Origin of the sequence: Acinetobacter colistiniresistens, from assembly GCF_000413935.1 — a bacterium.
Lineage (GTDB): Bacteria > Pseudomonadota > Gammaproteobacteria > Pseudomonadales > Moraxellaceae > Acinetobacter > Acinetobacter colistiniresistens.
Genome location: NZ_KE340380.1, coordinates 690,487 through 921,172 on the forward strand (window position 1 = coordinate 690,487; position 230,686 = coordinate 921,172).

The following is a 230,686-nucleotide window of genomic DNA, read 5'->3' on the forward strand; positions in this document are numbered from 1 at the left end:
AAGTCAATGGCAGCATCTACGTGTGGATATGGATAAACATAATGTAAACGCACCCAGATACCGAGCTGACCAAGGGCTTCACACATGTCATAGAACTTGGTTTTGACTGGCTGGCCATTCCAGAAGTCCAACTTATACTTGGTATCCACACCATAAGCAGAAGTATCTTGAGAAATCACCAAGACTTCTTTTACACCAGCGCGTTTAAGTGCAGCCGCCTCATCCAATACTTTACCTACAGGACGAGAGACTAAGTCTCCACGCATGCTTGGGATAATGCAGAATGTACAGCGGTGGTTACAGCCTTCTGATATTTTCAAATAGGCATAATGCTTTGGTGTTAAACGAACACCTTGCTCTGGTACTAAATCAATAAATGGGTTGTGTTTTGGTGGTGCAGGTACATATTCGTGTACTGCTTCCATCACATCTTGATAGGCTGCCGCCCCTGTTACTTTAAGTACATTGGGGTGCATTTGGCGAATTTTGTCTTCGTCTTTACCTAAGCAACCTGTAACGATCACTCGTCCATTTTCGCTCATGGCTTCGCCAATGGCATCTAAAGACTCTTGCACTGCAGATTCAATAAAACCACAGGTGTTAACAACAACCAAATCTGCACCGTCATAATCTGATGCAACTTGATAACCTTCAGTCTTTAACTGAGTTAAAATTCGTTCAGAATCTACCAATGCCTTAGGACAACCTAAAGATACAAAACCGACTTTGGGGGTCTTCATGAATCTGCGCTCCACTTGAATCGGCGTATTGTATGACTTTTCTTTGTCTACGCATAGCAGCAAAGCCATCTCTTTGTGTAATGCACCAAAATACAACCAAAAATTTAAATAAAAACCAACAACGCACCAATTTGGAACATAATAAAATATTGAAATATGCAGATGTATGTGAAAAATACCGTATAAATCGATGTTTCCAGAATTAAGTGCTTGAAATTTAGTTAATACAAAGTTGGCTTGTATTTTGCATAAAGTACATTTTAGAAGTTAATGGCTCTTCATTAAAATTTATATTTATTGCGCCATTTTAAAACAGGACGATTCACAAATGGATCAACAGAACCCTATCGACTATCGACTCTTAGTAGATAATCTGACAACTGCCATATTATTGGTCGATAGTAAGCTTAATATTTTTTATTTAAATTCTGCTTGTGAAGCATTATTTGATATCAGCTTGCTGCGCGCTTCGGGTCAGCCTGTATTAAATTTACTACATGCGCATGATGATGCGTTCAATACACATGAAGCCTTATTAAACACATTAGAAAGTGGGCAACATTATACCCGTCGTGAAGCGGTGATTAATGTAAATTTCAAACCCATTCATGTTGACTACACCGCCTCTCAACTCAATGCAGGTAAAAGCTATCACCCTTTGTTGCTGATTGAACTCAATCCGATCGATCGGATGTTAAAAATTTCAAAAGAAGAAAATTTGGTTCAACAGCATCAAGTTGCACGACAACTGGTTCGCGGTGTGGCACATGAAATCAAAAATCCGTTAGCGGGTATTCGTGGCGCAACTCAATTACTGGCACGTAGTTTGGGTGATGATAGCTATCGTGAGTTTACCGACATCATCATTAGTGAAGTTGATCGACTCACCAATTTAGCGGATACCATGCTTGGTTCCCGTCAACTTCCTAGTTACGAGCTTGTCAATGTGCATGAACCTTTGGAGCGTGTTCGCTCACTGATTGCCAACCAGACCAAGAAAAAAATCAAGATTACCCGTGATTATGACCTGTCGTTACCCGATGTGATGGCAGATCGTGATCAGCTGATTCAAGTCATGCTTAACATCAGCGTCAATGCAGTACAAGCCATGACAGAAAATAAAGACTTTTTTATCGAGTCAGAACCAGAACTGGCTTTAAGAACACGTATTCAGCGTCTCGTCACCATTAATGGCGTGTTAAATCGCTCAGCCGTTCGTATTGATATCGAAGACAATGGCCCCGGTGTCCCTGAAAGCATTCTTGAATCTGTTTTTTATCCCCTAGTTACAGGGCGAGCTAAAGGCACAGGACTTGGCCTCAGTATTGCTCAAAATATTATGCATCAACATAACGGAATGATTGAGTGTCAATCAGTTCCAGGAAAAACCGTATTTAGCCTATATCTACCTTGGGAGTTAAACCATGTCACGAAATAAAATTTGGGTAATAGATGACGATCGTGCCATGCGTTGGGTACTAGAAAAAACGTTCAAAGAAGAAGGTTTTGATGTCACCAACTTTGAAGAAGCACAAACTGCACTGGAACGTCTGCATGATGATGCGCCAGACGTAATTCTCACCGATATCCGTATGCCAGGTATTGATGGACTAACCTTCTTATCCAAGGTTAAAAATACACATCCAGATTTACCTGTGATCATCATGACAGCACATTCAGATTTAGAATCTGCTGTGTCGAGCTACCAAACAGGTGCATTTGAATACTTGCCGAAACCTTTTGATATCGATGAAGCACTGGCATTGGTCAATCGTGCGATTTTGCATATTAATAAATTGCAACAACAAGAAGCCACCAAAGCAGCCTTGCCACTACAATCAACGGAAATTATCGGCGAATCACCAGCAATGCAGGAAGTTTTCCGTGCAATTGGGCGTTTATCGCAATCACATATTACGGTGCTTATTAACGGTGAATCTGGTACAGGTAAAGAGTTAGTTGCTCATGCCCTACATAAACACTCACCTCGTCGTGCCAAACCATTTATTGCACTGAATATGGCCGCCATTCCCAAAGACTTGATTGAAACCGAGTTGTTTGGGCATGAAAAAGGTGCATTTACAGGTGCAAATACCCAACATCAAGGCCGTTTCGAGCAAGCCAATGGCGGTACTTTGTTCCTTGATGAAATTGGCGATATGCCTTTTGAAACACAAACACGTTTACTCCGTGTCTTGGCAGATGGTGAATTCTACCGTGTCGGAGGTCATATCCCTGTCAAAGTCGATGTTCGTATCGTGGCTGCAACTCATCAAGATTTGGAAAAATTGGTGAATGAAGGACGTTTCCGTGAAGACTTATACCATCGTCTGAACGTCATCCGTATTCACATTCCGAAACTGTCACATCGCAGCGAAGATATTCCAATGCTGGCTCAGCATTTCCTAGCTCGCGCAGGAAAAGAACTGGGGGTAAGTCCCAAAATCTTGCGTACTGAAACTACGGATTATATGCAACAGCTGCCTTGGCCTGGTAACGTTCGTCAGCTGGAAAATACCTGCCGCTGGTTGACGGTTATGATTACTGGCCGTGAAGTTTATCCAGAAGATTTACCTGCCGAGCTCAAACAGGCGTCAGTACAAAAAACCAGTGATGCCCAAGCAATATCAGGCACCAGTCCAGCTTTAGTTGAGCGTATTGCAGTACATCATTGGGATGAACTCTTAGGTCAATGGGCAATTCAAAAGCTTAAAAATGGTGAAATGAAGCTTCTGGATATCGCAACCCCTATGTTTGAGCGCACCCTGATCAATGCGGCGTTACAGCAAACACGTGGCCGAAAACGTCATGCCGCAGAACTCTTAGGCTGGGGACGCAATACCCTAACCCGCAAACTCAAAGAACTCGGCATGGATTCTGCCGATGACGAAGAAGATGATGAAGTGCGTTCCGCTTAATCCAATAAAGAACAGTAAAAAGCGAGTCTAAATGACTCGCTTTTTTATATAAATCGAGATCTTTTGAAACACTCTCAAATCTCATAGCCATACAAGAGATATGGTTTTTGCTATACTAAGGATAACCCAACTAACCTCAAGTAGATAATGACTGATATTTGCTATCCAAGCTGCGCCAAACCTCAAACTCGTCGTGGAGAAGAACGTCGCCTTGCCTTATTACTATGTGCAAGCGATTTATTTCTAGAGAAAGGTTATGAAGCGGTCTCTTTGGATGATATCGTCAATCATGCCGGCGGGTCTAAAACCTCAATTTACAAATACTTCGGTAATAAAGAAGGTCTTTTTACCGCGATTTGCGACTATCGGAGAGAAGTATTTTTTAAAGGCGTCTTTTTCCCTTATACGCCAGAAACAAGCACCTTAAGAGATTACTTAATGCATACCCTGCAGCGTTTTTACCAACACATTATCCAACCAGAAAATATTGCCTTTATGCGAATGTTTACAGAACAGACGCAAAAGGACCCTCAGCTTGCCCATTATTTCTACAATCAATGTGCTCTCAATATTCAAAACACGATTTCCTCTGCACTTGAGCATGCTCATGTAAATAATGAAATTTACTGTGCACAGCCACAGTTTTCTGCAACGATGTATTTTGGCATTTTAAGAGATGTCGAGTGGCGCAACTTAATGGGTTTAGACGTCCCCGCCAATGATGCAGAAATTATTGATTATATTAACTATTCAGTAGATCTTTTTTTAAAAGCCCATCAAAAGGCCTAATTCTTTTGCATTTTTTCAAGCGTATAGTATAGTAGTCAATTCTTTTTAATTCACCACTCGTCAAACAACAATTAATTATTGTTTTAACTCAATAATTATTGTGGGAGTAGCTATGGCGCTTCGGCATTTCCTAACTTTACGTGACCTATCTTCATTAGAGCTGCAACGCATTTTAGATCGTGCGCAAGAACTTAAACGCATGCAACATAGCAACACGCTTTTTCAACCGTTTGCGGGTAAAGTTTTGGGAATGATTTTCGAAAAATCAAGCACACGTACGCGCATTTCCTTTGAAGCAGGTATTTGTCAATTTGGCGGTAGTGCAATTTTCCTCTCGCCACGCGACACACAATTAGGCCGTGGCGAACCCATTGAAGATTCTGCACGTGTGATTTCAAGTATGCTTGATATCGTCATGATCCGTACTTTTGCTCATGATATTGTAGAACGCTTTGCATCTTACTCAACAGTGCCTGTGATCAATGGCCTGACTGACGATCACCACCCTTGTCAATTGCTTGCTGACTTACAAACCTTCCAAGAACATCGTGGCAGCATTGAAGGCAAAACCGTAGCCTGGATTGGCGACGGTAACAACATGTGCAACTCATATATTGAAGCTGCGCACCTCATGGGCTTTAAGCTTAAGATTGCAACACCTGAAGGTTACGAACCAAAGCCTGAATTCTTAGCTGAATTTGCAGACTGTGTGGAAGTGTTTAATAAAGCCGAAGATGCTGCTGTTAATGCCGATCTGATTGTGACTGATGTCTGGGCCAGCATGGGACAGGAAGAAGAGCAAAAATTACGAGAAAAGGCATTTTTAGCATTTCAAGTCAATGAAAAACTTATGGACTTGGCTCATCCTGATTGTCTGTTTATGCATTGCTTACCTGCTCATCGTGGCGAAGAAATTTCGGAACATATGCTAGATCACAAAAATGCTGTGGTTTGGGATGAGGCTGAAAACCGTTTGCATGCGCAAAAGGCCTTGATGGAATTCTTACTTAACGAGAATCTTAAAAAAGATTAAGTTTAAAAAAACAGCATCATTGGATGCTGTTTTTATTTGTGTGTTCTAAATTGAACACTGAAATAAAAACACTTATAGTAAGACTAGCCCTTTAGAATAAGTTTCTCATGATGTGAGAACTTCACTCAATATGCAGCGGACGTTATGACTTCACTTGAACAAGCCTTATCTCAAATACCAAACTTCTCTTTGGTGCATGAGCATCTGTTTAGCTCTGCTCAACCGACTGCCGAGCAATTACAACAAATTAAAGAATATGGTTGCAGCACAGTGATTAACCTTGCAACCAGCCAATCTGATAATCATCTGGCTAAGCAAGACCAGATCTGTCTAGATTTGGGATTAAACTATATTCACATTCCAATTGGTTGGGATGTGCCTTGTTCTGAGCAATGTTTATTTGTTTTAGATCTTATTGATCATCTGGTACAAAACGAAATCATTTGGCTGCACTGCAATGACAATATGCGTGTCAGTAGCTTGATGTACCTCTATCGCCAATTCTATATGAATATCGACCTGCCAACAGCACAAAAGCTGTTACATCAAGTTTGGGAACCCAACGAAACATGGACAGGTTTAATTCATAGCATTACTTTACAACTGCAAGGTCGTAAAGCAACGCAAGAACTAGAACAATCATTGATTAACAGCAATCATTTTGCTTGATGTGAAATCAAAACCGTTGCAGTCGCCAAGATTCCTTCTTGGCGACCCGTGAAACCAAGCTTCTCCGTCGTTGTGGCTTTAATACTGATTTGAGTTACATCAACATCCAATACATTTGCAATGCTCTGGCGCATTTCTAAGTTATGCTTAGCCAACTTAGGACGCTCACAAGCAACGGTGATATCAGCATTATTGAGTTGATAACCACGATCTAGAATCAATTGATAGACATGTTTAAGCAATAAGCGACTGTCAGCACCTTTATATTCTGGATCTGTATCTGGAAAGTGCTGTCCGATATCACCCAATGCCAAAGCACCCAATAATGCATCACTTAGTGCATGCAACACCACATCACCATCTGAATGTGCCTTTAAACCATGCGTATGTGGAATTTGAATACCGGCTAAAGTAACAAAATCACCTTCTTCAAATGCATGTACGTCAATCCCTTGTCCAATACGAATTTGAGCAACCATATGATTTTCCTTTTACAATATACTGAACAAATCTTGTATTCAGGCTTTCTATTTCGCTATAGTACGTTGAGCAAATTAGACTGAAAGTATAAGTGATTATGCTGTTTAACACTGTAAGAAATCAATTAAAGAAATCTGGTTACATCATCACATTGAGTTGTTTTTGCTCAACATTTGCCTATGCAGAAGCAATTGACTGCACAAGCAATGATTTAAACGCCAATAAAATCTGCTCTAAGCAATATAAAGAGCAGCGTTTGAAGCTGAATACCAAGTTTCTGACCGCCTATTTAGTAACGGATGCCCCACTACAGTTATTACACGACACGCAAAGCTTGTGGCTCAATCAGGTACAACAGTGCAAAAGCAAAAATTGTTATCAACAGCAGTTTGATGCGCGTTTAGACGATTTGAATTTTTATACCTCAATGAATCAAACACTCACACAGCATTATTTAAAATATGAACACGGCAAACTAGCAGCTCAACCCGTTCACCTACAAATTCACCAGCTCGATAAAGACAAACTTAAAATCGAAGGAACGGCCTATCGCAGCCCCAATAACCGCCTAGAAACCCAAACGCAGTCATTGCTCGCCTATAGTACGCCTGAGCAAAGAAACCAAATCATCGATAATGAAAAAAAATGCCAATATCAATTTGATTTTCAAAAAGCATTGTTGATTATCAAATCCGAGCAAAAAGATTGCAGTCGCTTTACAGGTATCTACCGCTTATACGACTAATCCAGACAGGACAAAGCCGATGTTTTCGCATCGGCTTTTTGATTTAGTTTGGATATTTTTGTGCAATTTCCTGACTTATCAATACAGCTGTTGCAGCAGAAAGTGTCCAACCTAAATGTCCATGCCCCGTATTATAAAACACTCTTGGTTGCTTACCTTGTCTCACCACAGGCAACATATTCGGCATCATGGGACGTAAACCCGCCCATGGAACCACATGTTCCGTTGAAATATCAAAGTTCTGGTTTACCCAATTAATTAACGGTTGAATACGATCTGCACGAATGTCTCTGTTGTAACCGTTAAACTCAGCTGTTCCCGCAATACGCAAACGGTCTGCACCTAAACGTGAGGTCACGATTTTTGCACTCTCGTCGAGCAAACTCACCCAAGGTGCGTTATTTACGCTGCGCTCATCTTTGAGCTGTACGGTAATCGAATACCCTTTGACTGGATAAACATTGACACTGTCCCCTAGCATATCGGCCAGTTGGTAACTTCCCACCCCACCACAGACTAAAACCAGATCAGCAATAATTTCAGTGATTCCATCCGCAGTTGGATTTACATTTTCAGAGCTGTTTTTACAGTGAACTATAGCCTTATCTTGAGTGAATTTAATATCAACAACATCAAGGCCAAAACAATATTTCACACCATATTGCTGTGTTCTTTCTGCCAACCCGACAGAGTATTTATGGATATCACCAGTCGCATCGCCTGCAGTGTAATATCCCCCATAATAGTCGCCTGTTAATGTCGGTTCGATGGCTTTCATTTCTTCAGGGGTAATCGCATTCCGTTCCAACTTACCTTCAACCAGCACATCATTGACTTGCTTGGCAATTTGATAATCTTCTTTGGTGTGATACATATGCAAAATGCCACGTTTTTCCAAGTCAAAAGAAATATTTTCCTTTTCAGCAACCTCAAATAAACGCTGTCTTGCCAATAGGGCCAAACGCACTGTTTCAATGGTATTGGCTTTATAATTTTTAATATGCGTCAAAAACTCAATCAGCCAGCGATACTTATGCACACTAAAAGATGGGTTGAGCAATAATGGTGCATCTTTGTTACTCATCCATTTGATACCTTTGAGCACCGTTGCTTTTTGGTTCCAGACTTCGGCATTGCAGGCAGATAATTGCCCACCATTGGCAAAAGAGGTTTCCATAGCTGGAAACAGATGGCGATCAATCACCGTCACCTCATAACCCAATTTAATTAATTCATAAGCAGACGTTACACCCGTAATCCCCGCACCAATTACAACAACATGTGGCATAGCAAACTCCTAGAAATGCATAACATTTCTTAATGCATAGCCCCATCTGTCATGGTACCTGAGAGTTTCGGCAGATGATTACCAATTAACCATTAAGCCTTCCCCTTCGGTGAGTGTTTATCGTAGAAGAAAAAGTTGTCGTATATTTCTACAAGTTGAGCACTGCTCTCCAGATTGTATTTCTATTATTACAGTCCTTCTGCCTGAGAGTTTCCGGGGTCGTTGCTCCTTCGGCGAGTTCATTGAAGAACTTCTCTCCCGCAATAATATTTATATCCCTATAAGCAATATATATGCCGCTTAAAAATACAGACACTAAATTCTTGTAATTGTTTGTAGACGAAGATTTGTTCTATTGAGCTAAGGTTAAGATCATAAAAAAAGCAGGCTGACAGCCTGCTTTAAATAATTAAAACTTGCATTGCAAAATTTGATCTGAGAATTGTCCCTTCCAAAGCTCACGCAATGTCGGTAAATAGAATTTCTCCCCAATCATCACCAATTCCGCATCAATCAGTGCATGAATTTCGTGCATCAACACATAATCTAAAGCAATCAGCGATAATTGTGGTTGTGTCTGAGCGATTTGCTTACGTTTTATTTGAGCCTTTTTAACTAACTCATTGGCAAAGTTTTTATCTTTATAGGTAGTAATCGCGCTTAAACGTAGCTCGATGATGCCCCAACCTTCCAATAGTTTTTTAAAAACTTCGAAGTCTTTTGACGTCGCTTCCCAAGTTACATTTTCCAAATTATTGTCTTCTGGCAATACAGGCAAGAGTAAGTCGGCCGTACTTGGAAAAATTTTCTTTAAATTCAACAGAAACTTAACAGGATTTTCATTTGGAAGATCAGAAAATTGGATGTTGGTTTTGGTATCTGTTAAATAAATATTCAGCATAATGAAGCAACAATCAGGTAAATCAAAAGCATATTGTACGCAGTTCAATTTATAAAAACTACTCATAAAAAAATCCCTCTATTTGAAGAAGGATTTTTCACTTAGTTATTGAGCTTACTTACTATTTGGAGAAACCATATTTTCAGGTTTTACCACCTCATCAAATTGCGCTTCGGTAACCAGTCCGAGTTCAACTGCAACCTGTTTTAAGGTTTTATTCTCTTTATAAGCAGTTTTCGCAACTTTAGCCGAATTCTCATAGCCAATAACAGGATTAAGTGCAGTAACTAACATCAAAGAATTATGCAAGAAGTAATCAATTTTTTCACGGTTTGGTTCAATTCCAACCGCACAATGATCATTAAAGCTATTACATGCATCACCCAATAACTGAATTGATTGCAATAAATTGTATGCAATCACAGGCATAAACACATTGAGCTCAAAGTTACCAGAAGCCCCTGCAACGTTGATAGTCGTGTCATTCCCTAAGACTTGTGCAACAACCATGGTCATTGCTTCGCTTTGCGTGGGATTGACTTTGCCTGGCATAATACTCGAACCGGGCTCATTCTCTGGAATACGGATTTCACCAAAACCACAGCGTGGCCCACTTGCCAACCAACGAATATCATTCGCGATTTTATTTAAACTTGCTGCTAGTGTTTTTAATGCACCCGATGCAAAGACAGCGGCATCACGACCTGCCAAAGCTTCAAATTTATTCGGTGCCGTGACAAATGGTAAGCCTGTAAGTTCAGCCAACTGCTCAGCTGCTTTCACTGCATAGTCAGGATGTGCATTCAATCCAGTTCCCACAGCCGTACCACCTAACGGTAGCTCATACAAACCTGCAAGCGCTTGCTGTAAACGTTTTAAACCATGTTCTAGTTGCGACACATAACCACTAAATTCTTGCCCTAAGGTCAAAGGGGTTGCGTCTTGCAAATGAGTCCGCCCAATTTTCACGATATCATCAAATTCTTTTGATTTACGTTCCAGAGTAGCCTTAAGCTTTTCAACAGCAGGAATCAATAATTCATTGATCTGGATACTGGCTGCAACATGAATTGCAGTTGGGAAAGAGTCATTGGTCGATTGCGCACGATTGACGTGGTCGTTTGGATGTACCGGTTTTTGTGCGCCCAACGCCTGCCCTAATTTCTGATTGGCAATATTGGCAATCACTTCATTACAGTTCATATTACTTTGTGTACCTGAACCTGTTTGCCAAACCACCAAGGGAAATTGTGAATCCCATTGTCCAGCAATCACTTCTTCAGCAGCACCTACAATATACTGGCTCAAATCTTCAGGCAGTTGTTTTAACTCAGCATTGGTAATTGCAGCAGCTTTCTTGACCAACCCCATTGCACGAATCATCGCACGTGGTAAGCGCTCCTGACCAATCTTAAAGTTCTGTAGACTCCGTTGCGTTTGCGCACCCCATAAGGCGTCATTGGGTACTTCAATTTCGCCCATTGTGTCGTGTTCAATTCGCATTTGCATAAACAACCTCTGCTCTATTTGGTTAAAGTTCTCACGGGCTGAAGCAAGGTGATGCTTTGGCTAGTTGCCGTTATCCTAATCAAAGCAGATATAATTGTAAATAAGAATCATTATCTTAATTGCCTTTTAAGGTATTTAAATAAAACCGCCATTCATCTTCAATCATCAGCGTCAAAGACCGTTTTGGAGACCAATCCAATACCTTCTCTGCTTTTCCTAACACTGCCCCGAGTTGTGCTATTTCTTGGTGCTGGAAAATGGCAGGTTGAGTATTCACTTTTGTTTGCGTCACCTTTTCAATTTCATTCAGCAAAGTTTGAATCGATGTCAGTTGCGAATGTGCAATATTGAATGACTCTAAGCAGTTATGTTGTGACTTCAACCAATTCAATGTCTTTAAAATTGCCTCGCAAGCATCTAAAACATGTAAGAAACTTCGCTCAACGGTACCATCAGCCGTTGCTGCCTGATTTTGCAATTCAATATATTCGCGCTGCAGCGCTGCAACCTGTAAGGCCAGAGGCACAATATTTTTGGGTAATTGCGTAACAAATTCACCTAAAACACCATGCTCAAACGCTCCCACGATATTCGATAAACGCAGGTTCACAATACGCCACTCAGAATCGACTTTATAGGTATCGGCAATAATATCTTCAACCATTTGCTGTGATCGAACATAGGGGTTCGGATAGCTATAATTAAACTCGGTTTCTTCAGATAGTTTTGCATCTGATTGGCCATATACAGCCAAACTCGAGAGATTAATCAACTGTCTAACACCCATTCGCTGCATGGCTCTTAATAAGCTCATGATGCTACTGACGTTGTCATTGTAGTATTCCAGCGGTTTTAACGCAGATTCCTCTAAAGATTTAAAACTGGCTGTATGAATCACTGTATCAATTGAATATTGTTCAAATACTTTATTTAAAGCTGGTGTATTGCGAACATCCAGTTTCGCAAATGGAATATACATGCCTGAAATATATTCGAGCCTCTCCAAGGTCTGTAAGGTTGAATTGGCTAAATTATCCACAACAACAATTTCTTGGCCGTGAGCCAACAGACTCAAAGCAATATGCGAACCAATAAAGCCTAAACCACCTGTCAGCAAAATCATTGTATACTTACCTTCCTTTAAATCTATCCATCATTATTTTTGCCTACTACGACCATAGTGAATATTCAATGAGTACACTACTGCTAATTACTTCTGCGCCTACGTCAATTTTGGCTTGGCATGCTTTTGGTTTAGCTCAAGCCTTACAAAATAAGCATGAAGAACTTCAAGTCTTCTTCTACCAAGATGGTGTTCAGGTTGCGAATGACTTACAGTGGTTTCCTGATGATCAACGCAACCTTAAACAAGAATGGCAAAAGCTCGGCATTCGACTCCCTGTCTGTGTCAGTGCTGCCCTTGCTCGGGGAATCACTGATGCGGACAATGCAAAGCGTCATTCACTCCAACATTACAACTTAGCCAAAGGCTTTGAACTGGTTGGTCTCGGTGAGCTTGCTGACGCAGTACAAAGCTGTTCTCGTTTAATTCAATTTTAATTTAAGTTCTTTACTAGAGTGTTGCTTTGAAAAGGTAAATTGTGTGAAATCTGTACTCGTCATCCTAACGCAACCTAACTTAACAAGTTTGCAAATCAATGAAAGCTTGTCCGCTACTATGGTTTTAGCAACCTTTGGTATTTCTGTCAAAGTATTATTAAAGTGTGCGGCAATTAACTTATTAGACAATAAGTTAGAATTTGATCAACTTAAACATGAGTTTAAAATTGCAGCCAATATGGTTGAAAGTTTTGAGTTCTATGATTTGACTCCAATTTTAATTGAATCTGAAAATCAAGAACTTAGCATCGTTAAAAATACAGATCAGGAGATCGAATTGATTGATCTCAATCCGGAGTTTATCCAGTCATTTGATCATATACTATACTGGTAAGGTGTTTCATTATGGAAAAAACAACGCTCTTTTTAGTCCAATCTGCGACTGATCAGCTCTGGTCTGACTTAGTAAAAATGGCACAATCTGATGACTATATCGTGATTATGGGTGATGCAGCCATTCAGGTGTCTGCATTAATTACAGCAACTTATCATCACATTTATTGTTTAAGTAATGAGCACAACCTTCTTAATGACGAAGTTAAGGACAAAGTTCAGGCAATCGATTATGCCCAATTTGCAGAGCTCAGCTTAAAATTCAAACGTTGTGTTTCTTTGAAATAATATTTCTTTCATTCATTTTTATTTTTTAGGCTATTTTATGCAGTTAGAATTAGACCAAGACGGTCATTTAGTTGATTACAGCATTTGGGATCAAAACATTGCTCAGGAGTTGGCAAAGTCTTTAGATTTACAATTAACAGATTGGCATTTTGAGATTCTTTATGCTGTAAGACAGTTCTATCAACAATTTGGTCATTCACCTGCAACACGTCCACTCATTAAGTTTTTAATGAAAACCGTTAATTCTGAAATTGATAATGCCTTGTTGCAGCAGAAGTTTAATACAGGCTTAGTCGCTCGTCATTTAAGCCGCTTAGCGGGTGTGCCTAAACCTGCAAATTGTCTATAAGTTATGTATGGGCATGAACATTATGCAAATTTTTTGGCGAAAGCAACGCAAGCGATCACTGCAACCGTCACGGCGAACATCGCTGCACTGACTTGTTCATGCAATAAGACAGCTGCAATCGCCAAACCAAAGATAGGTTGCAGCAGCTGTAACTGACCAACTGTGGCAATCCCCCCTTGCGCCAAGCCCTTATACCAGAAGAAAAAACCGATCAGCATACTGAATAAAGACACATAAGCTAAACCTAGTTTTGCCGATGTTGAAACTCCAGCAAAGTTTGCAGGCATATACAAATAAGAGAGGAGTAGCATGATCGGTAAGGTAATAATCAACGCCCAGCAAATGACTTGCCACCCCCCTAAATGTTTCGATAACTTACCGCCCTCGGCATAACCAAAACCACAAAGTACGATCGCCAAGAGCATGAACGTGTCACCATAATTAAATGCCCAGCTTCCTGTTTGAATCAGCATATAACCAAAAACCAGCACCCCGCCTAAAATAGCGAATAGCCAAAAAGCTAAATTTGGTCTTTCTCCACCTCTTAACACGCCAAAAATGGCAGTTGCCAATGGTAATAAACCCACAAAAACAATGGTATGTGCAGCACTAACATATTGAAGTGCTAAAGCCGTAAACAGCGGAAAGCCAACCACCACTCCAAGTGCAACATAAAATAGTGACAGCCAATCTTTGCGCTCTGGTAACTGCTGACGCGATAATAAGATCAAAGCCAAACCAAGTAGTCCAGCAATCGCCGCACGGGCAGCCGTTAAAAAGGTGGGGCTAAAATCCATGACTGCAACGCGTGTTGCAGGTAATGATCCTGCAAAAATAATTACACCAATCAGACCATTGAGCCAGCCGCTATTTAAAGTTTTCATTTATTTTCTCCAAATCCACATGGAGAATTTAAACTGTGATATGGTTTAAATACCATACACAGTACAGTACAATTTCAAATAACTGTATTTGTTATTTTACCCATACAGTTAAAGATATCACTCATGAAAAGTACTAAAATTGATTTCGTAATCCAGCATATTCAGGAACAAATTAAAACCCGCTCCTTACTACCTGGCTCACGTTTACCCTCAGTCCGTGCTTTAGCTGCGGTGCTTCATCTATCTGTCTCAACCATTGTTGAAGCCTATGAGCGTCTTGCCTCTCAAGGCATTATTGAAGCAAAGACAGGTTCAGGTTTTTTTGTTGCAGGACCACTTGCACCTTTATCCATCTCTGAAATTCATCCAAAAATCGATCGGAGTATCGATCCACTCTGGATTTCAAGACAAGCCCTCGAAGCGAAACAAGGTATTTTAAAACCGGGTTGCGGTTGGTTACCTGATGACTGGATGCCACATGAAAATATCCGTAAAGCCATTCGTAAAGTATCCAAAGCTCCTTCAAGCACTTTGACGAATTATTCAACGCCATTAGGCCTAGCACCTTTACGTGAGTTACTCTCACGCAGAATATTAAGCAAAGGTATTGAAGCACAGCCCAATCAAATTTTATTGACCGACTCAGGCACACAGGCAATCGATTTAATTTGTCGTTATTTTCTCAAACCGAATGATGTCGTCTTGGTGGATGACCCTTGTTATTTTAACTTCCATGCATTGCTTAAAGTTCACCAAATCCAAATCATTGGTGTGCCTTACACGCCTACAGGGCCTGATCTAGAAGCTTTTGCTCAAGCCATCAAAACCCATAATCCACGCCTCTACATTACCAACTCAGGCATTCATAATCCAACGGGAGCAGTATTAACCGCATCAACAGCGTATCAAGTCTTAAAACTGGTTGAACAGTCTAATCTGGTGGTGATTGAAGATGATATTTTTGCAGATCTAGAACGACATAGCGCCCCTCGTCTGGCCGCATTAGACGGCTTATCCCGTGTCATTCATATTGGTAGTTTTTCTAAAACATTATCAGGTTCTGTCCGTACGGGCTATATTGCAAGCCAATCAGAATGGATCGAGGACTTGGCTGATATCAAAATCGCAACCTGTTTTGGTGGTAATAACCTATCTTCAGAAATTCTGTATGCCGCATTGACCGATGGTAATTACCGTAAATACCTAGAAGAACTAAAAATACGCTTGGCCAAAGCAATGGACGCAACAGTGAAACAACTTGAGAAACTCGGAATCAACGCATGGGTTAAACCATCCGCTGGCATTTTCTTGTGGTGTAAATTACCTGAACATTTTGATACCGCATGTATTGCGCAGAATTGCTTAGAGCATGGTGTGATTCTGGCTCCGGGCAATGCGTTTAGCCAAAGTCAGAATTTTAAGAATTTTATCCGTTTTAATGTAGCACAATCACTTGAGCCTAAAGTCTTTGAAGTTCTATCCCATGCCATTCAGCATGAAATAGAACGACAAAGGCGATAAAAAATCATGCTGTTTTTTGCTTTTGTTCGATAAAGGCAAAATAGCCCGGACCTGCCGCGACTCGTACATCTTTAGCGTGAATCGGTTGATCACATTCAGAACAGACCACTTTTGGATTAACTTTTCGCCCGCAACTTTTATGCGTAAATTCAACGGGTTTACCTAGCCCCATATCCATCCACTTATCGGCCCATTGCACCATTGAAAGAATAATTGGATAAAGGTCTAGGCCCTTGTCTGTGAGTTGATATTCAAAACGCTCTTGACGATCGACATAAGGTACTTTGGTTAAAATCCCATGCTCAACCAAGCGCTTTAAACGCTCAGACAGTACATGCCGTGTCAGTCCTAGACTCCGCTGAAAATCATCAAAGCGGCGTATACCCATAAATGCATTACGTAAGATGAGCATTGTCCAACGATCACCCAACACTGAGAGCGTCCTCGCCACTGAACACGGCTGGTCGCCAATTTCGTCCCATTTCATTATTATCACCTAATCATTTTTTTAAAGTTTTATTTAAAAGACATCTATGTCTTGAACCGTCATGTTTAGAAACTAAACAATATAAAATATACACTAAACCACCTTATCCATCAGATGCAATATTGGCACTTGGCTAAAAGTACCAATATTCAGTCATTTTACATAAATTCATCAAAACAATTTAGTTGTGAATGAATAGCCCAGCAAGGATTTGTCCTGCTTCCAGTTTGGTATTGGCTGGGATACGGACCAGACTATTGGCCTGCATTAAATTGCTCAACATATGTGATTGTTGTTTCGCCAAACTTTGGAACTTGAGTTGCCCTTGATCAAAATAAGCCTGCATTCTTAAAAAACGTTCACGCGCATCCGATTTTAAATCATGGGTCAACACACCACTCAACCATTGCAAGGGCTGGCGTTGGTTTTGCAAAGCATCTAATAAGGCTTTGCCATAGACTTGCATACACACATACACCGCTGCTGGATTACCTGGTAAACCCAATAAATAACAATTATGATCTTGCTGTGTGTATTCGGCAAAGAACAGTGGCTTACCTGGTTTTTGCTTCACCTTCCAGAAGACTTGCTCAAAACCTGTTTCAAAAGCGCATGGACGAACAAAATCATAATCGCCAACGGAAACACCACCTGTGGTAATGATCAGATCATATTGCTGTTTTAGCCGCTCAAAACATTGCGTGACTTGCTCAGCCTCATCAGCAATATGCAAAATTTCCGCATCGATACCATAGTCTTGCAACCAAGCTTTTAATAATGGCCCATTGGCATCAAACACTTTCCCTGTCTGCAAATCTTCAGGCGTTTCTGCAACTTCATCCCCAGTAATGATCACAACCACTTTCGGTGCTTGAAAAACATCTATAATTTGTACCCCTGCCATACTGAGTGCTGCAAGTGCACCAATATTGATGCGCTGCCCAACATCTGCCAGTTGCTGACCTCGTTGCACTTCTTCACCGACAAAACGGATATCCGCTTGCGCTGAAATATGTTCAGTCAATCGAATGGTTTGATTGGCTTCAACAGCGACGATTTCTTGCCGCGCAACATGCGTTGTTCCCTCAGGTGTTTTCCCACCTGTGAAAATACGAATTGCTTGCCCATCTTGGAGCTGATGATCAGATTCACTGCCTGCCTTAATTTCACCAATCACCTCATATATCGTGTCCTGAAGATTCTCAACAGAATTATTCAGAGCATAGCCATCCACTGCGCTTTGCGAAAAACTCGGTAGATTGACATTGGAGTTGATCGATTTGGCTAAATAACGATTCAGTCCATCGGCTAAAGGCAATGTCTCAATTTTTAAAGATTTAGGTTGGGTTTGCACCAATGCTAATGCTTCATCAATACTAATCAGACCTTTTTCGGCACCACATCCTGACATTATTCATAACCTCCCGGATGGGGGAGATCACGACAGACATCAAAAATATGCACCAAAGCTGGTAAAATTGCCGCCATGGATTCGCTTGCGCCGCCACGGCTTCCCGGTAAGGTCACCACCAATGAACGGTCAATAAACCCGGCAACACCGCGAGACATCGCCGCATAAGGTGTTCGTTTTTGCCCAAATGAGCGTGCCGCCTCCATTAGGCCATCAAGTTTGCGCTCCAGTAGTGGCTCTAGGGTATCCACGGTAATATCGCGCTTGCCAATGCCTGTTCCACCCACCGTCATAATACAGGCATAAGATTTGGTCAGTTCCAGGACTAAATCTTTGAGCTGATCAGCTTCATCTGGCAAGATTTGATAATGAATTGGATCAAAGCGCGCTTCAGTCAAAGTTTCTACAACCGATTTACCTGCGGTGTCTGGTTTACGCCCTGCTGCAACCGTATCTGACAGTACAATTACTGCCGCTGAAACAGGTTGACGTAAAGTGCGTTTAAAGTGTGATTTACCGCCTTTTTTCTTGAGCAATTTGCATTGATCCAGACACAGTTCTTCGGGCTCACAATGCGGCTTAAGCATATCATACAGCGTTAAACCCGCTAGGCTCGCAGCGGTTAAAGCTTCCATTTCCACGCCTGTAGGGCCAATAGTCTCAACCGTCGTCAGAATCACCACATGATCATCATGTAGGTCATAATCAACATCGGCGCGGTAGATCGGTAATGGATGACAGAGTGGAATCAGTTCGTCTGTACGTTTGGCTGCTAAAATCCCAGCAATACGAGCTGTTTTTAAAGCATCGCCTTTTTCAGTATTGCCATCTCGGAGTAACTGAATGCAATGCGCAGGGGCATGTAAAATCGCTTGTGCTTCTGCAACACGATAACTCTCGGGTTTCATCCCAACATTTTTCATTTTAACGTCCTAAACCCTTATTCGTGTATCTGCTCATGGCTGCAATTTTCATGCTGATGATGTTTTACTTGATGATTTGATTCAGCTGTATCTTTACGAATACAGCAACCTTCGACATATTGACTGGTTCCATCCATAAAAAATTCTTCTTTCCAGATCGGTACTTCATGTTTGACCCGCTCAACCGCCTCTTCACAGGCTTGAAAAGCTTCACGGCGATGTGCTGCGTAGGCTATGGCAATAATCGCCGTTTCACTGACATCCAAATAGCCAATCCGATGCATCACCCGAACATAAGAGACCTGATATTTTTCTTGGATTTGCTGTTCAATCTCACGAATCATTTTCTCAGCAACAGGTGTATAAGAGGTATATTTTAAGGCTTTAACCGCTTTACCTTCATGGTGATTGCGAACCGTACCAATAAAAATATCAACCCCGCCACATTCAGGAAAGGACTGAATCGGATCAAAATAATCAAGGCTTAAAGCCTGATCTTGAACTCTAGCAAATTCACGCATGTTTAACCTCCCGCTACGGGTGACAACAACACCAAGGTACAGGAATTTTCTAAAGCGGTTTGGCGTGTAATGATATCTTCGCCTATCGCACAGGCACATTTTTCCATGGCATGATTCGCCTCTGGATAAAGCGTCACAATATGTGCCAATACATCTTTGACCATTCGGTCTGCTGCAAACTCAAATGCCAGCGGCTTGGGTAATAACCTTTCGATTGCCCCAAACGCTTCTATTTTAATCTCAATGGTTTGCATATGTTCTCCAGACCACTTTTATTTAACCACCCAGCATATGCATGCTGATTTTACGTGCTTGTTGATGCTGTAGTGCATGATAGCCTTTGGCCTTATGCCAAATATAAGGCTTAATTTTCTGATCAAGCTGTTGTAATGCGTGCTGTTTAATATCCAGATTGGACTGCTTAGCGGCTTCTAAATCAGCTTTGATATTAAGCCCTTGTTGCGCAAATAAACAGTTGTAGAGTTCACCCTGAGCCGTTAAGCGGATGCGATCACAATCGCCACAAAAAGAATGCGTGATGGTTGAAATGATGCCCAGCTGATATTGACCATCCAGTTGGTAGATCCGCGCAGGTTCATGCTGTTGTTGCAAGACTTGAATAGCATAATAAGGTTTGAGTTGCGCTAGAATTTCCGCCTCGCTCACCACTGCTTGATCGGTCCAGTGCTGATCGCCATCCAGTGGCATAAACTCAATAAAGCGCAATGGAATATTGTGCTGTTTTGCCCAGCGTACCATCGGCAAAATCTGGTCATGGTTTTGACCCTGCATCAAAACACAATTGATTTTGAATGGAAGCCCTACTTGTTTTGCTGCTTCAATACCATTTAGTACAGGCACAATATCTTTTTTAGTCAGTTGTTTAAATTGAATCGGGTCAAGACTATCCAGACTAATATTCAGATCATCCAAGCCAGCTTGCTTCAATTGTTCCGCATACTTCGCTAAATAATGGCCATTGGTGGTGATTGAAATGCGTTTGAGTCCCAAAGCCCTGAAGGCCTGTAAATCCCGAATAAAATGCACCACACCTTGACGCATAAGGGGTTCCCCCCCTGTGATACGAATATTTTCAATCCCTTGTTGAACCATATATTTGCAAAATATCAATAAGGCTTCAAAACTAAGTAAATCGTGCTTTTTCATCCATTGCGGATGCTCAGGCATACAATAAACGCATTTGAAATTACAGCGATCCGTCACGGAAATCCGTAACTTACGCTTAATACGACCATACTGATCTTGCAAGATCGGTAAGCTCGTTTCAGGTCTCTCATGCTTCATCATACGCACTCATTTTGTGAATCTTTTACTGGGTTTAGCACAGCTTCTGTGCATCCTTGTTGTACTCATCACAGTGAATTATTTTTTATAGCAATAATTATTCCAATCCCATAGCAACTTTATAATGATGTTGCTTATTTAATTGAATCAGTCAGTTTCAATCTACAAAGAAAAATAGCGCGTGTCAGCATATTTTTGTTCAGTTTATATTGCACCCATTGCAAACATGATTTAAGCAACATGTAAGAATTTGGTGCATTTCAACAGAAATATCAATAGGCTAATGGTCTAAGTTGTGAGCCGCTCCAAACGTACAGGCACATATTTATGATAGGGTGTCTTGGACAATGGATCACAATGTTGAGAAGAAGTAAGGCGATTCAATTGTGGCCCAATCGGTTCTCCACCCCGATAGCGTAATCCATATCCATGCGGCAACGACACCACGCCTTTCCGCATGCCCTCATCGAGTTCGACCGTGACCTGAATCTTGCCATGCTCAGAAATACAGTGCAGCATCTGTCCTGTTTCGACCGCAAAAGTCTGCGCATCTTCTGGATTGATCCTTAAACGTCCTTCTGCATCGACTTTACGCCAAGCAGGATCACGATAAATTTGATTGGCGTTATAACTACGGCGTTCACCCGCGAGCAAAATAAAGGGATATGCATCAGTTAAAGTCAAAGACTGTTGTTTTAACTGAGCTAACTCGATAAACATTTCAGGAATTGCCAAACGAATTTTCTTATCTTTATAGGCGATCAATTCCCAAACATCAGCATAGTCATGTTGTGATAACACCACGCCTGAACGTTGCTGCAAAATGTTCTGGAATAACTTAACACCTAGGTTTAAACGATTGCCAACATAGCCTGCTTGCTTTACCGCTTGGTAATGTTGAGCTGCATATTGCATACATAAGGGTAATAGCAAGGCAGTTGATGCAGCATCATTCGGCAAAGTTTTGCCTAAGGTTCGATATACAATTGACGCAGCATAGGGAATTAACTTTTTATTTTTCGCAAAACTGATACCTAGCGCACCGAAATAGGCAAGATATGCGGTATTGGCTGAATCTTTTTCTGCAATTTTACTCAATATCGGAAATTGTTTAGGAATGACCTGCATGGCTTCGAGCAGACGGGTATAGATTTCCGCTTCAGGCAGGCTATTGCCTTGTGCCTTAAATAAGGGATGGCGTAAATGAAAGCCATTCTTCGGAAATTCCAGATTAAATCCTGTAAATTCCCACTTTTCAAATTGACTATGTGCAGGTAACACATAATGCGCCATCCGTGCTGTTTCAGTCATGGCCACATCGACCACCACCAAAAGCTCTAAGGACTGAAAAGCCTGTTCATAAGCGGCAGTATCGGGATAGGTCAATAAAGGATTACAGCTGTCCACAAACACCGCACGAACTCGCTTTTCCCCTGCTTTTAGAATCTCATCAGGTAAAATATTCGGAGGAAAGAAGCCTGAAATCGGGAACATTTTGTGGTGTACGGTACGGCGATATTTAGGATTACGCTCATCGGTATTACTTAAGATTGGAATAAACATGGTATGTAGATTATTGCCGCCCTGCTGACCAAAATTCCCTGTGAGCAAATATAAAAGTTTTTCCAGATAACCATTTAAAGTGGTATTTAAGGTATGTTGAATACCGAGATCAATTCGGACACAAGCACGTTGCGCTTTGGCAAAATCACGCGCAATCTGATAAACCAGCTCCACGGAGACATCGGCTTTTTGGATGTATTCTTCAATTGGAACCGCTAGAAAAGCTTGTTTAACCTGATCAAAGCCATGCGTATGCTGCTGAATAAATTGCTGATCATACAGTTCTTCTTGCAATATAATAGCAATCATAGCGGACATCAGATAAGCATCTGTTCCTGGTTTTAATTGCACATGGATATCAGCTTGTTTAGCGGTTTCAGTTACGCGTGGATCAAACACCACCATGGTCCGATTCGGATCTTTTTTAATATGTTTTAAAGTGTCTCGTGCATTTGGAATCCCATGAGCCTGAAAAGGATTAGTGCCAATAAACAGCACATAATCTGCATGCTCTACATCTTCGGTGGTATGACACGCTTGGCTGCCAAACAAACGACCATTGACCCAGAAATCGCCCGTTTTTTCCTGCGCCAAAGAATTATAGGAATAAAAACTTTTCATGGCATAGAGCAACTGACGACCATAAGCAGCACCTAAATGATTACCCTGACCGCCACCACCTACAGATGCAAAGGCAGTTCCGCCATAGCTATTTCGAATCTGTACAAGCTGCTCGGCAATTTCCTGAATGGCGTGTTCCCAGCCGATCTCTTTAAACGAACCATCTGCCTGACGTTTTAACGGTGAAGTTAAACGATCAGCATGTTGTTGGTAATGCTGCAAACGTGCGGCCTTCTGGCAGATATAGCCTTGCGAGAAAGGATGCTGATCATCACCTTTAATCTTCTTAAACTGGTTATCTTCAATTTCTACACTGAGTCCACAATTGCGTGAACACAAAATACAAGCGGTTACATCCTGTCTTGCTGCTGTTAGCGTCGTCATTGGTCTCACCTTATTATTTTATGAATATTGGCCCATTAAGCAGATTTGCCCTGCTGAACCAACAACACGGAGATACTTTTGTTCCTGCTCGGTAATGGTTTCAACGCGGTTATGCTCTGAAGGAAGTTTGACAGGTTTTAGGAATCGGACATCGATTTGCTGAACCGGTTCTGGAAGAAATTCAAAACTACGTGCAAATACCCCAAAGCCATGCAGCACTTTTTGACCAAAACTTGACAGCTTGGCTAAGGGTGTAACCCAGTGAATCGGATTAAAGTCACCTGTGAGTAAGGCAAACTTCAGGCCATCATCTGAACGAGTCGACCATTCACCTAGTGTGTGCCAAAGCTTAATGTCGCTGGTTTCAGGGCGTTTGGTTTTTTCAAAATGAGGTAGAATAAAAGCCATATGTAGTACCGCTTCCACCAGTTCAGGTTCAGCAATCGTACCAGTGGTAATTTGAACTGAAATACGTGCTAAACCATTACGTTCATCTACCTGCACGATCTTGGCTTGAATCATGAGTTTTTCTGTTCTTGGAATCTTGCCGTGAATTTTCAGGCTAACGCCCTGATTAATCACGTTACTCAATGGATAATGAGTTTGGAGCAATAATCGCGTTGCAAAGGACAATCCCCATTGTGACACCATATGTGGCGGAATTGAGTCTAAATATTTATTCGAAGCTGCTCCACTCCATTGAATATAATGTTCAATCAAATCTTGACTCGGTGCATCAATCACTTCATTAATCGATGCTAATGACTGCCAGTCAACTGGAGCAATCTTTGTTTTTTTAAGACTGCGTAAGCCTATTTTTCCAAGTCCTGCCAAAGTTGCCTGATGTTCAAATAAAAATTGCAATGGAATCTGTTGGTAACGAATCGCAAACATATGAAACTCCTGTTCCTTTTATTTTTCTCAGTTCTCAAACCATAGTTGGGTTAATTCTAGTCCTGATTAGACAAGTCTGACATGGTCAAAAATCAATTAAGTTCCAAAATAGAACTCATTTAATTAAAGGTCAAGTACATTGGTCAGAAATTAACAACAAATAATCAGGTAATGCTAAGGCCTATTTTCCAACCTTAAATTTTTACATGGAGCAACATCTCATAAGCCACTATTCTTTCATTTTCAGTGACCACATCAACTACTTTAAAATTATGTTTTTTATAGAAATTAAGCGCTGTCGAAGTAGACTCTAAAGATATCGTCTGAATACGATTAGTTTTGCAATACTCAATCAGATACTTTAAAAGCTTTTCACCAATGCCCTGATTTTGAAAACTGGGTAATATGTAATTTAGAAACAAATTCCCATGTTTAGACATACATATAAATCCAACCACTTTTCCTGAAAAGTAATATAAAAAACAAATATTATTTTTAATCCACTCACTTACATTCGCTTCAGTTTTATTTTCTAACCAATGATGAATAATCGTGGCATCATCCCTATGATCAAGCGTACAAGAGAGAATACTTTGTTTTATAACATTAACAACTTCAAGCGAATGTTCATTTGTAGCAGATATAATCACTACTCACCTCTTATCTATAATAAGATTTATGACTTTGACGGAGTTCGCGATCAATACAACATCAAAAGTAAATTTTCTAGGCTGTACGAACCAACATCAATTTAAACTTTTTGAGTACCTGTATGCAATCAGATCAAATTCAAAACCTTGTTACCCGTTACCCGATTGTTAAAGACCTGATCGAACTCAAAGAAAGTATCTGGTTTAACCCTGAGTTTACGACACTTGAACAGGGCTTGCCCTATGTGGGTCTTAATCAATCTGATATTGATGATGCCCGTGACCGCTTAGCACGTTTTGCACCTTACTTGATGGCGGTTTTTCCAGAAACGCTTGCAACGAAAGGTATTATCGAATCTGAGCTGATCGATATCCCAAATATGCAACAGCATCTTGAGGCTCACTTTAATCAAAAAATAGCTGGAAAGTTATGGCTTAAAAAAGACAGTCATCTGCCCATCTCTGGATCGATTAAGGCACGTGGTGGTATCTATGAAGTGCTTTATCGGGCGGAGCAACTTGCTATACAAGCTGAACTACTCAGCGTCCAAGATAATTACACCAAGCTAAACAGCCCTGAATTTAGAGATTTTTTTGGTCAATATAGTATTGCCGTCGGTTCAACAGGCAATCTCGGACTCTCCATTGGCATTATGAGCGCAAAATTAGGCTTTGATGTGACGGTACATATGTCAGCAGATGCCCGCCAATGGAAAAAAGACAAATTACGTTCACATGGTGTAACGGTAATTGAATACGAGCAAGATTATGGTGTTGCAGTAGAGGCTGGCCGAAAAGCAGCATTAAAGAATCCAAATTGTTTTTTTATTGATGATGAAAATTCCAAAACATTATTCTTAGGCTATGCCGTTGCGGGTGAACGTTTAAAAAAACAATTGGATCAACAGCATATTATTGTCGATCAAGATCATCCTTTATTTGTTTATTTACCCTGTGGTGTCGGTGGTGGGCCGGGTGGTGTTGCATTTGGTCTAAAAATGGCCTTTGGTGACCATGTGCATTGTATCTTTGCCGAACCCACCCATTCGCCTTGCATGTTACTTGGTGTAGCCACTGGTTTACATGATGAAATTTCCGTTCAGGATATTGGCATTGATAATATTACGGCGGCAGATGGTCTTGCAGTAGGACGTGCTTCAGGCTTTGTCGGCCGTGCCATGCAACGCTTATTAGATGGTTTTTATACATTGGATGACCAAACCATGTACTGCTTGCTTGGAATGCTCAACCAAGCTGAAAATCTACAACTTGAACCTTCTGCACTTGCAGGTATGTTAGGGCCAATTCTAGTCAGCAAACATCAAGCTTATATAGATTTACATCAATTGACTGAAGTACAGTTACAGCACGCCAATCATATTGTATGGGCAACGGGTGGCGGGATGGTTCCTGCAGAAGAAATGCAAAACTATCTGGCGAAAGCATGAACCTAACTACGCTCAATATGAGCAATGAACAGAGAAGTTGCACTTCTCTGTTTTCGTTTGAGTCACCCAGATTTTCTTTTGAGGTTGGCTAGACCATCAATTTTAATTGTTGAACGAAATGATGCATATTGCTCGCCCACGTATTCAAATCACGATTGGCGATCAGATAGGTATTGATCTGAGCTGTAGCTGAGTCAATGGGATGAATCATTACACTTTGAGCAAAATGGGATTGCTGTATATAGCTCATCGGCAGAATTGCAAGGCCAACATCTAAACTGACACAGCTAATAATGCCATCTAGACTCCCCATTTCAATCACATTGGCTGCGGGTAAATGATGTGCAGATAAGAACTGATCAATGGCTTTGCGGTAGCTACAGCCCTGCTTAAAGGCAATGAACTTCTTTTGAATCAAATATTCATTTGCAAGTTGTGCTGGCGCATGCTTGGAAGAAATCAGCACCAATTGCTCGGTCCAGACATGTAAATTAAACATCCCGTCAATGGGTGCATGATTGGCCACAAATGCACAGTCCAATTTAGAGGTGGTCACTAAATTAATTAAGTCCCGGCTTGGTGCAGTGCTGAGCGAAAACGGAAAGTTGGGCGCATGTTGCTGTAAATTCCGAAATAAAGAGGGTAATCGAACTGCTGCCGTGGTCTCCATACTCCCAATTTCCAAAGGGAGATTGACTGCAAGATGATGACTGGAAAAACTATCAAGCAGCTCTTTTTGTAGATGCAGCATTTTTTCAGCATAACCATACAGCTGCTGCCCAGCTCTGGTGGGTTGGATGGGGCTCTGCCGATGAAGCAACTCAACATTCAATTCTGTTTCCAGTTTTTTGATATGACTGGTGACATTGGATTGTACGGTATAGAGTGTTTTTGCCGCCTCGGAAAAACTTCCTAACTTCACCACCATCATAAAAATTTCTAAAGACTTAATCTGCATCGCCATCACTATTAGAGATAGTTTGTATCAATTCAAATCATTTTACATGATTCATGACACTTGTTTTAATATTCCTTGATTTCTCAAAACTCAAAGATGATTTAAACAATGAGTGGCTCTAAACTTCTATTTTTGATCTGTATTTTAAGTTTCTTTAGCTATGGACTTTATTTACTAGACTACAAATTTCTTACCAAAGTACCACCTCTAGAACACATGCATCATAGTGACTAAGGGTTGGAGTAAGCACGCCATGACAGACCTAGGAAAAAACAACAACAGCTCACTACAATCAGCAATCTGTGCAGCGCTGATTATGGCAATTGGCATGGGGTTCGGGCGCTTTGCTTTTACTGCGGTCTACCCACATATGATTGATGAAGGCATCTTCAATCTACAGCATGCCAGTTTGGCTGCCTCAGCGAACTATGCGGGCTATTTATTTGGGGCTTTATTCGCGATCAGGCTTAAATCACAACAGAGCTATCTCGGTAGTATTGTCGCCACTGTCGGTACAGTAGTTTGTCTGATCCTGCTTGCCTACATTAACACGATTAACCTGATCATCTTGATTCGTGGTCTGGCGGGCATTTTTAGCGCCTTCGCCATGGTGTCAGCCTCATTATGGCTGCTTGAACAGCAGAGACAAACACATCAAGCCCCTATTTTATATGCTGGGGTTGGTCTCGGTATTGCCCTCTCTGCCGAGCTTTTGTTTTTTGGCACGCATCTGGGTTGGCACAGCAAAATACTGTGGTTATTGCTCGGTATATCCAGTTTGGTTCTTGGCTGCATCTCCATGTTTGGCTTATCACGGGCTCAACCCAATGCTATTTCAGCTCAGAATACCTTCAATACCAATAGAAAAATCCCCCATGCTTACGCTCTGATTATCATTTATGCCTTGGCGGGTTTTGGCTACATCATTACCGCAACCTATTTACCATTGTTAGTCAAAAATGTACTTCCCAATATTGATGCAGCACAAATCTGGGCAATCTTTGGCTTGGGTGCAATTCCTTCCTGTTTTTTCTGGCATCGTATCCATCAAAATTTTGGTACACAAATCGCCTTATCCTCAAACTTAGGTTTACAGGCATTCGGTGTGGTATTGCCAATTATTCTGCCAACAACTTTGGGTTATTTGCTCAGTGCATTTTTGGTCGGGGCAACCTTTATGGGTACTGTCACAATTGCCATGCCCATCGCACAGCGAATCGCCCGTCAAACACAAAATAATTTAATTGCCCTGATGACAGTTGTCTATGGCATAGGTCAAATCATTGGCCCAATGGTGTCAAACGCTTTATTTTCTATTCATCATACCTTCAACAGTTCACTGCTGACCGCCTGTATCGCTTTGTTGCTCGCAACTGCAATCAGCCTAGAAAGCGACTTAATTTAAGTTTTAAAAACAAGCTATCGATTCAAGCTAAGCGTTCTGTTCCAGAAGTACGTCTTGAATAATCATACCGTCTTGCAAAGCAATCATCCGATCAGCCGTTGCAATCGTCTCAGGACGATGAGCAATGAAGATCCGGGTAATATTCATTGCCTTAATATTTCGGTTAACTTCTCGTTCTTTTTGCAGATCCAGATTGCTTGTTGCCTCATCCATAAATAAGATTTTTGGTTTTTTATAGAGTGCCCGGGCCAAGAGTATTCTTTGTTTTTGCCCTCCCGATAACATCGAACCCAATTCACCCACCAAAGTATGGTAAGCCATAGGCATCTTTAAAATATCCTCATGAACGGATGCTAACTGAGTACAGGATTCTATCCATGCCTGATCGGGGTCAGGGTCAAAAAAACAGATATTTTCGGCAATCGAGCCTGCAAATAGAATGTCATCTTGTAGTACTGTACCAATCTGATCCCGCAAATGATTTAACCCTAATGATTCAAGCGATTTACCCATGACTTGAATCGTTCCCGAACTGGCTGAATGTACGCCTAACAAAAGGTGCATTAATGTAGTTTTACCACAGCCTGTGGGCCCAACAATAACCACGGATTGGTTTTTCGGAATACTAAAACTAATATCATTCAAAATAATAGGATCAGTCTCAGAATATTGAAAACTGAGGTTTTTTATATGAATAACAGGCTGAGTAGCATCTACATCACGCTCTTGATCGATGCGTTCTCCGTGTAGTTTTTCAGGCTTGGTAAGTACGATATCGGCCAAGCGTTCTGCATCAATTTGCAGCATCTTTAACTGAATATATTTATCAATTAATCCTGCAATGCGACCATCAAACTGATTCTTATAAGCCATAAAAGCCATTAAGGCCCCTACAGTGAACTGCCCTTCTAAAATCAAGGTTGCACCTAACCAAATGATCAGAATATTCTCTGTCCCGAATAAAATACCATTGGCCAAGCGGAACATTAGTCCCAGCTTTTGGGTGACCAGATCGGCATTGACCTGATTGACCAATAGGCCTAGCCAAGTTGAACGTCGAATATCTTGTCGCTGAAATAACTTAATGGTTTTTGCGCCACGGATCGTTTCCATAAAATGGCTACTTTGTTTTGCCGCATGAATAATTTGCGCTTCGGTTGACCTCCGTAAGGGCGCATACCAAATCCATCGAATAAGGCCGTATAGACACATGGTAATCAGTGCAATAACAGCTAATTTAGGGCTATAGATAAACATCAGAATGATGGTAAAAGTAGTCATCAGCCCATCAAGAATTGCCTCTAAGAATGTCGTGGTCAAAGTTTGCTGAATGCGATCAATCGAACCAAATCGAGAAACAATATCCCCGAGAGAGCGGCGCTCATAATAAGCCACAGGAACATGCATCAAATGGCTGAATACGTTCCCTCGCCATTGTATGTTGAGGTGCGTACTCATAAATAACACAAACCACGACCGTAGCAGGCTGATCACTTGCTGTAAGAGCATCAGCAACCCAAAACCTAATGCCAAGATGGTGAGTAAATCCGCATCGGCGGATACAATGACATGGTCAATCACCCATTGCATAAAAAACGGGCTGGTCAGTGCAAAAACTTCTAGAACGAGTGCCAAGACCAAGATCTGGCCTAAGGACTTCCAAATACCTTTCACATGCCCCAATAGGTTGTGAATCTTAATGGCTTGTTTATCTTTCTTTTCTTCAAAATTTAAATTGGGCCATACTTCCAAAGCGACCCCAGTAAAATGCTGTGACGTTTCTGCAAAACTTAACTGCCTACGTCCAAATGCTGGATCCACAATAATGATTTTGTTTTTATTCACCCGTTCCAGCACCACAAAGTGATTAAAATCCCAGTGCAAAATACATGGTGTTCTCAGTTGATCTAGATCACTCAATTCCAGCTTTAATGGGCGACTCACAAAATTTAATTGATGACTAATATTTAAGAGATGAGTTAAGGTGCTGCCCTTTGCTGACACGGGAAAGCGTTGGCGTAATGTCGCCAAATCAGACTCATAACCATGATAGTTTGCCAACATGGCTAAGCATGCTAGCCCACATTCTGTAGCTTCAGTCTGTAAAATAACTGAAAGTTTAGAACGGAAAGAGAAGGAAAGTTTATCTAAATCGTACATTTAACTCTGCTTTTATTATATTTTTCCAGAAATGGTATACAAAGGTTCTAACACCCATTCATATAACTTACGTTTTTCTTGCAAGATATCTGCATCAAATATCAAACCGACTTTTAAAGGCCGTTGCTCGCCATAAACAGAAATATTTTTCTGTTTCAATTTAACTTTAACCAAATACACAGGCTGGTTATTCAGGGACGGACTAATTTGATTATTTCCAATACTCATCAAATCTTGCGAAGCCATGGCTGTATCTGAAATCTCGTAAATATATCCTTCTCCCTGTCCAAATTTCTGGTATGGATAGGCTTGATAGCGTAATTTAATCGGTTGATTTAACTTAATAAAACCTACTGCCTGACTCGGCACATAGAGATAAGCATTTAATTCGGATTTTTTGGGGATGATGTGTAGCAATGGTTTGGTGACATCAACATGCTGTCCAAGCTCCGCATTAATCGAGGTAATCACGCCATCTAGATTCGAGCGAATAATTACACGATCACTGGCCTGATTTTCGATAAACTCCTGATTAGCCGTCGCGACTTGACGATTGAGTTGATTGAATTGATTTTCATTTTTTGCCTTTAATGCGGCTAATTCTAATTTACGATTTTGTAAGTCCGAAAGTTTGGCCAGCCTTTCCCTCTCATAATTTTGCAATTGCACATTTTGATTAAAATAAAAATCTTGCCTACTCTGATAATCCACCTCTGCAACAATTTCTCGTCTTAATAAGTCGCGATAACGTGCAACATTTTCTTTAGCAAGGCTAACCCGATGCTGTTGTTGCTCAATTAAACGCCCCAATTGGGTAATATCCTGCTCCAAGCTTCGGATCTCATTTTGCTTTTGTGTGGTATCCGAAACATACAATGCTTTGGTCTGTATCCGTTCTTGCTCTAACGTCTGTTGCTTGGTTTCAATCTGGGATTGTAATAAAGCGTTATAACTATCCTGCTTGTTAAATCGACTTGTTGAAATGGTATAAAGCACATCGCCACGCTTCACTACCTGATTCTCTTTCACAAGTTTTTCAACCACAATACCTCGGTCTGGACTATAGACTTGTATAAGCCCTGAACTTGGCATGAGTTGCCCTGTTACAGAAATCCGTTTGGTGTAGCTACCCAAAAATAGAAAAAGTAAAATCGTCATCCCAACTACAGCAGCAAATACTGTAACCCAAGCAAATGATATCGGGCGGAGCAAAACGATATGCCCCACCCATTTAGATTGTTGCGCCTCTAGCGCCTCTTTTCTGAACATACCAGCCCAACCACCACATACAAGATCAAAAGTAATGCCTCTATCCAACGATTTTTTAATAACAATCAGAAATCGTTACAGTAAGCGATCAATCAGAGGTGAACTAAATAAACGGTTTGGATCTAGCCGATGGAGGACCTTACCCACTTCAGCAATAGTTAAACTGAGTGGTTGATCAAGTGCATGTACATAAGGAATTTCTTGGTTTAAATACCAGTCATTTGCCCAAGCCTTCTCGTGGGTATACCCCCAACCTTTAGACCATTCAGGCCGAATCAAACTATCACCACGATAGCGTTGATGCATCCACTGTTCTGTCTCTGCATAAAACTCTGCCGCATAGGGCGTGTCTGGAAGCGTTAAAATGTCAAACCAGACTGCGCAATCCCACTCTGGATGATTCGGACACGGCTTGATTGCAGAAAGTGCTGCTGTTTTTGCATTAGGAACAATTGAGTCACTGGCATGGTCCAATCCTGTGACACGAATTTCAACCGGTCCATTCATTGGATATCTGTTCAGTGTGCGATATGCATTCACACGTTGCTGATAGTTTTCACAGAAATCATGAATGACTTTTTGAACATTTTGACGTGATGTCAGTACAGCATAACCATTTGCGGTAACACGTAATGTCGTTGGTTTGACATAGAGTAAAAGATTCTTGGAAGCCCCCCACAAATCCTTGCTTTGACTACTCAGCAACCCACCCGTCAAGACCGTTGATGTTCCAGAGAGCAAAGATCCTTGTAATCCCAAGTACGAAATTTTCGCCTGTAACTGTCCAAAACTCGGCGTTAAATAGCCTTGTCCAGCAATAATAATGTCATGGATCAGGTCTGTAATTGGTTTGGGAATATTGTCAGAAAACCAATAGTTGAATGGATGTCTCACAATTTTTGAGCTCAGCGGTTTTGTCTCGGCAACAGACCATACTTTAAGCCATGGATAATCAGTAAACGGAAACCAGATTGCCTCAGCTCTACCGGCTTTATCTAAAAATGACGAAAATGTCCGCCCATTTTGAGGATGCTGTGCAAAAAGCTCTTTATAGTGAATATTCATGATACTTTCGCAGCGTAAATACTGGTTCTTCGCACTTTGCAATTGTACCGACAAAATAAAAGCCCGCCCCAAATGTACCAATAGCGCACTAATATCTTCATGATCACGGAAAAAAACTTTGGGAATATAGGTTCTGGTCTGAGCATCGAAAACCACTGCCGTAACTGAAGTGACTAGATTACTAATCGAACCATAGGTCTGGCCTAATTGACGTTTTTCATTTAATGCAGGAATCCCAGTACCATGACCATCAATTGCCAATACACCGCCAATGGTTAAATCGCCAGGTGCAGGCGTAGCAATAAAACCTAAATCACGATCTTCCATCGCTTGCAGAAGATCTTGCATTAATGCGCCAGCTTCAGCCGTCACAATTCTTCCTGAGGTTGAAATCTTGATGCGGTTGATATGCGATACCATATCAATCAATAGAATACGTGTATTATCACTTGCTGGGTCCAGCATAATAGGAGACCAATTGTGAGACATCCCTTTGGCCCTAACTTTATAATTGTTGTTATAAGCCCAGTTAATTGCCAATAGAACTTCAACAATGGTTTTAGGTGAACAGGTCCACACCTTTTCAACAAATAATTCACCAGACCAATTCTCATATCGTTGTCTATAAAGTTCCACATGAGGAAAATTAGGTGGTCGTTCAGACGGTTGAAAAAAAGAGGCATTCACTCTGGTGGTCGGAAACCAGCTTGCAACCACGCCAGCGCTTGCAAGACCTATCATTTTTTTTAAAAAATCACGCTTACCATGATCAATATTCGTTGTTGGTTCAGTCATTTTATTCACTTTCTTTTTTTTAATTTATAGCGTTATGAAAAAACAAAAAGAAAGGAATAACGTATCATCCCTTTCTTGTACAGCGTATTAAGTTAAAATCGTTGGAATAGGGGTATATAACCCTTCACCTTTTTCTTTTTCATAATGGTTTTGAGTTTCTGCAACATCCCCGCCCAGTGCTCGACCTAGGGCAATACCAGCTTTAGAAGCAGCATAACCCGTCGTATCTGCCGCTTGATGGACTAAGCCCAGACCAACCGCACTAAAAACGACACCAACTGAGGAGATAAGTGGATTGTTTAGAAATTGATTGCCTAAATTTACAGCCGTGATAATTGAATCACCGATAAAAGTACCAGCACCTGAAACTTGGTTAATTTCTTCAAGACTTAATTCTTTTAAACTCATAATATTCACCTTTTTTTTGATTGATATTTCATGAAAAGAATCTAGTTTTCTAGATTCAATTTCATCATACAGTCAAAAAACACGAAATATATTACAGTTTAAGAATAAAAAGTGATATAAATCACACTATTTATGAGTTGTTTAGAATAAGTAAAACTAATTATTTGATTTATATTAATTAAAATAAAAATTAACAAATGATTTTATAACCACATCACACTTTCATCTTATTTAAGCTTAAAATCACAGCCTGTTTAGTGGCAATTGGACCATTGCCTGTATTGCTGCAACTCATCTGGCGAATTGATACTGTGCAAAAAAAGACTTTGCTTTTGAAATGCAACAGACTGTGCCTTGAGTTGCTTGAAACTCTCTCGCAAACTCAATCTGTTGTCCGCAAGCGCTTGCGTAAATACAGGCAAGCTATCTCGTTTGATCAAGCAAAATGGATATAAAGCATCCCCATTGATCATGACATAAGCAACCTGAGCTTCCCCTTGTTTATGTAAAGCACGATGTAACTTGAGTAACACCTGATTGGGAATATAAGTCACATCACAGGGAATAAATAATGCATAGTCCGCTTGCAAATGTGACCAAGCACTTTTCATCCCCATCAGTGGACCGAGGAAACCCTGCTGATCATCGGCATAGCATTGAATATCAGGTTCAATTTGTTGGTAAATCGTGCGATCTCGATGACTATTGACCCAAATATTTTGTACATCTGCTCTTAACTTCGCACAGATCTTTGAAAGCTGAATCTGATCATCAAATTGTTGCAGTAACTTATTTACGCCATTCATACGGCGTGCTTGCCCTCCCGCCAAAATCACCAGATCTGTAGCAGGATATTCTGTATTCATGCTTCTGCCTCCAATTGACAGGTTTTAATCAGACCACGAATTTCAGGTAAACAAGAACCGCAATTGCCGCCTGCTTTTAAACAGGCTGTAACTTGTTTTTCATGGCTAATCTTTTGTGTTTTAATGGCTTCGATAATCTTATTTTTACCCACTTTAAAACAACTACAGACCAAGGGTCCATCATTATTTACAGCAGACATCGGCATCCCTGCCAGCAAGGCTTTACGATGCATGGCACTTAATCGTTCGCGTTTAAATAGACTCGCCACCCAATCCCGATCGGGTAATAGATCAGCAGGTGCGATATATAAACTGGCAATCAGAATCCCGTCTTTTAAAATTACACTATGACTGAGCTGCGATGAAATATCTTCCAGACTTAACCATTCATAGGTTTCATCGACAAAAGGCAAAAAGCTTTTCAGATTGTTTTGAGTTTGATCAAGACTCTGACGATCGGCAAGTTCATAACGAATGGCTTTTGTCGTTTTAATCTTGGCCCACCACGCACAATTTTGCAATGAAGCTTTAATCTGATGTTCAAAGCCTTCACGCACATACAGCACGCCTTGCCATGTGGTATGGAATGGCTGAATAGCCACAGGGGTATGTTTGAATTCAGGCTCACCTGAGATCGCATCCACCACAGGATTGACCACTTTGCCAATGCGTGCATCAGAGGCCACCTGCTCAGTCCAATGAATCGGTGCAAAGATTTGACCACGGCGTACACCTTGTGCCAAGGTCACGCGCAGCACACAACGCCCCCATTGTGAGCGAACCTCCACCAAAGCTTTATCACGAATACCAAATTTTAACGCATCATTTGGATGAATCTCACAAAATGGCTCAGCCCGATGTGTGGTGAGATTTGCTGATAAACCCGTGCGGGTCATGCTATGCCACTGATCACGAATCCGTCCCGTATTTAGCACCAATGGATAATCTTCAGAGATGGTATGCACTGGATCAATGGCAACAGTTGGAATCAGTTTTGCTCTCTTATTTTTATGGCTAAAACTGCCTCGATCAAATAGCTGCTCCACCGCAACACTTTGACCTTTCTCCCAGACTGGCCATTGGCTTGGGCGCAGATGGTTATATTCATCCAGACTTAAATTCATTAAGCCTTTTAAATTGAAATAACGGAAATTTTCAACTTGATCACGTTGGTCAACACTGGCATTTTGATAAGCCGATAAAGCCGCATGTTCATTAAAAATGTCACAGGCATGATTAAAATCAAAACCAGTAAAACCGAGTTTTTTTGCAACCTCAGCCACCGCCCACCAATCGGCTTTGGCTTGCTTTGGCGGAGTTAAAAAGGCACGTTGCCTTGAGATACGGCGTTCAGAATTGGTGACTGTGCCATCTTTTTCCCCCCAACCCAATGCGGGAAGCAAGACATCTGCATAAGCCGTAGTATCGGTATCCGCACAAATATCAGAGACCACGACGAACTCACATTTTTCTAAGGCACGTTTGACTTGATCTGCATCAGGCAAACTGACTACAGGGTTGGTTGCCATGATCCAGATCGCTTTGATTTTGCCACTTTCCACTGCTTGGAAGAGGTCAACTGCTTTTAAGCCAGCTTGCTTGGCAATCACAGGGCTTTGCCAAAAACTTTGGACCAAATTCTGATGAGAAGGATTGTCCAAATCCAGATGTGCTGCCAGCATATTGGCCAATCCACCGACCTCACGTCCCCCCATGGCATTGGGCTGGCCTGTCATTGAAAATGGCGCTGCCCCTAATTTTCCAATTTTTCCAGTCAACAAGTGACAGTTGATAATGCTATTGGCCTTATTCACCCCTTGAGAGGATTGATTAACCCCCATCGAAAACAAGGTGATCACTTTTTCTGTTTGAGCAAATTTCTCAAAAAAAAGTTGTAATTTTTCTGCGGAAATTCCTGTACGTTTCACTAATGCGGCAAAGTCTTTTTCACCTTTACTCACCGCTAACAGTTCCGCTAAACCTTCGGTCTGGGTCTCAACAAAATGATGATCGGTATAATCATGATGGTAAAGATATTGAAACAGGCCATTAAATAAAGCCACATCCTGACCCGGCAAGATCGGTAAATGTAAATCTGCTTGTTCACAGGTACTGGTAAAACGAGGGTCGACCACCACCACAAATAAATCTGGATTTTGAGTTTTCGCCTGCATGATGCGTTGATACAGCACGGGATGACACCATGCGGTGTTGGAACCAACCAGAACCACCATGTCAGTATGTTCAAAATCTTCATAACTGGCAGGCACAATATCCTCACCAAAGGCACGTTTATGTGCTGCAACCGCAGACGACATACATAGTCGTGAATTAGTATCAATATTGGCGGTGCCCAAATAGCCTTTTACAAACTTATTCACCACATAATAATCTTCGGTCAGCAACTGTCCTGAGACATAAAATGCAACGCTGTCAGCTCCATATTGATCTATACACGCTTGAAACTGGTCTGCAATTTTCTCGATGGCTTGATCCCATGTCGTCACTTGACGATGGTTTTTACGGCCAAATATAGGGTGCAAGACACGAGTTTCCAAGCCTAATGTATCTGCCAAGTTGCTGCCTTTAATACACAGTCGTCCAAAGTTGGAAGGATGATCCAGATCACCCGCAACTTGTACCGTCATGCCATGCGCTTTATGTTGCACACTAACATCCACACCACAGCCAACCCCACAATAGGGACATGTCGTTTTTGTAATGATTGTTTCTGCCTGATCGGAGCGACTGTGTTCTAAAATTTGAATACTGTTCATGACTGCCCCTTTGAATCCCACCCAGCCTCCCTTTATCAAGGGAGGAGTACCGCGAATTCATATCTTAAATAATTGAAGAAAAGTCTCTCTTTGATTCTGAGAAGGAAACCACGAACTCTCGTCATTGCTTAAATTCGTGTCATTCCCCCGCTTTTACAAAGAGGGGGTTAGGGGGAGATTCTTCACCCTGCCTTTTTCATTGCAAAGTCCTTACCAAATAGCAGCTTGTTTCTAAAGGTAGAAATTGGCGTTTGATCAGCAATCAACTCGGCATACCACATCCCATCTTCTGTATCACCAAATAGAACCGCACCAATCACTTTATCTTTCTGGATAATGATACGTTTGTAAATTTGACGTTTATCATCATTCAGGATGATGTCTTCATAATCTTCTTTCGGTTCGCTATTTTCTAAATCAATTCGCCCTGCAGAGAACACATCAACACCACTGACTTTTAACTGGGTTGGTACGGTTGGTGATTTAAAGGTTAAGCTGCCATGTTCAGCCAAATGCGTTGCACAGATAAATGCTTGTCCCCATAACGGCTCAACCAGACCAAAAGTTTGATTACGATGTTCGATGCATTCACCTACCGCATAGATACTTGGGTCAAAAGTTTGCATGGTGTCATTCACCAAGATGCCACGATTACAACGTAGTCCTGCACGTTGAGCCAAAGCAATATTCGGACGAATCCCAACCGCAAAAATCACCAAATCCGCATCCAATAGTGTTCCATCTTTAAGTCGGACTTGACTGACATGCCCCTCTTCACCAATCAACGCTTCGGTATTGGCTTCCGTGATGATATTGATCCCCTTTTGCTCAATGCTCTGACGCAACATACGGCTGGCACGTCCATCCAACTGACGCTCCATAATACGATCCATCAAGTGTAGAACTGTCACATTCATGCCACGTTGTTTTAGTCCATACGCCGCTTCCAGACCCAGCAAACCACCACCAATCACCACCGCATTTTTTTTGCTTTCGCAGTATTTGATCATGGTGTTGACATCATAAATATCACGGAAGCTGATCACGCCTTTTAAATCTACACCTTGCACGGGTGGAATAAACGGTGATGAACCAGTCGCAATAATCAAACGATCATAATCAACACTTTCACCTTTCTCGGTATGCACCACTTTTCGGGTACGATCAATCTTGATCGCGGGATCATTGGCAATAAATTGAATCCCTTTATCGCGGTACCATGCATGTGGATGCAGCATGATGTCATCAATAGTTTTTTCGCCTGAAAGTACTGGTGATAACATGATACGGTTGTAGTTACCCCAAGGTTCCTCACCAATCACCGTGACTTCATAGCGATCTGGTGCCATATCCAGTAGGTCCTCCAGACAACGCATACCTGCCAGACCATTACCAATCAGCACCAATTTCAGCTTTTCTTGCGCAGCGCCATTGTTGGTAATATAAGTTTTTTGCGGAACAGACCCGACCCAAACCCGACCATTTTCAATTTTGGTTGGGAAAACCAAGAGCTTTTGATCTTTATCTTCCAGGCAGCGCCCCGTCGCCAAACTAAAATGTTGTTTGTAAATCGGCGATGCAATCACACGTTCACCTTGTAAATCACCGATGATGCCGCGACACATCACATTGGCTTGGCTGAATGGATCTTTATTACTTAAAGCATAAATGCGTTTTTCATGCCCGACACGGAACAGAGCAACCGATTGACCTCCAATCAGCGCCCCCACACCTGTATTTGGTGTGATGTCATCCAGCCCACACACCTCAACCCATTGATCGTCTGGCAGCATATCCATATTCTTTAAACTGGTCATTTAAGTTCTCCTTATGCTTCAACCATGGGGATGCGATCGACTGAACGTTCAGCCTCATTCAAAGGGCGAATCTGATCACGTATTTGGGTAAACTGAATATGTGGATCAGCCTGCTCCTCGGCACTGGCATTGATATAGGTTTGAAAACGTTTACGGATTTCAGGATTTTCCACCGCAGTGCGCCATTCATCTTGATAAGTACCGACCACATGGCTCATACGGCTTTCGAGTTCTTCGGCTAGTCCTAAGGAATCATCCACAATCACGGCTTTGAGATAGTCCAGACCACCTTCCATATTGTCACGCCAGACACTGGTACGCTGTAAACGATCTGCGGTTTGGATATAGAACATAAAGAAACGGTCGATATAACGGATCAAGGTTTGCGTATCAAGGTCTGATGCCAATAGTTCCGCATGGCGCGGTTTCATGCCGCCATTGCCACAGACATACAGATTCCAACCTTTCTCAGTTGCAATCACCCCGACATCTTTACCTTGCGCTTCGGCACATTCACGCGTACAACCTGACACCGCCATTTTCAATTTATGTGGTGAACGTAAGCCTTTATAACGATTCTCTAATTCAATCGCTAGGCCAACAGAGTCATCTACGCCATAACGACACCATGTACTACCGACACATGATTTCACGGTACGCAAGGATTTACCGTACGCATGACCAGATTCAAAACCAGCTGCGTTGAGCTCTTCCCAAATAAACGGCAGTTGATGGATTTGTGCACCAAATAAGTCAACCCGTTGTCCGCCCGTGATTTTAGTATATAGATTATATTTCTTGGCGATTTGACCCACGGCGATTAAGCCATCAGGTGTGACTTCCCCGCCTGCCATACGTGGCACAACCGAGTAAGAACCATCTTTTTGAATATTGCCCAAGTAGTAATCATTACTGTCTTGTAGACCCGCATGGCTTGGTTCAAGTACAAAATCATTCCAGCACGATGCCAAAATATTAGCCGCCATGGGCTTACAGATATCACAGCCTAAACCATGACCATGTTGATGAATCAAATCATCAAAAGTCTTGATTTCATTGACACGAACCAAGTGATAAATCTCTTGGCGTGAGTATGGAAAATGTTCGCAGACATGGTTATTGACTGTTACGCCTTGGCGTTGTAGCTCGGACTTTAACACTTGCGTCACTAAAGGTGCACAGCCACCACAGGCTGTTGCCGCTTTGGTACATTTTTTCAATGCACCGAGTGAGGTTGAACCCTCACAAATCGCTTGGCAAATATCGGCTTTAGATACATTGTTACATGAACAAATAGTGGCGCTATCCGGCAATAAATCGACACCACTGCCACCTGCTTTGGCACCTGAATCGGCAAAGCCGGGCATGATCAAGCTTTCAGGGCTTTCTGGTAATGCCAGCCCATTCAACATCATTTGAAGCAGATCATTATATTCTTTGGCATCTCCCACTAAGACCGCACCGAGCAGTTTGGTTTTATCTGCATCAACCACGATCTTTTTATAAACCAAGCTATCTTCATCAGCATAAAAATAGCTGAGCGAATTTGGCGTCATGCCATGCGCATCACCCACGGATGCTACATCAACGCCCATCAACTTCAACTTGGTGCTCATATCAGCACCCGCGAAACAATGGGTTTCTTCGGCTAGGATATGTTTTGCGGCAATACGTGCCATGTCATAGCCCGGTGCGACCAGACCGTAGATTTTATTCTCCCAGAGCGCACATTCACCAATCGCATAAATATGTGGATCTGAGGTTTGGCAGTAATCATTGATTTTAATCCCGCCACGTTCTCCAAGCACCAAACCACTCACACGCGCTAATTCATCACGTGGGCGAATCCCCGCCGAAAATAAAATAATGTCTGTTTCCAGCTGGCTACCATCGGCAAACTTCATGACATGGGTTGCACTGTCACCCGCTTCAATACATTGTGTGGCTTTTTGGGTATGGACTTTGACCCCAAGATTTTCAATTTTACGGCGCAATACTTTACCGCCAAGATCATCAATTTGTACTGCCATCAAGCGTGGTGCAAACTCGACCACATGCGTTTGCAGATTTAAATCACGTAAGGCTTTGGCTGCTTCCAAACCCAATAAGCCGCCACCAATCACCACCCCCGTTTTAGCATTTAAGCTGGCAGCACGAATGGCATCTAAATCTTCAATGGTACGATAGACAAAACAGTTTTCACGATCATTGCCCGAAATTGGCGGGACAAAGGCATAAGAACCTGTTGCTAAGACCAATTTGTCATAATGAATCACATCACCGAAATTGGTGGTCACCGTTTGCTCAGCCGCATTAATTTCCACCACTTTGGTGTTCAGTCTGAGGTCGATACCATGTGCATCCGCGAAATCAAAACGTGCTAGAGATAAGTCTTTGGCAGATTTACCTGAGAAATATTCAGTCAAATGAACACGGTCATAGGCAATACGTGGTTCTTCAGCGAGAATGGTAATTTCCAGTTCATCGTCCGCTTTCTCTAAGATGGCTTCGATGAATTTATGTCCGACCATACCGTGACCAATCATCACTAATTTCATTGTTCTTCTCCCAAGATTTGATGAATGATTAAGCTGCGCTACTTTGTTCTGTGCCACGTTCTAAAACAGCCTGTTCAAACAAGCGTTGTTCTTTTTCTTTATGCTCAACTGAGAATCGGATCAACATTACAGAAGCTGCGGTAAAGACCACCAAACCGCCTAAGACCATTAAACAGGTTTGGATGTCCACCATGCCTTTCAGCAAGAATCCTGCCGCGACTGCACCGACATTACCGCCTGCACCAATAATCCCAGCAACACCACCAAGTGCATCACGATCAATAAATGGGACTAGCGCATAAGTCGCACCGCATGCCATATGGGTAAATAATGCAAAGATAGTCATACTGAGGATTGCCAATGCCACACCATTCATTTGAGAAAATAGCATCAGGAATAAACCTTCACCCAAAATCAGCAGGAATAAAACTTTCGTACGGCCATCAAGACCTTTTTTAAGTGCAACCCGATCTGAGACGATGCCGCCAAGTGCACGAGCAAATAACGCCAGCAAACCAAAAACCCCTGCTGCCATTCCCGCTTCTTTTAAACCGAAGTTGAAGTGCTCAACGTAATACATCGCAATAATGTTATGCATGAAAATCTCAATGCCAAAACATGCAGCATATGAGCCAAATAAGATCCAGACACGATAGTTACGTGCAGCATGCATTAAGATTGCAAGCCCGCCTTTTTTATCATTTCGGACTACAACACCTTGGGCACGGAGTTCTTTAAAATTTCCTTGCGGGCTGTCTTGAGTAAGTTTCCAATAAAGAATACCCACAATCACCATCATCATACCCGGTACCAGCAGTGCAATTCTCCACCCCATGGCTTGTTCAACGCCGAACATCACCAAGGCAGATAACAGCAAAGGCATCAAGGCTTGTGTTGCACCTCCACCCGCGTTGCCCCAACCTGCCGATGCAGCATTTGCAGTGCCAACGACATTCGGAGCAAACATAATGCTGGTATGGTATTGAGTGATGACAAAGCTCGCACCAATTGCACCAATCAGCAGACGAAAGAACAAAAAGGATTCATAACTATTTGCAGCAGCAACACCAAATACAGGAATACTGCCAATCAGTAATAGCGTGGTATAAGTTTTTCGCGGACCATACTTATCACACAGCGGTCCAACGATTAAGCGAACAACAATGGTGATTGCAACAGCGGCAATATTGATATTGGCGATTTGATCTTTGGTTAAATGGAACTCGCCTGCAATTACAGGCATTAAAGGTGCGCAGGCAAACCAAGCAAAGAAACAGACAAAGAATGCCAACCAACTCATATGGAATGCACGCATTGCGGGTACAGAGAAATTAAATAACTTAATTGAAGTCGCTTTTTTAGCGGATAAATCTAAAGACATAGCCATCTCCCATACTGAACGTATCTTGTTTTGTTGACACATCAGGTTGTGTAAACAAATCGATCAGATCGGACATCGTTGGCCGTCTATAACTTTATAAGTCATCTTTGACTCAGTAGAGAATTAGCAATTGCTGTGCCAAGTGGCTGCAACCCTAGAATAAAAAAACATATTCACTTGTTTTTAATTATTTTTTTATCTTATCAACCTTAGATGACTGAACTTTTATACCGCTATACACACTGAATGACCTGTTTTGAAGCATTGTTTGCCCTGCTTCAAAACAATTCCTTTTTTGCACCAATACTGCACACAACTACTTTTTTAGTATCCTCCCTGATTTTTCATTTCCTCCATCAATCAGCAACGATACAATAGCAGCGATCAACTATCGACTCAGACTGTATTTGAGTTATAAAAACTATTTTACTGGCACTCTTTTTGCTTCAAAAACAAGACTGACTCACATTGAACAAGATGTGCATAGACCAACTGTTTGACCTTATATACTTATGCCGAAACTCAAGATCGCACTTATTGATGACGACCAGGCTCGGGCTGAATACTTAAAAGCATGTTTGATCGAACATGGCTTTGATGTTGTTGCTTGCTTTACCCTAGATCACTTCAATATTTTTAAACTCGAACACCTTCAAGCCGATGTCATTCTGCTTGATATGGATCACCCGCATCGCGATGTGATTGAAAGTTGTGTCAGCAGCTTTGATCTACCCACTGTTCTGTTTACCAAAAATACAGATAAGGAAACCATAAAACAGACCATTGATGCAGGTATTACGGCATATATCGTGGATGGTATTGAACCCAGCCGGTTGCATACCATTTTGGAAATTTCAATTGAACAATATAAAAAACATAAAAAGTTAGAATGTGATCTAAAAGATGCGCAAACCAAACTTGCTGATCGTAAAGATATCGAAAAAGCCAAAGTGCTATTAATGCAGTTACATGGGCTACCCGAAGATACTGCATTCCAGTTACTCAGAAAAAATGCCATGAGCCATCGTATGACCATTGGAGAAATGGCTCGCCGATTACTTGATGCACAACAACTTTTGAACAACCAGCTAAAGGATGAATAGATGACCCATTTAGTCGCGTTAGAGAAAGTAGAAAAAACAACATTACAGCTGGGCTATATCCCATTATTGGATTGCATTGCTTTGCTTTGGGCGAAACACCGCGGTTTTTTTGATGAGCTTGGTTTAAATGTCAACTTAGTCAAAGAAGCATCTTGGGCGAGCTTACGCGATCGTTTAGCCTTTGGCTTACTCGATGCCGCACATTGCCTGTCTGCCATGCTGCCAGCAGCAGCGGTCGGAACGGATCAAATTGGCATTCCACTCCAGACCCCTTTAGTGTTAAGCGAAAATCGCGCTTTCATTAGCTTGAGCCAGAAATTGTGTTATGCACTCAATATCCAGAAACAAGACTCGGCAGAAAGCTCGGCAAAAAAAATAACCGACTATATTCATCACAATCAAAATATTTCTTTCGCTCATGTCTTTCAACATTCCATTCATCATTATTGTCTTAGAGAATGGCTGACGTTGGCCGACCCAAAACTTGCTCAATCTATTCAATTAAGAACCCTACCACCACCTTATATGGTTGAAGCCATGAGCAATCATTTCATTGATGGATTTTGTGTGGGCGAACCGTGGAATACTCAAGCAGAGCTCGAAGGACTCAGCCACATGATCTGCTCTAGCCAACAGATTATCCCGAATGTCGCAGATAAAGTTTTGGCGGTCACACAAGAATGGGCCAAACAAAACCCCAAAACACTGATTGCTTTAACCCGTGCTATTGCGAAAGCCCAGCAAGAGCTACAGCAACTTGAAGACTTTACTGCTGTATGGCAATTGCTGATCGAGTTTAATGTGATCCAATTTCAGTGCTCATCAGATATCCACGTAGAGAAATATTTCACCATCCAAAATATTATTCGTCATTTTGTACAAGGCAATGCTGAACCAAAAGCAAAAGATTTTGAGTGGCTATTCCAACAGATGTATAAATGGAGCAGTGCTGACCACACCATTCAGGCTTATACCGAACAAGCACGGGCCTGCCTGCTGCTTGAAATCCATCAAGCGGCTGCCAGTCAGTTATAAAAGAATAAGACAAAAAAAAGCTGCTTTAATATCCCAAAGCAGCATTGAAAGACCCATAAGAGCTTACGCCAATCAAATGTAAGCTCTTAAGTAGAGTTAATATTATTTAAAAAGTAGATATCTTTATCGGACATTTTCATGTCATTAACTGCCATCTCCAATGTGAAAATTCATCATTTCTGCCAACTGTTGCACTGAGCGGAATGATCAATCCACAATCATCTCTCCCCATTCCAAGCAGGCAGTTCTCATAAGGAAACCAACTGAAGTCACAGCATAAAAAAATAAACATGCATGTCCTCATGTTTCTGATTTTCATCTCTTAAAGATAAAAAACAAAAACAAATAAAAACAAATACTTAAAATAAAAAAGAGACATCTTTAAACCAGTTCATCTATGCTCCTTCTTATCGTTTTATCGAGATCCAGATCCAGTAAATCCACAAAAAACAAAACAATTTGACTCCCGAGTTACACAAATCTCATGAACGAAATGGGGTAATTCAGTTTAAAATGTCTAAAACTTAAATTACGCTAAATTTTGTCATATTTTAACATTGCCAATTCCTTGCAAAGTTTTCATTATATGCACCATGCTTGGTATGCAAATTTCTTCATCAATTAAAACAAATTATAAAAAACTTGCAGAATTTTGTGCCATAATAAGCAAACTTTGCAGACATCTTGCAAAAAATATTTGCAGTTTTAGAATTGGAGCAGGCTGAATGAGCTCAACCATTTTGGTGATTCACGGACCGAATTTAAATTTGCTGGGAAAGCGCGAACCAGAAGTCTACGGTTATCTCAGTTTAGATGATATTAACCAGCAACTCACTGCTCAGGCTAAACATGCATCACTTACACTAGATACTTTTCAAAGCAACTGGGAAGGTGCGATTGTCGATCGCATTCATCAGGCACAAATTGAGGGTGTGAAATTTATCATTATCAACCCTGCTGCCTTGACACATACATCAGTTGCTTTACGCGATGCCCTACTCGGCGTTGCCATCCCATTTATTGAGGTTCATTTGTCAAATGTTCACGCCCGTGAATCATTCCGTCATCACTCATATCTGTCAGATAAAGCCATTGGCGTAATTTGTGGCTTAGGTGCGAAGGGTTATTCCTTCGCACTCGATTACGCTATCGAAAAAATTCAATCTTCTAACTAATTTTAAACACATTAGGAATGCTCACTCATGGATATCCGTAAAATCAAGAAACTCATCGACCTGATGATTGAATCTGACTTACAAGCGATTGAAGTTAAGGAAGGTGACCAATCCATCTCATTAACTCGCCCGACTCCTGTTTATGCAGCTGCAGCTGTTGCAGCGGCACCAGCCGCTTCTGCTCCAGCAGCACCAGCCGCAAAAAACCCTCGTGGTGCAGTTGAAACATCTCCGATGGTTGGTGTGTTCTATGCTGCGCCTAGCCCAGGTGAAGCGCCATTTGTTAATGTAGGTCAAACCGTTTCTGCGGGTGAAACGCTCGGTATTATTGAAGCAATGAAAATCATGAACCCAATTGAAGCAACCAAGAGCGGTGTCATTGAAGAGATTTTAGTGAAAAATGGTGAAGTGATTCAATTCGGTCAACCACTTTTCCGCTACCGTGCTTAATAAGTTTGGGGATTCCTATGTTGCAAAAAGTATTAATTGCAAACCGTGGTGAAATCGCTTTACGAATTACTCGGGCTTGTAAAACTCTTGGCATTAAAACTGTCGGTATCTATTCGGATGCAGATAAAGATTTAATGCACTTACGCTTTGTTGACGAAGCAGTATGTATTGGACCAGGCGCAAGTAGTGAAAGCTATTTAAATATTCCTGCAATTATTACTGCTGCGGAAATTACGGGTGCGGATGCAATTCATCCTGGTTATGGCTTCCTTTCTGAAAATGCAGAATTTGCAGAAATCGTAGAAAGTTCAGGATTTATTTTTATTGGCCCACGTCCAGAACATATCCGCCTGATGGGGAATAAAGTTTCTGCGATTATTGCGATGAAAAAATCGGGTGTACCGACTGTACCTGGTTGTGATCACGCCGTGACCATTAATAATGCACTTGCAGAAGCCAAAGAGATCGGCTTTCCATTGATCGTAAAAGCTGCGTCTGGCGGTGGCGGTCGTGGTATGCGTATCGTAGAACGTGTCGACACGTTACTTGAATCTGTTCAAGCCGCACAGCGTGATGCTGAAATGTGGTTTGGCGATGATACGGTGTATATGGAACGTTTCTTACAGAAACCTCGCCATGTCGAAGTACAAGTGTTAGGTGATGGCAACGGCCATGCCATTCACTTATATGATCGTGACTGTTCTTTACAACGTCGCCATCAAAAAGTGTTAGAGGAAGCGCCTGCACCAAACCTCCCAGAACAAGCACGTGCCGATATTCTTGAAGCCTGCGTCAATGCATGTAAGTTAATGCAATATCGTGGTGCTGGAACATTCGAGTTTTTATTTGAAGAAGGTGAATTCTTCTTTATCGAAATGAATACCCGTGTTCAGGTTGAGCACCCAGTGACCGAAATGGTAACAGGTGTCGATATTATCGAACAGCAACTTCGTATTGCGGCTGGTTTAGGCCTAGAACTTGAACAAGAGCAAATCGAAGTAAAAGGCCATGCGATTGAATGCCGTATCAATGCAGAAGATCCAACCACCTTCTTGCCTTCACCAGGTAAAATTGAAAGTTTCTATGCACCTGGTGGCGCTGGAATTCGTTTAGACTCTCATATTTATCAAGGCTATAGCATCCCTCCTTACTATGACTCAATGATTGCAAAATTGATTTCTCATGGTAAAGATCGCGAGACTTCTCTGGCTCGCATGCGCCAAGCTTTAGATGAAATGATTTTGACCGGAATCAAAACCAATATTCCATTGCATAAAGATTTAATCTTGCAAGATAAAAACTTCTGCGAACAGGCAATGGATATTCACTATCTTGAAAAGCATTTGCTAAAACAGCTTGAGCCTAAAGCTGAGAAAGCCTAAATAAAAAAGCCTCTTGAATAAGAGGCTTTTTTATTTCTAAATCTCTTTAAGGTAGAACACGGCGTAACGTTGCAAAACACTTATCACCTTTTTCACTGGCACAAAAATCGATGGTCGAATCATTTGCCCATTTCACGAAATATTGGGACACCTCACCTGTCTGATCTTCCTTCTGACCTGAACAATCCGTTTCATTATTGTCATATTTAATCTGTAGAATCAGCGCTGGTAATCGTTCTTTATGATCTTCTGATGGCTGATAATCGTATAAGCCATAAGACCATTCCTGACCACTTTTGATCACGACATCACTGGCACCACGGAAATTATAGTACTCGACACATTTTTTATTATTGGGAATTTCCATTCCCCACAATCCCATGATTTCAGGGCGAGTCGTGACACGAATCGCATTCGCTTTAGCTACCTGTTGCGGTGTTACTGTTGCTTTGTTATTTACGACCGTCTCTGCCATAGTCCATGTTGAGCAAGCCCATAATAATCCAATAATATAAATATTTTTCATAGATTTAATTAAGTCGTCATCTAAAACGGTGCATAAGCTTAAATTAGCATATTTTTTAATAAAAGCATGCATTCATAACCATATAAACACAATATTTTTGCCATGTAATTTAGTTCGTCGTTTTGCTATTTTTTCAGGTATTCTATTTTACAACTTATATTTATTTTTACTTTATAAAGATTTAGCTTTAGGGATAAAAGCCATGAAATTTTCCGAATACATACAATATGATGGTCTTGGATTAGCACAACTGGTCAAAAACAAACAAATCCATCCCTCAGAATTACTCGAAACTGCATTGCAACGCAGCAATCTGGTCAATCCCAAGCTGAATGCCATCATTATCCCCATGTATGAGCAAGCCAAACAACGTGCTCAGCAGAATTTAACAGGCCCCTTTGCAGGTGTTCCATTTTTAGTCAAAGACCTCTTTCAAGAATATAAAGATATCCCGACCTCCTATGGCTGTCAGGCACTCAAAAACATCAATTACACCCCTGACTTCAATGCAGAAATTGTGAATCGTTGGGAAAAAACGGGCATTGTCACTTTTGGGCGTACCAATACCCCTGAATTTGGTATTAAAGGAATTACCGAACCTGATGCTTGGGGTACATGTCATAATCCCTGGAATCTAAAACACAATAGCGGTGGTTCCTCGGGGGGAGCGGCTTCAGCTGTTGCAGGTGGTTTAGTACCGATTGCAGGTGCTGGAGATGGTGGCGGGTCAATTCGTATCCCAGCCTCTTATTGTGGTTTATTCGGACTCAAACCAAGTCGTGGACGTACACCTTGGGGGCCACAATTTAGCGAAGCCATGCACGGTGCTGCCATGCAACATGTACTCAGCAAAAGCGTTCGAGACAGTGCAGCCATGCTGGATGCAGTGCAAGGACCTGAACAAACCTCACTATTTCGAATTGAAGCGCCTGAACAAAAGTATCTTGATGTGATTCAACAAATACCGAAGAAGCTCCGCATTGCATTTAATACTCAGTCACCGATAGGCACCAAAGTTTCTAAAGATGCCATCCAAGCTGTGCAACAAACAGCGAAGCTGTTGGAATCATTAGGTCATATTGTGGTGGAAGACTGTCCACAGATTGATGGCATGGAACTGGCCAAAGACTTCGTGACTACTTGGTTTAGCCAATTCTCTTATATGCAGGCGCAAATCAAACAAATGGCAGGCGCTAGCGATCGTGATTTCGAACTGGATTCAATTGCTTTGGCTGCTTTTGGTGCTAAAACTACAGCCACGGAATATATTCATACCTTGAATAATTGGGGGCTGTATAGCACTCAAATGAATATTTTCTTTGAAAAATATGACTTATACCTCACCCCAAGCACAGCATCTGTCGCGCCAAAAAATGGTGAAGTCGCCACACCGGTCTGGCAGAGACCTATCCTAAAAGGCTTGCTCAAAGTTGGTAAAGCGCATTATTTGGCTCAAGGTAAACTGGTTGAGAAAATGGTACAAGACAATTTAAGTTGGGTGCCTTTTACCCAGCTCGCCAATGTAACAGGCCTACCGGCCATGTCAGTGCCGTTGTACTGGAATAAACATGGTATGCCACTGGGTAGTCAGTTTATTGCACCCTTTGGACGAGAAGACCGCTTGTTGCAACTCGCCGCTCAACTGGAACAAGCCCAACCGTGGATACCACAATATAAGCATATCCAAATCTAGTCTAAGTTTTGGCTGCGGTTTCCACTTGATTCGGCAGCCATACCACCAACAGCAAACCAAACAAGACCACAATACTAGCGCAGAAGAACATTGTTGCACCTGAAAAGGTTTGCCAATAATGCCCCGCCAGCAAACTCCCAGACGCCACACCTAAGCCCCACATGGTACTATACAAAGCTTGCCCTCGGCCTTGCTGCTCGGGTGTAAAGTTTTGGAAAATCACTTTCATGGCAATCAGATGGAACAGACCGAAGCTAAAGGCATGCAAGCATTGAGCAAGCAATTGCCCAATATAATGGCTTCCCAAGATACCAACCAAGAACCAACGTAAACTGGTCAAAATCAGGCAAATTACCACCAATGTCCGCCACGAAAAGCGGGTAAAGAACAGCTTTTGTGCAACTGCGAACATGACAATTTCAGCAATCACCCCCATCGCCCATAAGCTGCCGATTTGTGTGGTACTAAAGCCGATTTCTTTTAGATAGTTACTATAAAAGCTATAAAACGGCGCCAATGAAAATAGCAAAATAAATTCGATACTAAAAAAGGCCGCGACAATGGGTCGTTTTAAAATCGGCAGCAGTGGTTCAAGTGTTTTTTGCGAGCTTGGTGCGTGTTCAGGTTCTTTAATACTAAATGACCAGAGAAAAGCCAAAAATGAAACAGAGAGCAGTAAAATTGGCAGCATTGAAATTGGAATAACTTCCAACAAAGCCCCTATGACAAATACACCGACAATAAAACCAACTGAACCCCATTTACGTACTATGCCATACAGTTCAGCACGTTTTTCGCCTAACCAGAATAAGGTCACCCCTTCAAATTGCGCCAAAATTGCATTTTGGAAGAAGCTAAAAATCAACATCAGCAAAGCCACTGATTGGAAGCTATTCGGAATCACAAATATGGCAAACCAGATACAGGCTTCCATCCATGTCGCAATTCGCACCAAAAGCATTCGCTTTCCTGATTTATCGGCAATCCAACCCCAAATCAGCGGTGCAAAAAAACGGGTAATAATGGCAATGGAAGATAAAATGCCGATCTCTTGATAATTGAAACCTTGATCTTGAAGATACAGATTCCAATACGGCATGAATGTACCGACTATGGCATAGTAGAAGAAGTAGAAACCTGCGAGTCTGGTATTGATGGTCAGTGGTTGCATTGATCTGCTTTGAGGATACATTTGAAAGAATATCTAAAAGATAAACTTAATCATATTATTTTTTAGATAATATATGGCACAATCGAGAGAAAGCTTTATGTTCACTTATTCTATTCTACCGCAAGATATCATCAATAAAATAACTTTATGTATATAGAGAACTTTAAGTTCTAATTAAATATAAATTTCTCAAAAATCATTTCAGGTTTTTCATCACCACGGTACATAAATACATATCTTTGAGTGGTCATGTTGTTTTTTAGATCATAATATTCAAGATCAAAAAATTTATCATGCATTTCATGTGTTTTTGCAATTTGGACAGCAAGTAAAAGTCGATTATTAATACCCGTTCTGATCAAATTGATAATCTCAAAACTGCTACTTTCGCCTTGGTTGTAAATAAGCCGTATAGAGCGCGCATAACCCTCAATACAGTCCAACTTAAAATTTAAAGTTAAGCTAAATTGATCTGACTCAGATACCTCACTATATCTCAGGAGCTGTAAATCAAAAAAAGGTTGTATTTTGAGTCGCTCATTCACTAATGCGCTTTCATATTGAACTCTCATTTCCTTTAACTGTTCTTCTTGTAATTTTGTAGTATTCCGCATTTCTTCTGCTTGATTTACTAAGGCTTCTGTACTTTGCATTAACTCTTTAGCTTGTAACTTTAAAGCCTCTTGACTTTGATAGTATCCAATAACTACCCAAAGGAACGCCAATGGAGAGGCCATGCCCGCAATAAAATCACCTATTGAGTTTAAGTCAGCCGGAAATTTATATTTATTAATAAGTAATCCAACAAAGATCAACCAACCTAATGTTAACAACCACCCACATTTCAATAAGAGATTATTCATAATTATTTGCTTAAGTTTAAAGAAGAAGTTTAAATAAATAATATTAAAGCAATTTTCAGGCTATTACATATAAAAAAATAAGGCTGAAAATTATTTCAGCCTTATTTCAGAAGATTCATTAGCTTACAGTTAATTTATGCATCCGTATTCAACGCCACACTCGGTTGAGTATTTCTCAATTTACGCTGCTTTACATAATACGCCAGCATCAAACAGAGAATCCAAGCTGGGATCATCATCACTGCAATACGCATATCCGCAGTCAATGACATCACCACCAAAATACCCAGCATAAAGATCATGCAAAGATAGTTACTAAATGGATAAGCGATACTTGGGAACTTAGTAGTAACACCCTGTGCCTGCATGGCTTTGCGGAACTTTAAATGGGTCCATGAGATCACTACCCAGTTAATCACAATTGCTGCAACTACCAGCATCATCAACAGACCAAACGCTTTCTCTGGAAATGCATAGTTCAACAAGACACAAAGTACGGTGACGAATGCCGAAACATAAACAGCATTGGTTGGAATACCACGGCTGTTAATTTTTTTCAGGAACTTTGGTGCATTGCCTTGCTGTGCCAAACCTAAAAGCATACGGCTGCTACAATAACTGGTTCCGTTATAAACCGAGACTGCCGCAGTCAAAATGACAAAGTTCAACATGGTCGCAACACCTTGGCTATCCAACGAGGCAAAGACCATCACGAATGGGCTACCGCCTTGCGCCATTTGATTCCAAGGGAACAACGCAAATAAGATGAAAAGTGTTGCAATATAGAAAATCAAAATACGATAGATAATTTGATTGACTGCTTTTGGCAAGGTTTTATCTGGATCACGTGCTTCAGCCGCAGTAATCCCGAATAATTCAATTCCGCCAAAGGCAAAAATGATTACAGCCATTGCCATGACCAGACCTTCCACACCAAATGGGAAGAATCCACCCAATGCCCACAGGTTACTGATGCTCGCCTGTGGCCCTGCTGTGCCTGTTGCAAGCAAATAAGAACCAAAAGCGATCATGGCCAAGATTGCCAAGATTTTGATGATGGAAAACCAAAATTCCATTTCACCAAAAAACTTCACATGCAGAAGATTAATCCCGTTAATCAGGATAAAAAACACCAATGCCGAAACCCAAGTCGGGATTTCAGGCCACCAATATTGAATATACAGCCCGATAGCACTTAACTCTGCCATACAGACTAGAACATTCAGCACCCAGTAGTTCCAGCCAGACATAAAGCCTGCAAAAGAACCCCAGTATTTGTAAGCAAAATGGCTAAACGAACCACTGACTGGCTCTTGTACCACCATCTCACCTAACTGTCGCATCATCAGGAATGCAATCAAGCCTGCAATTGCATAACCCAAGATGACCGATGGACCTGCCAGTTTAATCGATTGGGAAATCCCGAGAAACAAACCTGTACCAATTGCACCACCTAGCGCGATAAGCTGGATGTGCCGATTGCTTAAACCGTGTTTCAGGTTTCCTTGTTCCTGTTTTGACATATGATTATTCTCATCCTTGTCGCGTAATTTTTCTGTCTAAAATTACGTATATCATAAGTTAATCACAAATGCCTATATCTAACCCGAAAAATAATTAATTCATTTTTCGAATAACCGCGCATATAAACAGAAAACTCCATAAATAACAAATATTATGAATAATGTAATTAAATTATGTATTGCGTAATTAAATATTTTCAGTATGATAGAAATCATAAAGTACATATTTCTTGCTTGAACGATAGGATTCAAATGGGTCAAAAGACCAATATTTATTTTATTTTCATATTGTTATAGAAAGCAGGATAAAAATTTAATAGGTCTTCATAAAACGAGAGACAAGGAAAGTAAATCATGGCACAACAATTAACCTCTTTTCTTGAGATTGATCCGCAATCAGATTTCACAATACATAATTTGCCATACGGTATTTTTAGCGAGAGCCCACAAGGTGAAAAACGTGTTGGCGTTGCAATTGGTGACTGGGTACTTGACCTTGCCGCATTAGAGCAAAAAGGCTTATTACAGCTCACGACAGCAAACTGTTTTAATCAGCCAACACTGAATAAATTTATTGAAACAGGCAAACAAAATTGGCATACGGTTCGCAGCGCCTTACAAAGCTTGTTGTCTGCGGAAAACCCAAGCTTACGTGATGATGCCGATTTACGTCAGCAGATATTGTTTAAACAAGAAAATGTGGTTTTACATTTACCGATTCAGGTGCCTGGTTATACCGACTTCTATTCATCTAAAGAACATGCCACCAATGTCGGCACCATGTTTAGAGATCCTAAAAATGCGCTATTGCCGAACTGGAGCGAACTTCCTGTAGGCTATAACGGTCGTGCCAGTTCTGTGATTGTCAGTGGCAAAGACATTGTACGCCCTTCTGGCCAAATCAAATTACCCAATGAAGAACGTCCTGTGTTCTCTGCGACACGTAAACTCGACTTTGAACTCGAGACCGCTTTTGTAGTGGGTAAAGCAACTGAACTGGGTGAGCCAATTGCCATTGAAAATGCATGGGAACATATCTTTGGCATGGTGTTGCTGAACGACTGGTCAGCACGTGATATTCAACAATGGGAATATGTCCCTTTAGGCCCTTTCAATGCCAAAACTTTTGCCAGTGCCATTTCACCGTGGGTGGTGACGATGGAAGCGCTTGAACCATTTAAAGTTAAAGGCCCAGAGCAGCAGCCAAAACCATTGGGTTATCTACAAGAAAAAACCGCAAACAGCTATGACATTCACCTGAGTGTTGAAGTTCAAACACCGCAATCTGCACAGTCTGATGTGATTTGCCAAACCAACTTCAAATATATGTATTGGTCAATGGCACAGCAACTAACCCATCACACCATTGCAGGCTGTAATGTTCAGGTTGGCGACTTGATGGGTTCAGGCACGATTTCAGGCCCAACCGAAGACTCGTACGGCAGCTTACTGGAACTGACGTGGAACACCACTAAACCACTGAGCCTCTCAAACGGCGAAAAGCGTGGCTTCTTGGAAGATGGCGATCGTGTCGTCATGAAAGGCTATTGTGAAAAAGATGGCATTCGCGTGGGCTTTGGTGAAGTTGCCAATCGCATTTTGCCAGCACGTCACTTTAGTTTTAATGAACAAAAGGACGAACGCTATGAAACTGTATAGTTACTTTCGTAGCTCTGCGGCCTATCGAGTGCGTATCGCACTCAACCTGAAAGAACTGCCGTATGAAACAGAAGCAGTTCATTTGGTCAAAAACGAGCAGCAACAAGCGAGCTATCGGGCACTAAACCCGAGCCAGCTTGTACCGACACTACTTGACCAAGATCAGGCCTTATTACAGTCGCTCAGCATATTGGAATATCTGGAGGAACGCTATCCAGCCAAAGCACTGTTGCCTAAAGACCTTATAGAACGTGCCAAAGTTCGGGCCTTCGCACAGACAATTGCCTGTGACATTCACCCGCTCAATAACTTGAGAGTGTTGAAGTACCTGCAAAAAGAGCTTGTAGTCAGTGATGCGCAAAAGAACAGCTGGTATCAACACTGGATTTTAGAAGGCTTTCACAGCTTAGAAATGCAATTACAGCATTCCAATGGGCAATTCTGTTTTGGCACCCAAGCCACCTTTGCAGACTGTTGTCTAATTCCTCAGGTCTATAACGCCAAGCGCTTCAAAATTGATTTAAGTGCTTTCCCAAAGATTGAGTCAATTTACCAACATTGCTTAACCCTTCCCACATTCTTGAATGCCACACCAGAACAACAACCAGATTGGGAATAAGCTAAAAAGGAGTTTTAACATGAGCTTTGCAATTAAAAAAATTCACCACGTGGCTTATCGCTGTAAAGATGCCAAAGAAACCGTGCAATGGTACAAACAAATGCTGCACATGGATTTTATCTTGGCGTTTGCAGAAGATCATGTCCCATCGACCAAAGCCTTTGACCCGTATATGCATTTATTTTTGGATGCAGGTCAAGGCAATGTATTGGCCTTCTTTGAGCTACCAACCCAACCAGAAATGGGCCGTGATGAAAATACACCACAATGGGTGCAGCACATTGCTTTTGAAGTCGAAGACCTAGATGCATTAATGACTGCAAAATCACATCTTGAAGAAAATGGGGTTAAAGTTTTAGGTGTAACCAATCATGGTATTTTCCATTCGATTTATTTCTTCGATCCAAATGGTCATCGCCTTGAACTGACCTATAACGATGTACATGCCGATGCCAAGATTGCTCGGATTACCGAAGAAATGAAACTGGAAATGCTGGAGGAATGGAGCCGTACCAAACGTGCCCCACACCACACCCACTTCTTACATGAAGATGAACTCGGTGCATAAACCAGATTCATTCTGTCAGGCATTAGAGTTTTAAAATTCTAATGCCTTTTTTATGGTCTAAATTTAGAGCATCGACCTGTTTTTACTGTATCTTGCACCGCTCAAAATAAAGTGCAATATGTCTAAAAACAATTGTATGCTTATACAATTCACCGATTTGATTCATTTAAAAAGATGATTTCTATTTTGCCCAATGCTCAGGCATTATGTGCTGATTGTAAATTGTCCAAAATTGACAGCAAACAAACATTGCAAAAGAGAAGCAGCTTAAGGGTTATTGAATGATTGAAGAAAAGTTATCTGGTGGGGTTCAATCACTTGAGGTTGGCTTAGCCGTGCTTAATGCCCTTTTAGAACACAACAAACCGATTATTTTAAAAGATCTATCCAGCAAACTGGATATGCACCCTGCCAAGGTACACCGCTATCTGGTCAGTCTGATTCGCATGAATTACGCCAAGCAGCTTACCGATGGTCAGTATGCCTTGGGTGATCAGGCGTGGCGTTTGGGTCTGAACTGTATCCAACATACCGATGTGTTACAGCTGGTTCAGCACCTGATTTACGAATTACAGAATAAAATTGGTTGCGGTATTCAAATCAGCAAATGGTCGCCTAAAGGGCCTTTAGTGGTGCAATCGATTGAATCTAACCACCCGATTTCGATTGTAACCAAAGTCGGCTCAATCATGCCGTTGGTGAATTCAGCAGCAGGTCGTGTGTTTGCCTCTTATATGCCTGAAGCCGTAATCAAGCCGCTGATGCAAGCGGAATGGGAAAAAGCGGCTCATAACCATTATCCGATTAAACCGACTGATTGGGATGAGTTTCTGCTACTCAAAGAAAATGTATTGCAGCATGGCATGTCGATTGCTCAAGGTGATCTTCTGGTCGGGATCAATGCCGTTGGTCTACCAATCTTTAATGCGCATCATTCCATGGAATTTTGTATTGTGGCACTGGACAGTGAAATGTTTTTCTCGGTTCATGAAGGTAGTGAAAACTTAGAGCTGTTTAAACGTGAAGTTGCAGCAATCAATCAATATATTCAAACCCGTTAATTTTTCATCCATATAAAAAGCCAAGAATTGAATTCTTGGCTTTTTTATTTCATTTGAATGTAATTACTTTGCTTCTAACACACCACGGCGGATCTGGTCACGTTCGATGGATTCAAACAGTGCCTTGAAGTTCCCTTCGCCAAAACCATCATCATCTTTACGTTGAATAAATTCAAAGAACACAGGCCCAAGCATGTTTTGCGAGAAAATCTGTAACAGCAGTTTTTTCTGGCCATCTTTGGTATTACCATCCAGTAAGATACCGCGTTTTTGCAGTTCTTCAGTTGGCTCACCATGATTCGGTAAACGCTCTTTCAACATTTCATAATAGGTTTCAGGCGGCGCTGTCATAAACTGCATGCCGATCCCTTTTAACTTGTCCCATGTTGAAAGCAAGTCATCGGTAATAAACGCGATATGCTGTATACCTTCACCATTGAAATCTGCCAAGAACTCTGCAATTTGACCATTGCCCTTGTCTGAATCTTCATTCAATGGAATACGAATCATGCCGTCTGGTGCAGTCAAGGCTTTAGAGGTTAAACCGGTATATTCGCCTTTGATGTCAAAGTAACGAATTTCTTGGAAATTAAAGATTTTTTCGTAGAAGTTCGCCCAATATTCCATACGTCCTTTATAGACGTTATGGGTTAAATGGTCGATTTCGTTCAGGCCTGCACCTTTTGGATTTCTGTCCGCATCATCAAAGAAAACGAAGTCATTTTCATAGATATCACGGTCAACCAAGAAAATTGGCATTCCACCAATTCCTTTGATCGCAGGAATATTCAATTCCATTGGCCCAGCTTGTGAATACATTGGTTCTGCACCAAGTTCCACTGCTTTGCTAAATGCTTTGGCTGCATCGCGAGTTCTGAAACCCATTGCACATGCTGAAGGGCCATGTTCTTTAAAGAAGAATGAAGCATAAGATTCAGGCTGGTAGTTCAAGATAATGTTGATATTACCCTGACGCCATAAATAAACTTTTTTAGATTTATGCTTTGCGACTTTGGAAAAACCGATGGTCTCAAAGATTTGATCTAATCCGTTTTCCGTCGAAACAAATTCAATAAAAGCAAAACCACATAGTTCTAATGGGTTATCTAAAATGTCCATCTAGTTTCCCTTATTTAGATAAATTCATCCGTTTCATGCTCTGCATAGGTTTTATTCTTCAATTGCTTAAAAAGCTGTCTAAAAGCATCAACCTATACATGCGTTATCAGAAAAGGCGACAGGTGTTTTTATAAGTATGTAAAAGCATCCATGTTTAAGCCCTTTCCATCCATGAGTCAGCCAAATGAAGAAATCATCGTTCTTGATCTTGGCTCTCAGCTATAAATTCATGCTACAAGAAAGTTTTAATTTATGCAATACATAATTAAATTATGTTATGTGTAATTTCATTGTTTTTTTACTTGAACATAAAGGCCACTATTAAAGAAGAAATCGGTGTATTGCTAAATCAGACCATGGTCTTGAGTACTTCGGAAATAACAGGGCTCAGGCCAAAAGAACTGTCTTAAATCTTTAACAAAGTTCGATTAGTTTAAGTAACTAATGTCTTTAAATGAAAGAGATGATTGAGCAATGACCCATACGCTGATCTTCGAACAGTTGACTCAACTGATTGAAAACTATAGTCACGAGCACAGTGGCAGGCCACAAAAGATCTTGATTGGTTATAAAGCCTATTATGACTTGATGGGAAATTCGAGTTTTGCCACAGAGGTTACAGAATCGGCATTAAACCCAAATAAAAGAAAGTATAAGAAGATTAAAATTAAAGTCACCAAAGATGATTATCAGCTTGAGCTAGAATAGTGTTCTGACTTGCCGTTAAATCTTTAGCTTCTTTTCCATACAAAATTCTCAGCAAGTAATGGCGCTGCGGCCTCAGCACCACTCGCAGTAGGTGCGGACAAGCCTGCCGACACCATATCTAATAACACACCCGCTTTTTGCCATTGGCTAGCATCTTTCCTAAAAATTTTTACTCTATCTTTTCAGACCAGAGGCAAAATCTATACATAAAAAAAGCCGCACTTGAAGTACGGCTAGAATCATTACTGTGGTATTTATATAGCATTACCGTATATTTTGGTTGAACTTACTTCTTTTTCTATAACAATTCCAACAACTTACTTATAGATCTTTTAACCAATCTGGTTCTTCAACTTCAGGTACATGACTATATTCTCTATTATCAACTACAGGAAGCCATCCACTTCCTGATTCGAACATAGACAGGTTTTCAATAATATATAAATCATTCTCAAGCTTAGATAAAGTAATTAATCCATATTTATAATGAAGATACTCTCCACCAGCACCTGCAGATACTCTTAAATCAATTTCTTTATAATCCCAACCTGTTACAAGACCTGTAACCTGAGGATAAGCGACTAAAAAGTCGATTTCAAATTTTTCAGCAATCTTACATAAACACGGTATTTGTGATGTTTTAAGCATATTTTCTGTATGAAGATCGTCTTCGAATTTAGCATGAACTTGTAACATTACTTAAAACTCCTTGGGATTATAGCCTCACCAGTAAACGCTTTTTTAAAGCGTCTCAAGTGGACTAAAATAACTTTTACCATGTGGATCTCTAACTTACAAAAATTTATCTCCCTAATTTTTATAACTGAATTACAAGCTCTAGCTAACTTACCAACTAAAGTAGTAATACACAAACCATATAAAAAAGCATGCCAATATGACATGCTTTTAAATTAAGAAAAACAAACTACAAAATTTTATGATTTTTCATCATAAATAAACTTCGTATGAGCCCTGCCATTTTCATCCAGTGTAAGAATAAGCTTAGTCCATACTCCTCCTGTATGTTCCTGTACTAATCTATGAAGCTCTTCCAGCAGATACTGCTGCCCGATTCCATGTGCAACATAAGGCGCAAGTGTATTTGCTACAACCTGCATATCGGTTTGTCCACCCAATGCACCTGTCACTGCCATATCAAATATCAGTAACTGTTAGATCAGGTTTGAGCTAGTACAATTTAAATAAGTTTACTCTTGCTCACTTAAGCTCAAACTTTGCTATTATTTGTCTATAATGAATTGATTTTCTTTCTTCTTACATGTTTATTCATCTGGATCAACATCCCATAAACTAGAATTTGGATTCGCATATTCACCATTTTCTATGACAGAACACCATCCAACACCATTCACGAACATGCTCAATGCAACAATAGCGAACTTCTTTTCAGCAATCTGATTTAGTGTGATTAAACTTCTCTTATAATACAAATATTCCCCTCCTGTTCCAGCAGGCACTCTATGATTTAGATCATGCCATGACCACTCTAGAACCTGTCCAGACACATTAGGTACAGTTTCAAAAAAATCAATCATAAAAGTATCACTTATTCTAACTAAACAAGGAATATTTTCACAATCTAACATCATTTCTGAATAGATATTATTAGGTAAATCTAAATTTAAATTTAACATTTATTTATAATTCCTTGGAACAATTGCTTCGCCAGTAAATGCTTTTTTAAAAGTATCGACTGGGCTAAAATAGCTTTTACCATGTGGATCACGTATGGCAACTACCTTCTGACCATTTTTCTCTGTAATACCATCTACTACAACAAAATGTGAAAACTCTTTTGGGTTCTTAGGGTCAGCAATACGAACTATCACAGGTTTACCATTACTAGTATAACGGCTAAGATCATTTAATGTACGTGCAGAAAAGTTGTAGACATCTATATTGTTGTCTTTCATTATTTTTGCAACTTCCTGTGGATATAATCCATCAATCTTATATCCATATTTTTGCATCAGTTGATCAACATTTACTGGCTTACCCAAAGTATCTAATACCATAGCACATGAATTATGCCCACATGTCGGAGACTGGCCTTGATTTAAAACTAGTCTATCTGTATTTCTTGGTATTGCATCCTTAGCAAGTGGATTCTTTGATGATGGTGAAAATACATTCCCACCTAGCATTTGTTCGGTAATCTCTTTACCGTACTGTTTTTCAATTGCTTTTAATACATCATCACTAACACGAGTTACACCTGAAACTGTCTTAGTAAATCCTAAACCTAACATTGAGGCTTTTGCCATTTGCCTTTCATTTGGCGTTATTTGCTCACCCGTTAACGGATCGTATTCAGCCCCTAAAACTGCTGCAAGTTGGCGAACTGTCATGTCATTAATTACAGTGCCAACCTTATTACCTAAAGTCTTTTCTGGAATTAATGCTCATCAAGGATCTTATCCGCTTTTCTTAACGCCGATATTCCTCGCTCAATACAGCCTCTATCACTTGGACTGCATTTTTGAAGTTGTTTATTAACGACCTTCAGTGTCGCTTTAGTTTGATAATTATTCTCCACGGCATTCTGTGCAGACTGACCACCTTGAACTGTACTTGATACATCACCTGTGGTTGCACCGACAGCACTACCTGCTAAACCGACAATTGAACTAATTGTAGATTTCTCACTTGCGGTTAAATCTTTAGCTTTCTTACCATACAAATACTCGGCAAGTAACGGCGCTGCGGCCTCAGCACCACCTGCTGCAATACCAGCACTCAAGGCATTATTACCACCTGTTGCGGCAACTGCTGCACCTAAAATCGTATGTGCCAAGATATGCGCTGCACTACCTTCAGCATCTTTACCCTTAAAGTATTGTCCAATTTCATAGCTTGCCGCTGGACTCAATGTCGAGGCTGCAATACCTGCACCACTCGCAGTAGGTGCAGACAAACCTGCTAAAAAAATAGTAAAATCTTATTAGCACTTATCTCCTATTGGTGGAGCAAACTTATCTACAGGATAATTTTTTAACTGATTAATGACCAATGGAAGATCATGCTTTATTGCATCATATTCTTCCTGCGGTAAATGATAAGCAGCTTGGTAACGTTCTAAATCGAACCACTCAAGTATTTTTAAAGCTAATGACTGGAAGTCTGAGGGAACATAGTCCATCCCTAAGACATATTTTGTGTAGGAAAGCCAAGCTAGGGGAAGCACAGCGTTTCTAGTGGTAAATACACTACTTATGAAATAGTGTAAAAATTCTTTCCTAGCATATTCCAGTGTTTCTGCTGACTTTCGCCAATCTTTCGGAATACAAACATATACAAGCCAATCATCATACATTTGTAAATAAATTGGTTCATCAAAACTAGTGAACTCCCAATATCTGTCTTCTCTGTTAAACAAATAGATCTCATCAGACAATAGTTTTTCAAATTGAATACTCATTATTTAATTCCCTTGTTAAAAGTTGGGGCTGTAGGGAATTGATGCGGGTTAATTGGTTTACCCATTGGAGTAGAAACTAGCTTTCCACCTTGATAGATTGAATAACTACCATTGTCATGATAAACACGTACTTTTACATTTGGATACTTCTGACCAAGTTGTTCCTGAATAACATTAGCACAACTCTTACAAGGTGCTCGTTCTGTAAATAAGTCAATGGAATCTTTAATATTTGGTTTGTCTTTATAAGTTTGGGCAATTTTTAAGTATGAACCGTACCGGGTTTGTCGGAGACTTTTTTATTTAAGTTAAGCCACCTGACCTAACGGGTTAATCTTATCATAGTACATTGCTTCAAACTCAAAAGGCGATACATAACCCAGTGCACTGTGTACACGCTTTTTATTGAACCAATCTACCCAGTTTAGTGTCGCAAGTTGTACATCTGCTAAACCTTGCCAATCTGCTTTTAAATATTCAATCACCTCTGTTTTGTATAAGCCATTCACCGTTTCAGCCAGAGCATTATCGTATGAATCACCCGTTGTACCGACTGATGCTCGTAAATTTGCTGCTTCTAAACGATTGGTATAGCGAATGGAAAGATATTGCACACCTCTGTCGGAATGATGAATCACATTCTTTGGCATGCCTCGATCATGCAATGCTTGCTCTAATGCATCAAGCACCATATCTGTATTCATCCGTGTAGATACTTTCCATCCAACAATTGCTCGTGAGAACACATCAATAACAAATGCGGTATATACCCAGCCTGAATGAGTTTGAATATACGTAAAGTCACCCACCCATAGTTGGTTTGGATGATCAGCATTAAAATTACGTTTCACTAAATCATCTGCCCGTTTTTGGTCATCTCGGTTACGGGTGGTTTGTTTATTCTTACCACGCCAAACACCTTGTATACCTAGCTTTTGCATCAATCGAGCAACTGTACAACGTGCAATAACATAACCCTCACGTTTCAATTTTTGCCAAACTTTACGTACACCATATCGACCTGAACTTTCTTTCCAAATTCGTTTAATTTGTTCAGCATGATACTCATCATGTAGATCTCGTTTCGCTCGATGTTCTGGATTGTCAGTGAGATCTAAAGTTCGGTAATAGGTTGAAGGTGCAATCGGTAAAATTCTACAAATCGCTTCAACACCATATCGATCTTTATTGTTATGGATAAAATCCACCATTATTTGTGTGGGCGGTCGAGCTCCGCCTGGGCGAAAAAAGCGGCTGCTTTACGTAGAATTTCATTGGCACGTTTTAATTCTTTAATTTCACGTTCCATTTGCTTCATTTTTTCTTGGTCAGATATCTGTTGTACTTTGGCAGGATTTAGTTGATCCAGATGCTTTAAATACCAAACACGCAATGTTTCAGGAGTACAACCGATTTTAGGAGCAATAGCTGTGATTGCTGCCCAAGTAGAAGGATAATCTTTTTCAGATTCAATTAGTAATTGAACCGCTCTTTCTCTAATTTCGGGGGTATAGTTTGGTTTTGTCATCGGGATAGTCTCTCAGAATATTGACTCTCCGACAAACCCGGTACGGTTCAGTATTTATCTTAAGTCGAGAAAGATGAAACTCGACTTAAGATAAAATCCACCTTTCAACTAAATTAATATTTTGCTTTTAATAAGTTTTAGTTTAGAAAACAAATTAATCGCATCTTCATCACGATCTAAAATATTATCCAATAAGTTATTTTCAGCCAAAGCCCAATGCAGCAACATAAAACTACTATTTCCATCACTACCAGTATAAACCATGTCAAAATTAAATTTAGGTTCAATAATTTCAACATCCTTCTGACGAAATGCAGCTATACTATCTTCACCAACTGTTATACCATAAAAATAAATATCCTTATTATAATGGTATAGGCCATAAACATTTACTTCTTCACCATACTCTTTATCAATTACACGCATAAAATAGCTCACTTCAATTTACTTTTTTGTTCAGACAAAGGTTTACTAACAATTTTCATGTCATAAACCTTTTCTGTCACACTATTTTATCTGCCAATTTTTATATATTTCTCAAGCATTAAAAACAGCATCTAAAAAAAGAAGAAAACAGCTGTTTTATTTTCTATGGCTGTTAAAATAATTTTTTTTATACTACACCACAGCTCCTCCAAACCGCTATATTTATAGGAATACTCTATTGTCAAATCTAAAGCCTTAGGCAAGTCCTCATAGGAAATACTTTCATCTTCATAGTTATCGATTAATAACCCTAGATGCTTATTTAGACAATTAAAATAATCAATTTTTTCTAAAGCCTCATAATCACTTTGGGAAATATTTAACTCTATCAGATCCCCTTCAATATTTTCATCAAAATCTAATCTTAATTTAGCTTGTTCGGATATAGGGGCACAAATGGTTTTCATGAGCTTATTCCTAATAAGTTAATTTATAAAAAATAAAATGAGCTGCCCCGCACATATCAGTCCTTATTTTAATAAAGCTCAACCAATATATTAAAACAAGCATCTAAGTATACTTTTTAACTGCAAGTTACTTTGCAAACGATAAAATCGCTTAACCATACAACTTCCAAAAGTTCATTCCATTAACAATCCAATATTGATATTCATCAGGAATTAGTGACCAAAATTGACTCGATGATTTACCTTTCCAATTATTTGGTAGCTGCTTTTCAAAATCACGTTGCCAATCTGTATGAAAAAACAAATTTCTATCTAAGTTTATATAAAATTTTGGTAACCTACTTTCTAATACAAACCACTTGTCATTATTTATATCATCAATTCCAGACATTAAATAACTTTCCACATATGTATACAACTGTTCAAAACAGTCCTGACTAATATTATATTTAAAAAATCTTTGCATCCATTCCAATGATTTAATATTATTCACTGGTAAACTTGATAAATATAAGTTTAAGGTCTCATTTGTCAGAACAGCAGCACCACCTCTAAAATTTTTTAAAGCGTATAAGTAGCTTTCATTATTAAGTATTCCTTTTTCCAGATACAAATCATAGAAAGGCTTAATATCTATTACAAAGTTTTCTTTATCATCAACAATAAAATAATGATTGCCTTTTGAAACAATGACAGATATTTCTGCATACCCTTCAAAAATAGCATTCATTAAATTTTCATATTCACTATTATTTTCTATACTCAATTTCAAACTCTTTTTTCGTTAAAACTCTTGCCTTTGAAGACTTTTCTTCCAATAATCTATCCCATACTTTAGGTAGCTCAAGGTTAATACTTGGTTGTCCTTTGGACTCATCAACAATCTTTGGGGCATTAGGATCGCGAGCAATTCCAGGGATTGGTTTTTGAGGAATAGCTTCTGAAAGAATCTTTTGATGTAGCGCTTTATCAATTTCAAAAACAACAACTTTGCCATCTGGGCGTTTTTCTGAAAGATAGTATAAAGCATGCGAAGGCCCATTTGTACTAACACATAATTGTCCTGAGCATCCTGAATTAATAGAAATTGTTTGATCCGAGTTAACACTTATTCTATTAAGACTACTTTTTGTTCCAGTTCCGCCTCCCTCAACTCTAAAATATGTTTCTGTTTCAATTTTTTTTGCAATCTCTTTGCCATATTTCTTTTCAATCGCTACTAAAACATCATCACTGACACGTGTTACACCTGATACCGTTTTAGTAAATCCTAAACCTAACATCGAGGCTTTTGCCATTTGCCTCTCATTTGGCGTTATTTGCTCACCTGTTAACGGATCGTATTCAGCCCCTAAAACTGCTGCAAGTTGGCGAACTGTCATGTCATTAATTACAGTGCCAACCTTATTACCTAAAGTCTTTTCTGGAATTAATGCTCATCAAGGATCTTATCCGCTTTTCTTAACGCCGATATTCCTCGCTCAATACAGCCTCTATCACTTGGACTGCATTTTTGAAGTTGTTTATTAACGACCTTCAGTGTCGCTTTAGTTTGATAATTATTCTCCACCGCATTCTGAGCAGATTGTCCGCCTTGAACCGTACTTGATACATCACCTGTGGTTGCACCGACTGCACTACCTGCTAAACCAACAATTGAACTAATTGTAGATTTCTCACTTGCGGTTAGATCTTTAGCTTTCTTACCATACAAATACTCCGCAAGTAACGGCGCTGCGGCCTCAGCACCACCTGCTGCAATACCCGCACTCAAGGCATATTACCACCTGTCGCGGCAACTGCTGCACCTAAAATCGTATGAGCCAAGATATGCGCTGCACTACCTTCAGCATCTTTATCTTGAAAGTACTGGCCAATCTCGTAACTGATTTTTGGACTGAGTGTCGATGCTATAATTGCTCACAAATCATATTTTACAAATATTTTTTCAATCTCGTCTTTTCTAGAAGGCTGTTCTTTCAAGACGTTCTCTAGACCTTGTCGAATATGATACTTAACCGTCTCCTCATCATAATCTCCTTCATTCGGCTCTAAACCCATCATTTCATGTACCCAAGCACAATAAATCGTTGTTCCATCTTCTTGTAACTCAGGAGCTAAACTCCAACCAGGATCACCTCCAACAGGTTCCATTGGATCTTTGCCTATAATGCCTCTCAAATAATATTCTAGGTCTTGCCCTCCTGTTATTCCAAAACCCAAGCACCAAAGCAAAGGCATTAACTCTACTGAAGAGCCCTCTTCATTAATATAACCTATCATTATTTGATTGCTCCAGAAGTAGGATTTATAGGGAAAGCTGATGGAACATAATTAGTCCCTTTATATGAACTAATCGGCACTCTAAAAGTAATCCCATTCACTATTACATGCTGTATTTTATTTCCATTTACCCCATAATTTAAAATCGCTTTTGATGCTGCTTCATTTGCCATTATTGCCATCTGTTTATCACTATACACTTTCGGATCATAAACTGTTTTTGTCTCAATCCTTCCATTTGGTAATTGATATTTAATATCAGTAATGCCTTTTGACACTTGAGTTGGGTTACCAATTACTTTCCCCCCATTACTATTAAGGACATCATAGAAATTATCAGAATTATGTCCACCTGAAATTACTTTCTGGTTTTTACGGCCTGCAACTTCACCATTAATTAAATGTTTTCCTAAAGGTGTATCAACTTGGCTTGTACCAGCTGGAGTATGCCCATCTCTAGGTCGAATAGGAACCTGACCAGCGAAATTCGCCTCTGGCTCATTAGTAACGGGTTCTTTTTTCTTCGTCGCATCAACTTCTGCTACTTTCTCAGTTGTTTTGACCTCACTCTTAACGCCTTGTGATAACTTCCCACCAACTTTACCCAGTAAAACTGCTTCTGCAATTGCAGCAGCTCCGCCTAGGGCATCTTGGCTTAATTGACTGAGCTCTTGCTTTCGATTTGGATTATACGAGTCAATCACTTTCTGACCTTCTTGAGAATTATAATCCCCAAAAAGTTGGTTTTTCCCATCTATTGCCGTACCAACACCGCCAACAACACTCGTTCCTGCAAGTGGTGCACCAATAGCACAACCAACGCCTGAAGTACATAAACCTGCTCCAGCAGCAGCTCCACCGACAGCCGTCACTCCTCCTGTCACGATTTTACCTGCACCTCCAACACGGCTTACACCTTCATCATGGCGTGTTCTAAAATCATTAGCCTTGTCCCATGAACCGTATTCGAATAACCCTGTTGATTTTAAGGCTGTCATTTCTTTGGTATAACTTTTCCCTTGCTCCTCAAATGCTTTTAATTTCACATAATTTGGGTCACTAGTCGGTACACCTGACGAACATTGTACTAAAGCACATGCCGCTGCGTTTAAACGGTCTTGTTCTGCTTTAGTTTTCCCCTCTTTAAGTTGTTTCAGTATCTTCGCTTCATCAACATGCAATTGTCGGTTATTTGAGTCAACATTAATCGCTGTACCAATACTACCAGTAGACAATCCTGTTGATGCACCTACACCTGTCAGTGTCAGCGTACTCACGCCATTTGCAACCAACTTAGCAGTATCCGAACTCATGCCTTTTTCGATTAAGGCATTAGTCACATTATCTTCAAACTGGTTAATCAATGGTGCTGCGGTTGCCACGCCACCTGTTGTCAATGCACCTTCTAAGCTACCTGTACCTAATGCACCTAATGCGGTATGCATTGCAATACGATACGCACCACCTTCATCCCATTTTTTCGCTTCTGCCTCATTTCCTTGAGCTCTCAGCTTCATTGCCTGACTACTTGCGTAATCTGCTACAGCTTTTGGCGCATTTTCTCCAAACTTCTTGGTCACATCCATCTGTAGATTGATTTCTTTCTGAACCTTGTCCTTATCAAACACATTGTTCAGAGCACCACTGTTCTCACGCGCTGTATCCGTCGTAACATCGGTTAAAATCTCAGATTTAATCTGCTCCGCAGTTTTTCCTGTCAGTTGCTGCTGACCTGACTCATTAGTGATGGTGATATTTTTCGTATTCACTCCACTCTTGGTCACACTACTGTCTTTATCACTGTCCAAACCAAAACCAATCGACTTGCTTACACCCACTTGGCTTGAAGCATGCCCGTCAATCTTATTCGGCTTCGACAGCACCGTATCCGGTTGCTTGTCGCCTTTGCTGTTGGTTGCTCCAGCATTGAAGCCAGCACCCACCGAAATACCTTTGGCATCATACTCACTGACATTTCGCAGCTCAGAATGCGTCAATGTTCCCGTGCTGAGGCTGTTTTTATTCTGCGTCTCTGCAAGTTGGGTCGAAGTAATAATTGCACCTTTCAGATCTGTATTGTCTTTGACCTTGATCTGATAACCTTCATCACCTGCAAAAATCCCAGATTGCTCGCTAACCGAAGCATGATTGGCATTGATATTGGATTTACTAAAGCTACCAGATGCATTACCGCCATTCGTGCCAACACTGACTTGTCCTGAAATATTTTGCTGCTTACTCTTATACGTTGCCTTGTCTTGCAAACTCTCAATATTCAGTTCTTTGGCATCGATCTGTACCGCTTTGCCCTGTACCTGACCACCGATAATATTGGTTGCATTACCACTGCTAATCGTGGTCTGACTATCTTTAGAACCGACATGGCTATTGACATAGCTAGTTGATTCGCCATTGCCTTTACCCTTACCCAGATTTCCTCCAGCAGTGACACCAAAGCCTGTTTGGTTACTAACAGTCACACCCGCATTCCAGCCCGCACTCTTGTTGCCAGATTCTTCCTTGCTGTTTTGTTCAGCCGCTTTGATATTCACATCTTGATCGGCCGCCAAATGTGTACCCTTCAAGCCCATCACATCAGAACCAATAATATTGATATTGGAATCTTTGCCTGCGCCTGTAGCCACAATATTGGTTTTGCCGCCCGCTGAAACCGTACTCTGACTCGCGGTAGTGCTTTCCGAACGGTTAAACTCGGTATTCTTTTGCTGACCGTAGGTCAGGCTCACACCCACTTCTACCTTACCTGCATTGTTGAGATCACTCGCAACATCAGCCAATTGTTTCAGTGACTGGCCAGCCTTATAGCTGTCAAATCCAGCATTGGCTGCGGCCATCGCATTGACCCGATCATTTTTGCTTTGCCCGACCTGCTTACCACTCTCCAGTGCTGTTTGAACGTTGGAGACCACAGGTACATTCACAGCAAGGGTTAAGCCTTTTTGTTCCATCTCATGTTTATACTGACTGGTACTTTTTTCCTTAGCCGCTTCAATCGTGACTTGCTGCGCCAAGATATTGACATCACCCTGTTGGGAAGAAACGGTACTGCCTGTTTGCTGATAGTTTTTACCGGCCACAATATTGGTGTTGCCGTTTAGACTACCGACCATTGAACCACTGTTGGTATGTTGGGTTTGCTCCTGCTCTGTTTTTTCTTTTTTAGAGCCGATACTCACTCCCAGACCGCCACTCGACATCAAACCAGATTTCTTGGTTTGGGTATTATTGATGTTGAGATAACTATTTTCAGCTCCCTTAATCTCAATATTTTCTTTGGCCTGAATCTGAGTCAGTTCATCCGACACCACCTCACTGCCTTGAATCTTGATATTTTTCGCGTCCAGAACAACTTTTTTGCCGTCAATGGTACTCGCGATTGCTTCATCACTCTGAATACGAAGCTGCCCTTGTTCAGTTGAACGGCTTAATACGCCCTTGCTTTCTATTTTATAGCCCTGTTCGACATCGGATCGATTACGGCCCTCAACAATATCCAGTTGTTGCTGTGCGGATAAAATACTTGATCCTTGTTCACTTGAAATCTGTGAACCTTTCACCTGAATGTTCTCAGCCTGTAAACGGGTATCGCCTTGACTCTTAATTACAGAGCCGATATCTCGCTGTTTTTTATCAAAGTTATAATTATCTGCATCGGCATAACCGTGGTTATTGAGCTCAGTCTGAATCGTACCGATATTCAAATTGCCCTGCGTTTTAATTAAGCTTGAACCATTTTCATTAATAATCTCAGCGCCTTTAATCGTTGCATCACCACCGACACGAACCGAGATCGAAGTTTTGAGGTTTTCTGAATCAATTGTTTTAATCTCTGAAGGTGCTTTGGTGTAGATCCCCGCCACACGATCAATACCGGTACGGGTAAATACGCTTTCCCCAATCTTGTTTTCACTGCTTTGGGTTGAACTGCTTAAGTTGAGATTATTCCCCACATTTAAGTCAACCTTGTCCTGAGCATGGATTTGCCCACCAATAATATTGAGATCTTTTTTAGTGGTTAATCCAACTTGGTTGGCTTGGATGCGACCATTTAGTACATCAATATTTTCAGCATTTAAAACAACTGCTTGACGCCCAGCTATAGTCCCTGAGTTAATCACATTGTCTTTAACATCCAACTGAATCGAATCCGCTGAAATCAGCGTACCATCGCCTCTCAGATCACCGACACGTGCTTTCACATACACCTGTGGAACAAGGGCTTTGGTGCTGCTTCCATCTGCTAAAATAATGGTCTTTTCTTCAAGCCAGACAATATCACTGGTGAGCTGAGCAATCTGTTCAGGAGTTAAAGCAATCCCTGGTTTTAATTTGTACTGCTTCGCAAATGATGTACCATTATTCATCAAGGCCTTATATTGATCTTCATCTGAACCATAGCCATCAAGGAAACGTCGGCCCGTTAATTTTGCAACCTGATCTTGCACCAAACGCTGTTCATAATAACCGTCACCCAGACGTTTTTGCTGTAATGCAGGGTCTAAACCGAGCGCTTTAATCATATGGTCTGACGAAAGCCATTGCTTATAATTGGTAAAGGCTGGGTCTGTTTCAACCAAATGTTGAGCTTGGCTATCTTTCGTTGTAATCAACAAGGCATTGCTAGGTAAACGAATATGATCTTGTGTAATGGTTCTTACCGTTACGTCATCCGATTGATGAATCGCGGATGCATCTTTTTTCACTCCATCTAATTGAGTACTTTTAACCTCATCAACATTTTGTTGCTGTCCACCCTCAAGCTCTGCTTTGCTGTCAACATTTAATGCATTCAGTCCATCAGGTTTCTTGATCGTCACGTCAAGGTCTGAAGTGACTTGACCTGCCTTGACATCAATCTGCTGGTTTTGGCTATGTTGATTGTCTCGTTGCGCTTGATGTCCAGTTTGTGCCTGATCAACGTGTTGCTGGATGGATTGCTGTTTAATATTCTCAGCTGGATTCATCGATGTATTCAGCGTATGTTCTTTCACTTCACTTAAACTAATATCTTGAGTTTGAATGATATCTGCTGGACGATACTGAACGTCTGGGCCCCAAGCATGCTTATGTTTAGCCTTTATTCCACTTTTCGATTTAACTGTATGCCAGCGACTCGTGCCACTTTCAACTCGTTCAATATTACGTAACTGGGTACTTTCATTCGTGATTGAGCCCACGCCATTTTTAATCGACTGACCAACGAGTACCTGACTATCTTTATTTAAGAAATTCGCATCTGGTGCAAAGCTTAAATTACCTCCAGCAATAATTTGTCCTGGACTGGTAGATTTCACCACATCCTCATGATGTGCTTTAACGTAATCGTATTTAGTCCAATCCTCTCCAATTTCAAGGGTTGCAGGCCCACCCTCAACAACAGGAACGAATAAAACTGCATTACTCAAACCACGCTTGGTTTTTCCTAGACGAATATCTTTTTCATTCCACATCTGTCCATCTTTGCCATATTCAATGACACGTTCTCGGCTTTTTTCAACGAGCTCAATCACCAAGTTTTCATTCACATTCTGGATGTTCTTTGCACCCAAATGCATATCACCTAGAGATTCAATGACCGCACTGCCATTGTAAATTTTATCTGCGCTACCTTGTGCTTTTAGGTTACTGTCTAGGCTGCCACCAATATTTAAATTACCAGCACTGAAAATCCAGGCATTGTCTCGCCCATTGTCCTTGACCTCTCCACCTGAACGGTTATTCAACGTTCCGATACCAAGATCCATATCTCCACGAGAAGCAATAACTGCGCCTGTACCTGCAAGATTACTCTGGTTATCTAGCGTATTGGCCTGAATCGCAACATGTGTACCATAAATCCGCGCACCATCATTCCAGACACGATTTGCCTGAATATGGGTCAGGTCACCACCATTAATCAAACCTTGGTTATGTACTGTATTTTGAGCAAGCAAATGCAGTTCATTTGCTGAAATAGTTGCATCTTTCTGGTTATCAATGTCTTGTGCATTCAGAATGATTTTCTGGCCAGCCGTCAACTCAGACCGATTGATAATATTCTTTTCCGTACTTAACTTCAGTAAGCCATTTGCACCGATTTTTCCATCTTGAGTATGGGTAAAATCTTGTTTTAAATCAATTTCAACATTGCCTTCACTGATGATTTTGCCTTGGTTAACCAACTCATTGGCTTGAATATCTAACTGATTTTTTGCCAGTAGCTCACCACCGGTATTATCGATATTTAGACCTTTCTCCGCAGTACCAATACGCAACTGATTTAAACTGCTTATAGTTCCGGCCTGATTTTTCAACTGGGCTTGAATATTCAGTTGCGCCTGATCATTGGCACGAATCATACCAGATTGGTTATCTAAGCGTTGTGCATGAAGCTCAAGATTTTTTGCGTTTAAGCCACCAGCAACCTTGCCATCTTTGGTTTGGCTGTTGATCACGTCATTGGCATGAATTGTCAGCTTTTCACCCGCCGTAATCTGGCTTCCAACCCCACTGTTATCAACCTGATCCACACTTAGATTGAGATTTTTTTGTGCTTGGATTGTTCCTGCATTATTCAGGATTGCTCCACCATTCTGCTGTTGCTGAATGTTTAGATCAGTCTGGCTAATGATTTGACCCGCTTGATTGCCAATATTCTGAGCAGTGATCTGTTGGGTATCCATTGAGGCAATATAGCCCTTCTGGTTTTCAAGTGTCGAAACATTCAGATCAATCGAACCCTGACTGAGAATCCCGCCTTGCTCACCAGAGTTATTGTTCAGCAAGGCTTGCTGATTGGTATTAATTTTAACAGACTGCTCGGCTTGAATCAGACCAGCTTGGTTATCCACAAGCCCTGTAGTTAAATCAACCGTTTTTGCCAGAATCTTACCTTGTTGATTCGTTAGCTGTTGCTGTTGGGTATTAATACTCAACTGATTTTTTGCAGCAATTTGTCCAGTACTGTTATCTAGTCCAAGCGAATTCAGAGTTAAGTTCTGCCCAGCATAAATATCACCTTGCTGGTTAATCAGCTGCCCTTGTGCATGGACATTCAGATCTGCATTTTCCGAACGAAGTGTGCCTTCCTGATTATTCAATGCGCCAGTTTGAATATCTAGATTCTGCTTGGCTGCCAAGACACCTTTATGATTATCAATGCTGCCTTTCACATTGAGCTGAGCTTGGCCTTCAGCAAAGATCTGTCCCTGCTGGTTTTTAAGCTGTACCGCATCAAGCCCTAAATCTTGCTTGCTGTACACCACGCCTTGCTGGTTGTTGAATTCAGCGGCATTGATCTTGGCATGGCTGCCCGCAAAGATTTCACCCGATTGGTTGTCTAAGCGATTCTGGATATGCAGATCCAGCTGATTTTGTTCAGAACGGATTTTTCCTGCATTATTATTCAATGCACCTGCATTTACTTGAAGCTGCTGATTCGCAACAACAGTTCCTGATTGGTTATTCAGTTGCTCGCTTATCGTAAGATTCTGCTGCGCTTTGGCGTATAGCACACCTTCGGTATTATCAATCTGCTGCGCATCAACCTGAAGCGATTGACCCGCTACCACCTTACCTTTTTGATTCTGAATATTCTTGGCTTTGATCTCAAGATTCTTGGCTGCAGAAATCTCACCCGAAAAATTATTTAGATCATTTTGGACATTGAGCGTTAACTGGTCTTGCTGGGAACGGATTTGTCCTGCTTCATTGTTGATCGTGCCTGCCTGTAAATCAGCTTGTTTCTCTGCGGCAATGGTTCCTTTTTGATTGTTTAACGATTCGGTGGCTGTCAGCTCCAGCTGTTCAGCTGCATAAACAACACCCTCAGTATTATCTAAGCTCTTGAGCTGTAATTTGCTCGATCCACCCGCTTGTATTTTGCCTTGTTTGGAACTGACATGCTGTGCAGTTAGGTTTAGATTTTTAGCGGCTGCAATTAAGCCAGTATCGTTTTCAACATCTTGGTTGATCGTTAAATTCAGATCGGCATTTTCTGAACGGATTTGCCCTGCATGATTCAAGAGTTGGTTGGAGGTCAGATTCAGCGCTTGCTCGGCTGCAATCACCCCAGCACTGTTATCCGTAGTCCCTGCGACATGAAGATCCAACTGTTTTTTGGCGTAAATGGTTCCAGATTGGTTATTCAATTGTGCAGCATTCAACACGGCGTCCGAACCTGCAATCAGTTTCCCAGCCCGATTATCTAACTGCGCTGTATTCAGTTGTAAAGCCTGCGCTGACTGTATGGTTCCAGCCTGATTGTTGAGCGAACCTGCCACATTCAGGTTCACACTCGCTTGTCCAGATTGAATCTGCCCTTTTTGGTTATTTAAATCTTGTGCCTTTAACGCTAATGCCTGTTGTGAAGCAATTAAACCCTGCTGATTATTTAGCCCTTGCTTGACCTCAATATTGAGCTTTTTATCGGCATAAATCGTCCCTGACTCATTATTCAGATCAGTTACACTTAGATCCAACTGGCCATTACTCAGTATTTTCCCAGTCTGATTATTCAGGCTTTGTGCCTTGATGCTGCTATTGCCAGCGGCACTGATCTCACCTTCACGGTTATTCAGTTCTTTATTGACTGTTAATTGAAGTGAGCCATCTTCGGCTGTTTGCAGCATTTGGCCTTTTTGATGGCTCAAACTATCGGCACGCAGTTCAATACTTTTAACTGAGGTGGTCGCACGGTCGAGATTGGCCGAACCCAGTTCAAGCTGCATATTGCCATTGCTTTGAATCTTGCCTTGCTGGCCTTGTAAATCTTGTGCAGTAATCTTGAGCTGCTGATCTCCCGCATGCAGGATTGCACCGTCTATCGAGCTCAAATTCTTGGTCTTGATTTCGGTATGGGCAGCATTACTGATAATTTTCCCTGCATTGTTATCAATACGGTCTGCAATATTCAGGGCAAAATCACCTGTACCCGTATGCTGGATCAAGCCTTTATTGTTATTGAGTTTTTGGGTATCGAGTTGGATATCCGTTGCGCTGTATTGTCCTTCCTCATTTTCAATACTTTGGCTGGCTTTTAGATTTAACTGTTGCTCGGCAATGAATTTAGCACGATTGGTCTTTAACGCTGTTGTCTCAACCTGAATCTTCTTGGCTTGCGCTCCACTATCACTCAGATCGGCGGTATTGCTAGCCTTGACTGAGGCATGTGCACCAGCCAATAATTTGCCTGCAATTTGTACATCTTGTGCCGTGATCTCAAGTGTGGCCGCATCGTTATTGAGCTTACCATCAGCACTCAGACCTGCTGCCCAAACACTATCGGCATTGCTCTGAATCTGCTCGGCTTGAACCTTAATCTGATTTTGTGTTGCCAGCTGCCCATGCTGCTGTAACTGACTGACATGCAACTGTGCCGAGTCCCCCGCGTATATTTGCCCTGTATTTTTCAATTGCTGGCTTTGAATGTTCAGATTTTTCGCAGCAATGATATTGCCCGCTGTATCTTTACTGATGCCATTCTCAATTTGCGTGGCTTTTAGCACTAAATCTTTGCTTTGGCTTTGAAGCATGCCGCTTTGGTTATTGATCTGCTGCGATTCAATACTTAACTGCTGCCCTGAAATTTGCCCCGCGCTGTTATCCAGTCGATCCGCCTTGATTGCAACATCTTGCTTGGTCGATGCAATTACACCTTTCTGGTTATTCAGTTGCTCCGTTTGCAACTCGACATTGCTTACAGCAAGCAATTTCCCTTCTTGGTTATTGATATTCTTGCTGTCAATCTTCAGTGCCTGTTGACTCTGAATACTGCCCGCTTGGTTATTTAACTGTTGTGAGCGAATATCCAAGGCCTGAACAGCGTTTAACTGGCCTTGCTGGTTATTGACCTTGCTGGCTTGAATATCAATCTGGTTGGCAGAGAGCTTACCGCCTTGGTTTTCAAATTCCTGCCCCGCAAATTTCAATTCAGGCAGTTGTAACTCCCCACCGGTATTGTTGATCTTGTCCCGAACCATCAGTGTCAGATCATTGTTATTGCTGATCTTACCGCTTTGGTTGTTGAGCTGATTTTCAACCTGAATCACGCCATCGGCAAAGGTTTTCGGCTGCACATCGGTCGGTGCAACCACCTCAACCTTGCTGGCATCCTGTGCACTGCTGTTTTGTCCCGGATTTTTAACAGTTGGCGGTGCTGTATTATTGTCTGAACCACTATTGCCATTTGAACTGTCTGCGACAGCCCGACCAATCCGACCTTGCTGGTTGTCTAGACTGTTGGCGCTGAGTTTGAGCTTTGACCCACCGACCTGTTCAATTTGGCCTTTCTCATTGCTGAGGTTTTTTGCAGTTAAATCAATACGGCCTGCATTGATGACCCCTTGATTGTTATTGATATTGCCTTTGGCATCGAGCTTGACTTCATCCATACTGGCAATCAGACCTGCATTACTGATGTCTGTTGCCTGCAACTGAATTTTATTGTTGGTACTACTAATATTGCCAGTATTGCTAATATTTTGTGCCTTAAGCTCGATTTGATCTTTGGCGGCGACAATATTGCCTTGGTTGATCAAATCCCCATTGGCATTGAGCTTTAGAATTGACTCCGTACTACTGATCGAACCCGCATTACGTACTCCGAGTCCTTGTTCAGTCCCCACCAAGAAAATCTTGCCTGCGTACATCCCCCCCAGTTTTCCAACATCTAGTGCAAAACCGGACGGCTTGCTAGATGCACCACTGCCATTTGGGTTTGGGGTGTATTGTGGTATGGTCTGGTCTTTGACCTGAATATCATTTTGCCCCAGTACCACATTGAGCTCTTTGGCATATAAGCCTGCATTGACCTTCAATGCCTGCGCATAGATGTCGGTAAACGGCGTCAAGCTGCCATTCAAGCCTTTACCCTCAATGGTCACCTGTCCCTCACGAACACGGAAGGATTCAAGATAGCCCTGATTCATCACCGCTTGGCCCGTGGTTAAGGTAAAGCGATCGGCATTGATCACGCCACAACCATCACACACCAAACCAGCAGGGTTGGCAATCACCACCTGTGCCGACTTGCCTGCAACTTCAAGGTAGCCTCTGAGCTGACTGGGGTTGCTGCTATTCACTTCATTGAGAATAACTTTAGCTTCACCCCGTGCAAGGTTACTATTGCCCTGTACCCAACCGCCAATCTGGGTTTGGGTATTATTCCGTGCATTGTTTAAGATCGCACCTTCTTGGCCGACGTCAAATTGCTTATAGGTATTCCGCGATACACCACCTGCACTCGGGGTCTGGATATTAACCTGTACCGTACCATTGGCAGAATTGAGAATTTGCGGTTGTTGATTATTGGGTGCCGAACGGTCTGCAATAATCTGGGTATTGGCAATACTGCTTAATGGCATAGTATAGACTACTGCGCCCAGTATACTGATCACGGCGAAATTCAGAGGATTCAGTTTCTTATAAGTATGGACAGCCGATGTCTCAATGGCATCTGTTACCGTGGAACCACTTTGTCCCGCTGTTTTGGTTCGGCTTTTTACAATTTCAGCAACCGCTATAAACATGCCACGTGCTTGGCTAAAAATAACGCGATATCGATTCTTATTCATACCTAAAATACCCAATCTTTATTTATTTAATTAATTCAAAAAAAAACAACCAAAAGTGCGGACTAGTACATCCAGTTCACACTAAAACCCGTAGTGAAATCATCGGTTTTAAAATATTCTGGCTTTTTCAATGGCGCACCGACAAATGCGTCATAGCTGACCGACTTAAATACCTGTCCACGTAAGCCCACAACCGCACCCAGCAAACTGGTGCCAACCAATGGATTTGGATAATGTGCAGTGGTTCCGCCCACCTCACCATAATCAATGCCGCTGTACCATTGCATCGGAAGTTTCGCAATCGAGCCACTCAGTTCATTGCGAACCAAGAAGCCATTATCGGCCATCAAGGTCTGCTCACCATCGTAACCACGCACGGTATAACGATTACCGATCGAGAAGCGGTCTTGGGGAGTCAATGCTTTTTTACTGTTTTGCATCCGCCATTCCGCAAGATACTGTAAGTTCTGTTGCCCGACTCGAAATGGCACTTGTAAACTGGCATTGGCCTGTAAAATACCAACATGCGTATAGGCTTCACCAAACTCTTCTTCTGGGGCACGCATGGCATTAAATGCACCTGTACCGCGTTTATAAGTCACATTCCCTGTCAGCGTGGCATTGGAGAGATATTCACTATGATCTAAACTGGCTTTCCAGCCCGCCGTTTTTCGACGCTGTACTTCGACTTCAACATCATTGATAAAGTTCTGTGATTCTCGATACCAGCCACCCACACTGGCAGAGGTCTTGCGTTTGGCGTCACGGTACAATACCCGCGATAGATCAAGACCAATCAGTTTGCTTTTACCGCTATAGTTATAGCTCTCACTAGCACCAGCGACCGTCTGGTTATAATTGGATTGACTATAGCTGGTACTGAGTAACCAATATTGATAAGGAATACTATAACTGAGGTAGAAACCATCGGTACCCCGTTTACCAGAATCACCGCCCCCCAAGTCATGGTTATAACTGCCATAGAACAGGTCATTGGCAGTCAACAGGTTATCAAGAGATAAAGTTGCAGTCCCTTGATATTTACCGGTTGAATCTGATCCTGCATCATCAACGCCCAAATGTAGACGATAAGGTTTGGATTGCTGCCAAGCCAACTCCAGATCACTATAGCCTGGCTCAGTTCGTTGCTCGGAAGGCTTAATCTTGAAATCGGCCTCGACGGTAGGCACACGCTTAAAATTTTCCAAACCTTGCTCAATATCACGAACATTCAGGATATCGCCTGATTTCACTGGTAAGGCATTGAATTTATGCGCGCGTTTTGAAGTGCCTTCGATGAACTGAACTTGGTCGACCTTACCCGCAATCACCTTAAGCTGGATTGTACCTGAAGCAATATTCTGCTGCGGCAATAGCATGCGTGTCGTGACATAACCGTGACTAATCAAGCTGTTTTGAATCAGATCTAGTGCCTGATTGAGTCCTTGTACCCCAATACAGCGTCCAATCAGATTATATTGGCCTTGGGTAACCGGACGCATTGCAAAAGTAAATTGACGCGCATCCTCACCAATTAACACAAATTTTTTAATTTCAAAACAGACATCTTCACTATTCGATTTCAAATATTGTAGTTGAGGTTGTGTCTGTAATTGTGTTTCCAATCCTGTTTGCACGGATGGCTCAGGTTGTAATTGCTTTTGTAAGGCCTCATCACGTTGTTGCTGACGCTGGATCGCATCTGCCTCTATCGCACTACGTGACGGCGGTTCAGCCGCATAAATAGATGTACCAAGTAAACTTAACATAATGAATATTTGGTTTTTTTTGATTTTTTTTAAGTTCATATCAAACAAATAGTAAGAAATTTCAGGTGAATTATTACCAATTGATTACGCTCTGTAAATAAAAAAATGGTTTTTTCTCTTTTTTTTCAATTTAAGTGATGGATTTAACAATAACTGCGTTTCATTATGAAAAGTCAGCAATCTATAAAACATTAAAAAATGTATTATTAATTTTTGCGATCATTTAAAAAATAGATTTCTGAACAAAATGACATGTTCGTTGATCCAGCTTATAAGAGAATAATTCTCAAGTCTAACAATTCGTTACTTGTGGTTATGCCTGCTTCTTGGCATCGTTTGTCAGTTGCTTCATTATAGGAATCTCCTGCCTATGGCTAGTCCAGCACAAGCTATAAGACATAAATTACTTAATACTTTTTTTTCCAGACATTCCGTTTGGTTTCTTTGTATTTTTACCGCTTTAAGTATTACTTGGTTTAAATTTACCTATACCCCTCATACAATTTACTATTTTATATCCGATACGCTTTTAAACGGTCTGTGGTTAGTAACGGGTTTACTCAGTATTGTTGGCTTACGTGACCTACTCCAAAAGAAGCATGCGATCTTAAGAAACTATCCAATTCTTGGACATTTCCGCTTTCTGTTTGAAGATGTTCGCCCTGAGATTCGTCAATATTTTATTGAATCAGATCAGGATGCCCTGCCTTTTTCACGGATGCAACGTAGTCTGGTCTATCAGCGCGCTAAGAATGAAAATGCAGATAAACCTTTTGGCTCAATCATTGATGTCTATGATCCGAATTATCGCTTTATTGTACATTCCATTGCGCCTTGTCCACCTGCAAATCCAGAATCATTCCGCGTCACGGTGGGTAATGCACAATGTAGCCAGCCCTATAGTTCATCGATTATGAATATTTCGGCGATGAGCTTTGGTAGTTTGAGTGCAAATGCCATTCGTGCACTGAATAAAGGTGCACATTTAGGCAACTTCTATCACGACACCGGTGAAGGCAGCCTAAGTCCCTACCATCTAGAGCATGGTGGAGATATTGTCTGGCAAATTGCCAGCGGTTATTTTGGCTGTCGTACCCCTGAAGGTTTATTTGACCCAGATAAGTTTGCACAGCAAGCCAAGAACCCCAATATTAAAATGATTGAGGTAAAACTCTCTCAAGGGGCAAAACCAGGACACGGCGGTATTTTACCAAAACATAAAATTACTGAAGAAATTGCACGTATTCGTGGTATTTCCAGAGATCATGACTGTGTTTCGCCATCCAAACATCCAAGTTTCAACACTCCAATTGAAATGATGCATTTCATTCAGAAGCTTAGAGAATTGTCAGGTGGCAAACCTGTCGGTTTTAAGCTGTGTATTGGACAACCGTGGCAATTCATGAGCATTGTCAAGGCCATGTTAGAAACCAAAATTGTGCCCGACTTCGTGGTGGTGGATGGTTCGGAGGGTGGTACGGGTGCGGCACCAATCGAGTTTAGTGACTATATAGGTACGCCACTCAGAGAAGGCTTACGTTTTGTCCACAACACTTTAGTGGGTGCTGGTCTACGCGACCAAGTGAAAATCGGTGCCAGTGGTAAAATGATCAGCGCCTTTGATATTGCCAGTACCTTTGCCCTAGGTGCAGACTGGGTCAATTCTGCGCGTGGTTTTATGTTTGCAGTCGGATGTATTCAGGCGCAAAGCTGCCATACCAACCAATGCCCTGTCGGCATTGCCACTCAGGATAAAGATCGCCAGAAAGCCATCGACGTGCCAAGTAAAGCTGAACGAGTGTTTAACTTCCATAAAAACACTCTGCATGCTCTATCAGAAATGATTGCTGCGGCAGGTCTGAATCACCCATCGGACATTAAAGCACACCATTTGGCACAACGCATGAATGACCGTGAAATCAAAAATTATGCACAGATCCATTTCTTCTTGAAAGAAAATGAATTGCTGCATAGTGATTTAAATGATGAAGACAATTTCTACTATCGTATGTGGAAAATGGCAGACGCAAATCAATTCTAAAAAGCCCCAAAAAAGCCACCCTATGGTGGCTTTTTTTACAGCTTAAAATCATAAATAGTAGACAAAAAACGATTAAATAAAATTAATAATAATGATGATTTGGTTTGGCATGCAAGAAAGCTGGGATCAATCCCGTGAGCGCTGCACGAATATCTGCACGTTCATTAATCAACTGATGTGACCCTTCTTCCAGCATCAATAAGGTCTGCAATCTAAACTTACGGCGGATATATTCAATGTTATAACGCCAATCCACAGTTTGGTCCAAAGCCCCCTGCGCTAACCAGACTGGAATACGACAGGCTGGTCGTTGCTCCATTTCCAGCATCCATTTTGACATCGCCAGAATCCAGTCCATCCCCATCATGCGAGGCTGTAGAGGATCTTTTAAGCGGACAAAACGTAAAAATTCAGGGTTATGATTATTACGGCGGAAATGTCGTGGTACTTGGCTTTTGATTCGACGGATAATACCGAGCCCAACAGAGTTATGCCACCATGCCGTTTTCGCAGGTCGAATCAATGGCGATAATAATAACACTCGATCAACAATCGGATCTTCGCGGCGTTCGGCATACTCAAGTAAATGGTGCATCCAAATGGCACCACCTGTACTTTGCCCAATCCCTAACCATGGCTTAGGTAATTGTTTCGCACCACGTACGCGATCATAAACAGCATGTAAAACTTGCTGATAATGATCAAAGTTCTGGATACTGGCCGGTGAACCATTACTGAGCCCATGACCGGGAAGATCATAGGTGAGCACACTAAAACCTTGATCAAGAATTTCTTTGATAATGGGTTGATAAATGCCACTATGTTCCAGATAACCATGAAGTAAACACACGGTCCCCTGTATTTTTTGTTGTTTCGGCTGAAATACCTGCACATGTAAGCGGAACAGAGGCATTTCCACATAGCCCTGCCAATGTTCACCATCCAGTAAATGTAAACCGTATAACTTACGGTACGCCTGTAATGGTTTTGAGATTTCAGTGACGCTGGATAAATCCAGAGGTTCAAGTACCTGTGGGGTCGTCTCACGATTCGGAACGGGTAAATCCAGTTGTTTTAGAATTGTCGGATTTAAAAATGGAATATCGGACATTAGGGTATCTCTCGACAATCACTTGAGCCAAATAACATATCACGAATTGTTGCGAGCATTTCATAGTTGGCACGGCGGCTATGGTCATAGTTTTGCTCACTCGGACGCCACTGGGTGAGCGTTGTAGGCATTGGTGCAATCACAGGCACCGTTTCAATCCCATTTAAGGCAAATAAACGTCGTGTACGCGGCATGTGATATTCATCCGTAATCAGAATCACTGTAGGTGCACCACCTTTCTTTTGCAGCAATAAAGAACTGAATCTCGAATTTTCACAAGTATTCATACTCCGATTTTCAAGCAGCTTTGCATCCACGCCACGTTCTTTTAACCAAGCCTGCATATAGGGCGCCTCAACTCCACTGAGTACAATCGGTAAAGCGTATTTTTTCTCTACTTGCAAGGTTTTTTCCAAGCGTAAACGGGTGTAGTTATTCACTACAATATCTTTACCATTCGCGCCAAGCGTAAGTCCACCGCCCAACACCACTATCGCATTCGGTTGCGACAGACTTTGCTGCTCAACCACGTTCTCTTTACTATTTTTCAGTTCAATTAAATCTTTATTGGTCTGATCTTTGTTCTCTTCATTGACCGGCAATGCAATTGGATAAGTCTCTAAGAATGCAATATATTTACCCATGAGTGCCTGATTATCGGGTGTATTCCACTGTAGAAAATCCAGTGGTGTGTTAATCACAACCGCCGAACTTTCCTGATCTTGTACAGGTTTCTGATCACTCATCAGTGGAATATTCGTCTGTTTTTTCTGATCCTGTGTCTCTTTGTCCTGTTCTTCTGCAATCAACTCTTGCAGTAACTTATAACGTGCCTGAATCAATCTTAAATCTTCTGATTTTTCAAATTGAAGCGCTTTTTCCATCAGCTTCAGATAGGCCTGTCGGGCAATCCATAAATTAGAACCCGGTTCCAAGGTTTCATGCTCGCTTAAAGCAGCAGGTCGCTGGCTTTGTGCTGCAACTTCATTGACATCAACAGGAACAAAACGATTCAGTCCTTTAACAACCAACTGTGAGTAAAAGGGCGAGTATAAAAAAAGCACAAAACAGCCCAATAGCACGAATAATATAGTAATTACCCGTACTAAACTGACCATCCAATGCATTTTCGCCATAAATTTTTTTACCCAAGATGAGTCTGGATTAACCCTTGTTCACTGTATAACACAGGTTCAGGTTCTAGTTGAATACTAAACTTTTGTTTTACATCACTTTGTACAGCTCGATAGGTCGCTTGCACATCGGCAAGTGTGGCCTCGGCATAATTCACCAAGACCAAGGCCTGTTTCTGAAACATCCCTACTGAACCCAGTTGCTTACCTTTCCAGCCAGCTTGATCGATTAACCAGCCTGCTGCCACTTTAACATTGCTATTCGCTTGCGGATAATGCGGAATGTTTGGAAATTGTTGAGTAATTTTGTCGAATTCTATTTGTGTCAAAATAGGATTTTTAAAAAAACTACCGACATTGGGAAACTCGTTTGGATTCGGTAATTTACTTTGGCGAATATAAATCACCTGATTTTGTAAATTTTCCGCTGTGAGTTCATTACCGACTGCTTGTTTGAGATCACCATAATTCAGTTTAAGTTCTGCTTCTTTCAGCAGTTTGAAGGTCACGCTGATGATGATGTAACGATTCGGGTGATCTTTAAAAATACTATGACGATATGCAAAATGACAATCTTGAGCTGCAATCGAAGTAAACTGTTTCAATTCACGATCATAGACTTGTACAGAGTCAATGAACTCTCCTGCTTCTACACCATAAGCCCCAATATTCTGTACAGGCGAAGCACCCACCAGACCCGGAATCAAGGCAAGATTTTGCAGACCAAACCAATGTTGTTGTGTGCTATACAAAACAAAGTCATGCCAGATTTGTCCAGCACCCACTTTGACGGTAATGCGATGTTCATCCTCAGCCTGAACCTCTATCCCCTGAATATTCAAATGTAAGACCAAAGCTTGAATCTGTTGCGGCAATAACACATTACTGCCACCAGAGAGCACCAAAACATTCAAATGTTGCTGTTCGGCAAAGGTCAGAGCCTCAACCACCTCCTCAGCATGATTGATTTGAACATAATGCGAAGCAATGGCATTCAAATTTAAGGTATTTAAGTTTTTAAGCTGAACCTGTGCTTGTACCTGCATATTAAATTAAATCCTATAACCCTGCTTTCATCTGCTTTTTAAAAATATCAACCCATGCTTGGCTGCTGGACTCACATTGATCAAGCACGCGATCAAAGCCATCCGCGCCCCCATAATAAGGATCTGGTACGGCTTGTTGACTAAAACGCGGATCATGTTCACTCATCAATGCCAGTTTGGCACGGATCTGATCAGCGCCAAATTGACGCACTGCCTGCGGCATGAGCGCTTGAATATCATCAAAATTTTCATGATCCATTGCAAGAATAAGATCAAACTCGACAAAATCGGCTAACACAATCTGTCTTGCGCGTAGCTGGGCCAAATCATAACCACGTTTTAGCGCATGTTTCTGACTGCGTGCGTCTGGTGCTTTATTTGGATGATAATTACTGGTTCCTGCAGAATCGACGACTACATTGAGGTGATACACATCACAATAATGTCTGAGAATTGCCTCTGCGGTTGGGGAACGGCAAATATTTCCTAAACAGACACATAACACCTTATACGGCGTTTTGGATGGCATAATCACCTCAAAGCTACAGTTTTTAACAGCGTCTTATGTTAATTTATTTAAGCAGTGAAACCTATAGTCACTTTATATAAAAATGTTGTATTTATTATGAAAAAATAAGGATGTATGTATGAACCCGTTTCAATTTCAAACTGTTCCCAACATCATCGCGGGACTAGGTTCGATACAAGAACTTAAACAAGTGCTTACTCAACAGAATTATCACAAAGCATTAATTGTGACCGATGCAGGCATGATTCAACATCAACTACATCTCCCGATTTTAGAAATTTTAAACCAGATCAAACTTAAACATATTGTTTATGCAGATATTCAAGCAGATCCACCTGAACATGTTGTGCTCGAAGCTGTTGATTTCGCGAAGCAAGAACAGGTCGATGTGATCATTGGCTTTGGCGGTGGCAGCTCCATGGATGTAGCCAAAATTATTGCTTTACTGGCTCATCCTGAACAGCAACAAAATCTTAGTGAAATTTATGGTGTCAATCAGGCCAAAGCACCTCGTTTAGCCCTGATACTGATTCCAACCACAGCAGGAACAGGTTCAGAAGTCACCCCTATTTCAATCGTGACCACTGGCGCTACGACAAAAATGGGCGTGGTCTCTCCAATCCTCTATGCGGACGTAGCCATTTTAGATGCCACCTTCACCCAAGGCTTACCAGCACATATCACTGCGGCAACGGGCATAGATGCTATGGTTCACGCGATTGAAGCCTATACATCCAATCTAAAAAAGAATTTTTATGCAGATATGCTGGCTAAAAATGCTTTAAAACTACTCAATCATAATTTAGCTAAAGTCCTTAAAGATGGTGCTGATCTTGAAGCAAGACAGAATATGCTGGTGGGTTCAATGTTGGCAGGTCAGGCTTTTGCCAATGCACCAGTTGGTGCCGTGCATGCACTTGCGTATCCATTAGGAGGACATTTTCACCTTTCGCATGGCCATACCAATGCCTTGGTGCTGGTTGAGGTTTTAAAATTTAACGCTCCAAAGGCCAAACAGCATTATGCCGAGCTCATGCAACTCTTAGATCCACGCAGTACAGGCTGTACCGATGGCTTATGTGACCTGTTCATTGATCATATGCAAAACCATCTGGATCACAGTGGTTTAACACTAAAATTAAAAGATTTGAACATTGCCGAGGCCAAACTACCACAACTGGCCAAAGATGCGATGTTACAAACCAGACTCTTGCAAAACAATCCAAGAGAAATGACGGAACAGGATGCTTTACACATTTATCAGGCGATTTATGCATGACCAAACCCGTATTAAAAACACGAGAACAATTTAAATTCTTTCTGCCTATTCAAACCCGTTGGGCAGACAACGACCTTTACGGCCATGTAAATAACGTCACTTACTATAGTTATTTTGATACTGCTGCAAATGCATTGCTGATCAAGCAAACCGGCTTCGATATTCATCGCAGTAAAAGCATTGGTCTGGTTGTTGACTCAGCCTGTAGTTTCTTTCAAGAACTGTCTTTTCCCGAAATGATTGAAGTCGGCGTTGCAATTGGAAAAATTGGTAATTCATCACTGCGGTATGAACTGGCAATTTTTAAACATGGCCAACAACAAGCAGCAGCACAAGGTCATTTTGTGCATGTGTTTGTAGATCGTGAAACTCGAAAAAGCATCCCCATTCCTGAGCGTATGCGGGAAGTTTTAACCCATTTTATGTAAAAGCATGGGGCAAAAAGAAAATGCATCATTCTTTTTGCCCGAACTATCATTTACATCATGGCAGGATCGCTAAATGAATCCTCACCGGTTTCAACTCGCCCTGCAAAACGGCGGTAGTAACTCACATCACTTTGACATGTCACTTCAAAGTCATACCAATATCCGACTTCTGCCAATGCCCAATGCTGTTTCGCTACTTGTCCCGCTTTTACGCTCACCTGCAAAGGCGCATCGGTGCGATAGGCACAGGGTTTTAGTGTAAAGAGTGCATCTTTGGTTCCATTATTCATCAACTCAGCATAAACATCCCCATTGGCGATGTCATAACACACCCGAATCTCGGGTTGAACACCACTATCGACAATACGTTGTATATCACCTTTAAAATGGCGATGGTAACCATTTGGTCCGAGTACCCATAAATCATAACGCCCTAAATTATCTTTCAAGGCATCCCAAACATCCTCTAAAGTTTTGTTCGGTTCGACAATATAGCGTTGAGGAATACGGCTTAGATTCAATTTGTCGTATACATGGAATACTGCCGCCTGTGTACCGGTATTCGCAAAAATTAACTGTACCTTGCCATCAGTCTGACATTTTGCACTGGTATGCAATTCATAAGGTAAGGCACGCGAAAAACGGATCCCGCTTTGCTGAATCGGTGTTTTAATCTCACTTGGCACAGGCACAGCCGGCAAAGCCTCCTGACGTGTTCTTAAATTATCTGCATCTAACCGTGTTTGTTGTCCGTTTAATGAGGGTACGCCATCCGCATTTGGATTTTTGAAATTAAAAGCACTGGTGAGATCACCACAGACAGCACGGCGGTATGGACTAATATTGGGTTCTTCCACCCCAAAACGCTGCTCCAAGAACATCAACACCGAAGTATGATCAAATACTTGTGAATTCACCCAGCCGCCACGGCTCCAAGGCGAAATCACATACAACGGAACACGTGGTCCGGGGCCGTATACACGACCATCTGGTAGCGGTTGCGAGCGGCTCCCCTCTGGTGCAGGATGATTAAAATATTCATCTTGCATATCAGCAGTACTGAGTGTCGACTTACCAGCATATTGACCGTTTGCAAGCCGTGATGGCGCAGATGGTGATGGTACATGATCAAAATAACCATCATTTTCATCAAAATTAATCAATAAGGCGGTTTTACTCCATACTTCTGGCACAGCCGTTAACGCATTCATAATTTCCTGAATAAACCATGCGCCTTGTACAGGACTTGATGGATCAGGATGTTCGCAATAAATGGATGGCGCATTAATCCAAGAAACTTGTGGTAATTTACCTTCTCGAATATCTCGTTTAAATGCATCCAGATATTCTTCAGGTTTATTCCCTGGCAAAGTATTGGCAATACCTTTATATAATGGATTTTTTGCATTATCCGTTGCGCGATCATAGGCTTTATAGGGTAATTTCTGTCCTGTATCGGCATAGGGCTTATTGGGTTCACCGCCACTTGAAACAGGATAGCCTGATGCTATATTTGCCTTTCTAAATGATCGGAATGCCCCTAGCATATTATCACCCCACTCATCGGGCATATTTTGATAACACATCCAGCTGATACTCGCTTCTTCCAAGCGCTCTGCATAGGTCTTCCAGCTATAACCACGATCTGCGGTAGCTGGATTGCCATCAATCCAGTCCCATTCATTATTAACAAATGACCTTTTGGTTGGTGTTGCGCCATTTGTCCCAGTCAAATGAAATGAACGGTTCGCATCGGTACCTGTATGCATTGAACAATGGTAAGCATCACAAAGGGTAAAGGCATTGGCGAGAGCAAACTGATATGGAAGTTCTTGCTCTTTAAAATATCCCATTGAAATATCAGTCTTATAGGTCGGCCAGTTGCCCATTCGGCCATTGTCCCATGCCAGTTGACTGTCATTCCATGTATGCGGTGTGCCACTTGCACGTTGTGCATTATTGGCACTACCGTCTAAATGAAAAGGGGTTAAAACCTGCCCATTGCGTCTCAACTGCTCCCACACACGGCGGCCATTTGCCAAAGGAATGGTAAAACGATCGGCAAAACCACGAACACCTTTTAATGTTCCAAAGTAATGGTCAAAGGAACGGTTTTCCTGCATTAAAATCACAACATGTTCAACATCTTGAATGCTACCAGTCAGATTGTTTGCAGGAATCGCGAGTGCTTTTTGGATGCTGGATGGGAAAGCTGTCAATGCCGCAGCACCGACACCCATATTGAGAGAATAGTTTAAAAATTTACGGCGTGTAATCATGATTAAAGTCTTCTTATTGTTCTTTTATGGAGCACAGCGCATAACAGGCTTTTTTCCTGTTTCTGATGTGGTTGAATGATCATTTGCCGAATCGTTGCAGCCACTCAGCAAAATGACACTCATTAACAAAAAATGCGAATATTTAAAGAAAACGACGCCTGCGCCCTGCCTGTTCATTGCGATGTCCAATCCATTCTGAAACCAAGATGACTAACATAGAAAAGTACAATGACAGGGACGTGACCCAAATCTTTCAATTTAATGAAAAGATCGGAGTCTTATTATTCTAATAATGACCTGCAGCGGTCACCAATCACCACATTTAAGGCTTTAATTGAACGTTTTGAAGTTCAGCATCAAAGCTATCCACCAAACTTTTAATGGTCGACTCTTGATGAAGTAATTCAACTGCACGGCTAAACGCGCGTTCTTTACGTTCATTTTGCATCACTAACGGCGTATTCGAATCAACGACAGCGTATTGCACACTAAACTGCGTTTGCGGCCATTGCGCTTTTAATGCATCCTCTAAACCATGCTGTAATTGCGACAACATACCTTCGTATTCCTGCGGAATCTTGAAGGTTGAAGCACCATTAATTTGTCCCTGCATGATGCCATGCTGCGCCAACTCTTGAACCGCAGGCGATAACTGACTGGTTCTAAACCAAAACTCCCATTTTGCTAAATCCCAATCACCTTCTAAAACTTGCTCAGCTAACTTTAGAATATCCTGCGGCATAAGATGGCTCTGCTCAGCCATGCCCTCCGCTGCGACTGCTGTCTTTTCAAGTACAGGCTGAATGATCGGCTCTTCAGTCGTTTGAACAGAATGCTCAGGCTCGACAACAAGACGAGCTTCAAGCTTCGGGCTTTCCACTACAACTTGTACTGCTACATCTGGTTCAACAGGGAAAATCAAAACATCATCATTTTCTGTAAGCATAGATTGAGTTAAATGCTGCTCTGCAGATGCTTCCAATCCAATCAATTGCCCCGCTTCTGCATCGAATACCATCAGACTGCTATCCTGATTTTCTGTCGCAGGTTCAGGTTCAGGTTCAGGTTCAGGTTCAGGTTCAGGTTCAGGTTCAGGTTCAGGTTCAGGTTCAGGTTCAGGTTCAACATGACCAACTTCTGCCTGAACTGCAAGCTGATTGTCTTGACTTAAATTCTGTACTGGTTGAGCGACAACAGCGGCTGCAATCTGGGTTACGGGTGTTGCGCTGACCGTTACCTCATGCATGCTCATTGGTCTAAATGCGAGTAAACGCAAGACTGTCATTTCAAAGCCTTGCTCTTGTGTCACCGCAAGCTGCAACTCAGCACGCCCTTTGCAGGCAATTTGATAATAAAGCTGCAAATCCTGAGCAGAAACCAGCTTGGAAAGCTGTATAATTTTCTGATTAATTTCCTCACTATATTTCAGTGCAAGATCAGGTAAATACTGCAATATAGCCAATTCATGCAAGGTCGAAACCAGTTGATCCAGAACCAAAGACACATCTAAGGCTTGCTGTCTAAACTGTAGCAATAACTGACTGACTCGAGCCTGCTGATTTTGATGAATCGCTAAAATCAGGTCATAAATAATGGTTCGGTCAATTAAGCCCAACATGTCTTTGACATCTTGATGATGGACAGCACCTTGACCATAGGCAATCGCTTGGTCAGTTAACGATAACGCATCGCGCAATGAACCTTGTGCAGATTCAGCAATTTGCCAAATCGCATCTTGATCGGCTTCGATCTGTTCTTTATTTAAAATTGCAGTCAGATGTTCTGTGATTTCATCGACAGCCAAAGGACGCAGGGTAAATTGTAAACAACGCGAGATCACGGTAATTGGAAGTTTTTGAGGATCTGTTGTTGCAAATAGGAATTTGACGTGTTCGGGCGGCTCTTCCAATGTTTTTAACAACGCATTAAAAGAATGCGTTGAAAGCATATGTACTTCATCGATCAAGTAAACTTTGAAGCGACCTTGCGTCGGTGCATAAGGCACATTGTCGAGTAACTCGCGGGTATCTTCAACTTTGGTTCGTGATGCCGCATCGATCTCAATCAAGTCGATAAAACGGCCTTCATTTACCGCTTTACAGGTTGCACAGACTTCACATGGCGTCGAAGTAACCCCAGTCTCACAGTTTAAACACTTGGCCAAAATACGGGCAATCGTGGTTTTTCCGACCCCACGCGTTCCTGTAAACAAGTAGGCATGATGCAAACGCCCACGTTCCAATGCGCTGGTTAAAGCACGAGAAACATGGTTTTGCCCCACTAACTCATTGAAATTACGTGGACGGTATTTTCTTGCCAGTACTTGATACATGTATGCTCCTTTTTGCATGTTAAGCATACTGTTTTTTTGAAAGACTGTGAACGAATCCGCTGCTAATTGATCAAGATTAAGTACATTCTACGACTTTTCATGCGGATTTCATCACATTCACACAGGACTTGCGTCAATATTCAACTCAAGGGACAATATGCGCCAATTTAAATGTTGTTGGTTTCATTTCCCATGTCTCAATCTTTAGCGGTACTCGGCGGCATTACCGCAGAACAATTTCTTACGGAATACTGGCAGAAAAAACCCTTGCTGGTCCGCAATGCAATGCCTGAAATTATCGGTTTATTAGAACCAGAAGATATTCAAGAATTGGCGCTTGAAGAAGATGTCACTGCCCGCTTAATTCGTCAAAAAAATAAAAATCCAAATGAATGGCATGTTAAATCATCGCCTTTGACCAAAGGCGATTTCCAAAAACTGCCTAATCTATGGACACTTTTAGTTCAGGCAGTGGATCACTACTCTTTCGATATCGCTGAACTTTGGAAGAAATTTCCCTTTATTCCTCAATGGCGTCGCGATGACATCATGGTGTCTTATGCACCTCAAGGCGGTTCTGTCGGTAAACACTTCGATTTTTATGATGTGTTTCTGGTACAAGGACATGGTCACCGTCGTTGGCAATTAGGTCAAATGTGTGATGCGTCGACTCAATTTTTACCCGATCAGCCCTTAAAACTGTTAGCTGAACTGGATATCCAGTTTGATGAAGTACTTGCCCCTGGTGACCTTCTATATGTACCCCCAGGCCTTGCACATTACGGCGTAGCAGAAGATGACTGCTTAACCTTCTCTTTTGGTTTCCGTATGCCGAATCTTTCAGAAATGATTGATCAGGTCAGTGATAAATTTGCGGAAAATACTTCTCTCAAAAATCCATTGGCGGATATTGCACGCCAGCAAACTGCGAATCTTGGGGAAATTAACAGTACTGAATTTTCATATTTAAAAACTCAGTTACTGGATTATCTCACTCAAGCGCCTGAGTTCGATGCGGCAATCATGGCGTATATGAGCGAAGCAAGCTACCCAAACAACATTCCAGAACCAGAAGAAGTTGATGTTAATGATGTTGCCGAGGTGATTGGCGCGGATTATCAAATCATTCTAGAGCCAGCTTCTCGATTACTTTATAGAAAACAAGGTGAATCTTTAGAGTTTTGGGCAAATGGCGATACCATTTGCATTTCTGAAACATTCGCCCCTTACCTTAAACAAATAGCAGATGGTGAAAGCTTGATGCTTGATGAACGCTTTCATGCAGCAGAGATTTTAGAAGATATAACTCTACTGCTAAATAGTGCTGTTGTGATGCTCTTGCCACCAAACTAAGGCTGTAAGCTATTTCAACGATGCCAAGGACGTTTTAATTCTCAGCCTTGGCATCGTTGCACGACAATACGAACAAAAAATAAACCCATACTTTTTTTAATGATTACATTTTAATGCTTGAATAAGAAAAAAAATTTAATAGACTAAAGCGAAGTCATTATAAAAAACATTCGATATAAATCGCTTTTATATAACAGCAAGGAGTCCGACTTGTGTTTAAAAAAATATTGTGTCTTTCCATTCTTAGCTCATCACTAATCCTACAAACCAGTCATGCCTGTACTCGTGCCGTTTATTTAGGCAATAACAACCACATCATTACTGCGCGTTCAATGGACTGGAAAGTTGATGTCGGCACCAATTTATGGATTTTTCCAAGTGGCGTGATGAGAGATAGTAATGCCGGACCAAAATCACTAAAATGGAAAGCAAAATATGGCAGTGTTATTGCAACAGGCTATGATATATCAACCACCGATGGCATGAATGAAGCGGGACTTGTTGCAAACGTATTATGGTTGGTCGAGTCACAATATCCTGACACCAAAAAATCTAATAAACCGCAACTCAGTATTTCTGCTTGGGCACAATATGTCCTCGATAACTATGCAACCGTTTCCGAAGCAGTAAATGCATTGGAAAAAGAACCGTTTGACCTGATTACCGATAGTGTTCCGGGTGAACAACGTTTAGCAACATTACATTTATCTATTTCAGATAAAACTGGTGATAGTGCAATTATTGAATATATAGGTGGTCAGCAGGTCATTCATCACAACAAAAAATACCAAGTCATGACCAACTCCCCAACCTTTGATCAACAACTTGCATTAAATACTTACTGGCAACAAATTGGTGGAACAGTGATGCTACCAGGCACCAATCGGGCTGCTGATCGATTTGCGCGCGCGTCATTTTATATCAATGCAATTCCAAAGAGTGATAACCCTAAAGATGCGTTAGCTTCAGTCTTTAGTGTGATCCGTAATGCATCTGTTCCCTATGGTTTAAATACGGCAGAAGAACCTAATATTTCCTCTACACGCTGGAGAACAGTTGCGGATCATAAGCAGCAACTTTATTTCTTTGAATCCGCTGTTTCGCCAAATGTCTTTTGGGTAGATTTAAAGAAAATTAACTTTAAAGACGGTTTAACGCGTAAACTTGACCTTGGCAAAGATCAACAGAATACTTTTGCTGGCGATGCAACCGATCATTTTAAAATATCAAAACCATTTGAATTTCTTGGTCCACAATTACATCGTTAACACTGAAATATTGAATACATTCTAGAGAGTTAAAAGATGAAAAAAACTTTAAGTTTACTGAGCCTTTGTATTGTTATGAATGGTTGTTCAACCTTACCTGACACTTCTACAACATCAACAGGTAATTTAGCCACAGCGGGTTCGTTAAACTGCAAAGCAAATGAACTCTGCCCGAATGTTTTTGTTGAATGGGACAAGCAACACAAAGAACAGTTAAGCGTAGAAACCGTACTTAACAGTAGCTATGATTATTATGACATTATGAACCGTACCGGGTTTGTCGGAGACTTTTTTATTTAAGTTAAGCCACCTGACCTAACGGGTTAATCTTATCATAGTACATTGCTTCAAACTCAAAAGGCGATACATAACCCAGTGCACTGTGTACACGCTTTTTATTGAACCAATCTACCCAGTTTAGTGTCGCAAGTTGTACATCTGCTAAACCTTGCCAATCTGCTTTTAAATATTCAATCACCTCTGTTTTGTATAAGCCATTCACCGTTTCAGCCAGAGCATTATCGTATGAATCACCCGTTGTACCGACTGATGCTCGTAAATTTGCTGCTTCTAAACGATTGGTATAGCGAATGGAAAGATATTGCACACCTCTGTCGGAATGATGAATCACATTCTTTGGCATGCCTCGATCATGCAATGCTTGCTCTAATGCATCAAGCACCATATCTGTATTCATCCGTGTAGATACTTTCCATCCAACAATTGCTCGTGAGAACACATCAATAACAAATGCGGTATATACCCAGCCTGAATGAGTTTGAATATACGTAAAGTCACCCACCCATAGTTGGTTTGGATGATCAGCATTAAAATTACGTTTCACTAAATCATCTGCCCGTTTTTGGTCATCTCGGTTACGGGTGGTTTGTTTATTCTTACCACGCCAAACACCTTGTATACCTAGCTTTTGCATCAATCGAGCAACTGTACAACGTGCAATAACATAACCCTCACGTTTCAATTTTTGCCAAACTTTACGTACACCATATCGACCTGAACTTTCTTTCCAAATTCGTTTAATTTGTTCAGCATGATACTCATCATGTAGATCTCGTTTCGCTCGATGTTCTGGATTGTCAGTGAGATCTAAAGTTCGGTAATAGGTTGAAGGTGCAATCGGTAAAATTCTACAAATCGCTTCAACACCATATCGATCTTTATTGTTATGGATAAAATCCACCATTATTTGTGTGGGCGGTCGAGCTCCGCCTGGGCGAAAAAAGCGGCTGCTTTACGTAGAATTTCATTGGCACGTTTTAATTCTTTAATTTCACGTTCCATTTGCTTCATTTTTTCTTGGTCAGATATCTGTTGTACTTTGGCAGGATTTAGTTGATCCAGATGCTTTAAATACCAAACACGCAATGTTTCAGGAGTACAACCGATTTTAGGAGCAATAGCTGTGATTGCTGCCCAAGTAGAAGGATAATCTTTTTCAGATTCAATTAGTAATTGAACCGCTCTTTCTCTAATTTCGGGGGTATAGTTTGGTTTTGTCATCGGGATAGTCTCTCAGAATATTGACTCTCCGACAAACCCGGTACGGTTCATTAAGGGAATTACGTTCTTCATTGATGGTAAAGCTTTTGCATATAAGCCTGTTGGCCCTACACAACAAAAGAACATCAACAGACTCATTCCGCGACGCTCATCAAATCGTTTTATTCTTCCAAGTACATTCCTATTAGAGCTTAAAAAAGCACAGAATGTCGAACTTTCAATTGAAACAGATAAAGGTAATATTAAACATTCCGTCTATACACCTACCCAGCAATCAACACTCTACCAAAACTTCGCTAAACTCATAGCTAGTTTGCCTGCACATCAGAAATAAATCGTAAAACAGAAATTATATGATTAAAGTCAGTTATTTATTTTAACTATAACTAACTGACTTTTTATATAGTAAACATATTCAAAATAAATACGGGAATAAATTTTCAATCACTTAAACATACATAAGTTTACAAAGAAAAGTGCATTCAATATAGATTCAACCACTCATTCAAAATAAGCATTAAAACCAGTTTCCCTTTGAAAACAATTATATGAATAATCATCCATTAACCAGACTTAAATTAGACTAATCTTCTATCGTATTTTAAGATTCCTATAATAGTTATTTTCTATAGTTAAATCACATTATTTTCAACCATGCGACTTGAAAATGCGGACTAAAGAATCATTTAAATAAATAATGTTATTTTTCCCTATGATATTTTCAAAATACCATGTAAAATCCCTGCCAAAATTGCATGATGAAATGCAACATGATGCTCTTGGCGATGGGCGAACTCGAGGCGTTGTATGTCAAAAAAAGAAGATATTATTACCACTGCATTAAGACTTTTTAATTCGCATAGCTATAACTCGATCGGTGTAGATCGAATCATTAGTGAATCGGGCGTTGCAAAAATGACTTTCTACAAATACTTCCCTTCAAAGGAAAAGTTAATTGAAGAATGCCTTGTGCAACGTAACATTAATCTCCAAACTTCTTTAAATGCGACCTTGGCAGAATGTGATCAAGAGGATTACCTTGGCCAACTTAAAGCAATCTTTGGATGGTATGCAGCTTGGTTTAATAGCGAAGACTTTAATGGTTGTATGTTTCAGAAAGCACTGGAAGAAGTCATCAAGATTTATCCTTCTACCTTGCAACCTGCAACCCAGTACAAGATTTGGTTAACGGCCTTAATCGAAAATTTACTTAAGAATCTAGACATTCGTCATCCCACCCATCTTGCTACATTGATTGTCAGTATTTTAGATGGTATGACCATTCAAGCCCATGTGAACAGACATTCTGTCGAAATGGATGAATATTGGAAACGTGTCGAACACTTGATTAGTTTCGAAAAAGCACTGGCGTAGATCTAGAATATCCCTTTAAAACGAAGGGATATTTTTATAGAAAAGTAATGAGATAAAATAATTGAAAAAAATAAAGCGTGATTTATAATTATTATTGTGTCTCACGCTTGCGTCTGAGTGTAAAAAGAATAATAAAAATTATTACCCTCTGGCGGTTGCACTTTCGTACTTCCGATCCTTCTTATGCAGACAGATCGTTCTGTCTTGTTTCTCATTATATATAGTTTTATCTAAAGTACAATCTTTTTTTAAACTTTTTTATATTCATTAATTATATTAACTACTTAATTTTATTGTTTAGTTTTTTTAAAATAAAATGAACTATTCTGCGTACTTTTACCCCCAAATAGATAAAAATTCACCCAAATAGTAAAAATGAGAAATAAATCACACTATATAACTTAAAAAACAAAATAATTAGCACTTAAAGACACTGTTATCACTTTTACTTATATGCTTTTTCATTAAAAACCATTGCAATTATTCAGTTTTACTACAATTTTTCCTGTCGCTGACTTTATACTAGCCACGGCTGTAACCGAGTGAGTATATGCATGCAAAAGGATTTCGAGATCGAAGCAATGAGAGAGTCTGCTGGTACAATTGTAACTGTACTAAAATCTCTAGCGAATACTGATCGGTTAATTATTTTGTGTCATTTGGCCAAACAAGAACTGAATGTTTCACAAATCGAAGAATTAACCCAGATTTTTCAACCCACCCTTTCACAACAATTAATGATGTTAAGAAAAAGTCATATTGTGTCTACTCGGCGTGACGGCAAACAAATTTTCTACTCAATTCTTGATCCAAAACTGAAAATTGTATTGAACACCTTATATGAGCATTACTGCCCCCATCAGTAATTTATCGGCTAAATGCAACCATACCCATTTAGCATTTTTTATGCATAATATATATTAATTTGTGATTTAGAATATTGCGCATGAAATTGTTCAACCTAGGCTTATCTAAATTATTTCCTGCGCGAAAATGGCTAAGTTCTTATCGGTTTTCCAGTTTTAAGTCTGATCTGGTTGCAGCATGTATCGTTTTGGCCATGCTGGTCCCTCAAGGTATGGCTTACGCAATGTTGGCAGGATTACCACCTGCTATGGGAATATATGCCAGTATATTGCCAATGATTGTTTATGCTTTTACAGGCAGCAGCACAACACTCTCAATAGGTCCCGTCGCAATTATTTCAATGATGGTTTTTGCTGCACTTGATCCACTATTTAGCGCGGGATCAGCCGCCTATATTGAAGCCGCTTATTTACTGGCCTTATTAGTCGGGGTTATCTCTCTGGTTTTAGGTGTATTGCGTTTCGGCTTTCTGATTCAACTGATTAGCCATCCCGTTATTCAAAGTTTTATCATTGCCTCTGCCTTGCTGATCGCCCTAGGGCAGCTTAAATTTTTGCTAAACATTCCATTACAAGCAGGCAATATCCCTGAGTTTATATTCAGCCTTTCTCAGCACATTGATCAAATTACATTAACGGGTGTTAGCTTTGGCGTACTTTCAGTTCTGTTGCTTTTTATTCTTCCGAAATTAATTGCATCAGATTTTCTGAACAAAATATTGCCCTTAGTAATCGTTCTGCTCTCGATTGCTGTCATTACTTTTATGGGAAATGAGCAACATAATATTCAGACTGTTGGTCTTATTCCAGCAGGTTTACCCAATTTTTATTTTCCTACCTGGAATACCCAATTGGTGCTGCAATTGTTACCTAGTGCATTTATGATCGCCATGATTAGCTTTGTTGAATCATTGGCAATTGCGCAAGCAACAGCTTTGCAAAAGCGTGATGACTTGGATAGCAACCAAGAACTTATCGCCCTTGGATTGGCCAATATTGCCGCAGGTGTCAATTCAGGCTTTGCAGTTTCCGGCAGTTTATCCCGTACGGTTGTCAATGCAGATGCTGGCGCAAAAACGCCCATGTCTGGGATAATTTCTTCATTATTGATGATTGCGGTAAGTCTCTACTTTACAGGTTTCTTCCAAAACCTTCCACTCGCTGTTTTAGCAGCAACAATTTTTGTCTCTATCTGGAAATTGATTCGCCTCACTCCGTTTATTGAAACGTGGAAATATTCAAAAGCAGATGGCATTGCAATGTGGGTTACTTTCTTCGGTGTGACCTGTTTGGATATTTCAACAGGACTCATCATTGGGATCATTTTAACCTTTGTACTGCTGCTCTGGCGAATCAGCCGCCCACATATTGCAGTCATCGGTTTAATCGAGGGAACTCAACACTTTAGAAACATATCAAATTACAATGTAATTACAACAAAAGCGATTGCTTCTTTCCGTGTCGATGAAAATCTCAGTTTTTTGAATGCCCATGTATTAAAAGGTTATGTGATTACCGAAGTAAGTCAAAACCCTCTCTTACAGCATGTTGTAATTAACTGCTCAAGTATCAGCAGTATTGATCTCAGCGCATTAGAAATGTTAGAAGATCTTAATCACCAGTTGAATCAATTGAATATTCAGATGCATTTATCTGAAGTGAAAAGTCCTGTTATGGATCGACTGTCTAAATCAAGGCTTAAAAATGATCTTACAGGACAAATATTTTTATCACATTATCAAGCAATACAAACACTTTCCCCAGAAATGCTTGTAGAATGATCGACTTTTATTGGGTTATTTTTATACAAAAGGATGTGTCATGTTTTCATAATTTTTTTTAAAAAACATTGTGTTAATTTTTTCGGGATTTTTAAAGTAATTGAATTGCAAAAAAAATTTTATTATTCACGGTTCTTAGGTATAGAATACCGCGCTTGTTTAACCTTAAACCGTGCATAGGTTTATAAGGCCTTTATATGTTTAATGTACTGTCTCGCTTGAGCTTAGTAAGCAAAATTATTATCGCTATTTTTCTAGGGATTGGCGTCGCTCTGCTCTTTCCTAACTTTACACCCTATTTAAGTCTATTGGGTGAATTATTCATTAAAGCATTAAAGTCTGTTGCACCAATTTTAGTCTTCGTTTTAGTTCTATCTTCAATTGCAAACTTTCAAATTGGTCAAAGCTCAAAGATTAAACCTGTGCTTTTCCTTTATCTCATTGGTATGTTACTTGCCGCATTTAGTGCAGTAGCAGCGAGCATTATGTTTCCTAGCCAGCTCTTTTTGCATTTACCTGCAGAAACTGGAATTCAGCCGCCAGGTAGTCTTGCAGAAATTTTAAAGAATCTTCTTTTAAGTTTTATTGCAAACCCTGTACAGGCAATTAGTGAAGCTAACTTTATTGGTATTTTAGCTTGGGCGATTGGTCTTGGTTTAGCTTTACGTCATAGCTCTGATACAACCAAGAAGGTTATGACCGATGTCGCCGATGCAGTAAACAAGATTATTCATACCGTCATTGGTTTTGCCCCAATTGGTATTTTTGGTCTAGTTGCAGTTACATTTGCAAGTGCAGGTTTAGCAACGCTCACCAGTTATGCACATCTATTGGCAGTGCTGATCGGAACAATGCTATTCGTTGCATTGGTCATTAACCCAATTTTAGTGGGGATCACCATGAAAGCGAATCCTTATCCTTTGGTCTTCACTTGCTTAAAAGAAAGCGGCATCACGGCTTTCTTTACTCGCAGTTCAGCAGCCAACATTCCAGTAAATCTGGACTTGGCGCAACGTTTGGGTGTTAATGAAGCAACAGCCAGTGTTTCTATTCCACTTGGTGCGACGATTAATATGGCAGGTGCAGCGGTTACCATTACCGTACTGACTCTCGCTGCTGTACATACGCTTGGTATTCCAGTTGATTTAAGTACCATGATCATCTTATCGGTTGTAGCTGCTGTTTCTGCATGCGGCGCATCGGGTGTGGCTGGTGGATCTTTATTGTTGATCCCTGTCGCTTGTAGCCTGTTTGGTATATCATCTGAGATTGCCATGCAGATTGTTGCCATTGGCATGATTATCAGCGTACTGCAAGACTCAACAGAAACTGCCTTAAACTCATCAACAGATGTCTTGTTTACCGCAGCAGTTGATTTTAGAGACCATCCAAGATCATAGGTTGATATGCCACTTCAACGTTTACCCAACTGGATTCAACTTGGTGCTTTCTTACTTGCACTGAATGCAGGGATGGTAAACGTTTTAGGCTTATTTACCGTCCTACACCAATCCGTTTCACATATGACCGGCAATGTCAGTATGCTTGCAATGAGTGTACTTGACTGGCAACCTGAGCATTTAATTTATCTCAGTCTTGTCATTCTCTGCTTTGTCATCGGTTCTTTTTATAGTGGTCTGATACTTGGCAATGGTAATATTGCATTTGGACGACGTTATGGCCTGCCGCTTAGTTTAGTTGCAATCTTTCTGTTTCTTACTTGGTTATTACTGCCCTATTTCCCTCGCTACGGCCTTTTATGGGCCTGTGCCGCGATGGGAGTACAAAATGCAATGGTGAGCCACTATAGAGGTGCAATTATTCGTACAACTCACTTATCTGGCGTCCTCACTGATATTGGTTTAGCACTGGGATATAAAGCACGCGGCTTAAACGTAGAAAAACGGCGTATTTTTCTGCATTTCTTGATCTTTCTTGGTTTTTTATGCGGCGGACTTATTGCGAGTGTGCTTTATCCTTATTTAAACTTACAGACCTTTCTTATTCCAGCGGGTTTAAGCCTAGCCATGAGTCTGGCCTATTGGATTTTCTATTTTCGCTCTTCATCAAACTCAAATTTGGATTGAATTATGGTTAAAAATGCATTGCAAGCTCAACTGTTAAAAGCGGGTTTGATTGATAATAAGAAAGCTAAAAAATTAACCAAACAAGCCCAACATGGGCAACGTACTGGACAAAATGATGACGCTGCCCTAAAAGCAGAAATTGACCGTGCCAAGCAAGAAAAGTTGGCAAAAGACCAAGCCCTGAATTTAGAAAAACAGAATATTTTGGAAGAAAAAGCTTTAAAGGCTTCGATCATTCAAATGATCAAGCATCATAAAGTCAAAGAAACAGAAGGTGATGTAACCTACCAATTTATTGATGAAGGTAAAATCAAAAAAGTCTATCTTTCACAACAGGTTTATAATGCACTGGTTGTAGGTTCTCTTGTTATCGCTAAAGACCAAGACAGCTACGCCTATCTACCCAAAGCTCTTGCAGACAAAATTGATCAAAAAATGCAGGGTTTTATCTTGCTGAATAACAATACTGAGAATAATGATCAAACCACAGATGAAGAAGATCCATATGCAGCTTATGTCATTCCTGATGATTTGATGTGGTAAAGCTTCAAACCGTTATGTAAAAACGCCTTTACAAATCGTATATAAACTGTGATCAAGTTAATATAAAACCTCATTACACCTTACAATTCCTGCTCAAAGAATTTATAAGGTGTTTTGGGTTTGGATTATTTAAAGTATTTGCGTAGTGAGTTGAGCCATTACCCATGGCTAGAAACAGCGATTGCATTAATCATTTTGATTTTGTTTGCTGCACTTGCGAACTTTATCGCGAAAAGAATTATCGTCCGTGGTATTCGCCATTTAATTACAAAATTTAAATCTCCAAATCAATCGATTTTTGCACAGCATAGCGTCACTCAACGTTTTGCAAATATCGTCCCTGCGATTGTCATCATGAATGGCATTACCACGATCCCGCATCTACCAGAGAAATTCATCAGCTTTGTACAAATGGGTGCACAGGCTTTCATCTTCCTGACGCTTGCACTTACTGTCAGTGAAGCGTTGAATATCTTTAACTTAATCTATCAACGTAACCCCAAGTCTAGAAATAAGCCAATTAAGGGCTATTTACAGCTGGTTAAGCTGATTTTGTTTGTAGTCTGTGGCCTGATGATTCTGGGAACCTTCTTGAAAAAAGATGTGTTTACCCTACTGGCAGGTTTCGGTGCGATGGCTGCTGTGTTGATGTTGGTCTTCCAGAATACCATTCTTTCGTTGGTTGCCAGTGTGCAAATTGCCTCGTATGACATGGTACGCATTGGTGACTGGATCGAAATGCCGTCATTGAATGCAGACGGCGATGTCATTGATATGTCATTACATACAGTGACTGTACAGAACTTTGACAAGACCTTTACAACAATCCCAACCAACAAGCTCGTGACTGATACCTTTAGAAACTGGCGTGGGATGAGTAGCTCAGGTTGTCGTCGTATCAAACGTTCACTGTTTCTAGATCAAAGTAGTGTTCACTTTATGAGTGACCAAGAGCAACAAAAGCTAAAAGACTTTTTGCTCTTAGATCAATATCTCGATGCAAAAAAATCTGAGATTGCAGAGTTCAACAACCACCTCAGCAACCAGTCCCAATACAACCAGCGTCGTTTAACCAATTTGGGCACGTTCCGAGCTTATGTTGAGTTTTACTTACGCCAACATCAAGGCATTGCTCAAAACCAAACCATTCTGGTTCGTCAAATGCAGCCAACCAGCGAAGGTTTACCTTTGGAAATCTATGCCTTTACTAATACCATTGCATGGGCGTCTTATGAAGCAATTCAATCTGATATTTTTGATCACTTAATTGCAATCATTCCTGAGTTTGGTCTAAGAATTTATCAAGCACCTTCTGGTCATGATTTTCAAGCACTTGTCGCTGAAAAAAATAATCAAGCCTAATCTTAGTCATTAAAAAAGCACCCAACTATGGGTGCTTTTTTAATGGTTGATTTCAAAATATTTCTTACACCCTTCCATCCACGCCTGCGAGACTGGTGGTTGATCCGGATTTTCTGTATTCGCCAATTCACAATCAGCAGCATTTTTTAATCGATTGTCGATTGGAAAGGAATAGCCATAATAAGCGTCACTATTCTTGTTATAACCACCTGTTAGTTTGTAATCCCAATATAGATAGCTGATCAAAGTGAATGTTAATCCCAGCAGGATCAGTAGCCACCCTCTTAAACTCATTGTTTGCTCTATGATGTTTTTTTACATTATAGGCATTTTTATTAAACATTTTAGGAATATATTTTATTTATAAGCAATGTAGTAAGCTCACAAAAACTCTAGGCATTGCTCAATACAACAAGAAACAGTTCAAAATACAATATAAAAAGCCCCAGTCAAATTCGGGGCTTTTTTATATGATCTTTAACTCAGTCCCATTCTAACTGAAACTGGATATTGGTATTGGTAAAATTAGGGTTAAGAAATACCCGATAACCAGCTGTTTTTAATTCATTCACAACAATATCTGCGTCTTCGCTACTGACTTCATGTTTGGAAAATTGCTGTAAGGCATCTCGATCACCATCACTGGCTCTTAATTTAATCGTACTGGAAATTTTTGAGAGAATTTTATCTACTGTTAACTTTTTAACATTTGCATTGGAAATTGCAGTCGCTCGTGATGCTGGTAACAAAATGTCTTCGTTCACCGTATTCCGCCTGTGATATCAGAATAAGAAAAAAATTATAATAGGTTCTATTTCCTGTTTTTCAAGTCAATCAAGCCAACTAAACGACAGATTTTGGCGCACAATTTAATATTTCCAATTTTTTTCTGATTTACGCGACCTTAGACCATGCTGTTTTTTGAAGATAGATGGAGAAGCTCTCCTTCTCCATCACGAATCACTTACACATGATATCTAACTTCTCGGCATAGTAATCTGTCGAGACTTTGAGATCAGCCATTAACTTCTCCTTGGTATAGTCTTTTGGAGCAAGCTTTAACAATGCTGGAACATACTTTGACTCGTATAATTTCGGATAGTCTTTACACAGTACCTTCGTTTGTTCTTGTTTAGGCGTATCTGGATTATCCAAAATGTCCATATACTCTGAAATCTTATTGTCTATAACTTCAAAGCTTTCTTGTGCTTGCTCGTTCTTGACTTCTGGCTGTTTATTACACCCCACAAATAAGATTGAGACTAAGCCGAGGAGTAGAATTTTGGTTTTCATAAAAATCATTTGAATTTTTTAGAGCAGATCAAGGCAGTGTATCTCAATTTTTCTATTTGTTAATGAAGATTTATTTTACATTGCTTTCTTTTTCTTAACATTTGTAATCAAGACTTAGCTTTATCTACACTTGTCCAATGCTATGAAATTCCCGCTTTGAGGTTCTAATGAACACTAAAAAAGGCTTTGAATTACAAAGCCTTTTCTACCTTCATAGATACAGATGATTACAAGTAAATCTCAGGTGGATACGGCGTATCATCATTAATCGGTGTATACAGGGTATTCTCGACAAAGAAACCATTCGGTGCCTGAAGCGTATCAATTGTTACAGAATCCTGCATCACTTGCGGATAGGCCCAAATAAATTGTTTCATCAAGCCCAAAGAATTATTATTTTGCATATCCCCAAACACACGCTGCCAAATTGGAGTTCGATAAGCTTTTGTCTTATCAAATCCATAAAGATGCGCAATCGATGAATCAGGAACAAATCCTGCTAAATAAGCCACTTTATCCACGGGATAGTGCAAATCCAATGTCGGAATCTCGGAAACTGCCTGATGTGCCAAACCTAAACGGGCTTCCAAAATCCAGTCATAAGCTTCGGTCATGATATAGTCAAAATTCGGATATGAATAGTGTTCACTTGGATAGTTAATATCTGTTGCCAAAGTTTCAATTGGTGTCCGAATCGTTGGGAAGAAAATCAACGGACAAACTTTCGCTTGCGGATATTTAGTCTTAATCACAGTTCGGATGTCTCGACAGGTTTGCCCCAACTTGTTTCTTAACCAGGCTTTAAATTCATCATACGGTGTTCCAGTTTTATGAACCACATCATAAATCGTTCCCAAATCTGGTGCATACAATCCAGTGTCTGCATTAAATGCCAGTTTGGTTGGGTAGTCATAGACACAAGGGAGATCTGTACCTTGGTTATACCACCACCAAGGCTCACCAATTTGCATATTGACTGGACACTCGCCAACAGCCATGGTATCCGCAAACTCGATAAATGCTTTGTGTAAATAAGCAAGCGCATTCTGATCACAAGGACTAAAGAAATAACTTGGTGGTTCATAACCAGTCCGCCCCAGATTACTGTTCCAGTCGCGTTGTGCCCAAAACTCTTTTGCCCCCAATGAATACATCTCAAAACTCACACCAAACACAGGTTGCATGCCTGCACTGTGTAATGCCTGTGCAAAATGTTCATGCCACTTACGTGTACATGGGTTCACAACAGCTTGATTGGTGACCAAGGTATCAGGGATTTGCCATTTGTTGATCGTAGTATCCCAATACACTTCTGGATATTTAGACATCCCGCAGTAGTGATTGATCAATCCGTGATAGCCTAAAGCCGCCATATTATCAACCAGTCGCTGAGGATTAAGATCATAATGATCATCATAACTGGTGCAGATACCATAATCATGTAAAGGCACAGAAACTCGGCTTAAACTCAATTTAGCGTTCGGACCCGTCGTGACTGAATTTGTAATACGGATATAGCCATCTTCAGGTTGTAACAGAGGCAGTGTTGAATGGCCGTTATAGCTCAAGGTAAAACCAGATAAAGAAATTCGCTGGATATTGCTTACAGGAAATGAATCTGTAGCTGAAAAACCAGCCTTGACCGTATCCCAATTGATATGGATATGTGCAGATCGAGAAGCGGGTTGATTTGCATAATTAAACAACACAACATAGGCAACCTTGTCTACACCATCTTCATGATAATAAACGGTTAAAGTCGGTGTTAAGGTTTCATTATTTAATGCAGGCATGGATGCAGATAATTCAATATCAAAATCCCAAACGGTACCGCTATAGTCGTATTTGGTCTCATAAGCCAGAAGCTTATGGTCTTTTACATCGTAAGAATCCCAACTGATACCAGCAAGGTCTGTTGTGGTACGTGATCTAAAAGCAGCCTCAAAACCATTTGCATAATTGGTAATCGCAAACGACATGGTTTGGGGACCATCAATACGCCAGTACTTTGGACTAAAACGATCAATAACTGAAGTTTCAACATTCAAAGCAGGAGATGTTTTTAAATTTTTTTGTTTATATTCAAAATTATTTGTCATTTGATAATGCTCTAATTAATCATTGAGCTTTTATCTTAAGTCATCACAAATTTTTAACTGTTTAGGAGAGTAAGTATTGATTAAAACTCAACCACTTTTATCGCCTTTATGTAAAACCACCCTGAAGAATGAATAATAAAGACTTATCTACAGATAAGTCTTAAAGATTCATGATATTGAATGCTTAGAAGTTATAACGAATACCCACTTTATAAGTTAAGCCATCCATATCCAAAATATCAGATGCTGTACTATCACAAAAATAGCCGGTACAAACATCTTTAAAGTTTTCGATATAAAGCCACTTATAGCCCAAACCTGCATAAGCCGCGATATTGGGTTGAAAATAATGACCCATTTCCAGTTCAACAGGCAAAGTAACATAACGCAACTTAACGTTATAATCATCAGCTTTGAGCCAAGCGTACCCAACACCAATACTTGCATTCGCATAAGTATTGTTTTGATTATAAAATTTATATCCGCCCTTTACATTCAGCTCAATACTCTTCCACTCAGCGTTCTTTTGGTAATTCACACCAAAAGTTGTATTGAATACATCTAAAGCCGTAAAAGTTAGGCCTGTACCGAAACCATTTAATGTTTCATGACCATCAACTTCATCAGATTTCAATCGGGACCCATAATATTCAGCAAATAAAGAAGTCTGAATACCTTGCGCGGTTTCACTACGCCCCTCCGCCGCTTCGGAGACCTGAAGCGTACGCTCCCCTAAAGCCTGAGGCGCACCATAATTCACTTGTAAAGGTGTATCACCCCAACTATTTATAGCCAGCAAATACACAGTGAATCCTATGACCCCAACCCCAATTTTTTTCATTCGAATGCCTATTTTTATTTAAATTTAAGAACATAGAGAATAATTTATTTTCAATTTTTTAAAAATATTTTTTATATAAATACACGAAATAAAAAATAAAAACCGATATTCGGTGCGATTCAGCACATATTATTACTGAACATCACAGATCATGATTCCAACCTTTTTTAAGCCAAAAAATGCTCAAAATCTACAAAGAAAATAAGCATTTAAATTGGGAAGAACAGCCTCAGCAATATCCTTTAAGCAAACCATCGCCCCTGTTGTTGTACTGTGTAAATTTCTTTATGCAAAATATTAGACAGCCAATTTACGAAAGTTGTTTTGTTCTTAAATAGGGGTGTATTAAATAAATTAATATTTAATGTAGAGTCATTAAAATTCTGTAATGTATAAGCACCGCCCCCCAAAGGAATGAGATGAGTATGCTGATAATTCATTGCTTTAAGTGCACCCTGCAAAAACAGTGCTTTTACTTGTATCTCGCTGTTTTTACTTGAATGATAGCTTTGGGATTGTATAAATAATTCATATTCTCGATCTAAATTTCGAACTAATTCAGATATAACCACATCATGCTCCTTTTTTATTGGTGCTATTTTTATACCATATAAAAGAAAAAAGCCTATCGTTTGATAAGCTTTTATACAATTTAAATAAAAACTAACTAAATACTCAACTCATCGTCTTTAGCAACAATGATAGAACTAAGTATTGGCACAGCCAGAATAACAGGAACCGCAATAATCCATAAATCAGTGGTTAACTTACTTGAAAAAAAGAAATGAATTATTACTGCAGCTAAAGCCAATACAGCGAACAGAACCGCCATAAATCGAATTGCAAACTTGAGAAGCATGTTTAGATTCCTTATGATTCTAGTACCTTTAGCCAGTATACGCCTACTCTTGTGAACTACAGTATTTTCTTTTTCTATCACACTATAAAAAGCAACGTATAGTTCTACACTATTTAAAAAGCCCATCATGATATTGGGCTTTTTAAATACTGGATTACTTCGCCTCATTTATTCCGACAATAAACTAGCTATGATTTGAACCTTGCATAAGTAATCTACTAAAGCGCTAGATTTTTCTTAACATTCACATACAACTTAAATATCAATTGCCCCAATTTTATCTTTTAAGCCTTTAGAAAAGTGTTTTTTGTCCTAAAAGCACATGGCTAACATTTTTACTCAATGCTAAAAAATACCTATTCAACTTAATCTGTAATTTTATCTTGGGTGACATGTATGATCACAGAAAATCATCAACTTAAAGCAAGAAAAGTATATTTCGATTTCTCTGAGTCTTCCGTTTGTTGGATGCCTAACGACCCCTTATGCTCTCACATCGCCAACGGGATTAACATGCTTTTGCCTGCTGGTGAATTTTGGTTTTGCCGTGTTTTTAATAAAGCGATCCCCTACGTTACTGATGAAAAATTAAAACAAGAAGTGATTGGTTTTGTGCGCCAAGAAGCAGCTCATGCACGTGCGCATGAAAAAGCACAAGATTTCCTAAGAGAAAATGGCTACGACATACAAGATCCATTAAATCGTGCTCACTTTATTTTCAACATTATTTTAGGTGACAAACCCTTAGGTATGCCTTTTCTAAAAGGTGAAAAGCTGGATGAATATTGGTTGCTGTTCCGCGTGGGTGTAATCGCTGCAATTGAACACTTTACAGGTACTATTGGCCAATGGACTCTGGATAGCAAGTCTTGGGACAAAGCAGATCCGGCAATGACAGATTTATTCCGTTGGCATCTTGCCGAAGAGGTTGAACATCGTTGTGTAGCTTATGATCTATTTGAACATCTACTCACAAATAAGCTCGGTTTTTATGCCTCTCGACAAGTGATCATGATGGGGGTTTTTCCACTGTTTATTTATTTCCTCGCAGATTTTGCACGTAGTCTTGGACAGCAAGATTTAGAGCACCAAGATGTTCAAAAATTGATGCGCCGTGGATTTTTTACTTTTATTCGTGAATTCGAAAAAACGGCGACGCAAACGGATAATCTACCAACCATTAAATATCTCTGGAAAGCAACTTTACGTTGGGTATCTCCAAAATTTAATCCGATTCATGAAGGTGATACCGAGCAAGCATTGGCATATATGGCTCGTTCACCTGCAGTACAGTATTTTGAAAAAATGACGCAAAGCACATCCCAAGCGACAGCTTTAAGTTAATTTTTAAGAAACAAAACCTCATTGTTCAACATGGGAATGAGGTTTTCTTTAACTCACTCTTAAGCGCAGAATAATTCTTTTGCGCTTCTTCTTGTGTGAATTTAAATTCATTCTTCTCCATGATACTTTCAGCAGCCTCTTGCATATACCCCTGATAATCTGAATAACGATCAATAATTAACTTATGCAAATTAACTTTACTTTTTTCGACCAAACACTCTTTTTGCTTCGCTTCCAGCTGCTCATTACTTGATTTTTCTTTTCCTCGCAGAGCATATTCAAATTGAATTTGATCATCAATCGATTTAAAATAAACCTCAGACAAACTAACATAATCATCTTTAAAATTCTGAGCATCTACCGTGCAAGACATAATAAACAAAAGCATAAACATAACTGTAGATATTATTTTCATCATCATTTCTATATATATTAATTTTCAATCCATTATAACACCAAAAAGAACAAAAAATCACCTTCCATTCAACCCAATAATTTAACAAATTAAAAATAAATATTAAGACAAACTAAATAAATTTTAATATAAAACATTCCAAATAATAATCTTGTTAATATTAATCTTCATCCTATCAATCATAGAAGCTAAAAAGAAACTTTGATTTAATAGGTTTAAAAATCTGATGCAGTCATTCCCTTTAAATTATCTTTACTAAAAACTTAAATTTGAATTTTCTTGTCATTCCTTTTCTCAGTTATGAAATCAATTTTCTGCTATGCTACAGCACAAGCTGAATTAGTACTTTGTCTTAGAGGAAAACCTAATGCTGCAATGGTTTGAAAAACTAGTTGATCCTTATCCAACGAAAGACTTAAACAAACCATTACCCACCACATTTTTTGCTTTCGTTTGGCGATCCACCCAGGGAATTCGCCCTTATCTTTTTATTCTCATTGTCTGTACGGCAGCAGCAGCGTGTTTCGAAGCGTTATTCTTCTCTTATATCGGCAAACTCGTAGACTGGCTTAGCAATAGTCAACCAAGTACTTTTTTGGCAAACAATCAACAAAACCTGACTATCCTGATTAGCATTTTATTTGCCCATATTTTCTTTGTCAGCCTGCAATCTGTGGTTAAACATCAAGTTTTATTCAGTAATTTCCCAATGCGGATGCGTTGGCGTTTTCATAGCTTATTACTGCAACAAAGCCTCGATTTTTTCCATACTGACTTTGCGGGTCGTCTTTCGGCCAAAGTCATGCAAACGGCTTTGGCGGTTCGCGATTTCTGGATGATTCTGGGTGACATGCTGGTCTATGTTCTGATTTATTTCATTACAATCAGCTTGGTTCTCGGTTCTATTTCGCCAATCTTGATTGTGCCTTTGGCCTTATGGCTGTTCTTATTTATTGCAATTGCGAGTTATTTTATCCCCCGCCTAGGCAAAATTTCAAAAAAACAAGCTGATGCACGTGCCGTCATGACTGGTCGTATTACCGATGCCTATACCAATATCCAAACCGTGAAATTATTTGCCCATGCTGGCCGTGAAAGCCAATACGCCAAAGAATCGATGCAGGAGTTCATGGTCACGGTCTATAAGCAAATGCGTTTAGGTGTTAAATACGAAATCGCGATCCGTTTCTTAAGTGCATTTCTATTTATTAGTGTGATTGGAACTTCTGTGTGGTTATGGACACAAGGTCAAGCAGCCATTGGCGTCATTGCGGCAACAACGGCGATGGTTCTAAAGCTGGATAGCTTGGCAGAGTTTATCATGTGGAATGTAACAATGCTGTTTGAGAATGTCGGTACCATTCAGGATGGGATGAAGACTTTAGGCAAACGAATCCAGATTCAAGATAAAAAAGATGCTTCTACATTAGTCGTCACGCATGGTGAAATCCGCTTTGAAGATGTAAGCTTCGCTTATAATCAAAAAAATGTCATTGAGCATTTCAATCTCACCATTAAACCAGGCGAAAAAATTGGGATTGTAGGTCGTTCCGGCGCAGGTAAATCAACGTTAATTCAACTGCTACTGCATTTTTATGACATCAACCAAGGTCGAATTTTGATTGATGGTCAAAATATCCATGATGTAACCCAAGATAGCTTACGTGCCAATATAGCCTTAGTCACTCAGGATACGTCTTTATTACATCGTACAGTTGCAGAAAACATTAAATATGGCCGCCCCAATGCAACAGAATCAGAAGTTCAACTTGCAGTTCAGAAAGCCAAGGCTGAAGAGTTTATTCCGCAACTCACCGATCAAAAAGGACGTGTGGGTTATGACGCCTATGTCGGTGAGCGCGGTGTTAAGCTTTCTGGTGGTCAACGCCAACGTATTGCGATTTCACGTGTCTTCCTAAAAGATGCACCTATTTTAATTTTGGATGAGGCCACCAGTGCACTTGATTCAGAGGTCGAATCTGCGATTCAAAGCAGTTTAAATGACTTAATGGTTGGCAAAACAGTCATTGCAATTGCGCACCGTTTATCTACTATTGCGCAAATGGATCGCCTTATTGTTCTGGATCAGGGAAGAATTGCGGAACAAGGGACACATGAAGAATTAATTGCGAACGATGGCTTGTATGCACAACTATGGAAACGACAAACAGGTGGTTTTTTAGTTGAACAGCAGGCGACTCAGGACACAGAATAATGTTGTATTTAGAAGATTTAAATATTGGAGATCATTTCATTAGTCGTGAATATGAAATGACCCTTGAAGAAATTAAACAGTTTGCTGGACAGTACGACCCCCAACCTTTTCATTTAGATGAGCAAGCTGCAGAACAACATCCCATTTTCCAAGGTTTGGCTGCAAGCGGTTGGCATACTTCCGCAGTGGCCATGCGTTTATGGACAGAATGTTTTCCAATCGCAGGCGGTCTATTAGGTACTGAATCAAGTTTGCGTTGGCCTCGTCCAACCCGTGCAGGTGATAAAATTCATGTAGAAATTGAAATCACGGCGATTGTACCCTCTAAAACAAAAAATGATCGGGGTATCGTCAGCTATGTGACACAAGCTTTGAACCAGCATGGTGATGTGCTATTAATATCGACAACCAAAATTATGGTCTTTAGAAAGCCCACTTGATTGTTGAACATTCAGTGACTCTTTTGTCCAACAATTTTTATGATTGATTATTTTATTTCATGTAAAGATGTTTAAGACTTAAATGTTTAAAAGATATTGGCAAAATTGATGAGCGCCACGGAAAGCACATGAAAACAACCACAACTCGTCAAGATCAAGGAATACCAGGTGTCTATGGCTTATTGCTCTTAGACGTGGTTTCTCGCTGGGGATATAGCGATGAAACATTGTTTGCACCGTTTCATTTAACCAGCGAACAACTGGCTGATCCGAACTTCAGAATTCCAACACCCATTGCGAATGAATTGGTGAAACACTCTTTGCGCCTGACAGGTGAAAGTACCCTTGGCTTTCACCTAGGAACGCAAATGCGGATTTCCATTCATGGCTTTATTGGCTATGCCATTATGACGGCGCATGACATTACCGATGCCATAGCACTGGCAAGCCGGTTTATTCAGTTACGCCTTCCCTTTTTGCAGCTTTATTTTTCTACTTTTGGACCGAAAGCGACCCTACAACTACAATGTGATATTGAAGTTGAGCCATTACGCACTGAAATTATTTTAGGCCTGACCATTGGTATTATGACCATGGCTAAAGCCCTGACTGGCATTGAAGATCTAAGAGGTGAAGTCGATCTGGACTTCGCTGAACCCGCTGGCTTTGAAAAATATAAAGATAAATTGAGCAGCAGCATTCGTTTTAATCAACCGCATTTAATTTCCAGCTTCGATAAAAAATATCTAGGCTTAAAGATGGTCAATGCAGACCCAATTGCCAGCCAGATTGCAATTAACCAATGCGAAACAGAGTTGTCTGCTTTAGGTGAGCGCCGCCGCTTAGCCATGCGTGTCCGTGATATCCTGACCAATTCAGAACAGCATTATTTAAGTATTGAAAGTGTGGCTGAGCGCTTGCACATGTCAGACCGAACCCTCAAACGCCAACTTGCGGCCGAGGGCACGTCCTTCTCGACCTTGGTAGATGAAGTGCGTTATCGCCATGCCACCTCTCTGCTCTCTCGAACCGATTATAGTCTGGAACAAATCGCAGATGAATTAGGCTATTCAGATGTCGCCAACTTTAGCCGTGCCTTTAAGCGCTGGAGTGGCCGTAGTCCAAGTAACTGGCGTAAAGACCCTTACTTATAATTTCTTCAGACTCGAAAGCTTTTGTTTTTATTGAAAAGCATGTATAAACCAAATAAAAATGATACGACAGATTGTTAAGGAGTTGTCATGAATCATCCAGCAGAATTGAAATATGCACGTACGCATGAGTGGGTAAGAATCGAGGGTGACCTTGTTGTGACGGGAATTACTGACCATGCTCAAGATGAGTTGGGTGATTTAGTCTATGTGGAAACGCCAGAAGTTGGCAGCCACGTTACGGCGACTGAACAAGCAGGCATTGTTGAATCAGTAAAAACAGCCTCTGATATTCACGCACCAGTGTCTGGAACAGTGGTTGAAGTCAATACTGATCTTGAAGATGACCCTGATTTTGTCAATGATGAACCTTATGGCAAAGGCTGGATTTATAAAATCAAACCAGACAATATGGCTGACGTAGAAAAGTTACTTTCAAACAGCGAGTATGAATCAGGTTTATAATTGCTGATTGATAAATATCGCCTGATATTGCCAAGTAGAAACCGAGTTATATGCTAACTCGGTTTTTTATTTTATAAAACATAGACTATTTTATTAAGATCCAGGCATCCTGCCAGTTCGAGCCTGTCACAGGGACATATTGATGGGCTTGGACTGTACACCAACCGCTATAAGGAAATGGCTTACACTGATAAATACGCCCATCGCTGCCCAATACTTTGGTGCCAGCTTTATATGTACTGATATTTTTTGGATAAACAAAATCATAAGAACCACCACTGCTTGGTGCACGTTCAATTTTAATCTCAACCCACTGAATCCCGCTGTTTAAACTACTATAAACATCATTCTTACCCGCGGCAGGAATAATATCACCATTACTATTTTTAATACCTGCACGTAAGGCGCTATGTTCTCGATTAATGGCTTCTGCCAATAAACGCGGCCAAACATTTCGACTGCCATTGGCAATCGTTGTAATCCGTAATTCTGTTTTTAGATTCGAATTTTCACCAGTGTTATCAAAAACGCGTGTTGATACGCGATCATTTGGCAATAAGTCATCCAGCGGATTGATATCTCCAATATCGTTCCAACTTTGAATCGGTTTCGGTGGTTGTGGATCCACTGGTGTTGTTGGGCTACCTGAACCGACATTGACATCAATGACATTGTAAAATGCATTGCTGGTATCACCGATATCCCATACAGCCAAAATTACATGGTAACCACTTCGATCTGTAGGCACATGACAACGGTGCGTCACCACGCTGGCAGGTTTTTGATATTTACCATCTATTGTACAAAAGGGATTGAGATCAAAAGAACTGCGTGCCAATGGCATTGAAGGATTCCATCCTTGTTTGGTCATAAAGTAACGCCAGCCCTGCGTAACATGTGCAGCAGTCAATTGCCAAGTAAAATCATTCGCTCCAGTAGGCAAATTTGTTTTAACCCAACGCGTTGCAGATTGTGCATTCAACTCAGAAAATTGACTCAAATTGGCATTGGCAATCTGTCCATCTGGTGGACCTGATTGTGGAAATCCTTTGGCCGCTTCTAAACTTTGAGGCTCCCAAACAATGCTGCCACATTGACTATTCTTGTTCAGCTTACATGCATAAGCCCGTGACTCAGGTTTAAGCACATAGCCATGTGCAAAAACCAATGAAGGCACCGTGGGTAGGACCAATATTCCAACCGAGATTAAACTACGTTGAATGAAGTGACGAATCATCATTATTTTCACCTTATTTATTTCACTTATTTATTGTTGTTAAGCATTGGTGTTCTTAAGACACCTCTTAGACCATAGGTCAGCCACTTGAACAAGACAACCACCTCCTCTGTAACGATCTGTAAGAGCTCAGTTGAGTGGATCACAGGAATATAAAGTTATGTTGACTGAATCAAATTATTGAATAGCTCCGTTATTTTTAGCTTAATCAAAAAAACTCGAATTGAATGCGAGCTAAGTCAGTAAATCACGGCACAACACCATCGCTTGAATAATTTTATTCTTAGCTATACACGGGCTATCAATTTCATCGTATAAGGCATAACCCTGCACCAGACCCAATCAGCCAAGAATTTATAGCTGATCCATCACAATATCTATTCTTAGAAAAGCCTCCAACGGCGTAATGAATCGGTATGAAATACTCCAAATCAATTTTTATTAGCAAAACGACTTCACGTTCTATTTTTATAAATGAACTTCGCTGAATTGTTGCCTTTGTAACTTCATGTATCATCTTTTTTGATCGGTTTTTAGCCCTGTTGTTTTAATCTACAGATGTACTTTTTATGAATTGTAACTTTTAAACACATTGTGCTTTATTTTTAAACATATACTTTTGCTTTTTTGATGAAAAAAAATCTATTTTTTAGATTAAAAGATTAATATTCATAGGTTTATTTTAAATTACATAAACAATACAAATAAAATACACAATAATAACAGTATTTTAAAAATCATTTATGCTTGAATCTGTGACCTTATCAATCCCAAGAATAGTCATTGATTTTTAGCTATTCGGGTGTGATTGCAAATTATGGATATGTAAGGACAGGCATCCATTATGAATTTTTCTAATCCCACAGTTGTTATCTTCGTGGTCTATATTCTGGCCATGCTTGGCATCGGTTTATACGCCTATTTTTCTACCAAAAATCTTGATGATTATATTCTTGGAGGCCGAAGTCTAGGCAGTTTTGTCACCGCGTTGTCTGCGGGCGCATCCGATATGAGTGGTTGGTTGCTCATGGGTTTGCCTGGTGCCATTTACTTAACAGGATTATCAGAGTCATGGATTGCCATCGGCCTGATTATTGGTGCATGGCTAAACTGGTACTTGGTTGCTGGACGTTTACGCGTACACACTGAAGTACAAAACAATGCCCTGACCTTACCCGATTATTTTACTGGCCGTTTTGATGACCAGAAGAAAATCTTACGCGTCACATCTGCATTGATTATTCTTGTATTCTTCGCAATTTATTGTGCTTCTGGCATGGTCGCTGGTGCACGTTTATTCGAAACCTTATTCCACTTACCGTATAGCACGGCATTATGGCTTGGTGCATTTGCAACAATTGGTTATGTATGTATTGGTGGCTTCCTTGCCATCAGCTGGACAGATACTTTCCAAGCAGGTTTAATGATTTTTGCCTTGTTACTGCTTCCAATCGTGACTTACATGTCTTTAGGCATCGGTATGGAAGAGTTTACTGCAGTTGTTGAAAGTGTGCGTCCACATGCATTTGATTTTGCGTCAAACTTAAGTGTTGTTGCGATTCTTTCAGCTGCTGCTTGGGGCCTAGGCTATTTTGGTCAACCGCACATTCTTGTCCGCTTCATGGCTGCTGATTCAGTAAAATCAATTCCAGCCGCACGCCGTATCGGTATGACTTGGATGGCGCTTTGTTTAGCAGGTGCCGTAGGATCAGGCTTTATCGGTATCGCGTATTTCCAAATGCATCCTGAACTTGCAACAGCCGTATCTAGCAACCCTGAAACAGTATTCATGGAACTTACCAAGATCCTGTTCAATCCATGGGTTGTTGGTGTGATTCTTGCTGCGATTTTGTCTGCAATCATGAGTACATTGAGCTGTCAGTTATTGGTATGTTCGAGTGCCTTAACCGAAGATTTATACAAAGGCTTTATCCGTAAAAATGCATCTCAAAAAGAGCTGGTTTGGGTTGGCCGCGGCATGGTGATTGCTGTTGCAATGCTTGCGCTTGCACTTGCTCAGAATCCTGAAAGCAAGGTACTTGGCTTGGTTGCATATGCTTGGGCGGGTTTCGGTGCCGCGTTTGGTCCACTCATCATCCTTTCATTGTTCTGGAAACGTATGACCCTAAACGGCGCATTGGTGGGTATGGTTGTTGGTGCCCTCACTGTAATCCTGTGGAAAAACTTCTTCGGTTACACAGGCATCTACGAAATTATTCCAGGCTTCGTTTTTGCATTAATCAGCATTGTTGTGGTGAGCTTACTGGGTAAAGCACCAAATGCAGCTGTAACAAGCCGCTTTGAACAAGCTGATGAAATCTATGCACGTGAAATGAAATAATTCTAATAAGTAAATTAAGGGGCCTTCGGGCCCCTTTTGTTTTGCTTAAAATTTGGCACGTGATTTAATTTTTATTTTGGAGCTATCTTTTACCACCTGCATAACGGGATAGCTACGCGTTTCCTTAACCCCAGGGAGCTGCCACAATATTTGCCCCGCAATACGACGAAACTCCTCCATGCCTGCGCTACGTAGTTTAATCAGGAAGTCAAAACCTCCACTGACCATATGGCATTCCACAATTTCTGGATATTGGGTTACCGCATCAATAAAATCATCCAAGATATGCGGCGTGGTTTTATCCAGTAGCACCTCTACAAAGACCAAAAAGTTTGCGTTTAGCTTATTTGGGTTAAGCTTTGCCTCATATCCCAAAATAAATTCATCCTTTGTCAACTTCTGGACACGTGCCATCACCGCAGTCGGTGAAAGGTTCACTAATTCTGCCAATTTACTGTTAGAAATCCTTCCATCTGCTTGAAGAATATCCAGAATTTTTAGATCAGTTCGATCTAGTGCATAAATAGGGCCATTCAACTGAATTTTCCTCTAAAAAATAAGTAAATTATAGTGAGTTACTCGGGATTTATTCTGTAATCATAAATTATCTAAACCTCTCTGCTCAATATGTTTTAGAGATTGTTATTGGAATTTAGTATGAATACATTGGATACTCCCGCACAAATGGACACAGCTCACACAGACGGTTATATCACCGAATTTAAAGAAAAAAGTGAGTTTGAGCAACGCATTAATACTGCATGGCGTCGTGCAGAGCCTGAAGCAGTCGCTGTACTTGCTGAAGCAGCAAATATCTCCCCTGAACTTGATCATAAAATTTATGAGCTTGCATTTAGCCTAGCGCATAATTTACGTGAGCGTAAAAGCTCGGCTGGTAAAGCTGGTATCGTTCAAGGTCTACTGCAAGAATTCTCACTTTCTTCACAAGAAGGTGTGGCATTGATGTGTTTGGCCGAAGCCTTACTTCGTATTCCAGATACAGCAACACGTGATTTATTGATCCGTGACAAAATCAACCAAGGCAACTGGAAAGAACACGTTGGTCAAAGTAACTTGATGTTCGTGAACGCTGCAGCTTGGGGTTTGATGTTAACTGGTAAGTTAATGGAAACACCAAAGCAAACCAGCTTATCCAGTGTTTTAACCGGTCTATTGGCACGCAGTGGCCGCGGTATCATCCGTAAAGCGGTTGACGTTGCTATGCGCATGATGGGTGAGCAGTTCGTTACCGGTGAAACCATCGGTGAAGCACTTGAACATGCAAAACCATTTGAGCACAAAGGTTTCCGTTATTCATACGACATGTTGGGTGAAGCTGCGCTCACTGAACATGATGCGGAACGCTATTACAACGACTACACGCAAGCCATTCATGCGATTGGCAAAGCATCAAACGGTCGTGGTGTTTATGATGGCCCAGGGATCTCAATCAAGCTTTCTGCTTTGCACCCACGTTATCAACGTGCACAGATCGACCGTGTTCATCACGAACTTTATAGCAAAGTGTTCGAACTTGCTTGCTTGGCAAAACAATACGACATCGGTTTAAACATCGATGCCGAAGAATCTGAACGTTTAGAAATTTCACTCGAGTTACTTGAGCGCTTATGTTTCGAACCAAAACTTGCCAACTGGAAAGGCATTGGTTTCGTCATTCAGGCCTACCAAAAACGTTGTTTCTACGTTGTTGATTATATCGTTGATCTTGCAAAACGCAGTAACAAACGTTTGATGATCCGTTTGGTGAAAGGTGCGTACTGGGACAGCGAAATCAAGAAAGCGCAAATTGATGGTATGACTGACTACCCTGTGTTTACCCGTAAAGTTCACACCGACTTGTCTTACATTGCATGTGCGAAAAAATTACTTGCTGCACCCGATCAGGTGTATCCACAGTTTGCAACACACAATGCACAATCACTTGCAACGATTTATAACCTTGCTGATCCAACTAAATACTACCCGGGTCAATACGAGTTCCAATGCTTGCACGGTATGGGTGAGCCATTGTACGAGCAAGTTGTCGGTGCTAAAGAAGATGGTAAGTTAGGCGTTCCATGTCGTGTTTACGCACCAGTAGGTAACCATGAAACCTTATTGGCTTACTTGGTACGTCGTTTACTTGAAAATGGTGCAAATACATCATTCGTAAACCGTATTGCAGATAAAACCTTAAAAGTTGAAGACTTGATTCAGTCTCCAATCAAAGATATTCAAACTGCTGCGAAAGAAGAAGGTCAGCTCGGCTTAAAACACCCTGCGATTCCGCTTCCGCATAATCTTTACCCATTACGTCCAAACTCAAATGGTTTTGATCTCAATAACGATCAACCATTGGCAGCCTTGGATGCGACTGCACAGAAATTGCGTAGCCAGATTTGGAAAAGTACACCTTTACTTGGTTTTGAATCAATAGTTCATGACGAAAGTAATGCACTTGCAATTACAAACCCAGCTCAAAACAGCGAAGTAGTTGGTTATGTCAATGAAGCAACCAGTGCTGATGTACAACTGGCGCTAGAAGCAGCGGTTCAAGCTGAACAAAGCTGGGCTGCAACAGATAAAGTTGAACGCGCTGCATGTTTAAAACGTGCCGCTGACTTGATGGAATCGCGCATCCAAGAATTGATGGTATTACTTTGCCGTGAAAGTGGTAAAACTTATGCCAATGCGATTGCCGAAGTACGTGAAGCGGTAGATTTCTTACGTTACTACGCCACTCAAATCGAAGCTTTACCGGTAAATGCACAAGTAAAACCATTGGGTACCGTATTGTGTATTAGCCCATGGAACTTCCCGCTTGCAATTTTCTCTGGTCAGATTGCAGCTGCATTAGTCAGTGGTAACTGTGTGATTGCCAAACCTGCGGAACAAACTCCACTGATCGCAGCTCAAGCAGTTCAAATGCTTTGGGAAGCTGGTGTGCCGCACGGCGTTGTGCAACTTCTTCCAGGTCGTGGCGAAACAGTTGGTGCTCAATTAAGCCAAGATGATCGTATCCAAGGGATTATGTTCACAGGTTCGACTGAAGTTGCAAAAATCTTGCAAAAGACAGTTGCAAAACGTTTATCTCCAAATGGCCAACCAATTCCGTTAATTGCGGAAACAGGTGGTCAAAATGCGATGATCGTAGACTCTTCTGCACTCACTGAACAAGTTGTATTGGACGTTGTAAGTTCTGCATTTGACAGTGCGGGTCAACGTTGTTCTGCACTTCGTATTTTATGTGTGCAAGAAGATAGTGCGGCAACGGTCATCAAAATGTTGAAAGGTGCAATGCAACAGTTAATCGTTGGTAATCCTGCGATCTTAAAAACTGATATTGGCCCAGTGATTGATACTGAAGCAAAACAAACCATCGATACACACATTCAAAAGATGAAATCTAAGGGTTACCCTGTTCATCAATTAATGTTTAACGATGCAGTGAGCCAACAAGCCCTTGCACAAGGTACTTTTGTTCCTCCTACAGCAATCGAATTACCGAACCTTGACGACTTAGAACGCGAAGTGTTTGGTCCAGTCTTGCACATCATTACTTACAAGTATGGTGAACTTGAGCAATTGATCGACCGTATCAATGCTAAAGGTTATGGCTTAACCATGGGTCTACACACACGTATCGATGAAACCATCAATACTGTGATCCAACGTGCTGAAGTGGGTAACTTATATATCAACCGCAACATCGTGGGTGCAGTAGTCGGCGTACAACCATTTGGTGGTGAAGGCTTATCGGGTACAGGTCCAAAAGCAGGTGGTCCATTGTATATGTACCGCTTGATGGAGCATTGTTCAGAGAAAGTATTGGCAACGCCATTTGCGGTGAAAGCTGAAATTTCTCAGTTTGATGCGGTATCAAATGTTGCTTATCAAAGCTTATTGTCTTGGGCAAACCAAAACATGCCGCAAGCAATCACAGCGATTCCAGCATTTGGTGTAGGCAAGTTCTACGAACTGCAAGGCCCAACGGGTGAAAGCAACCAATACATTATCTTGCCACGTCATCGTGTACTGTCGATTGCCAATGATGAAGCAAGCCAGTTGCAGCAATTACTTGCGATTTTCTCCGTCAGCAGTACTGCGGCTGTACTGAAAGACAATGCATTCTTAACTAAACACAAAGCGTCTTTACCTAAAGATGTCTTAGATGCGATCACTGTGATCTCAAGTGTTGAAAAAGATGCGTTTGACGCAGTACTTCATCACGGTTCTGTTGAGCAATTGCAAGACTTGCAAACTCAAGTTGCTGCCCGTTCAGGTGCGATTGTTGGTATTACTCAGCTTCAAGCGAATGAGCAAATTCCTTTAGAACGTCTTGTTATTGAACGTGCAATCAGTGTGAATACTGCTGCTGCTGGTGGTAACGCAAGCTTAATGACTTTATCTGAAGACTAATTTTAGAGATATTAAGTCTCTCAATGACCCGAATCATGTTTACATGGTTCGGGTTTTTTATTATGTTCTAGATCATCTTATTCCTATTATAAAAATGAGACTATTTAGATGCAGTTTTTATCAGCTCCTGAATATCAACCCAATTGCATTCTACTTTTTGAAGATTATAAAAATAAGATCCAGCAGCTCACACCTTATGCCATTATTGAGCATATTGGTTCATCTGCTATTCCCAATGCAATTTCAAAAGGTGATCTTGATATTTATATCGAAGTCCCCGCTCAGCGCTTTATTGATACTATTCAGCAATTACAACAGCTTCACTTTAAAGAAAAACTTGATACATTGCGTACCCATGAGCTGTGTATGTTGGAATCGTTAGAACATGATGTCGCCTTACAAATCGTGGTAACGGGCTCAATATTTGACAACTTTTTAACTTTCCGTGATCACTTAAGGCAGTCCCCTGATTTAGTCACTCAATATAATGCGCTGAAACATAACTGCAAGGGAATGAGCCAAGATCAATACCGCGAAATCAAATCGAATTTTATTCAACAGGTGTTAAAGCAAGAAGTTTAATACAGCACAGTGTTTGCATAATTTCCTGCACCTGATTGCGCTTTTTTGATACCATTCCCGTTTTAGATTTCACCTGTAGTTTTCTTTTTTATGACCGTATCTTACCCCCAGCAACTTCAAGAGAAAGTTGAACGCATTACCGCACAATTTGCCCCGTTCAATCCGCCTGCTTTAGAAGTGTTTCAATCACCTGAACAACATTTCCGTATGCGTGCAGAATTCCGTATCTGGCATACCGAAGATGATCTGTTCTACGCCATGTTTGAACGTGCTGAAGATGGGAAACAAAAAGAAGTTATTCGTGTGGATACATTTCCCATCGCGGATCAAAGCATTAATGATTTAATGCCACGCCTATTAGAAGAATTAAAAGCAGTCCCGATTCTATCGCAACGTGTTTTTGAAGCCGACTTTCTTTCGACTTTAAGTGGAGAGATGCTGGTCACGCTGATTTATCATCGTAAATTAGATACCGAATGGGAAACAGCGGCCAAAACGCTTGCTGAAAAACTGAATATTAAAATTATGGGCCGTAGTCGTGGCCAAAAAGTCATCATTGGGGATGACTACGTGGTTGAACAACTCAATGTTCACGGTCGCACGTTTAAATACAAACAAATTGAAAGCAGCTTCACTCAACCAAATGCTAAAGTGTGTCAGCATATGCTGGAATGGGCTTGCGATGCCGCACAAGAATCCCAAAAAGACTTGTTAGAATTGTATTGTGGTAATGGTAACTTCACTCTGCCACTGTCGTTGAAATTTAAGCGTGTACTCGCAACTGAACTTGCTAAATCTTCAGTGTATGCTGCGCAATGGAACATTGAGCAAAACCAGATCGAAAATATACAGGTAGCTCGCTTATCTGCGGAAGAATTCACTCAAGCCTATCAAGGCGAACGTGAGTTTAGACGCTTGCAAGAAGCTGAAATCGACATTCAGAGCTATGACTTTGACACGGTATTTGTTGACCCACCACGTGCGGGGATTGATGATGAAACCTTGAAGTTACTACAAGGCTTTGAGCGTATTCTCTATATCTCATGTAACCCAGATACCTTACATGACAACTTAAAAACCTTAGCTCAGACACATCGAATTGTGAAGTTTGCGATGTTCGATCAGTTCCCTTTTACCCATCATGTTGAATCTGGCGTCTTACTCGAAAAGATTTAAACAAATTATTTCAACGTAACGACAAATAATAAAGGGTTCGAGTAACCCTTTATTTTTATTCAAAGAATAATTATAAAAAAGTTATATTTTTCAAAGGTCAAGTCATCATACCGTCATAATTTCGTTAGACATTCAAACAATTATCGAAAAAATTGAAGTTCAACTGTTGCTTTTATCACTTAAGCTGACTTGTATTTTATTTTAAAGTGGTTATATTTCGAGCTATGTTAGGTTGTATATGAAGGCTCTATGAGTTTTTGGCAAAAAATGTTCAATGCAGATGAACAATATAACGAACACAAGAACCAAACTTCTTGCGTTGAAAATGATTGTTCTTGCAAAACCAATGAACAACTACTGGATGCTTTAGTTAAAGCGACAGACGAAGATGTGATTAAAGGCATCAAGAAAGTACTGATTTCTCGTGGTTATAGCCGTAAAGAATTACTGGCGATGATCAAACCACCGATTCAATAAAAATAAGCCCCCTCATCTCCTTAAAACAAGGAGATGAGGGTGTCATCAAGATTTACATTTCCCTCGATTCACTTCAGCCACAATTGGTCCCAAATTAAATCGCTTATCATGGCGTTTGCTGTGTATTGAATACAAACTTGAAATCGAACCATCCAAGTACAAGGCATTGTCTATTTTCAATTGCTGCTTAAAGAATTGTGCGAATTGATAAAAGCTCACCCGTTGTTGTGAAATCACAAAGTACAGCTGATTGTCCTTTACCCCAACGCCGTTTCGAATTTTGAATGAGTTAGAGTCCACGAGAAACTGAGTGTTGATTTTCCCCTTATTGATCAGCATGGGTCCTGACTGGGTTGCAAATTGGGCTTTAAAGCCATCTTTCTTATAATCAGCCGTACTCTTGATCACCGCATATCGATCATTCCATGCCACCACACCATTCGGTTGCATAAAGAAATTACCAAAACCTGTCGCTTCGTTTAATGGAGCAAGTTGTTTACCATGTTCAACATATAAACCAACAGGCTGCAAATCGGCATGATACATCCCTGCATTCATTGCAAAATTGAGTTGTGCACAAGCCGGTAATTCTTTTTGTAATACTGCAAACTTTTGGTAATAACGATTGGTTTCAGGGCTTTTTAAAAATAATTTTAATTGATCCAGATCTTCGACCTTTATGACATCATATGCTTGCTGATCGTACTGTAAGGTTTGATGCTGCATCGCGTGTACCATCGGAGCAGCCAGAAATGCAACAGAGAAGAATAGCCAATTTTTCATTCTGAATAATATTTAAGATTAATCGCATTTTATTTTCCCATAGTGATGACTAACACTAAATAGTAGATACAAACTCAACACATAATCATTCAATTAATCGCTTAAACAGGCTCGATTGATTCACATTTTTTCACTAAAATAATAGTGTAAATACAATACCTTTGTATCCACATGCAGCAAAAACATCCACGCTTCCCTATTGGCGCACATCTAATCGTAAAACACTTTGGTTATAGTCATCACGGCATTTATGCAGGTCGTGGGCGAGTCATTCACTATTCTGGTTTTGCCCATATTTTTAAAAAGCATCCCATCGAAATGACGACTATCCAACGCTTTGCACGTGATAAGCCAATTTACATGAGAAATTATCCATCCCCACGCTATAAAGCCAAAACAGTGGTACGGCGTATGCGCTCACGCATGCATGAAAATCATTATCACCTGATCATTAACAACTGTGAACATTTATGCACCTGGGCAATCACAGGCGTTGAGTCCAGCACGCAAGTTGAACGCATGCAACGTCGTCTTGCCACCATTGGTTATGTCAGCTCAGTCATGAGTTATATGAACGGTTTAATGCTCACTGTAGCGACAGCCTGCTTTGCGATCGTGCTATACATCAAGATGATGCTACGTCGGCAAGCCAAAAAATCAGTACCCGCCTACTTACAACTTAAAGAAAAGCATTCAAAAAAATAAGATCGATGTGATCTTCGAAAACGTTTTCAGCAATTGATTGATTTTTTATTCGGCTTGCATTAGTATTTTCTTCGATACATTTCGTATCCCATCCATACCGAGGGTTTTATGTTGGAGATAGCAGTAATCTGTTAACTATATTTCAATAACACATTGAAATTGGTTATCTGCGCGATTTTTTGGGCTTTAAGCCTAACTTTGCCTCTGATTATTTCTATCTGGATAACAACATGAACTTATCTAAGTCCGAACAACGGACACTACACGTCTTAGCTAAAGGCGGAAAAATCGTAAAACTTCGTGATGACGCAGGTCAAACCATCGCTGTAGAGTGCTATAGCCGAGAAGGTTTCTTGCTATCCGATTGTGACCTTGCCGTTTTCAACAAGCTAAGAAAGAAAAAACTGATTAAATCCATCAATGGACAGCCCTATCAAATTAATTTACATGGGCTTAGATCAGTACGCCCACAGTTAGACAATCGTTAATACACAATCATAGGTTTGAATAAACCCGTGATGATGTTTAGATGTTGTCTATCAATCTAAAATTGGACTGGGTTTATCCAAATTACATATGGTTTATTTTGAGAAAGAAAATGGAACTAGATGTCATTCAAAACCGCTTAGCTTTTTTACGTGAAGCAGAAAAACTAAAAAACGTATTGAGATTTTCACATACATCCAATGGTCGTCAAGAAAGCACCGCTGAACACAGTTGGCGTTTATGCTTAATGGCAATGATCTTTACCGATCAATTTGAACATCTTGATCATGCCAAGATACTCAAAATGTGTCTGGTTCATGACTTAGGCGAGGCTATTCATGGGGATATTCCTGCCATCATGAAAAATCAATTTCCAGACAAGAGCCAACAGGAGAAACTGGATCTTTATCAATTGACGGAATCTCTGGATGAGCCCCCTCAAGCCTTGATTCGAGCACTTTGGCAAGAATACGAAAATGCCGAAACAGCAGAAGCAAAATTAGTGCAAGCACTGGATAAATTAGAGACTATTCTGCAACATAATCAGGGGATTAATCCTGCTAATTTCGATTATGCCTTTAATCTCAGCTATGGGGGAAAATACACTCAAGCTATTCCAGTACTGCAACAAATCCGAACAATTTTGGATCAGCAAACCCAAGAGAAAATGAAGATGAATATCCATATTCGTGATGAGCGAGCAACAGACATTCAACATATTTTTGAGTTAACCCAAGCTGCTTTCGAGACTGCAGAACATTCCAGTCATACTGAACAGTTTATTGTGAATGCTTTACGCAACTCAGGTCAATTGAGTTTATCTCTGGTTGCGATCAGCAATAATAAACTGATAGGACATATTGCATTTTCACCTGTACGCCTCTCAGATGGAACTAAAGACTGGTATGGCTTAGGGCCAATTTCAGTTTTACCCGACTATCAAGGTCAAGGTGTGGGTGCAAAACTGATGCATGCCGGCCTTGAAGCACTCAAAGATTTAGATGCAGTGGGTTGTGTGCTACTGGGTGATCCAGCTTATTACAGTAAATTTGGCTTTAAAGCAGATGCACGACTTGTATTACAAGGCGTACCTGCTGAGTATTTCCAAATCTTGCCTTTTACTGAACATGTCCCTACTGGTGAAGTGCTTTATGCAGATGCATTTAATGCGACTGTCTAAGCTGACTGATTGAACAACACGACAGAGGTTCATACCGCATCGATATGAACTTCTGCGCGTTAATCAGACACAGCCATTGTTTCGGAAACTTGCAGTGCTTGCTCAAAGATTTCTGCATAACCTGCGACCAGCTCGGCTTTATCTACCCCATTAATGATTCGTCGTGCATTGATATAGTCTTTTTTATCTTGATTGATGTAATTCTCGAGCTTTTTACCAGTGAACATCCCTTTTTTCATACCAACAATCATGACACGTGCTGCAATATCAGCTTGCAAAGCCAGTTTCGGATTTTTCACTAAATCAATTTTTAAGTAATCCCCCATTCTTTTATAGTTTGCCAACCAAGTCAATTGCACATAGCCATAACCGATATAGGGATAATATTGCTTAGATTTTAAATATTTTTCAGAACCATACTCGATCACAGGTTGCATGGTTTTGGCTGTTTCATGCCACGCGGTTGCCAAGATATAAGCAGCCTGAGTAGATGTTATTGTTTGATCTTCAGCCAGTACTGAGATGAGAAAGTTGATACCATCGACTTGAGATTGACTCAACTTGCCAAAATTTTTGCGTAAAAGGTCGAAACCATCTTGTATTATTGTCATGTCATTTTCCTCTTTATAATAAAAAACCGCCCGAAGGCGGCATTGGATTGAATTTATTATTTAAAATTTGTCTTTAAAGTCTTTTACCTCTTTGGCTACATCTAAAATGGTGGAGTTTTCTCTGGCATTAATATAGTTAAAGGTCCAGCGAATAATCGCCCAAACAGGTAATCCACATAGAAAATACAAACCACCTAATGCAAATGCGCCATAAGCATTTTCACTCCAAGCTTGCAAACCAAAATGCTGAATTACAAAAGCACCTCCAGCAATACTGCCAACCGCGGTTGAAATAAGTGAAACCACCCATTCACGTCTGGTTTTGGGTAGTCGGGTCATAATCACGACCATCCAAGCCAAAAACATAAAGCTCAGCGCCATAACGACAATAAAAAATACGCCATAAGATTTAATCACGGCCGCAATCCCTGCACCCGCTGAAGCAACCTCTGTCATTTTGTCCTCCATAAATAAAAAAGGCCTCAACTTGTTTAAAGTTAAGACCTAGCTTGAGTAGATTCGTTTTTCATTTTCCCACCATAATCACTCCCTTGGTTCTGGAAAAAATTTAATTTATACGGATTGGGGATAATGCAGCATCCAGCTTTGCTGATCATGGAACTGTACAAAGTCCCCGACCTTGACTTCTGAACCCAAAATTTCACCATGACTGGTTAAGTGATAATAGACCCCATCTTCAAGTTCAGCGGGCATTTTATAGTTCAAGCTGACATAGGCTTCTCGTAAATCAAAGTCAAGTTGGGTTAGATCTTCTTGCGCAACGATTTGATAATACTTTGGCAATTTCAATGCATTATTCGAATGCCATGCCCCGACAAACGCATAATCAATATAAATATTCATCGATTGAGCACTGGTAATTTCAAATGTCACAATTGGATTCTGAGATGGGTTTTCCTGGATATAGGTGGCATTATTTAAGCTATTAAAATCCCCCAACACCACCACAAATTTACCAGCATCAAAATGACTATAAATGACAAAACCCTGCTCAATATTGTTCACTGTTACTTTATTTTTAGGCTCATGATCCACACCCAAAATCACAATTGATTGGTTAATCGTGCTTGCATGAGTAAATGAAAATCGGCCTTTTTGTGCTTGGAAATAGGCAGAAATAGCGAAAAGTCCATCGACCACTGCTCTTATTTTTATAGAGCCGAGTTGATTATTTCCCTCTATATAAGCCATACCTGATAAGTCTGCTGTGGTTCGCATAACCGCAGGTACAATATCTGCATAAGAAAGAATGTCTAAGTGTTTAATTGAAACAGAACCTAATATCATATTATTTACGCAATTCATCTTAATCACCTTGAGTTATTGAGCAGCTTTTAAAGCATCCACTTATAAAATTAATAAAATGGACGATTGCTTATCTTCTGATATAAAAAAACTCGGCTCCTGACGGATACCGAGTTTTTAGGCAATAAAAAAGCCCACTAGATGTGAGCTTTTTAATTTGGTCGAAGTCAAATGTAATACGACCAGTATATAAAAACTATAGCCTAATTCCCGAAATAATGGAATCCCTAAGCGCGCATATTTTTGTAAGTATTTTTCCGGTATTGTTCAATCGTAGTTTCAGCCTCAAGAATCGCTCTTTCAATCATCTGAGTCATTAAGCTTTCATACCCTTTCCAAGTCTTTCTATAGCTCTCCACATTCATCTGATGGCGATTAATACCCGCATAAGCAAGACGCCCTTTTGCTGTATAGTTTTCCTCTAGCTCAGGATCTAGCACAAAATCCAATACCATACGCGATAGCAACCAAGCCAAGTGATAGATGGCAATACGTTCTGGCTCGCGTTTTTTATCTCGCACGGCTTGCTCTATAAAAAGGTCTGCCAAATACTGGCGAACATAGTCATAATCGCTTTTGGCTTTATGCTCGAATACAATGAGCGCAGTCACTGACTTTGCCAATTGAGTATTCATTGATGCGATTGCACCTAAACGATCTTCATAATTTAAGGGACGATCACCTGTCCCACGAATAAAAGGCTCTAAGCCCGCTGAGCGTAGTGTTAAGCCCTGCGTCAACCATTCAAATTTTTCAAACTTTGCAATACTTGCATTCATATCGTCACCTAAACCAATGTTATTTCATTTTGGGCTTGGTCCTTATTTTCTAAAATCCAAACTTTAACAAACCAAGCCTTACGTTATTTCTCAGCATTCATCGAACCCTTGTTTTGAGTTCAAGTTTGCTGCTCACCTCCAACATCAAGCACTGCTTTGATCAGCTTCAAGTGCCTGTTTGATGTGCTTAGTGATACTTTTCCCTGACTTCTACAAGCTTCATTGCCTGATAAATTTCTTCAAATCGTGCTTTTGTACAAGGTCTGGTTGCACTTTTAATTTGAGAAATATAGCTATGTGCACAACCCAGAACTTCCACCAAAGCTTTAGCTCGCCCCTTTTGTACATCCAACCAAGCACTGAGCATTTGGATTTGATCTTCTGTAGCTTGATTTGCAATTCTTTCGAGTCGCTTTAATTCTTTCTTCGTTTTTTCTTGGGATATAAACGTTACAACATGACTTGGTCTTGCTTTCAATCTTTGTTCATACGTATTTTGAATTGTTGTGATTGCATTACCTTGAGCCAGCCATGCTTCAATTTCTGCATTTAAATTCTGCTTAATATGCATGTTTGGGTTGATTGATTTGTTCATACCGCACCTCCAGCATTTAACCTAATGGATAGATCAATTATATTAGTAAACTAATATTATTTCAATAAGAATACTAATTTGACTTCACATTAGCTTGCTAATATTCTTAATTTATTGATTTAAGGTGTATTAAAATGCTTAAAGACCGACTCAAAGAAGCAAGAAAAAAAGCCAAGAAGTCTCAAAAAGATGTGGTTGCTGCTGTAGGCATTACCCAATCAGCCCTCAGCCAGCTTGAGACTGGACTGGTCAGTTCCTCATCTCACTTACCCTCTATTGCTAATTTTCTGGGTGTAGATGCCTATTGGCTGCAAACAGGCCTTGGCAGTGCTACGCCGAAAGAGTTAGGTCATGATGATATTTCTAATATCACCCCAGTAAAGGCCAACATGGCTCCCGTGCTGTCTTGGGTGCAGGCAGGTGTGTTTACCAATGTTGAATCGGTTGATATCACACAGATTGAAGAATGGCTGCCTCTGCCGGATGATTGTGATGACTGCTTTTATTTAAAAGTACAAGGTCTGAGTAATTACCCCGTTTTTCATGAGGGCGATTACATTTTGGTTGACCCAACAGTCCAATATAGCGATATGCAATCGGGTGACATGATTGTGGTAAGAAAACATGAAGATGCGACATTCAAACGCCTCGTCATCGAAACCGATAATTCACGATACTTGCAAGCACTGAATCCAGAATTCAAACCCAATATCATTCCACTCGATGAAGAATGTATTTTTGTTGGTGAAGTGGTCGATTCCATTCGCTATATCTACCAATCCAAACGTAGATCCAAAATAAAACATAGCTAATTTTCAAGGCTTAATTATTAGAATTCTTATTTTTAACTCAATATTAGTATTTTAATAATTTGTACGATCAAAATCATATACAACAAAAAAAGCCTAGATCATGGTCTAGGCTTTTTTATTCAATAATATATTACTTCGCAGCAGTTGCTTCGGTTGTAATATTGACAGTGATCTTGTCACCAACATTCGGAACATAGTTGCCGATACCAAATGCAGAACGGTTAAAGCTCGTTGTAGCATTGAAACCAATTGCAGGGACTTTCGCCATTGGATGCTCGCCTTGTTTATTCAGCACTGCATCTAATACCACAGGTTTAGTTACACCTTTAACAGTTAAATCACCTGTAATTTTGAAGTGTTTCTTGTCTTTAGTTTCTACTTTGGTACTTTTAAAGGTGATGTTTGGATATTTTGCAGCATTAAACCAAGCTTCTTCTTGGAATTCTTTATCCAACGCAGCAACATTGGTATTCACACTACTTAAAGGAATCGTCACTTCTACAGATGAATTCGCAGGTTTTGCATTATCAACTTTAATCGTTCCTTGAATATCAGTGAAATTTGCACTTGGTGTAGAGAAACCAAAGTGATTCCAGCTGAATACTGTCGCCGTATGCGTTGGATCAATTTTATAGTCAACTGGCGCAGCCAATGTAACCGAACTTGCTAAAGTAATTGCTAACCCGAGACTTAATGTTTTAAATTGCATTTTTCGTATCCTTGTTTGATATAGTGATTAGTGTATAGATCAAGTATTTTTATTCACTAGTCTTTATAAAACGATATGTTTCACCAGTGCAACAATAAAAGCGTTACAGCGCTTATCAAAAATCAATATCATAGACCATTCGATACTGGACAATTGATCGGCTAGCTCACATGATCAATGGGTATGATTTAGATACTTCACGATAAACAACAAGGTAAAACATGACACATACAGCACAAGCACTTAGTACATCAACACCTTATCGCGTTACCTTGACAGACCCTGCTGGCCATACCTGGTATGCAGATGAACCTGCAGATAAAGGTGGTCAAGATACTGCACCGAATCCTGTTCAGCTTTTACTTTCGGCTTTAGGCGCCTGTACCACCATTACTTTGGAAATGTACGCCAATCACAAAGGGATTAAGATTGATCATGTTCAGGTCGATTTAGCCTTAAATCCAAATGGTGAGCCAGAATCAGGTCAAAATAATATTGAACGTAAAATTATCTTAAAAGGTGAATTTACCGAAGATCAGCATAAACGTTTGTTAAAAGTCGCAGAAAGCTGCCCGATTCATAAGTTATTAACATCAAATATTTCGATTCAGAGTGAGTTAAGTATTGGATGAGTGATCTATTACACTAGATTTCAATCACATCCGTATACCATTCCAATGAGCCACTCATCGAGATATCTATTGCTAAGTCGACAATATTTGTGAGCTCATTTGGAATAAATGAATATAAATTTTTTCCATCGAAATGAATCCAAAATTCAGGTGGCGGAGTGTCACAACCATCTATAAAGCCACCTGTTTCTTTTTCACCCAAACAGTCAAACATTGATGAGTGCACATCAAATACTAATATTTTTCCCTGTAACTTTGTCCAACTTGGCATGTGATGATATTTAACCCGAGCTTGGATAGCCTCTTCAAAATAGGCCTGCATAAGATAAGCATAATCACCACCAAATGCTGGATTACCATTTTTGTTTTTGAAACTTTCTTGTAATGCACGATATAAAAAATTATATTCTGCACACTGCATAAATATTTCTTTTTTACTTGGATTTTCCAAATACCAATATTTAATATTTCATCAAAAGTATGAAGTTCGAATTCCTTTCTCATCACAACACCTCACTCTTTTAAGTTTCAATAAAGTACCAGTAATCGGCTATATAATTATCTGTTTCATTTTTTAGATCAATATAATGAATACGTATTCCTCGTTCATATTTATATTCCATTTAATCATCATAAAAAAAAGCGCTCTAATCAGAGCGCTTTTTTATACCACTTAATTCAATTAAGCAGTCAATTCTTTAACCGCAGCAACAACCGCTTCAGTGGTGATACCGAAGAATTGGAACAAGTCTTTTGCTGGTGCAGATTCGCCGTAAGTGGTCATACCGATCACTTTGCCGTCTAAACCAACAAACTTCCACCAGTAATCCACATGAGCCGCTTCTACCGCTACACGCGCACGGATATGCGCTGGTAATACCGCTTCACGATATGCAGCATCTTGCTTCATAAACTCTTCAGCACATGGCATAGACACAACACGCACACCTTCAAGCTGTGCATATGCTTCCATCGCCAATGAAACTTCTGAACCTGTTGCGATGATGATTGCTTTTAACTCGCCTTTTTCTTCAGCAAGTACATAACCACCTTTTGCAACGTTTTGAATTTGAGCTTCATTACGCACTTGGAATGGCAAGTTTTGACGAGAGAAAATTAACGCTGATGGGCCATCTTTACGTTGAAGTGCAGATTTCCAAGAAACAGCTGCTTCCACTGTGTCACATGGGCGCCATGTATTTAAGTTTGGCGTACCGCGTAACGATGCAATTTGTTCGATTGGTTGATGTGTAGGACCATCCTCACCTAAACCGATCGAGTCATGTGTATAAACATGAATCACACGTTGCTTCATCAATGCAGACATACGCACTGCATTACGTGCATATTCCATAAACATGAGGAATGTTGCAACGTAAGGAACAAAACCGCCGTGTAAAGCCACACCATTCGCGATTGCAGTCATACCGAATTCGCGAACGCCGTAATACACGTAGTTACCCGCTGGATTTTCTTGTACGCCTTGGCAACCTTTCCAAAGTGTTAAGTTAGAACCCGCCAAGTCAGCCGAACCGCCTAATAATTCAGGAAGTAATGGACCGAATGCTTGTAAGGTATTTTGGCTTGCTTTACGTGTTGCGATGGTTTCTGCTTTTGCGTTTGTTTCAGCAATAAATGCGTCGGCTTGCGCAGCAAATTCAGCTGGTAAATCGCCATTGATACGACGTAATAATTCAGCTGCTTCCGTTGGATATTTTGCTTGATATTGAGCAAATAATTCATTCCAAGCTGCTTCAGAGGTTTGACCTTTCGCGTTTGCATCCCAAGCTGCATATACATCTTCAGGGATAACAAATGAATCTTCTTTCCAGCCTAATGCTTCACGAGTTAAAACGATTTCGTCTTTACCCAGTGGCGCACCGTGGCAATCTTCTTTACCTTGTTTATTTGGTGAACCTAGACCAATAATCGTTTTACAGATAATGATCGTTGGTTTATTGGTTTCAGCTTTCGCTTCTACTGTCGCTTGGCGGATTGCAGCGGCATCATGACCGTCTACACGAAGAACTTGCCAACCATACGCTTTGAAACGCTGTTCAGTATCATCGCTGAACCAACCTTCAACTTCACCATCAATCGAAATACCATTGTCGTCATAGTAAGCAACAAGTTTACCAAGACCCAAAGTACCTGCAAGTGAACATACTTCGTGAGAAATACCTTCCATCAAGCAGCCATCACCTAAGAAACAGTAAGTGAAGTGATCAACAACATTTAAGCCGTCTTTGTTGAACTGAGCTGCTAAAGTTTTTTCAGCTAAAGCGAAACCAACCGCATTGGCAATACCCTGACCCAATGGACCTGTTGTAGTTTCGATACCAGGCGCATAACCATATTCAGGGTGACCTGGTGTTTTAGAGTGTAATTGACGGAATTGTTTTAAATCTTCAATAGATAAATCATAACCAGTCAAATGCAATAATGCATATTGCAACATTGAACCATGACCATTCGACAATACGAAACGGTCGCGGTTCGCCCATTGCGGGTTGCTTGGGTTATGATTTAAAAATTCACGCCAAACAACATCAGCGATATCTGCCATCCCCATTGGTGCACCTGGATGCCCTGAGTTTGCCTGTTGCACAGCATCCATTGCCAAGACACGAATTGCGTTTGCAATACGACGTTCATTTAAAGGGGTTGTCATAAGTCAGAATCCGATTAAATCAATAAGATGAGAGAAGATGAGAAATCATCATTCAAAAACTGAGACTATTGTCTTAAAAAAACGCCAGTGGGTAAAGTGCAATACACGATATTTCTTATTTTTCCCGCATTCATTTGGCATTCTGAGAGCAAATGTTCATGTGATAAACAGCTCACACAATATTGGCACCTGAATTTTAGGTCTGAATTACAGATTTATTCATATAGAAATCACCAAATATCACTTTTGCTGATACTCATATCAATAAAAACATCATGAAAATGAAATAAATTCATGCTTTTTAGTCAGCTTGTGCTAGTCCTATGCGCCAAGTCGATGTAACATACTCTGTCTTTTTGAAAATACCAATGATAGGACGTTCATGCGCGAGTATGCTGTTTTTACTTCAGAATCTGTAAGCGAAGGTCATCCAGACAAAATGGCTGACCAAATTAGCGATGCAATTTTAGATGCAATCCTAAAAGAAGACCCGTATGCGCGTGTCGCTTGTGAAACATTAGTAAAAACAGGTGCGGTTGTTCTTGCTGGTGAAATCACAACAACAGCAAATGTGGACTTTGAAGCGATTGTACGTCAAACCGTAAACGGAATTGGCTACCACCATTCTGACCTCGGTTTTGATGGTTCAACTTGTGCCGTGATTAACATGATCGGTAAACAGTCTCCTGAGATTGCTCAAGGTGTTGACCGCCAGAAACCGGAAGATCAAGGTGCTGGTGACCAAGGTCTTATGTTTGGTTATGCAAGCCGTGAGACGGACGTGCTCATGCCTGCTCCAATCTCTTATGCGCACCGTTTAATGGAGCGTCAAGCAGAATTACGCCGTTCAAGTGCTTTGCCTTGGTTACGCCCAGATGCGAAAAGCCAAGTCACTTTTGCTTATGAAAATGGCAAACCAGTCCGTTTAGATGCTGTTGTGCTATCTACTCAACACGATCCTGAAATCTCTCAAATCCAGCTTAAAGAAGCGATTATTGAAGAGATTGTTAAACCGATCATCCCTGCTGAAATGTTCCATGCTGGCACTAAATTCCATATCAACCCAACAGGTATGTTTGTGATTGGCGGCCCTGTAGGTGACTGTGGTTTAACAGGCCGTAAAATTATTGTTGATACTTATGGCGGTATGGCCCGTCATGGTGGTGGTGCTTTCTCTGGTAAAGATCCATCAAAAGTTGACCGCTCTGCTGCTTATGCTGGCCGTTATGTGGCAAAAAATATTGTTGCTGCTGGTTTAGCAGACAAATGTGAAATCCAGGTGAGTTATGCAATTGGTGTTGCAGAACCAACCTCAATTTCTATCAATACCTTCAATACAGGTAAAGTATCAGACGAACTGATTATTCAATTAGTACGTGAACACTTCGACCTACGTCCATACGGTATCACGCGTATGTTGAACCTGATTCAACCAATGTATAAGCAAACTGCAGCTTATGGCCACTTCGGTCGCGAAGGTTCTGATTCTGCATTTACGTGGGAAAAAACCGACAAAGTTGAAATTCTTAAAGATGCTGCTGGATTATAATCCACACAGCTCTTTCATAAAAAAGCTCGCATTAGCGAGCTTTTTTATTCCCCCTAACATCATTTATTTATTCGAATTGGTATTATCTTGTTTAAACATTTCAAATAGTGAATTGCTTTGAACTGGCTGATCTTCTTGATGATGTTGAGTATATAAATGTGCAAGCTTAATCACCACAACAACAGCTAAACAAGCTGCAACGCAAAACATCCATAAGCCATACGGACTACGAATATGATGAGAGCCACAATATGGACACTCTTTATCTGTTGATGCGACAACCTTGTCACAACATGCACAATGATATTGATATAACATCATTTATTCCTCCTACCGCTTATTTTTTATTTTCTTTTTACAACAATTTCAAATGTCGCACTTTTATCCTAAGAGAAAAAATACGAGAATTCAATCTTGTTTTCTGACCTACCCATTCAAATTAACAAATTTTTATGACAATTTGGTTAGATTCCTATTTTCAATGAAATCTTTAAGTTGTTAATATTATTTTGATCTTTCACGGAATTTGCTAAAATAGGCTATTTACACATTGTGGAATAGGCATGACCCAATTAATCAACAAAGGTGGATTTCGGGAACGAGCCAATCGCAGTCGAAAATACAAACAGTCTGAAAATGAAATCACCACACTACCGCCCAGCCATTACCAGCCACCAACCAAAGAAATAGACCAACCTGTTGGTTCAACTCAAACATCAAACCCGCAAGATAAAAAAGATGAGACATAAAAAAAGCACACTTTAGAGAGTGTGCTTTTTTTGATTTAGAACCTATTAAAAAATCAGTTCACATCTTTAAATTCAATTTTCTTTTGATCAGGCTTCACTTCACGTGCTTCACCATCAATAATGCTTGAGTCACGGTATTGACCACCACCCTGCTGATTTTGCATATCCTGCATTTGACGCATAAGATCAGCAAATGGATTTTGGCCTGCAGCACCACCTCCCATTCCACCCATCATCTTTTCCATCATGGCTTGTTGACGTTTCGCCATGGTTTTCATTAAAGCATTACGGAAAGCTGTCTGGACAGATGGAATCAACACCAATACCGCCAACACATCAGAAATTAGACCTGGAATCATTAACAGAAAACCAGACATTGCAATTGCAAGCTTCTTGGTGACTGCAGGATCACCCCCCATTTGACCGCCCATCTGCATTTGCTGTAATTGCGGCATAATGCTTGATGTACTTGAACGAACCATATTCAAGCCAATGAAGAATGCGATAATAAACCAGAAAAACACATACCACATACTTCCAACGAGGTCACCCACGCCAATCCAGACCAAAACTTCAGCAATTGTGCCAAATACCACGATAAGAAGTAGATTCATGTCAAATCTCGAAAATTAAAACCTTGTGCAATCTTGATGAATCAATCTTGGCACAACAAATAAAATAAACTCAATAAACTAATTGATGGGTACACTTCTCAATTTATCAAGTCTTCTGTGACCACTCGTATAAAAAAGCTCCCAATTAAATGTGATCTAATTGAGAGCTTCAATACTCTTTTAACAATTAGCCACAAGTCGCCTGGATAATCTTTTTAGACTTAGGATCAATCGTTACCGTTACACGATTTTCACGATAATCCATAGTGACAGGCTGATTAGGCCCAACACTGCGAACAATTTCCGACTTGGTCTTTTGTTTGATCTGCTCTTCGCTTAATCCAGACTGACCAATGAGCTTTGTCGCTTCACCAGCTAAACATTTTGGCTGGCTTGCACGGAACAATGCCCATTCCTCAACCACTTTACCGTTTGGCAGCTTACAGTATCCAACCTGACCATTAGCTTCATTACGAATTTCCAATTGGCCACCTTGCTCTACACAATATTTACTGGCAGGGTTTGCCATACCAATTTTTGGTGGCGTCATATCTTTATTTGGTGTTGCTGAACACGCTGCCAATGAGGCTACAATTGCGCCTAAAAGTAAGATCTTTTTCATGATTTGAATTCTGATAAAGTAAAAAGCAAAGATAACAAAATAAATTAGATTATTATGTCTATGATTTGAAACAAAAACATAGACAGCAAAACAAACCACCCAAAGATATGACGCTTATCATCAGCCCAAAGTTCTATCACTTTCAACTACATCAAATAAGACAAAGTTCAGCCTATTGAATAATAATAAATTCCAACCGAATTGCCTCATCAACCAAATAGTGCTCTTTAATGATATAAAAATAAGGTCGTGTATCAATCCACTCATCCATTTCCATGATGGCCTGTGTGTACCCCGTTACTGCTGAAAAATCTTTCACTTGTATAATATCCATAGACTTCATCCTTTTTTATTTAGCCTAACATATTATATTTATTCATATATAGAACAAAATAAAGCCTAATCAGTCATTCGTCATAGCCTTCTATCATGCAGCTTTTCCTTGAAAAAACAGAAAAATGCCTCTCACTTAAGAGGCATTTTCCCAAAATAAGAATACGGGTTAAAACGATACCATTTTCCCTGGATTCAACATTCCTGTAACGCCGTACCAGCCTTTAGACATAGGAATCGCAATTGGCGCCAACAAACGGCCAAATAGAATATCGCTATGCTGAATTTTAGTGAGCATTTCATAATCCGTATTCACACCAGAGAAATCATCCGCAATAGCCTTACCGATACGCACCGTTTGCGCTACACCATGCCCACTCCAGCCATGTACCGCATAAATTGGAAACTTCGTGCCAAACTTTCGATTATCTGTTGCACCATTCATCGTTAAATCACTCACCCCGCTCCAGCAGAAGTCCATCTCAACATTCTCAAGTTGAGGAAACACCTTACTAATTCGTCCGAGTAGATATTGATTCATTCGACTGGCAGTCCAGCTTGTTCCTGTACCTTGCCCACCAAACAGCAAACGGTTCTTGGATACACCACGATAATAATCGATCTGTAACTGCGTATCATAAACAGGATGATCTTGCGGCAATAATTCAGTTAATGGCCGCTCTAGCGGCGTTGTTACCGCGATATAGGTATGAAATGGAATTGCAGTTTGTTTCTTTTCCTGAAGCAATTTAAATGCATTATGATGCACAGCAATCATGACACTTTTACGTGCTTTAATTACTCCAGATGCGGTATGTACATAAATACCGTCTGCTTGCTCAGAAATGGATGATACTTCTGTTTGCTCAAAGACTTGACCACCATGTTTGGCAAAGCCATGCACCAAAGCACGGTTGAACGCCAATGGATGAATATGGCCACCTAAATTATCAATCAAGCCACCCTTATAGAGATCAGAACTGATTAATTCTTTAAGCTCATACTCTCCCACAACACTGGTATGATCTTCGCCCAAATATTTTCTCGCATCAGCACTCTGGGTTAAGCCTACTAAATGCCCTTCATGCACAGCCGCCGTAATATGTCCGTGTTTACGTGCTAAATTAACATCATATTTTTCTGCAATTTGATCAATTAAAGACATGGCTTCAGTTGAGGTAAAATGCCAAAGCTTCTTGGCATCTTCATAACTAAAACGTTTGATCATCTCCTCAGCTTCCCAACGCGCCAAACCGGGTGTAAGCTGCCCACCATTGCGCCCTGAAGCCGCGGAACCAACTCGATTCTTTTCAACTAAAATGGTATCAACACCTTGTTCAGCTAGGTGTAATGCCGTTGAAGCACCCAACAATCCACCACCAATGACCACAACATCACACGCTTGATCCGAATGTAATGCATCAAAACAATGCCAATCCTCCAAAGAACTTTCATAATAATTTGCAGGATGCTCAAATTGCCCATGTTTTGGGTTTACCCAGCTCCACTCATTCGAGCTCTTAGATGCTTTACTTTCCTTAAAAACGACATCATCTAAATGTTCTGGTTTATTTATACCGCTATACATGTAAAATTCACCTAAAATAATTGCTTACTGATTAATAGCCAAAGTTTATTGCAACAATAATGAGCAATAAAGCTATAATCTTTCAATAATTTTGATAGGTTACTTAACTTTAGATAGCGTTAAATCTAGCGCTAACAAAGAATTACAAGCCAAAAATCTGACTAAACATTAGCTTAAAATTGAAATCTACTTAGAAAGCATCGGCTGGAAATTAAAAAAGCACCCGAAGGTGCTTTTCTCTCTTATAGGCTGGTTGCAATCAAGACCACAAAGCTGAATAGCAACGAACCTAAAGATCTTTTACAATGTACATGAACTTCTTGCTCAAACCCTTGAGCATACGGCTCCAAGTTTTCCATAACTTTAACGCTCATTAAATGTACTACACTTGTTAATTTGCCTAATAAATTAACAAGAATAAATTAGCAAAAAGTCGTATATCTGGCTAGTGCAATTTTTCAACCAGATAGTTAATTTATGACAAAAAGTGGCAGTTCATTCAGAATAATTAAAAAGAAACCGTAAATGCACAAAACAAAAGTCTGTTGTAAAGAATCGCCATAAAAAAAGCCCACCAATCGTGAGCTTTTTTTATCTAATGATCTAAGAATTATTGGATCACAGTAATTTGAGTTGCTTGTGGTCCTTTCTTGCCTTCACCTAAAATAAATGAAACGCGTTGACCTTCTTTTAAAACTTTAAAGCCAGAGCTTTGAATTTCGCTGAAATGAGCAAAAACATCTTGTCCAGAATCTGCATGAATGAAGCCAAAACCTTTAGTTTCGTTAAACCACTTAACAGTACCAGTAACTGTATCAGACATATACTTAAACCTATATTTAAAAAATTGGGGCGCTTAGCAGCAAGCAACTTGGAATCATAAACTTTGAAAGGAAATCTGATAAAACGAAAGGTTTGTCTAAAACTACGAGATCAAAGATTTTCTGAATCAACAGTGTTATTCTTCTAGTCCGTTTAACTATACACGAATTTACATTTTTCACGCAATCTCTATCTCTTCTCATCAGCTGAAATAAGATTTTTCTACAGGAATTCTTACATTAACATGCAAACATCAATAAATTTTTATCTTAATATTCATACAATTAAATAACCATAAATTCCAAATCATGCTTTTTATATAATTTTTTAACATATTATTTCATTTAATTTTGCTTGGGGAAAAAATAAAAACTGAGACCAATTAAACAACTTTTCAAACCATTTTTTTAATCATAAAAAAAAGCCCACAGAGTGTGAGCTTTTTTTTCACTGGTCTAAAGTAATTAGATAACAGTAATTAGAGTTGCTTGTGGTCCTTTTTTACCTTGACCAAGAACAAACGAAACGCGTTGACCTTCATTCAATACTTTGAAGCCCTTGCTTTGGATTTCGCTGAAATGAGCAAAAACGTCTTCGCCAGAGTCAGCTTGAATAAAACCAAAACCTTTAGTTTCGTTGAACCACTTAACAGTACCAGTAACTGTATCAGACATACCTTTAAACCTTTTAAACTTTGTTCATTTATGAATTAAACCATAACTTTTACATTATGATTTAATACAATCTATCTGTATTAAATAGATACTACAAGTATGTGAACCATTTATGTCAATCGATAAAGTTGATTAACATCGGTATAGAAACTTTTCCCGTCTAGATTAAAGTCAATTTCCTGACCTGATTCCAACAGTACTTTCTTTCCTACTTCCACCCATTTAAAGCCGTTCAACGTATTTTGCTGACGCTTTAGCGGGATGATTCGCACACAAATCTCATTGCCATTTATGGCTTTGGCTACACGCCATTCATTAATAATTTTCAACACAAAATCACTCATTCCTGAGCTCAAGTGATCGATTTGGATTTACTATAACGCTAGATTAATTGAGAGAGGATAACTACAATTCTAGAATCTAATAATTTTTAGCTTTCTTTAGGGTTATTTCAGCTAACTTAATTGCTGCCTACTCTTTAAGATAACAACAATTCAATAATCACAGAGCTAATATTCAATTAACTTTTAAATTGGTAGCGGGAGCTGGATTTGAACCAACGACCTTCGGGTTATGAGCCCGACGAGCTACCAGACTGCTCCATCCCGCATCAACATTTGATCATCACATCTGATCAATGAGATGCTTTATACGCCCATCTCCCCCACAATGCAAATTTTTTTTATAAAAATCGCATATTTTCCTTACTAACGTCTAAATTAAGTACAAATTGCTCACTTTTCCTCCTTTTATATACTTCTATAGATTGCACTTAGATCATGCTTAAATTTTAGATTTTTTTAGTGTGATTTAATGAATCGTTCAATAAACCAACTATTTTCTTATAATTCAAAATAATACAAAAAAATTATGCAGTGAAAACCCCATTATGTAACAATATTGGCAATCTTTTCTTTTTATAGTGCTTCATGTCATTAATTATTGGTATTGACCCTGGTTCACGCTTAACAGGTTATGGAATTATCGAAAAAGATGGCAATAAGCTGCGGTTTGTTGATGCAGGAACCATTCGTACTGAAACACAAGGCATGCCCGAACGTTTAAAACGTATTTTTGCGGGTGTCGAACGTATTGTTAAATTTCATGGCCCGACGGAAGCAGCGGTCGAACAAGTGTTTATGGCACAAAACCCCGACTCTGCTTTAAAACTTGGTCAGGCACGCGGTGCTGCAATTGCGGCCTTGGTCAATCTGGACTTACAAGTTGCAGAATACACCGCTCGCCAGATTAAACAGTCGGTTGTCGGTTACGGCGCTGCAGATAAAGAACAAGTACAAATGATGGTCATGCGCCTACTCAATTTAACCATTAAGCCACAGGCCGATGCTGCCGATGCCCTTGCTGCTGCAATTTGTCATGCCCATGCTTCTGGGAGTATGAGCAAAATGGCAGTCTTAAATGCTTTAGGGGGTATGGCTCGTGGACGTAGTCGTGCCAGTACCAGACGACGTTAGGTTGATTGATTCACCACTGTATAAATCATTTTTCCCATTTCATGCGCTTGCAATCCTCACATACCCTTCTCAGCCAGCAGATCGCCTGCCTGCGCATGTAGGCTGACGATCTCATACAAAGCAATCAGTTGATGAAATTGAGCTTTTAAACTGGCAATCATGCCAGCCAATACATCGCCCATACCTCCTGTGCCCATTCCGGCATTACCCTGCGTACAGATAAATAATTGTTCTTCTAAAATTAAACTACCTGAGCCTTTTAACACCCATTGCCCTGCATATTTTTGTTGTAACTGATAAATTGCAGCAATGCGGTCTTGTTCTATATCCGCAGCAGTACACCCCAAGAGTGTTGCGGCCTCACCTGAATGTGGCGTTGCATAGAGATGCTGGTTTAATTGTTGCGGATGCTTGGCCAGAAACCACAAACCATCTGCATCAAGTACAACCTCTAAATGAGAGTTTTGCTTGAGTAAATCAAACCATTGCAAATATATCTGCTCTGCCCATTCATCTCGACCTAAGCCCATCCCAAAACAGACTGCATCCACCTGTGTTAATAGCTGTTGGATACCTTCTTGGTCTAAGCTATTAATATCACGCAGCATAATATTCGGTGAACGTGCCAAAATGGCTTGATGATGTTTGGCATGACAGACCACACTGACTTTGCCTGCCCCTGCATGGAAAGCAGCTTCAGCAGCCATAATGACTGCACCTCCCATCTCGGCATGTCCACCTACAACTAACACATGACCATAACTGCCTTTATGCCCAAAAGCCTGACGTTTTGGCAAAACGATTTTTTCGGGTGCCAGATAGGCAAGTGGTTCTAACTCTTGGTCAACTGGAATCAAACTCACCAAATATAGTTTTCCCACATATTGCTTGCCTTGGCCCGTAAACAGACCTGCCTTGTAGCCTAGAATCGTAAAGGTTTGATCGGCTTGTACTGCACAGGGCAACGTTTTTCCTGTATTGGCCTGTAAGCCACTCGGAATATCGATTGATACTTTTAAACCTGTTTGTAAATTATAAAGCTGGATAATCTCTTGCCACTTTTGATCAAGTGCTCGATTGAGGCCAATACCAAATAAGGCATCAATATGACAATCAAAAGTAGGGATTTCTTGGCGAACTGCGTTTTCTGACAGTAAATAATCAATGCTTTGAATATCGACTTGATGAGACTGCGCATAATCTGCGGCTTGTTTTAAATCTACTGATTGGCCGAGTTCTGTTGCAAACACAGTGATACTAAATCCCTGTTGCTTTAGAAACGCAGCAATATAATAGCCATCGCCAGCATTATTGCCTTGTCCGCACCAAACTGCGATATTCTGAATTTTATTTTGCTGGAATTGAGGAATTAACTGTTGGGAGATTGTCCAAGCGGCTTGCTGCATGAGCCCTAAAGATGAATTTTGCTGAGCAAACCAACGCTGCTCCCATGCTTGGATACTTTGGCTATGGTAAACTACAGTTTGCATGTTTTTCTCCTTATTATCGGTTTATGGCTTCAAGCACATCTTTTCAAACACAGTCCCAGAAAATGCCTGACAAAATCGAGCTACAGCAGCTTGATTCTCAAGCGTTGAAAGACTGGATCAAAGCACAGGCTTTAGACTTGGGCTTTGCTGATTGTGTCATTGCCAAACCAGATGCTCAAGATCAAATGCCACGTTTCAAAGAATATTTAGAACGCGGTTATCATGCAGATATGCACTATTTAGAAGAAAACTTGGAAAAGCGTGCTGATCCAACTTTGCTCGTTCCTGGTACAAAAAGCATTATTTGTGTGCGCATGAACTATCTTGTAGCATCACCGAAGCCCCGTTATGTACCATTTGAACCCAATTCTGCCATTATTGCGCGTTATGCACGTGGCCGTGATTACCATAAAGTCATGCGTGGACGTCTAAAGACTTTAGCGACTCGTATTAAAGAAAAAGTGGGCGATTTTGAATCTCGTCCTTTTGCTGATTCAGCCCCTATCTTTGAAAAATCATTGGCTGAAAGTGCGGGTATGGGATGGACGGGTAAACACACCTTACTGATCCATAAAAAATCAGGTTCTTTTTTTGTTTTAGGTGAACTGTTCACCTCTCTTGATCTGCCTTTTGATCAGCCTGCTACTGCACATTGTGGTTCATGTACAGCCTGTATCGACATCTGCCCAACACAGGCAATTGTTGAACCCTATATGCTAGATGCCAGAAAATGTATTGCGTATTTAACCATTGAATATAAAGGCATCATTCCTGAAGAATTAAGATCGGGTATCGGTAACCGTATTTTTGGTTGTGATGATTGTCAGTTGATTTGCCCTTGGAATAGCTTTGCAAAAAAGGCTTCAATTCCAGACTTTGACCCGAGACATAACTTGGATGACATCAGCTTATTAGAGATTTGGCAATGGGATGAGGCAACATTTCTTTCCAATACCGAAGGCAGTCCAATCCGCCGTACAGGCTACCAATCCTTTAAGCGTAATATTGCAATCGGCCTAGGAAATGCTCCATACTCAGCCGAGATCGTAACGCAATTGCAAGATGCAAAAACGCGGCACGACGAGATCGTCAATGTACATATTGATTGGGCAATTCAACAGCAATTGCAGCAAATAAAAGTACACTGAATAGAAAAATGATGTTTTTTGCCCTTTGGCTTTGGCACGATTTCTGTATGATGAATCTCAATGTCTGTAATCAATCATCATGGATATAACAATGACTTTACGTAATGACTGGACTCGTGATGAAATCCAAGCTTTATATGACCAACCTTTTCTAGACTTAGTATTTGAAGCCCAAGGTGTGCACCGTCAGCATTTCCAAGCGAATTCGATTCAGGTCAGCACATTACTTTCAATCAAAACAGGGAAATGTCCTGAAGACTGTAAGTACTGCTCGCAATCTGCTCGTTACGATTCTAAGTTAGAAGCAGAAAAGCGTATTGCTGTTGATAAAGTCATTCGTGAAGCACTTGCAGCAAAAGAATCGGGTTCATCGCGTTTCTGTATGGGCGCTGCTTGGCGTAACCCACATGAGCGTGATATGCCTTATGTGTTGGAAATGGTGCGTGAAGTCAAAGCATTGGGCCTAGAAACCTGTATGACTTTAGGGATGCTGAACCAGTCTCAAGCTGAACGCTTAAAAGATGCAGGTTTGGACTATTACAACCATAACCTAGATACATCTCGTGAATACTATTCACATATCATCAGCACACGTACTTTTGACGACCGTCTGGATACTTTAGATCATGTTCGCCAAGCAGGTATGAAAGTATGCAGCGGCGGTATTGTGGGATTAGGTGAAAGCCGTAATGACCGCATTGGTTTGTTACATGAGCTTGCAACTATGCCAGTACATCCAGAGTCAGTACCCATTAACATGTTGGTTCCAATCGAAGGTACGCCTTTGGCAAATGTTGAGAAATTAGATGTGACAGAATGGATTCGTACCATTGCGGTTGCACGTATCATCATGCCACACAGTTATATTCGCCTTTCAGCAGGTCGTGAGTCATTGAGCGATTCAGATCAAGCGCTTGCCTTTATGGCAGGTGCAAACTCACTCTTCTCTGGTGAAAAACTTCTTACCACCCCAAATGCGGGTGAAGGCAAAGATCAGGTCTTATTTGCCAAATTAGGTTTAACCGCAGAAAAACCAAAACCGACGGTTGCAGAACTCTCTGTCGATGCCATGAGTGCATAAACAAAAAAGCCTTGTCATCTGACAAGGCTTTTTTTATATATGATTAAATTGATGTCACCAAAATGCCGTATTTGGCATTTAAAAACATTCCAACACGAATAACATCAACACCTGCTGCATGTGTCACTGACAATTCCTGTGTATGTACATCAAAATGAAATGAATCAAAAATGTCTTGATGCTGCATCAGCCATAAAATGGTGTCAGTAATACTTTCATCTACTGTATAGGTTTCTGCCTTAAAATCTTTATTCATAACACTTTGTATATCTTCTATCGATCTTTTTATCATAACGGATCAACAGATTTAACGCAGCTTGTTAAAAAAACACTTAGTAAAGGATATTACTAAGTGTATAAACTCTTTATTTACTCTTAATGCTTAAGCCACTTGTGGACTTACAATGCTTTGACCTGCTTTTAAGCTTGCAACAGCTTTTGGGTTAAACTCTAGTGTTAGCACGTGATTATCTAAATGGACATGATAAGATTGGATCAATGACTGCTGCCCCTCATCCGTTTCAAGCACGTATTCATCTGCAATATTTAAAATACCTTCTAGATTAGTGGTACTTGAGGCACGATCATGACTGAATAAGTCATAAATCGTCTGCAAATTAAAGCTTGTCTGCTGTTCCGTCGGATGACTTTTTAAATGACTTTCTAGGAATAAAACAAACTTGTGTGCAAAGAAATAATAGTTCGGTTTGTGGGTATAAAGCATGTTCATTGAAAGCTCCTTTAACGGTGTTTTTTTCATCTAATCATGACTAAAAAACTAAGGATTTAACCTTAAAAATTTCTTAAAAGAACTTTGAGCTTTTTGTTAACAAGCTTAATAATCGAGCTAAAAACTTGATTATTCATCTAAATTATTCTTCAAATTATGCGAATAAAATCACATAAAAATATAACTCATGTTATTTTTTGATCAAAAAATAACCAAATGGGCCATTTTTTATAAAAGGAAAAAACAATCAGTCTTAAGCAATATTAAACAAACCAACTCATAAAGTAAGTTTCATCAAAAATAAAGCTTCTTCATATCAACAACTTATTTACGATCGGAAATTTAGATCAAAAATACCATAAAAATGTGATGCAGTTTGCAATTTTACAACCTACTGATATATATTTCGCACATTACTTGTTCAGCGCAAAAATCCAACTGAGAAGTAATTTTATTTCAAACTTTTAGCTGATGTATTCGAGAAACTATTATGAAGAAACTTGCTTTGATCGCTACTCTTTCAGTTGTAGGTATCGCTAACGCTCAAGCTGCTGACGGAACGATTACAATTAACGGTCTAGTAACAGACAAAACTTGTGACATCGTGACTCCAGCGGGTAAAGACTTTACTGTAACGCTTCCAACTGTTTCAAAACAAACACTTGCTAATGCAGGTGATGTTGCAGGTCGTACTCCATTCCAAATTAACTTAGGTAACTGCTCACAAGGTAAAGTTGCAACTTACTTCGAGCCAGGTGCAACTGTTGATTTCAATACTGGTCGTTTATTAAATCAAAACGCTGCTGGTGCTAAAAACGTTGATGTTCAATTATTGGGTAACAACAACCAAGTAATTCCTGTTCTTGCTGCTGGTAGCAATGGTGCTCAAACTAACTCTCAATGGGTTGACGTTGTAGAAGGCGGTAAAGCTGACCTTAACTACTATGCTGAATACTATGCAACTGGTGCTTCTACTGCTGGTGAAGTAAACACTTCAGTTCAGTACACTATTATTTATCAATAATCTATTGATAAACTATGCGGATTTCTAGTTAACTAGAAATCCGCAGTTGTAAACTTCACGCAATCATAGAGTAAATTTTAATGGCACTGAACGGTTACAATTTTTTGCTTGGTCTAACGATGTCTTCGGCTTTAATCGCAAGTCAAACACATGCAGAAATTATCTTGCATGGTACTCGCGTTATTTATCCATCTGACGCTCGTGAAGTGACTTTGCAAGTCAGTAACAATGGTTCTAAGCCATCGCTTGTTCAGGCATGGATTGATGAAGGTGATGCTAAAACCACACCGGATCAAGCTAAAGTTCCATTCATGATTACTCCCCCGATTTCGCGTGTAGAGCCAACGAAGAGCCAATCTCTTCGTATTACTGCATTACCTAATGCAGCTCAATTAAATCAAAAGCAAGAAACTGTTTTTTGGTTGAATGTTTTAGATATTCCACCAAGACCAACAGCAAACAGTAAAGATGCTGTTCCTGATAATTTTTTACAGCTTGCAATCCGTTCACGTATCAAGTTTTTCTATCGCCCAGCAAGCATTAAAGCCGATGCCAATCTCGCTGGTGAAAAATTGCAGTGGGCTAAAAGTGGACAAACACTCATTGTAAAAAATCCAACGCCGTTTCACGTCACTATGACTGCGGTGTATCAACAAAATGCAGGAAAGCCAGTTGACCTATTACCTAAAGGTCTAATGCTGTCACCTTTTTCAGAGGACAAAATCCAATTGAAAACAGGCAGTACTGAAAAGCTTAGTTATGTAAGCATCAATGATTACGGTGGTCGTATCGAACACCAGATCAAGCTTCAATAACAAATTTATTTTCAATCAATAAATGATTTTGTACCTATCATTGAATAGGCGAACGGATTATGTCAAAGAAAAATGCAACAGCTAAATTCTTGAAGCGTCGTATATGTTATTACCTTACTTCTGGGGTAATCACAGTAACGATGCCTATGGCTGTTTATGCAGTAGAAGAGACAGCAGAAAAAGCCCCACCAATGGAAGCAGAATTCGACTCTGTTTTCTTAATCGGTGACGCACAAAAAGTAGATATTTCTCGTTTTAAATATGGGAACCCAGTTTTGCCGGGTGAATATAACGTTGATGTTTATATCAATGGTAACTGGTTTGGCAAAAGAAGAATGATGTTCCGTTCGACAGAACAAAATAAAAATGCCTCTACCTGTTTCACATCAAGCTCATTGCTTGAATATGGCGTAAAACAAGATGTGCTTGTGAACCGCACAGAATCTAATGCACCAAATGCATGTTACAAAATCGAAGAATGGATCGAAAACGCTTATTATGATTTCGATACGTCTCGTTTACGTGTCGATATTTCAATCCCGCAAATTGCCCTGCAAAAAAATGCGCAAGGTTATGTTGATCCGAGTATTTGGGATCGTGGTGTCAATGCTGGATTTTTATCTTATAGCGGTAGTGCCTATAAAACATTTAACCGCTTAAATGACAATAAAGAAACCACCAATGCCTTTATGGCGATTACTGCTGGCGCCAATATTGCGGGTTGGCAACTTCGCCACAATGGTCAGTGGCAGTGGCAAGATGGTTCGCAAAGCGAGCTAGATTCAACGAACAAAAAGAAATCGACTTACGAATCTACCAGTACTTATTTACAGCGTGCATTCCCGCAGTACCGAGGTGTTTTAACCTTGGGTGATAGCTTTACCAATGGTGAATTATTTGATTCCTTCGGTTATCGAGGTTTAGATTTTTCAAGCGATGACCGCATGCTGCCGAACAGTATGCTTGGCTATGCACCGCGTATTCGTGGTAATGCAAAAACCAACGCCAAAGTTGAAGTTCGCCAACAAGGTCAGTTGATTTATCAAACCACAGTTGCACCAGGTAGCTTTGAGATTAATGACCTCTACCCTACAGGTTTTGGTGGTGAGCTTGAAGTTTCGATTATTGAGTCGAATGGTGAAATTCAAAAGCTTGCCGTTCCTTATGCATCTGTCGTGCAAATGCTACGTCCTGGATTAAGCCGCTACTCAGTCACTGCCGGTGAATTCCGCGACCGTGATATTGATTTAACGCCTTGGGTAACACAAGGTAAATATCAACGCGGTCTGAATAACTATTTGACTGGCTATACGGGCTTTCAATTAGCTGAAGACTATAGTTCTTTATTATTAGGTGCCGCTGTTGCAACACCAATTGGTGCGGTTTCTTTTGACGTGACTCAATCGAATGCTGATTTTGACAAACAAGGCTCGCAATCAGGACAAAGTTTTCGCTTGAGTTACAGCAAGCTCATTTCACCGACCAATACTAACCTGACGTTAGCAGCCTATCGTTATTCGACAGAAAACTATTTAAAGTTACGTGATGCTGTTTTAATCCGGGACCTAGAAGATAAAGGTGTGAATACCTTTGCCGTAGGTAAGCAACGTAGTGAATTCCAGATTACCCTGAACCAAAGTTTACCCGAAGGCTGGGGTAATATTTATATGGTGGGTTCTTGGAACGATTATTGGAATCGTAATGAAACGAGTCGTCAATATCAGGTCGGTTATAGTAATCACTATCAAGGGTTAACTTACGGTCTTTCAGCGACCAATCGTCAACTCCAATACGGTTCAAATAATCAAACACGTGATACTGAATATTTGATGACGCTCTCTTTCCCGATGAATTTCAGAAAGAGTGCCGTCAATGTCAATGCAACCGCATCTGAAAACAGTCGTACAGTTGGTATGAGCGGTATGGTGGGTGATCGTTTCAACTACGGTGCATCGGTATCTCACCAAGATAGACAAAACCCAAGCTTCAACGTTAACAGCCGCTATCGAACTAATTTTGCTACAGTTGGTGGTTCTTATAGTATTGCTGATTCATATCAACAAGCGATGCTCAGTGTCAGCGGTAGTATTGTTGCACATGATAAAGGCATCTTGTTTGGCCCAGAACAAGGTCAAACCATGGTACTGGTTTATGCACCAGATGCTGCGGGCGCCAAAGTCAATAATACCGTTGGCCTCAGTGTGAATAAATCAGGTTATGCTGTTATTCCATATGTAACACCATACCGTTTAAATGACATCACGCTTGATCCCCAAGAAATGTCGACCAATGTAGAATTGGAAGAAACCAGTCAACGTATCGCGCCTTTTGCGGGTGCGATTGCTAAAGTTGATTTCTCGACCAAGAAAGGTTACGCCATTTACATCAACACCAAAACTGCCACAGGTGAAGGCTTGCCATTCGCGGCACAAGTATTTAATGCCAAAGATGAATCTGTTGGTATTGTTGCGCAAGGTAGTATGGTGTATTTACGTACTCAAGAGCCTAAAGGCGATTTGTATGTAAAATGGGGCGATGAAGCCAATGAACAGTGCCACTTCAGTTATGATGTTACAGCACAACTTTCTAACGATCAGCAAAGCATGATCATGACTGAGGCAGAATGCAAATGAAAAAATTACTCTTAAATAGTGTTTTGCTTACCGCAGGTCTCGGTATTTATAATGAAGCAAATGCGGCATGCCGTGTGTACAATTATAACGAAAATGATGTGAAGATGTCAGTTGGTCGAGTCGTCGTTCGTCCAAGTGATGAAGTTGGAAAGGTTCTACGTAAAGCCACTTTTGCAATTAGTGATAAAGGTACTAGAGCGGACAATTGTGATTCAAGTGATCGGCTAATTGCAGAACTTAATCAAGGTTATCCCTTAAGCGCTTTAGGGAATAGTATTTATACTACCAATATCCAAGGCATTGGTATTCGTCTTTATCGTGAAGCTGAAAATGCAAGTAATTTCTCTGGTTACTATCCTTATACACGCGGTGGCTTAAGACCTAGAACAAACTACTTTTTATCCTCAGGATATTTTGTGGTTGAAATTGTTAAAATTGCAGAACAAACTGGATCGGGTGCCCTAGTGCCTGGACAATATAGTAGTTATTATGTTCAAGGGTATCCTACACGTCCTTTTCTAACTAGTACAGTACTTGCTAATGCTATTACCATTGCATCTTCTTCTTGTGAATTACAAGGTAATATTAATAAAGTGGTTCAACTACCTACTGTGATGAAATCAGGCTTTAGTGGAGTGGGTTCAACCCAAGGGGAGCAAGCTTTCGACTTAAATATCTTATGTAATGGTGGTAAAAACCCAACGGGATATGAAGAGAAGAACCAAATCAGTTTAGATTTTGACTTCCCACAAGATGGTACCAACAATCAAGTAATGACCAATACCGCACCAAACTCAACAAAAGCCAATGGTGTTGGTGTGCAACTACTTTGGAAATATCAAAATAAAAATCAGGTGATTCGTAAGGGTGACAAATTGGATGTAGGCTCGATTAGCTCAAACCAAACCGTACAATACAACATTCCGTTATCTGCTCGCTATTATCAAACAGCAACCAATGTCACTGCAGGTACAGTTCGTGCTATGGCGACTGTAACCATTCAATACGATTAAACGCTTTATAAGACCTCTTCCCAAACGAGAGGTCTTTTTTTATAAAATCCAAAACAGAATACTTCTAAGCTATTATTTTTTAAAATTATTAATTTAAAACCGTATCTCTTATTTTTGATAATAAACCAGAGGAACAATCAATGAAAAAAATGAGTATATGTGCACTTAGCCTAGCCTTGCTCGGCTGTGGTGACAATCAGAATAGTTCGCAAAACAATACCAGCACTCAATCAACATCAGCAGCACCTTCAAGTTTTAGCTTACGTAGTTCTAGCCAACCACAAGCTTGTCAGTATAACTTTGATGCAACACAGCAAGATTATGATGATTTATGGAACAATCAAAATTCAGACTATCTGATTGGTGTATTTCCGACAATTAATGGACAAAAGTTTAGCTTCACTGTTACTCCACCTTATTTTACAGACCATTACCCTGAAGAAAATATAACTTTGAACTATTTTGACTTCTTGTCAGTAAGTAAGAAAAGATTACAAACATCAAGCGGTAATGAAGGATTTCGCCCCCCATTTCTAGATAGTTCGGGTGATTTATCTTTACCTAATAAAGGGATTCTTGCCTTAGAAATGCAAATAGACATTCCAGCAGCCCCACTTAACGGTGGTTACTATGGTGAACCTCGTTCATCATATTTTACAGATATCAATTTCAGTGGTGAAACCGATAATGGCTATATCGTAAAATCCCTCTATTCGTTTGCAGCAGGCAGTGCTGATCCAGATTTTGGTGAGAATCCTCCCTTTGTATTATTTACCCTCGATTATCAAAATAGCGATAATACAGAGTATAGCTCAGCCGCTTATTACTACAGTAAATTGACAGATTACCAAAGTAAATATCATCGATTAGGTGTTTATATTAACCAAAATACCAAACAGGTCGGTTTTATTGTCAATGGTGTTGATCAGGGATACCAAGGAACGATACCTGCCCCATTGAAAAATATAGGTTTTGATATTCGTAACTGGGTCGGTTCGGATAAAGATGGAACATTCTCTGACAAACTCGCAGGGTTAGAGTTTTCATCTGAGCTGATCACCGACCGTAATGCGCTGCAATTCAGCTATCCACAAGGGACAACAGACATCTGTGGTAATGTAATTTAACCCTGATCAAGTCAAAAAGCCTAATCATAAGATTAGGCTTTTTTATATTCTGTAAAACTAGCTAAAGTATATTTTAGCAATATACATACAAGTATCAGTTCCATATTTGAACGATAAAATAGATTCTTTCGACCACATAATACCAACCAGACAACTCAAGTTTCCAATCCGCAATATAATAAAAATATGTGACACAATTAACAATTTAAAATAAACACATTAATTGTCAATTTTAAATTAAAACATTAAACAGATCACACTTAAATCAACTATTTAATCAATATCATTTTTTAAGATTGCTTTAATAATAAATTTCGTGTTTATTAATACTTAATGCATTTTATAAAGGCAATAAACATGTATAACAATATTTATAAATCTGCCCTACTTTTATCATTAATGGCATTTGCTTCTGTGGGATATTCAGCAAGCACAATCCAGATGAATGGAAGTATTGTAGAAGATACTTGCTCTCAGCAACTTCAAACCAACGATTGTCATCAATTGAATACGCTTCGTGATAAGATTGATTCCCAATTGATTTCGCTCAGTGATTTAAATCCGAATACTCAAAAAAATACAACAACAGACATCAGTATTGAACGATTTCCTGACCAAAAGAATGCAGTCATTATTGCAAGTTACTACTAGTTAATAGATTGTGCATTAAGATGTGAACTAATTAACATTAAATACTTGGTTCACATTCAACTTGTCACTGTAATATCAACCTTATAATAATATTTAACAAAGCCAGACATTCATTTAGTTCTAGTTAATACATACTCAAATTTCAAATGTTCATCTTGTTAACTGAGTAACTTAAGCAGAAGTTAACAATAAATTTAATAAAATAGAAAAAAGTATTTCACATCTTCTATTGAACACACATTGACCACCTAAAATATTTTCTATAATTTCTTAGCTGATCAAAATAAAAATACTTTAAAATGATAAGGACAAAAAATGGATCATTTAAAATCCGATTCACACAACAATGCTGCTTGCGTTGATTGCACCCAAGACTCTATTCAATCTTTAGGCTATGTTTGTGAATATGGTACAAGCAGGAAGAATCGCTAAAGGTCAATGCCCTGCTTTGTGGCCTATCTTGCTTAAACCACATGGAATAGCCGCAGCTGAGTTCATTATCCGTAATGATTGATCTGAGAAACTGTGTATCGGCTTATTTTCAAATATCGGAGTACATTAAACGATCAATGATTAAGATAAACTCAATGAGTAGTATGGGCAGAAAGATCAATTAGATCATCACCCTACTCATATTCATTTCACTCATATAAATACGTTGCTCAACGGTTTACGCTAAGGCGCATATCAATGCTAGATTTTATCCCATTCATACGTTTTAGTTTATTACTCACAATAACGCCAATACTGATCAGTACAAGTGGATGTGTTCATCCTCTGAAATCAAAAAGTTTAGCCAATACCCATAAAATCTCTTATCCAAGCATTGATACAGAATTAGGTGAAAAGTTACAACCAAACGAAAATATTCTGGCTGAACAAATATCTGAGCAAATTGAACAGCGTATCCGCACACAGTACACTGCAGGACATGCTCTACGAGATGCACACCCTAAAGCTCATGGCTGTGTCCGAGCAGAGTTCCATATTTCAAAATCATTACCAACAAACTTAGCCCAAGGTATTTTTATAGCAGACAAAACATACTCCGCATGGATTCGTTTTTCCAATGCGTCAGGAGATGCCACACAAGCTGATAATAAGAACGATGCACGCGGCATGGCGATAAAAATTCTTGGCGTTCCGGGTAAAAAGATTATGGAAAATGATGATCAAGCAATGACTCAAGACTTTATTATGATTAACCATCCGGTATTTTTTGTGAACGACCCTCAGCGCTATTTATCTTTTATAGAGGATGTAAATAGCAAAAGTATGTTCAAAAAATTACAGATCCCTTTTGCTTTAGGCTTTCAAGGAACGATCAATGCAGTTAGAGCCAATAATTCGAGAATTTCCAATCCATTACAAGCCCGATATTGGTCAATGGTACCTTATCAGTTAGGATTAGGTAACGAGCGCCAAGCTGTAAAATATTCGGCAAGGCCCTGTACTCAACATTTAACTCCCATCCCTAATAACCCGAGCCATGATTTTTTAAGAATAGCGCTTCGAGATAGTTTAGAAAAAGATGATGCATGTATGGAGTTTCTAATACAGCCAAGAACATCTAATAAAATGCTTATAGAAGACTCCATGACTGAGTGGAAGGAATCACAAGCCCCTTTTTATCAAGTAGCAACAATTCATATACCCAAACAGGTTTTTGATACACCAGATCAAAATACATTTTGTGAAAATCTTTCTTTTACGCCGTGGCATTCTCTCCCTGAGCATAAACCTTTAGGCGCGATCAATAGATTACGTAAAGTGATTTACGAGAAGATTAGTACTGTTCGACATGAGATGAATGCGGTGCCAAGAAAAGAGCCGCTATGAGCCATTCTATGCATTAATGGCCCATCTATTCAAAGATATAAACTTTACGCTGACCATCTATTGAGAATATACATTTCCCTTTAAACTCTTGAGCGTTGCCTAACTGATTCTCAGCACAGAAATCTAAATAAAGATAAATGTCCCCACTATTTTGATTTATGTAATAATTACTGCCTAAATTATCATTAAAACTAACTGTCTTTTTCTTTGTAACATTAGAAAGTACTAGTTTTTTACACTTTTCAATCAGCTTTTCCTTATTTAAATTCATTTCAGAGTGACGAATAAAAGAAGAGCTTTTACTCAAATCTCGCTCATTATCTTGATTATTATTCTCAATTATATATGGTTCTAAAGTCGCAACAATATTAGAGTCTTTGCTCTTATAATCTTCAAAACTTTCACACCCCAACAAACCTAACATCATGGTGAAAGCTAAGACATTCTTCACTTAAATAATCTATAAAATTAAAAAGTGTAAGATAACAAAAATAATGTGATATGACAAAATAAAATGCATATAGAGATAATAAATTAAATCAAAGCGAGCCCGATTTTAAATTTGAATTCAAGTTTTCGATTAAATCACTGAATGGATTCACTCTATTCGATGAAATCAATAAATTTTATTTTAGAGATTTTTGATATACATCCGCATACTTAGACAGTTTTAAATCATTCACGAATACAACTTTGTCTTTTTCTCATTGATTCCGTCATTTTACTTTTCGGCTATTTTTAAGATGATTGGGTATGCAGATGACTTAGCTATATTATTTTTTTGCTTACATGGATTTTAATATTAAAAAACCACTTAGGATTAGTACACCTAAGTGGTTGTTTTATATGGTGGGCCCACCGTGACTTGAACACGGGACCAACGGATTATGAGTCCGCTGCTCTAACCAACTGAGCTATAGGCCCTAAACTTGAATCATATTGTGTATATGATGAATGCTGCCTGATCTTAGTAAAATTTAACTTAAATTACAAGCAGATGATTTTATCAAATTACTAAAATAATGTTAAAAATCATAAACTGCGCTGATTCTATCTGATCTTTACAGCTTGAGTAAAGATCATATTGCACTATTTTGATCATTAATAAGACATCTAAATTTATTTTGATCTGGTATTTTCGGATATGTATTTTCCTGAAAAGTCGTATTACACTGCTGCGACTCAAAGCCTATGATGATAAACATGAAAAAATTTTTAGGAAAATCTATTTTTAAAGCAACAGGTTGGGAATATAAGGTTGATCCAGCCATTTTAGAAAAGAAACAGGTCATTATCGGCTTCGAGCACACCTCCAACTTAGATACCATCCTCTCCCTCGCCTTATTTGAAATTTTAGAGCTTAAAATTCATACCTTAATCAAAAAAGAATTGTTTAAAGGCCCATTAAAACCAATTTTAGAACGTTTGGGTGGCATCCCTGTTGACCGTAAAGCCAATAAAGATATCGTGACACAAATGGTTGAACTGTTTCATCAGAATGATAGCTTTAATCTGGTAATTGCACCTGAAGCTACACGCGCCAAAGATGGTGAAGAACGCAAAGCAATTCGTACAGGTTTCTGGCATATTGCCAAAGCAGCCAATGTGCCCATTATTTTGATGTATGCCAATGCCCGTACCAAGAAAGGCGGCATTTTAGGGAAAATTTATCCATCCGATCTGCAACAAGATCTGGAAAAAATCAAAGCGCTTTATGCTGAATACGACATTGATGTCAAAATTAACTAAAAGATCTAGCCTATTTGATCAATCTTTGATACCAGATCAAGATTTTAAATTTTGAATATGAGCGACAGTAGTTTTCAACAAAACCATCGCTATGCTAATATTCCTGCACTTTTTTTTAAGTTTTATTTTTTGGAGTTACTTCCATGGCGGGTCATTCTAAATGGGCCAATATTAAGCATCGTAAAGCTAAACAAGATGCCAGTCGCGGTAAAGTTTTTACTAAATACATCCGTGAAATCGTAACCGCTGCACGTTTGGGCGGGCCAGATGCTGCAAGCAACCCACGTTTACGTGCTGTTGTTGAAAAAGCACTTTCTGTAAATATGACACGTGACACCATCAACCGTGCAATCCAACGTGGTGCGGGTGGTGAAGATAATGATGATTTAAAAGAAGTCACCTATGAAGGTTATGGTGTTGGTGGTGTTGCGGTTATCGTTGAGACCATGACCGATAACTTAAACCGTACTGTTCCAGATGTTCGTCATTGCTTCTCTAAAACCAATGGTAACTTGGGAACCAATGGTTCGGTGGCTTACCTGTTTACCAAACGCGGCGAAATTTCTTTTGAAGATGTTTCTTTAGAAGACAAAGTCATGGAAGTTGCTTTAGAAGCAGGTGCTGATGATATCGAGATCGATGAAGAGAGTATCTTGGTCATTACCAGCCCAGAAAGCTTTGGTGATGTTCAAGATGCACTTACAGCAGCAGGTCTAAAATCTGACAATGCTGAAGTTGTGATGAGCCCATCGACTAAAGCTGAAATCAATGATATTGATCAAGCCAAACAAATCATGAAAATGATTGATATGCTTGAAGATCTTGATGATGTTCAAAACGTTTATACCAACGTTGAATTCTCTGAAGATGTATTAACGCAACTTGATGCTTAATTCATTGAGATCCTTAAAAAATGCATCTTTTTAGATGCATTTTTTTTATAGCTTATTTAAAAGTTTATAGCAGTTAAATACATTATATTCTTTGATCACAAAACTTGAATGCAGCGCAACCACACTGTCGATTTTACCAATACGGCGTAATAGAATTTCACTATAGTCATCCATATTACGTGCCACCAATTCCAAGATAAAATCAGCACTTTGCCCTGTCACAAGAAAGGCATTGGTGACTTCTGGAATATCTTCGATTTCTTGTAAGAACTTATCAAAGGTTTCGCTATCGTGTTTGCTCAATGAAACCTGTAAAAGAATATGTAAGCTAAAACCCAATTTATTAAAATTAATTTCCCGTTTCAGTTGTCCCATCACTTGAGATTCAATCAAGTTTTTAATGCGGCGATGCACTGAACTCACCGAAAGATTAATACGCTCTGATAGCTCATTCAGATTGACATCTTCATGGGTCAAAATTTCAAGAATTTGTTTATCAAAACGATCTAATTCCATTCTACAGTTCTCACTCTGAATTTATGTTTTTATCGGAACTGTTCACTCAGTAATTTTTAAGGGTCAAGGGAAAACATTCGTTTAACTTTTGACAATGCTGCATGGATAACGCAAACATGATTCCGATAAACTTTTGATTTATCTCTGTCTCAAAGCCGAAACAAGACCTTTTGAGCAACTGTTCAACTGATCTCCCAATAGTTGAGCAACTCGTTTCGATCCCCATCACACCCTGAAACATAAGATAACAAAGCCTTTTTATAATTATTTCCCTCTTTTCAGTTTTTTTAAAGTAAATTTGGCAATAATTTCTAATATTTTCTGCTTAAAACGAATTTTCTTTTAAAAATTAATTTTATTCATCAATAATTTTTTACTTTATTGGTCATTTTTCTATTTTATTTCCCATAAAAAAGCCCCAATTCAATAATCAGGGCTTTTTTAACTCAAAAAATCATTTATAAACCACGCCAATCGACCCGTGCGTTTCGTTCAGTGGCATAAATACGCTGTACATATTGTCCAATCGGCAAATCAGATAAATAATCATGATATTGTTTCAATTCGCCATTAAATTGCTCATTATCATCATTCTCCAATTCCCATGGTGTGCCTTTAATCACCAATAACGGCGCAAGAATAGAACAGACCGCAATATCGGCCAAGCCCAGACGATCACCGACCATATAACGGCCTTGATTATCAATCAAACGCTGATTCAGATCAGTAATCAACTCAGTCATTCTGAGCTTAGACTCGGTCACTTGCTCAGGATTCAACTTATAGTTGGTCGAAACCAGACTTTTTAAGATCGGCTTAGAAATTTTTTCAAACTGGCGTAAATAGCCTTGCTCGCCCATCATGATTTCAAGCGGATGATCACCCACTGACAATGCATGCGCCAATGACCAGCGACGGACATGGACACCAAGTTCATCGGCTAACTTGTCAATTGCTAAGGCTTGCTCACGCAACTGTTCATCACGTCTCAATAAAGCATGCTCTGGATAGGTGCTATCCAGATATAAAGCGATTTGCGTTGAATCGGCAATCCAGTGTTTATCATCTTTCAACATTGGCAATAAATATTGCCCAGATTTTAGATAGGTAAAAGCACGGTGAAAACCAGGAATTAAATTATGTGCCACATAGTCCAATTCCTTATGATCTAGCAACCAGCGAGCTTTTTCACAATAGTGAGACAAAGGAAATTGGTATAAAACCCGCATAGACTCTCCAAATTTATTTTTCTACTCGATCAAACATAAGGTTTTCCCTACTGTAGAAGTAAAAGTGAATGAATACAATGTCCTTTTTGCTCGATCTTCTATAATTTCGGCGAGTTTGCTTTATAAATATTCGTGGTGAGATTATTCCTTTATTTCATAGAAAAAGACTTTTCGCATGAGTTAACAAAGAACCAATAGTTCTAAGCTTATGTTTTTTAATCAGTATTTAATATCTACTTTTCTGTTATTTTTCTCATAATAAATGCTTAGAAATTATTGTGATATACAAGGCATAACTGATGGTTTAGTGGAAAAGTAAAACTTTTGTAAAGTGTCTCTTATCTATTAGAGGTGCTCACATGTCCAGTAATCAATCAGTGATTCAAGCTCAAACACAACTGATTTTAAATGATCAGCAGGCCATTAATGCTGCCTATCAAGTTGCTGACTTTGCATTAGAAGATCGCAATCATCGTGATCAAAATCGGATTTTGCCGACAGAACAAATCATTCAGTTTAGCCAAAAAGGCCTTGGCGGAATCCGTGTACCGCAACAATATGGTGGTGCCTTTGTCTCGAACAAAACCTTGGCCCATGTGTTTCGTATTTTAACTAAAGCCGATGCCAATGTTGGACAAATTCCACAAAACCAATTTGGTCTTTTAAATTTTATTAATATCACAGGTTCAGATGAACAAAAGCAGTTTATCTATGCTGAAATTTTGGCAGGCAAACGTATCGCCAATGGTGGCCCAGAAAAAAATTCCAAAGATACCAAAGCCATTCAAACCACTTTAAGGTTGGAAAATGGTCAATACTTTTTAAATGGGGAAAAATTTTACTCGACTGGAACCAGCTTTGCGGATTGGTTAGCGATTCGAGCACTTCATCCAGATGGTTATACCGTATTGACGATCGTTGATCGACATGCCGTTGGTGTTGAGGTCATTAATGACTGGAATGGCTTTGGTCAACGTACTACAGCCAGTGGAACGGTAAAGCTGCACAACGTGGCTGCTGATCCTGCCTTATTTTTTGATGAGCGCATTATTGCCGATACTCCCAATGTTCGTGGTGCATATTCTCAGCTCTTACAAGTTGCCATTGATGTCGGCATTGCCGAAGCAGCCTTTGATGACACTTTGTCTAGCATTCGTAAAGCCCGCCCAATTATTGATGCAGGCGTAGAAAAAGCCAGTGAAGAACATTACACCCTACAAGAAGTCGGCAAGCTCAATATCTTGCTCGATGCAGCGATTTTATTACTGGATGATGCTGCTGAATATCTGGATGAACTAGATCAACTTACAGAAATCTCTGCCGAGCAAGCCGCGCGCGCTTCTATTTTAGTAGCAGAAGCAAAAATCTATGCCAATGATGCTGCTCTGCATATCTCCGAAAAGCTGCTCGAACTTGGTGGCAGCCGTGCCAGCCTGAGCCAACATAATCTTGATCAACACTGGCGCAATGCCCGTGTGCATACCCTACATGATCCTGTGCGTTGGAAATTCCATCCTATCGGTGACTATTACCTCAATGGTACCCACCCTGCCCGCCACGCCTGGATTTAAGGAGTAAACCATGACCTCATACCAAGAATTGCAAGGTTTTGCCAAAACCCAGATTAAAGCAGCGCATATCATTCAAAGCGATGCCGAAGCTCTTGAAATTGCCACGCAACTGAGTCAGCAGTTTAAACAAGCAGCGGTTGAACGCGATGCCAATCGAAACTTGCCGTTTACTGAAATCGAAGCCTATAGTCAATCAGGTTTATGGGCGATTACTGTACCTAAGCAGTATGGTGGTGCAGAAGTTTCCAGCCTGACTGTAGCCAAAGTCATTGCCCTGTTTAGCGGTGCGGATGGCTCGATTGGGCAAATTCCACAAAATCACTTTTATGCATTGGAAGTATTACGAAATACAGGCACAGAAGCGCAAAAGAAACGTCTTTATCAAGAGGTTTTACACGGTGCTCGTTTTGGTAATGCACTGGCTGAATTTAAAACCCGCACATCTGCCCATAAGCAAACCACATTGATTCCAAGCGAAAATGGCTATCTGATTCAGGGGGAAAAGTTTTATTGCACAGGCAGCTTGTTTGCACATCGTATTCCTACTTTAGTGGTTGATGAAACAGGCAATGAGTTTCTGGCTTTTGTACAACGCGACAGCCAAGGCTTAGAACTGATTGATGACTGGTCTGGTTTTGGGCAACGCACCACGGGTAGCGGCACAGTTAAATTTAATCAGGTCTTTGTTACCAAAGAGGATGTGATTCCTTTTGATACCGCCTTTAAGCAACTGTCTCTAGTTGGCCCCTTTGCCCAGATCATGCATGCTGCGATTGAAGTCGGCATTGCCCGTGCTGCCTTTGAAGAAACACTGGAACGTGTGCGTGTGGCGCGTCCTTGGATTGATGCCAATATTGAATCTGCGACGCAAGATCCGTTAACCCTGTCTGAACTGGGTCGTGTGGCAACCGATGTCAAAGCCAGTGAACTTTTACTGAAACAAGCAGCTCGATCTGTAGATATTGCCAAACAGGATCTCAATGCAGAGACCTTAGCCAAAGCCTCAATTGATGTGGCCAAAGTTCGTGCACATAGTACCGAAACCGCATTAAAGGCATCATCGAAACTGATTGAGTTAGCGGGTAGTCGTGGCAGTCAACGTGCTGATGGGTTGGATCGTCATTGGCGTAATGCACGTGTACACACCTTGCATGATGCTGCACGCTGGAAATATTACTTCATTGGTAATTATGTGTTGAATGGCGTTCTGCCTCCACGTCGGGGGACGTTGTAATGAGCCAAACAACTGCTAAAAAAATCTTGTTAAATGCTTTTGATATGAATTGTATCGGTCATATCAATCATGGTTTGTGGACCCATCCGCGTGATCAATCACATCGATTTAATGAACTGAGTTATTGGACTGAGTTAGCCCAAACGCTGGAACAAGGTCTTTTTGATGGTTTATTCCTCGCGGATATTACCGGTGTTTATGATGTCTATCAAAATGGGATCGAGCTGACTCTAAAAGAATCCATTCAATTGCCAAGCCATGACCCTTCTACCCTGATTTCGGCAATGGCCTTGGTCACGCAGAATTTGAGTTTTGGTGTCACGGTCAATCTGAGCTATGAACAGCCCTATCAATTTGCGCGGCGTTTTGCCAGTTTGGATCATTTAACCCAAGGTCGTTTGGGCTGGAATATTGTCACAGGCTATTTGGACAGTGCTGAACACTTAATTGGGCAAAAAGGCTTGAAAGACCACGATGCCCGTTATGATCAGGCCGAGGAATTTTTACAGCTTTGCTATCAATATTGGGAAGGCTCTTGGGAAAATGACGCCTTAAAGAAAGATAAGCAACAGCGTATTTTTACCGATCCAAATAAAGTCCACTCGATCAATCATCAAGGCCAATATTACCAAAGCCAAGGGGTGTTTCAGGTTGCGCCGTCACTACAGCGTACTCCAACACTCTTCCAAGCAGGTGCATCACCGAAAGGTCTGCAATTTGCCACACGTCATGCAGAATGTATTTTTATTGGTGGTGATCAGCCTGATAAAATTCGTCAGCAAGTTAATAAGATACGACTACAAGCAACACAGCAAGGTCGAGATGAAGATGCGATTAAAATCTTTGTCGGCATTACCGTCGTTGTGGCTGAAACACATGAACTTGCTCAACAGAAACTGGCTGAATATCGCCAATATGCCAGCCCAGAAGCAGGTTTAGCGCATTATGCCAGTTCAGTCGGCCTTGATCTTGCCAAGTTTGCAGATGATGAAGCGATTCCTTATCAAAAGAGCAATAGCATTGCCTCAGTCAATGAGAAGTTTAAAGAACAGCGCATCAGCAAGAATGACTTAAAAGCACAGCATGTTTTGGGTGGACGTTATCCGCTGATTGTCGGGAGTGCTACGGAAGTTGCAGAATATCTGATTGAGCTACTCGATCAAACTGGTATCGATGGTTTTAACCTGACTCGTACCGTTGCACCTGAATCACACCATGATTTCATTCGACTGGTGATTCCAGAGTTACAGCAACGTGGACGTTATAAAACTGAATATGCCACAGGTTCATTACGCAATAAACTGTTTGCCCAAGGGGATCATTTAGCTGCAAGCCATCCTGCCGATCAGTTTCGATGTAGAGCGCAGAACAACACACATGACTTAAAAACAATTGAAGAAATTAGTGCTTAGCATTTAAACATTTAAGAATAGAATTGGAGAAATATATGGCTCAAACAGCCTCTAAAAAATGGTTGGGTATTGGCCTTGTCGTTGTTGTTGCGATTATTGCCTTATTGATTTGGAATAAACAAAGACAGAACCACAGCAGTGAACTGGTGATTGGGATTAGTCCGTCTTTTGCACATCCGTTACAAGTCGCTGCGGATGAAGCCAAACAGCAGGGTTTAAATGTCAAATTGGTAGAGTTTTCCGATTGGAATACGCCGAACATTACACTAAATCATGGTGATATTGATGCAAACTTTTTCCAACATGAGCCCTTCTTGGACAATGCCATTAAAGAAACAGGCTTTAAATTAAAATCATTTGCGGCAGGTGCAGCATCGCATGTCGGACTGTATTCAAAAAAATATAAAAGCTTTGATGAACTGTCAAATGGTGCAACAGTTGCCATTCCGAATGATCCTGTGAATCAAGGTCGTGCTTTATTGTTGCTGCAACAAGCCAAGCTGATTGAACTGAAAGACAGCAATAATTACCTTTCTGCACTGAAAGACATTACTGCAAACCCGAAGAACTTGAAATTTACCGAAGTTGAAGGCCCACAAACTGCACGTGCCATTGATGATGTTGATCTGGCGTTTGGGTATCCACATTACCTACGTCTAGCCAAAACGGCTGATCCTGAAAGTGCCTTATTGTTTGATGACAATACCAATAAGCGTTATGCGATTTTATTTGTGGTGCGTGATGATTATCAGGATAAAGACAACAAACTACAGAAGTTTGTCGAAATTTATCAAAACTCACCGAAAGTCAAAGCAGCCTTGGATAGTGATTTTGGTCCAACGTTGTGGTTCCCAGGCTGGAAATAAGGAGAACGATGATGGTGAGTTTTGGTGCACAAGTTGATTTTTCAGTTCCACATCTGAAAATCCGTGGTTTAAATAAGTTTTATGAGGTACAGGGCCAACGCTTACATGCATTAAAAGACATTAATGTGGATATTCCTAAAGCACAGATTGTCGGGATTATCGGAAAAAGTGGTGCAGGTAAATCCTCCCTGCTGCGTACCTTAAATGGTCTGGAGTCGATTGATACAGGCAGTATTTTGATTCATCAGCAGAATATTGCTGAACTCAGTCATGCCGAGTTAATCAAAACTCGGCAGAAAATTGGCATGATTTTTCAGCATTTTAATCTGATGTCTGCAAAAACCGTATGGGAAAATGTGGCGCTACCACTACGTATTGCCGATTATGACAAGGCCGAAATAGAGCAACGGGTCAGTGAGGTACTGACGCTGGTTGGATTAGCAGCAAAGCGAGAGGATTACCCTGCTCAATTGTCTGGTGGGCAGAAACAACGTGTGGGCATTGCCCGAGCCTTGGTTTCTCAGCCTGAAATCCTGCTCTGTGATGAGGCGACCTCAGCTCTCGACCCAGAAAGCACGGCCAATATTTTGGCCTTATTAAAACAGATCAACCGAGACTTCGGTTTAACCATTGTCTTGATCACTCATGAAATGCAAGTCATTCAAGAGATTTGCGATCAGGTGATCGTGATTGATCAAGGTGAAATCGTTGAGTCTGGACAAGTCTGGTCGGTATTTTCCAATCCGCAACAACAAATCACACAAGAATTACTCAATTTTGAACAGGTGAATTTACCCTTTGAACTGAGTCAAACCATTTTGCCTGAGAGTACCCATCAGATTTTAAAACTGAAATATGTCAGTGAATCGAAATCGGTGCCCGATCTATATGAACTACTGGATGGATTTAACAGTCCAGTTCAAGTTTACCACAGCCAAATTAATAGCGTTCAGCAACGTACGATTGGCTCATTGATTATCGGGGTTCCCACTTCGGCATTTGATTTAACTCTCCCCCACTTTGAAAAACATCATGCAATAACACAACTTGAGGTGATCGGTTATGTACAATCAACTCATTGATCTGTTACTGACGGGTACGACCGATACTTTAATCATGGTCGGTGTTTCAGCCATTCTGGCCTTTTTGATTGGTCTGCCGATTGCCTTGATTCTGGTCAGTACCGCAGATTTTGGGATTTACCCATCCAAGAAAATTAATCAGCCTTTGGGCTGGGTCATTAACATCACTCGCTCTGTGCCCTTCCTGATTTTAATGGTGGCATTGATTCCATTTACCCGTTGGATCGTTGGCACCAGCTATGGCGTATTGGCTGCGATTGTGCCCTTAACCATCGCCGCTATTCCGTTCTTTGCCCGTATTGCCGAAGTCAGCCTACGTGAAGTGGATCAAGGTCTGATTGAAGCAGCACAAGCGATGGGCTGTAATCGTAAACAGATTCTTTGGCATGTGTTACTTCCTGAAGCCTTACCGGGGATTGTCGCAGGCTTTACCGTGACCATTGTGACCATGATCAGTTCCTCTGCCATCGCAGGTGCGATTGGTGCAGGTGGTTTGGGCGATATTGCTTACCGTTACGGCTATCAACGTTTTGATATGCAAGTCATGCTGGCGGTAATTTTAGTGCTGATTGTCTTGGTGATGTTGGTACAAGTCACAGGCGATAATATTGCCAAACAACTCGATAAACGCAAAGTTTAAGTCCGAAATAAAAATCCGCACGCGCCATGACCTGACTTTGTCATGGCTTTCATGTAAAATCAGCAGCAATTTTTAAATAACACATTTGTGAGTGGTTTCATGGGTTTTAATTGCGGTATTGTTGGTCTGCCAAACGTAGGTAAATCTACATTGTTTAATGCATTAACAAAGGCAGCGATTGCAGCTGAAAACTTTCCGTTCTGTACCATTGAACCAAACACAGGCATTGTCCCTGTTCCAGATCCACGCCTAGACAAACTTACAGCGATTGTTAAACCGCAACGTGTTATTCCGACTACGATGGAATTTGTTGATATCGCAGGTTTGGTTGCTGGTGCATCGAAAGGTGAAGGTTTGGGTAACCAATTCCTTGCCAATATCCGTGAAACGGATGCAATTGCACACGTGGTTCGTTGTTTCGAAGATGAAAACGTGATTCACGTAAATGGTAAAATTGATCCTTTAGATGATATCGCGACCATCAACACTGAACTTGCACTTGCTGACCTTGATACCGTTGCCAAAGCATTGTTACGTTTGACTAAAGCAGCGAAAGGCGGTGACAAAGAAGCACTTGCAACTAAAGCTGTATTAGAAAAAATTCAACCTTTACTTGATGAAGGTAAACCAGCACGTGCGGCTGACCTTTCAGATGACGAACGTAAAGCAGTTCGCGGTTTTGGTTTAATGACACTTAAACCAACCATGTATATTGCGAACGTTGCAGAAGATGGTTTTGAAAATAACCCACATCTTGAAGCGGTAAAAAAACTTGCTGCTGAAGAAAATGCCATTGTTGTACCCCTTTGCAACCAGATCGAAGCTGAGATTTCATTATTAGAAGATGAAGACCGCGCTGAATTCTTGGAAGCGATGGGTATGGAAGAACCAGGCCTAAACGTCGTGATTCGTGCAGGTTATAGCTTACTTGGCTTACAAACTTACTTCACTGCAGGCGTACAAGAAGTTCGTGCTTGGACAGTTAAAGTCGGTGCGACTGCGCCACAAGCGGCTGGTGTGATTCATACTGACTTCGAAAAAGGCTTTATCCGTGCTGAATGTGTTGCTTATGATGACTTCATTCAATACAACGGTGAAAGCGGTGCCAAAGAAGCAGGTAAATGGCGTTTAGAAGGTAAAACTTATATTGTTCAAGATGGTGACGTTTTACACTTCCGTTTTAACGTCTAAGTCAGTGTTCTGATTTAAAAACCGCCAATGAGGATCTTATTGGCGGTTTTTTTATTATCAAGAATTAAATCTTTAAAAATGGCTTACGAAACTGTTTGTGGCTTCATATCCATTTCAGCACGTTTCATTTGTGCTTCTTTTAAAATGCGCTGATGTAAGGTCTGACGGAATCCGAGCAAGAATACAAATTCGGCTAGTACAAATAATGGGCCAATGGCTAGACCAATCACATCATCGACAAAGGCTGGCTTTTTCTTCTCGAAATAGTGACCCACGAATTGAAAGCCCCAACCCACCACAAAAATACCGATACTCGCACCAAACCAACTCCACATTGGTAAAGCCGCAATTTTCACAGCCAGTGGATACGCCAAGACCAATAAAATCAGCATCAAAATACCGAATAGCTTATCGAGTGAAAGATAATAGATTGTACTTAATACAATTAGTACCGATGCCAATGTGACTGAAACACTGGAAATTTCTACACCGGCACGTGCGGTTAAGCATAGAATAGAAAAAACAATTAGAGGAATCCCCACAAAATGGGTCACAATATTATTTCGATCTAAGTGATAAGCCGCATATTGGCTGAGTAGACGTTCCAAATTTGTCATTTCTTATTCCTCATCTCATGTGTTTATACTGTTAATCTATAAGAAATATTGCAGCGAAGTTGTCATGTAGCTGACAAATGGACTTATTTTTATAAAGGAACAATTGTGTTAGATCACATTTATATTCAACATTTACAGCAAAATTCATGGTTTAGTCATCTAGCAGAGCCCTTTCAGAATTTTATTATTGAGTATGGTAAGAAACAGATCGTTGAAAAAAATGCAGCCGTTTTTAGTGCGCAAGATAAGTTCGATGGTGTTTATGGGGTACTAGAAGGTTCAATCAGCTTGGGCTATATCGATGTAAATGGCAATGAAGCGATTGCTGCTATTGCAGAACCGATCATGTGGTTCGGTGAAATTTCCCTGATTGACCAGCAGCCCCGTTCGCATGATGCGATTGCACTGAAAAAAAGTGTCGTCTTAAAAATCCCCGCACAGCCACTGAATGATTTTTTGCTTAAAAATCCGTATTACTGGTATTACTTCGCCTTGCTGACCAGCCAAAAATTACGCTATGTGTTTTTAGAGCAAATCGCAATTCAAACCCAAAGCATTAGCCAACGTCTGGCACAACGCTTACTCTTTATTTTAGAAGGCTATGGTAACCGGGCTCTGATTCAGGATTTTAGTATCCAAATCTCTCAAGACCAATTGGCCAATATGCTGACAATCTCCCGACAGACTGTAAATCAGGAACTCAATTTATTTGAAAAACAAGGCATCATCCGTCTCGGTTTTAAAAAAATTGAAGTGATTGATATAGTTCGACTGAGAAAATTAGCGACAGTGGGGTATATAAAAGAACAATAGCAGCATGCGATTTGTATTATTGTTAAACAGACCTATGAGCTAAATTGCGCAATATCGCGTTAATCTTAAAGCTAAATTAAAAGAAAAAATCTCACTATAAAATGATACTTACAAATTAAAATATGTCACAAAATTATTGTGCTTTTTCCTTATAAACTCATCTAAATTAAGACTAAGCACTATCGCTTACTAAAATGCAGAATACAATCATGAGAAAAATCGCAACTATTCTAACAGCGGGCTTATTTACAGTATTAAGTGCCAGCGCATTTGCCTGCCCGAAAGGAACTCAAATCCAAGGTGGTACAGGACCAAATCATAAAGGTGGAAAATGTGTTGCAACTGGTGTAATGAAAACCAAAAAAGAAACAACCAAAGCAACCACTACAGCGAAACAAGAAGCGGTTAAAACCAAAGATACAACCAAACATGAAGCGATGAAAGCAGCAACAGATACCAAAAAAGCAGCGACTACGACAACGACTCAAATGAAACAAGACGCAGCTAAAACCGTTAAAACGCCTTAAGCTCAAGCAATAGCTTTAACCACTAAAAAGCGAGATTATTGATCTCGCTTTTTTATTGAAATGACGTTCTATCATCCACTATTCAAGCTACAAATCTAAGCTGGAATAAATTCCAAACGAGATGATTTCACTGTGAAGCTTTGGCTAATTTCATTTTTTTCACAATATTGTTAGCCTGACGCAATTGCTCCTTGGCGGCTAAGCGATCATTTATGAGGAAACACCATAATTTTCGATCTGAAATAGGTCTGTAAACCCCTTGTATAACCGTTGCAGGCTGTCCATCAATCATAACGCCTAAACCAATCATCTGATCAAATAGACCTTGATCTTGGCTTTGTGCATTTCTGTTGGCCAACTGATTAAACTTTTTCTGAGCAGAAGCTGAAATTTCAATTTCAACAACAGCCCTTCCTTCAACAAGAATCGCCTTTGCATTCATTAACTCATTGGCATTAAAGAAGGGTGACAGACTCACAAATCTAAATGAACTATTATTAGAAAAATGTACAGGCTTCGTCTTCGGCATTTGCACCTGATACACAAGATGGAAATCTACTTGGGCATAACTGGTGTTCATTCCCAACAAACCAAATAGAATCAAGAAAACCGATAAGATACGACGATACATTTTTCACTCCTACTTTGGCGAAGTATTACCCAAAGCAGGATTATCAATCGCATCTTTACATTGAGCTTTATCACGCTCGTAATCAGCCTGTTTTTGTGCTGATGCATTGGTATTATCTTTTACGTCACGTGCCCATGTATCCAGACTGGTCAGTGCTTTACGGCAAAGTGCATATTTTCCTTCGGTTACCGAGTCGGTCATTTTAACGTTGATCCGCCAATCGGTACTGAGCTGACGCAAAGGTTTTCTGACTTTCTCTTCAATCTCGGCAGTCTGTTTATTGTAAACAATCGGATCGATGTCATTAATCAACTTCCAAGCCGCATTGGCATAGGTGGTTGCATCATTATTCAGTTTCGGCGCAGGTTTGATTTCGACCTTTTCTTTTGGTTCAGTACTTGAGTTTCCACAAGCAGCCAATAAAAAAGTACTGCATAACAAGATTGCAGCTATACGAGAGTTTGGATTAGACATATCAAATTGCCGATGAAACATTTGGCCATTATGCTAGTCAATTTGGGAATAATTCTCAATGCTTGTTACTTATTTACTCAGCAGCCTACCTTTTATTCTAAACAATTGATTTTATATTTCTTGTTCAGCATAAAGTCAGACTTGCTCATATATAAAAAATTAAAACTTCAAGAAGGAAGAAAACCAGCATGTCACACATCAAGATTTATGCCTTACAACCCACGATTGAGCAGTTTAGACCTCAACTTTCTCATGCAATCCATCAGGCTTTGGTTGAAAACTTAAATTATCCTATGGAAAAGAAATTTCAGCGTTTTATTACTTTAACGATGGAAGACTTTATTTATCCCAATGATCGTAGTCAGTACTACCTCATTATCGAAATTTCGATGTTTGAGGGTAGAAGCATCGAAGCAAAAAAAGACTTGATCCAAAGCATTTTCACCAACATTGAACAGCAATGTTGAATTTCCCCCAAGACATTGAAATCACAATTTTTGAAACACCAAAATGCAATTGGGGAATCCGTGGTCAAAATGCGGATGAATTACAACTCAATTATCAGGTCAATGTTTGAACAGACAAATGCCGTCCCAAGTGCTATTTTTTGTCTAACAAAAACCATGTTTTTTGTGATATACGGGCTTAATTCAGTAAAAAGTTCTGCTATGCTTAAACACAAATTACTCAGGATAGGATTATTCGCATGAGCGTCACTCTTGGAACTCCACTTCAATCTTCTGCATTTAAGGTTTTACTGTTAGGTTCTGGAGAGCTTGGTAAAGAAGTTGTGATTTCTTTGCAACGCTTAGGTGTCGAAGTTCATGCCGCAGATCGTTATGATCATGCACCAGCCATGCAAGTCGCACATTATGCTTATACCCTGAATATGGCTGATCCAACCGAATTAAAACAACTGATTGAAAAGATCAAACCTAATTTAATTGTTCCAGAAATTGAAGCGATTGCGACCGAGGTCCTCGTTGAAATTGAACAGAGCCAAACTGCAACAGTGATTCCATCCGCTAAAGCCGTCAATCTGACCATGAATCGTGAAGGGATTCGTCGTTTAGCCGCTGAAGAGCTCGGACTACCCACCTCTGCATACCGCTTTGCTAATACCTTGGAAAGCTTCCGTGCAGCCTGTGATGACATTGGCTATCCAAACTTTGTAAAACCTGTGATGTCATCATCAGGTAAAGGTCAATCTCGTGTTAAGAGTTTTGATGACGTAGATGCGGCTTGGGACTATGCAATGCAAGGTGGTCGCGTTAACCAAGGTACGGTGATTATTGAGTCACAGATTGATTTTGATTTTGAAATTACCCTGCTTACCGTCCGTGCTAAAAACCCTGAAACAGGTGAAATTGAAACACATTTCTGTGATCCAATTGGTCACCGTCAAGATGCAGGTGACTATGTCGAAAGCTGGCAGCCACAACCAATGACGCCTGTTGCGCTGCAAGAAGCCAAACGCATTGCCAATAAAGTCACTGTTGCTTTAGGGGGCTGTGGTATCTTCGGGGTAGAACTGTTTATCAAAGGCGATAAAGTCTGGTTTAGTGAAGTCTCACCACGCCCACACGACACTGGTTTGGTGACTTTAGCCTCGCAATTCCAAAGTGAGTTTGAATTGCATGCACGTGCAATCTTAGGTTTACCTGTCAACACAGCACGCCATAGTGTGGCTGCAAGTGCAGTGATTTATGCGGGTGTTGATGCCAAAAACTTGAGTTTCACTGGCTTGAATCTTGCATTAGCCAATCCAAACACTGACCTACGTCTATTTGGTAAACCTGAAGGCTTTAAACGTCGCCGTATGGGTGTTGCAACTGCCCGTGCTGAAACAACCGATCTAGCACGTGAGTTGGCACAGCATGCTGCAGACCAAGTGAGTGTACAAACCAACGCTTAAGATGACCTTAGGTGATTATCATTACAACTTCCCCTCTGATTTAGAGGGGCTTTGATAGAAGACTCAGCTTTATGATCAAGACCTCTCCTTTGTTGAACTACGTCACCAGTCTTCATGATATTCAAGCCATTAACCAATGGCGTACGGATGTAGAAAAGCAATTACAGGAGAGTTATGAAAATGGACAGCCCATTCGTGATGTGATTGGCGCGCGTTCTGACTCGATAGATGAAGCTTTGATCTTCCTTTGGAACCACGCAGGCCTAGATCAAACTGAATTGGGTTTATTTGCAGTCGGTGGCTATGGCCGCCATGAGATGCTGCCTTATTCTGATACCGATATCATGATTTTATCTGAGGATGAAATCAGTGAAGAACAAGAAAAACTGATCTCGACCTTTATTTCATCCTTATGGGATGTCGGTAATTTCAAACCCGGCATCAGCGTCCGTACCATTCAGAACTGTGTCGAACAAGCGATAAATGACTTAACTGTTGCCACTACCTTGATTGAAGCCCGCCTCATTACAGGCAATCAACAATTAGCCAAATGGCCACGCCGTATTGTTGCGCAAACATGGACGGATCAAACCTTCTATGATGCCAAAATGGCAGAACAAGCCAAACGCTACGCACAACACAATAATACTGAGAGTAATTTAGAGCCTGATATCAAAAATGCACCGGGTGGTATTCGCGATATCAACCAAATCGGCTGGATCGCCAAACGTCATTTCCGTGTCAATCGCATCTATGATTTAGTCCATTTAGGCTTTATTACTGAGTTTGAATTGGGTGTACTGGAAGAAGCGGAAAGTTTCTTATGGGAAATTCGTACCCACTTACACCGTTTAGCCAAACGAGATGAAAATCGTCTGTTGTTTGAATATCAACGTGATATCGCAGCAAAGTTTGGCTATGTGCGTGAAGAAGGTCAGCCTGTTAATTTTGCCGTTGAACAGTTCATGAAGCGCTACTATCGTACCGCGCAGCAAGTTTCAACGCTGAATGAAATGCTACTCGCCTATTTCAATGAATCGGTGATTACCCCACGCCTGCCTGATTATGAACGTCATATCATCGACATCAATGAACGTTTTAAAATTGTCGATGGCAAACTCGCAGTGCAGCACCACAAAGTCTTTTCAGAAGAACCAATTGCCATCTTAGAATTGTTCTATCTATTGGCTAACCGTCCTGAAATTACCGGGATTCGTGCCCGTACCTTGCGCCTGCTAGTGCTTGCTGCAAAACGGATTGATCAACGTTTCCGTGACAATCCAGAACATCAAGCCTTATTTATGTCGATTATTCGCTCACCGCATTTATATGACACCATGGTGGCGATGAAACGTTATGGCGTGTTGGGTAATTACATTCCTGCATTTGGACAGATTACAGGATTGATGCAATACGACCTATTCCATATTTATACCGTCGATGCGCATACCTTATTATTACTCCGCAATTTAAGTCGCTTTAAAGAACCTGAATTTGCCAAAGAATTCCCAGTGGTCAGCTCTGTGTTCCAGCGTATCGCTCGTCATGACATCGTCTATATGGCCGCGATTTTCCATGATATTGCCAAAGGTCGTGGCGGTGATCACAGTGAGCTTGGCGCACTGGATGCAATTGAATTCTGTCGTACCCATGGATTTACCGAACGTGAGTGCAAACTGGTTGCATGGCTGATTAACAATCACTTATTGATGTCGCTTACTGCACAGAAAAAAGATATTTCCGACCCTGATGAAGTCAAAGACTTTGCCGAAAAAGTCGGTGATATGGAGCATCTCGATTATCTCTATACGCTGACAGTCGCCGATATTAACGCAACCAATCCGAAACTGTGGAATACGTGGCGTGCATCGTTGATGCGTCAGTTATATACCTATGCACGTGATGTGATTCGTTCAGGCTTGGGCCGTCCAGTTGATTATCAAATGCTGATTGAAGATACTAAATTTGCTGCCAGTGAGCTCTTGGTCAATGACTTCTCTCTCGCTGAAGTTGAGAAAGTCTGGCAAGAACTGGGGGATGAATATTTTGTCAAAGAATCCGCCAATGAAATTGCATGGCATACTCAAGCGATTTTACAACACGGCGATAATCCAGAACCTTTGGTATTATTACGTGCACATCGTAATGCGGCCGATGATGCGGTTCAGATCTTTATCTATACCCGTGATCAACCGAACTTGTTTGCCACCACGGTTGCGGTACTGGATCGCATGAATCTTGATGTTCAAGATGCGCGCATTATCACCGCTTCAACCTCATTCAGCTTAGATACCTACTTGGTGCTTGATCGTTTTGGTACTTTGCTGACTGACCCAGATCGTGAACGGAAAGTCAAAGCAGCCTTAGTCGATGCATTGAGCCATTCAGATCAATACCCGGGGATCATGCAACGCCGTATCCCACGCCATTTGCGTCATTTTGATGTACAAAATACCGTGGATATTGTCTTGAACCCGACGCTACAGCAGCACATGGTTGAAATCTCAACCCTCGACCATCCGGGTCTGTTGGCGCGTATTGGTGGTTTGTTCATGTTGCAAGGGTTGGATATCCATTCTGCAAGAATTGCCACGCTGGGTGAACGTGCGGAAGATATTTTCTTTGTCACCAAGAAAAATGGTGTCTTGCTCAGCGATGAAGAAGTGAAAACTTTTGCGGAAAGCTTAAAAGCCGCTTTAGATGAAGCATCGAATCAAATTTGTAACCCGTCTTAAATTTTATTGTTTGGTAACTGTTTAAATGAACTCTAGCTTGTCGTTATTGCATCCCTATCCTTTTGAAAAGTTAAACCAACTTTTTAAAGATGTGCAACCTGCCAATTTACCGTTGATTCCTTTATCGATTGGTGAGCCTAAACACCCAGCCCCAGAGTTCGTTAAACAAGCGATTATTGATAATTTTGCCCATTTATCAACCTATCCAAACAGTAAAGGCCTGCCTGAGTTGCGCCAAAGTATCGCACAGTGGCTTAGCAATCGCTTTAAATTGAATCATATTAGTGCAGAAGATCATATCCTGCCCGTTTCTGGTACACGTGAAGGGATCTTCTCTTTTGTACAGGCCTTGATTAAACGTGAAGATTCACCCTATGTGGTGATGCCAAATCCGTTTTATCAGATCTATGAAGGTGCAGCCCTGCTTGCAGGTGCAAAACCCTATTTTATTAACTGTACCGAAGAAAATGGTTACCTCGGTGACTTTGATGCAGTCCCTGCGGAAGTATGGGAAAAAACAGCATTACTGTTTGTGTGTACCCCAGGCAACCCAACAGGAACGGTTCTGTCAAAAGAGCAGTTTAAAAAACTGATTGCACTATCTGACCAATATGGTTTCGTAATTGCATCGGATGAATGTTATTCGGAACTTTGGTTTGATCAAGCACCGATTGGGCTTTTAGAAGTTTGTGCCGAAATGGGTCGTGATGATTATAAGAATTGCATCGTCTTCCATTCCCTGTCTAAACGTTCAAACTTACCGGGCATGCGTTCTGGTTTTGTTGCAGGTGATGCGGCTTTATTAAAACCATATCTGCAATACCGCACCTATCACGGTGCTGCGATGCCAGTACAAAATCAACTGGCGTCGATTGCGGCATGGAATGACGAAGCACATGTTGAAGAAAACCGTCAGCAGTACCGTGCGAAGTTTGATTTATTCCAGTCTGAACTTGGTCATTTATTGCCTTTACAAAAACCAGATGCCGGTTTCTACTATTGGTTAAAAGTGAACAACGATGAGACTTTTGCCAAAATGTTGATGGAAAAAGCACATATTAAGGTTTTACCAGGTCGTTATTTGTCACGAGATACGGAACAAGGCAATCCAGGTGAAGGTCATGTCAGAATGGCCTTAGTGGCTGATTTAGCCCAATGTGAAGAAGTAGTCAAACGACTGAAAGCAGTTTTGTAAAATTTCAATAAAAAGGCTAAATCCCATTGGAGTTAGCCTTTTGCTTATTTAGATCTAATGCTGCTTACCACTTATAGTTAACGCGTAAATCAACTGAACGACCAGCACCATAATAACAATAGAACGAACAAGCACTTACATACTGTTTATTTGTTAAATTGGTTGCATTGACCTGTACATCCAATTGCTTGTTTAGCGGATAACTAGCCATTGCATCCACCAAAGTATATGACTTTACTTTGTAGTCTGGATAATACTGCTCATCATTGGTACTTCCCACATAACGAACACCAGCCCCCAAACGCAATCCGTTCATGAAAGTTGAGTCTGTAAATAAATAGCTAAATTTTGCAGCAATTTGATCATTCGGAATTAACGGCGTACGAATGGTTTTCCCACCACCGAGATCCTGTTTTGAATCATTATGTGTATACGCCAATTGAGTAGACAAGTTATCCGTCAAATTTAGATCGGCCTGAAGTTCAATACCTTTATTGGTTTTTTTACCCGCCTGCGATTGCACATTGGAAGCATCGCTAACAAAGGCATTTTTCTCTTTTAAATCAAAATACGCTAGGGTAATTTGTCCATTTATCCAGTCTGGGGCATATTTAACACCCACTTCGTATTGTTCACCCTCATAAGGTTTATAAAAGCGTCCCTGTCCATCTTTACCTGTAGATGGCCTAAATGAGGTTGAATAGCTCAGATAAGGAGAAATACCCATAGGTGCATGATACATTACACCTGCATTATAACTGGTGTGATTAACGTCATAGGCTTTACTATTATCCACAGTCGATTCAGCCTTGTCATGACGCACCCCAAGATTAACATCGATAAGATCGTTAAAATTAGTTTGGTTACCAAGATAGACACCTAGCTGTTCTGTTTTAAGGTTGTATGGGGAACCTGTTACTGCAAAATCAGGCGTATGCACCGGATTAAACATATCGATTTGAGGAACAAAGCCAAACCCGTTATTCACCCCATCAATTTTGTTATGTTGGTAATCGATACCAAACATGACTTTATTCGAAACAGAACCAAAGTCAAAGTCTTTAACAAGACGGTTATCCACAGAATACGTATCAGATGTACCATTGGTATAAGAATAACCACGATTTGCCAAACGATTATTATCAGAACTCCAAGCAAATGTGGTGAGCTGATTTAAATCAAGGCGTCCCCAACGGAAGTTCTGACTTGCAATCAAACCATTCTCAAACTCATGAGAGAGTTCATAACCAATGGAAGTTTGTTCGAGTTTCGAATAATCTCTTTCAGGTTCGCCTAAATTTGTTTTAGGGTTAATTTTACCATAAGGCGTATCTAGTATTGTTCCATACAAAGGTAGAAAACCAGAGGTTGGCACACCATCTTTTTTTAGGAAACTCGTCAATAAAGTGAAATGAGTACGGTCTGTAATGTCCCATGCAACACTTGGTGCAACATAATAATGATCCATTTCTGAACCTTTTTGCTGACCATCAGCCTGACGGAACAAACCGACCAAACGATATCGTAAGTCGTCTGTCACTACACCACTATAGTCTGCACCGATTTCACGTTTATCCAAACTACCAACTGAATAAGTGACCTCACCTTGTGGCTCTAATTTGGGACGTTTTGATACTAAATTGACATTACCACCTGGTTCAGATGCACCATAGTTAAATGAGCTCGCACCTTTGACAATTTCCAGACGCTCCAAACCATATATTTCAGGTTCCCAAACAAAGAAGCCATTGGGTGCTAAGGCTGTTCCATCTAGTGTTTGGCTGGCATCGAAACCACGGATCTTAAACCATTGCGATTTATTATCTTTACCATAAGGTTGTGCCAATATCCCAGCTTCATAAAATAAGGCATTATCTAGTTTATCTGCGCCACTCTCTTTCAGCTGTTGCTCATCAATAATGCTGGTGGATAGAGGTTGTTTCAGTAATTCCCCGCCAGCTTTAGCAGCAGAACCAACAATAACGATTGTCGGTAAAGTCTGCGTTTCTGCTTGAGACTCTTCCGCGTAAACTGAGCTTACCCCGTAGCATGAAATACATGCCATCATCAGCACTAATGGCTTAATTTGTCTACCCATGATCTTTATCAGCCGACTTTAAAAAATCGAATAATAAATGAGAATTGATACGCTTTACACTATTTTTTACCTATCTGTGCCACTTAGTAAATTTATAGTTTTCTAGACTCAAGCACCATTAAAAATAACACCCTGAATTCAATAATGATAAATTCAATCTGTATAGATCATAGAACAAATCATGAGTTTTAAATTTTCCCGACAAATAAAATGCCCGCGATCATGATCATTAAACCACCAGAAATACGACTAACCACGGTTACTGCCAGCGGTCGTGTTCTCAGTATTTTTTTAGCCGCAATCCCGACCAGTACATACACCACGGCACAACTGAGTAAATGGACCATCCCCAATAAAATAATCTGAGTCGTCGGTGAAAATGCCATTTGAGGATGAATAAAGGGGGGTAATAAAGCAAAAAATAGCAATAACACTTTCGGGTTTAAACCACTAATACCAACCCCTTTAATTAACCATGAGCGTGCAGAATCTAAAGATTGTGTTGTATTACTCTCATTGGAGATAGTGGCAGGATGCATAAATAGCTTCACTCCCATCCAGAATAAATAACAAGCCCCCATGATTGTCATTACAGTGAGTAAAATCGGATAATGTTGTACCAGTGCACCCACACCCGCAGCAACACATAAAATTGCCATGAGGTGTCCAAGCACCAAGCCTGTGACCGCATTGAAAATAAACCGCCCTCGAATACCTGCAAGAATGGCATATGCCCAATCCGCACCAGGTGTTAAAACGAATAAAATCGAAACACACCAAAACGCAAAAATCACACTGAGTTCCATAAGCAACACCCTTCTCACTTCATAAATGCTATTTTCAACAGCCTTTTTTTTCACCATTTGGTGAAGATTGTTGAGAAAGGATATGCTTTAATGCTGAAAATGTTATTCTAAATACTTCTATATCTTCAAAGCCCAAAGGGAGATTCTTCTAAATGGATCGCATTGATAAGAAAATTATTGCTGAACTACAAGCAAATGGGCGATTATCTATCACAGAACTGGCTGAAAGAATCGGTTTAAGTCTGTCTCCCTGTCACCGCCGCGTCAAAGCACTTGAAGAAACGGGAGTAATCAAAGGCTATCATGCCGATTTGGAAGCCTCAAAAATTGGACTCAATTTCTCAGCCATTATCTTTGTCACCTTAAAAGATGGCGATAAAAAAGCCCTTTCCGCCTTTGAAGAAAAAGTCATTGAAATTGCCAATGTGATTCAGGCACAACGTTTATTTGGAAACCCGGATTATTTACTCCATGTTGTCGCCAAAGACTTGGCAAGCTTCCAGAAACTTTATGATGACAGTCTCTCGGCCTTACCCAATGTACAACGCCTCACTTCCACTATCGTGATGAAAAATGTGGTCTCCAATCGCTTATTGCCACTGTAAACTCCAATTGACCTTTGGGGAAAAATTAAAGGTGTGACTTTGATTCATTTCACACTTTTTAATATTCAAAACGAATAAGAATAGAGAGTTTATTAATTTTTTTATCTGCTTAATCGCTATTGACCAACTGCTGAAATCTTCGTCTATACTTAGCCATCAAAACTTGATGACTATGGAAAGATGACTTCTCACACTCCCAAGAAAATAAAGAAAAAGGGTTGGCTGATTTTAGCAATCGTTATTGTACTTATTATTGCTATCATCATTCTTTGGCAGACTGGGGTGACTAAAAAAACAACAGATACTGGACCACAAAAAGGTAGCACTACAGCGACACAGAAAGCGGCCTTGACTGTTACCGTAGCCCAACCTGAGCTACAAAACTGGAAACAGACCTTGACTGCAAATGGCAACATCGCTGCTTGGCAAGAAGTCGTCATTGGCAGTGAGCTCTCAGGCCAACGTCTGACCCGTGTCAACGTCAATGTTGGGGATGATGTCAAACGCGGTCAGGTCTTAGCCGAAATTAACAGTGATACCATTCGTGCCGACCTCGCTGTAGCGAAAGCAAGCTATGCTGAAGCTCAGGCCGTGCTGAGCGATGCCATTACCAATAATAAACGTATCCAGCAACTCAAAAATACTGGGGCAATTTCAGCTCAGGAATCAACTCAATATCAAACCTCTCAGGCCACGGCACAAGCACGTCTTGATGCAGCTAAAGCTCAGATCGAAAGCAATCAATTACGCCTAGCCCAAACCCAAGTGATTTCACCTGATAATGGCGTGATTTCGGCACGTACAGCAACTGTTGGCGCTTTAGCTCAAACGGGACAAGAGCTTTTTCGCCTCATTCGTGACCATCGTCTGGAATGGCGTGCAGAAGTCACAACTTCTGATTTATACAAACTCCAGCAAGGAATGGCAGCACATATTGTTTCACCAGATCCAGCACAGCCTGCTGTAATGGGCAAAGTAAGAATGATTGCACCTGTCATTGATCCACAAACCCGTTATGGACTGGTCTATGTTGATATTCCAACCACACAGGCAGTCCGTATGGGTATGTTTGTCAAAGGTGAGTTTGATTTAGGCCAAAAACCAGCAACAACCATTCCCCAAACTGCCCTACTGTTACGCGATGGTTTTTCATATGTGTTTATTGTTGCTAATAACAATCGTGTAAGCCAACAAAAGGTTGCCGTTGGTCGTCGTCTTGGTGATCGTGTCGAAATCCTGAATTTAGCTCCGAATGTCAAAGTGGTTTCGTCAGGCACTGGCTTCCTGACAGATGGAGATCTCGTCAACATCGTCAAAGAGATTCCAGACACCCCATTAAGCAAACAGCTTGTGACTGTACAGGAGAAATAAGATGAATTTCTCCGCTTGGTCAATCCGAAATCCTATTCCTGGCATTTTATTATTTATCATGCTCGGTTTAGCGGGCTTACTCTGTTTTAAATGGATGAAAATCCAGCAGTTCCCAGATATTGAACTGCCAATGGTTACTGTCACTGCCGCACTTCCCGGTGCAGCACCACCACAGCTTGAAACCGAAGTTGCACGTAAAATTGAAAATTCTATTGCAACCTTACAAGGATTAAAAAACCAATACACCAATATCAAAGATGGTGTAGTCACAATTACAGCCGAATTTCAGCTTGAAAAACCATTACAAGAAGCGGTGGACGATGTTCGGAATGCAGTTTCTCAAGTACGCTCCGATCTACCCGCCGATTTACGCGATCCCATTGTCAGTAAAATTAATCTCTCTGGCTCACCCATTCTGACCTATACCATTCAATCCCCAAAAATGGATGAAGAAGCACTATCATGGTTTGTAGACTATGATATTGCCCGTGCGATGCTACAAGTCAAAGGGGTTGGTGCAGTTTCACGTGTGGGAGGAGTAACCCGTCAAGTTGAAGTTGAACTCGATCCTGAAAAATTATTAGCACTCAATACAACTGCGACTGATATCACACGTCAACTTCGCTTAACCCAGCAAGATGCTTCTGGTGGACAAACCAAAATTGGCGGCAGTGAACAATCCATTCGGACGATTGCCACTGTCAAATCGGCAGCTGAAATCGGTGCCCTGGATATCGCATTGAGTGATGGTCGGCATATCCGTCTTGATCAGGTTGCAACTGTCCGCGATGGGATTGCTGAACGGCGTTCTGCAGCATTGTTAAATGGCCAACCCGTGATTGGCTTTGAAATTACCCGCAGCAAAGGTGCCAGTGAAGTCGATGTTCAAAAAGGTGTGATCGAAGCACTTGCAAAACTCAAAGCGGTACACCCCGATATCAAGATTACCGAAGCGTTTAACTTCGTGAATCCTGTAGTTGACAATTATCAGGGTTCGATGTCCTTGCTTTATGAAGGTGCAATTCTTGCAATCTTGGTGGTGTGGTTGTTCTTGAGAGACTGGCGCGCTACGATTATTGCCGCGACAGCCCTGCCATTGTCAATTTTACCCGCCATGATTGGTATGTATTTCTTTGGTTTCACCCTCAACACAGTCACGCTATTAGCCATGTCCTTGGTGGTGGGTATTCTGGTCGATGATGCGATTGTTGAAATTGAAAATATCATCCGGCATTTACGCATGGGCAAAACACCCTATGAAGCCGCCATGGAAGCCGCCGATGAAATTGGTCTAGCCGTCATCGCGACAACCTTTACCCTGATCGCCGTGTTCTTACCGACTGCATTTATGAGTGGTATTGCAGGTAAATTCTTTGTTCAATTTGGCTGGACTGCAGCGTTGGCAATTTTTGCCTCGCTCTTAGTTGCACGATTACTCACGCCAATGATGTCTGCCTATATTCTAAAACCTTGGATTGGGAAGGTAGAACAACATGATGAATCTACAACGGCTCAAACGATAGCCGATCAAGGAAACAGCAGGCTCGCCAAAGACCGTGCCAAAGATGGCAAAGTCATGCGCAGCTATATGCGCTTGGTGACGTGGTGCCTGAATCATCGCTGGGTCACCTTAGGTGGAGCAATTGCCTTTTTTATTGCCTCGCTGATGTTGATCCCATTGCTACCGACTGGTTTCGTTCCTCCACCAGATACAGGACAAACCCAAGTTCGCCTAGAGCTAACTCCAGGTTCTCAATTTGGAGACACCCTTAAAACAGCAGAATATGCACGCAACCTAATTAAAGATTATCCCGAAATTAAAAGCATTTATACCACCATTGGTGGTGGTGCTGCGGGAACAGATCCTTTTGCAGGTGGCGCATCCAGTGAACCACGTAAGGCCACCTTGACCATTCAAACCACCGAGCGATCAGATCGCAGTGCAAGCTTGCAAGATATTGAAGATCAAATTCGACAACGACTCGCTCCTCTTCCCGGCGCGCGAATTCAAGTGGGACTTGCAGGTAATAATGGTCAATATCAGATTGCACTCTCTGGAGATGATCCTGATGCACTGATGTCAACGGCTCGAAGCCTTGAACGTGAGCTGAGAACCATTCCCAATATTGGCAGTATCACGTCAAGTGCAGCCCTGATTCGTCCAGAATTGGTGATTCGTCCAGACTTCGCCAAGGCAGCAGATCTTGGCGTAACCACCTATGATATTGCTGAAACTTTACGAATCGCAACTGCAGGTGATTTTGATCAAAATCTGGCAAAGTTAAATTTATCTCAACGCCAGGTGCCGGTTGTGATCAAGCTTCCATTGGCTGCTCGACAGGATCAGGAGTTGATGAAGCGCCTCATGGTCAAAGGCAGTCATGGTCCAGTGATGTTAGGTAGCATTGCCGAGGTCAACATTGAAAGCGGCCCATCACAAATTGATCGCTTTAATCGCTTACGTAACATCAACTTCAATATTGAGTTGAATAATCAACCTTTGGGGGATATTGCCGCAAAAGTTGACCAACTACCAACCATGAAGAATCTGCCACCAACGGTTAAACGCACCAATATTGGTGATGCTGAGGTGATGCAGGAATTATTCTCAAGTTTTGGTCTCGCCATGCTGACGGGTGTGTTATGTATCTATGTCGTATTGGTATTGTTATTCAAAGACTTTTTACAGCCTATTACTATTCTGGTGGCCTTACCCTTATCGCTTGGTGGCGCATTCGTGATGCTACTATTAGCGAAAAGTAGCTTCTCTATGCCAAGCTTGATTGGTTTGATCATGCTGATGGGTATTGCCAGTAAGAACTCAATCTTACTGGTCGACTACGCCATCATTGCAAGGAACGAAAAGCATTATTCTCGCTTCAACGCGCTACTCGATGCCTGCCATAAACGAGCACGTCCGATTATCATGACCACACTGGCGATGGGTGCCGGGATGTTGCCGATTGCCCTCGGTATTGGCACAGATCCTAGCTTTCGTGCACCAATGGCAATCGCTGTCATTGGAGGCTTGATTACCAGTACTTTTTTATCGTTGCTGGTCATTCCAGTCGTCTATACCTTTATCGATGATATTAATCGCAAGATACACAGCATAAGGAAAACTGAACCCAAAACTGTTGAACCAACCCAATAAGTGTGAATAAAAAAGACGGTTTGAACCGTCTTTTTTTTATTTTGAATACATGATTAGCGCCAACATAAAGAATAGGAAACTGAACCCTGCTAAATAATATAAATGGTGCAGATGTCGATTTAACCCTGACAGGTAAATACTTGAACCGATTAATTGAACAATAGTGAGATTCCAGATCAACACCAAACCGACCATCCAAAAACAGACCAAAGCATTTTGAACAACACTAAACTGAGGGTAAATCAAGATTACCAATACCGTATAGAACATCAAATTTTTCGGGTTTAATAAGCTTGAAAGCAAGCCCGATAGAAACGCCTTCAACTCGCTGTTTTTTCGATGTTTCTTGATATGATACTCAGGCTGATTATTGGCTATTTTTACTGTATGTGCCAAACGAAAACATTGAATGGCCAGATAGGCAAAATAAACAACACCCAGCCATTTCAGTCCGATCAATAAGTCAGTATTCATCCGCCCCATCAGGAATAGGCTGTAATAAATCACAATTAAAATAATCGCATTGCCAAATGCGATTCCCGCACAGGTATATCTCGCTACCGTTTTATTGCTTTGTATGACTGTTTTTAAAATTAAAAAGAAATCTGCGCCCGGTGTTAGTAAAGCGATAAAATGAGTGATCGCAATCGTCAGAAAAAGCTCCATACATCCTCTCCCAATCAATGGAAGTCAGCTTAAAAAAGTGCCAAGCTTAATTCTTGTATGAAATTGCGTGAGTTAAGATTTTTTATAATATTGCTTTGGGGTTATCCCAGTATGTTGCTTAAAAACACGATGGAAATGGCTTTGATCAGTAAATTCAAGTTCATGCGCCAACTGAGCTAAATCACACTTTTCTCTCAACCGCTGCCGAGCCTGATTCACCTTGGCATTCAATTGATAAGCATGTGGTGTTAAACCAAAATAATGTTTAAATAACCGTATTAATGCATAACGGCTGATCTGCATCTTTTCAGCTAGATCTTGCAAGGATAAACCATCAATATTGCCCTCAAGGCACTGCAATAAATCAGGTAAATACTGCTGAAAGTAACGAGATGGGATGATTTTCTCCCAGTTAAAGTTTGGCAATAAAATATCAGTTAAAACCTGAATTAAATAATGCTCTTTTTCCAAGAGTGAGATTTGCGGATTAAATAAGATCGCGTTTAAACCGGAGAATGCACGATAGACATATAAGTTATTGATGATATTTGGCTTTAATTGGGGAAAGTATGATGTATCAACATTGATTTTTAGAAGTGTATTGTGTTGCAGCTCCTCAATCAATACAGCCAGCCATGTTGCATCCAGATGCATCATCTGATAACTCCATGCCTGATTCTGAAGAGGATTACAGGAATGTTCTACGTGAGCAGGAATGACAACAACACTCCCCGCCTGAATCAAACGATCTTGGACTAAAAAACTTGAAAAATGACTCTGCCCGGCATCAACCGCGCCGATTGAAAATGTCGGATGGCTATGCGACTTATAACAGATTCGACTTTGACATGCCCTACGTGTCTCAACATAAGGCATGTCAGGATGACTCCAAAACTCGACAGTTGAGTCCAAAATTATTCAAACCTCAACTCAAAATTTGCTCATTTACTTTTTCGCCAATGCCTTTTCAATATCAGCTTCTAAAGCATCAGGCTTCGTGGTCGGCGCATAACGCTCTAACACCTCACCATTACGCCCAACCAAAAACTTGGTGAAATTCCATTTAATATTACGACCTAAAAGACCTTTGGCTTCACGGGTTAAAAACCGGAAAATCACATGTGCTTCTGGACCTTTCACATCGACCTTGGCAAACATGGGGAAACTCACCCCATAATTACGCTGGCAATAGGCGCCAATTTCTTTATTGGTTCCTGGATCTTGCCCTCCAAACTGATTGCATGGAAAGCCTAAAACTTCTAAGCCTTGAGATTTGTATTTTTCATAAAGTTTCTCAAGTCCTGCAAATTGTGGGGTAAAGGCACACTTGCTTGCAGTATTTACAATGAGCATGACCTTGCCTTTATAATCAGCGAGCGCTTTTGTTTCTCCCTCTAACAATTCAGCTTCAAACTGATAAATATTACTCATGGATAAGTTTCCTCGTCGTTCTTTTCTTCTGTTTTAAGTTGTAATGATGCGGAATTTACGCAGTAACGCAGTCCTGTCGGCTGTGGACCATCCTCAAATACATGCCCCAAATGCGCATCGCAATCATGGCAGACAATTTCTGTTCTGACCATACCATGTGATAAATCTTCATGTTCTTCGACCGCAATGCTGTCAATTGGCTTGAAGAAGCTTGGCCAACCGCAACCACTATCGTATTTTGTATCCGAAGAAAATAATTCTGCACCACAACAACGACAGACATAAGTACCATGCTGTTTATTATTCCAATATTGTCCTGTAAATGCTGGTTCTGTGCCCTTTTGACGAGTAATGCGATATTCTTCAGGTGATAACTCTCTTTGCCATTCTCGCTCTGTTTTATTGACTTTTCCCATAACCTGCACCTTTTATTCTGTTGTTAAAACTATCTTGATGATCAGATTTTATATTTACGCCATTCACAAAAAAAACTCTAGTCTCAGTTCGTACAATTTAATGAATTTTCAGCACTAAAAAACAAAATAGCAAAAAGTAAGCAATTTATTTTTATAAAAGTAAGCAATTTTCAGCATTACTCTATTTTATGTGAGCAAATATGGTGTTATTCTAATTTCGCACGGTTATACAGGACAAAAAATGTCTCAGAAAAAAAGTGTGGTTTTCCAAAACTTATTACCAACTATCAGACAATATCAACAATCAGGTTTTACCCATGAAAAAATTGTTGAATTACTGAGAGATCAGCATGATCTAAATTTGGTCAGTGTCGAAACCTTTAAAAGTTATTTATACCGATATGCAAAAGTGAATCCAGCTATGTCTAAAAATACTGTTGTTTCCCCGTCTACCCAATCAAGCCGAGAAATTAAAAAATCATCTAAGCTTGAGCATGTTTGTTATGACATTCGTGGACCAGTATTACGCGCCGCCAATGAAATGGAGGAGCAAGGACACAAGATCATCAAGCTCAATATCGGTAACCCAGCACCTTTTGGTTTTGAAGCACCACAAGAAATTATTAACGACGTTGCTTTAAATCTTCCAAATGCGATTGGTTATACCGACTCAAAAGGGATTTTCCCTGCACGCAAAGCCATCTGCCAGTATTACCAGCAAAAAGGTGTTTTCGATATGCACGTCAATGATGTGTATGTTGGCAATGGTGTATCCGAACTCATCGTTATGGCGATGCAAGGTTTACTCGATGATGGCGATGAAATGTTGGTGCCTATGCCCGACTATCCATTATGGACAGCTGCCGTAAATCTGTCTGGCGGTACCGCAGTCCACTATAAATGTGATTCTGAAAACTATTGGTATCCAGATATTGCAGATATGGAAAGCAAAATCACGCCAAATACCCGTGGTATAGTCATTATCAACCCAAACAATCCTACTGGCTCAGTCTACCCACGCCATGTATTAGAACAAATTGTGGCACTGGCGAAAAAGCATGACCTGATTTTATTTGCCGATGAAATCTATGACAAAATCGTGTATGACGGCATTGAGCATGTCGCTGTTGCAGCTTTAGCGGGTGATCAACTGTGTATTTCATTCAATGGTTTATCCAAGGCCTATCGTATTGCAGGCTATCGTGCAGGCTGGATGGCAATTACGGGCAATAAAGCGCGTGCAGCAGACTATATCGAAGGTCTAGACATGCTGGCTTCTATGCGTTTATGTGCCAATCATCAAGCACAATATGCGATTCAAACCGCACTTGGCGGTTACCAGTCAATCAATGACTTGATTCGCCCGGGCGGTCGTTTATACGAACAGCGTAATATTGCTTGGGAAATGCTGAATGAAATCCCGGGTCTGAGCTGCGTAAAACCTGAAGGTGCAATGTACTGCTTCCCTAAGCTCGATCCAGCAGTTTATCCAATTGAAGATGATGAAAAACTCATGCTGGATCTTTTAAAAGCAGAAAAAGTACTCCTAGTACAAGGGACTGGATTTAACTGGCCTACACCAGATCATTTCCGCGTCGTGTTCTTGCCTGCTGAAAATGAACTTCGTGAAGCGATTAATCGCTTAAGCCGCTTCTTGGCGAAAATGCGTTAATGCATAATCCCCCTGAATTGGGGGATTTTTTTTATACTTAAGAGTCTGAATCTTGGGTCGCATCCCACTGTACTTCATATTCTTTCGATTTTTTTAAGTTTTTGTTTAAACCAAAGCCACCTTTTTCATATAAACGCGATAAATCCAGTAAAGCTTCATCTTCACCTTGCGCTACAGCCAGTTCATAAAACTCCGCTGCTTTCTTATAATTTTTAGCGACACCTTTCCCCTCTTCATAAATATAAGCAATATTCGAAGAGCCCAAACCATTTCCTGCACCTGAGGCCAAACTAAATAAGCGCAAAGCTTCTTTATAATCTTGCTTTAATCCCGCCTTTCCTTCTAAGTAAAAGATACCTAAATTGTTAATTGCAGAAGATTCATCTTGTTTCGCAGCCAATTGATAATAATGCAAGGCTTTTTTTAGATCTTGTGGTACTTCATCAGTCCCATCATTATATAAATGCCCCAATTCCGCTTGAGCCATGTCCAAACCAGCATCGGCCGACTTGGTCATCCACTCCACTCCCTTTTTGGTATTTACATTTACATGATCATCACCATAGAGATATAAATAACCTAGATAGTATTGTGCATAAAGCTGCCCCTTTTGTGCAGCTTGGGTATACCACTTTAAAGCCGTTGGATTATCTTCTTTTACACCCTCACCGTAGTCGTACATATAACCAACTGAAAAAATCGCATCCACATTGCCCTTCGCCGCTGCTTTTTTAAACCACTCAAGCGCTTTGCCGAAATCTTGATCCACCTCATTGCCATAATAATAAGCATCACCTAAATTATTTTGGGCGGTAGCATCACCTGCTGTTGCTTGTTGTACGAGTGCTTGGCTAAATGCAACATCATCTGCGTGACTCAAACTAAATAGACTGCTCGTTAATAATATTGAAAATACGATATTTTTTAATTTCATTATTTTTGCTCACATTGCTACATTTTTATGCAATCACATTCTAACGGCAAATCACCTCATGTAAACCAATATTTATATTTTCTAAAAAATCAAAAACTAATTTTGAATTTTTTATCAAAATAACAAAGCAGAGACACGGTTTGCCAAAATATTAAGCATGTCATTTTAACTTTGCATGCTAAACTATGCCTTGTTTTGAAAAAGGATAGTCCTTCTATGCGGTTTGTTCATCTCGGTATCCATACAGAATTTTCGATTACAGAGTCGATTGTTCGCATACCTGATTTGGTCAAAGCTGCCGTAAAAGATGAAATGCCAGCGTTGGCACTTACCGACTTATCCAACCTGCATGCAGCAGTCAAATTTTATGAAGCGTGTCTAAAAAAAGGCATCAAGCCTATTTTAGGCAGTGTCATTCGGCTCAATGATGCCGAACACCGTGCAACACTACTCGCGATGAGCAGTACTGGCTGGCTTAATCTCACTGAAATTGTGTCCCGAGGATTTATCGAAGGCCAACAACTCAGTATTCCCTGCGTACAAAAAGAATGGATACTTGAGCAATCCGATGACCTAATTGTCCTACTTGGACAACAAAGTGATGTTGGCAAGATGCTGTGCTCTTCCAACCCACAAAAAGCAGAACCCTTATTAGAAGCATGGATTGAAAAATTTGGCAATCGAGTGTATCTCGCTTTAACTCGCACAGAGCGTGTAGGCGAAGAAGATTTTATTCAGCAAGCGGTAAAACTCGCAGCCAAATATCAAATTGGTGTGGTTGCTCATAACGATGTGCACTTTGTTGAACAAGATGATTTCGAAGCCCATGAAGCCCGTGTTTGTATCGCAGATGGTTATGTTTTAGGTGATGATAAGCGTCCAAAAAACTACAGTACTGAACAATATTTTAAAACGGGCGAGCAAATGTCTGAGCTATTCTCAGACATTCCTAGTGCCGTGGAAAACACTTATCAGATCGCAAAACGTTGTAATGTTGCCCTCAAGCTAGGGACTTATTTCCTACCCGATTTCCCTATTCCAGATGGTTATACCATCGACACCTATTTCGAGCATTTATCTCGTGAAGGATTAGAGGAGCGCCTAAATCATCTTTACCCTATTGCTGAACGTGATGATGATTGGGCCGAGATTCGCAAGCCTTATGATGAACGGATCAAATACGAAGTCGATATTATCCTCAAGATGGGATTCCCTGGCTACTTCCTGATCGTCATGGACTTTATTCAATGGGCCAAGAACAATGGCGTCCCTGTGGGGCCAGGACGTGGTTCGGGTGCCGGCTCTCTAGTTGCCTATAGTCTCAAAATTACCGATCTTGACCCACTACGTTATGACCTGCTTTTTGAGCGTTTCTTAAACCCAGAACGTGTTTCGATGCCCGACTTTGACGTCGACTTCTGTATTGCGGGGCGTGACCGCGTTATTGAATATGTGGCACAAAATTATGGTCGCCAAGCGGTATCACAGATTGCAACCTTCGGTACGATGGCCGCGAAAGGTGCTATTCGAGATGTTGCACGTGTTCTTGGTAAGTCCTATGGTCTCGCAGACCGTATCTCAAAAATGGTTCCAACTAAACCACTCGGCGTGGATTTGGCTACAGCAATTGACATGGAACCACAACTCAAAGATATCGTCACCAATCCGTCCAATCCTGACAATGATGATGCCGCAGAAATCTGGGAAATGGCGCTCAAACTGGAAGGTATTACCCGTAATACAGGTAAACATGCGGGTGGCGTGGTAATTGCACCAGGCAAAATTACCGATTACTCCGCAGTATTATGTGATGCTGATGGTACCAACCGCGTTGCGCAGTACGATAAAGATGACGTTGAAGCAGCGGGTCTGGTTAAATTTGACTTCTTGGGTTTGCGTAACCTGACCGTAATTGAAGATGCCGTTCAGAATATTAATAAAAGAATCAAATCTGAAACACCTCTCAATATTGCCAATGTTCCACTAGACGATAGAGATGCCTATCTGGTCTTTGCTGAAGCAAATACCACTGCGGTATTCCAGTTTGAATCCGTCGGCATGAAAAAAATGCTCAAGGAAGCAAGACCAAGTAAATTCGAAGAAATTATTGCCTTCGTTTCCTTGTATCGTCCTGGCCCAATGGACCTTATTCCTGACTTTATTCACCGTATGCATGGTGGGGAGTTTGAATATCTGCATCCATTGCTTGAAGGTGTATTAGAACCGACTTACGGGATTATGGTTTACCAAGAACAGGTTATGCAGGCCGCCCAGTTCTGTGCAGGCTATACCCTTGGCGGCGCGGATTTACTGCGTCGTGCCATGGGTAAAAAGAAACCTGAGGAAATGGTTAAACAGCGCCAAATCTTTATTGAAGGTGCTTCGAAAAAAGATATTGATGAGGCAACAGCCAACCATATCTTCGACTATATGGAAAAGTTCGCAGGCTATGGTTTTAACAAATCACACGCTGCTGCCTATGCCTTGGTTGCTTACCATACGGCATGGTTAAAAGCACATTACCCTGCTGAATTCATGGCCGCCGTTTTATCTTCGGAAATGCAGAACACTGACAGTATCGTGTTCTTAATTGATGACTGCCGTAATAACAAACTGGAAGTACTGCCGCCTTCAGTAAATATGTCCTTGTATCATTTCCACGCCAGTGATGAACAAACCATTGTCTATGGCTTAGGTGCAATCAAGGGTGTCGGTGAGCAAGCGATGCAATCCGTGATCGATTCACGTATCAATGAAGGCCCATATAAAGATTTATTTGATTTCTGTCATCGTATTGATCTGAAAAAAATCAATAAACGAACCTTAGAAGCACTCATTCGTGCAGGTGCACTGGATTGTCTTGGTATTGAACGTTCCAGCTTAATGGCACAATTGCCAGAAGCGGTACAAGCAGCAGAACAGGCACGAAGCAACCGTGAAACGGGGATTATGGATTTGTTTGGTGAGGTTGAAGAAGTTCAACGTAAACCAGCGAAACCGGTCAAACCATGGTCAGATGAAGTTCGCCTCAAAGGTGAAAAAGATACCCTTGGCCTGTATCTTACAGGTCATCCAATTGATGTATATCGTCCTGAATTAAAATCATTTATTCCGTCAAAACTAAATGAACTTACCCCAACCCGCCGAGGCGTAACCACCGTTTTTGCAGGCTTAGTCGTAGATATTGCCAACTTCCCAAACCGTATCATGATCACGCTGGATGATGGTACCGCCCGGGTTGAAATCAGTTGCAATCATGAACGCTTCCAGCGTTATAAAGATATTGTTCGCTTAGAGCAAGTCGTGGTGATCGAAGGTGAAATTTATGAGCGCGAAGGCTTTGATCGCCCAATGGCTCGCTTGAGTAAAGCCTTTAGTTTAAATGAAATTCGTCAAAAACGAGCACAAAGTGTTCAAGTTCGTCTTTCTCAAGATTTAATGACCAAATCTTTAGCCAAAGATTTACGGGCAATTTTGCTCCCTTATTGTAATGTCGATATGTGCCAGCATATTGCCCTGCAAATCCAGCTTGAACAAAGCTTTGCTACGGCAGAACTTCATCTCGGCCCACAGTGGAAAGTCGCGCCTTTAGATGAACTACTGAGCAAATTACGTGATTATTTTGGTAAAGAAGCGATTTTTATCGAATACCAAGTAAAATCCAAAGCGGCAAAAGTCGCAGAAGCCCCGAAAATTGCGACGATCGCACCACCGCCGGACAATATGTCCATGGATGACGCACTTGATCTTTATCAAGCTGAAGTCTCTCAATATTCTTAATTTTGGATGATATATGAACCAGTTTGACTCAAATAACGTGTCCAAACACTTGGATCATGTGCGTATTGTTATGGTCAATACCACCCTGCCAGCCAATATTGGTAGTGCCTTACGTGCAATGAAAACCATGGGATTATCTAAACTGGTCTTGGTTGCCCCAAAAACCTATCCACATCCAGATATCGATGCTTTAGCGGCAGGTGCGCAAGATTTAATCGAACAAATTGAGATTGTTGAGACCTTAGAACAAGCGATTCAAGACTGTCATCTGGTGTTCGGAACCAGTGCCCGTAGTCGTACCATTCCATGGCCTTTACTTGATGTTCGCCCCGCAGCACAAGAAGCTCTACACGCAGCAAGCAAAACACAGAATATTGCAATTGTATTTGGCCGTGAAGATCGCGGTCTGACCAATGAAGAGCTCGCTTTAGCCAATTATCACTTAACCATTCCGGTCAATCCTGAATATGGTGTTTTGAATGTTGCTCAAGCCATTCAAGTGGTCTGCTATGAATTGAGAATGGCCGCGCTTGAACAACACACTCAAGCAACCGCAATGCCTGATGGTCACATGCAGCTTAAACAACAACAAAGCATGGAGTGGGATGAACCTTTGGTGACACAGCAACAAATGGAGGAGTTTTACCCGCATTTGGAAAAAATGCTGACCGAAATCGAGTTTTTAGATCCAAATAACCCCCGTTTACTCCCATTACGCTTGCGTCGTTTATTCGGAAGGATACAATTAGATCGTATGGAGTATCATTTATTGCGCGGAATTTTCAGCCGTGCACAGGCTTTAGCCAACGGCTCATGGAAAAAAACCAACTCGGAGGATCACGCCAATGATTAAACAGCTTAAAGAAGATATCGAGGCTGTCTTTGCACGTGACCCCGCAGCCAGAAACACACTGGAAGTTCTGACCACCTATCCCGGTATCCATGCACTTATTATGCACCGTCTGGCACACGAGCTTTGGAAAAAAGAATATAAAGGCACAGCACGCCTACTTTCTTCATTTAGTCGTTTTGCCACAGGAATTGAAATTCACCCAGGTGCCAAAATTGGTAAGCGTTTCTTTATCGATCATGGCATGGGGGTTGTGATTGGTGAAACCGCAGAAATTGGTAACGACGTCACACTTTATCATGGCGTGACCCTCGGCGGCACAACTTGGAATAAAGGCAAACGTCACCCAACACTTGAAGATGGCGTGGTCGTTGGTGCTGGTGCAAAAATCTTGGGCCCATTTACGGTACATAAAGGGGCTAAAGTCGGTTCTAATGCTGTTGTGACCAAAGAAGTTCCTGAAGGTGTGACTGCGGTTGGTAACCCTGCCCGTTATATTTTTAAAGACAAAAATCAAGTTGAGCAAGATGAAGCGAGTCGTCGTGACTATGCTGAGAGCATCGGTTTCCAACCTTATGCCACGACCCAAGAGCAATCTGACCCAATTTTAGAAGGAATTCGCGTTCTGCTTGACCGAATGCAAAAAAATGAAAAACGCATGAATGTACTTTGTCAGCGTTTGTCAGAACTTGACCCAAGCTTCACACCGCAAAGTTCAAAAACTCAGCCATTGAGCAAAGAAGAACTTAAAATTATTGAAGAAGTTAGACGTGAATGTGAAGCACAGAACAAAACTTCAGCAACATGAGCGAATATATAAGAAATGTAACACGCTTCTCATTGCAAGTTGGTTTTGCTTTTCCTAGACTGTTGAAACCAACGATCTACTTCTCATTTAACTAAAATTAATGGATGTTAAAGCATGAATTTTAAGCCTTTGGCACTACTTGTACTTTCTACCTCTTTTTTAACGGCCTGCGGTATCGCTCCTGTGAAAAAAGATAAAGCATCTGAACCGTTTGTATTCAAAGAGCCAGATCCAACACCTCCATTCTATGCTTTAAATCCAACCAATTATGATGCACCGCCAAGTTTTGAAGTCGCAATTAAAGATGCTGCTGCTCAACCTGTGACGAAAATGGTTGTGTCATTACAAAATGATCCTTCAAAGTCTACGACGCTTGATATCAACAAACTGATTGTTCCGACTATTGATAGCAAACAACGCAGCATGAAATATGCCGTTCTTGCAGGTGACAATGAAATTGATATCACTGAAGTTGATGACTTCTTGCAATTGGTTGAAGGTAAAGCACGTCATTACCCGCCACGTTTTCCTGACCGTCAAGAACGCAAAGGCTACGAAGCAAAGTTAAAAGAAACTACGCAAAAACTTGATGCGCTTGCTGAAAAACCAAATGCTTCACTAGATGTATTGACACGTGCATTTAAAGCCAGTGTCATGGCACGTAATATGGATTTAGGGACGGCATATACCACTAAATCATTGACCTATGCACAACGTATTCTTGCGATCAACCCAAATGACCCTGAAACCAACTTCTGGTTTGGTTTTGGTTTGTCTGAGGGTGGCGGTCAACGCGAAGCAATTCCTTATTTAGATAAGGCGATGAAAGGTGGTGTGCAGGAAGCCTATCTTTCTGCTGCCAATAACTACCTTTGGTTAGAGCAAAAGAAAAATGCGCTGCAAACCTTAAGAAACTATAAAGTAAGTTACCCAGATGAAGCAGAAGTAACCGATCGCTTGATCAAAGAAGTGGAATCTGGAAAACGCTGGAATGTGTGGCAAGTATTGAACTAATTCAGTTTCAATTTGCACTAAAAAATAGACTGCCTTGTGCAGTCTATTTTTTTCTCTGTCATTGAAAAAACATTCGTTTTTCGTATTATAGCTAGAATCTTCCAGCGAACTTGCTAAACATCTATGCAAGCATTTAACTCAAATAAACGTTTAGTTCTTCTCTCCCTACTGAGCACGCTTACAATGAGTGGCTGCCAAGTCGTCAGCCTCAAGCAACAAGCGGTTAATGTGACGATTGCCAATGAACGTAATAGCATACTGACACAAAAGAAACTCAGCGAAGCGAGTTTAAACGTCTTGTCCATGTCTGGCAAAGAAGCCAAAATTTGTATGCAAACCCCCAATGATTGCATTGCAGATCTACATAAAATTCCTCAGATCCAAGACGAACAGCTTTTATCGACAGCCAGTGAATTATATCTCGCTAAAGCCATGTCACTTTCTGACTCTTCCGAATGTAAGGTCAGTAAACTCACCAAACACAAGCTAGAAAAGGGAAAAGTAAAGGAACAAAGCGCAATACAACAAAACTATGAGCAATGTCTGGATCAGGAGCTTGAAGCTTTAGATAAAAGCATCCGCTATAGTTATGCATATTTATTCAAAACTGCTCGACAGCCACAAGAGCGTATTTTCGATAACCGTCAGGTTCAAATTCGAGATTTCTATAATCAGGCATTAACCAAACTGGTGAATATCCACAGCCTAAGAAACCCATCTAAAACCATAACGCCAACAATCCAGATTGGTAAAAGCACCTATACGATTGATATTCAATCTTATCAACGCCTACAAAGTATAAAGCTTGAGAAATTTATCTCCAGTTATAACATGAACTTTTCTGGTTTAAGAGCCATTAACCGCCGTGATGGTTTCGGTTCAGATTTCGTAGCAGTGTTTCCTTCAACAGATGCAGCCCATGGCGAAAATAAATATATTCTTGATCCGTTAAGTTATAGCTATCCCAATGGACTTAACCCTAATATTCATAAAGCACGTTATTTAGCTGCAACCATTATTGCACAACCCAAGAATGCAGCTGCAACCATTAATGATGTTTTAAATAATCCAAACTTTGAAGTAAAGGTTTATGACCCTTATAGCGTGGAAAAAGTGAATATTGCAGGAAAAAAATATTCGCTTGCAGCAAACTTCTCTGCACCCTACGGTTTATGGCTGGCTGAAAATAACTTAGGTGCGGCGGCTTATTTAACCTTAATTGACCGTGACCAGCATCTCACCATGCCACACTTATATATGCTCGAACCTTATAATCCGAATAAAAAGGTCATTGTATTGGTGCATGGACTTGCCAGCAGCCCAGAAGCTTGGATTGCTGTGACCAATGACATTATGGGGGATGCTGTACTACGTGAACATTATCAAGTATGGCAAGTCTTCTATTCAACCAATATGCCAATCTTGGAAAGTCGATTCCAAATTTATGCCTTGTTAAAACAAGCATTTGCTTCACTCAATCCTAAAGATTCCGCTGCTCAGGATGCGGTATTGGTCGGACATAGTATGGGGGGAATTATCAGTCGCCTTCTGGTAAGCAATGCTGATATTTCAAAACAGGCTTTGACGATGATGAATAGTCGCCAACAAGCTCGTTTAAGAAAACATCCTGTGATTGGCGAACGACTCAAAATGCAGCCCATTAATAATTTTGATCGCGCCATTTTCTTGGCTGCTCCACATAAAGGAACTGACTTTGCCGATCGCTGGTTTACGCTGGCCGCACGAAAAATTATCAAACTTCCTGCAACCTTCTTGACCACATTGGCCGATACGCTGACCAGTGATGATATTGATCTGAAAGATTTTGTCCAAACACTGACCAATGATGTCATTCAGAATGGCCCAAGTGATTTAAGCAAAAAATCTAAATTCATGGAATTAACAGCCTCAATTCCACCAGAAAATGGTCTGGTTTTTCATTCGATCATGGGTAACATTACTAAAAGTGATGATCCAAATGTCATTACAGATGGGATTGTCCCTTATAAAAGTGCACATTTAGATGGTGCAGTTTCTGAAAAGATCTTTACAGGTGGCCACTCCATTCAGGAAACACCAGAGGCTGTTTTAGAACTTCGTCGTATTTTACGTGAGCATTTAGTAGATCACGGTTTATATAAGCCAAAAAACTAATTGCAATAAAAAAGCCCCAAAAAATTGGGGCTTTTTTATCAGGCAACTTTACACGCCAGAACGGATCATATAATCAAAGGCAGACAGCGATGCTTTCGCGCCTTCACCCGTCGCAATGATAATCTGCTTGTACGGCACTGTAGTACAGTCACCTGCGGCAAACACACCTTTGACATTGGTTTCGTTGCGGTCATTAATCACAATCTCACCACGATTACTCAGTTCAACTGCACTGTTCTTCAAGAAATCGGTGTTTGGCAATAAACCAATTTGTACAAAGATCCCTGCAAGTTCAACAGTATGCTCAACATCAGTGGCGCGGTCTTTATACTTCAAAGCCGTGACTTGTGAACCATCACCCACGACTTCAGTACTCAAGGCATTCATGATCACAGTGGTGTTTGGCAAGCTGTTTAATTTGTCTTGCAATACTTGGTCAGCACGAAGTTTGGTATCAAACTCAACCAAAGTCACATGCTCAACAATGCCAGCAAGGTCAATGGCTGCTTCTACACCAGAGTTACCACCACCAATCACCGCAACACGTTTGCCTTTGAATAATGGGCCATCACAGTGTGGGCAGTACGCAACACCGCGAGTACGGTATTCTGCTTCACCCGGTACGTTCATCTCTCTCCAACGTGCACCCGTTGAAAGAATGATGGTTTTCGATTCAAGTTTGGCACCATTTTCCAGTTCCACTTCAACCAGACCATTGGCCGTTTGATCTGCCCCCGTGATCTTGCTGACACGTTGCAGATTCATGATGTCTACACCGTACTCACGTACATGGGCTTCCATGTCTTGAGCAAACTGTGGACCTACCGTTTTTTGAACCGTAGTGAAGTTCTCAATGTCCATGGTGTCCATCACCTGACCACCAAAGCGTTCAGCCACGATACCGGTTTTAATACCTTTACGTGCTGCATAGATTGCCGCAGTACCACCCGCAGGGCCACCACCAATCACTAACACATCAAAAGCATCTTTGGCATTGATTGCAGCTGCATCTTTCTCAGCTGAATTGCTATCCAGTTTGGCTACAATTTCTTCCAGTGTCATACGGCCTTGACCAATATGCTGGTTGTCTTGGAATACCATGGGTACCGCCAAGATTTTGCGTTCTTCAACTTCGTCTTGGAAGAAGGCACCATCAATCATGGTCGCCGTAGTATTTGGATTATTGATCGCAATCAAGTTCAAGGCTTGCACCACATCTGGACAGTTGTGGCAGCTTAACGATACGAACACATCAAAGTTTGCTGTTAAGTTTAAACCTTTAATCTGATTGAACACGTCATCAGAGACTTTAGGGGCATAACCCGACACTTGTAATAATGCCAAGATCAAGGAAGTAAACTCATGTCCCATCGGTAAGCCAGCAAAGAACACACGTGGTTGTTCGCCTGCTTTGGCCACACCGAAACTAGGACGGCGAGCGTTTGAACCGTCAAAACGCGCCGTAACTTGGTCAGAAAGTTCAGCAATTTCAGTCACGAGTTCTTTGATTTTGTCTGCTTTATCTGAGTCATCTAAAGCAGCAACCAACTCGATTGGACTTTCTAAACGTTCTAAGTAAGCTTTTAATTGAGTTTTAATATTTTGATCTAACATATATTTCTCCAAACGCTAAGACTTTCAAATCAGCTAAATTCATTCAATGAGGCTATAGTACGCAAAAGTACTGAATAGGTAAAACAGTATGTTTTTATGAGTTTGATCGGATAAACCGAACTAAGATTTATAAGACATCGAGCTTTTGACTAATCCGTACACGACGCTTTTTCAAATTATTGGCAAGTGCATATAAGGTCATGCTTAAAGCAATAGCCAATATAAGCAATCCGCACAAGATTATATTTACAATCTGAGAGATCCGCTCCGCTTGTTGCGCGCGGAGATCTAAAGGCTGGGTGATTGCCGTAATTCTTTTACCATAGAGCTGCTGCTGCATCACCCATAACTGTTCAGGCTTAAAATCATAGGCTTTAAACTGAACTGGATTACGCTTTTCAGCTTCGATCAATTGATTCACATAACTATTTGCAGTCTTGCGGTCAATAGGCTGATGTAACAGTGCAACCTGCGCTAAAACATAAGCTTTTTCAGTCGGCTCAATGTCAGCTTGCTGTAAGTCTTGAGCAATTTGGCTCTCAACAATATTATTTTGATAACTCATCCATTGTTGATAAGCCTGTTTGGTTTCATCTTTCCAGTCATATTGGATATAGCTCAGGCCTGACCAAAGCAAAATAAATGCAATGACCCAAGCCAAGATTCGTTGCGACCACGCCTGAAAACGCTGTTGAAAAAACTTAAACTTCTTCACCCAACTGACCAGTAAAAATGCACCAATGAATGAAATAAATATTTTCAGAAACAACCAACCAAACCAGGACAACAAATTAAATAAATAATCGACAGGTTGTTTAAATGGGATAAGTTCTTGAACATGATAAGGCAAATCCAAGGCCTGAACATGTGTCGAAAGATCAAAGAACCGATAGATGAATTCTTTTTGCAAAAATAGCGATGCAATGCTCACCACCACTAACATACTGGTCAAAATAAACCAGAGCATTAAATGGCGCTGACGCTTTTTCAGAACATCCAAACGTTGGTCTATCGGTTGTACGCTAAAATCTTCTATAGGCGACAATGATCTTTCCTTTAATAACTAAAACACATCTCAAGATTTAGGTGGATTCTGTCCACTATTCTCCAGAACCAAATGATTTAAACTCTCCTGCAATGCTCGTAAACGAGTGGTCGCTTCGGCACGTTTTTGCATGCCCTCTTTCTGAATTTGAATCACATCATTTACCGTTTTAATGAGGGTGTTTTGTACATGTTCAAGCGTTTCCACATCGATCACTGAACGCTGATTGGCCTTGGCAGTATCCACGGAGTTTTGATGCAATAACTCAGCATTACGACGCAATAATTCATTGGTGGTGTCATCAATCGCTTTTGCTAACTGCACGCTGTTCTTTTGCTCTTGTAATGAAATCGCCAGACTAATCTGGTTTTTCCATGCCGGTAACGTAATATTTTTAATGGCATAGAACTTATCCACCAACATCAAGTTATTCGACTGAATAATCCGAATCATCGGCAAAGTCTGCATCGCAGATTGTTGTAAAACCTGCAAATCACTGACTCTTTTTTCAAGGTTATTGGCCAAGTGATTAAGATCATAGATCTGCTGAGTGATTTGCTGATCTTGCTCTTGCGTGGTGAGTGTCGAAATCTGCTGTTGAATATCTTGCTGTTTCAATTGTCCTGCAGCGATATAAACACCCAGTTGCTTATATTCATCCTGTACTGCATCGAACATTTTATCTAATGTTCCAACACGTGCTTTTAGACCTGTTTGTGAACTTTCAATTTCTTTGACCAGCACATCGATTTGCTCTTTAGTCGTATTAAAGTGCTGATCAAAGCTCTGTTTGGCGCCTTTAAATTTACTCAGCAAGCCACCAAAGAAGCCTGAATTTTTAGACTTATTCAAAATACTTGAGGTATTGAGTTGTTGTGCAACCTGCACCACTTCATTCAACTTTTGCCCTGTAGCATCTAAGTCCTTATTTTGAACCAAACTCAGTAATTCATCGGTATAAGTGGATGTTTTATTGGCAATATTTTTGCCATATTCTGCCACTACAGTGGTGCTGATATCTGCCAGCTCTTTGTGTGCATCCATCACTTCAGCAAAATCTTGTGGCTGTAAGCCTAAATCTTTTAGGTTCAACTGCTCAAAACGTTGCGCTGTCTGAATTTCAGGCTCATGAGATACCTTGCTAAGTTCTGAATCTGACATCATATTTCCCTCTTATTTCTGTAATGATTTTTTCAAATTTTGAATTAAATCTTCTCGGCTCTGATCCAGCTGATCCAGCTGATCCAGTGTCACTGTTGAATGAGACGCTCGGCTTTGTTCTAAATGATAACGCCATGCAGGAATCAAAACTTGCTGCGCCTCTTTAAAACGATCCAGAAGACTAAAAGATAAGTGCTGAGATAATTGCATTTGTTTCATCGCAATATCATTGCTTGTTTGCAATGTCTGCAACGTATTGATCTTTTTAGAGAGTCGCTCAACAAAATGGTCTAGTATTTGCTGTTTCGTAAATTGAGGATATTCTTTTAGGAACTCATCAGCAGCCTGTATATAGGCAGCCATTTGTTCTCTTACCCCTAGGGCTTGCTGTAAACGTGATTGGGACTTTTGAATCTCGATCTGCAGTCTCTGGCTTAAATGATTCGCCTCATTGATTAAACGATCCAGATCTTTGACATACTTGACCTGCCCTGCATCATACTCAATATCAATACCTAACCATTTTTGCAGCGCATTAAAACGGCGTGTAGCCAAATATTTTTTAGATGATGACAATTGCTGAATGATTTGAGCAATCACTTCACTTAATTGTTGATTCAGTCTAGGGTCTACGCCATTTAATAAGACACTTTGCGCCTGCACTAAGTGATCTGCATAATAATTGAGACGATGAGGATCATTGAGCAAAGGTAATAGGTCATTACGCTTAATCGCTAAAATATGCTCTTGATTAGACTCAATTTGCGATAAAGGTATTAGGTCGAGCGGTAGCGTCATATCAGTTGAAAATCGTAACAACAAATAAATTTGAACATTCTTAGTTGTAGCATGTTCTCGCTATTTCGCATACTTAAATGTTGTTATGTTTTTTAAAAACTCTTGCCCTGCTATTCATGAAAAACCCTCTGAATTACAATGAATAAAGAGAGGGTTCATTCAGCCGATTAAGTCACGTTTTATTCATCATTGAGTGCACATTCAAAATTATTGGGACTCTGTTTACAACGCACCTTTTTCAAGAAGTTCATCATCTTGGGATCATAAATTCCAGCTTTGGTTAAAGCGATACGAGCTTCTCGCATCATTTTCATATAGTTCACCTGTTCTTCTGGTGAAATATTCATCCAGTATTTTGCAGGAATTTCCTTTTCATATTTGGCAATAATATTAAAGGTACGTCCCAATTGCCCTGCCACCCATTCACGTGATTTCTGCCCAAATCCTTCGGGAAATTTATCTTTTCGAATAATAAAGTTTGCCGAGATTTGTGTCAGTGGAAATTTTACAATTCCACCTTTATCTCCCAACCCCTTATACAGTTCAAATGGTTTATAGGCGACGATTGGTGCAGGCACAATATCAATCTGGTGATTATTAAACTTTGCTCCGGCATTGGTCACATCGACGGAGACCGCCTGAGCACCCACCTGCGCAACAAGCTTAGGCTGTGCTTCATCATAAGCAAATACCCCCACTTTCTTACCTGCCGCCTTTGCCAAGGTATTAATACTTCGATCTGCTACAAATAAATATGCAGGACCAATCGTTCCCAAACCCGCAATTTCATAAGGCCCATTAATCATATTTTTTGCAGCTTGTGGCTTAGACAGTAACTGATAGGCCAGAATGGCCGTTTTTAAATCGGTCAATGCGCCGATCGCATCTAAAGAGCCAATATATTTGTTGAACTGACGCCCACGCAAACCACTGATAATCGCACCATCACATTGCCCAACTTTTAAATCCTCGGCGGCAACACGCTCATCCACATAGGCTCTTAAATCAATGTCAGCACCCCACTTTTTAGCTTCGAGCGCATAATCCTTTGCCAATGCAAATGCATCACCCGATTTACCAACTGGATCAAAAACACAAACCGTCTGTTTGGCCTGAGTTGTCATTGCACATCCAAGTAGTGTCAAACCGATTAAACTATTTCTAATTATCATTTTTTTCTTCCCGATAAGATTTATTGTCTCTATCCTCCTCCATCACACCTGATTTATTTCTATTATCCTATGACAGGTTTTGCATTTTTAACAAATTTGCAGTCAATTCCTCAGTAATCGGATGCTGTCGGATTTTAATAAAAATTTTTGTTAATGAATAGCTTAATTTCTAAGCTTGACTTGACGGTAACGCATAAGTCCCGATCACATGTGCGACAGGTTCATCGTCATCAAGCGAATATAACCAGACCTCACCCGTTACCAAAGTTTTCCCCACTTTGATTAATTTACATACCGCCCGAATATCACGGTTACCATTGGGTTTACGGAAGAAGTTAATGGTCATATTGGTGGTGACTGCCATCGCGACCAGACCTAAGTGCCCCATAATTGCAATATAGAGTACATAGTCGGCAACCAACATGAGTGTCGGACCTGAAACCGTTTGACCAGGCCGTAAATCCCCTGTATCGACACGATAAAGGAGTTGCGCACCTTTCGGTGTAATTTCTTCAATCACACTTTTTGTCAGTGCTTGTGGAAATTCCTGCGCCAAAAATCCCTTAATTTCTTCTTTCGTTGCTGCCATGCGTTTTTCAATCCCATATATTGTGTTATTTTCACTTTAAAATCAAAAAACTATGATTTCTCTTCCTGATTTGAAAGCTCATTTAGTACTTGCCAATAGCTTGGTGGCTCTGAAACATGTCCACGTTCACGCAACATCTCATGCATTCTTGGTAGTTTGAAATAAGGTACCGCTGCCATTAAATGATGTTCTTTATGATAATTAACATGAATTGGAGCAACCAAAGTACGTGCAATATAGCCTGCTTTAGTCGTACGAGTGTTGCTCAAGGCACTATGACTACTTGGCATCCCTGCATGTTCTGCCATAGAACGCACCCGTAAGAATAATGGAAACGGAGTTAAATAGGCCAATACCCAAAGCGCATAAAGTTTAGGATGACCTGCCGCCCATAAGGCTGAAAATAAAGCCGCATTGGTTGCAATTGCACCCCCACTATTTTTTAAGAATGCTTTGGGATAATCCATCCAATGTCGCCCTTCCTGCGAAATCCAGCGACGATCATTCGAGACCGTCCATTCCATTTTCTCAACATCCATCAATACACGCCCAACCGCAAATTTAAACCCCGTCACACCAGACAAATCCCGCATAAATTTACGCATCAAGGACTTTTTAGAGGTTGGGAATCCTGTTACAAGGGAAAGGTCTGGATCATCCTCTGTTGAAGTTTTACTGTGATGGCGCATATGATGCTTTCGATATTTATGTAGATCATTCCAGATGGGTCGTGCACAAAGCCAATCGGTTAAGGTGTCATTCAGCCATTTGGTTTTAAATAAACTTTGATGGGAGGCATCATGCATAATGATTGCAAGAGCCAACTGACGGCCTGCCAAAATCACCAAAGCGGCAATACACATCAGTAACTTGCCCCAGGCAGGTAAATATTCCCAAGAGCTTGCAACCGCAGCAAAGGTTCCACCAATCACCGCCCAAGTTGAAAATACAGCCCAACTGCCATGCAGGTCTGATTTGCTCGTAAGCTCAGTAATTTCTTCCCGACTAAATAGGTCGCTAATCGCCACACGTGTATTCATCATCCTTCCCTCTATGTGTTCTATTTTTCTAAAACTACACAATTTATATTTTTATTTTAAATTAAGTAATATTTCTGTCAATCTATTAAAATTAAATTATATGTAATATTTGTAATCAATATTTAATCGATTTGACCCTCGTAGAATTTCCGCCAAGATTCTAAACCGGTCTGATCCAATTGTTGCACGCTTTGCGCAAATTGCTCTCGAAGCTGTACGTCCACAAAACTTTCAGGCAGCAAAGGATCATTCATCAACAGTGAAATGGTCTGTCGTCCCAGTAGTAACGACTCTCGAGCAGCTTCCTCTAAACTCAGTTGATGAACTGTCGATAGCCAAGTTTGAATCATATGGTTATATTTTTCATAGTTTTGATTTAAATTCTGTGTGGCCCACAATTTTGGAATTCGATCAACAGTCATTGTATCGAAATGGCTAATTTGGCAAATTTTTGCGCTGGCTTCTAAACCAGACAACTGCAATTCAGAAAAAAGCTGCTCAAAAGAAATTACTAAATTATCAGGACGAATATAGATCCCTTGTTCCAACTCTTTAAAGCCAAAGTGCTTTAAGGCCCGCTCCCGACGATTCAATGCAGTTCGATCAACCCGCCCTAACTCACCAGTAAAAACACCCAGATAGTGTTGATTCCAGACTTTCGTTTGTTTGGTACCATGCTTACGGTTCAGCATCACATTGGCCCATTCATGTGACTGAAGGGTAAATTGATAGGTTCCACGTTCAATAGCCTCGATTACCCCATCGCCAGATAAACGCGTAACCGCAACACGAATACTATTTTCACTAATCTCAAATAGCCTTGCTGCAAGAATAATTTGCTTAATGGAAATCGCTCGTCCCTGAAGACCTAGCAATAAATCAATAATTAAGTCTCGAGCATTCATTTTCGCTATTGTCATTGTGCTATCGAACCAGATCTGGGATGTAGAAGTGAAGAGGAAAAATTTTAGCGGAGAATCTCCCTTTCTGCAGTTGCCAAAAGGGAGATATTTTTATTTTTTTATAGGAACACAAACAATAAGATAATACCGAGCACGATACGGTACCAAGCAAACACACGTAAAGTATGGCGTTCAACAAACTTCACCAGTGCACTCACCACCAACAGCGCTGAAAAAAATGCTGCCACAAAACCAACGCCAATATTCAACATGTTGTCTTGCGTCAATACATCCGCATTACGTGCTAAGTCAAAGACTGCTGCACCCAACATGGTTGGCATGGCCAAGAAGAAGGAAAACTCAGTTGCTGCCTTACGAGACAAGCCAGCAAACATCCCCCCCACAATGGTTGCACCTGAACGAGATGTACCTGGAATCATCGCAACACATTGCGCACAACCCACCAAAAATGCTTGCTTGTAGGTGATTTTAGTCGCCTCTGTAGTTTTATGATCAAAGTTCTTGGACTCAACCCAGAAAATGATTAAACCACCAATAATCAAAGCGAATGCCACTACAAGCGGGCTAAACAAAACACTTTTGATAAAGTCAACCGCAAAAATACCAATCACAACGGCTGGAATAAAAGCGAGCAAGACACTAAAAGTAAAATGCCGCGATTCTGCATCTCCACTAAAGAAACCTTTGACCAAGTCAAAGATCTTTTGACGGTATAGCCAGCACACAGCCAAAATTGCACCAAGCTGAATAACAACTTCAAACACGCGACCATCATCAGAATGAAAGTCAATCATATGACCAAATAAAATCAAATGACCTGTACTTGAAATGGGTAGGAATTCGGTAAGACCCTCAATAAAACCCAAAAATAAGGCTTTTAAAATTTCAATATGTTCCATAACTTACTCAAAAGTACGTAATATAAAAATAAAAATAAATGGCAAGCTTACCCTGAAATGTCATCCTTTTATGTGACTGTCACGTAACGTTTTTACGAAAAATTCAGATGAAGATAAAAATGTCCCTTAAATAATCATCAGACTATTTTTCTTTTGCATTTGCTCGACCACTTCATGCGTATCAAAACCCAAACGCCAATATAAAAGTGCTAAAACATCAAGTTCATCCTGCGTGATAATACGGTCATTCCAGAGACATCGTTCTGCAATAGATAAAATATTCAGACGATCACGTAACAACAAACCCGAAACATCATTCAATATTTCAGCCAAATCGAGTGGCTCATCTGAAATATCAGCATAAGTTTGCATTTCATCTTCGGTCAGCAGCATTTGTAAGATACGTTCACGTACCTCTAACTGATTTGGACTATTAATCTGCTGCACATGCAATAGCGCATCAATCAAATGCACAATCTGAGATTTAATATCCTCATAAGCCGTAGGTAAATGCACAGGCATTAAATTAAGTTCTTGCTTGACGCGTTCCAGCAACAAGGCATCAAGCAGTCCAACCTCGCCATCTTCTTGAATAATACAAGCAAGTTTGGTGAGAAACTGTCGGGCAATACTGGTCGGCATATGACCAATGTTTTTACAGGCGTCATGAAAAATCTGTACATGAATACGGCCATCCAGATTCAATAAAGCATCGACAATTGCATGACTGACTGGGGCTTCTTGAGGAATAAATTCACGATACTGGCGAATCATTAAAATCGCGACCATGACTTCCCGTGAGCCCGTTGCAGTCTGCATTGCTCTTTGAATTAACTCTGGGCGTTTTTTATTCTTGCGGACTTCTGAGCTAAGGGGTTTAATTGCATCATTTAAAGCAAAACTAATCGGTGACAAACGCAGTAAAGGTAATGGCTGTGGTGAACTCCACGGCATCGTAATATCAGCGCCCTCTTCCTCCAAGGAACGAAATAAACTGAACAAGGGCCGATTACGAAGCTTTCTTAAATTTTCTAATTGTAGGTCTTGCAACAAGGTTGGATTGAGTTCATAAATTCGGTCTTTGATACTTGGATGGATATTCATCCAACTTTGCGGACTCAATGAATTGGCGAAGCACATATGTGAAATCGATTCAGAATAAGCACTATGAATCTGAGAGCCTGAATGATGCACATAAATCCGCAACAAAGTCTGAATATTGGCATTATTGTTCATTAAACGCATGGTTTTCAGATCATTACGAAAAGTACGACCACTAAGCGTCAGATATTTAATACAACGGGTAATCAAAATACCTAAACTTCCAATCAGCCAAATCACCCCGCCAATTGCAACAAAGATAGTCTCAAATTTATTCCGATAAGACGTAACATAAGGGTTATAACCTGCTTGCGCCAGCTTACTTCCCCACTGACTAAACGTCGTTAACCCACTATATAGAATTTTCAGCTTGGTATTTTCTACTGCTTCACCAGATAAAATCTGGTTAAACTCATAGCTCAATAAACCATAAAGCTCAAGTTCATCCAGATTTTGTAATGCACCCCACGTCAGAATAATTACGATATCCTGGGATCTAAATCCTGCTGTTAGTGCATTCACGCCCACTTCATCAGGGAGTACATAAACCGCAGGTGTATCAATATCAAAACTTCTGGCAATCTGTTCGACCACTTTTAATGCGGTACTTTCTTCCGGAATACTTTCATCAAAAACCAGACGCCGCGCTTTAAGCTGTTTCGCCAGTGAATGACCACCTTCACGCAAGACATACAGCTCTACGCCAACCGACCAGAACAAAACAAAAAACAGTAAAACAATAAAATACGGGCTAAGAACATGCCACCAAATCGGTTGTGAATAATCAAAAAAATGAACGACCAATCCCAAAATCAAATTGAGAATAAAGACGGTAAGTAACATCGCAAGAAGGCAAAAGCTGACTGACCATGCAATATTCTTATTTTCAATTAAATAATGGCTCATTTCTTTCAATGTAAGTTTTCCCGATTACATTGTTTCAGTTAAGGTTTTCTTAACCCCTATCATAAAATAAAAAAGCGGGAAATTCCCGCTTTTCTATGGATTAAGATGATTACTCTTCTTTAATACCAGTTAAATCGACCGATGCTGCATCGATATTCACATCAATATAACTATCTGATTTATTTTTCGCAGAATCGCTACGCATTTGTTCAAGGTTATCAAGATAGGCCTGATCAATACCACCAGCCACATATACACCATCAAATACTGAACAATCGAACTCAGTTAAATCAGGAACTTTGCTGGTACGAACTGCATTTTTCAAATCTTCCAAGTCTTGGAAAATCAAACGGTCAGCACCAATAATCTCGCGAATTTCTTCAACGCTGCGCTCTGAAGCAATCAACTCGGCTTTTGCTGGCATATCAATACCATACACATTTGGATATTTCACCATTGGTGCAGCAGAAGCAAAGAAAACTTTCTTCGCGCCAGAGTCACGTGCCATTTGAATGATCTCATTACAAGTTGTACCACGTACAATCGAGTCATCGACCAATAAAACGTTCTTGTCTTTAAACTCAAGCGCAACGGGATTCAGCTTTTGACGAACCGATTTTTTACGTTGTTGCTGACCTGGCATAATAAAGGTACGTCCGATGTAACGGTTTTTCATAAAACCTTCACGGAATTTCACACCTAAAATATTCGCTAATTCTAAAGCAGAAGTACGACTGGTATCTGGAATTGGAATCACCACATCGATGTCGTGTTGCTCACCCCATTCTTTCAGAATCTTGTGTGCCAGCTTCTCCCCCATTTTTAAACGGGCTTTGTATACTGAAATACCGTCAATCGTTGCATCTGGACGCGCAAAGTATACATATTCAAAAATACATGGGCGATATTCAGGATTTGCAGCACATTGCTTGGTAAACAGTTGACCATCACTATCAATAAAAATTGCTTCACCAGGTGCAATATCACGTTCAACTTTAAAACCAAGTGCAGTAATCGCAACTGATTCAGAAGCAATAATATACTCTACACCCTGTTCGGTCTCACGAGAACCGTAAACCAAAGGACGAATACCATTTGGATCACGGAAACCGACCAGACCATGGCCTGTAATCATTGCGACAACACCATATGCCCCTTTACAACGCTCATGTACGCGAGAAACGGTGTGGAAAATATCTTCTGGTGTTGGATTTAAAGTACCGATCTTCTGTAACTCATGCGCAAACACATTCAGTAAAACTTCAGAATCAGAATCTGTATTCATGTGACGTAAATCTGTTTTAAACAGGTCATCATGAATTTCAGCAGCATTGGTCAGGTTACCATTGTGCGCAAGGGTAATACCGTAGGGAGAGTTTACATAAAATGGCTGTGCTTCTGCACTGCTTGATGAACCTGCTGTAGGATAACGAACATGTCCAATCCCATAGTTTCCAAGTAATGCACGCATATGACGCGTATGGAATACATCACGTACCATACCGTTATCTTTGCGGAGGAATAAACGCCCTTGATGGCAGGTTACGATCCCTGCAGCATCCTGTCCTCGATGTTGCAGCATCGTTAAGGCATCAAATAACATTTGGTTCACTGGTGATTTACCGGCTATCCCAACAACTCCACACATAGCAACCTCGCGACAAGCTAGCGATTAATAAAAAGGGTTTTTCGTCGAATGATCAGAACGTTCGTTGACTGACGCTCGTTCTGATTCGTCCATTTCTTTCGAAGGGCGATGTAATAACGCCCCCTCAGATGTCATTTGATTTAAAGCTTGATTTGCTGCATCTTTGGACAATTCAGTTGCCAAAGGCGCATAAGGTAATAGAATCTGTACAAATTTAGACTGTTTCCAGTGTGGCGAGCTCTCAACCCAAGGCCCTAAGCCTTGCATTGCAATGAGGACAATTAAAAGTCCCTTTAACGAACCAAAAGCACCACCTGCTAAACGATTTAATGGGCCCAATTTCAAACTTTTCAAGAGGCCATTCAGTAAGGCAGACACAATCCATGTACAGACCACAATGATCAATACAATAAAGGCAAAAGCCGCAATTTTCTGTACAACAGGATCTTGGCTTAAACTGCTCATCGCAGGTGCCAATACAACGGCGTACTTTGCCCCAACGATCAATGCGAATATCCATCCGATCAAGTTCGCAAAGGCTTTTATAAATCCTTGACGCAAACCGTTCAGCCCTCCAATGAGCAAGATGACCAGAATAATGATATCAAGTGTATTCATTTCACACTGTCATCGCATCAATACAGTCTTTGACGAGTGTTGGGCCTGTATAAATCAGTCCGCTATAAACTTGTACCAGACGCGCACCTGCTTGTTGTTTCGCGACAGCCTGTTGCCCTGCTAAAATGCCACCAACGCCAATCAATGGAATTTGTCCTGCCAATACTTCAGCAAATTGGCGCAAGCACTCAGTACTCTTTTCAAAAACTGGGGCGCCAGACAAACCACCGCCCTCATTGCCATTTGGCAAGTTTTCCACACCTTCACGACCTAAGGTAGTATTGGTCACAATCAAACCATCAATTTTGAATTGCAATAATTGTGCTGCAATAAATTGAATATCTTCAGGGGTTAAATCTGGCGCAACTTTAAGGACGAGAGGAACATAATGATTATATTGATCTGCCAGTTCGAGTTGGCGATCTTTTAAAGTATGCAACAATTCTGTGAGCGCATCACCACTTTGCAAACTACGTAAATTTTTGGTGTTCGGTGATGAAATATTAACCGTAATATAAGACGCGTAATTATAAACTTTTTCTAAGCAAATCAGATAGTCGGATACTGCATCTTCAACAGGTGTATCCGCATTTTTACCAATATTGATGCCCAAAACACCTTTAAACTTCGACGCTTTGACATTCTCAATTAGCTTATCCACCCCATCATTATTAAAACCCATACGGTTAATAATCGCTTTTGCTTGTGGGATACGGAATAAACGCGGTTGAGGATTACCTGCCTGTGGACGTGGTGTAATGGTTCCAATTTCAATAAAACCAAAACCTAATGCCGCTAAAGCGTCAATATGTGCACCATTTTTATCTAGCCCAGCAGCAAGACCGACAGGGTTTGGGAACTCAATTCCCATACATGTCACAGGTTTTGCAGCAACTTTCTGATGCATAAAGCCCAATTTATGAGCTTTATCTAGCATAGAAAGTGTAAGTTCATGTGCACGCTCTGGCGCTAAAGTAAACAACAAAGGGCGAGCCAATGAATATAACATACCAATCACAGTCTACTGATTTTCAAGTAAACGTATTATAGGCATAGGCGTACCAAAACGCCATGCCTGACATAGGGTTTTTAATTGCTTACTGTACTGTTGCAGTTAATTTAATCTGATTATTATTTGAGACCAGATCCATTTTTTGAATACTAATGCCTGCTTGTGACAATTGCATCAAAAAGTTAGCCAATACCGCATAGTTCTGATGTTCAGCAACCAACTGGATCTGCTCGCCATTTTGTTGTGAAGAAACAGCCAAACCTTGTTGTTGTGCGGTACGCTGGATTTTATCTGCCGCCGTTAATCCTTGATCATTGGCTGGCTTCATCGTTGCTGCATTGCTCTGCATCCACACGGTAATATCTTTTAGATCATTCAAGCGTTTCTGTTGCTTGTCTGCCAAAGCATGCATTTGCCATAAAGATGAGCCAATAGCGGCCACAACCACAAAAACGGCGGTGACAATCACCATCACCCGTTCACGGGCAGATAAGCTTTGTAGATATTCATTTAATGCTTCAACTTTCTGATCGAAGCTGTTCTGTAATCGAGTTAATGCTTTCATTATTTTACTTTCACCACCCCAATTGCACCGACACTATCTGCCTGTACATTGCCTAATTCAGCTTGAAAACCTTGTTGGTTCAATTGCTGCGTTAAGCCTTGTAAATCATCCGCAGATTTTGCTTTAAGCGACAGAGCCAAGGTCGAGGCATCATAACTCACTTGTTGCGCTACGATCTGTTTTTGCATCAAGATTGGACCAACACGGCTTAAGAGTGACAGTGCTTGTGTATCGCCGAGTTGACTCATACGCAGTTGTGCTTCAAATGAGCTTTTCAGATTTTGTTCAGTCACACGACCACTTTCACCAAACCAAGCTTTATATTGTTCAATCGCTTGAGCTGAGGTTTGATCAGCCACTTTTTTCAACTTCGACCAACGCAAAGCATCATAGCCAAGCTGTACAATAATCACAGCCAATAATACGGCTAATGCAGCTTTCCAATAGCCAGACCATTGTATTTCAGCATTTTTTGCTTTGGGTAAAACATTAAACGGATGTTGTTTAGGTCTTAACAACGGTTCAAATTGATAACTAAATTCGGTGCGCTGATCTTTAGTGGATACAGTTGCAAGACTCTCTAACTGACCAGCATTTAAATTCGCAAATTTATACTGGGTTTCTGCTGTCTGAAACTCGAGATATAGCGCTAGCTCATCAATTGAGTTCCCAGACCAAGCATTTTCTCTTACCAATAAATGCTCATGCAGATTGAGCAGCACCACTTGATTCGGTTCAGGCTCAGGTGCGATCAAAAAGTCAGGCAAGAATGCTGTAATTTGGATCGGTAAAAGGCTGAGTGCATGTTGCCAAGTTTCAATCGAATATTGCGCTACACCCAAGATATTGAGCTGATCATTTTGAAAATGATGTACCACTTTCATTTGATCAATTGGCAAGGTCACAAACTCTTCCAAGAGGTATTTAACACCCTCCTGTCCCAATTGTTTGTAATGCACTTTGCTCATGGGCTGTTGTAATAATTGCGCATTTCGGCTTGGAAAATAAACCACAGCCTCTTTTCCATGATGCTCTTGCAAGTCCTGAATCAACTGTTCAAGACTCTGTGCCTGCAACCAATTTTCCCCTGCCGACCAATACCATGTTCCATTGGTTTCGGGCATCCATAAATACAGCATCGGTGTTCAGTACCCTTATCCTATTGCGGATATATAAAAATTATAATGTTGGTGTAAAACGATTCTTTTGCGTCGACAAACCATTTGCGATCACAGCTTGATCATAAATACGTGCTTCGGCCAATGCAAATGGATTAAAGCCTTCATGTGTCAATTGTTCTTCAATATGTGCCACAACATTCATATGACATACCACTGCAATCGACTCATAGGGTAATTTGGATAACCATTCAATCGCATCTTTGGCATCATCATCAGGTTTAATCTTATCGCAAATTAAAACTGGAATACCGTGAAAATGTGCCTTGATATGCGCCAGCGTTTCCTGAGCACGTAATAACGGACTCACCACAAAGATTTCTGGCTGGATAATATCTTTTAAAAACTGACCTGTTTGCTCAGCTTGTTGATGCCCACGTGGCGTGAGCGGGCGTTGCATATCGTTTCCATTAACAGCTGGAGACGCTTCACCGTGACGAACTAAAGTTAACTGCATAAAACGACCTTATTTTTTATTCCTATAGCATAACCATGATTGATGACAGTTTTTTGATTAGACTTCATGATGCGGTAAAACAAATTCCACATCACTACGATGACCATTCTTCATCAATGACAATGCAATCGTCATTGGCGGTGCACCTTCAAAAATTACATCATAAAGTGCATTGGTAATCGGCATATACACATCCAGCTCTTCGGCTTTGGTTCGCACCTGAACAATGGTATTAATCCCTTCAGCCGTCTGACCGAGCTCTTTGGTCGCTTGGTCTAGGGTTTTCCCTGAGCCTAACGCAAAACCAATTTGATAGTTACGACTTAATGGACTATTACAGGTCGCGAACAAATCACCCACACCCGACAAGCCTAAAAACGTCAATGGATTAGCACCCTGCTTGACCGCAAAACGACTCATTTCAGCCAAAGCACGGGTTAAAATCATGCTCTTGGTATTTTCACCAATCTTATACGCACCACCCATCCCCATAGCCACTGCATAGATATTTTTTAATGCGCCACCCAATTCAACGCCATGCACATCATCACTGCCAAATACACGGAACAAGGCACTATGTAAAGCATGTTGCACTGCGTAACGTACCAGTTCTGATTCACTGGCAATGACCGTCCCAGATGGCATACCCGCCATGATCTCTTTGGCGAGGTTTGGACCAGATAGCACCCCATAAGGCACTTCAGGTAATTCTGCACGAATGATTTCACTCATAAAACTAAAGGTTTTTGCTTCAATCCCTTTAGTCAATGAAACGACTGCTTGTGAGCTAATAAACGGCGCAATTTGTTTTAAGACATCACGAAAAGAATGACTTGGGATCGCAACCAGAATAATGTCACGATCACGTACTGCAAGTTCCAGATCCGCAACCGCACGCAAACCCGTTTCCAATGGATAATCAGGTAAATAGCGTTTATTAATATGGGTTTGATTAATTTCTTCAGCAACAGCAGCATCACGAATCCAGATCATGGTATCGCAGCCATTTCTGGTCGCTAAATTCGCCATCGCCGTACCAAAACTGCCACCACCCAAGACGGTAATTCGCAATGCTGTTTTCTGATCTACGGCAACTGGCTCAACCAAATCGCTAAAATTTAACTCTGACATTTTTTATCCTGAAACGAATTTTTTTCTTTAATAAATGGCTAAAAAAGCTTAGCTGTCTTGCCATATTTTTACAAAATCTTGGCTATCAATGGCTGCACGAGGTGCAATCGCTTTCGCTGCTGTGCCAATATAAATAATCCCTGAAATTAAATCTTGCTCTTTTAAGCCCAATTGCTGCTTTAACCAGTTCGATTCTACGACGGCACCAGAACGCCACATTGTGGCAAAACCTTGCGCCTGTAAGGATAACAAAAAGTTTTGAATCGCCGCACCTGTACTTAAAATCTGTTCAAAATGCGGAACTTTAGGATGATCTTGAATCGATGTTAAAGCTAATACCAGTAATGGTGCACGAAATGGATGCTGTTTAACGCGATCGAGCTGTGCTGGATCAGCTTCACCCAAATCAGCTAAAGCTTTAGCCAAATGCTCACCAAAAGCGGCACGTTGCTCAGGTGTGATAATTACAAAACGGGTGGGTTTTAAACGATGATGATCAGGCGCGGTCAATGCTGCTTGCACCGCTTTTTCGAGTTGTTCTGTATTCGGCGCTGGCTCAATGAGTTGCCCAATAGATTGACGTTGATGAATATTTTGATGAATTGTCTCTATAATTGAGTCCGTCATTGAAATGAATCTAACTAACACAAGGATGGCGCTAGATTAGCATAATCTGAATGATTTCCACTACGCTTAATTCGTACTTATAAAATCCGGATATCTTGATTCTTGCTGTTAAATAGATAATGCAATAATTGCTAAGCTCATCATTCATTTGAAAAAATTAACAGAGTCCCTGCACAAACTGTACATAACCCTCAAAAGCACTCAGCGTTTTTATGTTCAAATAATACAATTCAGCAGCAACTTGAGAAAAAACATGAAAAAAACCGTCATCATGAGTTTACTGGGTGGTTTAGCCCTTGGTTTAACGGCATGTGCCTCAACACCGACCAATACCTTAGCGATTCAGAAAGAAAATAATCAATATGAAGTGACCGGTATTGGTAAAACCAGTCTAATCGCGAAAAACAATGCGATTGCAGCAGCGCAAAAAACCTGTACACGCAATACGGCGCCAGTCGTTGTTGATGAAAAAACTGCATACCAAGGGGTGTTAAAAGGTGTAGTCGATGAACAAACAGGTCGAATGGTCGAAGCTGCAGCAGGTGTGCTTGGTACCCTTACAGGTAAAAATGCATCTTTAGCAAAAGATGACGATTATCAAACGACGCTCACGTTCTATTGCAAAGCCAATTCATAAATACAAAAAAGCCGATGTTCAAACATCGGCTTTTTTCTGCACTGTCACTTAGTGAGCTTCGCTCGCAGCGACTTCTGAAGCTGCTTCTTGTTCAACAGCATCTGTATTGTGTTCATCTAAATTCGGCTTATCAATCGCATCAATTGCAGCTTGTTGCTCTGGGGTCGTCTGTGTTGATACAGCAGCAGCTGTCTGATCTTGCTGTTCAGCGTTTTTCGCTTCTTCTTTCTTTGCACATGCACTGAGCATGATTGGAGCAATGATTAAAGCGGCAAGGGTTAATTTGAATTTCATCACGGCTTTCCACAGTTACTTGGTTAAGTTGTGACAATCATATTTCAGATATATGACATTTTCATGACGGCATCGTTGTACAAAAGTAAAAAGAGCCGATGGACATCAACTCTTTTTTAATGATCTACAGATGAATCAGTTCATTGCAACCTGATTATGCACGCTCAAGCAATACTGCAACAGCTGGTAAAGTTTTGCCTTCTACGAACTCCAAGAATGCACCACCACCTGTTGAGATATAACCAATTTGATCAGCAACTTGGTATTTATCAATCGCAGCAAGCGTATCACCGCCACCTGCAATAGAGAAACCAGCAGATTCAGCAATTGCCAGTGAAAGCGCTTTAGTTCCTTCACCAAATTGATCCACTTCAAACACACCGACAGGACCATTCCAAAGAATGGTTTTTGATGTTTTTAAAATGTTTGCAAATGCTTTTGCCGTTTCAGGACCAACATCCAAGATCATGTCAGTGTCTGTAACATCCGCAACATTTTTTACAACCGCTTGAGCATTCGCCAATGAACCCAAGAAGTCTTCAAAGTTGATTTGGCTTGCATCTGCAACCACAACATCCGTTGGTAATGGAACACTCACTTTTGCAGCGATTTGTTTTGCAGTCTCAACCAAATCAGCTTCATACAGTGATTTACCAACGTTATAGCCTGCTGCTGCAAGGAAGGTATTGGCAATACCACCACCCACAATAATTTGATCGCAGATGCTAGACAATGAGTTTAAGACATCAAGTTTGGTTGATACTTTAGAACCCGCAACAATCGCCACCATTGGTTTTTCTGGGGTTTGCATTGCACGACCAAGCGCATCTAACTCAGCTGCCAATAAAGGACCCGCAGCGGCGATTGGTGCAAAACGTGCAGCACCTTCTGTTGAAGCTTCTGCACGATGCGCCGTACCAAATGCATCCATCACAAATACATCACATAAAGCTGCATATTTTTTTGCAAGCTCTTGGTTATTTTTCTTTTCGCCATGGTTGAAGCGAACGTTTTCAAGTAACACCACTTGACCCGCAGCGACTTCAACACCATCTAAATAATCTGTGAATAATTTTACGTCTTGACCTAAGGCTTTGCTTAAATAAGCAGCGACTGGAGCAAGCGATTGTTCTGGTTTTGGCTCACCTTCTACAGGACGACCCAAATGAGAAAATACCATCACTGCCGCGCCTTTTTCTAAAGCCGCTTTAATGGTTGGCAATGCAGCACGTAAACGTGCATCACTGGTAATTTCCCCATTTTTTACAGGAACGTTTAAGTCTTCACGAATAAGGACACGTTTACCTGTTAAATCAAGATCAGTCATGCGCTGAAAATTCATGGATGGCTCTCTAGTTGATTTTAAAAACGGCGTAATTTTAAATGATTCTCTGAAATAAAGGTGAGTTTTTTTGCAGAAAAGCTGCCGAAAGCTTCAGTTTTGATTATGATAATCAAGATCACTAAATTTTTATATTATTATGTCTATCCATCCAGATCCTAAAATTAATCGTTTAAATGTCCTTGGTGAACCGTTAGCCAGCTGTTGTTATGATCCGATTACAGGGTATTTTCGTAATGGTTTTTGCCATACAGCGGTCACTGATCTAGGCCAGCACACCATGTGCGCGCAAATGACGTCTGAGTTTTTAAATTTCTCACAAAAAGTCGGCAATGACTTGATCACGCCTTTACCCGAAGTTGGCTTTCCAGGTCTCAAACCCGGTGATTTCTGGTGTATCTGTGTCACCCGTTGGGTCGAAGCTTATCAAGCTGGACAAGCGCCACCGATTAAATTAAATGCTTGTCATAATGCCGTTTTGCATTATGTTCCCTTGAATATTCTGGTGGAATACGCGGTCTGATGCGCCAACGTGAACTGATTTTGGCATCCAGCAGCCAAACCCGTAAAGATCTGATGGATCGGTTAAAGCTGGATTATCACTGTATTTCACCAGATATTGATGAGTCAACAGAAGGTGAATTGCATGCAGATGATCTGGCTACGCGACTCGCTTTTGAGAAAGCCCGTGTCATCGCAGAACAACACCCCGATGCGATTATCATTGGCTCGGATCAAGTGGCTTGGCGTGAACATGCCCCGTATGATTTTATTGGTAAACCCTTAAGCGTTGAAAATGCGATTCAGCAATTACAGGAAAATTCAGGTCGAACCGTATTTTTTAGTACTGCGCTGAGCGTTCAACATCTGCAATCTGGCTTTGAACGCACATTGGTCGAACATTACCAAGTCAAATTTCGTCAACTGACATTGCCGGAAATCGAGCGCTATATTGAACTTGATCAGCCCTTACATTGTGCGGGTAGTTTTAAATGTGAAAGTTTAGGGATTAGTCTATTTGAGAAAATGATGGGTGATGATCAAACCACCTTAATGGGCTTGCCAATGATTCAGCTGTGTAAAATATTACGTCAATTTGAGCTAAATCTTCCTTAAAAAGTACCCTGACCTAAACTCAATCTAGATCAGGGTCAATGCTTACTCCTCGACTACAGTGACTCTTTTTGGCAAAGCAAACCAAATAAAAATCGACAGAATCAAGAACAATAACGCAGCTACATTCAGTACAGAACGATGCGATTGGCTAAAGGCCTGTTTCGCTGCCTGAACCAAATGTTCAGCAATTGTTGGCTGTAGTTGTTTCGCTGCTTGAATCGCCTCTCCAATTGAACTACTCGCCTGCTGCAGCATGTTATTCGGTACATCGCTTGGTATCACAATCGAGTTGGCATAGAACCATGACAGCATCAGACCGAAAAATGCGATCCCCAAACCTGCACCTAGCTCGTATGCCATTCCTTCAATCGCACCCGCAGCCGTTGCTTTGCTCGGTGGAACGGAAGACATAATTGCAGAGGTTGATGAAAGTAAGGCAATTTCCACACTTAAACCCAATAACACCATCCATGCCCATGCGTGGATTTGTGCTTGCATAAAGTCAGTATTGGCCAAGCCCCACAGACTCATCGCACTCATCAGCATACCCAATGAAGCAACAGAACGTAGACCAAAACGGTTGACCAACAGACTGGCAATTGGACCACCTAAACTAATCGCAATCATGAACGGTAAAATAAATGCCCCAGCGGCCAATGGCGAAAGCTGATACACAAATTGCAGCTCTTGCGAAACCAACAGCTCGAATCCCACCAAAGCCATCATCGACACAATCGCCATGACCACACCAGTCGCAATGACAGGATGTTTAAACAATTGAATATCAATCATTGGTGATTTCGAAGTCAACTGCTGACGAATAAAGCCAACCAACAAACTAAAACCGACGGCAAAGATCAGAACCGACCACACGCTAAAACCATGCATCACCGATTTCACTGCATAGATCATACTCAAGATGGCGATCACCAAAACGAGCGCCTGCAATAAATTCAAGTTTTGCTTTGGCTGACCTGTTTGTTTTGGAATCAAAAATGCAGCCAATACCACCACGGTGATCATGATAGGCACATTGATCAGGAAGACTGAACCCCAATGGAAATGCTCAAGCAAAAAGCCACCGAGTAAGGGACCAAAAGCTGCACCACCACCACCAACTGTTGCCCAGATCCCTAAAGCAAAGTTCCGCTGTTTTTCATCCAGAAAGGTATTACGAACTGCCGATAAGGTTGCAGGCAGAATCATTGCCCCGCCCACGGCCAATAAAGCGCGTGAAGCAATCAATGCCAATGCCGTTGGTGAGAATGCGGCGGCTAATGAGGCTAGACCAAATAACACTGCACCAATGATCATCAGGCGTTTATAACCAATACGATCACCTAAGGCACCCATCGGTAAAATCAGCCCTGCCATGACCAGTGAATAAATATCAATGATCCATAACAGCTCGTTGGCTGAGGAAGAAAGCGACTCGCTCAAAGTTGGCGTCGCTACATGTAGGATGGTTGCATCAATCGCGACAGGAATATAGATCAATACAACAATTGCAAGAATTAACCACTTGCGTGACATAAATGCCTCTAAATTGGACAACTGTTCAAATTGGCGTTATTATAACCAAAATTGAACACTTGTCCAACTTTTGGATTTAAGTGAGTTTGTTTCTGATTTGTATATGCAATAGGTATTAAAGAAAGAATGGCTTATTTAAACCGCGAACAGCGTCGTGACATGATTTTGCAGGCCGCCATGCAAGTTGCCTTAAACGAAGGATTTTCTGCAATGACGGTTCGCCGTATCGCCACTGAAGCCCAAACTTCGACTGGGCAAGTGCATCATCACTTCGCCTCTAGCTCACAGCTCAAAGCCGAAGCTTTTGTTAAACTGATGCAGCAATTAGATGAAATTGAAAATCAGGTGACGACTGCCAATTATCTACAACGTCTTTCCCTCTTGCTTGGCTGTGAAAATATTGAGCAAATTCAGCCCTATTTACGCCTTTGGAATGAAGCAGAGGTTTTAATCGACCAAGATCAGGAAATCAAACTGGCTTATAACATTGCCATGCAAGACTGGCACCGCTCTATTGTACATATAATTGAAGAAGGCCAAGCCCAAGGCGAGTTTCATTTTGACACCAATCACCATGACATTGCATGGAGACTCATCGCTTTTGTCTGTGGTTTAGAAGGCATTTATAAGTTAGGCTTAATCGGTTTAAATGAAACTGATTTTAAACGCCATACCGAAGCTATTATTCAAGCAGAACTATTTAAAAAAACAGAATGAGTAAAAAATGAAACGACCATTATTACAAAGCCGAAGACTCGATTTATTTGTATTTCAAATGGATGACCTGATTGACATCTACCCTTGCGTCACAACGACATTAACCCGCTATATGGCATGGGAACCAGCTCAAAACTTCGCAACGCAAGAAAAAATTGGTCAAGATTGGCTAGTTAAAGAAACAAAGAATACCGACCGACATTTTGTTTTACGCAGCAAACAAGATCAACGCTTTATCGGTCTCATTGGTGTTCATCGAATGCAGACCTCTACACCCGAACTGGGATTATGGATTCGAGAAGATTGTCATCATCAAGGTTTTGCTAAAGAAGCCTTGTTTGAAGTCTTTCAATGGGCTTCTGGTCATCTATCCGCTCTATATTTCTTATATCCAGTTGCAATCGAAAATCAGCCAAGTCGAAAACTGGCTGAGTTTTTAGGTGGAACCGTTGCAGCCCAGAAAACTGAAAAGAAATATCAGGCGGTGGTTTACCATATTCCAGCCTATCAATCTAAATCCAATTAAAACCAGCCTTTGCGGCCTGTTAATAATTCATCTGCACAGCGAAGCGTTTCTTGACTCAAGCCCCACAGACGATAATCCCCTGTTGCAGAAGTCACATTAAAGTTATGCGTATAAGCAAAACTCAGTTCACGATCATAATCACACCACGCACCTGAACCATTAAAGCCCACATGTCCAAAGCCATGTGGCGCACGTTTGCCCATCGTTAAAATACGGTGATAACCCAAACGCCAATGCATTGGAATCGGCATCACGCGATCACGTGCTTTACTTTGCACCGTACTGAGTTGCTTGAATACTTCTGGGCGAATCAGTTGCTGCCCCTGCCATTGCCCTTGATTGGCCAGCATGGCATAGACTTTTGCCAAACTATCCGCCGTAAATACACCATTGGCCGCAGGAATCACGGCTTGCAATCCTTCATCACTATAGAAGCTAAAATTGCGCATCCCTTTAGGGATCATGGCATCCTGAAAATCTTGTGGGTTTTGACCTGAAAGCTCCAATAATCTTTCTGACAAAGATGCTTTACGTGGAGCATTGTTTTTCTTACTTTGTGGCGCACTTGTTGATGGTGCTTTTGGTTTTTCCAATAAACGTGCCACCCGACCCAATTCTGAAGCTGGTGTACCAAAATACGCGCCATCCAGCTCAAGCGGTTGTACAAGATAACGCTGCATGAGCCAACTTAAGGGTTGTTTGGCTGCTTTCTCAATCACACCACCTAAAATCCAACCATAAGTTAAAGGCTGATAAGCAAAACTTTGCCCTGCTGCAAAACGTGGTGTCGCCGCAGCCATAACCTCCAGCATATGCGACCAATCCAGCATTTCTGTTGCTGTTTCAATGGTGTTGCGAATATCAAATAGACCACTTTGATGAGATAGGACATGACGTAGCGTAATGTTGGCTTTACCATTCTGAGCAAACTCAGGCCAGTAATAGGCAATCGGCTGTTCATAATCCAGCACACCTTCACTGACCAATATATGTGCAAGTGTTGCCAGAATGCCTTTACCGGTTGAGTAGCACATCGCTAAAGTATCGGATTGCCAATCTTCTTGTTGAGATTTCTTACCCGTGAAAATATCAACCACTTTTTGACCTTGGAAATACACCACTAATGCCGCACCACCTTGCTGGCTACGCGCATCTTGCAAGCGACTAAATTGGCTTGCTAAATCAATAAAGCGTTCATCAACACTGCCATGATAATGCTGCGTATCGGCAAATAGAATTTCTTTAATCACGGCTCAATTCCTTATGATATTTATGTTTTTATAATCTCCCTGTTGCGAACAACAGGGATCATTTGCACGACATGATGGTATTAAAGGGCTTTTACTGTACCTGCAACATGCGGCTTTTTCGATTTCACATTACGAATCAGGAAATCTGTTTGTTTTGGCTCAGCCGCAGTTAAAAACTCAACAGTTGAAGGTAAATACATTGGCAGTTTAAACCAGACATCTGCTTCATACGCTGCTGGAAGCTCAATACTCGCCAAAGCTTTTGCCTTACTCCACATACCATGTGCAATCGCCTGTTTAAAGCCAAATGCTTTTGCAGTTACGGCATGGATATGAATCAAGTTAAAGTCACCCGAAATCATGGCATAACGACGTCCAGTATTCTCTGAGATCGCCCATTCTGCTTGGGGTTGATAAGCAGGCTCTTGAGATTCTTTGGCTTTTTCAGTCGCTTTATTCTCAGTTTTTTGGCGGGATAAATAAGTGGTTAAACTCTCCATCACCACTTCACCACCCACTTTGGCAGTGGTAATGAAATCAAACTGTAAGCCTTTGTCGTGCGGTTTTAACTCACCAAACTTACAAGACAGCGTAATTTGCTCATTTACAGCAATTTTGCGAGTTTGCTTGATCTGGTTACGAATATGCACCAAGCCCAAGATTGGGAATGGAAATGCTTCGCTGGTCATCATATGCATTTGCAGGCTTTGCGATAAAACAGCTAAATAAATCGCAGGCACGAAACCATCATTTTTAAAACCACAAATCTCGTTATAGCTTTCTAAATGTTTGCTATCAATCTTAAGTGTATCCACCACATATTCAACTTGTGGTAATACTTTTTCACCCTTTGGCTTTTTGAAAATCAGACCTTGAATGACTTTTGGATAAGCTAAATAAGGTTTTGGCAGT

Annotated in this window: 209 protein-coding genes, 2 tRNA genes, 6 pseudogenes, 1 riboswitch and 2 other annotated features (2 of these 220 running past the window's edge); of the genes and pseudogenes, 95 read left to right on the forward strand and 122 right to left on the reverse strand. The window is 40.6% G+C overall.

Annotated features, from left to right (window positions below; all coding sequences use genetic code 11):
- Positions 1–740 carry the 5' portion of a 30S ribosomal protein S12 methylthiotransferase RimO gene (gene rimO, locus F907_RS06900; RefSeq protein WP_005270747.1) on the reverse strand. It extends 604 nt beyond the left edge of the window, so only the first 740 of its 1,344 coding nucleotides appear in the window; the start codon lies at positions 738–740; its stop codon lies off the left edge, out of view.
- Positions 741–1,068: 328 nt separating this feature from the next.
- On the opposite strand from rimO, the gene glnL reads away from it, so the two are divergent.
- From glnL to F907_RS06875, 5 genes are all read left to right on the forward strand, one after another.
- Positions 1,069–2,178, forward strand: a complete 1,110-nt coding sequence (glnL, locus tag F907_RS06895) for a nitrogen regulation protein NR(II) (RefSeq protein WP_005270749.1) — start codon at positions 1,069–1,071, stop codon at positions 2,176–2,178.
- Positions 2,165–3,658, forward strand: coding sequence for a nitrogen regulation protein NR(I) (gene glnG / locus F907_RS06890; RefSeq protein WP_016652519.1), 1,494 nt, complete (start codon positions 2,165–2,167; stop codon positions 3,656–3,658). Before glnL ends, glnG begins: the two co-directional genes overlap by 14 nt.
- 147 nt (positions 3,659–3,805) lie before the next feature.
- The gene (locus F907_RS06885; RefSeq protein ID WP_016652520.1) at positions 3,806–4,447 is read left to right on the forward strand and encodes a TetR/AcrR family transcriptional regulator; all 642 of its coding nucleotides are present in this window, start codon (positions 3,806–3,808) and stop codon (positions 4,445–4,447) included.
- 112 nt (positions 4,448–4,559) lie between these two features.
- Positions 4,560–5,480: an ornithine carbamoyltransferase gene (gene argF, locus F907_RS06880; protein WP_005270753.1), complete on the forward strand. Its 921-nt coding sequence runs from the start codon at positions 4,560–4,562 to the stop codon at positions 5,478–5,480.
- A 144-nt stretch (positions 5,481–5,624) separates the two neighbouring features.
- Entirely contained in the window at positions 5,625–6,149 is a 525-nt protein-coding gene (locus tag F907_RS06875) for a protein tyrosine phosphatase family protein (protein WP_016652521.1), read from the forward strand.
- Here the strand turns inward: F907_RS06875 and ispF are convergent.
- Positions 6,137–6,628 carry a 2-C-methyl-D-erythritol 2,4-cyclodiphosphate synthase gene (gene ispF, locus F907_RS06870; protein WP_016652522.1) on the reverse strand — a complete coding sequence of 164 codons (492 nt, stop codon included), beginning with the start codon at positions 6,626–6,628 and terminating at the stop codon, positions 6,137–6,139. The two genes, F907_RS06875 and ispF, sit on opposite strands and share 13 nt — an antisense overlap.
- 98 nt (positions 6,629–6,726) lie before the next feature.
- On the opposite strand from ispF, the gene F907_RS06865 reads away from it, so the two are divergent.
- Positions 6,727–7,374: an A1S_1983 family putative colistin resistance protein gene (locus F907_RS06865; RefSeq protein WP_016652523.1), complete on the forward strand. Its 648-nt coding sequence runs from the start codon at positions 6,727–6,729 to the stop codon at positions 7,372–7,374.
- A 43-nt stretch (positions 7,375–7,417) separates the two neighbouring features.
- On the opposite strand, the gene F907_RS06860 is transcribed toward F907_RS06865, so the two are convergent.
- The 4 genes from F907_RS06860 to F907_RS06845 form a co-directional block, all read right to left on the reverse strand.
- On the reverse strand, positions 7,418–8,662 hold the full coding sequence (locus tag F907_RS06860; RefSeq protein ID WP_016652524.1) for a D-amino acid dehydrogenase: 1,245 nt from the start codon (positions 8,660–8,662) through the stop codon (positions 7,418–7,420).
- Positions 8,663–8,843: 181 nt separating this feature from the next.
- Positions 8,844–8,933: riboswitch (glycine riboswitch) on the reverse strand.
- Between the two features lie 138 nt (positions 8,934–9,071).
- Positions 9,072–9,563 (reverse strand): hypothetical protein, encoded by a 492-nt coding sequence (locus F907_RS06855; RefSeq protein ID WP_032862204.1) that lies wholly within the window; start codon positions 9,561–9,563, stop codon positions 9,072–9,074.
- Positions 9,564–9,677: 114 nt separating this feature from the next.
- A complete protein-coding gene (gene fumC / locus F907_RS06850; RefSeq protein ID WP_016652525.1) occupies positions 9,678–11,072 on the reverse strand; it encodes a class II fumarate hydratase in 1,395 nt (464 codons plus the stop codon).
- Between the two features lie 115 nt (positions 11,073–11,187).
- Positions 11,188–12,195 (reverse strand): NAD-dependent epimerase/dehydratase family protein, encoded by a 1,008-nt coding sequence (locus F907_RS06845; RefSeq protein WP_016652526.1) that lies wholly within the window; start codon positions 12,193–12,195, stop codon positions 11,188–11,190.
- 68 nt (positions 12,196–12,263) lie between these two features.
- Here F907_RS06845 and tusD point away from each other — a divergent pair, with 68 nt between their 5' ends.
- The 4 genes from tusD to F907_RS06825 are packed head-to-tail and all read left to right on the forward strand — an operon-like array spanning position 12,264 to position 13,662.
- Positions 12,264–12,632, forward strand: coding sequence for a sulfurtransferase complex subunit TusD (gene tusD, locus F907_RS06840; protein ID WP_005241272.1), 369 nt, complete (start codon positions 12,264–12,266; stop codon positions 12,630–12,632).
- 43 nt (positions 12,633–12,675) lie between these two features.
- Entirely contained in the window at positions 12,676–13,026 is a 351-nt protein-coding gene (locus tag F907_RS06835; protein ID WP_005270774.1) for a hypothetical protein, read from the forward strand.
- An 11-nt stretch (positions 13,027–13,037) separates the two neighbouring features.
- Positions 13,038–13,313, forward strand: a complete 276-nt coding sequence (locus F907_RS06830) for a hypothetical protein (RefSeq protein ID WP_016652527.1) — start codon at positions 13,038–13,040, stop codon at positions 13,311–13,313.
- Positions 13,314–13,350: 37 nt separating this feature from the next.
- Complete coding sequence (locus tag F907_RS06825) at positions 13,351–13,662, forward strand: TusE/DsrC/DsvC family sulfur relay protein (RefSeq protein ID WP_016652528.1); 312 nt, start codon at positions 13,351–13,353, stop codon at positions 13,660–13,662.
- Between the two features lie 20 nt (positions 13,663–13,682).
- Here F907_RS06825 and F907_RS06820 read toward each other — a convergent pair whose 3' ends face one another.
- Positions 13,683–14,546: a DMT family transporter gene (locus F907_RS06820; RefSeq protein ID WP_016652529.1), complete on the reverse strand. Its 864-nt coding sequence runs from the start codon at positions 14,544–14,546 to the stop codon at positions 13,683–13,685.
- A 123-nt stretch (positions 14,547–14,669) separates the two neighbouring features.
- Here F907_RS06820 and F907_RS06815 point away from each other — a divergent pair, with 123 nt between their 5' ends.
- Positions 14,670–16,067: an aminotransferase-like domain-containing protein gene (locus F907_RS06815; protein ID WP_016652530.1), complete on the forward strand. Its 1,398-nt coding sequence runs from the start codon at positions 14,670–14,672 to the stop codon at positions 16,065–16,067.
- Positions 16,068–16,071: 4 nt separating this feature from the next.
- Here the strand turns inward: F907_RS06815 and F907_RS06810 are convergent, their stop codons facing one another.
- The 9 genes from F907_RS06810 to F907_RS06770 all read right to left on the reverse strand — a co-directional run bounded on the left by F907_RS06810 (position 16,072) and on the right by F907_RS06770 (position 24,826).
- Positions 16,072–16,554 carry a winged helix-turn-helix transcriptional regulator gene (locus F907_RS06810; RefSeq protein ID WP_005270784.1) on the reverse strand — a complete coding sequence of 161 codons (483 nt, stop codon included), beginning with the start codon at positions 16,552–16,554 and terminating at the stop codon, positions 16,072–16,074.
- A gap of 181 nt (positions 16,555–16,735) precedes the next feature.
- On the reverse strand, positions 16,736–17,965 hold the full coding sequence (locus F907_RS06805) for a molybdopterin molybdotransferase MoeA (RefSeq protein ID WP_016652531.1): 1,230 nt from the start codon (positions 17,963–17,965) through the stop codon (positions 16,736–16,738).
- Positions 17,965–18,888: a bifunctional molybdenum cofactor biosynthesis protein MoaC/MoaB gene (gene moaCB, locus F907_RS06800; RefSeq protein ID WP_016652532.1), complete on the reverse strand. Its 924-nt coding sequence runs from the start codon at positions 18,886–18,888 to the stop codon at positions 17,965–17,967. Before moaCB ends, F907_RS06805 begins: the two co-directional genes overlap by 1 nt.
- A 17-nt stretch (positions 18,889–18,905) precedes the next feature.
- Positions 18,906–19,409, reverse strand: a complete 504-nt coding sequence (locus F907_RS06795; protein ID WP_016652533.1) for a molybdenum cofactor biosynthesis protein MoaE — start codon at positions 19,407–19,409, stop codon at positions 18,906–18,908.
- A gap of 2 nt (positions 19,410–19,411) precedes the next feature.
- A complete protein-coding gene (locus F907_RS06790; RefSeq protein ID WP_005241258.1) occupies positions 19,412–19,663 on the reverse strand; it encodes a MoaD/ThiS family protein in 252 nt (83 codons plus the stop codon).
- Positions 19,664–19,685: 22 nt separating this feature from the next.
- Positions 19,686–20,717, reverse strand: a complete 1,032-nt coding sequence (gene moaA / locus F907_RS06785) for a GTP 3',8-cyclase MoaA (RefSeq protein WP_016652534.1) — start codon at positions 20,715–20,717, stop codon at positions 19,686–19,688.
- Positions 20,718–21,002: 285 nt separating this feature from the next.
- Entirely contained in the window at positions 21,003–23,282 is a 2,280-nt protein-coding gene (locus F907_RS06780; RefSeq protein WP_016652535.1) for a molybdopterin-dependent oxidoreductase, read from the reverse strand.
- Positions 23,283–23,300: 18 nt separating this feature from the next.
- A complete protein-coding gene (locus F907_RS06775) occupies positions 23,301–24,176 on the reverse strand; it encodes a MaoC family dehydratase (protein ID WP_016652536.1) in 876 nt (291 codons plus the stop codon).
- Between the two features lie 194 nt (positions 24,177–24,370).
- The gene (locus F907_RS06770) at positions 24,371–24,826 is read right to left on the reverse strand and encodes a GNAT family N-acetyltransferase (protein WP_016652537.1); all 456 of its coding nucleotides are present in this window, start codon (positions 24,824–24,826) and stop codon (positions 24,371–24,373) included.
- 122 nt (positions 24,827–24,948) lie between these two features.
- On the opposite strand from F907_RS06770, the gene F907_RS06765 reads away from it, so the two are divergent.
- On the forward strand, positions 24,949–26,274 hold the full coding sequence (locus tag F907_RS06765) for a D-serine ammonia-lyase (RefSeq protein WP_016652538.1): 1,326 nt from the start codon (positions 24,949–24,951) through the stop codon (positions 26,272–26,274).
- Positions 26,275–26,362: 88 nt separating this feature from the next.
- On the opposite strand, the gene F907_RS06760 is transcribed toward F907_RS06765, so the two are convergent.
- Entirely contained in the window at positions 26,363–27,238 is an 876-nt protein-coding gene (locus F907_RS06760; protein ID WP_016652539.1) for a LysR family transcriptional regulator, read from the reverse strand.
- Positions 27,239–27,485: 247 nt separating this feature from the next.
- Between F907_RS06760 and F907_RS06755 the strand changes: the two genes are divergently transcribed.
- Positions 27,486–28,637: a YbfB/YjiJ family MFS transporter gene (locus tag F907_RS06755; protein ID WP_016652540.1), complete on the forward strand. Its 1,152-nt coding sequence runs from the start codon at positions 27,486–27,488 to the stop codon at positions 28,635–28,637.
- 27 nt (positions 28,638–28,664) lie between these two features.
- On the opposite strand, the gene F907_RS06750 is transcribed toward F907_RS06755, so the two are convergent.
- The 9 genes from F907_RS06750 to F907_RS06710 all read right to left on the reverse strand — a co-directional run bounded on the left by F907_RS06750 (position 28,665) and on the right by F907_RS06710 (position 43,733).
- Positions 28,665–30,797: a peptidase domain-containing ABC transporter gene (locus F907_RS06750; protein ID WP_016652541.1), complete on the reverse strand. Its 2,133-nt coding sequence runs from the start codon at positions 30,795–30,797 to the stop codon at positions 28,665–28,667.
- A gap of 15 nt (positions 30,798–30,812) precedes the next feature.
- Positions 30,813–32,066, reverse strand: coding sequence for an HlyD family secretion protein (locus F907_RS06745; RefSeq protein ID WP_005270856.1), 1,254 nt, complete (start codon positions 32,064–32,066; stop codon positions 30,813–30,815).
- A gap of 75 nt (positions 32,067–32,141) precedes the next feature.
- A complete protein-coding gene (locus F907_RS06740; RefSeq protein ID WP_016652542.1) occupies positions 32,142–33,926 on the reverse strand; it encodes a cholesterol oxidase substrate-binding domain-containing protein in 1,785 nt (594 codons plus the stop codon).
- 87 nt (positions 33,927–34,013) lie between these two features.
- Positions 34,014–34,334 (reverse strand): hypothetical protein, encoded by a 321-nt coding sequence (locus F907_RS06735; protein ID WP_005270860.1) that lies wholly within the window; start codon positions 34,332–34,334, stop codon positions 34,014–34,016.
- Positions 34,335–34,588: 254 nt separating this feature from the next.
- Complete coding sequence (gene mobA / locus F907_RS06730) at positions 34,589–35,200, reverse strand: molybdenum cofactor guanylyltransferase (RefSeq protein WP_016652543.1); 612 nt, start codon at positions 35,198–35,200, stop codon at positions 34,589–34,591.
- A complete protein-coding gene (locus F907_RS06725; protein WP_032862119.1) occupies positions 35,197–37,977 on the reverse strand; it encodes a nitrate reductase in 2,781 nt (926 codons plus the stop codon). The genes mobA and F907_RS06725 overlap by 4 nt, the downstream gene beginning before the upstream one ends.
- A 182-nt stretch (positions 37,978–38,159) precedes the next feature.
- Positions 38,160–39,794 carry a nitrite reductase small subunit NirD gene (gene nirD / locus F907_RS06720; protein WP_016652545.1) on the reverse strand — a complete coding sequence of 545 codons (1,635 nt, stop codon included), beginning with the start codon at positions 39,792–39,794 and terminating at the stop codon, positions 38,160–38,162.
- 11 nt (positions 39,795–39,805) lie between these two features.
- Positions 39,806–42,352, reverse strand: coding sequence for a nitrite reductase large subunit NirB (gene nirB, locus F907_RS06715; RefSeq protein WP_016652546.1), 2,547 nt, complete (start codon positions 42,350–42,352; stop codon positions 39,806–39,808).
- 28 nt (positions 42,353–42,380) lie between these two features.
- Positions 42,381–43,733 (reverse strand): MFS transporter, encoded by a 1,353-nt coding sequence (locus tag F907_RS06710; protein WP_016652547.1) that lies wholly within the window; start codon positions 43,731–43,733, stop codon positions 42,381–42,383.
- Between the two features lie 512 nt (positions 43,734–44,245).
- Here F907_RS06710 and F907_RS06705 point away from each other — a divergent pair.
- From F907_RS06705 to accC, 5 genes are all read left to right on the forward strand, one after another.
- The gene (locus tag F907_RS06705) at positions 44,246–44,836 is read left to right on the forward strand and encodes an ANTAR domain-containing response regulator (protein ID WP_005270879.1); all 591 of its coding nucleotides are present in this window, start codon (positions 44,246–44,248) and stop codon (positions 44,834–44,836) included.
- Entirely contained in the window at positions 44,837–45,871 is a 1,035-nt protein-coding gene (locus F907_RS06700) for an ABC transporter substrate-binding protein (protein ID WP_016652548.1), read from the forward strand.
- A 725-nt stretch (positions 45,872–46,596) separates the two neighbouring features.
- The gene (gene aroQ / locus F907_RS06695; protein WP_005270883.1) at positions 46,597–47,046 is read left to right on the forward strand and encodes a type II 3-dehydroquinate dehydratase; all 450 of its coding nucleotides are present in this window, start codon (positions 46,597–46,599) and stop codon (positions 47,044–47,046) included.
- 27 nt (positions 47,047–47,073) lie between these two features.
- Positions 47,074–47,496, forward strand: coding sequence for an acetyl-CoA carboxylase biotin carboxyl carrier protein (gene accB, locus F907_RS06690; protein ID WP_016652549.1), 423 nt, complete (start codon positions 47,074–47,076; stop codon positions 47,494–47,496).
- A gap of 17 nt (positions 47,497–47,513) precedes the next feature.
- Positions 47,514–48,878, forward strand: a complete 1,365-nt coding sequence (gene accC, locus F907_RS06685) for an acetyl-CoA carboxylase biotin carboxylase subunit (RefSeq protein ID WP_016652550.1) — start codon at positions 47,514–47,516, stop codon at positions 48,876–48,878.
- 46 nt (positions 48,879–48,924) lie between these two features.
- Here accC and F907_RS06680 read toward each other — a convergent pair whose 3' ends face one another.
- Positions 48,925–49,404: a hypothetical protein gene (locus F907_RS06680; protein WP_032862205.1), complete on the reverse strand. Its 480-nt coding sequence runs from the start codon at positions 49,402–49,404 to the stop codon at positions 48,925–48,927.
- Positions 49,405–49,606: 202 nt separating this feature from the next.
- Between F907_RS06680 and F907_RS06675 the strand changes: the two genes are divergently transcribed.
- Positions 49,607–51,097, forward strand: a complete 1,491-nt coding sequence (locus F907_RS06675; protein ID WP_016652551.1) for an amidase — start codon at positions 49,607–49,609, stop codon at positions 51,095–51,097.
- A 1-nt stretch (position 51,098) separates the two neighbouring features.
- On the opposite strand, the gene F907_RS06670 is transcribed toward F907_RS06675, so the two are convergent.
- The 3 genes from F907_RS06670 to F907_RS06660 all read right to left on the reverse strand — a co-directional run bounded on the left by F907_RS06670 (position 51,099) and on the right by F907_RS06660 (position 54,654).
- Entirely contained in the window at positions 51,099–52,268 is a 1,170-nt protein-coding gene (locus F907_RS06670) for an MFS transporter (protein ID WP_016652552.1), read from the reverse strand.
- A gap of 170 nt (positions 52,269–52,438) precedes the next feature.
- Positions 52,439–53,131: a hypothetical protein gene (locus F907_RS06665; RefSeq protein WP_016652553.1), complete on the reverse strand. Its 693-nt coding sequence runs from the start codon at positions 53,129–53,131 to the stop codon at positions 52,439–52,441.
- Positions 53,132–53,265: 134 nt separating this feature from the next.
- Complete coding sequence (locus tag F907_RS06660) at positions 53,266–54,654, reverse strand: amino acid permease (protein ID WP_016652554.1); 1,389 nt, start codon at positions 54,652–54,654, stop codon at positions 53,266–53,268.
- Positions 54,655–55,008: 354 nt separating this feature from the next.
- Between F907_RS06660 and fahA the strand changes: the two genes are divergently transcribed.
- From fahA to F907_RS06640, 4 genes are all read left to right on the forward strand, one after another.
- Complete coding sequence (fahA, locus tag F907_RS06655) at positions 55,009–56,313, forward strand: fumarylacetoacetase (RefSeq protein WP_016652555.1); 1,305 nt, start codon at positions 55,009–55,011, stop codon at positions 56,311–56,313.
- Complete coding sequence (gene maiA / locus F907_RS06650) at positions 56,300–56,932, forward strand: maleylacetoacetate isomerase (protein WP_016652556.1); 633 nt, start codon at positions 56,300–56,302, stop codon at positions 56,930–56,932. The genes fahA and maiA overlap by 14 nt, the downstream gene beginning before the upstream one ends.
- Before the next feature lie 19 nt (positions 56,933–56,951).
- Complete coding sequence (locus tag F907_RS06645; RefSeq protein WP_016652557.1) at positions 56,952–57,500, forward strand: VOC family protein; 549 nt, start codon at positions 56,952–56,954, stop codon at positions 57,498–57,500.
- 281 nt (positions 57,501–57,781) lie between these two features.
- Positions 57,782–58,561 carry an IclR family transcriptional regulator gene (locus F907_RS06640; RefSeq protein ID WP_005189099.1) on the forward strand — a complete coding sequence of 260 codons (780 nt, stop codon included), beginning with the start codon at positions 57,782–57,784 and terminating at the stop codon, positions 58,559–58,561.
- Positions 58,562–58,624: 63 nt separating this feature from the next.
- Here the strand turns inward: F907_RS06640 and hppD are convergent, their stop codons facing one another.
- Positions 58,625–59,680: a 4-hydroxyphenylpyruvate dioxygenase gene (gene hppD / locus F907_RS06635; RefSeq protein ID WP_005189102.1), complete on the reverse strand. Its 1,056-nt coding sequence runs from the start codon at positions 59,678–59,680 to the stop codon at positions 58,625–58,627.
- 474 nt (positions 59,681–60,154) lie between these two features.
- Here hppD and F907_RS19110 point away from each other — a divergent pair, with 474 nt between their 5' ends.
- A complete protein-coding gene (locus F907_RS19110) occupies positions 60,155–60,388 on the forward strand; it encodes a hypothetical protein (RefSeq protein ID WP_005241208.1) in 234 nt (77 codons plus the stop codon).
- Between the two features lie 321 nt (positions 60,389–60,709).
- On the opposite strand, the gene F907_RS06625 is transcribed toward F907_RS19110, so the two are convergent.
- The 16 genes and pseudogenes from F907_RS06625 to F907_RS06555 form a co-directional block, all read right to left on the reverse strand.
- The gene (locus tag F907_RS06625; RefSeq protein WP_016652558.1) at positions 60,710–61,084 is read right to left on the reverse strand and encodes a hypothetical protein; all 375 of its coding nucleotides are present in this window, start codon (positions 61,082–61,084) and stop codon (positions 60,710–60,712) included.
- 239 nt (positions 61,085–61,323) lie between these two features.
- The gene (locus F907_RS06620) at positions 61,324–61,542 is read right to left on the reverse strand and encodes a hypothetical protein (protein WP_016652559.1); all 219 of its coding nucleotides are present in this window, start codon (positions 61,540–61,542) and stop codon (positions 61,324–61,326) included.
- A gap of 129 nt (positions 61,543–61,671) precedes the next feature.
- The gene (locus tag F907_RS06615; protein ID WP_016652560.1) at positions 61,672–62,043 is read right to left on the reverse strand and encodes a hypothetical protein; all 372 of its coding nucleotides are present in this window, start codon (positions 62,041–62,043) and stop codon (positions 61,672–61,674) included.
- The gene (locus F907_RS06610) at positions 62,044–62,757 is read right to left on the reverse strand and encodes a cysteine peptidase family C39 domain-containing protein (protein WP_016652561.1); all 714 of its coding nucleotides are present in this window, start codon (positions 62,755–62,757) and stop codon (positions 62,044–62,046) included.
- Between the two features lie 113 nt (positions 62,758–62,870).
- A pseudogene (locus F907_RS06605) lies at positions 62,871–63,329 on the reverse strand (VENN motif pre-toxin domain-containing protein); the annotation flags it as partial.
- A gap of 21 nt (positions 63,330–63,350) precedes the next feature.
- Entirely contained in the window at positions 63,351–63,827 is a 477-nt protein-coding gene (locus tag F907_RS06600) for a hypothetical protein (protein WP_016652563.1), read from the reverse strand.
- Positions 63,827–64,087, reverse strand: a complete 261-nt coding sequence (locus F907_RS19475; RefSeq protein ID WP_081402446.1) for a deaminase domain-containing protein — start codon at positions 64,085–64,087, stop codon at positions 63,827–63,829. The genes F907_RS06600 and F907_RS19475 overlap by 1 nt, the downstream gene beginning before the upstream one ends.
- Positions 64,088–64,135: 48 nt before the next feature.
- Positions 64,136–65,355, reverse strand: a protein-coding gene (locus tag F907_RS06595) for an IS3-like element ISAba19 family transposase (RefSeq protein ID WP_087486619.1) whose coding sequence is annotated in 2 segments (ribosomal slippage) — positions 64,136–65,079 and positions 65,079–65,355 — 1,221 coding nt in all. Because the reading frame shifts where the segments join, the coding sequence is not laid out codon by codon here.
- Positions 64,964–65,080 (reverse strand) — a sequence feature (AL1L pseudoknot). (Overlaps the previous gene by 117 nt.)
- Positions 65,356–65,463: 108 nt before the next feature.
- Complete coding sequence (locus F907_RS06585; RefSeq protein WP_016652564.1) at positions 65,464–65,781, reverse strand: hypothetical protein; 318 nt, start codon at positions 65,779–65,781, stop codon at positions 65,464–65,466.
- A gap of 131 nt (positions 65,782–65,912) precedes the next feature.
- The gene (locus F907_RS06580; protein ID WP_005241196.1) at positions 65,913–66,248 is read right to left on the reverse strand and encodes a hypothetical protein; all 336 of its coding nucleotides are present in this window, start codon (positions 66,246–66,248) and stop codon (positions 65,913–65,915) included.
- A 151-nt stretch (positions 66,249–66,399) separates the two neighbouring features.
- A complete protein-coding gene (locus F907_RS06575) occupies positions 66,400–67,014 on the reverse strand; it encodes a hypothetical protein (RefSeq protein ID WP_016652565.1) in 615 nt (204 codons plus the stop codon).
- Positions 66,998–67,630: a hypothetical protein gene (locus tag F907_RS06570; protein WP_016652566.1), complete on the reverse strand. Its 633-nt coding sequence runs from the start codon at positions 67,628–67,630 to the stop codon at positions 66,998–67,000. Before F907_RS06570 ends, F907_RS06575 begins: the two co-directional genes overlap by 17 nt.
- A gap of 151 nt (positions 67,631–67,781) precedes the next feature.
- A pseudogene (locus tag F907_RS19480) lies at positions 67,782–68,165 on the reverse strand (VENN motif pre-toxin domain-containing protein); the annotation flags it as partial.
- 3 nt (positions 68,166–68,168) lie between these two features.
- Positions 68,169–68,531, reverse strand: coding sequence for a hypothetical protein (locus F907_RS06565; protein ID WP_016652568.1), 363 nt, complete (start codon positions 68,529–68,531; stop codon positions 68,169–68,171).
- Positions 68,531–80,104, reverse strand: a complete 11,574-nt coding sequence (locus F907_RS06560) for a two-partner secretion domain-containing protein (protein ID WP_016652569.1) — start codon at positions 80,102–80,104, stop codon at positions 68,531–68,533. The genes F907_RS06565 and F907_RS06560 overlap by 1 nt, the downstream gene beginning before the upstream one ends.
- A gap of 62 nt (positions 80,105–80,166) precedes the next feature.
- On the reverse strand, positions 80,167–81,873 hold the full coding sequence (locus tag F907_RS06555; RefSeq protein ID WP_016652570.1) for a ShlB/FhaC/HecB family hemolysin secretion/activation protein: 1,707 nt from the start codon (positions 81,871–81,873) through the stop codon (positions 80,167–80,169).
- Positions 81,874–82,243: 370 nt separating this feature from the next.
- Here F907_RS06555 and F907_RS06550 point away from each other — a divergent pair, with 370 nt between their 5' ends.
- Positions 82,244–83,914: an FMN-binding glutamate synthase family protein gene (locus tag F907_RS06550; protein WP_016652571.1), complete on the forward strand. Its 1,671-nt coding sequence runs from the start codon at positions 82,244–82,246 to the stop codon at positions 83,912–83,914.
- An 82-nt stretch (positions 83,915–83,996) separates the two neighbouring features.
- Here F907_RS06550 and F907_RS06545 read toward each other — a convergent pair whose 3' ends face one another.
- The 4 genes from F907_RS06545 to F907_RS06530 are packed head-to-tail and all read right to left on the reverse strand — an operon-like array spanning position 83,997 to position 87,733.
- Positions 83,997–85,025: an alpha/beta hydrolase gene (locus F907_RS06545; protein ID WP_016652572.1), complete on the reverse strand. Its 1,029-nt coding sequence runs from the start codon at positions 85,023–85,025 to the stop codon at positions 83,997–83,999.
- Positions 85,025–86,161, reverse strand: coding sequence for a YdcF family protein (locus tag F907_RS06540; RefSeq protein ID WP_016652573.1), 1,137 nt, complete (start codon positions 86,159–86,161; stop codon positions 85,025–85,027). Before F907_RS06540 ends, F907_RS06545 begins: the two co-directional genes overlap by 1 nt.
- Before the next feature lie 8 nt (positions 86,162–86,169).
- The gene (murB, locus tag F907_RS06535; RefSeq protein ID WP_005270940.1) at positions 86,170–87,204 is read right to left on the reverse strand and encodes a UDP-N-acetylmuramate dehydrogenase; all 1,035 of its coding nucleotides are present in this window, start codon (positions 87,202–87,204) and stop codon (positions 86,170–86,172) included.
- Positions 87,205–87,217: 13 nt separating this feature from the next.
- Positions 87,218–87,733, reverse strand: a complete 516-nt coding sequence (locus F907_RS06530; RefSeq protein WP_016652574.1) for a low molecular weight protein-tyrosine-phosphatase — start codon at positions 87,731–87,733, stop codon at positions 87,218–87,220.
- Between the two features lie 118 nt (positions 87,734–87,851).
- Between F907_RS06530 and F907_RS06525 the strand changes: the two genes are divergently transcribed.
- Complete coding sequence (locus tag F907_RS06525; RefSeq protein WP_005270942.1) at positions 87,852–89,012, forward strand: iron-containing alcohol dehydrogenase; 1,161 nt, start codon at positions 87,852–87,854, stop codon at positions 89,010–89,012.
- Positions 89,009–89,440, forward strand: a complete 432-nt coding sequence (locus tag F907_RS06520) for an acyl-CoA thioesterase (protein WP_016652575.1) — start codon at positions 89,009–89,011, stop codon at positions 89,438–89,440. The genes F907_RS06525 and F907_RS06520 overlap by 4 nt, the downstream gene beginning before the upstream one ends.
- A gap of 50 nt (positions 89,441–89,490) precedes the next feature.
- Here F907_RS06520 and F907_RS06515 read toward each other — a convergent pair whose 3' ends face one another.
- Together F907_RS06515 and dnaX are read right to left on the reverse strand one after the other, a co-directional pair.
- Positions 89,491–91,719, reverse strand: a complete 2,229-nt coding sequence (locus F907_RS06515) for a phosphocholine-specific phospholipase C (protein WP_016652576.1) — start codon at positions 91,717–91,719, stop codon at positions 89,491–89,493.
- Positions 91,720–92,041: 322 nt separating this feature from the next.
- Positions 92,042–94,051 carry a DNA polymerase III subunit gamma/tau gene (gene dnaX / locus F907_RS06510; RefSeq protein WP_016652577.1) on the reverse strand — a complete coding sequence of 670 codons (2,010 nt, stop codon included), beginning with the start codon at positions 94,049–94,051 and terminating at the stop codon, positions 92,042–92,044.
- 192 nt (positions 94,052–94,243) lie between these two features.
- On the opposite strand from dnaX, the gene F907_RS06505 reads away from it, so the two are divergent.
- From F907_RS06505 to F907_RS06495, 3 genes and pseudogenes are all read left to right on the forward strand, one after another.
- A complete protein-coding gene (locus F907_RS06505; protein WP_016652578.1) occupies positions 94,244–95,404 on the forward strand; it encodes a cupin domain-containing protein in 1,161 nt (386 codons plus the stop codon).
- Between the two features lie 224 nt (positions 95,405–95,628).
- A complete protein-coding gene (locus F907_RS06500) occupies positions 95,629–96,672 on the forward strand; it encodes a linear amide C-N hydrolase (protein ID WP_373279062.1) in 1,044 nt (347 codons plus the stop codon).
- Between the two features lie 36 nt (positions 96,673–96,708).
- Positions 96,709–96,960: pseudogene (locus F907_RS06495) on the forward strand (hypothetical protein); the annotation flags it as partial.
- A 13-nt stretch (positions 96,961–96,973) separates the two neighbouring features.
- Here F907_RS06495 and F907_RS06490 read toward each other — a convergent pair.
- Positions 96,974–98,193 (reverse strand): IS3-like element ISAba19 family transposase gene (locus tag F907_RS06490; RefSeq protein ID WP_087486619.1). Its coding sequence is split into 2 segments (ribosomal slippage): positions 96,974–97,917 and positions 97,917–98,193, totalling 1,221 coding nucleotides; the frame shifts between segments, so codons are not numbered across the junction.
- Positions 97,802–97,918, reverse strand: a sequence feature (AL1L pseudoknot). (Overlaps the previous gene by 117 nt.)
- Before the next feature lie 49 nt (positions 98,194–98,242).
- Here F907_RS06490 and F907_RS19255 point away from each other — a divergent pair.
- From F907_RS19255 to F907_RS06450, 8 genes and pseudogenes are all read left to right on the forward strand, one after another.
- Positions 98,243–98,527 (forward strand): annotated as a pseudogene (locus tag F907_RS19255) (hypothetical protein); the annotation flags it as partial.
- Positions 98,528–99,000: 473 nt separating this feature from the next.
- Positions 99,001–99,567: a TetR/AcrR family transcriptional regulator gene (locus tag F907_RS06480; RefSeq protein ID WP_016652581.1), complete on the forward strand. Its 567-nt coding sequence runs from the start codon at positions 99,001–99,003 to the stop codon at positions 99,565–99,567.
- 554 nt (positions 99,568–100,121) lie between these two features.
- On the forward strand, positions 100,122–100,433 hold the full coding sequence (locus F907_RS06475) for an ArsR/SmtB family transcription factor (RefSeq protein ID WP_005241140.1): 312 nt from the start codon (positions 100,122–100,124) through the stop codon (positions 100,431–100,433).
- Positions 100,434–100,513: 80 nt separating this feature from the next.
- Positions 100,514–102,214 (forward strand): SulP family inorganic anion transporter, encoded by a 1,701-nt coding sequence (locus F907_RS06470; RefSeq protein WP_016652582.1) that lies wholly within the window; start codon positions 100,514–100,516, stop codon positions 102,212–102,214.
- Between the two features lie 197 nt (positions 102,215–102,411).
- The gene (gene sstT, locus F907_RS06465) at positions 102,412–103,614 is read left to right on the forward strand and encodes a serine/threonine transporter SstT (protein ID WP_005270963.1); all 1,203 of its coding nucleotides are present in this window, start codon (positions 102,412–102,414) and stop codon (positions 103,612–103,614) included.
- A gap of 6 nt (positions 103,615–103,620) precedes the next feature.
- Positions 103,621–104,301: a YoaK family protein gene (locus F907_RS06460; RefSeq protein WP_016652583.1), complete on the forward strand. Its 681-nt coding sequence runs from the start codon at positions 103,621–103,623 to the stop codon at positions 104,299–104,301.
- 3 nt (positions 104,302–104,304) lie between these two features.
- A complete protein-coding gene (locus F907_RS06455) occupies positions 104,305–104,844 on the forward strand; it encodes a DUF2058 domain-containing protein (RefSeq protein ID WP_016652584.1) in 540 nt (179 codons plus the stop codon).
- A 120-nt stretch (positions 104,845–104,964) separates the two neighbouring features.
- Complete coding sequence (locus F907_RS06450) at positions 104,965–106,206, forward strand: mechanosensitive ion channel family protein (RefSeq protein ID WP_016652585.1); 1,242 nt, start codon at positions 104,965–104,967, stop codon at positions 106,204–106,206.
- A gap of 39 nt (positions 106,207–106,245) precedes the next feature.
- Here the strand turns inward: F907_RS06450 and F907_RS06445 are convergent, their stop codons facing one another.
- The 7 genes from F907_RS06445 to F907_RS06415 form a co-directional block, all read right to left on the reverse strand.
- On the reverse strand, positions 106,246–106,500 hold the full coding sequence (locus tag F907_RS06445) for a hypothetical protein (protein WP_016652586.1): 255 nt from the start codon (positions 106,498–106,500) through the stop codon (positions 106,246–106,248).
- A gap of 188 nt (positions 106,501–106,688) precedes the next feature.
- Positions 106,689–106,970: a hypothetical protein gene (locus tag F907_RS06440; RefSeq protein WP_005241127.1), complete on the reverse strand. Its 282-nt coding sequence runs from the start codon at positions 106,968–106,970 to the stop codon at positions 106,689–106,691.
- A gap of 196 nt (positions 106,971–107,166) precedes the next feature.
- Positions 107,167–107,499 carry a hypothetical protein gene (locus F907_RS06435; protein ID WP_005270984.1) on the reverse strand — a complete coding sequence of 111 codons (333 nt, stop codon included), beginning with the start codon at positions 107,497–107,499 and terminating at the stop codon, positions 107,167–107,169.
- Between the two features lie 227 nt (positions 107,500–107,726).
- Complete coding sequence (locus F907_RS06430) at positions 107,727–109,598, reverse strand: non-contractile tail sheath protein (RefSeq protein ID WP_016652588.1); 1,872 nt, start codon at positions 109,596–109,598, stop codon at positions 107,727–107,729.
- A 184-nt stretch (positions 109,599–109,782) separates the two neighbouring features.
- Positions 109,783–110,439: a hypothetical protein gene (locus tag F907_RS06425; protein WP_016652589.1), complete on the reverse strand. Its 657-nt coding sequence runs from the start codon at positions 110,437–110,439 to the stop codon at positions 109,783–109,785.
- 242 nt (positions 110,440–110,681) lie between these two features.
- Positions 110,682–111,011 carry a hypothetical protein gene (locus F907_RS06420; RefSeq protein WP_016652590.1) on the reverse strand — a complete coding sequence of 110 codons (330 nt, stop codon included), beginning with the start codon at positions 111,009–111,011 and terminating at the stop codon, positions 110,682–110,684.
- 95 nt (positions 111,012–111,106) lie between these two features.
- Positions 111,107–111,298, reverse strand: a complete 192-nt coding sequence (locus F907_RS06415) for a hypothetical protein (RefSeq protein WP_005241116.1) — start codon at positions 111,296–111,298, stop codon at positions 111,107–111,109.
- A gap of 396 nt (positions 111,299–111,694) precedes the next feature.
- On the opposite strand from F907_RS06415, the gene F907_RS06410 reads away from it, so the two are divergent.
- The gene (locus F907_RS06410) at positions 111,695–112,642 is read left to right on the forward strand and encodes a metal-dependent hydrolase (protein WP_032862124.1); all 948 of its coding nucleotides are present in this window, start codon (positions 111,695–111,697) and stop codon (positions 112,640–112,642) included.
- Between the two features lie 25 nt (positions 112,643–112,667).
- On the opposite strand, the gene F907_RS06405 is transcribed toward F907_RS06410, so the two are convergent.
- Positions 112,668–113,036 (reverse strand): hypothetical protein, encoded by a 369-nt coding sequence (locus F907_RS06405; RefSeq protein WP_016652592.1) that lies wholly within the window; start codon positions 113,034–113,036, stop codon positions 112,668–112,670.
- Between the two features lie 388 nt (positions 113,037–113,424).
- On the opposite strand from F907_RS06405, the gene F907_RS06400 reads away from it, so the two are divergent.
- The 4 genes from F907_RS06400 to gcvH all read left to right on the forward strand — a co-directional run bounded on the left by F907_RS06400 (position 113,425) and on the right by gcvH (position 117,328).
- Positions 113,425–115,272 carry an ABC transporter ATP-binding protein gene (locus F907_RS06400; RefSeq protein WP_016652593.1) on the forward strand — a complete coding sequence of 616 codons (1,848 nt, stop codon included), beginning with the start codon at positions 113,425–113,427 and terminating at the stop codon, positions 115,270–115,272.
- Positions 115,272–115,712 (forward strand): MaoC family dehydratase, encoded by a 441-nt coding sequence (locus F907_RS06395; protein ID WP_005270993.1) that lies wholly within the window; start codon positions 115,272–115,274, stop codon positions 115,710–115,712. Before F907_RS06400 ends, F907_RS06395 begins: the two co-directional genes overlap by 1 nt.
- 128 nt (positions 115,713–115,840) lie before the next feature.
- On the forward strand, positions 115,841–116,866 hold the full coding sequence (locus F907_RS06390; RefSeq protein WP_005241112.1) for an AraC family transcriptional regulator: 1,026 nt from the start codon (positions 115,841–115,843) through the stop codon (positions 116,864–116,866).
- A gap of 87 nt (positions 116,867–116,953) precedes the next feature.
- Complete coding sequence (gene gcvH / locus F907_RS06385) at positions 116,954–117,328, forward strand: glycine cleavage system protein GcvH (RefSeq protein ID WP_005211933.1); 375 nt, start codon at positions 116,954–116,956, stop codon at positions 117,326–117,328.
- Positions 117,329–117,413: 85 nt separating this feature from the next.
- On the opposite strand, the gene F907_RS06380 is transcribed toward gcvH, so the two are convergent.
- Positions 117,414–118,568, reverse strand: a complete 1,155-nt coding sequence (locus F907_RS06380; protein ID WP_016652594.1) for a lytic polysaccharide monooxygenase — start codon at positions 118,566–118,568, stop codon at positions 117,414–117,416.
- Positions 118,569–119,409: 841 nt separating this feature from the next.
- Between F907_RS06380 and putP the strand changes: the two genes are divergently transcribed.
- A complete protein-coding gene (gene putP / locus F907_RS06375) occupies positions 119,410–120,906 on the forward strand; it encodes a sodium/proline symporter PutP (protein WP_016652595.1) in 1,497 nt (498 codons plus the stop codon).
- A 45-nt stretch (positions 120,907–120,951) separates the two neighbouring features.
- Here putP and F907_RS06370 read toward each other — a convergent pair whose 3' ends face one another.
- Entirely contained in the window at positions 120,952–121,443 is a 492-nt protein-coding gene (locus F907_RS06370) for an Lrp/AsnC ligand binding domain-containing protein (protein WP_016652596.1), read from the reverse strand.
- A 120-nt stretch (positions 121,444–121,563) separates the two neighbouring features.
- Between F907_RS06370 and putA the strand changes: the two genes are divergently transcribed.
- The 4 genes from putA (at position 121,564) to F907_RS06350 (ending at position 127,560) form a co-directional block, all read left to right on the forward strand.
- On the forward strand, positions 121,564–125,325 hold the full coding sequence (putA, locus tag F907_RS06365; protein WP_016652597.1) for a trifunctional transcriptional regulator/proline dehydrogenase/L-glutamate gamma-semialdehyde dehydrogenase: 3,762 nt from the start codon (positions 121,564–121,566) through the stop codon (positions 125,323–125,325).
- Between the two features lie 108 nt (positions 125,326–125,433).
- Positions 125,434–125,907, forward strand: coding sequence for a GrpB family protein (locus F907_RS06360; protein ID WP_016652598.1), 474 nt, complete (start codon positions 125,434–125,436; stop codon positions 125,905–125,907).
- Positions 125,908–125,997: 90 nt separating this feature from the next.
- Positions 125,998–127,083 (forward strand): tRNA (uridine(54)-C5)-methyltransferase TrmA, encoded by a 1,086-nt coding sequence (gene trmA, locus F907_RS06355; RefSeq protein ID WP_016652599.1) that lies wholly within the window; start codon positions 125,998–126,000, stop codon positions 127,081–127,083.
- 249 nt (positions 127,084–127,332) lie between these two features.
- Entirely contained in the window at positions 127,333–127,560 is a 228-nt protein-coding gene (locus F907_RS06350) for a hypothetical protein (RefSeq protein ID WP_005271014.1), read from the forward strand.
- Positions 127,561–127,605: 45 nt separating this feature from the next.
- Here F907_RS06350 and F907_RS06345 read toward each other — a convergent pair whose 3' ends face one another.
- The gene (locus F907_RS06345; protein ID WP_016652600.1) at positions 127,606–128,343 is read right to left on the reverse strand and encodes a phosphodiester glycosidase family protein; all 738 of its coding nucleotides are present in this window, start codon (positions 128,341–128,343) and stop codon (positions 127,606–127,608) included.
- A 171-nt stretch (positions 128,344–128,514) separates the two neighbouring features.
- Here F907_RS06345 and F907_RS06340 point away from each other — a divergent pair, with 171 nt between their 5' ends.
- The 3 genes from F907_RS06340 (at position 128,515) to F907_RS18530 (ending at position 130,714) form a co-directional block, all read left to right on the forward strand.
- On the forward strand, positions 128,515–129,048 hold the full coding sequence (locus tag F907_RS06340; protein ID WP_005271019.1) for a lecithin retinol acyltransferase family protein: 534 nt from the start codon (positions 128,515–128,517) through the stop codon (positions 129,046–129,048).
- Positions 129,049–129,278: 230 nt separating this feature from the next.
- Positions 129,279–129,536 carry a YjhX family toxin gene (locus F907_RS06335; protein ID WP_016652601.1) on the forward strand — a complete coding sequence of 86 codons (258 nt, stop codon included), beginning with the start codon at positions 129,279–129,281 and terminating at the stop codon, positions 129,534–129,536.
- Between the two features lie 110 nt (positions 129,537–129,646).
- Positions 129,647–130,714 (forward strand): bifunctional HD family hydrolase/N-acetyltransferase, encoded by a 1,068-nt coding sequence (locus F907_RS18530; protein ID WP_016652602.1) that lies wholly within the window; start codon positions 129,647–129,649, stop codon positions 130,712–130,714.
- 59 nt (positions 130,715–130,773) lie between these two features.
- Here F907_RS18530 and F907_RS06330 read toward each other — a convergent pair whose 3' ends face one another.
- The 5 genes from F907_RS06330 to F907_RS06310 all read right to left on the reverse strand — a co-directional run bounded on the left by F907_RS06330 (position 130,774) and on the right by F907_RS06310 (position 134,025).
- On the reverse strand, positions 130,774–131,325 hold the full coding sequence (locus F907_RS06330; RefSeq protein WP_016652603.1) for a hypothetical protein: 552 nt from the start codon (positions 131,323–131,325) through the stop codon (positions 130,774–130,776).
- Between the two features lie 60 nt (positions 131,326–131,385).
- The gene (locus F907_RS06325) at positions 131,386–131,781 is read right to left on the reverse strand and encodes a hypothetical protein (RefSeq protein WP_016652604.1); all 396 of its coding nucleotides are present in this window, start codon (positions 131,779–131,781) and stop codon (positions 131,386–131,388) included.
- Between the two features lie 117 nt (positions 131,782–131,898).
- Positions 131,899–132,651 carry a hypothetical protein gene (locus tag F907_RS06320; protein ID WP_016652605.1) on the reverse strand — a complete coding sequence of 251 codons (753 nt, stop codon included), beginning with the start codon at positions 132,649–132,651 and terminating at the stop codon, positions 131,899–131,901.
- Positions 132,652–132,878: 227 nt separating this feature from the next.
- Positions 132,879–133,430, reverse strand: a complete 552-nt coding sequence (locus F907_RS06315) for a hypothetical protein (RefSeq protein WP_016652606.1) — start codon at positions 133,428–133,430, stop codon at positions 132,879–132,881.
- 187 nt (positions 133,431–133,617) lie between these two features.
- Positions 133,618–134,025 (reverse strand): hypothetical protein, encoded by a 408-nt coding sequence (locus F907_RS06310; RefSeq protein WP_016652607.1) that lies wholly within the window; start codon positions 134,023–134,025, stop codon positions 133,618–133,620.
- 134 nt (positions 134,026–134,159) lie between these two features.
- Here F907_RS06310 and F907_RS06305 point away from each other — a divergent pair, with 134 nt between their 5' ends.
- Positions 134,160–134,837 (forward strand): LexA family protein, encoded by a 678-nt coding sequence (locus tag F907_RS06305; RefSeq protein ID WP_016652608.1) that lies wholly within the window; start codon positions 134,160–134,162, stop codon positions 134,835–134,837.
- A 130-nt stretch (positions 134,838–134,967) separates the two neighbouring features.
- Here the strand turns inward: F907_RS06305 and F907_RS06300 are convergent, their stop codons facing one another.
- Positions 134,968–135,546, reverse strand: coding sequence for a YceI family protein (locus F907_RS06300; RefSeq protein ID WP_005271040.1), 579 nt, complete (start codon positions 135,544–135,546; stop codon positions 134,968–134,970).
- 221 nt (positions 135,547–135,767) lie between these two features.
- Here F907_RS06300 and F907_RS06295 point away from each other — a divergent pair, with 221 nt between their 5' ends.
- Positions 135,768–136,178, forward strand: coding sequence for an OsmC family protein (locus F907_RS06295; protein ID WP_016652609.1), 411 nt, complete (start codon positions 135,768–135,770; stop codon positions 136,176–136,178).
- A 13-nt stretch (positions 136,179–136,191) separates the two neighbouring features.
- Here the strand turns inward: F907_RS06295 and F907_RS06290 are convergent, their stop codons facing one another.
- Together F907_RS06290 and tkt are read right to left on the reverse strand one after the other, a co-directional pair.
- Complete coding sequence (locus F907_RS06290; RefSeq protein ID WP_032862127.1) at positions 136,192–136,629, reverse strand: hypothetical protein; 438 nt, start codon at positions 136,627–136,629, stop codon at positions 136,192–136,194.
- A 231-nt stretch (positions 136,630–136,860) separates the two neighbouring features.
- Positions 136,861–138,849 carry a transketolase gene (gene tkt / locus F907_RS06285; RefSeq protein WP_016652611.1) on the reverse strand — a complete coding sequence of 663 codons (1,989 nt, stop codon included), beginning with the start codon at positions 138,847–138,849 and terminating at the stop codon, positions 136,861–136,863.
- Between the two features lie 382 nt (positions 138,850–139,231).
- On the opposite strand from tkt, the gene metK reads away from it, so the two are divergent.
- A complete protein-coding gene (gene metK / locus F907_RS06280) occupies positions 139,232–140,398 on the forward strand; it encodes a methionine adenosyltransferase (RefSeq protein ID WP_016652612.1) in 1,167 nt (388 codons plus the stop codon).
- A 63-nt stretch (positions 140,399–140,461) separates the two neighbouring features.
- Here metK and F907_RS06275 read toward each other — a convergent pair whose 3' ends face one another.
- Positions 140,462–140,719 (reverse strand): hypothetical protein, encoded by a 258-nt coding sequence (locus tag F907_RS06275; protein WP_005271066.1) that lies wholly within the window; start codon positions 140,717–140,719, stop codon positions 140,462–140,464.
- Between the two features lie 242 nt (positions 140,720–140,961).
- Here F907_RS06275 and F907_RS06270 point away from each other — a divergent pair, with 242 nt between their 5' ends.
- Positions 140,962–141,147 (forward strand): hypothetical protein, encoded by a 186-nt coding sequence (locus F907_RS06270; protein ID WP_016652613.1) that lies wholly within the window; start codon positions 140,962–140,964, stop codon positions 141,145–141,147.
- Between the two features lie 53 nt (positions 141,148–141,200).
- On the opposite strand, the gene F907_RS06265 is transcribed toward F907_RS06270, so the two are convergent.
- The 8 genes from F907_RS06265 to F907_RS06235 form a co-directional block, all read right to left on the reverse strand.
- Complete coding sequence (locus tag F907_RS06265; RefSeq protein WP_016652614.1) at positions 141,201–141,761, reverse strand: FxsA family protein; 561 nt, start codon at positions 141,759–141,761, stop codon at positions 141,201–141,203.
- 187 nt (positions 141,762–141,948) lie between these two features.
- Positions 141,949–142,383 (reverse strand): I78 family peptidase inhibitor, encoded by a 435-nt coding sequence (locus F907_RS06260; RefSeq protein WP_016652615.1) that lies wholly within the window; start codon positions 142,381–142,383, stop codon positions 141,949–141,951.
- Between the two features lie 172 nt (positions 142,384–142,555).
- Entirely contained in the window at positions 142,556–142,717 is a 162-nt protein-coding gene (locus tag F907_RS19040) for a hypothetical protein (RefSeq protein WP_005241035.1), read from the reverse strand.
- A gap of 168 nt (positions 142,718–142,885) precedes the next feature.
- Complete coding sequence (locus F907_RS06255; protein ID WP_016652616.1) at positions 142,886–144,304, reverse strand: NAD(P)/FAD-dependent oxidoreductase; 1,419 nt, start codon at positions 144,302–144,304, stop codon at positions 142,886–142,888.
- 610 nt (positions 144,305–144,914) lie between these two features.
- Complete coding sequence (locus F907_RS06250) at positions 144,915–145,127, reverse strand: cold-shock protein (RefSeq protein ID WP_004653102.1); 213 nt, start codon at positions 145,125–145,127, stop codon at positions 144,915–144,917.
- Positions 145,128–145,590: 463 nt separating this feature from the next.
- Positions 145,591–145,800 (reverse strand): cold-shock protein, encoded by a 210-nt coding sequence (locus F907_RS06245; protein ID WP_004653101.1) that lies wholly within the window; start codon positions 145,798–145,800, stop codon positions 145,591–145,593.
- Positions 145,801–145,910: 110 nt separating this feature from the next.
- Positions 145,911–146,144: a hypothetical protein gene (locus tag F907_RS06240; protein WP_005271082.1), complete on the reverse strand. Its 234-nt coding sequence runs from the start codon at positions 146,142–146,144 to the stop codon at positions 145,911–145,913.
- 189 nt (positions 146,145–146,333) lie between these two features.
- Positions 146,334–146,410 (reverse strand) — tRNA-Met (locus F907_RS06235).
- A gap of 319 nt (positions 146,411–146,729) precedes the next feature.
- Here F907_RS06235 and ruvC point away from each other — a divergent pair.
- Entirely contained in the window at positions 146,730–147,275 is a 546-nt protein-coding gene (ruvC, locus tag F907_RS06230; protein WP_005241027.1) for a crossover junction endodeoxyribonuclease RuvC, read from the forward strand.
- A 56-nt stretch (positions 147,276–147,331) separates the two neighbouring features.
- Here ruvC and F907_RS06225 read toward each other — a convergent pair whose 3' ends face one another.
- Positions 147,332–148,765 carry a bifunctional ADP-dependent NAD(P)H-hydrate dehydratase/NAD(P)H-hydrate epimerase gene (locus F907_RS06225; protein WP_016652617.1) on the reverse strand — a complete coding sequence of 478 codons (1,434 nt, stop codon included), beginning with the start codon at positions 148,763–148,765 and terminating at the stop codon, positions 147,332–147,334.
- Positions 148,766–148,788: 23 nt separating this feature from the next.
- On the opposite strand from F907_RS06225, the gene queG reads away from it, so the two are divergent.
- Both queG and bioB read left to right on the forward strand, forming a co-directional pair.
- Complete coding sequence (gene queG, locus F907_RS06220) at positions 148,789–149,913, forward strand: tRNA epoxyqueuosine(34) reductase QueG (RefSeq protein ID WP_032862222.1); 1,125 nt, start codon at positions 148,789–148,791, stop codon at positions 149,911–149,913.
- A 91-nt stretch (positions 149,914–150,004) separates the two neighbouring features.
- Entirely contained in the window at positions 150,005–150,994 is a 990-nt protein-coding gene (gene bioB / locus F907_RS06215; RefSeq protein WP_005271090.1) for a biotin synthase BioB, read from the forward strand.
- A gap of 43 nt (positions 150,995–151,037) precedes the next feature.
- Here the strand turns inward: bioB and F907_RS06210 are convergent, their stop codons facing one another.
- Entirely contained in the window at positions 151,038–151,250 is a 213-nt protein-coding gene (locus tag F907_RS06210) for a hypothetical protein (RefSeq protein ID WP_016652619.1), read from the reverse strand.
- A gap of 126 nt (positions 151,251–151,376) precedes the next feature.
- Positions 151,377–151,724 carry a hypothetical protein gene (locus tag F907_RS06205; protein WP_016652620.1) on the reverse strand — a complete coding sequence of 116 codons (348 nt, stop codon included), beginning with the start codon at positions 151,722–151,724 and terminating at the stop codon, positions 151,377–151,379.
- Positions 151,725–152,214: 490 nt separating this feature from the next.
- On the opposite strand from F907_RS06205, the gene F907_RS06200 reads away from it, so the two are divergent.
- From F907_RS06200 to F907_RS06170, 8 genes and pseudogenes are all read left to right on the forward strand, one after another.
- The gene (locus F907_RS06200) at positions 152,215–152,748 is read left to right on the forward strand and encodes a fimbrial protein (protein ID WP_016652621.1); all 534 of its coding nucleotides are present in this window, start codon (positions 152,215–152,217) and stop codon (positions 152,746–152,748) included.
- 80 nt (positions 152,749–152,828) lie between these two features.
- Positions 152,829–153,563 carry a fimbrial biogenesis chaperone gene (locus F907_RS06195; protein WP_016652622.1) on the forward strand — a complete coding sequence of 245 codons (735 nt, stop codon included), beginning with the start codon at positions 152,829–152,831 and terminating at the stop codon, positions 153,561–153,563.
- A 59-nt stretch (positions 153,564–153,622) separates the two neighbouring features.
- Complete coding sequence (locus F907_RS06190; RefSeq protein ID WP_016652623.1) at positions 153,623–156,196, forward strand: fimbria/pilus outer membrane usher protein; 2,574 nt, start codon at positions 153,623–153,625, stop codon at positions 156,194–156,196.
- Positions 156,193–157,209 (forward strand): fimbrial protein, encoded by a 1,017-nt coding sequence (locus F907_RS06185; RefSeq protein WP_016652624.1) that lies wholly within the window; start codon positions 156,193–156,195, stop codon positions 157,207–157,209. The genes F907_RS06190 and F907_RS06185 overlap by 4 nt, the downstream gene beginning before the upstream one ends.
- A gap of 140 nt (positions 157,210–157,349) precedes the next feature.
- On the forward strand, positions 157,350–158,336 hold the full coding sequence (locus F907_RS06180) for a DUF4882 family protein (protein ID WP_016652625.1): 987 nt from the start codon (positions 157,350–157,352) through the stop codon (positions 158,334–158,336).
- A gap of 357 nt (positions 158,337–158,693) precedes the next feature.
- Positions 158,694–158,987 carry a hypothetical protein gene (locus tag F907_RS06175; protein WP_005271099.1) on the forward strand — a complete coding sequence of 98 codons (294 nt, stop codon included), beginning with the start codon at positions 158,694–158,696 and terminating at the stop codon, positions 158,985–158,987.
- Between the two features lie 315 nt (positions 158,988–159,302).
- Positions 159,303–159,498: pseudogene (locus F907_RS19395) on the forward strand (hypothetical protein); the annotation flags it as partial.
- A gap of 179 nt (positions 159,499–159,677) precedes the next feature.
- Positions 159,678–160,826: a catalase family protein gene (locus F907_RS06170; RefSeq protein ID WP_016652626.1), complete on the forward strand. Its 1,149-nt coding sequence runs from the start codon at positions 159,678–159,680 to the stop codon at positions 160,824–160,826.
- A 25-nt stretch (positions 160,827–160,851) separates the two neighbouring features.
- Here the strand turns inward: F907_RS06170 and F907_RS06165 are convergent, their stop codons facing one another.
- Positions 160,852–161,253, reverse strand: coding sequence for a hypothetical protein (locus tag F907_RS06165; RefSeq protein ID WP_016652627.1), 402 nt, complete (start codon positions 161,251–161,253; stop codon positions 160,852–160,854).
- 420 nt (positions 161,254–161,673) lie between these two features.
- Positions 161,674–161,750: transfer RNA gene (locus tag F907_RS06160), tRNA-Ile, on the reverse strand.
- A gap of 279 nt (positions 161,751–162,029) precedes the next feature.
- Between F907_RS06160 and F907_RS06155 the strand changes: the two genes are divergently transcribed.
- Both F907_RS06155 and F907_RS06150 read left to right on the forward strand, forming a co-directional pair.
- Entirely contained in the window at positions 162,030–162,575 is a 546-nt protein-coding gene (locus F907_RS06155) for a 1-acyl-sn-glycerol-3-phosphate acyltransferase (RefSeq protein ID WP_005271106.1), read from the forward strand.
- Between the two features lie 143 nt (positions 162,576–162,718).
- On the forward strand, positions 162,719–163,468 hold the full coding sequence (locus F907_RS06150) for a YebC/PmpR family DNA-binding transcriptional regulator (RefSeq protein WP_016652628.1): 750 nt from the start codon (positions 162,719–162,721) through the stop codon (positions 163,466–163,468).
- Between the two features lie 45 nt (positions 163,469–163,513).
- On the opposite strand, the gene F907_RS06145 is transcribed toward F907_RS06150, so the two are convergent.
- Both F907_RS06145 and F907_RS06140 read right to left on the reverse strand, forming a co-directional pair.
- The gene (locus F907_RS06145; protein ID WP_004661600.1) at positions 163,514–163,984 is read right to left on the reverse strand and encodes an Lrp/AsnC family transcriptional regulator; all 471 of its coding nucleotides are present in this window, start codon (positions 163,982–163,984) and stop codon (positions 163,514–163,516) included.
- A 458-nt stretch (positions 163,985–164,442) separates the two neighbouring features.
- Positions 164,443–165,213, reverse strand: a complete 771-nt coding sequence (locus F907_RS06140) for a glutathione S-transferase family protein (protein WP_005271107.1) — start codon at positions 165,211–165,213, stop codon at positions 164,443–164,445.
- Positions 165,214–165,572: 359 nt separating this feature from the next.
- Between F907_RS06140 and F907_RS06135 the strand changes: the two genes are divergently transcribed.
- From F907_RS06135 to ychF, 7 genes are all read left to right on the forward strand, one after another.
- Positions 165,573–166,784, forward strand: a complete 1,212-nt coding sequence (locus F907_RS06135; protein ID WP_016652629.1) for an SfnB family sulfur acquisition oxidoreductase — start codon at positions 165,573–165,575, stop codon at positions 166,782–166,784.
- A gap of 10 nt (positions 166,785–166,794) precedes the next feature.
- Positions 166,795–168,018, forward strand: a complete 1,224-nt coding sequence (locus tag F907_RS06130) for an SfnB family sulfur acquisition oxidoreductase (protein WP_016652630.1) — start codon at positions 166,795–166,797, stop codon at positions 168,016–168,018.
- Positions 168,018–169,430, forward strand: coding sequence for an LLM class flavin-dependent oxidoreductase (locus tag F907_RS06125; RefSeq protein ID WP_016652631.1), 1,413 nt, complete (start codon positions 168,018–168,020; stop codon positions 169,428–169,430). Before F907_RS06130 ends, F907_RS06125 begins: the two co-directional genes overlap by 1 nt.
- Positions 169,431–169,465: 35 nt before the next feature.
- Entirely contained in the window at positions 169,466–170,296 is an 831-nt protein-coding gene (locus F907_RS06120; protein ID WP_016652632.1) for a MetQ/NlpA family ABC transporter substrate-binding protein, read from the forward strand.
- 11 nt (positions 170,297–170,307) lie between these two features.
- Entirely contained in the window at positions 170,308–171,378 is a 1,071-nt protein-coding gene (locus F907_RS06115) for a methionine ABC transporter ATP-binding protein (protein WP_016652633.1), read from the forward strand.
- A complete protein-coding gene (locus F907_RS06110) occupies positions 171,359–172,018 on the forward strand; it encodes a methionine ABC transporter permease (RefSeq protein ID WP_005062303.1) in 660 nt (219 codons plus the stop codon). Before F907_RS06115 ends, F907_RS06110 begins: the two co-directional genes overlap by 20 nt.
- A 99-nt stretch (positions 172,019–172,117) precedes the next feature.
- Positions 172,118–173,209, forward strand: a complete 1,092-nt coding sequence (gene ychF / locus F907_RS06105; protein WP_005271118.1) for a redox-regulated ATPase YchF — start codon at positions 172,118–172,120, stop codon at positions 173,207–173,209.
- An 83-nt stretch (positions 173,210–173,292) separates the two neighbouring features.
- On the opposite strand, the gene F907_RS06100 is transcribed toward ychF, so the two are convergent.
- Complete coding sequence (locus F907_RS06100; protein ID WP_016652634.1) at positions 173,293–173,826, reverse strand: Mpo1 family 2-hydroxy fatty acid dioxygenase; 534 nt, start codon at positions 173,824–173,826, stop codon at positions 173,293–173,295.
- A gap of 105 nt (positions 173,827–173,931) precedes the next feature.
- Between F907_RS06100 and F907_RS06095 the strand changes: the two genes are divergently transcribed.
- Positions 173,932–174,639, forward strand: a complete 708-nt coding sequence (locus F907_RS06095; protein ID WP_016652635.1) for a Crp/Fnr family transcriptional regulator — start codon at positions 173,932–173,934, stop codon at positions 174,637–174,639.
- A gap of 209 nt (positions 174,640–174,848) precedes the next feature.
- Positions 174,849–175,166: a hypothetical protein gene (locus F907_RS06090; protein WP_016652636.1), complete on the forward strand. Its 318-nt coding sequence runs from the start codon at positions 174,849–174,851 to the stop codon at positions 175,164–175,166.
- A 127-nt stretch (positions 175,167–175,293) separates the two neighbouring features.
- Here the strand turns inward: F907_RS06090 and F907_RS06085 are convergent, their stop codons facing one another.
- Positions 175,294–175,797 carry a hypothetical protein gene (locus F907_RS06085; protein WP_016652637.1) on the reverse strand — a complete coding sequence of 168 codons (504 nt, stop codon included), beginning with the start codon at positions 175,795–175,797 and terminating at the stop codon, positions 175,294–175,296.
- A gap of 9 nt (positions 175,798–175,806) precedes the next feature.
- Entirely contained in the window at positions 175,807–176,271 is a 465-nt protein-coding gene (locus F907_RS06080) for a hypothetical protein (protein WP_081401942.1), read from the reverse strand.
- Between the two features lie 188 nt (positions 176,272–176,459).
- On the opposite strand from F907_RS06080, the pseudogene F907_RS0118080 reads away from it, so the two are divergent.
- The 4 genes and pseudogenes from F907_RS0118080 (at position 176,460) to dapC (ending at position 182,116) form a co-directional block, all read left to right on the forward strand.
- Positions 176,460–176,848: pseudogene (locus F907_RS0118080) on the forward strand (tautomerase family protein).
- 120 nt (positions 176,849–176,968) lie between these two features.
- The gene (gene purT, locus F907_RS06075; protein ID WP_171068386.1) at positions 176,969–178,186 is read left to right on the forward strand and encodes a formate-dependent phosphoribosylglycinamide formyltransferase; all 1,218 of its coding nucleotides are present in this window, start codon (positions 176,969–176,971) and stop codon (positions 178,184–178,186) included.
- A 71-nt stretch (positions 178,187–178,257) separates the two neighbouring features.
- Positions 178,258–180,921, forward strand: a complete 2,664-nt coding sequence (gene glnD / locus F907_RS06070) for a [protein-PII] uridylyltransferase (RefSeq protein WP_016652640.1) — start codon at positions 178,258–178,260, stop codon at positions 180,919–180,921.
- Between the two features lie 25 nt (positions 180,922–180,946).
- Complete coding sequence (gene dapC / locus F907_RS06065; RefSeq protein WP_016652641.1) at positions 180,947–182,116, forward strand: succinyldiaminopimelate transaminase; 1,170 nt, start codon at positions 180,947–180,949, stop codon at positions 182,114–182,116.
- 64 nt (positions 182,117–182,180) lie between these two features.
- Here dapC and F907_RS06060 read toward each other — a convergent pair whose 3' ends face one another.
- Both F907_RS06060 and F907_RS06055 read right to left on the reverse strand, forming a co-directional pair.
- Positions 182,181–184,214, reverse strand: coding sequence for a TonB-dependent siderophore receptor (locus F907_RS06060; protein WP_016652642.1), 2,034 nt, complete (start codon positions 184,212–184,214; stop codon positions 182,181–182,183).
- A 188-nt stretch (positions 184,215–184,402) separates the two neighbouring features.
- On the reverse strand, positions 184,403–185,020 hold the full coding sequence (locus F907_RS06055) for a LysE family translocator (protein WP_016652643.1): 618 nt from the start codon (positions 185,018–185,020) through the stop codon (positions 184,403–184,405).
- 152 nt (positions 185,021–185,172) lie between these two features.
- Between F907_RS06055 and F907_RS06050 the strand changes: the two genes are divergently transcribed.
- The 3 genes from F907_RS06050 to F907_RS06040 all read left to right on the forward strand — a co-directional run bounded on the left by F907_RS06050 (position 185,173) and on the right by F907_RS06040 (position 190,150).
- Positions 185,173–185,625, forward strand: a complete 453-nt coding sequence (locus F907_RS06050) for an Lrp/AsnC family transcriptional regulator (RefSeq protein ID WP_005240958.1) — start codon at positions 185,173–185,175, stop codon at positions 185,623–185,625.
- 180 nt (positions 185,626–185,805) lie between these two features.
- Positions 185,806–186,996 carry an efflux RND transporter periplasmic adaptor subunit gene (locus tag F907_RS06045; RefSeq protein ID WP_016652644.1) on the forward strand — a complete coding sequence of 397 codons (1,191 nt, stop codon included), beginning with the start codon at positions 185,806–185,808 and terminating at the stop codon, positions 186,994–186,996.
- A gap of 1 nt (position 186,997) precedes the next feature.
- Positions 186,998–190,150 carry an efflux RND transporter permease subunit gene (locus F907_RS06040; protein WP_005271167.1) on the forward strand — a complete coding sequence of 1,051 codons (3,153 nt, stop codon included), beginning with the start codon at positions 186,998–187,000 and terminating at the stop codon, positions 190,148–190,150.
- Between the two features lie 36 nt (positions 190,151–190,186).
- On the opposite strand, the gene F907_RS06035 is transcribed toward F907_RS06040, so the two are convergent.
- From F907_RS06035 to msrB, 4 genes are all read right to left on the reverse strand, one after another.
- Positions 190,187–190,816 (reverse strand): LysE family translocator, encoded by a 630-nt coding sequence (locus F907_RS06035; RefSeq protein WP_016652645.1) that lies wholly within the window; start codon positions 190,814–190,816, stop codon positions 190,187–190,189.
- Between the two features lie 72 nt (positions 190,817–190,888).
- A complete protein-coding gene (locus F907_RS06030; RefSeq protein WP_016652646.1) occupies positions 190,889–191,692 on the reverse strand; it encodes an AraC family transcriptional regulator in 804 nt (267 codons plus the stop codon).
- 69 nt (positions 191,693–191,761) lie between these two features.
- Positions 191,762–192,247, reverse strand: a complete 486-nt coding sequence (locus F907_RS06025; RefSeq protein ID WP_005271174.1) for a glutathione peroxidase — start codon at positions 192,245–192,247, stop codon at positions 191,762–191,764.
- On the reverse strand, positions 192,244–192,663 hold the full coding sequence (gene msrB, locus F907_RS06020) for a peptide-methionine (R)-S-oxide reductase MsrB (RefSeq protein ID WP_005271176.1): 420 nt from the start codon (positions 192,661–192,663) through the stop codon (positions 192,244–192,246). The genes F907_RS06025 and msrB overlap by 4 nt, the downstream gene beginning before the upstream one ends.
- Before the next feature lie 241 nt (positions 192,664–192,904).
- On the opposite strand from msrB, the gene F907_RS06015 reads away from it, so the two are divergent.
- Positions 192,905–194,335 carry a pyridoxal phosphate-dependent aminotransferase gene (locus tag F907_RS06015; RefSeq protein ID WP_016652647.1) on the forward strand — a complete coding sequence of 477 codons (1,431 nt, stop codon included), beginning with the start codon at positions 192,905–192,907 and terminating at the stop codon, positions 194,333–194,335.
- Between the two features lie 37 nt (positions 194,336–194,372).
- On the opposite strand, the gene F907_RS06010 is transcribed toward F907_RS06015, so the two are convergent.
- A complete protein-coding gene (locus tag F907_RS06010; protein WP_016652648.1) occupies positions 194,373–195,269 on the reverse strand; it encodes a tetratricopeptide repeat protein in 897 nt (298 codons plus the stop codon).
- Between the two features lie 216 nt (positions 195,270–195,485).
- On the opposite strand from F907_RS06010, the gene dnaE reads away from it, so the two are divergent.
- The 5 genes from dnaE to F907_RS05985 all read left to right on the forward strand — a co-directional run bounded on the left by dnaE (position 195,486) and on the right by F907_RS05985 (position 203,875).
- On the forward strand, positions 195,486–199,049 hold the full coding sequence (gene dnaE, locus F907_RS06005; RefSeq protein ID WP_016652649.1) for a DNA polymerase III subunit alpha: 3,564 nt from the start codon (positions 195,486–195,488) through the stop codon (positions 199,047–199,049).
- A 13-nt stretch (positions 199,050–199,062) separates the two neighbouring features.
- Positions 199,063–199,902 carry an RNA methyltransferase gene (locus tag F907_RS06000; protein WP_016652650.1) on the forward strand — a complete coding sequence of 280 codons (840 nt, stop codon included), beginning with the start codon at positions 199,063–199,065 and terminating at the stop codon, positions 199,900–199,902.
- Positions 199,895–200,707 carry a serine O-acetyltransferase gene (gene cysE / locus F907_RS05995; RefSeq protein ID WP_016652651.1) on the forward strand — a complete coding sequence of 271 codons (813 nt, stop codon included), beginning with the start codon at positions 199,895–199,897 and terminating at the stop codon, positions 200,705–200,707. The genes F907_RS06000 and cysE overlap by 8 nt, the downstream gene beginning before the upstream one ends.
- Before the next feature lie 114 nt (positions 200,708–200,821).
- The gene (locus tag F907_RS05990; protein WP_005271190.1) at positions 200,822–201,721 is read left to right on the forward strand and encodes an ABUW_2363 family tetratricopeptide repeat lipoprotein; all 900 of its coding nucleotides are present in this window, start codon (positions 200,822–200,824) and stop codon (positions 201,719–201,721) included.
- A gap of 123 nt (positions 201,722–201,844) precedes the next feature.
- Positions 201,845–203,875, forward strand: a complete 2,031-nt coding sequence (locus F907_RS05985) for a lipase family alpha/beta hydrolase (protein ID WP_032862133.1) — start codon at positions 201,845–201,847, stop codon at positions 203,873–203,875.
- Between the two features lie 48 nt (positions 203,876–203,923).
- On the opposite strand, the gene ahpF is transcribed toward F907_RS05985, so the two are convergent.
- From ahpF to F907_RS05895, 18 genes are all read right to left on the reverse strand, one after another.
- On the reverse strand, positions 203,924–205,489 hold the full coding sequence (gene ahpF, locus F907_RS05980; RefSeq protein ID WP_016652653.1) for an alkyl hydroperoxide reductase subunit F: 1,566 nt from the start codon (positions 205,487–205,489) through the stop codon (positions 203,924–203,926).
- Positions 205,490–205,616: 127 nt separating this feature from the next.
- A complete protein-coding gene (locus F907_RS05975; RefSeq protein WP_016652654.1) occupies positions 205,617–206,534 on the reverse strand; it encodes a hypothetical protein in 918 nt (305 codons plus the stop codon).
- A 30-nt stretch (positions 206,535–206,564) separates the two neighbouring features.
- A complete protein-coding gene (locus tag F907_RS05970) occupies positions 206,565–207,695 on the reverse strand; it encodes a toxic anion resistance protein (protein WP_032862224.1) in 1,131 nt (376 codons plus the stop codon).
- Between the two features lie 12 nt (positions 207,696–207,707).
- On the reverse strand, positions 207,708–208,493 hold the full coding sequence (locus F907_RS05965; protein WP_016652656.1) for a hypothetical protein: 786 nt from the start codon (positions 208,491–208,493) through the stop codon (positions 207,708–207,710).
- 179 nt (positions 208,494–208,672) lie between these two features.
- On the reverse strand, positions 208,673–209,617 hold the full coding sequence (locus F907_RS05960; protein WP_005271212.1) for a putative solute-binding protein: 945 nt from the start codon (positions 209,615–209,617) through the stop codon (positions 208,673–208,675).
- A 217-nt stretch (positions 209,618–209,834) separates the two neighbouring features.
- A complete protein-coding gene (locus F907_RS05955) occupies positions 209,835–210,254 on the reverse strand; it encodes a PaaI family thioesterase (protein WP_016652658.1) in 420 nt (139 codons plus the stop codon).
- 50 nt (positions 210,255–210,304) lie between these two features.
- Positions 210,305–211,294, reverse strand: a complete 990-nt coding sequence (locus F907_RS05950) for a fatty acid desaturase family protein (RefSeq protein WP_016652659.1) — start codon at positions 211,292–211,294, stop codon at positions 210,305–210,307.
- Positions 211,295–211,416: 122 nt separating this feature from the next.
- Positions 211,417–212,214, reverse strand: coding sequence for a PaaX family transcriptional regulator C-terminal domain-containing protein (locus F907_RS05945; protein ID WP_016652660.1), 798 nt, complete (start codon positions 212,212–212,214; stop codon positions 211,417–211,419).
- A 101-nt stretch (positions 212,215–212,315) separates the two neighbouring features.
- Positions 212,316–213,116, reverse strand: coding sequence for an undecaprenyl-diphosphate phosphatase (locus F907_RS05940; RefSeq protein ID WP_005271215.1), 801 nt, complete (start codon positions 213,114–213,116; stop codon positions 212,316–212,318).
- Between the two features lie 126 nt (positions 213,117–213,242).
- Positions 213,243–215,132, reverse strand: a complete 1,890-nt coding sequence (locus tag F907_RS05935; RefSeq protein ID WP_164743265.1) for a M48 family metalloprotease — start codon at positions 215,130–215,132, stop codon at positions 213,243–213,245.
- Between the two features lie 100 nt (positions 215,133–215,232).
- Positions 215,233–216,771: an amidophosphoribosyltransferase gene (gene purF, locus F907_RS05930; RefSeq protein ID WP_016652662.1), complete on the reverse strand. Its 1,539-nt coding sequence runs from the start codon at positions 216,769–216,771 to the stop codon at positions 215,233–215,235.
- Positions 216,772–216,795: 24 nt separating this feature from the next.
- A complete protein-coding gene (locus tag F907_RS05925; protein WP_005240920.1) occupies positions 216,796–217,389 on the reverse strand; it encodes a CvpA family protein in 594 nt (197 codons plus the stop codon).
- 1 nt (position 217,390) lies between these two features.
- Positions 217,391–218,398, reverse strand: a complete 1,008-nt coding sequence (locus F907_RS05920; protein WP_005271221.1) for a quinone-dependent dihydroorotate dehydrogenase — start codon at positions 218,396–218,398, stop codon at positions 217,391–217,393.
- A gap of 88 nt (positions 218,399–218,486) precedes the next feature.
- Positions 218,487–218,966, reverse strand: coding sequence for a type II secretion system protein GspM (gene gspM / locus F907_RS05915; protein ID WP_016652663.1), 480 nt, complete (start codon positions 218,964–218,966; stop codon positions 218,487–218,489).
- A complete protein-coding gene (gene gspL, locus F907_RS05910) occupies positions 218,966–220,105 on the reverse strand; it encodes a type II secretion system protein GspL (RefSeq protein ID WP_016652664.1) in 1,140 nt (379 codons plus the stop codon). The genes gspM and gspL overlap by 1 nt, the downstream gene beginning before the upstream one ends.
- Positions 220,106–220,145: 40 nt before the next feature.
- Positions 220,146–220,601, reverse strand: coding sequence for a SixA phosphatase family protein (locus F907_RS05905; RefSeq protein ID WP_005271242.1), 456 nt, complete (start codon positions 220,599–220,601; stop codon positions 220,146–220,148).
- A gap of 57 nt (positions 220,602–220,658) precedes the next feature.
- Positions 220,659–221,732, reverse strand: a complete 1,074-nt coding sequence (locus tag F907_RS05900; RefSeq protein WP_016652665.1) for an NAD(P)H-dependent glycerol-3-phosphate dehydrogenase — start codon at positions 221,730–221,732, stop codon at positions 220,659–220,661.
- Between the two features lie 48 nt (positions 221,733–221,780).
- The gene (locus tag F907_RS05895) at positions 221,781–222,359 is read right to left on the reverse strand and encodes a nitroreductase family protein (protein WP_016652666.1); all 579 of its coding nucleotides are present in this window, start codon (positions 222,357–222,359) and stop codon (positions 221,781–221,783) included.
- A gap of 253 nt (positions 222,360–222,612) precedes the next feature.
- Between F907_RS05895 and F907_RS05890 the strand changes: the two genes are divergently transcribed.
- The gene (locus F907_RS05890) at positions 222,613–222,996 is read left to right on the forward strand and encodes a hypothetical protein (RefSeq protein ID WP_005271252.1); all 384 of its coding nucleotides are present in this window, start codon (positions 222,613–222,615) and stop codon (positions 222,994–222,996) included.
- Between the two features lie 48 nt (positions 222,997–223,044).
- Here the strand turns inward: F907_RS05890 and F907_RS05885 are convergent, their stop codons facing one another.
- Both F907_RS05885 and F907_RS05880 read right to left on the reverse strand, forming a co-directional pair.
- Entirely contained in the window at positions 223,045–223,290 is a 246-nt protein-coding gene (locus F907_RS05885) for a hypothetical protein (protein ID WP_005271255.1), read from the reverse strand.
- A 154-nt stretch (positions 223,291–223,444) separates the two neighbouring features.
- Positions 223,445–224,632 carry a phosphoglycerate kinase gene (locus F907_RS05880; protein WP_005271258.1) on the reverse strand — a complete coding sequence of 396 codons (1,188 nt, stop codon included), beginning with the start codon at positions 224,630–224,632 and terminating at the stop codon, positions 223,445–223,447.
- Between the two features lie 139 nt (positions 224,633–224,771).
- On the opposite strand from F907_RS05880, the gene F907_RS05875 reads away from it, so the two are divergent.
- Both F907_RS05875 and F907_RS05870 read left to right on the forward strand, forming a co-directional pair.
- Complete coding sequence (locus F907_RS05875; protein WP_004653014.1) at positions 224,772–225,155, forward strand: DUF2237 family protein; 384 nt, start codon at positions 224,772–224,774, stop codon at positions 225,153–225,155.
- The gene (locus F907_RS05870) at positions 225,155–225,748 is read left to right on the forward strand and encodes a Maf family protein (protein ID WP_016652667.1); all 594 of its coding nucleotides are present in this window, start codon (positions 225,155–225,157) and stop codon (positions 225,746–225,748) included. Before F907_RS05875 ends, F907_RS05870 begins: the two co-directional genes overlap by 1 nt.
- A 42-nt stretch (positions 225,749–225,790) precedes the next feature.
- Here F907_RS05870 and F907_RS05865 read toward each other — a convergent pair whose 3' ends face one another.
- Positions 225,791–227,281: an MFS transporter gene (locus tag F907_RS05865; RefSeq protein ID WP_016652668.1), complete on the reverse strand. Its 1,491-nt coding sequence runs from the start codon at positions 227,279–227,281 to the stop codon at positions 225,791–225,793.
- A 126-nt stretch (positions 227,282–227,407) separates the two neighbouring features.
- Between F907_RS05865 and F907_RS05860 the strand changes: the two genes are divergently transcribed.
- Both F907_RS05860 and F907_RS05855 read left to right on the forward strand, forming a co-directional pair.
- Entirely contained in the window at positions 227,408–227,998 is a 591-nt protein-coding gene (locus F907_RS05860; protein ID WP_016652669.1) for a TetR family transcriptional regulator, read from the forward strand.
- A 7-nt stretch (positions 227,999–228,005) separates the two neighbouring features.
- Positions 228,006–228,524 (forward strand): GNAT family N-acetyltransferase, encoded by a 519-nt coding sequence (locus F907_RS05855; RefSeq protein WP_016652670.1) that lies wholly within the window; start codon positions 228,006–228,008, stop codon positions 228,522–228,524.
- Here the strand turns inward: F907_RS05855 and F907_RS05850 are convergent.
- Complete coding sequence (locus F907_RS05850; RefSeq protein ID WP_016652671.1) at positions 228,521–229,774, reverse strand: serine hydrolase domain-containing protein; 1,254 nt, start codon at positions 229,772–229,774, stop codon at positions 228,521–228,523. The two genes, F907_RS05855 and F907_RS05850, sit on opposite strands and share 4 nt — an antisense overlap.
- Before the next feature lie 80 nt (positions 229,775–229,854).
- Positions 229,855–230,686 carry the 3' portion of a MaoC family dehydratase gene (locus tag F907_RS05845; RefSeq protein ID WP_016652672.1) on the reverse strand. Its footprint extends 23 nt past the window's final position, so 832 of the gene's 855 nt are visible here — the last part of the coding sequence; its start codon lies off the right edge, out of view; it ends in the stop codon at positions 229,855–229,857.

Bases quoted from the DNA above. Each gene is read 5' to 3' on its own strand.
- glnL (WP_005270749.1), top strand. From the start codon at position 1,069: ATGGATCAACAGAACCCTATCGACTATCGACTCTTAGTAGATAATCTG.
- glnG (WP_016652519.1), top strand. From the start codon at position 2,165: ATGTCACGAAATAAAATTTGGGTAATAGATGACGATCGTGCCATGCGT.
- F907_RS06885 (WP_016652520.1), top strand. From the start codon at position 3,806: ATGACTGATATTTGCTATCCAAGCTGCGCCAAACCTCAAACTCGTCGT.
- argF (WP_005270753.1), top strand. From the start codon at position 4,560: ATGGCGCTTCGGCATTTCCTAACTTTACGTGACCTATCTTCATTAGAG.
- F907_RS06875 (WP_016652521.1), top strand. From the start codon at position 5,625: ATGACTTCACTTGAACAAGCCTTATCTCAAATACCAAACTTCTCTTTG.
- ispF (WP_016652522.1), bottom strand. From the start codon at position 6,628: ATGGTTGCTCAAATTCGTATTGGACAAGGGATTGACGTACATGCATTT.
- F907_RS06865 (WP_016652523.1), top strand. From the start codon at position 6,727: ATGCTGTTTAACACTGTAAGAAATCAATTAAAGAAATCTGGTTACATC.
- F907_RS06860 (WP_016652524.1), bottom strand. From the start codon at position 8,662: ATGCCACATGTTGTTGTAATTGGTGCGGGGATTACGGGTGTAACGTCT.
- F907_RS06855 (WP_032862204.1), bottom strand. From the start codon at position 9,563: ATGCTGAATATTTATTTAACAGATACCAAAACCAACATCCAATTTTCT.
- fumC (WP_016652525.1), bottom strand. From the start codon at position 11,072: ATGCAAATGCGAATTGAACACGACACAATGGGCGAAATTGAAGTACCC.
- F907_RS06845 (WP_016652526.1), bottom strand. From the start codon at position 12,195: ATGATTTTGCTGACAGGTGGTTTAGGCTTTATTGGTTCGCATATTGCT.
- tusD (WP_005241272.1), top strand. From the start codon at position 12,264: ATGAGTACACTACTGCTAATTACTTCTGCGCCTACGTCAATTTTGGCT.
- F907_RS06830 (WP_016652527.1), top strand. From the start codon at position 13,038: ATGGAAAAAACAACGCTCTTTTTAGTCCAATCTGCGACTGATCAGCTC.
- F907_RS06825 (WP_016652528.1), top strand. From the start codon at position 13,351: ATGCAGTTAGAATTAGACCAAGACGGTCATTTAGTTGATTACAGCATT.
- F907_RS06820 (WP_016652529.1), bottom strand. From the start codon at position 14,546: ATGAAAACTTTAAATAGCGGCTGGCTCAATGGTCTGATTGGTGTAATT.
- F907_RS06815 (WP_016652530.1), top strand. From the start codon at position 14,670: ATGAAAAGTACTAAAATTGATTTCGTAATCCAGCATATTCAGGAACAA.
- F907_RS06810 (WP_005270784.1), bottom strand. From the start codon at position 16,554: ATGAAATGGGACGAAATTGGCGACCAGCCGTGTTCAGTGGCGAGGACG.
- F907_RS06805 (WP_016652531.1), bottom strand. From the start codon at position 17,965: ATGTCAGGATGTGGTGCCGAAAAAGGTCTGATTAGTATTGATGAAGCA.
- moaCB (WP_016652532.1), bottom strand. From the start codon at position 18,888: ATGAAAAATGTTGGGATGAAACCCGAGAGTTATCGTGTTGCAGAAGCA.
- F907_RS06795 (WP_016652533.1), bottom strand. From the start codon at position 19,409: ATGCGTGAATTTGCTAGAGTTCAAGATCAGGCTTTAAGCCTTGATTAT.
- F907_RS06790 (WP_005241258.1), bottom strand. From the start codon at position 19,663: ATGCAAACCATTGAGATTAAAATAGAAGCGTTTGGGGCAATCGAAAGG.
- moaA (WP_016652534.1), bottom strand. From the start codon at position 20,717: ATGATGAAGCATGAGAGACCTGAAACGAGCTTACCGATCTTGCAAGAT.
- F907_RS06780 (WP_016652535.1), bottom strand. From the start codon at position 23,282: ATGACGACGCTAACAGCAGCAAGACAGGATGTAACCGCTTGTATTTTG.
- F907_RS06775 (WP_016652536.1), bottom strand. From the start codon at position 24,176: ATGTTTGCGATTCGTTACCAACAGATTCCATTGCAATTTTTATTTGAA.
- F907_RS06765 (WP_016652538.1), top strand. From the start codon at position 24,949: ATGCAATCAGATCAAATTCAAAACCTTGTTACCCGTTACCCGATTGTT.
- F907_RS06760 (WP_016652539.1), bottom strand. From the start codon at position 27,238: ATGGCGATGCAGATTAAGTCTTTAGAAATTTTTATGATGGTGGTGAAG.
- F907_RS06755 (WP_016652540.1), top strand. From the start codon at position 27,486: ATGACAGACCTAGGAAAAAACAACAACAGCTCACTACAATCAGCAATC.
- F907_RS06750 (WP_016652541.1), bottom strand. From the start codon at position 30,797: ATGTACGATTTAGATAAACTTTCCTTCTCTTTCCGTTCTAAACTTTCA.
- F907_RS06745 (WP_005270856.1), bottom strand. From the start codon at position 32,066: ATGTTCAGAAAAGAGGCGCTAGAGGCGCAACAATCTAAATGGGTGGGG.
- F907_RS06740 (WP_016652542.1), bottom strand. From the start codon at position 33,926: ATGACTGAACCAACAACGAATATTGATCATGGTAAGCGTGATTTTTTA.
- F907_RS06735 (WP_005270860.1), bottom strand. From the start codon at position 34,334: ATGAGTTTAAAAGAATTAAGTCTTGAAGAAATTAACCAAGTTTCAGGT.
- mobA (WP_016652543.1), bottom strand. From the start codon at position 35,200: ATGAATACAGAATATCCTGCTACAGATCTGGTGATTTTGGCGGGAGGG.
- F907_RS06725 (WP_032862119.1), bottom strand. From the start codon at position 37,977: ATGAACAGTATTCAAATTTTAGAACACAGTCGCTCCGATCAGGCAGAA.
- nirD (WP_016652545.1), bottom strand. From the start codon at position 39,794: ATGACCAGTTTAAAGAATATGGATATGCTGCCAGACGATCAATGGGTT.
- nirB (WP_016652546.1), bottom strand. From the start codon at position 42,352: ATGAAATTAGTGATGATTGGTCACGGTATGGTCGGACATAAATTCATC.
- F907_RS06710 (WP_016652547.1), bottom strand. From the start codon at position 43,733: ATGTCTTTAGATTTATCCGCTAAAAAAGCGACTTCAATTAAGTTATTT.
- F907_RS06705 (WP_005270879.1), top strand. From the start codon at position 44,246: ATGCCGAAACTCAAGATCGCACTTATTGATGACGACCAGGCTCGGGCT.
- F907_RS06700 (WP_016652548.1), top strand. From the start codon at position 44,837: ATGACCCATTTAGTCGCGTTAGAGAAAGTAGAAAAAACAACATTACAG.
- aroQ (WP_005270883.1), top strand. From the start codon at position 46,597: ATGAGCTCAACCATTTTGGTGATTCACGGACCGAATTTAAATTTGCTG.
- accB (WP_016652549.1), top strand. From the start codon at position 47,074: ATGGATATCCGTAAAATCAAGAAACTCATCGACCTGATGATTGAATCT.
- accC (WP_016652550.1), top strand. From the start codon at position 47,514: ATGTTGCAAAAAGTATTAATTGCAAACCGTGGTGAAATCGCTTTACGA.
- F907_RS06680 (WP_032862205.1), bottom strand. From the start codon at position 49,404: ATGAAAAATATTTATATTATTGGATTATTATGGGCTTGCTCAACATGG.
- F907_RS06675 (WP_016652551.1), top strand. From the start codon at position 49,607: ATGAAATTTTCCGAATACATACAATATGATGGTCTTGGATTAGCACAA.
- F907_RS06670 (WP_016652552.1), bottom strand. From the start codon at position 52,268: ATGCAACCACTGACCATCAATACCAGACTCGCAGGTTTCTACTTCTTC.
- F907_RS06665 (WP_016652553.1), bottom strand. From the start codon at position 53,131: ATGAATAATCTCTTATTGAAATGTGGGTGGTTGTTAACATTAGGTTGG.
- F907_RS06660 (WP_016652554.1), bottom strand. From the start codon at position 54,654: ATGTCAAAACAGGAACAAGGAAACCTGAAACACGGTTTAAGCAATCGG.
- fahA (WP_016652555.1), top strand. From the start codon at position 55,009: ATGGCACAACAATTAACCTCTTTTCTTGAGATTGATCCGCAATCAGAT.
- maiA (WP_016652556.1), top strand. From the start codon at position 56,300: ATGAAACTGTATAGTTACTTTCGTAGCTCTGCGGCCTATCGAGTGCGT.
- F907_RS06645 (WP_016652557.1), top strand. From the start codon at position 56,952: ATGAGCTTTGCAATTAAAAAAATTCACCACGTGGCTTATCGCTGTAAA.
- F907_RS06640 (WP_005189099.1), top strand. From the start codon at position 57,782: ATGATTGAAGAAAAGTTATCTGGTGGGGTTCAATCACTTGAGGTTGGC.
- hppD (WP_005189102.1), bottom strand. From the start codon at position 59,680: ATGGACATTTTAGATAACCCATTAGAACTATGTGGTTTTGCTTTTATT.
- F907_RS19110 (WP_005241208.1), top strand. From the start codon at position 60,155: ATGACCCATACGCTGATCTTCGAACAGTTGACTCAACTGATTGAAAAC.
- F907_RS06625 (WP_016652558.1), bottom strand. From the start codon at position 61,084: ATGTTACAAGTTCATGCTAAATTCGAAGACGATCTTCATACAGAAAAT.
- F907_RS06620 (WP_016652559.1), bottom strand. From the start codon at position 61,542: ATGGCAGTGACAGGTGCATTGGGTGGACAAACCGATATGCAGGTTGTA.
- F907_RS06615 (WP_016652560.1), bottom strand. From the start codon at position 62,043: ATGTTAAATTTAAATTTAGATTTACCTAATAATATCTATTCAGAAATG.
- F907_RS06610 (WP_016652561.1), bottom strand. From the start codon at position 62,757: ATGACAGTTCGCCAACTTGCAGCAGTTTTAGGGGCTGAATACGATCCG.
- F907_RS06600 (WP_016652563.1), bottom strand. From the start codon at position 63,827: ATGAGTATTCAATTTGAAAAACTATTGTCTGATGAGATCTATTTGTTT.
- F907_RS06585 (WP_016652564.1), bottom strand. From the start codon at position 65,781: ATGCGTGTAATTGATAAAGAGTATGGTGAAGAAGTAAATGTTTATGGC.
- F907_RS06580 (WP_005241196.1), bottom strand. From the start codon at position 66,248: ATGAAAACCATTTGTGCCCCTATATCCGAACAAGCTAAATTAAGATTA.
- F907_RS06570 (WP_016652566.1), bottom strand. From the start codon at position 67,630: ATGACAGTTCGCCAACTTGCAGCAGTTTTAGGGGCTGAATACGATCCG.
- F907_RS06565 (WP_016652568.1), bottom strand. From the start codon at position 68,531: ATGATAGGTTATATTAATGAAGAGGGCTCTTCAGTAGAGTTAATGCCT.
- F907_RS06560 (WP_016652569.1), bottom strand. From the start codon at position 80,104: ATGAATAAGAATCGATATCGCGTTATTTTTAGCCAAGCACGTGGCATG.
- F907_RS06555 (WP_016652570.1), bottom strand. From the start codon at position 81,873: ATGTTAAGTTTACTTGGTACATCTATTTATGCGGCTGAACCGCCGTCA.
- F907_RS06550 (WP_016652571.1), top strand. From the start codon at position 82,244: ATGGCTAGTCCAGCACAAGCTATAAGACATAAATTACTTAATACTTTT.
- F907_RS06545 (WP_016652572.1), bottom strand. From the start codon at position 85,025: ATGTCCGATATTCCATTTTTAAATCCGACAATTCTAAAACAACTGGAT.
- F907_RS06540 (WP_016652573.1), bottom strand. From the start codon at position 86,161: ATGGCGAAAATGCATTGGATGGTCAGTTTAGTACGGGTAATTACTATA.
- murB (WP_005270940.1), bottom strand. From the start codon at position 87,204: ATGCAGGTACAAGCACAGGTTCAGCTTAAAAACTTAAATACCTTAAAT.
- F907_RS06530 (WP_016652574.1), bottom strand. From the start codon at position 87,733: ATGCCATCCAAAACGCCGTATAAGGTGTTATGTGTCTGTTTAGGAAAT.
- F907_RS06525 (WP_005270942.1), top strand. From the start codon at position 87,852: ATGAACCCGTTTCAATTTCAAACTGTTCCCAACATCATCGCGGGACTA.
- F907_RS06520 (WP_016652575.1), top strand. From the start codon at position 89,009: ATGACCAAACCCGTATTAAAAACACGAGAACAATTTAAATTCTTTCTG.
- F907_RS06515 (WP_016652576.1), bottom strand. From the start codon at position 91,719: ATGATTACACGCCGTAAATTTTTAAACTATTCTCTCAATATGGGTGTC.
- dnaX (WP_016652577.1), bottom strand. From the start codon at position 94,051: ATGTATCAAGTACTGGCAAGAAAATACCGTCCACGTAATTTCAATGAG.
- F907_RS06505 (WP_016652578.1), top strand. From the start codon at position 94,244: ATGTCTCAATCTTTAGCGGTACTCGGCGGCATTACCGCAGAACAATTT.
- F907_RS06480 (WP_016652581.1), top strand. From the start codon at position 99,001: ATGTCAAAAAAAGAAGATATTATTACCACTGCATTAAGACTTTTTAAT.
- F907_RS06475 (WP_005241140.1), top strand. From the start codon at position 100,122: ATGCAAAAGGATTTCGAGATCGAAGCAATGAGAGAGTCTGCTGGTACA.
- F907_RS06470 (WP_016652582.1), top strand. From the start codon at position 100,514: ATGAAATTGTTCAACCTAGGCTTATCTAAATTATTTCCTGCGCGAAAA.
- sstT (WP_005270963.1), top strand. From the start codon at position 102,412: ATGTTTAATGTACTGTCTCGCTTGAGCTTAGTAAGCAAAATTATTATC.
- F907_RS06460 (WP_016652583.1), top strand. From the start codon at position 103,621: ATGCCACTTCAACGTTTACCCAACTGGATTCAACTTGGTGCTTTCTTA.
- F907_RS06455 (WP_016652584.1), top strand. From the start codon at position 104,305: ATGGTTAAAAATGCATTGCAAGCTCAACTGTTAAAAGCGGGTTTGATT.
- F907_RS06445 (WP_016652586.1), bottom strand. From the start codon at position 106,500: ATGAGTTTAAGAGGGTGGCTACTGATCCTGCTGGGATTAACATTCACT.
- F907_RS06435 (WP_005270984.1), bottom strand. From the start codon at position 107,499: ATGAAAACCAAAATTCTACTCCTCGGCTTAGTCTCAATCTTATTTGTG.
- F907_RS06430 (WP_016652588.1), bottom strand. From the start codon at position 109,598: ATGACAAATAATTTTGAATATAAACAAAAAAATTTAAAAACATCTCCT.
- F907_RS06425 (WP_016652589.1), bottom strand. From the start codon at position 110,439: ATGAAAAAAATTGGGGTTGGGGTCATAGGATTCACTGTGTATTTGCTG.
- F907_RS06415 (WP_005241116.1), bottom strand. From the start codon at position 111,298: ATGCTTCTCAAGTTTGCAATTCGATTTATGGCGGTTCTGTTCGCTGTA.
- F907_RS06410 (WP_032862124.1), top strand. From the start codon at position 111,695: ATGATCACAGAAAATCATCAACTTAAAGCAAGAAAAGTATATTTCGAT.
- F907_RS06405 (WP_016652592.1), bottom strand. From the start codon at position 113,036: ATGTTTATGCTTTTGTTTATTATGTCTTGCACGGTAGATGCTCAGAAT.
- F907_RS06400 (WP_016652593.1), top strand. From the start codon at position 113,425: ATGCTGCAATGGTTTGAAAAACTAGTTGATCCTTATCCAACGAAAGAC.
- F907_RS06395 (WP_005270993.1), top strand. From the start codon at position 115,272: ATGTTGTATTTAGAAGATTTAAATATTGGAGATCATTTCATTAGTCGT.
- F907_RS06390 (WP_005241112.1), top strand. From the start codon at position 115,841: ATGAAAACAACCACAACTCGTCAAGATCAAGGAATACCAGGTGTCTAT.
- gcvH (WP_005211933.1), top strand. From the start codon at position 116,954: ATGAATCATCCAGCAGAATTGAAATATGCACGTACGCATGAGTGGGTA.
- F907_RS06380 (WP_016652594.1), bottom strand. From the start codon at position 118,568: ATGATGATTCGTCACTTCATTCAACGTAGTTTAATCTCGGTTGGAATA.
- putP (WP_016652595.1), top strand. From the start codon at position 119,410: ATGAATTTTTCTAATCCCACAGTTGTTATCTTCGTGGTCTATATTCTG.
- putA (WP_016652597.1), top strand. From the start codon at position 121,564: ATGAATACATTGGATACTCCCGCACAAATGGACACAGCTCACACAGAC.
- F907_RS06360 (WP_016652598.1), top strand. From the start codon at position 125,434: ATGCAGTTTTTATCAGCTCCTGAATATCAACCCAATTGCATTCTACTT.
- trmA (WP_016652599.1), top strand. From the start codon at position 125,998: ATGACCGTATCTTACCCCCAGCAACTTCAAGAGAAAGTTGAACGCATT.
- F907_RS06350 (WP_005271014.1), top strand. From the start codon at position 127,333: ATGAGTTTTTGGCAAAAAATGTTCAATGCAGATGAACAATATAACGAA.
- F907_RS06345 (WP_016652600.1), bottom strand. From the start codon at position 128,343: ATGAAAAATTGGCTATTCTTCTCTGTTGCATTTCTGGCTGCTCCGATG.
- F907_RS06340 (WP_005271019.1), top strand. From the start codon at position 128,515: ATGCAGCAAAAACATCCACGCTTCCCTATTGGCGCACATCTAATCGTA.
- F907_RS06335 (WP_016652601.1), top strand. From the start codon at position 129,279: ATGAACTTATCTAAGTCCGAACAACGGACACTACACGTCTTAGCTAAA.
- F907_RS18530 (WP_016652602.1), top strand. From the start codon at position 129,647: ATGGAACTAGATGTCATTCAAAACCGCTTAGCTTTTTTACGTGAAGCA.
- F907_RS06330 (WP_016652603.1), bottom strand. From the start codon at position 131,325: ATGACAATAATACAAGATGGTTTCGACCTTTTACGCAAAAATTTTGGC.
- F907_RS06325 (WP_016652604.1), bottom strand. From the start codon at position 131,781: ATGACAGAGGTTGCTTCAGCGGGTGCAGGGATTGCGGCCGTGATTAAA.
- F907_RS06320 (WP_016652605.1), bottom strand. From the start codon at position 132,651: ATGAATTGCGTAAATAATATGATATTAGGTTCTGTTTCAATTAAACAC.
- F907_RS06315 (WP_016652606.1), bottom strand. From the start codon at position 133,430: ATGAATGCAAGTATTGCAAAGTTTGAAAAATTTGAATGGTTGACGCAG.
- F907_RS06310 (WP_016652607.1), bottom strand. From the start codon at position 134,025: ATGAACAAATCAATCAACCCAAACATGCATATTAAGCAGAATTTAAAT.
- F907_RS06305 (WP_016652608.1), top strand. From the start codon at position 134,160: ATGCTTAAAGACCGACTCAAAGAAGCAAGAAAAAAAGCCAAGAAGTCT.
- F907_RS06300 (WP_005271040.1), bottom strand. From the start codon at position 135,546: ATGCAATTTAAAACATTAAGTCTCGGGTTAGCAATTACTTTAGCAAGT.
- F907_RS06295 (WP_016652609.1), top strand. From the start codon at position 135,768: ATGACACATACAGCACAAGCACTTAGTACATCAACACCTTATCGCGTT.
- tkt (WP_016652611.1), bottom strand. From the start codon at position 138,849: ATGACAACCCCTTTAAATGAACGTCGTATTGCAAACGCAATTCGTGTC.
- metK (WP_016652612.1), top strand. From the start codon at position 139,232: ATGCGCGAGTATGCTGTTTTTACTTCAGAATCTGTAAGCGAAGGTCAT.
- F907_RS06275 (WP_005271066.1), bottom strand. From the start codon at position 140,719: ATGATGTTATATCAATATCATTGTGCATGTTGTGACAAGGTTGTCGCA.
- F907_RS06270 (WP_016652613.1), top strand. From the start codon at position 140,962: ATGACCCAATTAATCAACAAAGGTGGATTTCGGGAACGAGCCAATCGC.
- F907_RS06265 (WP_016652614.1), bottom strand. From the start codon at position 141,761: ATGAATCTACTTCTTATCGTGGTATTTGGCACAATTGCTGAAGTTTTG.
- F907_RS06260 (WP_016652615.1), bottom strand. From the start codon at position 142,383: ATGAAAAAGATCTTACTTTTAGGCGCAATTGTAGCCTCATTGGCAGCG.
- F907_RS19040 (WP_005241035.1), bottom strand. From the start codon at position 142,717: ATGGATATTATACAAGTGAAAGATTTTTCAGCAGTAACGGGGTACACA.
- F907_RS06255 (WP_016652616.1), bottom strand. From the start codon at position 144,304: ATGTATAGCGGTATAAATAAACCAGAACATTTAGATGATGTCGTTTTT.
- F907_RS06250 (WP_004653102.1), bottom strand. From the start codon at position 145,127: ATGTCTGATACAGTTACTGGTACTGTTAAGTGGTTTAACGAAACTAAA.
- F907_RS06245 (WP_004653101.1), bottom strand. From the start codon at position 145,800: ATGTCTGATACAGTTACTGGTACTGTTAAGTGGTTCAACGAAACTAAA.
- F907_RS06240 (WP_005271082.1), bottom strand. From the start codon at position 146,144: ATGAGTGATTTTGTGTTGAAAATTATTAATGAATGGCGTGTAGCCAAA.
- ruvC (WP_005241027.1), top strand. From the start codon at position 146,730: ATGTCATTAATTATTGGTATTGACCCTGGTTCACGCTTAACAGGTTAT.
- F907_RS06225 (WP_016652617.1), bottom strand. From the start codon at position 148,765: ATGCAAACTGTAGTTTACCATAGCCAAAGTATCCAAGCATGGGAGCAG.
- queG (WP_032862222.1), top strand. From the start codon at position 148,789: ATGGCTTCAAGCACATCTTTTCAAACACAGTCCCAGAAAATGCCTGAC.
- bioB (WP_005271090.1), top strand. From the start codon at position 150,005: ATGACTTTACGTAATGACTGGACTCGTGATGAAATCCAAGCTTTATAT.
- F907_RS06210 (WP_016652619.1), bottom strand. From the start codon at position 151,250: ATGAATAAAGATTTTAAGGCAGAAACCTATACAGTAGATGAAAGTATT.
- F907_RS06205 (WP_016652620.1), bottom strand. From the start codon at position 151,724: ATGAACATGCTTTATACCCACAAACCGAACTATTATTTCTTTGCACAC.
- F907_RS06200 (WP_016652621.1), top strand. From the start codon at position 152,215: ATGAAGAAACTTGCTTTGATCGCTACTCTTTCAGTTGTAGGTATCGCT.
- F907_RS06195 (WP_016652622.1), top strand. From the start codon at position 152,829: ATGGCACTGAACGGTTACAATTTTTTGCTTGGTCTAACGATGTCTTCG.
- F907_RS06190 (WP_016652623.1), top strand. From the start codon at position 153,623: ATGTCAAAGAAAAATGCAACAGCTAAATTCTTGAAGCGTCGTATATGT.
- F907_RS06185 (WP_016652624.1), top strand. From the start codon at position 156,193: ATGAAAAAATTACTCTTAAATAGTGTTTTGCTTACCGCAGGTCTCGGT.
- F907_RS06180 (WP_016652625.1), top strand. From the start codon at position 157,350: ATGAAAAAAATGAGTATATGTGCACTTAGCCTAGCCTTGCTCGGCTGT.
- F907_RS06175 (WP_005271099.1), top strand. From the start codon at position 158,694: ATGTATAACAATATTTATAAATCTGCCCTACTTTTATCATTAATGGCA.
- F907_RS06170 (WP_016652626.1), top strand. From the start codon at position 159,678: ATGCTAGATTTTATCCCATTCATACGTTTTAGTTTATTACTCACAATA.
- F907_RS06165 (WP_016652627.1), bottom strand. From the start codon at position 161,253: ATGATGTTAGGTTTGTTGGGGTGTGAAAGTTTTGAAGATTATAAGAGC.
- F907_RS06155 (WP_005271106.1), top strand. From the start codon at position 162,030: ATGAAAAAATTTTTAGGAAAATCTATTTTTAAAGCAACAGGTTGGGAA.
- F907_RS06150 (WP_016652628.1), top strand. From the start codon at position 162,719: ATGGCGGGTCATTCTAAATGGGCCAATATTAAGCATCGTAAAGCTAAA.
- F907_RS06145 (WP_004661600.1), bottom strand. From the start codon at position 163,984: ATGGAATTAGATCGTTTTGATAAACAAATTCTTGAAATTTTGACCCAT.
- F907_RS06140 (WP_005271107.1), bottom strand. From the start codon at position 165,213: ATGCGGGTTTTATACCAATTTCCTTTGTCTCACTATTGTGAAAAAGCT.
- F907_RS06135 (WP_016652629.1), top strand. From the start codon at position 165,573: ATGTCCAGTAATCAATCAGTGATTCAAGCTCAAACACAACTGATTTTA.
- F907_RS06130 (WP_016652630.1), top strand. From the start codon at position 166,795: ATGACCTCATACCAAGAATTGCAAGGTTTTGCCAAAACCCAGATTAAA.
- F907_RS06125 (WP_016652631.1), top strand. From the start codon at position 168,018: ATGAGCCAAACAACTGCTAAAAAAATCTTGTTAAATGCTTTTGATATG.
- F907_RS06120 (WP_016652632.1), top strand. From the start codon at position 169,466: ATGGCTCAAACAGCCTCTAAAAAATGGTTGGGTATTGGCCTTGTCGTT.
- F907_RS06115 (WP_016652633.1), top strand. From the start codon at position 170,308: ATGGTGAGTTTTGGTGCACAAGTTGATTTTTCAGTTCCACATCTGAAA.
- F907_RS06110 (WP_005062303.1), top strand. From the start codon at position 171,359: ATGTACAATCAACTCATTGATCTGTTACTGACGGGTACGACCGATACT.
- ychF (WP_005271118.1), top strand. From the start codon at position 172,118: ATGGGTTTTAATTGCGGTATTGTTGGTCTGCCAAACGTAGGTAAATCT.
- F907_RS06100 (WP_016652634.1), bottom strand. From the start codon at position 173,826: ATGACAAATTTGGAACGTCTACTCAGCCAATATGCGGCTTATCACTTA.
- F907_RS06090 (WP_016652636.1), top strand. From the start codon at position 174,849: ATGAGAAAAATCGCAACTATTCTAACAGCGGGCTTATTTACAGTATTA.
- F907_RS06085 (WP_016652637.1), bottom strand. From the start codon at position 175,797: ATGTATCGTCGTATCTTATCGGTTTTCTTGATTCTATTTGGTTTGTTG.
- F907_RS06080 (WP_081401942.1), bottom strand. From the start codon at position 176,271: ATGTCTAATCCAAACTCTCGTATAGCTGCAATCTTGTTATGCAGTACT.
- glnD (WP_016652640.1), top strand. From the start codon at position 178,258: ATGATCAAGACCTCTCCTTTGTTGAACTACGTCACCAGTCTTCATGAT.
- dapC (WP_016652641.1), top strand. From the start codon at position 180,947: ATGAACTCTAGCTTGTCGTTATTGCATCCCTATCCTTTTGAAAAGTTA.
- F907_RS06060 (WP_016652642.1), bottom strand. From the start codon at position 184,214: ATGGGTAGACAAATTAAGCCATTAGTGCTGATGATGGCATGTATTTCA.
- F907_RS06055 (WP_016652643.1), bottom strand. From the start codon at position 185,020: ATGGAACTCAGTGTGATTTTTGCGTTTTGGTGTGTTTCGATTTTATTC.
- F907_RS06050 (WP_005240958.1), top strand. From the start codon at position 185,173: ATGGATCGCATTGATAAGAAAATTATTGCTGAACTACAAGCAAATGGG.
- F907_RS06045 (WP_016652644.1), top strand. From the start codon at position 185,806: ATGACTTCTCACACTCCCAAGAAAATAAAGAAAAAGGGTTGGCTGATT.
- F907_RS06040 (WP_005271167.1), top strand. From the start codon at position 186,998: ATGAATTTCTCCGCTTGGTCAATCCGAAATCCTATTCCTGGCATTTTA.
- F907_RS06035 (WP_016652645.1), bottom strand. From the start codon at position 190,816: ATGGAGCTTTTTCTGACGATTGCGATCACTCATTTTATCGCTTTACTA.
- F907_RS06030 (WP_016652646.1), bottom strand. From the start codon at position 191,692: ATGCCTTATGTTGAGACACGTAGGGCATGTCAAAGTCGAATCTGTTAT.
- F907_RS06025 (WP_005271174.1), bottom strand. From the start codon at position 192,247: ATGAGTAATATTTATCAGTTTGAAGCTGAATTGTTAGAGGGAGAAACA.
- msrB (WP_005271176.1), bottom strand. From the start codon at position 192,663: ATGGGAAAAGTCAATAAAACAGAGCGAGAATGGCAAAGAGAGTTATCA.
- F907_RS06015 (WP_016652647.1), top strand. From the start codon at position 192,905: ATGTCTCAGAAAAAAAGTGTGGTTTTCCAAAACTTATTACCAACTATC.
- F907_RS06010 (WP_016652648.1), bottom strand. From the start codon at position 195,269: ATGAAATTAAAAAATATCGTATTTTCAATATTATTAACGAGCAGTCTA.
- dnaE (WP_016652649.1), top strand. From the start codon at position 195,486: ATGCGGTTTGTTCATCTCGGTATCCATACAGAATTTTCGATTACAGAG.
- F907_RS06000 (WP_016652650.1), top strand. From the start codon at position 199,063: ATGAACCAGTTTGACTCAAATAACGTGTCCAAACACTTGGATCATGTG.
- cysE (WP_016652651.1), top strand. From the start codon at position 199,895: ATGATTAAACAGCTTAAAGAAGATATCGAGGCTGTCTTTGCACGTGAC.
- F907_RS05990 (WP_005271190.1), top strand. From the start codon at position 200,822: ATGAATTTTAAGCCTTTGGCACTACTTGTACTTTCTACCTCTTTTTTA.
- F907_RS05985 (WP_032862133.1), top strand. From the start codon at position 201,845: ATGCAAGCATTTAACTCAAATAAACGTTTAGTTCTTCTCTCCCTACTG.
- ahpF (WP_016652653.1), bottom strand. From the start codon at position 205,489: ATGTTAGATCAAAATATTAAAACTCAATTAAAAGCTTACTTAGAACGT.
- F907_RS05970 (WP_032862224.1), bottom strand. From the start codon at position 207,695: ATGTCAGATTCAGAACTTAGCAAGGTATCTCATGAGCCTGAAATTCAG.
- F907_RS05965 (WP_016652656.1), bottom strand. From the start codon at position 208,493: ATGACGCTACCGCTCGACCTAATACCTTTATCGCAAATTGAGTCTAAT.
- F907_RS05960 (WP_005271212.1), bottom strand. From the start codon at position 209,617: ATGACAACTCAGGCCAAACAGACGGTTTGTGTTTTTGATCCAGTTGGT.
- F907_RS05955 (WP_016652658.1), bottom strand. From the start codon at position 210,254: ATGGCAGCAACGAAAGAAGAAATTAAGGGATTTTTGGCGCAGGAATTT.
- F907_RS05950 (WP_016652659.1), bottom strand. From the start codon at position 211,294: ATGAATACACGTGTGGCGATTAGCGACCTATTTAGTCGGGAAGAAATT.
- F907_RS05945 (WP_016652660.1), bottom strand. From the start codon at position 212,214: ATGACAATAGCGAAAATGAATGCTCGAGACTTAATTATTGATTTATTG.
- F907_RS05940 (WP_005271215.1), bottom strand. From the start codon at position 213,116: ATGGAACATATTGAAATTTTAAAAGCCTTATTTTTGGGTTTTATTGAG.
- purF (WP_016652662.1), bottom strand. From the start codon at position 216,771: ATGTGTGGAGTTGTTGGGATAGCCGGTAAATCACCAGTGAACCAAATG.
- F907_RS05925 (WP_005240920.1), bottom strand. From the start codon at position 217,389: ATGAATACACTTGATATCATTATTCTGGTCATCTTGCTCATTGGAGGG.
- F907_RS05920 (WP_005271221.1), bottom strand. From the start codon at position 218,398: ATGTTATATTCATTGGCTCGCCCTTTGTTGTTTACTTTAGCGCCAGAG.
- gspM (WP_016652663.1), bottom strand. From the start codon at position 218,966: ATGAAAGCATTAACTCGATTACAGAACAGCTTCGATCAGAAAGTTGAA.
- gspL (WP_016652664.1), bottom strand. From the start codon at position 220,105: ATGCTGTATTTATGGATGCCCGAAACCAATGGAACATGGTATTGGTCG.
- F907_RS05905 (WP_005271242.1), bottom strand. From the start codon at position 220,601: ATGCAGTTAACTTTAGTTCGTCACGGTGAAGCGTCTCCAGCTGTTAAT.
- F907_RS05900 (WP_016652665.1), bottom strand. From the start codon at position 221,732: ATGTCAGAGTTAAATTTTAGCGATTTGGTTGAGCCAGTTGCCGTAGAT.
- F907_RS05895 (WP_016652666.1), bottom strand. From the start codon at position 222,359: ATGACGGACTCAATTATAGAGACAATTCATCAAAATATTCATCAACGT.
- F907_RS05890 (WP_005271252.1), top strand. From the start codon at position 222,613: ATGAAAAAAACCGTCATCATGAGTTTACTGGGTGGTTTAGCCCTTGGT.
- F907_RS05885 (WP_005271255.1), bottom strand. From the start codon at position 223,290: ATGAAATTCAAATTAACCCTTGCCGCTTTAATCATTGCTCCAATCATG.
- F907_RS05880 (WP_005271258.1), bottom strand. From the start codon at position 224,632: ATGAATTTTCAGCGCATGACTGATCTTGATTTAACAGGTAAACGTGTC.
- F907_RS05875 (WP_004653014.1), top strand. From the start codon at position 224,772: ATGTCTATCCATCCAGATCCTAAAATTAATCGTTTAAATGTCCTTGGT.
- F907_RS05870 (WP_016652667.1), top strand. From the start codon at position 225,155: ATGCGCCAACGTGAACTGATTTTGGCATCCAGCAGCCAAACCCGTAAA.
- F907_RS05865 (WP_016652668.1), bottom strand. From the start codon at position 227,281: ATGTCACGCAAGTGGTTAATTCTTGCAATTGTTGTATTGATCTATATT.
- F907_RS05860 (WP_016652669.1), top strand. From the start codon at position 227,408: ATGGCTTATTTAAACCGCGAACAGCGTCGTGACATGATTTTGCAGGCC.
- F907_RS05855 (WP_016652670.1), top strand. From the start codon at position 228,006: ATGAAACGACCATTATTACAAAGCCGAAGACTCGATTTATTTGTATTT.